Here is a 227,400-nt window from a genome sequence, read left to right as displayed (position 1 = left end):
GGCGCTGATTCTGTCGTTCGCCAAACAGATGCACCTGCCGGTGAACACGCTGCTCAGCGGTTTGATCGACGATCTGGCCAAGGCCGGTGAGGGCAGTGCCGAAACCGTGATGGACGATGGCGAAGACAGTCTGGTGATGAACGATCCGGATTCGGCGCTCGGTCTGGCGGCGGCGCGGGTATTGGCTGCCTCGCTGGCCACGCAGGCGAAAGTGACTTTGCCGCAAGCGTTCAATGGTCAAGTGTCTGCGGCACAACAACGTCTGGCGGTCAGCTCGCAGCCGTTCGTCGAAGCGCTGAACCTGTCGCTGCAACCGTTCGATCAGAGCCGTGCGACAGTGCTGCTGCAACGTCTGCTGCCACAGCAATCGACCCTCGAACGGGCGCTGGCGCTGACCTGGCTGCAACGCAGCATCGCCCAGGCGTCGCCGACCATAGCCCTGACACCGGGCGAAGGCTGGAAGAAACACTACGGCGCGAGCGGCGAGATGTACTGGACCTGGCAAGGCCCGACGCCGGTGCCAAGCGTGTTGAGCGTCTCCGGCACACAAGAGCGTCCGCTGCGTGCGGCGCTGAGTTTCCAGACCCAACAGCCGGCGGTCGATCCGATGGCGGTGACCATCACTCGTCGTCTATCGCGACTGGTGCCGGGCGACGAAGCGTTCACCTTCAAACTTGAGCCGGTCGGCAGCAAAGCGTTGTCCAGCGACAGCCTGTATCTGGACGAAGTGATCCTCACCAGCAAAGCGCCGAAACCGCTGCGCTACGGCATGCTCGAAGTGCCGCTGCCGCCGGGCGCCGATGTCGAGCGCACCACTTGGGGCATCAAGTTGCAGGGCAAGGACGGCAGCGAACCGACCGCGCTGGAAAAGGCCCGTTTCGAGCCGGGACAACTGGCCTACGCGGTGCCGGTGGATGCGCTGAGCGGTGAATTGCGCCTGCGCCATCTGGTGCGCTTCTCGCAAAAAGGCCAGTTCAACCTGCCACCGGTGCGGTTCAAGCAGGTCTACGCGCCGCAGCATCAGGCTCAGGAAACCAAAGCCGCGCTCGGCCAGGTCACGGTCAACTGACATGATCCGGCGGCTGCTGTGGCTGTTGATCGGATTGATACCTGCGCTGGCAACGGCGCAGGACGAGCCGTTGCGCGTGGCTTATCAGGGCGAATTGTTGTCGCTGAGCCAGGCGCAACTGATCGCGCGCGAGCCGTTGCCTCCCTCGCTGGAGGCGCCGCTGGGCAGTCTGTGGAAGTTGTTTGTCTACGCCTGGCTGGTCGACACCGGCGCGCGTGAGCCGGCTTATGAATGTCGCGGGCAGTCGAAAGAAGAAGTCTATTGCTGCACCGCGGGCGGCAGGATCGAGCGCGATCAGGCGTTGGTGAAATCCTGCGGCTTGTATTTTGAACCGGCGCGGTTGGGCATTTCTGCTGCCGACTGGCGCACCTTTTGGCAGGCGCGACAGGCGCCATCGTGGTTGCTGGATCTGCCCTCGGTGCAGCCGGCGCAACGGGTTTCCATCGTGGAGTTGCTCAAGGTGCTGGCCTCGCTGCCGGCGCAGGATCAGGCGCGCCGGGTGTTGCTCGACGTGGTACTGAACGCGGCGGACGGCAATGTCGTCGGTGAACTGGGCGGGCGCTTGCGGGTGAAAACCTGGAGCTGGCTCGGCGATAAGGATCCGCAATCGCGTCAGGGTGGCTTTGCCGGTTGGACGGCCGATGGCGCGCCGGTCTGGGCCGGTGGCCGTGGCACCAGTCAGATGGTCTTGCGCCATTACGGTCAGGCACTGGCGACGGTTTTGCCAGCGGCATGGCCGGTGGACGCAGGGCGTTGTGTTGAAGTCGGGCTGTTCTCAAAGTACCCGCTTGCGAGGGTTTCGGCGGGCGAGCGAACAGTGACTTCCGGTCCGTTACAAGGTGATTACCGTGTTGAATTCGCCAACGGCAACGCGCTGGATATCCACAGCGATGGCGAACTGTTTTTGCTCAACGACAAACTGGTCGCCCGGCTTGATCGCGAAGAATACGTTGCCCGCGTGCTTGAGCGCGAAGCCAAGGCGCAACCGGCCGAAGCCGCCAAAGCTCTCGCCGTGGCGATACGCACTTACCTGCTGCAAAACGCCACGCGCAACGGCGACTGCCTGAGCATCGACGACAGCAGCAACCGCCAACGCGTCGCGCCACGGCCGGCCTCTGCCGAGTCACGAGGCATCGCCGCCTGGACTGCTGATCTGGTCCTTGCCGGCAGCACCGTCACCTATCACTCCGATCAACCCGGCCCGGACAAACTCGCCTGGCAACAAGCCGTCGAACAGGCCAGCGCCGGCCAGCGTTACGACGCGATTCTGCTGCACGCCTATCCGCGCGCCAGCCTCAGCCGCTGGGACAACCCGGTCGCCTCCTGCGAAGCGCTGCCCGCCGCGCAAGACTGGCTGCAAAAACAGCGACGCAGCTGGCGGCCGAAGCTTGCCAGTGAAACCGGCTACAACGAAGTCAGCACTTTTGCCGTATGCAAACTGGCCTTCGGCCGCCCCTTCGTCGACCGCGAACGCCAGCGCATCTACGTGCGCGGCGTCCTGACGCTGCAGGACCGCCTCGACCTGACTCACGAATACCTGCACCTGGCCTTTGAAGCACACCCCAACGGCCAGGACGAAACCTACATCGAAGGGCTCGCCCGTCACCTTTTGCTGGAATAGACCATGACATTCCGTTATCCCCAGGTCTTGCTGCTGCTCTGCACGCTGACCGCGCTGGCGCCGGCCCATGCCGCCGACAGCGTCAAGCTCGACACCCCGGTCAGCGGCTGGCGCAGCGGCGCTCCGGAAGGCGAGGGCGAAAGCTTCCGCCAAACGGTCAACTACCCCGCCTCGTCGGTGAACACCCCGATCGGCCAGGCCAACACCGCGCGCATCAGCGGCGAAATCAAAGCCAGCGCAAAAAACAACCAGCCCGGCCGCCTGATCGTCAACGGCGTCAGCATGCCGCTGAAAATCGACGCCAGCGGCCGCTTCGACCGCCCGTTCTCCTTCCCCAACGGCAGCAACAGCGTCGAAGTGCGCAGCCCCGACGGCCAACAACGCCACCGCACCCAGTTCCTCAACACCCGCGGCGGCGCCACCCCGGCCAAACTGCGCGTACTGCTGGCCTGGGACAGCGACGGCACCGACCTCGACCTGCACCTGATCACCCCCGACGGCGCCCACGTCTGGTACGGCAACCGCGTCGCACCCAATGGCGCGGCCCTCGACGTCGACGTCACCACCGGCTACGGCCCGGAAATCGCCGCCATGCCCGCGCCGATCAAAGGCCAATATCTGGTGTATGTGAATTATTACGGCGGTGGGTATCGCGAGGATGACGAGGGCGGCGATGAGGCGGTGCAGGCGCTGACCACGGCGCAGGTGACGGTGATCACCGAGGAAGGCACGCCGAGTGAGAAGATGGAGACGTTTCTGGTGCCGATGCGGGCGGTGGGGGAGTTGACGTTGGTGAAGTCGTTTAGTTATCCGTGAGGGCATTGGTCCACAGGTTGGAGCAATTCGCTCGGCAGTATCTGGTTACTTAATTCGTGTTCGACGCTCGACTTACAGCTCAGCCAGAATGACCTTTTCCCGTTCAGGAGCGGCGAGGCGATCTTTAACGGTGGCGGTAAGTCGTTCATCTTCATCACTGCTGCGCTTTCCGTCGCACGGGGGCTCGCCAAGTTCGGCAATATGCTTCAGCGCGTCTTCAACGTGAAGCGAGACTATTGGCATTTGTCTACTTCCTGCGAGATTTGGCCCAACGGTAGCCAATGCATTGCGGGATGTACAAGCGAGAAATACGTTTTCAGCCAGTAAATGTGATTTCTTTCAGGCATTAAAAAGCCGGCTTGTGGCCGGCTTCTCGGGGACTGGCTTGGCTTATTTTTGGTAAGCCGCGCCAGCCTTCAAAACGTACATCCGGATCTTGCGTCCGGCTGTGGGACTTGGTCAGACGTTGGTCTGCCACGTCGGGCGTCATCTGAGCCGTGGGAGCGGGTCGATGCGCAAATGTGGGGCGCAGGATACTGAGTTTTGCTTTGGATTCCCAGTCTGAAGTGCGGTTTAGAGCGACTGTAGCCGAACAAATTCTGGATTTGTACCGATTATCGGGGCCTCATCGCGAGCAGGCTCACTCCTACAGGGGGCTATCAGAGGAACGGCACCACCGGCCGGCGCTTGCTCACTGTCGACCACCAGAACACCCAGCCCAATATGTGAATCCTCTGTTCCTCGACCTGTGCCGGGCGGAAGACTTCGTCGGGGTATTCGGCGCTGTTGTGGCTGCGCAGGCGCAGGCCGTTGCCGGGCATGCGGTGCAGGTATTTGATGCGCAGCATGCCGTCGTGTTCGATGGCGTAGATCTCGCCGTCGACGACCTGGGTCAGGCCACGGTCGATGGCGACGATGGAGCCGTCTTCGATGCGGTCGGCCATGCTGTTGCCGATCATGTGGGCGCAGATGGCGTCGTCGGGGCGGACTTCGAGCTGGTCGAGGTGGGCGCGTAGCAGGCGGATCGAGAGGTCCGGGTCCTGGATGACGTGGGTCTTGTCGGAGCTGTCGAGCGGCGTTTCCTTGAAGAAGGCCAGTTCGAGATCGTTGGGGTGGATGAATCGGTAGCTGCCCTGCGGGTCGTTGGCGTCGAAATGGTCGCCATTGCTCGCCGGTGGGCTAAGGCTCGGTGATTCCTTGATGCCTTCGCCGGTTTTCAGCCATTCACTGTTGACGGACAGCAGGCGTGAGACTTCTTCCATGCGATACGCCGGGACGCCCCGGGTGTACCAGTTGTGGACATTTTGGGCTTCCGTGCCCCAGAACTTTGCGAAACCCGTCGTCGAGATGTTCGCAGCTTCCAGGAGTGCCTTGAATCTTGGACCGCTAGTGTTCTTTCTCATAAACACGGAGTCTACGGCCGTGCCAGAGCGGTTTGAATAAACCGCGCGTTCAAAAACGGGCTGAATTTTGCGACGGGATGTAAGGCGCCCTTGTGGGAAATTACACAGCTTAAAACTTTTCTGTAGTCCGCTCTAAACAGCTCGTTTAAGAGAGATTTGAGCGGGCATAAAAAACCCCGGATCAACCGGGGTTTTCTCAAGCATCACGCAGCGAGCCGTCGCTTAGCCTTTGTAGGCGGCAACCGACTTGGTGATCGCTTCGCGGGCGGCGTCTGCGCCGGCCCAGCCTTCGATCTTGACCCATTTGCCCTTTTCGAGATCCTTGTAGTTCGCAAAGAAGTGCTCGATCTGCTGAATCAGCAATGGCGGCAGGTCGGTGTATTCCTTCACGTCGACGTACAGCTGCGACAGCTTGTCGTGTGGCACTGCGATGACTTTGGCATCGCCGCCGCCGTCGTCGGTCATGTTCAGGATGCCGACCGGACGTGCGCGGATCACCGAACCTGGGGCAACCGGGTAAGGGGTCACGACCAGCACGTCAAGGGGATCACCGTCGTCAGCCAGAGTGTTCGGGATGTAACCGTAGTTGGCCGGGTAGAACATTGGGGTGGCCATGAAACGGTCAACGAACAGGCAATCGCTGTCTTTGTCGATTTCGTATTTGATCGGCGCGTGGTTGGCCGGGATCTCGATCGCGACGTAGATGTCGTTCGGCAGGTCTTTGCCAGCCGGAATCTTGCTGTAGCTCATTGGGCGTTGCCCCCGTAGTTGACCAAAAACACTTGGCCGGATTGACCAAAAAGTGGCGGCGATTATAGGCATATTCTGCCGTCGACGCCATGGACCGAAAGTCGTGTGCAGCTTAGTCTTGCGCCTGATAGACCGGGTCTGTGGCCTGAAGTTGCCGCAACCTGCCCAACGGGTCCTGGCGGTAGAAAAGCTGCAACTGCGCGTACACCTGCGGATAGGCCTTGTGCAGCACATCCGGGGCGCTGAAAAAGTATTCACTGGTGACTGCGAAGAACTCCGCCGGGTTCTCCGCGGCGTACGGATCGATGGCGGTTTCGGCATCGGGATCGTGGTCGAGCTGGCGGTTGAGATCGTCGTAGGCCGCCTGCATCGCCTCGGCCCAGTCGCTGACGCGCATGTCGGCGTGCAGCGGCGGCAGGCCGTTGGCGTCGCCGTTGAGCATGTCGAGTTTGTGCGCCAGTTCGTGGATGACCAGGTTGTAGCCTTCCCAGCCACCGCTGGCCATGACGCCCGGCCAGGCGAGAATCACCGGCCCCTGTTGCCAGGCTTCGCCGCTGTGTTCGCCGTCCCACTCATGCTCAATGCCGCTGGCGTCGCGATGGCGTTGCGGGCTGAGGAAGTCGTCGGGGTAGAGGACGATCTCATGAAAGCCTTGATACCAGTTCAAATCACCGAGGTTAAGCAGCGGCAACTGCGCCTGGGCGGCGAGCAGCAGGCGTTGTTCCTGATGCAGTTCGACGCCGGGCAGGGCACTCAGGTGTTTGTCTTCGAGGAACAACACACAGGCGTCGCGCAGCCACTGGTCTTGCGCAGCGCTGAGGCCATCGAGAAAACTCAGGTGATGCCGCACCCGTTGCCAGACATCGTCGGCAATCGGGTGCTTTGCCAGAATGCGTCGGCGACGCCAGGCGCTCAACGACCACATTGATTAATGCGATTGCGCTTTGGTGCCGCCGAAACGGCTGCGCACCACACCGATGATCATCGGCACCAGCGACAGCAGGATGATCGCCACCACCAGCAGCGACAGGTTCTTCTTGATGAACGGCACGTTGCCGAAGAAGTAGCCGAGCGTCACCAGGCCGCCGACCCACAGGATCGTGCCCAGTACGCTGAAGCCGAAAAAGCGTGGGTACGGCATGCGCGCGATGCCGGCAACGAACGGCGCAAACGTACGGATGATCGGCAGGAAACGCGCCATGGTCACGGTCTTGCCGCCGTGCTTGTCGTAGAAGTCGTGGGTTTTTTGCAGGTAGTCGCGGCGGAATATTTTCGAGTTGGGGTTGCTGAACAGCTTTTCCCCGGCCGTACGACCGATCACGTAGTTGGTGCTGTCGCCGAGAATGGCCGCGAGCATCAGCAGACCGCCAAGCAATACCGGGTCCATGCCACCACCCGCCGCCACGGCGCCGGCAATGAACAGCAGCGAGTCGCCCGGCAGGAACGGCATCACCACCAGACCGGTTTCGCAGAAGATCACCAGAAACAGGATGGCGTAGATCCATGGCCCATAGTTGTTCACCAGCAAGTCGAGGTAGACGTCGAGATGCAGGATAAGGTCGAGCGGGTTGAAATCCATGGAGGCACCTGTATGGCGGCCCGACTCGGCAGGCCTGTGCGGATGACTTCGTGTAAGCCTACAGCGGGGTGTAGTTTTTCTTACAAGCCGGAAAGCTCGCGATTATACGGTCTGGCAGGAGGAAAGCGTGTCGGTTTTGTCGCGAGGAGTGTCGCCTGTGATCAATTGTCAGGCAGACCCGACGTGTGGCGAGGGAGCGCGCCCCCTCAGCACCTGGCCGGCGGCGATCAGAGCTCGTCGCTGATCGGCAGCACGTAGTTCTTGAACTCGGTGTCTTCCTTGAATCCGATGGATTCATAGGTTTTTTGTGCCACTTCGTTGTCGGCGCTGGTGGAGACGCGCATGCGCACGGCTTGGGTTTCCTTGGCCATTTTTTTTGCGGTGCGGATCAGATTGTCCGCGACCAATTGCCGACGGGCGTCTTCGGCGACATAGATGTCGTTGAGAATCCACACGCGCTTGAGCGACAGCGAGGAGAAGCTTGGATAGAGCTGACAGAACCCCATGAGTTTCTTGTCGTCATCATCGGCCAGGGCCAGGTAAATCACCGATTCCTTGCGGCGCAGGCGCTTTTCGAGAAAGGCGCGGGAGGAATCCGGGTAAGGCAGGGAACCGTAGAACTCGCGATATTTGACGAACAACGGGGTCAGCAAATCCAGATGTTCGAGGGTCGCTTGAATAATCCGCATGATAGGTCTCGTCTTCAAGTGGCTGTCTTCAACTGCTCTGACGGCGATGGGAAACCCTGGCGGCCGTGCTTCGATCCTGCCTGAAACCAGCGCAGAAAGGCAATGCGGAAACGGTTCAGGCGGGCGGCGGGTCAAGCAGGAAATTACCTTTCATGTTCACCTCATCGTCCGACTCCAGCGTCTGCAGTTGGGCCTCGTCCTTCAAGTTGACCCCCGACAGCTGCCGTCGACAGGCTTCACGCATCAGATACAGCAGGCGATGCGCCGCCATGCCGTAGCTCAATCCCTCGAGGCGGACATTGGAGATGCAATTGCGGTAAGCGTCGGTCAGGCCGACCTTGGGCGCATAGGTGAAGTACAGGCCGAGGCTGTCCGGCGAACTCAGGCCCGGTCGCTCGCCGATCAGCATCACCAGCATTTTCGCCCCGAGCAACTGGCCGATTTCGTCACCGATGGCGACGCGGCCCTGTTCCACCAGCAGCACGGGCGCGAGCGACCAGCCGTCGGCGCTCATCTGTTCTTCCAGGCGCTTGATAAACGGCAAGGTATGTCGATGCACAGCCAAGGCCGACAAGCCGTCCGCGACGACAATCGCCAGATCGACGCCGCACGGATGGGCACTGGCGTAATCACGCAAGGCTTGCGCCGACTCGTCGCTGAGTTTGCGGCCCAGGTCCGGGCGTTGCAGATAAGTGTGGCGATCCGGCGCCGCGCTGTGCAGCAGCAGGCTTTGGCGCCCGCCCTCCTGCAACTGTGCGCTGAGCCCGACATGATCGAACGGCAGGTGCACCGCATCGCGCGCCTGCGCATGGGCAAACTGGAAATCCAGCTGAGCGCTGGTCGGCAGGCTGGTGCCGGTGCGGCCCAGAGCAATGCGTGCCGGGGTCAGGCGGCGTAGTTGCAGCCACGGGTTTTGCGGGTCTACAGGCGGTTTTTCCATGCGAGTCATCCCAATTGCGCCAGCGCCTGGCGGAAGGCCGGCGGCAAATTGTTGCCAAAGCGCACCTTGCCATCGGCTTGCGTGAAGATGCCCATCTTGGCCAGCCACTGCTCGAACTCCGGCGCCGGTTTCAGGCCCAGGGTCTGCCGGGCGTAGAGGGCGTCGTGGAACGAGGTGGTCTGGTAATTGAGCATGATGTCATCGGAGCCGGGGATGCCCATGATGAAGTTGATCCCGGCCACACCCAAGAGCGTCAGCAGGGTGTCCATGTCGTCCTGATCGGCTTCGGCGTGGTTGGTGTAGCAGATGTCGCAGCCCATCGGCACCCCAAGTAACTTGCCGCAGAAATGGTCTTCGAGGCCGGCGCGGATGATTTGCTTGCCGTTGTAGAGGTATTCCGGGCCGATAAATCCTACGACGGTGTTCACCAGAAACGGTTTGAAATGGCGCGCCACGGCGTAGGCTCGCGTCTCGCAGGTCTGCTGATCGACGCCATGGTGGGCGTTGGCCGACAGCGCGCTGCCCTGACCGGTTTCGAAATACATCAGGTTTTGCCCGAGAGTGCCGCGCTTCAGACTCAACCCGGCGTCATAGCCTTCCTGCAACACATTCAGATTGATACCGAAGCTGGCGTTGGCCGCTTCGGTGCCGGCGATCGACTGGAACACCAGATCCAGCGGCACGCCACGGTTGATCGCCTCGATCGAAGTGGTGACGTGGGTCAGTACGCAAGCCTGGGTCGGAATGTCGTAGCGCTGGATGATCGCATCGAGCATTTCCAGCATGGCGCAAATCGAAGCAATGCTGTCGGTGGCCGGGTTGATGCCGATCATCGCGTCGCCGTTGCCGTAGAGCAGGCCGTCGAGAATGCTCGCGGCGATCCCGGACGGTTCATCGGTCGGGTGGTTGGGTTGCAGGCGGGTCGACAGGCGACCTTTCAAGCCGAGGGTGCCGCGGAATTTCGTCACCACGCGGATTTTTTGCGCGACCAGCACCAGATCCTGAATGCGCATGATCTTCGACACGGCCGCGACCATTTCCGGCGTCAGGCCGGGGGCCAGCAGGCGCAGACTGGTTTCGTCGGCGGCGTCGCTGAGCAGCCAGTCGCGAAAGCCACCGACAGTGAAATGGCTGACGACTGCAAAGGCCTGCTTGTCGTGGGTGTCGATGATCAGTCGGGTGATTTCATCGGCTTCGTAGGGAATCAGTGCTTCTTGCAAAAAATGCGTGAGCGGGGTGTCAGCCAGGGCCATTTGTGCGGCGACGCGCTCGCCGTCATTGAGCGCGGCGATTTCGGCGAGAAAATCCCCTGAACGTGCCGGGCTGGCCTTGGCCATGAGGTCTTTGAGGCTGTCGAAGCGGTAGGTCTGCGCGCCGACCGTGTGAGCAAAACTGGTCATTCAGCGTTCTCCGTGACGGCGCAGAACACTCTGCGCCGTGGTTTTCGACAATCAGTGCAAGGCTTGTTCAGCTTTCTGAATCGCCGCGAACTCTTCTTCCGGCGTGCCCGCTACCAAGTGATGCCGACTGTAGAAGGCAAAGTAAGCAATTAACACTCCATAGATGATGGCGGCGCCGATCACCACCCGTGGATCGACGAGGAACCCCGCCACCACGGCGATGCACGCCAGCACCAGCGCCACGCCCGAGGTGAAAATCCCGCCCGGCGTGCGATACGGCCGATCCATTTTGGGGCGGCGGATGCGCAGCGTGATGTGCGCGGCCATCATCAGCACATAGGAAATGGTCGCGCCGAACACCGCCACCAGAATCAGCAGGTCCCCCTGACCGGTCAATGACAGCCCGAAGCCGATAATCCCGGGAATCACCAGCGCCAGCACCGGCGCCTTGCTTTTGTTGGTCTGCGACAGTTTGCGCGGCAGGTAACCGGCCCGCGACAGCGCAAAGATCTGCCGCGAGTAGGCGTAGATGATCGAGAAAAAACTGGCGATCAGCCCGGCCAGGCCGACGAGGTTGACGAAGCTGCCCATCCAGGTCGACCCACCGTAGGCCTTGCTCAGCGCTTCGACCAGCGGATTGCCGGAGGTCAGCAGCGAGTTGGCACCGGCGCCGCCGGGGCCGACGATCAGGATCAGCAGGGCGAACATCAGCAACACCAGCATCGCGCCGATCAAGCCACGCGGCAGGTCGCGTTTGGGATTCTTGGTTTCTTCCGCCGCCAGCGGCACGCCTTCAACGGCGAGAAAAAACCAGATCGCATAGGGAATCGCCGCCCACACGCCAACGTAACCGAACGGCAGGAACGGGCTGGCGCCGGCAGCGGTGGTGACCGGGATGTCGAGCAGGTTGGCGACATCGAAGTGCGGCACCATCGCCACCAGAAACACTCCGAGTGCCAATGCGGCGACGGCGGTGATGATGAACATCAGCTTGAGCGCTTCGCCGACACCGAATATGTGGATGGCAATGAAGATGATGTAGAAGGCCAGATAGATCACCCAGCCACCGATGCCGAACAGCGACTCGCAATAGGCGCCGATGAACACCGCGATGGCGGCGGGCGCAATTGCATATTCGATGAGGATTGCGGTGCCGGTGAGAAACCCGCCCCACGGCCCGAACGCGCTGCGGGCAAAGCCGTAACCGCCGCCGGCGGTGGGGATCATCGAGGACAGTTCGGCGAGGGAGAAGCACATGCACAGGTACATGGTCGCCATCAGGAGCGTGGCGAGAAACATGCCGCCCCAGCCACCCTGGGCGAGGCCGAAGTTCCAGCCGGCGTAGTCGCCGGAGATCACGTAAGCGACGCCGAGGCCCACCAGCAGGACCCAGCCGGCGGCGCCTTTTTTCAGCTCGCGTTGTTGGAAGTAGTCGGTGCCGACTTTTTCGAAGTCGACGGAGGAGCCGGTCGCCGGAGCGCCAGCCGGGGATTCGCTTGGCATAGGGTGCACCTTTCTTATTGTTTTATTGGCCCGGCGGTATCGCCAGGAACCTGATCGTTCCCACGCACAGCAAAGGAATGCCTCAACGGACGCTCCGAGCTCGGCTTCAAAGGGACGCGGAGCGTCCCGGGCTGCATTCCCACGCAGAGCGTGGGAACGATCAGTGCCGCAGGCTTAGAAAAAGCCCAACGGATTGATGTCGTAGCTCACCAGCAGGTTCTTGGTCTGCTGATAGTGGTCGAGCATCATCTTGTGCGTCTCACGGCCGACACCGGACTTCTTGTAACCACCGAACGCGGCGTGCGCCGGGTACAGGTGATAGCAGTTGGTCCACACGCGACCGGCCTTGATCGCCCGGCCCATGCGGTAGGCACGGTTGATGTCGCGGGTCCACAGGCCGGCGCCGAGGCCGAACTCGGTGTCGTTGGCGATCGCCAGGGCTTCGGCTTCGTCCTTGAAGGTGGTGATGCTCACCACCGGACCGAAGATTTCTTCCTGGAACACGCGCATCTTGTTGGTGCCCTTGAGCAGGGTCGGCTGGATGTAGTAACCGGTGGCCAGGCTGCCCTCGAGTTTTTCCACCTTGCCGCCAGTCAGCAGCTCGGCGCCTTCGCCTTTGGCGATTTCCAGGTACGAGAGGATCTTGTCGAATTGCTGCTCGGATGCCTGGGCGCCGACCATGGTGTCGGTGTCGAGCGGGTCGCCACGTTTGATCTGGCTGACCTTCTTCATCACCGCCTGCATGAATTCGTCGTAGATCGATTCCTGCACCAGCGCGCGGGACGGGCAGGTGCACACTTCGCCCTGGTTGAAGAATGCCAGCACCAGACCTTCAGCGGCTTTTTCGATGAAGCTCGGTTCGGCCTGCATGATGTCTTCGAAGAAGATGTTCGGCGACTTGCCGCCCAGTTCCACGGTGGACGGAATGATGTTTTCCGCTGCGCATTTCATGATGTGCGAACCGACCGGGGTCGAGCCGGTGAAGGCGATCTTGGCAATGCGCTTGCTGGTCGCCAGCGCTTCGCCGGCCTCTTTGCCGAAGCCTTGGACGACGTTGAGCACGCCCGGCGGCAGCAGGTCGCCGATCAGCTCCATCAGCACGCAGATGCCCAGCGGAGTTTGCTCGGCGGGCTTGAGTACCACGCAGTTACCGGCGGCCAGCGCAGGCGCCAGTTTCCACGCGGCCATCAGCAGCGGGAAGTTCCACGGGATGATCTGGCCGACCACGCCCAGTGGTTCATGAATGTGATAAGCCACGGTGTTGCCGTCGATTTCCGCAGCGCTGCCTTCCTGCGCGCGCAGGCAGCCGGCGAAGTAGCGGAAGTGGTCGGCGGCCAGCGGAATGTCGGCGTTGAGGGTTTCGCGGATGGCTTTGCCGTTGTCCCAGGTTTCGGTGATCGCCAGCAGTTCGAGGTTGGCTTCTATGCGGTCGGCGATTTTCAGCAGGATCAGCGAGCGCGCCTGCACCGAAGTCGCGCCCCACGCGTCAGCGGCGGCGTGGGCGGCGTCCAGCGCCTTGTCGATGTCTTCGGCGGTGGAGCGGGGGAATTCGGCGATCGGCTGACCATTCACTGGCGAGGTATTGGTGAAGTACTGACCTTTGACCGGCGCAACGAATTCGCCGCCGATGTAGTTACCGTACTTGCTCTTGAACGAGACTTTGGCGCCGTCAGTACCGGGGTGAGCGTAACGCATGATGATGTTCTCCTTGGCTTTGTACTTATTAGAGAAACGCGCAAGTGCGCTTGCTATAAGCGTAGAGCAAGGGCCGGGCCATTGCCGTGCAGCTCAGGCAAATCAAGGCCTTGCACGGTTTGTCTCGGACGAGCGGGGCGCTGCTGTGAGGGTTTCGATACAGCTGCAGAGACATTTTGTACCGTTTCTGGCACAGCGGTGACCGGCCGGTCTTGCCAGCATTGCAATGCACCGGTGGCTGGAGGATGCTGGGCGTCACCTCAGCATTGGGCCGTAGCGCCTCGGGGAGAACAATAAGAAATGCACGACAACCATTTGAGTCGCCATGCCCGCCAGGTCCTCACCGCCACCCAGGGCAAAGCGCATTTGCACGGCCCCGGTGCCGACCCGTCGATCGCGCGCTCCTGGCTGCGGTGTCTGCAGGACTATCACCTCGACCCGGCCCTGAGCATGGCGCCGACCGTGCTCGAACACGGGCGCGTGCTGGAAAGCCGCGAACGTCTGCAGCAGGTGCTGCAAATCGCCGGTACGGAAATGAGCAGCCTGCATCAACAGCTTTCCGGCGCTGGCCACGCGGTGCTGTTGACCGATGCGCGGGGGGTGATCCTCAACTGCGTCACCGCGCCGGCTGAACGCAAGATTTTCGAACGCGCCGGCCTCTGGCTCGGCGCCGACTGGAGCGAAGCCTGCGAAGGCACCAACGGCATCGGCACCTGCCTGGTCGAGCGTCAGGCGCTGACCATTCATCAAGACGAACACTTTCGCGGCCGCCACACCGGCCTGACCTGCTCGGCGAGCCCGGTGTTCGACCCGCACGGTGAATTGCTCGCCGTGCTCGATGTGTCTTCGGCGCGCCATGACGTTTCGCGCCAGAGCCAGTTCCACACCATGGCGCTGGTCAATCTGTCGGCGAAGATGATCGAGAGTTGCTACTTCCTGCGCTGTTTCGATAACCAATGGTTGCTGCGCTTTCATCTGCAGGCCGAGTCGGTCGGGCTGTTCAGCGAAGGCTTGCTGGCGTTCGATGGGGAAGGGCGGATCAGCGCAGTCAACCAGAGCGCGCTGAATCTGCTTGGGCATATTCGCGGCGGCTTGCTGGGCAAACCGGTGGAAGCGTTTTTCGATTGTTCACTCGATGATTTGCTCGCTCGCGCCAGCGCCAATGCCAGCGCCAGTTGGCCGCTGCGCACCCGCGACGGCCGGCATTTGTTTGCGGTACTGCGCGGCGAATCACGCAAACCGCTGCCGAACCCGGCCCCGGCGAAAATCAGCGAAGCGCCGCGCCTGCCCGGCATCTGCCTCGGTGATGAGGCGCTGCAAGCGAGTTTCCGCAAAGCCCTGCGTGTGTTCGAACGCGATGTGCCGCTGCTGATCAACGGTGAAACCGGCACCGGCAAGGAAGCCTTCGCCAAGGCTGTGCATCAGGCCAGCCAGCGCTCGGGCAAAGCCTTCGTCGCGCTCAATTGCGCGGCGATCCCGGAGAGCCTGATCGAGAGCGAACTGTTTGGCTATCGCGGCGGCAGCTTCACCGGCGCACGCAAGGACGGCATGCGTGGCAAGTTGCAGCAGGCCGATGGCGGCACCCTGTTTCTCGATGAAATCGGCGACATGCCGCTGGCTCTGCAGACCCGTTTGCTGCGGGTGCTGGAAGATCGCCAGGTGGTGCCGCTCGGCGGTGAACCAGAGACGGTCAATGTGCGAATCATCAGCGCCACCCACCGCAATCTGCTCGAGCGGGTCGAGGACGGCAGTTTTCGCGAGGATTTGTATTACCGCTTGAACGGGCTGGAAGTGGCGTTGCCGGCATTGCGTGAGCGCAGTGACAAGGCGCAGTTGCTGGATTTTCTGCTGGCCGAGGAGGCGGGCGGTGAGGCGGTTGCGATTGAAGAGCCGGCGCGTCAGGCGTTGCTGGCGTTCGACTGGCCGGGCAATGTCCGGCAGTTGCGCAATGTGCTGCGCACGTTGGCGGCGCTGTGTGATGAGGGGCGGGTCGGGGTTGAGGATCTGCCCGGGATGATTCGGCAGGTGCGGCCAGTGGTTGTGGCGCAGGAGTCTTGTGAGCGACCGCTGGAAGATGCCGAACGTTCTGCGTTGCTGAATGCGTTAGAGCAGACCCGCTGGCACATGACCCGTACCGCGGAACAACTGGGCGTGAGTCGAAACACGCTTTATAGAAAGCTGCGCAAGCACGGGATTGAGCGGCGTGTCAGCTAGAAGCCCCCTCACCCTAGCCCTCTCCCGGAGGGAGAGGGGACTGACCGCGCTGTTCTGGTGATTTACGCCGACCTGATTAATCGAGCCGAACTCACTATTTGAATGCGACAAAGATCGGCCCCCTCTCCCTCGGGAGAGGGCTGGGGTGAGGGGCCGCAATCTCCAGCCGAACCCAAATTGCCTGTGCGCCCAATAAGCTAAAGAGTGCCATTTCCCCCTCCCTACGCTAACCTGCGGCCATGTTTTACGAGGTCGACTATGCACATTCATATTCTGGGTATCTGCGGGACTTTCATGGGCTCGATGGCGGTGTTGGCCAAAGAGCTGGGCCATCATGTGACCGGCTCCGACGCCAACGTCTATCCACCGATGAGCACACAGCTTGAGGCCCAGGGCATTCAGCTGACTCAAGGCTACGACCCGGCGCAGCTCGATCCGGCGCCGGATCTGGTGGTGATCGGCAATGCCATGTCCCGTGGCAACCCGGCGGTGGAATACGTGTTGAACAAAGGCCTGCCGTACGTCTCCGGCCCGCAATGGCTGGCCGATCATGTGCTGCAAGGTCGTTGGGTGCTGGCCGTCGCCGGTACCCACGGCAAAACCACCACCAGCAGCATGCTCGCCTGGGTGCTGGAACACGCCGGCATGAGCCCGGGCTTCCTGATCGGCGGCGTGCCGCAGAACTTCTCGGTGTCGGCGCGGCTGGGCGGTACGCCGTTCTTTGTGATCGAGGCCGATGAATACGACAGTGCATTTTTCGACAAGCGCTCGAAGTTCGTCCATTACCGCCCACGCACTGCAATCCTGAACAACCTTGAGTTCGATCACGCTGACATCTTCCCGGATTTGCCGGCGATCGAGCGGCAATTCCATCACTTGGTACGCACCATCCCGAGCGAAGGTCTGGTCATTCATCCGACCACCGAGCCGGCGTTGCAGCGGGTGATCGAGATGGGTTGCTGGACCCCGGTGCAGACCACTGGTGCCGGCGGTCAGTGGCAGGTCAAACTGCTCAGCGAAGACGGTTCGGCGTTCGAAGTGATATTCGAAGGCGTGTCGCAGGGCACCGTCGAATGGGAGTTGACTGGCCAACACAACGTCGCCAACGCCCTGGCGGCGCTGGCAGCAGCGCGGCATGTCGGAGTGGTGCCGTCGATGGGCATTGCCGGGCTGAGCGCGTTCAAGAACGTCAAACGCCGCATGGAGAAGGTCGCTGAAGTTCGCGGCATCACCATTTATGACGACTTTGCCCACCACCCGACCGCGATCGCTACCACTCTCGATGGCCTGCGCAAGCGCATCGGCGACGCACCGCTGATCGCGATCATTGAGCCGCGCTCCAATTCGATGAAGCTCGGCGCGCACCGTGACGGTTTGCCGGACAGCGTGGTCGATGCCGATCAGGTGATCTGGTACGCCCCGGCCAACCTTGGCTGGGACCTGGCCGCGACCGCCGCGCTGTGCACGGTACCGTCGATTGTCAGCGATTCGCTGGAAGGCATCATCGAGCGTGTGAAGAGCCAGGCGCAGCCCGGCACACACGTAGTGATCATGAGCAACGGCGGCTTTGGTGGCCTGCACGGCAAACTCGCCGAGGCGCTGCAATGAACGGTTTTTCCCGGAACGGTGGCCCGGAACGCATCACGCTGGCGATGACCGGTGCGTCCGGCGCGCAGTACGGTTTGCGCCTGCTCGATTGTCTGGTGCGTGAAGATCGCGAAGTGCACTTCCTGATCTCCAAGGCTGCGCAATTGGTGATGGCCACCGAGACCGATGTGTCGCTGCCGGCCAAGCCGCAGATGATGCAGGCGTTTCTCACCGAATACACCGGAGCGGCCGCCGGGCAGATTCGCGTGTACGGCAAGGAAGACTGGATGTCGCCGGTCGCCTCCGGCTCCGGTGCGCCGGCAGCAATGGTCGTGGTGCCGTGCTCGACCGGCACGCTGTCGGCCATTGCGACCGGCGCCTGCAACAACCTGATCGAGCGCGCCGCCGACGTCACGTTGAAAGAGCGCCGCCAGTTGATTCTGGTGCCGCGCGAGGCGCCGTATTCGAGCATTCATCTGGAGCACATGCTCAAGCTGTCGAACATGGGCGTGACGATTCTGCCGGCGTCGCCGGGTTTCTACCATCAGCCGCAGACCATCGATGACCTGATCGATTTCGTCGTGGCGCGCATTCTCAATTTGCTCGGCATCCCGCAAGACATGCTGCCGCGTTGGGGCGAGCATCACCTGAGCAGCGATGAATAAGCTGCTGGCGCTGGTGCTGGTCGTGCAACTGAGCGGCTGCGCCACGGCGCGGACGCTGGACGCGGCCAAGCCGGGTGCGCCGGTGGTCTACTCCGGAACGCGACTGGATTGGTATGCGCTCAATGGCGGCTGTTGCGCGAAAGACCGCTTCGGTGCTGAGGCGCCGAGCTATCCAGGGGTGGACCTGCCGGCCAGTGCTCTGCTCGATACGCTGTTGTTGCCGTTGTCATTGCTAACGGTTATCGGCGTTGGATTTCAAGCGACCGGCGGATTGTAGGGGAGTGCTGCGCACTCCATCGCCAGCAGGCTGGCTCCCACAGGTTTTCTGGTTGCCCAGAAAAGCTGGAGTCACTGAGAATCAGTGTGGGAGCCAGCCTGCTGGCGATAGCGATATCCGGTTATTTGCCGAGCTTGCGCAACTCATCCGACTCGACCACCCGCACCCCATCCTGCTCTTCCAGCGCCAGCCGCCACATCGCTCGCGCCAACTGGCAGGCTTCGATGCCGCGGTACTTACCTGGAATCAGCTTGGACAACGGCCCGGCCAGTTGCTCGGCCAGACGCGGCTCGACTCGTTCACCCAGCAGTAATGAAGGCCGGCAGATGGTCAGTTGCGGCCAGTCCTGCGCGCGCAGTGCCTGCTCCATTTCGCCTTTGACCCGGTTGTAGAACACCGAGGATTTCGGATCGGCGCCAATCGCACTGATCACGATCAGATGCCGCGCGCCCATCTCCCGCGCGCGTTTGGCGAACGCCACGACCATGTCCAGATCCACCGCGCGAAAGGCTTCTTCCGAGCCCGCCTGCTTGATGGTGGTGCCGAGGCAGCAATAGGCGATATCGACGCGCCCGCTCAGTTGCGGCAGAAACACCTGCGGATCGCCGACCGGGTTTTCCAGGTGCGGATGTTCCGCCAGGGGGCGACGCGAAGGAGCGAGCACGCGTGAAATCGTCGGTTCGTTGAGCAAACGATCGAGTAGATGTTCACCGGTCAGTCCGGTGGCTCCGGCAAGCAATACGTGCTGAGGCGTCAAGTACATAGTGTCTCTCCCTTGATACTGTTCAGCTTAGTTGCCTTTTGTCGCCCCGTCGTTCAACGCAGCACTTTGCAACGCTTTACGGGCCTGCTGTTTGCGCAGCAGCTGCCAGTGCGACAACACGGTTTTCGGCGCCCAGATCTGCGGCTCCGAGGCTTCGAAACCGTCCGCCAGTTCGCGCTCGGCAACGGTGGCCTTGGCCAGTTTGAAGGCCTGCTCCAGATCGTCGGTCTGGTTCAGCGCCTGGGCGAACAGCGCGTCACCAAAGTAGGTGAAATTGGCTTCTTCGGAACAGCCGAACGACACCCGGTCGGCGCGCGAGGCGGTCATGATCAGGGTGCGTTCGTCTTTCAGCGCTGGAATGAAACCGCCGGAGTAGCACGACGAAATCACGATGATCTTGTCACGGTGCTTCAGTGGCGCCAGCACCGCAGCGAGTTCGTCGGCGGGCAGGTCGGCCAGCTCCATGCGTGGCTGATCGAGCACCAGCTCATGCTCGGCGGTGCCGTGGCTGGTCAGGTAGATGAACAGCAAGTCTTCCGGGCCACTGCGTTCGGCCAAGGCTTGCGCGGCCCGGCGCAGGTTTTCGCGGGTGGCCATCGGCCGGTCGCCGAGGTGGTCGCGGTGGTTGACCAGACGAATCTGGCCGAAGGCACCAAAACGCGTATTGAGCATATTGGCGACGAAGTCGGACTCGCGCAGAAACACACTTTGCTTGCCATCGCCGCCGAGGGTCAGGGTGTACAGCTCCACGGCCGGAGTCGAGGCGGGAATTGCCGTCAGTGCTTCGTCGAGCAAACGACCTTGGGCGAGCAGACCGAGTTCAAGGGTATCGGGCAGCAGTTTGCCGTCGGCGTCGCGCACGCGCTGGCCGTTGATCCAGGTGCCGCTGAGCACGCTGCCATCGGTCAGTACCAGGGTGCCGCGCCCCGAATAGCTGTCGTTGTCGAAACCGCCGATGTAGAAGCTGCCGTCAGACAGGTTCAAGCGGCCCTGACCGGTGAAGCGCCAATCATTGAATACGCCGATGTAATGGCTGCCGTCGGCGCCGATCAGTTCGCCCTTGCCGGTCAGCGCGCCTTCCTTGAACTGGCCGAGCCAGACATCGCCGTCGGCGTTTTCGTAGCGGCCCTTGCCGTGCAATTGATTGTTCTTGAACCCGCCGACATAGATGTCGCCATCGGCGCTGTTGAAGGTGCCGTTGCCTTCGAGTTGGCCGTTGACGAAATGCCCGGTGAACGAGTTGCCGCTGGCATCGCCGCGCTGGCCTTCACCGTTGGGTTTGCCGTGGGCGAACTGGCCCTGATAGGAGCTGCCGTCCTCCATTTCCAGACGGCCGAGCCCCGAATACTGGTCGGCACGGAATTCGCCACGGTAGGTCATGCCGTTTTCTTTCAGCGTGCCTTCGCCGTCGCGCCGGCCCTGTTTGAAGCCGCCGGTGTAGCTGCTGGCGTTGGTGGTCAGGCTGCCCTGACCGTCGAACAGCCCCTGCGCAAACTGGCCGCGATAGACCTCGCCGTTGCTGCCGTGCCATTCGCCCTGACCATGCCACTGGCCCTTGTCGAACTGCCCGGCGTACCAGCTGCCATTGGGGTAGTCGACGCGACCCTGGCCTTGCAGCAAGCCATCGACCAGTTCGCCGCGATAACGTCCGCCGTCCGGCAGGCGCGCATCCGGTGGCAACAGCGATTCGCCGTCGCCGCAAGCGGTGAGCATCAGGGTCAAGGCAAGGGGTGCAAGACAAGCAAGTGAGCGCATAGCGGGATCCGGGCAATTAGGCGACCGAGTATGCCGCAGCTATGCGTCGCATATATAGAGAGGTGACGCGAAACAGCGTGCGCTGCTTCGCATCCGGAACGATCAGACGAAGCAGAGCGACAGGGGTTCGGCAATATAGGCCGGTTTCTCTGAGCCCTCTATCTCGAGGGTCGCGATAGCCTTGAGCAACCACTGGCCGGGCTTTTTCTCGGTCACTTCAACCAGATCGACCTTCAATCGGACTTTCGAGTCGACCTTCACCGGCTGGATGAACCGCACGCTGTCCAGGCCATAGTTGACCACCATCTTCACACCTTCCGGCAGCACCAGAATGTCTTCCATCAGTTTGGGCATCAGCGACAGCGACAGGAAACCGTGGGCGATGGTGCTGCCAAAAGGCGTTTGCGCGGCTTTGACCGGGTCGACGTGGATGAACTGATAATCACCGGTGGCTTCGGCGAACAGGTTGATGCGCTCCTGATCGATGGTGAGCCATTCGGAACGTCCGAGTTCCTTGCCGACATGATCTTTGAGCTCTGCAACGGGAACATAGGGCATTGAGACTCTCCTTGGGTTCATCGGTTTTATTGTTTTTCAGGTGGGGGATTTGACCGCCCTGCGAACCACTGTAGATCATCACGGCGATTTGCTGCGGTCAACCGACCATGCTTTTGGCGAATGCCGATCCATAGCGCAGGCGTGCTTATAATGCAGGCGACTTGCGCGGAGAGATGTCTGATGTTGCTACGTGGCCTGACCCTGCTGGTGCTGTTTCAATTGCTCGGCACGGCGCTTAATCATTTGCTGTTGCCGGTGCTGCCGGGGCCGATCATCGGTCTGCTGCTGTTGCTGGCGTTCCTGATCATTCGCGGTGAAGTCGGTGAGCCGCTGAACCTCGCCGCTGGCAGCCTGCTGCGTTACCTGCCGTTGCTGCTGGTGCCGCCAGCGGTGGGTGTGATGGTTTATGCCGCGGCGATTGCGGCGGATTTCTGGGCGATCGTCGGCGCGCTGGTGCTGTCGCTGATCCTGTCGATGGCCTTTGCTGGTGTGCTGATGCAGCGCCTGGTCAAACGCCACGCGCCGCCGGCGGAGGGGTCCTGATGCTGTTCGATTGGCAAGGTGCCTGGGCGTCGGTCATTCATCATCCGCTGTTTGGCATCGGCATCACCCTCGGTGCCTATCAACTGGTGCTGGCAGCGTTCGAGAAAACCCGCTGGATCTTTCTGCAGCCGGTGCTGGTCTCCATGTTGCTGGTGATCGGTGTGCTGGTCGGTTGTGGCGTGACGTACGCCGAGTACCGCAAGAGCACCGAGATCCTGAGCATCCTGCTCGGCCCGGCGACGGTGGCGCTGGCGGTGCCGCTGTATCTGAATTTGCGGCGCATTCGGCAATTGTTCTGGCCGATTTTTACTACGCTGGTGATAGGCGGGGTGGTGGCGACTGGCATGGGCGTGGCGCTGGGTTGGTGGTTCGGCGCCGAGCACATGATTCTGATGACCATGGCGCCGAAGTCGGTGACCTCGCCGATTGCCATGCTGGTAGCCGAGCAGATCGGAGGCGTCGCGGCGCTGGCGGCGGTGTTCGTGCTGATCACCGGGGTTATCGGGGCGATCTTCGGCCCGGCACTGCTGACCCGTCTCGGCGTGCACAGCCCGGAGGCGCGCGGCATGGCACTGGGCATGACGGCCCACGCGGTTGGCACCTCGGTGGCGTTGCAGGAAAGTGATGAGTGCGGCGCCTTCGCGGCGCTGGCGATGAGTCTGATGGGCGTGGCCACGGCGGTGTTCCTGCCGTTGGCGGTGTCGATGGTGGTGTAAGGAAATGTCTATGAGTCTGCCGCTTTTCCCGCTGAACACGGTGTTGTTCCCCGGCTGCAACCTCGATTTGCAGATCTTCGAGGCGCGCTACCTCGACATGATCGGCCGCTGCATGAAACAGGGCGTGGGCTTCGGCGTGGTGTGCATTCTTGAGGGCAGCGAGGTCGGCGTCGCGCCGCAAGGGTTTGCCCTGGTCGGGTGCGAGGCGCGCATTACCGATTTCCAGCAGCAGGAGAACGGCTTGCTCGGTATTCGCGTGCAGGGTGGCCGCCGATTCACGGTATTGCGCACCGAAGTACAGCGCGATCAGCTGATCCTCGCCGACGTCGAGTGGCTCGATGATGAGCCCGAGCAACCCTTGCAGGACGAGGACGCCGATCTGGTCGCGCTGCTCAAGGCGCTGGCGGAGCACCCGATGGTCGAAGCGCTCGACATGGGCACCGACGCTGCCGGCCAGCAATCGCTGGCCAATCAACTGGCCTATCTGTTGCCGTTCGCTGAAGAAGACAAGATCGACCTGCTGCAACTCGACGATCCCCAGCAGCGGCTGGACGCGATCCAGGCCTTGCTCGATGAGTTGCAAGGCGAGTTGTTCGCCTAGTCGTTCATCTGGTTGTACTTTGAATCAACTCATCGCGTCTGCCAGCATTGTTGCACTGATGACCTTGTCTTACTTTCAAGTGGCCCGCAGGACGCGGGTAACTTGAATAAGAACAAGAAAGAAGTCATGACTGTATATGAAGACGAATGGGTATTCTGGGACGATATTGCCGGCAAGTATATTTTGAAACATGCCGAGATCGACCATAACGTCAATAATGTGATTGAAGCGGCATCGACGTATGCCAATCGCATGGTGATTGCCCGACGTAAACGAAAATCGGCAAAAGTACCGGCAGGGGATAGCCCTCGGATGTCTGCATCCGCCTCGACCATAATGGCAGCCGCCGCTGTTTGAAGACTTTTCCTTTTTCGATATTGCCTGTCGTGGGTATAGCCGACGGCGGGATGCTTACAGGTGCAAACCATGTCCATAGCCAAAGTAAACAGCAAAACATTCAACGCGCATCTCTATCTGAATGGAGGCTTCACGTCAGTAAGAAAACGCGCCATTCATCATGGAATGAATGGCGCTTTATCTTACGTTCGGTAATGTTCGGCGACTGGCCAGGTTACGTCGTTGGAAAAAGTATCTCGGCCTTTTGGCAAGTTCAATACAACGCCGCCGGAACGGGCGATTTCATCTATCAATCCGTCATAGGCATTGTTGCCATATTGATCGTAATCGTCGGTACCTGACCACGTGGCTTTTTCGATAGCCTGCGCGCTATCGCCGGCCTGTAGAAAAATATCCTCGACTCTCGCCGCGTGGCGCAGGTCCGAGCTCACCAGCCAGATCCGCTCGGCGCTGATTCCGCGTGTCGGCATTGATATCCGACCTTCGAGTCTGTCGCCATCAAAATCCATGTTGTTCAGGTACATGTTTTCCACTCGAGGGACGACTTCGATGTTGCGAGTGTCGATGACATAAATAAAGCCAAGATGCTGGTCGCGCCGCAGCAAGGGATAGTCGCGCGATTCGTCCATCTGGAACGATGTGTCGGACTCTTCACCCGAGCTGTGTCTGAATCCGCTTGAGGAGTCGCTATCGGAAAAATGCCCTGGGTAGCGGTTGGCCTGGCTGTTGTAATGCCGAGGGTTGGAGTAGTAATCGAACCCCATGTAAGTCAGGGCATTACTCACACCGAATGTCGCACTGAATGCCCGCTTGGTCGTGGAGTCAGACGGGTTGCCGCGCAATTTCACCAGGCGTTTGTCTCGCGCCAGTTCAAAAGGCGTTCGCAAATCGGCGCGGAACATTGCCGGAATGTCTGTCCGGTAGAGGTAATCGTGCTGATTGCGTTTGTATCCGGCGTATTCAAGATAATCATTCAGGAACTTTTGGTCATAGCGTTGGGCGATGGGAGGCAAATCGTAATCATAGTTCTCGCCTTCCTCTCGCAGTCTCAGGCTGAAGTGTTCAAGCTCCTTTGCAATCTGCGCAAACCTTGTGTCGTCCGACGTGCTCTGGGTCAAGCGCTTATGCTGTTCGGCCCACTCGGGAAACGTTCCATGCTCCATTTCCAGGCGCAGCCGATTTTGTTGAGCGATGCTCAGGTTGTAGCTGCGCAGAATCTCCGTTCGTTCTTTTTGGGATTTGTCCGGAAAGGACCATCTTAGTGAGTCGGTCAGAAATTTATGGGTGTCCGGTTCATTGAAGCGGGTAGCCCAGTCGGGGGCTTTTCCGGCGGCTTCTGCTTCGCTGCGGAACGCCAGCGCCCGCGCGCCCTCCAGGCGGTAAGTGCTCCAGATTTCGCCATCACTCCAATGCGCCAGTTTGACGGGTATCGAGACGTCTCCCCTTGCTTCAGTTGGATCGACTCGTATCAGACGGCGATTTTCGTCGACAAACGCCAGACCTGCATTTTTCTTCACAACCTGACGTTCGAACCATTTGCCAGCTGGGCCCGAGTGCTCGATCAGCAGGATTTTCTCGACCGAATAATATCCACGGCTGTCGGCGACATGAGACTGGGTGTACTGCATGGGATCATAGTATTCATGCGGTTTGTTCAAGCTCCAGTTCTTGCTCTCGCCGATTCGATAAAGCGGTGGCCCCGAAGCCTCTCGCTCGGTCGGCAGCTTGGCGCGATAAGCCTTCATCATTTCGTGATACACGACCATCACTGTCTGTATGGCGCTTGTTGCGTCGTCGCTGACATCAGCAAACTTTCTGCCTTTGTAGGTCCGCAGCCCGTCAGCATCGTGAGCGGAGAGCCCGGTCAAAGCGTTTTGTCGATAAGGCTCCAGTGGCGAGGAGCGGACGGGCGCGGGTGGCTCGACGATTTCGCTCATTCGTGTGACCGTGATGGCAGTCTCTCCCCGCAGTGCTTCGTCACTCGTCCCGTCGGCGCTACGCCGCGGCGTATCATCCATTGCTTCCGAGCGATTGCGGCCAGAGAAGTGGAAATCCATGTCAACAGGGCGGTCAATAGCAGGACGAGGCGTTGACGGGCCAGGTATATCAGGCGTTGGCGAGGGGCGCAGAGGGCCAGTGTTCTTACGCATAAAGGTTCATTCCTTTGTGTAGGTCAGCCATCCACTGGCTGAACGGGGTTATGGATGCAACAGATACAAATCAGGGTCTGTAATGCTCCGGCACCGGCCAGACGACATCGTCGGCGAACGTACTGTTGCCTTTGGGCAGGGTCAGGATCACGCCTTCAGTCCCGGCAATTTCGTCAATCAACCGGTCGTAGACGCTGGTCCCGTAAAAGATGTCGTAACTCTGCGAGACCGTCCCGTCCCAGGTCGCCTGCTCGATGGCTTCAGCGCGATCGCCCGCCATGGCCAATACATCCTGAACCCTGGCAGCCTTGCTGAGATCCGAATGAACCAGCCAGATTCGCTCTGCACTGGGCATCGAGATATGTCCTTCCATGTGGTCATAAATACCAACGCTGGAAGAACTGTTGAGAACATCGTTCTCAGCGAGCGGGACGACTTCGATGCCTCGTGTGTCGATGGCGTAGACGAAACTCATGGTCTGGTGGGTGCGCTTTGCTTCATAGCCCTTAGTCTCGTCAAACACGAACGAACTTTCCGAATCGGACTCATCACCGAAGCGCCTTCCTTCCGAGCCATCGTCCGTGCCGCCGCTCCAATGTCGTTCCCGTTGGCCATCCGGTAGCACCTCGCCCGGGTAGCGATTGGCCTGAGTGTTGTACTTCAATGCGTTGTGGTAACCACCCTTGCTGACTGCATAATCTGTGGCCTTGTACAGGCCGAACGTCGCGCTGAAGGCTCTTTTGGTCGTTGAGCCGGTATCGTTGCCCTTGCGATGAATCATCCTCCCGTCTCTGGCCAACTCGAACGGCAGCCGTGTTTCGCCCCTGCGCGTGCCCGTCTTTGGTCGCATGGTTTCAATCTCCTTCCTTAAAAAAAACAGCCGGTCCGTTGGCTGAGTGTTACGAACGCCGACGCAGCAGTCAGAGCCGCATCGGCGCGTATTGAGTGTCGGGGGAAACGATCAGATGTTCTGGCTTGATATCAGTAAATCTTCAGGACTGATCGGGTTCTGCGGGTCGCCGCCGAGGCTCCATTGCTTTTTCGCCGAGCGATAAATCACCTTGGCGTCTTTTCCCTTGGCGCTGACGTGGGTGACATGCACGGTGGCCGCCAGTTCGCTGCGCAGTCGATGCGCGTCGAGATCTGCCACCAGTGCGGCAACGCTGGCATAGCCGCGAGCGTCGATGACATACAGCTGGATGACTGCGAAAAGCAGTGACACTTCGTAAATATTGCCCGCAGACGTCACGACGCTGACTGATTCGACGGGCGAATCGTCGTCGACCGTCGGCAGCTCGAGCACGGCGCTGCCGATGCGCAGCCGGTTGGCGTCAAGCTGTATGTCGTCGCGCGCAATCGTTTCCGTCATGGCGCCGGTGAACAGGTTCCAGATCGACGCGTTGGCGGTTTTGGCGGCAGCCCCAGGCGTGGAAAGGCGCACGATCGAGTTACTGGACAGGTGTACGTCGTAAGTCGAACTTTGCCCTTCGAGCACATAAATCCCGGTGTGCGGCCCTGCCGGAATCGTCACTTTGCTGGGTTGCGCAGGCAATGCCAGTTTTGCTCCGGACACCGGTCGGGTGAACAGATAGTCACCGGTACGTCGCTTGAGGCAGCTGCGGGTGCTCTGGCTGCGCGGGCCGGGGTTTGCGGCATCGTGCCGGTAATCCAGATCCGGCACTTGCAGGCGGTACGAAACCTTGTCCTGCATGATCAGGACGATGTCCTGGGCAAGCTGCGGCGTGGTGACTTTCAAGCTGTTTCTGCCGCTGTAACCGGTGGCCGCGGCGATCGGCTGAATGACCCCTGTGAAGCTCACGACTTTACCCGGCAAGTGCAGTGACAGGCTGATGTCTTTGTAGATCAGGTGGGTATTGCCGGAAACGCCCTTGCGCACTTCGACGTCATAGCTGACGACCACGTCGCTGATTTCTTCATTGCTGAAGTCGAGGTGAATCGAACGAGAAGTGCGTGCGGCATGTGGCTTGGCCAGAAACCCGACAGTGCCAGGCAGGCGCGAAACAAAATGCCGTTTGCGTCCCATGTCATTGATTTCCACCGTGCCGGCATTGACGATTTCCGGCGCAGGGCTCGGTTTGCCGATGACACTCACCGCGATATCGACCCGCTCGATCAGTGCCTTGCCCGGTGTCGTCGGCAGCAGCGCCAGCAGCTCATACTGGTCCCGTGTCTTGAACACCAGTTTGCCGTTTTTCAATTGACGCCGGCCGTCTACCCACTCGTAGACATTTTCAATCGTCAAGACATGCTCCGGCTCGCTGCCGTCATCGCCGCGGCGGGAGCGGACCACCAGTGCGGTGTCGGCGATTTCCCAGCGCTGGATGGCTTCCATCGGCCAGCCAAATTCGATCAGGCTGGTGTGTTCGCCGTCTTCGACAATCGTGGTTCGCGCGCAGGTGTCGGCGATGTAGTATCGGTCCTTGCCGCTGCCGCCATCCACTGTGCAATCGAAACCGCCGACGGCAATGGTGTCGTCGCCGGCCCCGGCATGGACCCGGTCATTACCGTTGGCCGCGATCCGGTTGGCTTCGTCGCTGCCAGTGACGCGACTGGTGCCCTTGCGCAACGTCGAGACGTTTTCGATCGACGTCAGTTGCGCCACGTGAACAGCATCGACCTGCGGATCAAGACCGCGCAGGCTGACCTTGCCGCTTTGCAGATCGATGTCGTGGCCGATATGGCGCGTGTCGTCCCGTGGGCGACTGCCTTCGAACGCCAGGGTGTCCGAGCCGGCGCCGCCATCCAGTACGTTGAGATGCGCCGGTTTGCTTGCTCGGTTGAGTTCGGCTTCGCTGACGTCCTGATAGAACGCGTCGCTTTTGCTGCCGCCCGTCAGGGCTTTGTGATCGTCGCGCCAGGTGAAGAGATTGGCCTGGTCCGCCACGCCGATCACCCGGTCATTGCCATCGCCAAGGCGCCAGAACACACCCTTGTCCTCACCGCCGGTGCCGGAGACCTTGCCCTTGAGATCGGCGGGCAGGCCTTTGCTGGCGTCAATCACGTCGTCGCCTTCCACGACCGCCGCGTAGTTATCGAGTTTGAACGGTTTCTCACCCGCAGCTTCATCCCATTGGTAGCGCCAGATTTCCACAGGTTTGAGTTCTACGCGGAAGGCGCCGTTGATGATGTGTTCGAGAGAGTGTTTGTACGCGCCGTCGAGCATCTGGCGGGCAGACATCTGCAATTGGGCCTCATGGTCGCGATAACCCTTGGACTGCTTGAAGCGGTCCATGACGTCCTTGTCCATCTCCTGGCCGGTGAAGGCGAACCAGCCCGAGCGCAGACGTTCGTGGAACGTCAGTTCGATATAGTCGTCGATGTCATCGACCGCGCGTGCGGCGTGGTAGATCATCGAACCGGCGATCAGCAATCCGGCGGCAGCCAGGCCGAGCGGACCGGCGACACTGCCGAAACCGGCCAGCGCCGCCGCGCCAAGCGCCAGGCTGATGCCCGCGCCAGCAACGCTGAAGCCGGCATTGACGTAATGGTCCTGGGCTTCCTTGCCACTGGTGACCGCGGCGGCGTTGAACGACTTCACCGCATCGGCAATGTCGAACGGCAAGGTGATGACGCTGGCAAACATGCCGGCGCCGCGACCCAGGTATTTGCCGAACGAGGTGCGCGGAAAATAGCGGAACACCTTGCCTCCCTGAGTGAGCATGGCCTGGCCACCCTTGCTGAAGCCCTGCTCGAGAATCAGCGAGCCCAGTTCGGCGGCAATCGAGCCACCCTGAAACCAGGCTTCTCCCGTCTCGCCGTGTTTGATCGCATCGAGCATTGCCCGATAGCCGCTGTAGATACCGAATGCCTGCATGCCCACACCGGCGCCGCTCAGCAGATAACTTTTGCCCCTGTTGACCCAGCCGGGGGAGTTTTCCAGGGCGTCGATCGGTTGCACTTCAAGCTTCTGCGCAGCCTCGCAGAAATGATTGAGACGTCCCATCAAACTGCGTGGCTTGATGTCGCCAGCGCTGACAAACAGCTGTCCGGCATTGGACGAGCGCTGGCTGGAAATTTCAAAAAACAGCAGGCCGGGGCCGTCAATGTCGGCGGCATCAATGGCTTTCAAGCGTGCCTGGGCCTTGTCGGCATCGAAGTTGAGCCCGTCGAGAAAGGCCTGATCCGCGTGCTGCATACCGGCGTTCGCCGGGCTGATGTGCTGGCCGTGCACGGTGGCCCCGAAAGTCTGAAGTTCGACTCGGGTGGTCGTGACCTCGCCGATGCGCAACGGGCCGAAATGTTCATCAAGGGAGGCCAGCGTGCGCCGGAAAGGGGCTTTCGGGTCCGTCGGGCTGGCACTGTTCGACGGCTCGATGTGAGTCGGCTGCCGTCCATAGGGATTGGCCGAGGCAGCGATCTGCTGCATGCCGATTGCGCGGGCCTCAAGAGCTGCGACGCTTGGTGTGATAAGTGTTGACACGATTAGTCCTTTAATAAGTGGCGTTAGCCGGTATCCGTACCGGTTGTTTTCATCTGCTCAACGTTGTTGAGAACGGCGGTGTGCTCACGGCCAACTGATGTCGTGGGCGAACTCGTTGCTGTTGCCGGAAAGACTGATGATCGGTTGGCCGGCCGCTTCGACCCGGTCGATCAAACGGTCGTATTCGAAGCCATTGGTGTGGCAGGGTACTGATGACAACGGCGGGGGCAGGATCGATATCGGCCCCGGTGTTGGGCATGCGCGCTGGATCGGCGGGATCGTTAAAACCGGGCAGGCGCCATGTTGCAGGCAGTCCGGGGGTGAGCGCAGGCGTAAAGGACGGCGGCTCGGGTGGACGGTTGGCGAATGTTGGTTTGCGCGGTATTTTCGGACTCATGAATGACTCTTATCAATAGATAAACAAAACACCCGCTGTTTCAGTCAGCGTGTGTTTTGAGTATCGAAAGTTATTGAATTGAAGAGCCAATCTAATGGTTTTTGCACAGCGTGGAATTGTTTATCGCGCTGTTGGCGAAGTGATTGTGTAACCCGGTTTTTTATTCAGTATGGAAGTGCGAAAGTTGATATTCGCTTGCGTGAAAACTTACTCGCAACAGGAATTTATGAATCAGTTGGTAGCGCTGCTCTCGTCGGAAATTTCCGAAAAGAACAGCGCGAGAAAATAACGCTTGTGCACTTTCAATCAATAAGCGTAACGCAGCAGCGTATGCGGAAGATGGCGCAGTACGAAGAATCCGAACAAGGCAATCATCGATGGCAGGATCAGCCACCAGATCTTGAACGGCACTGGGTTGAGGGAAGTCTGACGCTGGCTCAGCCATAGCATTGCGGCGCAAACGCAACTGGCGAGCATGGCGCCGGCAAGAATGTCGGTCGGCCAGTGCGCCCCCAGATAGACCCGCGACAAGGCGATAGAGAGCGCCGGGATGCAAGCGATCAGCAGCCAGGTCAGGCGCATGCGTGGCGGCTGGCCGCGACCGGCCAGCACGCCCAGTGTCAGGAACAAGGCAAACGCGCCAGAAGCATGGCCGCTGGGCATGCTGTAGGTGGTCAATGGATCACTGAGTACTTCGGGGCGCACTCGGGCGAAGAAGTATTTGGTCCCGGTATTGGCCATTGCGGTGATGAGCATGGTCGCACCGGCGAACATCGCCTGACGCCATTGCTTGCACAACAGCAACAGCACGACCAGCAGGGCGCTGAACAGCAGCATGTTGCGGAATTCGCCGATCAGCGTCAGCGTCACGGCAATTTCGTCGAGCGCTGGCTGGCGATGTTCCTGCACCAGCGTCATCACTCCGTTGTCGAGCGCCGTCAGGTACGGGTAGCCGATGAACAGGCCGATCAGGATCAACAGGCTCATGCCGCCGATCCAGATCGTCGCGCGACGATGGCGACGCACGCTGCTGTTGACGCTCAGGCCGACCATCACCGCGATGCTGGCGGCGACAATTCCAGCCTCGAGCCAGAAACCTTCAGGCAACGGCAGGCGGAACGCCGCGCCGGTGGCCCAACCCGGGAGCAGATAGGCGAGGCTCCAGCCAGCCGCAGCGAGCAGGCTAACGGCGATAAAGCGCGGGAACGGCATGTCGCACATGCCCGCCACCATCGGCAGCATGGGACGTAGCGGGCCGATAAAGCGACCGACCAGCAGGCTGGCGATGCCGTAACGCTGGAAATACGATTCGGCCCCTGCCATCCACTCCGGATGACTGCGCAGCCCCGGCAAGCGACGGATGTTCTGATGGAAATGCCGGCCGAGAAAATACGAAATCAGATCGCCGAGAATGCCGCCGAGAAAGCCCAGCAAAAGGGTTTCGCTCAACGACAGCGCGCCGCTGCCAGCCAGCACCGCAACCGCGAACAGCAGCACGGTGCCCGGTACGATCAGACCGGCGATCGCCAGGCATTCCACCAGCGCCACAACGAACACCGCAGCCGCCAGCCACTGTGGATTGGCCGCCAGCCAACCGGTCACGCTATCGAGCCATGGGCCCATACAGAAAAACTCCATCAAAACTGCAATTGATATTCAGGGATTACCGGCCACCTGTGAGAGCGCGCCTGCTCGCGAATGCAGTGTGTCAGACGATTGAATTCGTCCGGTAGACCTCTTCGCGAGCAGGCGCGCTCCCACAGGTGGATATCATTTAATCGCGCAATCGACGCTGGACCCAGGCAGCAGAAAATAATCCCGGCCTTCGACCTGGCCCCGGCGCAACGGGTTCCGCGTGCACCATTGTGCGTAGGCTGCATCGACGAAACGGTACATCAGGTGCTCGTCCCGTCCGAGCGGAATGCCCAGGCGAGTCGTTTGAATAATGTGGGAGGGCGCGGGGCCGGTGTCTTCCACCAATAACAGTTCATGATCGAAACGCTTGGCGTCCCACATCGGTACTTTCAGCCCGAGTGCCTTGCACAGCAATGTCTGGCCGGCGCAGAGTTTGTGCGCAGGGCGCGCGCGACCCTGAGCGTCGGGGTTGTTCAGGAGCATTTGCGCCATGCTCGCCGGACCGCTGATTTCATCGATCCACGGATAGGCCGATTTGATCAGCACGGCATTGCCCGGACCCTGCGCGCTGAAGTTCAGCGAATCGCCGCCACGGGCGTAGTACATATAGATGTGCCCGCCATCCAGAAACAAAGCCTTACGCTTTTCCGTGTAACCGAGTGAGGCATGGCTGCCTTTTTCAGCGCAGTAATAGGCTTCGGTTTCGATGATCCGCGCGCTCAGCCACAGATCGCCGACGCGATGACGGATGACTTTGCCGAGCAGATCCTGCGCCAGTACCTGGGCGTCACGCTCGAAAAAACTGTCCGGCAGGCCCACGGGCAGGCGCGTGGGCTGAGAGTGTTGGGGCTCGTTGGTCATGATGGGCAAGGTTGATCCAGGCTCAAGAGGCCGTGATGATAACAACGCCGAGCTTAATTACGTCTGAACGACGGCCATTCCCAGCTCATTTTGACCATCCGCCCGTCACCGCTGTTAGTCGGGGGGCGTGACAGCTATAATCTGCCGCTTTCCTCTTTGCCAAGACCCCAGCAGACCATGACTGAGTCCGTTCTTGACTACATGACCCGATTGGGTCGCGCCGCCCGCAGCGCTTCCCGGGTCATCGGCCGTGCCAGCACCGCGCAGAAAAACCGCGCCCTGCAGGCGACCGCCAATGCTCTGGACGCCGCGCGTGCCGAGCTGGCGGCAGCCAATGAACAGGATTTGGCCGCCGGCCGCGCCAATGGCCTGGAGCCTGCGTTGCTGGAACGTCTGGAACTGACCCCGGCACGCATCGACGGCATGATTGTCGGTTTGCGCCAGGTCGCTGCGCTGCCGGATCCGGTCGGCGCGATCCGCGACATGAGCTACCGCCCGTCGGGGATTCAGGTCGGCAAGATGCGCGTGCCGCTGGGTGTGATCGGGATCATCTACGAATCCCGGCCTAACGTGACCATCGACGCCGCCAGCCTGTGCCTGAAGTCCGGCAACGCGACGATCCTGCGCGGCGGCTCCGAAGCGATTCATTCCAACCGGGCGATTGCTGCGTGCATTCAACGTGGTCTGGCCGAGGCCGAGCTGCCCGCCGCCGTGGTGCAAGTGGTGGAAACCACCGACCGTGCCGCCGTCGGCGCGATGATCAGCATGCCCGAGTATGTCGATGTGATCGTGCCGCGCGGTGGCCGCGGCCTGATCGAGCGCATCAGCCGTGATGCCCGCGTACCGGTGATCAAGCATCTGGACGGAATCTGCCACGTTTATGTCAGCGAACACGCTGATCTGGGCAAAGCCCAGCGCATTGCGTTCAACGCCAAGACTTATCGTTATGGCATTTGCGGGGCGATGGAAACCTTGCTGGTCGACCAGACCGTTGCGCAGGCTTTCCTGCCGGCAATGGCCGCGCAGTTCCGCGAAAAAGGCGTCGAGCTGCGTGGCTGCGAGCGCACCCGAGCGATCATCGAGGCCGTCGCGGCCACCGAGGACGACTGGAGCAGCGAATATCTGGCGCCGATTCTGTCGATCCGCGTGGTCGACGGGCTGGATCAGGCCATCGAACACATCAATCATTACGGCTCCCACCACACCGACTCGATCGTCAGCGAAAACCTCGCCGACACCCGACGTTTCGTGGCGGAAGTCGACTCGGCCTCGGTGATGATCAACACGCCGACCTGCTTCGCCGATGGGTTTGAATACGGATTGGGTGCCGAGATCGGCATTTCTACTGATAAGCTGCACGCCCGCGGGCCGGTGGGCCTCGAAGGTCTGACCTGCGAGAAGTACATCGTGGTCGGTGATGGCCAGTTGCGCGGCCAGGCGACGGTCTGACTTGACCGACCTCGACCTGACAGCGCCGCACACCGGCAGCGAGTCGTGCCCACGACGCATCGGCGTTTTGGGCGGTACGTTCGACCCGGTGCACATCGGCCATTTGCGCGGCGGGCTGGAAGTCGCCGAGGCGCTGGCGCTCGATGAGCTGCGCATGCTGCCCAGCGCGCGTCCGCCGCATCGCGGTACGCCGCAGGTGTCGGCGCAGGATCGGCTGGCCATGGTCGAGTGTGCGGTGGCCGGTTTGCCGCCGCTGATGGTGGATGCCCGCGAATTGCAGCGGGACAAGCCGTCATGGACCATCGATACCCTGGAGTCGCTGCGTGGCGAAATGCCCGCCGAGACCCAGGTTTTTCTGCTTTTGGGCTGGGACGCATTTTGCGGCCTGCCCACTTGGCACCGCTGGGAAGAGTTGCTCCAGCATTGCCACATCCTGGTGCTACAGCGCCCGGACGCCGACAGCGAACCGCCGGATGCCTTGCGCAACCTGCTGGCAGCGCGTTCGGTGAGCGACCCGCTGGCCCTGAAAGGGCCGAGCGGACAGATTGCATTCGTCTGGCAGACACCGCTCGCGGTTTCCGCCACCCAGATCCGTCAACTGCTGGCCAGCGGTAAGTCGGTACGTTTCCTGGTGCCCGACGCGGTCCTGGCCTACATCGATGCGCACGGTCTGTACCGTGCGTCGAACTGAACAAGGCGTGCTTCACGGATACGAATCACCGTATCGCCAAGCCGCCGAATACATGAGCAAAACGAGTTTTATATGACTGACAAAGATCTACCGAAAGTAAAGCGCAAAGGCACGTTCAAGAGCGCGCCGCTGCCGGAAGTCGCCAGCACCAACGAACCGCTCAAGGGCGATGAACTGGTCAAGCTTGCCGTCGCTGCACTGGAAGACGTCAAGGCCCAGGACATTCAGGTCATCGACGTTCGCGACAAGCAGAGCATCACTGACTACATGATCATCGCCACCGGTACCTCCAACCGCCAGATCAACGCGATGCTCGACAAGGTTCGCGAGGAAGTCAAAAAGCAGGGCGCCAAGCCGCTGGGCGAAGAAGGCAAGGGCGACAGCGACTGGGTACTGCTCGACCTCGACCTGGTCATCGTGCACATGATGACGGCCTCGGCGCGTCAGTTCTACGACCTGGAACGCCTGTGGGCCGGTGCCGAGCAGAGCCGTGCGGCCGACGCCAGGCACCACAGCCCGGAAAACACCCACGAGCATTTCACCAAGCTCAACAAAGACCAGCTGTAAGGGATTGCTGTGCGACTGCGCCTGATCGCCGTCGGTTCACGCATGCCCAAGTGGGTGGAAGAAGGCTGGCATGAATATGCCAAGCGTCTTCCGTCCGAGCTGGCGCTGGAACTGGTGGAAATACCGCTCAATACCCGTGGCAAGAATGCCGACGTGGCCCGATTCATCCGCCAGGAAGGCGAAGCCATGCTGGCCAAGGTCGGGCAGAACGAGCGGATCGTCACGCTGGAAGTCCACGGCAAACCCTGGAGCACCGAGCAACTGGCGGTCGAGCTCGATCGCTGGCGGCTGGACTCGCGCACGGTCAATTTCATGGTCGGTGGTCCCGAGGGGCTGGCGCCGGAAGTCTGCGCCCGTGCCGATCAGCGCTGGTCGTTGTCGCCGCTGACGTTGCCGCATCCGCTGGTGCGCATCCTCATCGGCGAACAGTTGTATCGTGCCTGGACCGTGTTGTCCGGTCACCCTTACCACAAGTAAGCCTGCCCTCATGTCTCAGCCGATCCGCATCAAGGACCACGAAAAGGACGCCCGCCTGGTGCGTAGCCGCGTCGTGTTCGGGGCCATTACGGTCATGTTGCTGATCGTTGTGCTGATTGCGCGGTTGTATTACTTGCAGGTGATCCAGTACGAATATCACTCGACCTTGTCGGAAAACAACCGCGTCCATGTGCAGCCGATTCCGCCCACGCGCGGGCTGATTTTCGATCGCAACGGCGTGGTGGTCGCGGACAACCGCCCAAGCTTCAGCCTGAGCATGACCCGCGAGCGCTCCGGCGACTGGCAGCAAGTGCTCGACGTCATCGTCGAAGTGCTGGAGCTGACGCCCGAGGACCGGGTGATCTTCGAGAAGCGCATGCGGCAGGGGCGCCGACCGTTCGAGCCGGTGCCGATCCTGTTCGAGCTGAGCGAAGAGCAGATTGCCCGCATCGCCGTAAACCAGTTCCGCCTGCCGGGCGTCGAGGTGGTCGCGCAACTGGTCCGTCACTATCCGCAGGGCGCGCATTTTGCGCATTCGGTGGGCTACATGGGGCGGATCAATGAGAAAGAGCTGAAAAGCCTCGATCCGGTCAATTACAGCGGCACCCACCACATCGGCAAAACCGGCATCGAGCGTTTCTACGAGCCGGAGTTGCACGGGCAGGTCGGCTACGAAGAAGTCGAGACCAATGCCCGGGGCCGCGTATTGCGCGTACTCAAGCGCACCGATCCGATTCCTGGCAAGGACATCGTCCTCAGCCTGGACATCAAGTTGCAGGAAGCCGCCGAGGCCGCGCTGGGCGGGCGGCGGGGTGCGGTGGTGGCGCTCGATCCGAAGACCGGTGAAGTGCTGGCGATGGTCAGTCAGCCGAGTTTCGACCCCAACCTGTTCGTCACCGGGATCAGCTTCAAGGCCTACGCCGAGTTGCGCGACTCCATTGACCGGCCGCTGTTCAACCGCGTGCTGCGCGGACTCTACCCGCCGGGCTCGACGATCAAACCGGCGGTGGCGATTGCCGGCCTCGATGCCGGCGTAGTCACGGCTTCAAGTCGGGTGTTCGACCCCGGCTATTACATGCTGCCCAACTACGACCATAAATACCGCAACTGGAACCGCACCGGGGACGGCTTCGTCGACCTCGACACAGCGATCATGCGGTCCAACGACACCTACTTCTATGACCTGGCACACAAGCTCGGCATCGATCGGCTGTCGGCGTACATGAACAAGTTCGGCATTGGCCAGAAGGTCTCGCTGGACATGTTCGAAGAATCCCCCGGCCTGATGCCGTCGCGTGAATGGAAGCGGGCGACACGCAAACAGGCATGGTTCCCCGGCGAAACCCTGATTCTCGGGATCGGCCAGGGCTACATGCAATCGACACCGCTGCAACTGGCCCAGGCCACGGCATTGGTGGCCAACAAAGGCATCTGGAACCGTCCGCACCTGGCCAAGTCCCTTGACGGGGTGAAGCCTGTGGATGACAACCCGATGCCGAACATCGTGCTGCGCGATCCGTCCGACTGGAACAAGGTCAACCACGGCATGCAGCAGGTGATGCACGGCGCCCGCGGCACCGCGCGTAAAGCGGCGATCGGTGCGCAATACCGCATCGCCGGCAAGTCGGGTACCGCCCAGGTCGTGGCGATCAAGCAGGGCGAGAAATACGACCGCTCCAAGGTCCAGGAACGCCATCGCGACCACGCCTTGTTCGTCGGCTTTGCTCCGGCCGAGGATCCGAAAATCGTCGTCTCGGTGATGGTCGAGAACGGTGAATCCGGTTCCGGTGTCGCCGCGCCAGTGGTGCGTCAGGTGATGGACGCCTGGCTGCTCGACAAGGAAGGACATTTGAAGGCCGAGTACGCCAGCCCAATCACTGCGGAGGCCACGGCCCGTGATGAATAACTTCGATCGCATGCTCTCCAGTGAGGATGTGATGCGTCGCCGCGCGACGTTGCTGCAAAGACTGCACATTGATGGCCCGCTGCTGATTCTGCTGCTGATCCTCGCCGCCGGCAGCCTGTTCGTGCTGTATTCGGCCAGCGGCAAGAGCTGGGATCTGCTGGGCAAACAGGCGACGTCGTTCGGCATCGGCCTGGTGGCAATGATTGTCATTGCCCAGTTCGAACCGCGGTTCATGGCCCGTTGGGTGCCGCTCGGTTATGTCATTGGCGTGGTGCTGCTGCTGGTGGTGGACATCATGGGCCACAACGCCATGGGCGCCACGCGCTGGATCAACATCCCCGGGGTGATCCGCTTCCAGCCTTCGGAATTCATGAAAATCCTCATGCCGGCGACCATCGCCTGGTACTTGTCCAAGCGCACCTTGCCGCCGCAACTCAAGCATGTCGGTATCAGCCTGATGCTGATCGGCGTGCCGTTCGCGCTGATCGTGCGCCAGCCCGATCTCGGCACTTCGCTGTTGATTCTGGCCGGCGGCGCGTTCGTGCTGTTCATGGGCGGGTTGCGCTGGCGCTGGATCCTCAGCGTGCTGGCGGCGGCGGTGCCGGTGTCGGTGGCGATGTGGTTTTTCGTCATGCATGACTACCAGAAGCAGCGCGTGCTGACCTTTCTCGATCCGGAAAGCGATCCGCTGGGCACCGGCTGGAACATCATCCAGTCGAAAGCCGCGATCGGTTCCGGCGGTGTCTTCGGCAAAGGCTGGTTGCTCGGCACCCAGTCACACCTGGACTTCCTGCCGGAAAGCCACACCGACTTCATCATTGCGGTACTCGGTGAAGAGTTCGGGCTGGTCGGCATTTGCGCGCTGTTGCTGATTTACCTGTTGCTGATCGGCCGCGGGCTGGTGATCACCGCTCAGGCGCAAACCCTGTTCGGCAAATTGCTCGCCGGGGCGTTGACCATGACATTTTTTGTTTACGTTTTCGTCAACATCGGTATGGTCAGTGGCCTGTTGCCGGTCGTGGGGGTGCCGTTGCCGTTCATTAGCTACGGAGGAACTTCGCTGGTGACACTGCTGTCAGCGTTTGGGGTTTTGATGTCGATCCATACCCATCGCAAGTGGATCGCACAGGTTTGAATAAGGTGAACAGTTCAATGCAAGTCATGCGTGGCTGGGCGACTCGATGCGCGCCGCTGGTTGGCCTGATGGGCCTGCTGGGCAGCGTCCAGGAAGCGCTGGCCGGCGAATACGAAGGCTCGCCGCAGGTGGCCGGATTCGTCGGTGAAATGACCCGCGACTACGGTTTCGCCGGTGAGCAATTGATGGCGGTGTTCCGTGAGGCGCAGCGCAAGCAGGCGATTCTCGATGCCATCTCCAGACCCGCCGAGCGGGTCAAGCAGTGGAACGAGTACCGCCCGATGTTCATCACCGACGCGCGCATTGCCCGCGGTGTCGACTTCTGGCGTCAGCACGAGGCAACCCTGGCGCGTGCCGAGCAGGAATACGGCGTACCGGCACAGGTCATCGTGTCAATCATCGGCGTTGAAACCTTTTTCGGGCGTAATACCGGTAATTACCGGGTGATCGATGCGTTGTCGACGCTCGGTTTCGACTATCCTCCCCGTGCCGAATTTTTCCGCAAGGAATTGCGCGAGTTCTTGCTGCTGGCGCGTGAAGAGCAGGTCGATCCATTGACCCTCAAAGGCTCCTATGCCGGGGCCATGGGCCTGCCGCAATTCATGCCGAGCAGCTTTCGCGCCTATGCGGTGGATTTCGACGGTGACGGCCACATCAATATCTGGAACAACCCGGACGATGCGATCGGCAGCGTTGCCAGCTATTTCAAGCGTCACGGCTGGGTCTCCGGCGAGCCGGTGGTCAGCCGCGCCGATGTTGGCGGCGAGCACGTCGAAGAAGGCCTGACCAGCGGTATCGAGCCGACGAAAACGGTCGCAGAGTTGCGGGCGCTGGGCTGGTCAAGTCATGATGCGCTGCGCGATGATATGCCGGTTACCGCATTTCGCCTCGAAGGCGACAACGGCCCGGAATACTGGATGGGCCTGAAGAATTTCTACGCAATCACGCGTTATAACCGCAGCGTGATGTACGCCATGGCCGTACATCAACTGTCTGAACAGCTGGTACAAGCACGGGGCGTCAAGTAATGCAGGCATTGCCTAATCATAAACCCCTGAAGCTGGTGGCTTTCGCTGCGTTGGCAGTCCTGGTTGCCAGTTGCACGACCAGCCGCACCCCGACGCAGAAAACGCCGTCCACTGCTGTCCGCGCCCAACCGGGCCTGGACATCAACCGCGCGCACAAAGATGGCGCGCCGTGGTGGGACGTCGATGTCTCGCGCATCCCGGATGCGACGCCGACCCTGCACACTGGCCCGTACAAGGCCAACCCGTACACCGTGCTGGGCAAAACCTATTTTCCGCTGCAGGAATCCAAGACCTATGTCGCTTCCGGCACGGCGTCCTGGTACGGCACCAAGTTTCACGGGCAGAACACCGCAAACGGCGAGGTCTATGACCTGTACGGCATGAGTGCCGCACACAAGACCTTACCGCTGCCCAGTTACGTTCGGGTGACCAATCTGGACAACAACAAGACCGTGATCCTGCGCGTCAACGACCGCGGGCCGTTCTATTCCGATCGCATCATCGATCTGTCCTACGCAGCGGCGAAGAAACTCGGTTACGCCGAAACCGGCACCGCGCGGGTCAAGGTCGAAGGCATCGATCCGCAGCAATGGTGGGCCGCCAAGGGCCGTCCGGCGCCGCTGATGCTCAACGAGCCGCAAGTGGCGCAGACCAGCGCTCCGGTGATCACGGCTTCGGCCGGCACCGTCGAGCAATGGACCCCGCCGCCGCAGCAGCACGCCGCGGCCGTAGTGCCGGTGCAGATCGACGCAAAAAAAAACGCTTCTGCAACAGCGTCTGGCCAGTATCTGCAGGTGGGCGCGTTCGCCAACCCGGACGCTGCCGAACTGCTGAGGTCGAAGCTCAGCGGGATGGTGAGCGCTCCGGTGTTCATCAGCTCGATCGTGCGCAATCAGCAGACCCTGCACCGGGTACGCCTGGGGCCGATCGGCTCGCCGGGTGAAATCGCCCAGGTGCAGAACAGCGTGCGCCTGGCCAACCTGGGTTCGCCCAGCGTGGTCACCGAGTAAAACGTAGACCTTGATTGACGGTTCACTTGCGGTATAGGGGGGTGAACCAGGTTGTTGGCTCGTCGAAGAACAAAAGCCCGGCAAGGGTGACTGGAGTGAACGACTGAACACGCGATGGCCCGTTAGAAGGCTGTCTGAACAAGTTTTGCCTTCGGGCAAGTTTCCATTAGCGATTTCGAGAGACGGATGAACATCACCACCTTTGCCAAACGCCTGTGTCTGCTAGTCCCGCTGCTCCTCTCGCCAGCCGCTTTCGCGGCCGAGATGATGCCGTCGCCACCGCAACTGGCCGCCAAGGCCTACGTTCTGATGGATGCCAGCAGCGGCAACGTGCTGGTCGAGAACAATGGCGACCAGCGTCTGCCACCGGCCAGCCTGACCAAGCTGATGACCGCGTACATCGCGACCCTGGAAATCCGTCGCGGCCAGATCGGTGAAAACGATCCGGTGACCGTCAGCGAAAACGCCTGGCGCACCGGCGGTTCGCGGATGTTCATCAAAGTCGGCTCGCAGGTGACCGTCAGCGACCTTCTGCACGGCATCATCATCCAGTCCGGCAACGACGCCAGCGTCGCGCTGGCCGAGCACATCGCCGGTAGCGAAGATGCCTTCGCCGACCTGATGAACAAGACGGTTACCGAACTGGGCATGACCAATACCCACTTCATGAACCCGACCGGTCTGCCGAACCCTGAGCACTACTCCTCGGCGCACGACATGGCGACGCTGGCTCGCGCGATCATTCACGAAGACCCGGCTCACTACGCGATCTACTCGCAGAAAGAGTTCTTCTGGAACGGCATCAAGCAGCCTAACCGCAACCTGCTGCTGTGGCGCGACAAGACCGTCGACGGTCTGAAAACCGGTCATACCGACGAAGCCGGCTACTGCATGGTGTCTTCGGCTGTGCGTGATGGTCAGCGTCTGATCGCCGTGGTGTTCGGCACCAACAGCGAAGTGGCCCGTGCCGCTGAAACCCAGAAGCTGCTGACTTACGGTTTCCGCTTCTTCGAAACCCAGACCTTCTATCAGAAGGGCACCGAACTGGCTCAAGCGCCGGTGTGGAAAGGCACCACCAATCAGGTCAAGGCCGGCCTGGCGCAAGACCTGACCATGACCTTGCCAAAAGGCCAGCTGAAAAAGCTCGCTGCCAGCATGACCATGAACCCGCAACTGACCGCGCCTATCGCCAAGGGCGACGTGATCGGTAAAGTCGAAGTCAAACTGGAAGACAAGGTCGTGCACAGCGCCGACCTGATCGCTCTGGATGGCGTCGAAGAGGGTGGTATCTTCCGCCGCATGTGGGATAGCATCCGCCTATTCTTCTACGGCTTGTTCAACTGATTTTGTGTTGACCTGCATGGCCCCGCCCCGATCCGGAGCGGGGCCATGTGCGTTACCACGGCTTGTGCTATAGAGGCCGTTACGCCATGACCGATACCGAAGTAAAGGCGCCAAAGATCGAATTCCCTGTTACGGATTATCCCGTCAAGGTGATCAGCGATACGGGCGTCGGTCGCAAAGACCAGATCATTGAGATCGTCAAGAAACACGCGACCATCAACGATGAGCGCATCGACGAGCGTCAAAGCAGCACTGGCAAGTACACCACTATCCAGCTGCACATTGTCGCCACCGATCAGGATCAGCTGTACAACATCAACAGCGAACTGCGGGCGACCGGCTTCGTGCACATGGTCTTGTGATGCCCGGCACGCTGGGCTTTCGCGAACTCGGCCGGATGGCTTACGAGCCGGTCTGGCATGCCATGCAGCGCTTCACCAACGAACGCGGCAGCGCTGCCGCCGACGAAATCTGGCTCGTCGAGCACCCGCCAGTGTTCACGCAGGGCCAGGCCGGCAAGGCCGAGCACTTGCTGCTGCCGGGAGATATCCCGGTGGTGCAGGTCGATCGCGGCGGGCAAGTGACTTATCATGGTCCCGGCCAACTGGTGGCCTACCTGCTGCTGGACGTACGCAAGCTGGGTTTCGGCGTACGTGATCTGGTCACGCGCATGGAACAGTGCCTGATCGAACTGCTGGCCAGCTACGGGGTGACCGCAGCGGCCAAGCCGGATGCTCCCGGCGTTTACGTCGAGGGAGCGAAAATCGCGTCTCTGGGCTTGCGCATTCGCCACGGTTGTTCCTTTCATGGCCTGGCCCTGAATGTGGATATGGACCTGGAACCGTTTCGACGGATTAATCCCTGCGGCTACGCCGGGCTGGCGATGACCCAGCTGAGCGATCACGCAGGATCGATTGAATTTGCCGAGGTAAGTGCCCGGCTGCGTGCGCAGCTCGTCAAACACCTCGACTATGCTGAGCAGACGACCCTCACGGGCGGAATCGACTGATATGACTACTGATGCAGTGCAAACCATGATCCCGACGCTCGACGTGACCGAGCGCCCGGCCCCGCGTCCCAAGGTCGAAGCCGGCGTCAAGCTGCGCGGCGCCGAGAAGGTTGCACGCATCCCGGTGAAGATCATTCCGACCACCGAACTGCCGAAGAAGCCCGACTGGATTCGTGTGCGCATCCCGGTATCGCCGGAAGTCGACCGGATCAAGAGCCTGCTGCGCAAGCACAAGCTGCACAGCGTCTGCGAAGAAGCCTCCTGCCCGAACCTCGGTGAGTGCTTCTCCGGCGGCACCGCCACGTTCATGATCATGGGCGACATCTGCACCCGTCGCTGCCCGTTCTGCGACGTCGGCCACGGTCGTCCGAAGCCACTGGATGTCAACGAGCCGGAAAGCCTGGCCATCGCCATCGCCGATCTCAAGCTCAAGTACGTGGTGATCACCTCGGTTGACCGCGACGACCTGCGTGACGGCGGTGCCCAGCACTTCGCCGACTGCATCCGCGAAATCCGCAAGCTGTCGCCGAACGTGCAACTCGAGACCTTGGTCCCGGACTACCGTGGCCGCATGGACATCGCCCTGGAAATCACCGCTGCCGAGCCGCCGGACGTATTCAACCACAACCTGGAAACCGTACCGCGTCTGTACAAGGCGGCGCGTCCGGGTTCGGATTACCAGTGGTCACTGACCCTGCTGCAGCGCTTCAAGCAGATGATGCCGCACATTCCGACCAAATCCGGTCTGATGCTGGGTCTTGGCGAAACCGACGAAGAAGTCATCGAAGTCATGAAGCGCATGCGCGAACACGACATCGACATGCTGACCCTCGGCCAGTACCTGCAACCGTCGCGCAGCCACTTGCCGGTGCAGCGTTTCGTGCACCCGGACACCTTCGCCTGGTTCGCCGAAGAGGGTTACAGGATGGGCTTCAAAAACGTCGCCTCGGGCCCGCTGGTACGCTCTTCGTACCATGCCGATGAGCAAGCGAAGCTGGTCAAGGCTGAACTGCTGGGTTCCTGACCCGCATCCAATGAAAAATGCCCGCCGAGGTTTAGCCCGGCGGGCATTTTTTTGCCTGAGATCCGTCCTTGCGTCAGGCTTGAAGTCAGTGTTGGCCGCACCCGTCACCCCAGCCCTCTCCCCGAGGAGAGGGAGCCGATTTCCTTGCCCTTCAAAACTTCATTCAACTCGGTCATTGATTTCAATGTGATGTAACGAACACCTCGGTCAGTTACCTCTCCTTCCGGGAGAGGGGTAGGCGGGCGGCGTTCCGATGAGGGGCTTTTGTTTGTGTCTCAAGCTGACTACTGTGTGCATGATTTACTCAGGGAGCCCCAAGGATGACCATTCGACCAACTCACACGCTCTGCCCGCACCGAGCCGTGCCCGCGCTGCCGGCAGAAGGACTCATCGGCGTCATCGCGCCTGCCGGCCCAGGCACGCTGGACACCGAAAAGGCGCTGCAATGGATGCGCGCCCGTGGCTATGGGCTGAAGGTGTTTCCCGGTGTTTACGAGAAGGACGGTTATCTGGCCGGCAGCGATGACGTGCGCCTGCGCGACCTGCACGCGGCATTCGCTGACCCCGAAGTCGATGCGATCATTTGCCTGCGCGGCGGTTACGGCACGCCGCGATTGCTCGACCGGATCGACTACGACTTGCTCAGCCGCCACGCCAAGCCCTTCGTCGGCTACAGCGACATCACCGCGTTGCACCTGGCGATCAGTCGCTATGCCGGTTTCGTGACCTTTCACGGGCCGTTGCTCAACGCCGATCTGCTGGGGGACAAGGAGCCGCCGACCGTCACTTCATTCTTCGCCATGTTGCGCGGGCAGTCGAAGGCGGGAAGTGTGCTCAGCCACCCGGTGGCTTATCCGTTGACCACCGTCGAGCCGGGCATCGCGCATGGGCGTCTGCTGGGCGGCAATCTGGCGATGATCGCCGCAACGCTGGGTACGCCTTATGAAATCGATGTCGAAGGGGTGATCCTGCTGATCGAAGACATTAACGAGCCGTTGTATCGCATCGACCGCTTGCTGACGCAGATGCGTCTGGCAGGCAAGTTGGCGAAATTGCGAGGGGTGTTGGTGGGCGATGTCGCGGGGGTCGATATTCAGGCCCTGAACCGCTTGCTCAAGCAGACCTTCGAGCCGCTGCGGATTCCGGTGCTGTCAGGCTGGCGCAGCGGGCATTGCGACCCGAACCTGACGCTGCCGATGGGCGCGCTGGTGCGCCTGGATGCTGGGAAGCAGGAGCTGATGCTGGAGCAGGATGTGGTGATCAAGGTTTAGAAATCGGTCGCCTGACAGTAAGTCTTCGCGAGCAGGCTCGCACACATTTGGTCAGTGGCGCTCACATAACCAGTGTGGGAGCGAGCTTGCTCGCGAAGGCGACATCAGCCATACAACCTACCCACTACTGGGCGCGCAGGCTTTCCAGCAATTTGTGCGTCGGATAACCATCCGCCGGCCAGCCCAGTGACTGCTGCGCGCTGCGAATCGCCTTGCGTGTGTTGGCGCCGATGATCCCGTCCGCCGTGCCAGCGTCGAAGTTGCGCGCGCTCAACAAGGTCTGCAATTCCATCCGCTCGGTGCGGCTCAGGGGCAGGTCGTCTTTCGGCCAGGTTCCGTTGATCAAGCCGCCACCGTTGAACCGCTCGGACAGCAGGCTCACCGCCAACGCATACGACGACGAGTTGTTGTACTTGAGGATCGCCCGGAAGTTGTCGAGGATCAGGAACGCCGGCCCGCGATAACCGGCCGGCAGCAGCAAGGCAGCGGACAGTTGCTCAGAGCCGACCGGCACTTGCGCACCGTTCGGCAGGTTCACGCCCAACTGACGCCATTCGGCGACGCTTTTGCGAATCGCACCGTCAGCCAGGGTGTAATCGAAGGCGCTCGGCAATTGCACTTCGAAGCCCCACGGTTGGCCACGCTGCCAGCCCGAACTCTGCAAATAATGCGCAGTCGAGGCCAGCGCATCGGCGGGGCTGCCCCAGATGTCGCGACGGCCATCGCCGTCAAAATCCACGGCGTGGGTGTTGTAGGTGGTCGGAATGAATTGGGTCTGGCCCATGGCGCCGGCCCAGGAGCCCAGCATTTTCTCCGGAGTGATATCGCCCTGTTGCAGGATCTGTAGCGCGGCAATCAGTTGCGCGTGGGCAAAGCCCGGGCGGCGTCCTTCGTAGGCAAGGGTAGCCAGCGAGTTGATCACCGACTTGCTGCCCTGGAACTGGCCGAAGTTGCTTTCCATGCCCCACACCGACACCAGCGCTTGGCGATCAACGCCATAGCGTTGTTCGATGTCGCGCAGGGTGTCGGCGTATTGATTGACCAGCGTCTGGCCTTTGCGCACGCGCAGCGGTGACAGTGCGCCGTCGAGGTATTCCCATACCGGACGGGAAAACTCCGGTTGACTGCGATCAGCGCGAATCACGCTGGCGTCGAAACTGACATCGGCAAACGCACGATCAAACAGCTCAGGGCGAATCCCGGCGGCCAGGGCATCCTTGCGGAAACCCGCCTGCCATTCGGCAAAGGTTTGGGTGGGTTGCAGATCGAGAGGGTCGGCGGACGGCACTACCGGCGGGATGATCGCTGGGGCCGTGGCGACAGGTGCGGCTTGCAGGGGTTGCGCATCAGCGGCGGTGGGTTTTTCCGCACAGGCGACAAGCAGAATGAAGCTGGAGGCAGCGATCAATTGGCGAACAGGCCAACGATTGGAAAGACTGAAGGGCATGCACGGTTCCAGGGAATACGAATCAGGTGCAGACCTTAACATGACCGAGGGGTGCTGCGCTTCAGGCAGCCAGAAAGTAAGAAGCCTCCCAGCTGTCAGACTGGAAGGCTTCGCGGCGGTAGCTGCCTTTGCCCTTGGAAGGTCGTTCCTGACGACTGCGGAACAAGGGCTGGGCGACGATGGATTTGGCCTTGTTGGGGCCATGCTTTGCTGGCTTTTTGCTCATGAGGATCTCTCGGTGAGGTGGGTTTTGCGGGGGAAATAATCTGCCGATGTTGTGTGTCTGTCCAGTACCGGCTGTAGGCAAACGTGAAAGCGCTTTCGCGAGCAGGCTCGCTCCCGCAGTGGACCCTGAGAGGGCGCGGTCAAATGTGGGAGCGAGCCTGCTCGCGAATGGGGGCTATGCGGTTGAAGGCCTTACTCGGCAGGCAATGACAGCCGCTGCCCTGCCATCAACAGCGCCAGACGACTCAGGCTCATCCACGGCGAACCCGCAGCCTGGCCCTTGATCTGCGCATCGATACGCTGGGCTTCGAGCAGCAATTGCGCCCAGCGTTGCGCCGAGTAGCGTTGCAGGGCTTTGCTGACCAGCGGCTTGCGCTTGTCCCACACCGGCGGTTTCGACTGGCTGAAGCACTTGTCCAGCGGCGTGCCCTGGCTGTATTGCAAGGCAATGTTGGCCAGCAGCCGCAGCTCACGGGCCAGGGCCCAGAGAATCACCGGCGGTTCGACCCCTTCGCCACGCAAGCCTTCAAGCATGCGCAGCGCGTGGGCCGGCTCACCGTTGAGCACGGCGTCGGTCAGGCCGAATACGTCGAAGCGGGCACTGTCCGCCACGGCGGCCTGCACGGTTTCGACGGTGATCTGACCGCCCTCGGCCATCAGCTTGAGCTTTTCGATTTCCTGCGCGGCGGCGAGCAGGTTGCCCTCGACGCGCGCGGCGATCAGTTCGACAGCGTCCTGACTGGCCGACAAGCCGGCCTGGGACAGACGCTGGCGAATCCAGCTCGGCAACTGATTGGCGTCCACCGGCCAGATCTGGATGAACTGGGTCTGCTGGCCTTCAACCAGGGCCTTGCCCCATTTGGTCTTCTGCGCACTGCCGTCAAGCTTGGGCAGGCTGATCAGCAGCACGGTGTCTTCAGCCGGGCGTGAGCAATATTCGATGAGCGCAGCAGCGCCCTTGTCACCGGGCTTGCCCGAAGGCAGGCGCAGTTCCAGCAGGCGCTTTTCGGCAAACAGCGACATGCTCGCGCCGGCCAGCAGCAACGTGCCCCAATCGAAATTGGCGTCGGCGGCGAACACCTGGCGTTCGTCGAAACCTTGCTGGCGCGCAGCACTGCGAATGGCGTCGGCGGCTTCCTGGCACAGCAGCGGGTCATCGCCGCTGATGATATAGACAGGCGCGAGTGCGCCTTGCAGGTGTTTGCCAAGTTGAGCGGGAGCGAGCTTCATAAGAAAAGTCGATCGGGGCGCCTGAGCGCCCCGAACAGCTTACTGCTGCGGTATTTCGAGCGGCGACTGACGCGGGGTTTCCGCTTCAGCCTTTTGTGCCGCTTCCAGCGCATCGGCTTCGGCCTTGGCGCGGTCGTTGGCGGCTTGCTGCAGTTGCTGCAACTGGCCCGGCGTCAATTGCTGCAGACGCAGCATCATGCGTTGCACCAGCTCGCGGCGGGTTTCGCGACGGGCGTCGTTGGCTTCCTGATCGGAACCGACGAGGTTGTTGCCGTCGTGAATGAACACCTTTTGTACTTCCAGCTTGTCGCTCAGCAATTGCAGGTTCTTATCGCCACGGATTTCGTAGCTCAGGATCGTGCTGACCTGATATTCACCGGTCCGGCCTGCGCCGGCATAGCTGAGAATGCGCTGGCTCTCCTGCTCGTCAGCCAGGAACAGCTTGTACGGCGCACCGCTGTAAACCTTGACGCCGCTCGACTCGAGCAACTGACGCAGTTGCGTCACGGTTTCGCCGTAGCTGTTGCGGGCGCTCAGATCGAGTTCCTTGATCGACAGTTCGTTGGTGCCGGTACCGCGCAGCTGGAAGCCACAGGCGCTCAACAGAACGGCGAGGCCCATCACCAGCAGATTGCGTTTGATCATTGTGTTGCTCCCCTTGAAACCAGGTGGGCCGACCGTGCGGCCCGAAAGGTTTTATCCGGCGTCAGGCGGACCTGACGCTCGATCCAATTAGCTGGCGACGATATTGACCAGTTTGCCCGGCACCACGATCACTTTGCGAATCGTCAGGCCATCGACGAAGCGCAGCACGTTTTCGTTGGCACGCGCGGCCGCTTCGACTTCTTCGCGGGTCGCGCTGGCCGGCATTTCAATCTGCCCGCGCAGTTTGCCGTTGACCTGAATCACCAGGGTCAGGCTGTCCTGCACCAGCGCGGATTCATCCACTGCCGGCCAGCCCGCGTCGATCACCGCACCCGCGTGACCGAGCTGATTCCACAGCTCGTGGCTGATGTGCGGAGTGATCGGCGCCAGTAGCAACGTGACGGCTTCGAGGCCTTCGTGGATCAGCGCGCGATCCTGTTCGGTGGCTTGTGCGGCTTTTTCCAGCACGTTCATCAATGTCATCACCTGAGCGATGGCGGTGTTGAATTTGTGGTTCTGGCCGACATCATGGCTGGCCTGCTTGATCGCCAGGTGAATCGCGCGGCGCACGGCTTTCTGCTCGTCGTTCAGGCTGGCGATGTCCAGTTTGCCCGGCAGGCCCTGAGTGACATGAGCCTGCGCCAGACGCCAGACGCGCTTGAGGAAGCGGTGCGAGCCTTCCACGCCGGAGTCGGACCATTCCGCGCTCATGTCAGGCGGCGAGGCGAACATCATGAACAGGCGGCAGGTGTCGGCGCCGAACTGGTCGATCATCGATTGTGGGTCAACGCCGTTGTTCTTCGACTTGGCCATTTTCTCGGTGCCACCGATTTCCACCGGCAGGCCGTCGGATTTCAGTCTGGCGCTGATGACCTTGGCTTTGCTGTCGCGCTCCAGTTCCACATCCGCCGGGTTGAACCAGGTGTAGGCACCGTTGGCTTCGCGACGGTAGTAGGTTTCGGCGATCACCATGCCCTGGGTCAGCAGGTTCTTGAACGGCTCGTTGGAGCTCACCAGCCCTTCGTCACGCATCAACTTGTGGAAGAAGCGCGCATAGAGCAGGTGCAGAATCGCGTGTTCGATGCCGCCGATGTACTGATCGACCGGCAGCCAGTGGTCGGCCGCGGATTTTTCCACCAGCCCACCGGTGAAGTGTGGTGAGGCGTAACGGGCGTAGTACCACGACGACTCGACGAAGGTGTCCATGGTGTCGGTTTCACGCTTGGCAGGCTGGCCGCATTTCGGGCAACTGCATTCGTAAAACTCGGGCATGCGCGCCAGTGGCGAACCGGCGCCGTCCGGCACCACGTCTTCGGGCAGGACTACCGGCAGTTGATCTTCCGGCACCGGCACGTCACCGCAGGTATCGCAGTGGATGATCGGGATCGGGCAGCCCCAGTAGCGTTGGCGGCTGATGCCCCAGTCGCGCAGGCGGAACTGGGTGCGCGAGGCGCCCAGTTGTTTCTTGATCAGGGCGACTTCCATGGCGTCGAACGCGCCGGCGAAATCGAGGCCGTCGAATTCACCGGAGTTGATCAGCGTACCGTGCTCGCCGTAGGCGTCTTGCCACGGGGCCGGGTTGCTTTCGCCGGAACTGGTGCGCACCACCGATTTCACCGGCAGGTTGTACTTGTGGGCAAATTCGAAATCGCGCTCGTCGTGTGCCGGTACGGCCATGACTGCGCCGTCGCCGTAGTGCATCAGCACATAGTTGGCGACCCACACCGGCAGTTTTTCGCCGGTCAGCGGGTGCTCGACGAACAGGCCGGTCGGCAGGCCTTTTTTCTCCTGCGTGGCAACGTCGGCTTCGGCGACGCTGCCGCCCTTGCACTCAGCGATGAACGCTTGCAGCTCAGGGTTGTTTTTTGCCGCCAGAGTGGCCAGCGGATGCTCGGCCGCCACGGCGACATAGGTCGCGCCCATCAGGGTGTCCGGACGGGTGGTGAAGACTTTCAGGGTGCCGGCTTCGCCGATCGAATCGACGTTGTACGGAAACTGCACTTCCATCCCGCGCGACTTGCCGATCCAGTTGCGCTGCATGGTCTTGACCTGTTCCGGCCAGCCATCCAGTTCATCGAGGCTTTCGAGCAGCTCATCGGCGTAGGCGGTGATCTTGAAGTAGTACATCGGGATTTCGCGCTTTTCGATCAGCGCGCCGGAACGCCAGCCGCGACCGTCGATCACCTGCTCGTTGGCGAGAACAGTCTGGTCGATCGGGTCCCAGTTGACGGTGCCGTTCTTGCGGTAGATCACGCCTTTTTCGAACAGGCGCGTGAACAGCCATTGTTCCCAGCGGTAGTAGTCAGGCTTGCAGGTGGTGACTTCGCGCGACCAGTCGACCGCCAGACCCAGGCTGCGCAGCTGGGTTTTCATGTAGGCGATGTTTTCGTAGGTCCATTTGGCCGGTGCGACGTTGTTCTTCATCGCGGCGTTTTCTGCCGGCATGCCGAACGCGTCCCAGCCCATCGGTTGCAGGACGTTCTTGCCGAGCATGCGCTGGTAGCGGGAAATCACGTCACCGATGGTGTAGTTGCGCACGTGCCCCATGTGTAGCTTGCCGCTGGGGTAAGGGAACATCGACAGGCAGTAGTAGGTTTCCTTGCCTGGCTGTTCACTGACTTCAAAGGACTTTTGCTCGTCCCAGAACGACTGGGCGGCGGCTTCGATCTCACGGGGTTGATATTGTTCGTGCATGGCTACTTTTTGTACTGGATAGGGGTGGCCTAATCCTCTTCGACGGCGACAGGCGGGGTGGCCCGGATGCGCTGGAAGTGGAATGACAGGAAGCGCCGTAGCATACATGACCGCGCTTGGCCTAGGGAAACCCTGATTCAGCAGTTTGGCCCGCCCGATTCGGAGCGAGGGCCGTTTGTCGCGGCGTGCCGCCGGTTTGTGCATCGAAGCTAAGCTCTAGGTGGGGAGTGAGTCTTATCTTCAATGAGGTGAGGGATGGTGGAGCAACGGCAGAAAAACGTGACGAAACCCGAGTTGTACGAAAGGTTGATCGATCGTCTGGGCATGGCCCTGGACGCTGTAAAAACCGCTGACCGGCTGCGCGATGAGCGCCCCCTGGAACTGGAATTGCGTGGCTTGAGTCCCGCCGAGTTCAAACTGGTCAAGGCTTATCTGGACCGCAGCGAGCGGGAAATGCAGGGGTGCCTGTCACAGGCAGTCAAGCAGCTCGATGCAGCACATTCGGCCAAGATCATCTGGCTCAAGGACCGGGCACCCGGCAAAGACACCGTCAAGGTTCGCTCGTCGCGGGCCAGGTAAACGCATGGCAGGTCAGGAAACGGATCTTTTTCAACGGGATCCGGCCTATTGGTTGTAACGCATCAGCAACACTCTTAGGCTTCGGGCATCTGTGGAGATGCCCGATGCCCTTTCGTTATCTGATCAAACAATTACTGTTGCCGCCCGGCATTCTCTTGCTGCTGTTGTTGGCCGCGTGGTGGCTGCGCCGTTCGCGGCCGCGCCTCGCTGGCCTTTGTTTCGCGCTCGGCCTGGGCGGCCTGTGGCTGATGAGCCTGCCGGTGGTCGTGCAGTGGGGCGCCAAGGCGCTGGAGCGCGAGCCGCCGCTGGCCCGCGAGGCGTGGACGACGCTGGCGCAGCGGGCCGATGCGATTGTCGTACTCGGTTCCGGTCGCGAGCGGGGCGATCTGGCGTGGGGTGAAGACCAGCCGACCGGTATCGGGCTCGAGCGCCAGCGCTACGCGGCACGTCTGGCCAAAGCCTCCGGGTTGCCGATCCTGACCAGCGGCGGCTTGCACTACGGTACGCCGCCGACCGAGGCGAAGTTGATGGCGGATTCGCTGCGCGATGATTTCGGCGTGGCAGTGCGCTGGCAGGAAGGCGAAAGCCGTACCACGTGGGAAAACGCCAAACTCAGCGCTGACATTCTGTTGCCGCAGGGGATCAATCGCGTGGTTGTGGTCACTCAGGCCTGGCACATGCCGCGGGCGGTGTGGAGCTTCAAACAAGCGGGATTCGAGGTGGTACCGGCGCCGGTCGGGTTTCTGGGTACAGATAACGCCCGGCCGTTTGGCGGCTGGCTGCCGGAGTTCAAATCAATCTGGCAGAGCGGGCAGTTGCTGAACGAGGCGGTGGGGCAGGTGGGGTATTCGTTGTTTTACCGAGGTGAGGCCAGCCCTGATTGACTGGCTGCTGCTGACATCCTCTTCGCGAGCAGGCTCGCTCCCACCTTGAAATGCATTCCAATGTGGAAGCGAGCCTGCTCGCGAAGCTTTCAAAGGGTTTTCGACATCCGGTTAGCCATCAATGCCCAGCCGAACAACAGCAGGCACAGCGCAATCAACGGCCATGAACGCCATTGCAGATACGGCGTCAGGTTGTGCATCGGCACCACGTCACCGTACAGCACGCCCTGTTCGAACTGCGGGATCTGCGCGGTGATCTGGCCGAACGGGTTGATCAGCCCCGTCACGCCATTGTTGGTGGCGCGAATCATCCAGCGCCCCGCCTCCAGTGCGCGCATCTGCGCCATCTGCAGATGTTGCAGCGGACCGATGGAGGTGCCGAACCAGGTATCGTTGCTGATCGTCAGCAGCAGATCGCTGCGCGCCGACAGCCCGGCCGCAAACTCCGGGTACACCACTTCGTAACAGATGAATGGCGCGATCTGGTAACCCTTGGCTTGCAACAGCGCCTGATCGGAAGGGCCACGGGCGAAGTCGGACATCGGCAGGTCGAAGAATGCGATCAGCCCGCGCAGGATGTCCTGCAACGGTACGTATTCGCCGAACGGCACCAGTTTCTGCTTCAGGTAAGTGCCATCGCCTTCGCCGACCACGGTGATGCCGTTGAAGAAACGTCTTTCCTTGTGCACGATCTGGCGGATCGGCACGCCGGTAATCAGCGCCGATTTACGCTCGGCGGCGAAGTTGCCCATCATGCTCAGGTATCCCTCGGCAGATTCCTTGAGCACCGGCACAGCGGTTTCCGGCCAGATCAGCAGGTCGACCGGTTTCGAGCGAAAGCTCAAGTCCCGGTACAGCGCCAGTTGCGCGTTGAGTTCAGCCGGGTCCCATTTCATGCTCTGTGCAACGTTGCCCTGAATCGCCGCGACGCTCAGCGGCGCGCCCGACGGACTGGTCCAGGCATGACCCTTGAGCGCGATCCCGGCCACCCATGGCCCGACCAGCAACACCAATCCAGCGGCCATAAAAGCTTTGCGACGAGTTTGCAGCAAACGCCGCGCGTTGTAGATCAGCGCGGCGGTCAGCGCCAGAACGAACGACACCAGCCACATGCCGCCGACCGGTGCGAGCCCGGCCAACGGGCCGTCGAGCTGGCTGTAACCGGAGTACAACCACGGGAAACCGGTGAGGAACCAGCCACGAAACGCTTCTTGCCCGACCCATAGCGCGGCAAACGCCAGGGCATCGGCCACTGGCGCTTCGTTGCGGCGCAACCAGCGCGCCCACAACCAGGCAGGCAATGCGAAGAACCAGGCAATCGCTGCGGTGAACAGCAGCATCAGGAATCCGGCGAGCAGCACTGAAGCGCCGCCAAAATGGTGAATGCTGTAGTAGATCCAGCTGGTGCCGGCGCCGAACAGGCCGAAACCGAAGCACCAGCCACGGCCCAGCGCCTGACGCGGACTTAGCTCGCGCAAACCGGCATAAAACAAGCCGACCGCCAGCAAAGCCAGCGGCCAGATGTTGAACGGCGCAAGCGCGAGGGTGGTGATTGCACCGGCCGCCACGGCCAGCAGGTTACCGGGCCAGCCGGGGCGGGTAGTCCAGCGCATTTCTTTCCTTAATGGTTACCGAGCGATTGGCGTCAGACGCAGCAAATGAATCCGACGGCTGTCGGCGTTCAGGATGCGGAAACGATAGGCGCCGATTTCAGTAATTTCGTTGCGTTTTGGCAAGTGGCCGAACGCGCTCATCACCAGACCGCCGACCGTGTCGAATTCGTCATCGGAGAACTCGCTGTCGAAGAACTCGTTGAAGTTCTCGATCGGCGTCAGCGCCTTGATCAGGAAGTCACCGCTGGGCAGCGGCTTGATGTAGCTGTCTTCTTCGACGTCGTGTTCGTCTTCGATATCGCCGACGATCTGTTCCAGCACGTCTTCGATCGTCACCAGACCGGCCACGCCGCCGTATTCGTCGATGACGATGGCCATGTGGTTGTGGTTGGCACGGAATTCACGCAGCAACACGTTCAGACGCTTGGACTCCGGCACGAAGGTGGCCGGGCGCAGCAGGTCCTTGATGTTGAAGCTGTCGCCGTTCTCCTTGAGGATCAGCGGCAGCAGATCCTTGGCCAGCAGCACGCCCATCACGTCGTCATGGCTTTCGCCGATGACCGGATAGCGCGAGTGGGCCGAGTCGACCACGGCAGGGAGAAATTCGCGGGGTGTCTGGGTTGCCTTGATGCTGATCATCTGCGAGCGCGGGACCATGATGTCGCGTACTTGCAGGTCAGCCACCTGAATGGCGCCTTCGACGATGGCCAGCGCTTCGCTGTCCAGCAGTTTGTTCTGATGTGCATCACGCAGCAGCTCGAGTAGCTCCTGACGGTTCTTCGGCTCGTGGGCAAAAGCCTGGGTGAGCTTACCCAGCCATGACTTCTGCCCGTTGCTCGATCGATCTTCGCTCATAGCGATTACTCTGAATCCTTTGTTGTAACAGTAGGGGATGGTTCGGTTTCGTCGTCCGCGTACGGATCGGGAAAGCCGAGTTCAGCAAGCAACTCGCGTTCCAGTGCTTCCATTTCTTCGGCTTCGTCATCTTCTATATGGTCGTAACCGAGCAGATGCAAGCAGCCGTGAATGACCAGATGTGCCCAGTGGGCGTTAAGTTCCTTGCCCTGTTCGGCGGCTTCGCGTTCAACCACGGCGACGCAGATCACCAGATCGCCGAGCAGCGGGATATCCAGCAGCTCGTCCGGGACATCGGCGGGGAACGACAGGACGTTGGTTGCATAGTCCTTGTGCCGCCAGGTGTGGTTGAGCTCGCGACCTTCGTCCTCGTCGACCAGACGAATGGTCATTTCCGAGTCAGCGGTGCGCTGGCGCAGGGCCAGTTCGCACCATTGGCGGAACTGGGCTTCACTCGGCGCCGACGCTTCGGTGGCGATTTGCAGATCGAGCTCAAGCATCGCGCGCGGCTTCCTTGGGTGCATCGGCGCGGCTTTCGAAGCGCTCGTAGGCTTCGACGATCCGCTGCACCAGAGGATGGCGCACCACGTCCTTGGGCTGGAAGTGCGTGAAGCTTATGCCCGGCACATCTTTGAGCACTTCGATCACATGATGCAGGCCGGACTTGGTGCCACGCGGCAGATCGACCTGGGTGATGTCCCCGGTGATGACCGCGGTGGAACCGAAGCCGATCCGCGTCAGGAACATCTTCATCTGTTCGACGGTGGTGTTCTGGCTTTCGTCGAGAATGATGAAGCTGTTGTTCAGCGTGCGACCGCGCATGTAAGCCAGCGGTGCCACTTCGATCACCTGACGTTCGATCAGCTTGGCCACGTATTCGAAACCGAGCATCTCGTACAGAGCGTCATAGAGCGGGCGCAGGTACGGGTCGATCTTCTGCGACAGGTCGCCGGGCAGGAAGCCGAGTTTTTCACCCGCTTCAACCGCCGGACGCACCAGCAGGATGCGGCGGATCTGCTCGCGTTCCAGCGCATCGACGGCGCAGGCCACGGCCAGATAGGTCTTGCCGGTACCGGCCGGGCCGATGCCGAAGTTGATGTCGTTGCCGAGGATTTCCTTCACGTAGCGCTGCTGATTCAAGCCGCGTGGGCGAATCATGCCTTTTTTCGTGCGCAACGCGACGGACGGTTCGGCGGGCGCGTGGTTGTCCAGTTGCTCGACAGCCGACTCCTGCAGGTACAGGTGAACCATGTCCGGCGACAGCTCGGTCGCCTTGGTTTCCCGGTACAGACGGCGCAGCAGGTTTTCCGCAGACGTGGTGAGCTTGGGGTCGCCGATCAGTTCGAATTGATTGCCGCGGTTGCGGATCTCGATGGCCAGGCGCTGTTCGATCAAGCGCAGATGCTCGTCGAATTGCCCGCACAGATTGGCGAAGCGGCGAGCCTCAAAGGGCTCGAGAATGAAACGATGTGGTTCGATGGGTGCGTTCAAGGTCGTATTTAGCCGCCCTGGGGCAATTGAGGTGAAATCAAGGATAACGCCAGAGGCGTGGGGGCGAAAGCTCTTAAATATCTCAGCTTCAATCAACATCCCTGTGGGAGCTGGCTTGCCAGCGATAGCGGTTCAGCAGGCGAATTGACTTTCCGACTGATGGCCCCATCGCTGGCAAGCCAGCTCCCACAGGTTCTCCAGTGCCGCTGATCTTGTTACTGGATTAGTGAGCCGCGCAACGAGTGCGGTTGAGCCGCGTCGATGTGCACGTCGGCGAACTGGCCGATCAAGGTTGGATTGTCGCAGCGGAAGTTGACGATACGATTATTCTCGGTGCGCCCCTGCAGTTCGCCGGGGTCTTTCTTCGAATAATCGGTCACCAGAATGCGCTGGATCGAACCGACCATTTGTCGGCTGATTTCGAACCCTTGCTGGTTCAGGCGATGTTGCAGCGCATTCAGACGTTCTTTTTTCAGCTCTTCCGGAGTGTCGTCAGCCAAGTCTGCGGCCGGGGTCCCGGGGCGCTGGCTGTAAACGAACGAGTAGGAAAAGTCGAAGCCGACATCGGCGATCAGCTTCATGGTCTGCTCGAAATCTTTCTCGGTCTCGCCGGGGAAGCCCACGATAAAGTCCGAGCTGATGCAGATTCCCGGCACCGCCGCGCGCAGTTTGCGCAGTTTGGATTTGTATTCCAGCGCGGTGTGGTTGCGCTTCATTGCCGCGAGAATCCGGTCGGAACCCGACTGCACCGGCAAATGCAGGTGCTTGACCAGCTCCGGCACCTCGGCGTGGGCCTGGATCAGGCTGTCGGAAAACTCCAGCGGGTGCGACGTGGTATAGCGAATGCGGTCGATGCCATCGACGGCCGCGACCACGCGGATCAGCTCGGCCAGATCGGCCATGCGCCCGTCATGGGTAGCGCCGCGGTAGCCGTTGACGTTCTGGCCCAGCAGGGTCACTTCACGCACGCCGTGTTCGGCCAGGTGAATGATCTCGGCGATCACGTCGTCGAATGGCCGGCTGACTTCTTCGCCACGGGTGTAAGGCACCACGCAGAACGTGCAGTACTTGCTGCAACCTTCCATTACCGAGACATAAGCGCTCGGGCCGTCGATGCGCGGCTCGGGCAAGTGGTCGAATTTTTCAATTTCCGGGAATGACACGTCGACCTGCGGCAGCTTGCTGCTGCGCGCGGCGTCGATCATTTCCGGCAGGCGGTGCAGGGTCTGCGGGCCGAAAACCACGTCGACATACGGTGCGCGGTCACGGATCGCCGCGCCTTCCTGGCTGGCGACGCAACCGCCGACCGCAATGACCATGTCCGGGTTGGCCAGCTTCAGTTCGCGCCAGCGCCCGAGCTGCGAGTACACCCGATCCTGGGCGCGCTCGCGGATCGAGCAGGTGTTGAGCAGAATCACGTCGGCGTCTTCCGCGCGAGCGGTGACTTCCAGGGCCTGATGTTCGCCCAGCAGATCGACCATGCGCGAGCTGTCGTACTCGTTCATCTGGCAACCGTGGGTTTCGATGTAAAGCTTCTTGGCCATGGATTAGTGTCGTCACGTGATTCGAAGAACCGCGCATTATAGGGAACAAGCCGTCAGGTTCCTACCGCTGTGCGTCCGGTGGCTATGCTATAGTTCGCGCCCCCATTTTTACCCCGATGTTATCCGCCCGCCATGACCAAACGCGAAGCTCCAATCTACAAGGTGATTTTCCTCAACCAGGGCCAGGTGTTCGAAATGTACGCCAAGCAGATCTATCAAAGTGATCTGTGGGGTTTCCTGGAAGTGGAAGAGTTCGTCTTTGGCGAGCGCACGCAAGTGGTCGTCGACCCGAGCGAAGAAAAGCTCAAGGCGCAATTCGAAGGCGTGGTGCGCAGCTTTGTGCCGATGCATTCGATCGTGCGCATCGACGAGGTTGAGCGTCTGGGTACACCGAAAATCAGCGAAGCCCGCGGCGCGGTCGGCAATGTCATGCCGTTCCCGATGCCGATGCCTGAGAAGTAACCCTCACGACCGCGTCGCGCCCTTCGCGAGCAAGCTCGCTGCCACAGCTGATCTTCGATGTGCAGGAGATCCCCCTGCAGGAGTGAGCCTGCTCGCGATGGGGCCAGAAAGATCGACGCGGAACTTAAGGAAGCGGTGAAAACGGCGTACGCCCATCGGCGCTCTGCAATTCCATCAGGTATTTGCGGAAGATCTGCCCGAGCACCTGGGTCGCGGTTTCAAGGTCTTCGCGGGACATGTTCTCCGAGACTTCATCGGCCGTGTCCAGCGCTTCTTCGGCACCGTTGACCGCCGCCATCTTCAGCACGATGTACGCCTGGATATTGTTGGCCTGGACGCCTTCGCCGTGGAAGAACATGGTGCCGAGCTTGAACTGTGCCTGAGCGTGGCCTTGCAGCGAGGCCTTCTCGAAATAGCTCAGGGCTTGATTGAGGTCGCGCGGCGCGTTCTTGCCGTCGTAGTAGAACTCACCCAACTCGTATTGTGCTTGCGCATCCCCTTCGTCCGCCGCTTTCTGGCAGGCGGCCAGTGCCTGCGTGACGTCTTGCGGCTGAGTATTGAGGGTGCAACGACCCATCGCCGGGATCAACAACGAGTTGCCGCCTGCTTGTGCATGCGCGAGCAGGGGCTGAAGGAGCAACAGGCAGCCCAATGCAAGGGTGCGGCCGGTGCGGTTCATGGGAATCGACTTACCTCTGAAGGGCGCGCGGACCCGTCGGGGGATCCAATAAGCGCGCATTATGAAATAAGCAGGGCCAACCTTACAAAGTCTTTACTCGTTTTTCTGCTGCGTGGGGGATTATATCGCCCACTTTCTACAAGATTTTTAGCAGCGGCGTGGGAAAAACGGCAGGGGTGTAGGTGAAAGCTGACGCTGGCGATAGCCAACGGCAGCGGTACGGCGGTTATTTCAGTGCGGCGAAGGCACGCTCGGCGGCGTCCAGCGTCAGTTGCAACTCGGCTTCGCCGTGGGCGATCGAAGTGAAACCGGCTTCGAAGGCGCTCGGAGCGAGGTACACGCCACCTTCGAGCATCAGGTGGAAGAAGCGCCCGAACAGTGCAGCGTCGCTGGCCATCACGTCGTCAAAGGTGACGATGTCGTCGGCGCCGCTGAAATACAGACCGAACATGCCGCCGGCCTGTGTCGTCACGAACGGAATGCCCGCGGCATCGGCGCGTTGTTGCAGACCGTCGAGCAGGCGCGTGGTGTAGTCGGTCAATTCGGCATGGAAACCCGGACGGCTGATCAGACGCAGGGTGGTCAGGCCAGCGGCCATCGCCAGCGGGTTACCCGACAGCGTACCGGCCTGGTACACCGGGCCCAGCGGCGCGATGCGTTCCATGATTGCGCGCTTGCCGCCGAAGCAGCCGACCGGCATGCCGCCGCCGATGATCTTGCCGAAGGTGGTCAGGTCCGGGGTGACGCCGTAGTACGCCTGCGCACCGCCGAGGGCGACGCGGAAACCGGTCATCACTTCGTCGAAAATCAGCACCACGCCGTGCTTGTCGCACAGCGAACGCAGACCTTCAAGGAAACCCGGAGCCGGTGGCACGCAGTTCATGTTGCCGGCGACCGGCTCGACGATGATGCAGGCGACGTCTTCACCGACTTCGGCAAGCATCTGCTCAACCGCTTCGATGTCGTTGAACGGCAGGGTCAGGGTGTGTTTGGCGAACGCCGCCGGCACACCGGCCGAACTCGGTACGCCTTGGGTCAGCGCGCCGGAACCGGCCTTGACCAGCAGGCTGTCGGAGTGGCCGTGGTAGCAACCTTCGAACTTGATGATGCTGTCGCGACCGGTGTAACCACGGGCCAGACGGATCGCGCTCATGGTCGCTTCGGTACCGGAGCTGACCATGCGCACCATGTCCATCGACGGCACCAGCGAGCAGACCAGATCGGCCATCTCGGTTTCCATCGCGGTCGGCGCGCCGTAGGACAAACCGTGTTGCAGCTGATTGCGCACAGCATCAAGTACGTCCGGATGGCTGTGGCCGAGAATCATCGGGCCCCACGAACCGACGTAATCGACATAACGCTTGTCATCTTCGTCGGTGACGTAAGCGCCTTCAGCGTGTTTGAAGAACAGCGGCGTACCGCCGACGCTTTTGAACGCGCGAACCGGCGAGTTGACGCCACCGGGAATGTGTTTCTGGGCATTGGCAAACAGGGTTTCGGAACGAGACATGATCGGGCTCTCAATCTTCAGGCTTTGAACAATTCATTGAACGCGCGGGCGCGGCGGGTCACTTCGGCGATGTTTTCAGCACCGAACAGGCCGTGGACCACCGCCAGCAGATCGACCCCATGGGCCACCAGTGGCGCGGCGTTGTCGAGGGTGATGCCGCCAATCGCGCAGACCGGCAGATGCAGTGTGCGTTTGGCTTCGTCGAGCAGGTCGAGGCTGCAACTCGGCGCGCCGGGTTTGGTGCTGGAGTTGAAGAAACGGCCGAAGGCGACGTAGCTTGCGCCTTCTTTGGCGGCTTGCCCGGCGAGGGCAAGCTGGTCGTGACAGGTCGAACCGATGATCGCTTTCGAACCGAGCAGGGCGCGGATCGGCGACAGCGGGCCGTCGGTCTGGCCCAGATGCACGCCGACATTGAGGCGCGCGGCCAGCTCGGCGTCGTCGTTGATGATCAGCTGCGTCTTGTAGCGCTCGCACAAATCGCGCAGCGCTTCGGCCTCGCGCAAGCGGCGGGCTTCGTCGCTGCTTTTGTCGCGGTATTGCAGCAGGGTGACGCCGCCTTCCAGCGCCGCCTCCACGTAAGACAGAAACTTGCCGGCCAGCAGTGTGCTGTCGGTAATGGCATACAGGCCACGTAGTTTCATCGGGCAGACCTCACGACGTTACGAGCAGAAATCCAGCGGCAGGCGACGCGGGACGAACTGGCCTTTGCCCAGTTGTTCGGCATCGCGCAGGGTGCGCCAGGTGTAATCCAGTGCACTGCGCACAGCGCTGGCCAGGTGTTCGCCCTGGGCCAGGCGCCCGGCGAGGGCGCTGGCCAGCGTGCAACCGGAGCCGTGATAGCTGCCGGGCAGACGCTGGCAAATAAAGGTTTCACGCAGACCGTCGCGGCTGTACACGCGGTTGTGGATTTCAGTTTCGTCGCCATGGCCGCCAGTGATCAGCAGGTTTTTGACGAATGGCAGGAGTTTCTCAGCGCACTCGTCCGCGGTGCCATCGGGCAGTTCGGCGAGGATGCGCGCTTCGGGCAGGTTGGGCGTGGCGATGATCGACAGCGGCAGCAGCCGCTCGCGCATCGCATAACCGACCTCGTCCTTGCCCAGGCGTCCGCCGCCGCCGGCGCGCAGCACCGGGTCGCAGACCACCGGCAAATGCGGGTGCGCCGAGAGCAGTTCGACAACGGTGTCGACCATCTCCAGCGAACCGAGCATGCCCAGCTTCACCGCCGCGACTTCGGAATCGTTGAGCACGGCATTGGCCTGGGCCAGTACCCACTCACGGTCGAGGACGCGAAAGTCTGTGACATTGACCGTGTCTTGCACGGTCAGGGCGGTGACGGCCGGAGCCGCATGGCAACCTTGCGCGAGCAGGGCTTCGATATCTGCCTGCAGGCCGGCGCCACCACTGGGGTCGTGGCCGGAGAGACAGAGGACAACGGGGCGGGAGCTGTAGATATTCATGGTGCGCGAGCTTACCACCAAAGCTGATTTTCGGGTTCAGTGCCGTTGCTCCTGGCCGATATCCCGGACAGAGATTCCGACCGCATTGTCACAACTTGACCGACTCAACAGCTCTAGTCCGCAGCTTTGCTCTGAAACGCCCGTTCTAGAGCCTTTGTAGGAAAAGTTTCGATGGTGCTTAATGGCCATCAACGGCTATGCTAGGCTGGATCCAAACCAATAACAGGTAATACCGGTTTTACGTCTACTCAAAGGGAATGGGGGGCTTCCTGACACAACCGGACGAGCCACGCTGGGGCTTCAATGCGCTATTTGCTGATGTTGCTGTTCTGCTTGCCCCTCATGGCGAGCGCCGTCGAGTTCGATGAATTCACCCAGAGCCTGCCACTGGGCCGATCGTTGCAAGTGTTCGAAGACCCGAGCGGTCAGGCGAGCCTCGCTGACGTTCGCGCGCAGGCAGCCGCCGGCCATTTCAAGGCCCACGACAAGGCCACGCTCAACGCCGGTTACTCGCGTTCGGCGTTCTGGCTGAAGATCGACCTGCATTATCGTCCGAGCAACCCCGCCGCCCAGCGCACCTGGTTGCTGGAGCTGGCTTACCCACCGCTCGATCACCTCGACTTGTACTTGCCCAACGCCGCTGGCGACTATCGACTGGTGCGCCAGACCGGCGATGCCTTGCCCTTCACCAGTCGCGAGATCCGCCAGAACAACTACCTGTTCGACCTGCCGTTCAAGCCCGATCAGCAACAGACGCTGTACTTGCGACTGGCCAGCGAAGGCTCGATCCAGGCGCCGGTGACGTTGTGGTCGAGCACCGCTTATCTCGAAGACCAGCCGGTGCGCCTGTATGTGCTCGGCATCATTTATGGCGTATTGCTGGGGATGCTGGTCTACAACCTGTTCATCTACCTGAGCGTGCGCGACACCAGTTACCTCTATTACATCTTCTACATCGGCTCGTTCGGCCTCTATCAGTTGTCGGTCAACGGCGCGGCGGTCGAGTATTTCTGGCCGGACAACCCCTGGTGGGCCAACGCTGCCACGCCATTCTTCATTGGCTGCGCCGGCCTGTTCGGCAGCCAGTTCGCCCGCAGCTTCCTGCAGACCCGCACCCACAGCCGCTGGCTCGATCGCTTGCTGATCGGGCTGATTGCCTTCAGCGCCGTGGTGATCGGCCTGTCGCTGATGACCAGCTATGCGCTGGCCTTGCGTCTGGCGACGACACTGGCGCTGACCTTCACCGTGGTGATTTTCGCCGCAGGGATTCTCGCCTGGTGGCGCGGTCTGCGGGTGGCGCGCTATTTCATCATTGCCTGGTCGGCGTTCCTGCTGGGCGGCATCGTCAATACGCTGATGGTGCTGGGCCTGCTGCCGAATGTGTTCCTGACCATGTACGCCAGCCAGATCGGTTCGGCCATCGAAGTGGCGCTGCTGTCGCTGGCGTTGGCCGACCGCATCAACGCCATGCGTGAGCAGCAGGCGCAGACGCTGTACGACGCCGGACAGAAGCTCGAAGTGCTCAACCAGCAACTGGCGCACAGCAACAAGCTCAAGGACGAATTTCTCGCCACTCTGACCCATGAATTGCGCACGCCCATGAACGGTGTGATCGGCTCGCTGGAATTGATGCAGACCGTCGAGATGGACCCGGAGCTTGAGCAATATCAGCAGACGGCCGCCGGTTCCGCACGGGACATGATGCGCATGGTCAACGGCATCCTCACGCTGACCGAATTGCAGGCCGGCAAGCTCAAGGCGTCCTCGGGCACTTTCAGCCTGCGCGCCGTGATCGAGGCACTGCGCGTGCAATTCGAGGGTAACGCGGCGAGCAAGTCGCTGGACTTCAAGGTCGATGTGCTGCCAACGCTGCCGGATCGCCTGCACGGCGACAGCGCCAAACTCGCGCAATGCCTGGAGTGCCTGCTGGATAACGCGATCAAGTTCACTCGCGTCGGTGGTCTGGCGCTGCGCGTGACCGGCAAACCCTCGACGGATAATCGTCTGGCGCTGTCGTTTGCGGTCATCGACACCGGCATCGGCTTTACCGATCTGGGCGAGGCGACGATGTATCAGCGCTTCTTCCAGCTCGACGGTTCGATGACCCGCGAATACGGCGGCCTCGGTGTCGGCCTGGCGATCTGCCGACAACTGGTCGAACTGCTCGGCGGCAAGCTGACCCACCGCTCCGAGCCGGGGCGCGGCAGCCGTTTTCAACTGGATGTCGAGTTTGAATTGCCGGTGATCGAACCGGCGCTGGAGTTCTCGTCCACGCAGAAGCAGATTCGTTTGCCGCAGGACTGCACGGTGTTACTGGTGGACGACAACGGCGTCAATCAATTGGTGATGCGCGGCATGCTGCTCAAGCTCGGCTTTCGCGTGCGTACCGCGGACAACGCGACGGCGGCACTGGCCTGTTTGCAGCGCGAGAGCGTCGACGCCGTACTGATCGACTGTCAGCTGCCGGCCCATGACGGCGCCTCGCTGTGCTGCCAGATTCACGCCTTGCCAGGCTGCGCGCATCTGCCGGTGTTCCTGCTTGCTCTGAACGCCGAGCGCGACCTGTGCGCTACCGGCGTGGCCATCGATTACCTGAACAAACCGGTGAAATTCGAAGAGTTGCAGTCGGCGCTGGAGCGTCGCGTGCTGTGCTGAGAGCAGGGTAAAAGCGCCGCAAATTCGGCGGATATGCCACTTTGATCGGCGGGGGGCCGGTGCTTAACTGACTTCCTGCCGAATCAAGGAGCCGCCGCGATGAACCTGCATCAGTTCGCCGAAACCCACGAAGTCACCAACCAGCCACCGTCGCTGGACGGCACCAATCTGTACCGCATCGATCTGCCGTTGCAGGAATGGTCGCGCCGGTTTGGCGCCGGCTGGGCCGAGTCGCGGATCGAGGCCTACGGGGCGCTCGCCGGTGGCCCACTGATGGAGGCCGGCTTCCTCGCCAACCAGAACAAACCGGTGTTTGCCAGCCATGATCGCTACGGTCATCGCATCGATCTGGTGGAGTTTCACCCGGCGTATCACCAGTTGATGCGCAGCGCGATCGAACACGGCCTGACCTCGCTGCCGTGGGCTCACCCGCAGGACGGCGCGCATGTCGCCCGCGCCTCCATGACCTATCTGCACAGCCAGGCCGAGGCCGGCAGCGGTTGCCCGTTGACCATGACCTTCGCCAGCGTGCCGGCCCTGCGTTTGCAGCCGGATCTGGCCGAGCAATGGCTGCCGAAAGTCCTCTCCACCGAATACGACCCACGCAACGTCGGCATGGCGCACAAGGCCGGCGTGACCATCGGCATGGCGATGACCGAGAAGCAGGGCGGCACCGACGTGCGCGCCAACACCACCAAGGCTTATCCGGTCGGCGCCAGTGGCCCGGGCCAGGCGTATGAACTGGTCGGGCACAAGTGGTTCTGCTCGGCGCCGATGTGCGATGCCTTCCTTACGCTGGCGCAGACCGACAAGGGCTTGAGCTGCTTTCTGCTGCCGCGTCATCGCCCCGACGACACGCGCAATCAGTTCTACATCCAGCGTCTGAAAAACAAACTCGGCAATCAGTCCAATGCCTCCAGCGAAGTCGAATTTCGTGGTGCGCTGGCGTGGATGATCGGCGAAGAAGGCCGCGGTGTGCCAACCATCATCGAGATGGTAGCGATGACTCGTTTCGATTGCATGGTCGGTTCCAGCTCGCTGATGCGCCAGGCGCTGACCCAGGCCAGCCATCACTGCGCGCACCGCAAGGTCGGTGGCAAACTGCTCAGCGAGCAACCGTTGATGCAGAACGTGCTGGCCGATCTGGCGCTGGAAAGTGAAGCCGCGCTCGCGCTCAGCCTGCGCATGGGCAAGGCGCTCGATCATCTGGATGATCGCCACGAAGCGCAGTTCGCGCGGCTGGTCACGGCGGTGGGCAAATACTGGATCTGCAAACGCGCGCCGGGAATGATCAACGAAGCCGCCGAATGCATGGGCGGTGCCGGTTATGTCGAGGACAGCATTCTGCCGCGGCTGTACCGTGAAGCCCCGGTGAATTCGACCTGGGAAGGTTCGGGCAACGTGCAGTGCCTCGACGTGCTGCGCGCGTTGTCGAAAGAGCCGGGTGTGCTGGATGTGTTGTTCAATGAACTGGGCGATGGTCATGGCGACAAACGTCTGGCCGCACATATCCAGCAATTGCAGGCGCAGTTCAAGGACACCCGCGACATTCAGTATCGGGCGCGGCAGTTGACCGAAGATATCGCCCTCGGTTTGCAGGCCAAACTGTTGCTCGAGGCCGGTAACGCGGCGGTCAGCGATGCGTTCATTGCCAGCCGCTTGAGCGGCGGCGGCCGGGTCTACGGCGCGTTGCCGCGTGGGCTGGATGTCGAGGCGATCGTCGCACGTTCGACTCCGCAGCTTTTCTGACCTCAATTTTGCCGATACCACAAAACCCTGTGGGAGCTGGCTTGCCAGCGATGACGGTCTATCAGTCAACATCAATGTTGAATGTGACGGCCTCATCGCTGGCAAGCCAGCTCCCACAGGGATTCGCTTCGCCTGAAAGAATTGCCTGCACCCACAACGCCACTGTTCCCGTGACGCGACGATGCAGGCAAGATGAAGCTCTGCAAGTCAGAACACAGGAAGCTGATCGTGACCGAAGCGTTTATTGTCGTTCAAACCGCCGAACAAGCCGTGGATCGTCTGGCCGAGCTGCATGAGCGGGCCACCAGTGCGCTGAATTCGGCGCTCAAGCGTTACCTCAAGGACCGCGTCGAACCCGACGCCGCACAGCGTGCCCTGTTTCGTTATCCCGAACTGCGTCTGACCTATCACTGCCAGGGCGAAGTCCCGCAGACCACTCGCGCCTACGCCAAGGTGCAGTTGCCCGGCACCTACAGCGTCACCGTCACTCACCCGGCGGCATTTCGCAAATACCTGCTCGAACAGCTGACCCCGTTGATGCACGACTTCACCGTGACCGTCGAGGTCGGCGTCAGCCAGCAGAACATTCCGTACCCGTACGTGGTCGAGCAGGGCGATGAGCTGGCCGGTTCCGGCGTTACCGCTGCGGTGCTGGCGCGGGTGTTCCCCAGTACCGACCTGTCCGCGGCCACCGATGGCATCGCCGATGGTCTCTACGATTGGGAAAACACCGATCCGCTGCCGTTGGCGCTGTTCGACGCCGCGCGTGTGGATTTCTCGCTGCGCCGCCTGGTGCACTACACCGGCAGTGACTGGCGCCATGTGCAACCGTGGATCCTGCTGACCAACTATCACCGCTACGTTGACCAGTTCATCGTTCATGGCCTGGAGCAACTGCGCAACGACCCGCGATTCGTGCGCATGGTCCTGCCGGGCAATGTGATCATCGAGAAGGGCATGGACCACGGCGAAGCCTCGGCCATCGCCGCCGGTGTGGTCTGGCACCGTTATCAGATGCCGGCCTATCACCTGATCGCCAACGATGGCCACGGCGTGACACTGGTGAACATCGGTGTCGGCCCGTCCAACGCCAAGAACATCACCGACCACCTCGCGGTGCTGCGTCCGCATTGCTGGCTGATGATCGGCCACTGCGGCGGCCTGCGTCAGTCGCAGACCATTGGCGACTATGTATTGGCCCACGCGTATATGCGTCGCGACGGCATCCTTGACCGCGTAGTGCCGCCGAACATTCCGATCCCGGCGCTGGCCGAAGTGCAACTGGCACTGCAGCAGGCCGCGGCGAACGTTACCGGCGAGAAAGGCGACGATCTGAAAAAACGCCTGCGCACCGGCACCGTGCTGACCTACGACGACCGTAACTGGGAACTGCGCTGGGCGCAGGAGCGGCCGTTGATCAACCTGTCCCGTGCTGTCGCTGTGGACATGGAAAGCGGCACGATTGCGGCGCAGGGGTATCGCTTGCGGGTGCCGTACGGCACGTTGCTCTGCGTTTCGGACAAACCGTTGCACAGCGAAATCAAGCTGCCGGGTTCGGCCAACGCTTTCTATGAACGCGCGGTCAGCCAGCACTTGAAGATCGGCATCGAAGCGGTGGATCTGCTGCGCACCGAACTCAACTCGCTGCACTCGCGCAAGCTGCGCAGCTTCGACGAGCCGCCGTTCCGTTAACGCTTAGTCGTGGTCATTTGGCGGTCGGGGCACTAGCATTGTCAGTCCTGATCGCTAAATGTTTTTCTCTTCTTATGTCCCGTCCTATTCGTCCACCTTCCCGCCGCCCTGGCGTGAAGCCTCAATCGTCCTCGCCGCGCCGTGTTGCCAAGGCACCACCGGCCGAGCCGAAACTGATCCTGTTCAACAAGCCGTTCGATGTGCTGACGCAATTCAGCGATGGTGAGGGGCGGGCGACGCTCAAGGATTACATCGATGTGCCCGGCATTTACCCGGCCGGACGCCTGGACCGCGACAGCGAAGGTTTGTTGCTGCTGACCAATGACGGCCAATTGCAGGCGCGCATTGCTGATCCGAAACACAAGCTGGCGAAGACTTATTGGGTGCAGGTCGAAGGCGTGCCGACTGCCGAGCAGTTGCAGCGTTTGCGTGACGGTGTCGAGTTGAACGACGGCATGACCTTGCCCGCCGAAGCGCGGCAACTGGATGAGCCGCAGTTGTGGCCGCGCAATCCACCGGTACGCTTTCGCGCGACCATACCGACTTCATGGCTGGAACTGGTGATTCGCGAGGGGCGCAACCGTCAGGTGCGGCGCATGACGGCGGCGGTCGGCCTGCCGACGTTGCGTCTGGTGCGGGTCAGGATTGGTGACTGGACGCTTGATGGGCTCGATCAGGGCCAGTGGAAAGAAGTGCCGGCGCGCTTATAGAGCGCCGGATTCGATCAGGCCGATCACCACACTCTTGATGATGAACGCGGCCACGCCCAGGCCCAGCACGAAAAACAGAATGAACGAGCCGAAGCGCCCGGCCTTGGACTTCTTTGCCAGATCCCAGACGATGAAACCCATGAAAATGATCAGGATGCTGACCAGGCCGGTCATCATCCATTCTTCGAGCAGTGCTGGATCCATTGGCGATCTCCGGCGCGGGGCAGGCTGAAAGGGCGGCGGGGAGTATACGGCATGGTGGGTGGGGGGGCATTGATCTGGGTCTGATCCGCAATGGTTGCCCTCACCCTGGCCCTCTCCCGGAGGGAGAGGGGACTGACCGCAGTGTCTTGCGTTATACATCGACCTGAAAAATCGAGTCGATTATGGATTCACAGGAGAATTTTCAGGTCGGCGCACATCTTGAGCAACCCACGGTCGGCTCCCTCTCCCTCCGGGAGAGGGCTGGGGTGAGGGCTTTTGATCAGCTACGCAAATGGGTCAGCGGCAGTTCAGTGCTGTTCAAAACCTGATTCAGCACAAAGCTCGAACGAACGCTGGTAACCCCCTCGATGCGGGTCAAATGCCCCAGCAACAACTTCTGATAGTGATCCATATCCGGCACCACCACCTTCAACTGGTAATCCGCATCCACGCCCGTCACCAGACTGCACTCCAGCACTTGCGGCAATGTCCGGATCGCTGCTTCGAAATTCTCGAAACGCTCCGGTGTGTGCCGGTCCATGCCGATCAGCACATAGGCCGTCAGGCTCAGCCCGAGCATCTTGCGATCGAGCAGCGCAACCTGGCGCGAGATGTAGCCGTCGTCTTCCAGTTGCTTGACCCGACGCGAGCAAGGCGAGGGGGACAGACCGATGCGCTCGGCCAGCTCCTGGTTGGAGATGCGGGCGTCGCGTTGCAATTCCGCCAAAATACTCAGGTCGTAACGGTCGAGTTTGCTCATCAATCTGTCCTTGGCTGTAACTATTGCGGCAGATTATCTATCCAGGGTTAAAAATTGCGCAAGTGGTGTTTATTTGAGCAATCTTCGCAATCATCTGTCGCGGCGTCCGGCCTATTCTTATCACCAGAATCACTGCTCGGTAACACAGTCCACGCGGCCCGCCCAATCCGGCCCGCCGCGGCCGCCACCCCCACCGGGGTTGTGCCGGCCCCCGAGCTGCACACTGTCCAGAAGACGGCGTGAGGTGAGCCGACGTCAAAAGCGTCGAGCCAGGACGCAATTCTCTAAAAGGGAGGCCGACGGGTCTCCCTTTTTTCTTGCCAGCAATTTCATCTTGCCGCCTCAATAAATAAGTCGCGCGACTGATAACCTGTCGCAGAACCCGGTGGGCCTGTTGCGAGTCTTAGCAACAGGCCCTCCCAATGACAGGCTCCCCGCAGTGAGGAACAACATGAATTCGCGCATCTGGCGTCTGGCCGGTGTTGGTTTGCTGTGTGTGAGTGTCAGTGCGCAAGCGCTGGCCGACGAGCCGCAAAATCGTGGACCCGATGGCGACGGTCGGGGCCAGCAGCATCAGGGCAACGGTCAGGGCCGTGGCGGTGATCAACGCGGGCCGGGCAATGAGGCGCAGAACCCGCCGCGGCCGCAGAACAACGAAATCATTCGTGGTGACAACAGCCGCCAGTTCGAGCACAACGGCCAGCCGCACAACAATGACGGTCAATGGCAGAACCGCAACCGCCCCGATGATCGGCCAGAACCGCCGCGGCAACCGGGCAATAACCTGCCGATCCAGCCACGTCCCGACACTGTGCGCCAGACCCAGGAACCGCGTCAGGGTTACTACCGCGACGAACGCCCGCAGAATGGTTACCACAATCAGCAGTGGCAGACCCAGAACCGTCCCGATGACAACCGCTGGCCGGGGCGTCCGAACGGGCATGGCAACGGTTGGGGCCCGGGGCCGCAATATCGCCCGGGACATGTGATCGACCGATTCCCGGATCGCGATTACCGCGTGCCGTATCGGGGTCAGGATTATTTCTATTCCGGTGGTTACTGGTATCGCCCGCAAGGCCCGCGCTACATCGTCGTGCAGCCGCCGCGCGGGATCCGCATCCAGTATTTGCCTGATTACGCCCGCGAAGTATGGATCGGCGGCTCGCTGCTGTTCCTCGCCGCTGGCTCTTATTACGCCTATCAGCAAGCGACGCAGGATTACGTCGTGGTCGAACCGCCGGTGCAGCAACCGCCGCAACCACAGGCTCAAGGTTATGACGTCGAAGCTTATCCAGCGAATGGCCAATCGCCGGAGCAGGTCCAGCAGGATGGCTATCAGTGTTACCAATATGCGGTGCAGCAAAGCGGTTTCGACCCGCGCGCCGCGACCTACCAACCGGCGCCCGAAGTGGTTCAGGCGTACCGCCAGGCCCAGGGCAACTGCCTGAGCAGTCGCGGCTACCAAGTCAGATAGAAGCACCTGCAAGCTTCAAGTTTTCAGCTGCAAGCTTGAGGCTTGAAGCTTGAAGCTAATAGCTTGTAGCTGCCTTTATCGGATCTGCGTGCACCAGCACTTCGGCCCGTGGGTAGGCCTTGTGGATGGCGTCGGCGGCTTGATCGCTGATGCCGTGAGCGACTGACAGCGTCAACTCTCCCGGCAACTCCAGGTGCAACTGCACGAACCAGTGGTTGCCGGAGATGCGCGTGCGCAAGTCATGCGCGCCCAGTACACCCGGCACGCTGCACGCCAGTTCAAGCATGTGCTGGCTGACGTCGGTCGGCAGTTCCTCGTCCATCAACACCGAAAAACTCTCGCGGGCGATCTGAATCGCGCTCCACAGGATGTAGGCGGCAATGCCCAGGCCGAACCACGCATCCAGTTGCTCGAAGCCAAACCCGGCCAACACCAGCGCCAGCAGGATACTGCCGTTGAGCAGCATGTCCGAGCGATAGTGCAGCGAGTCGGCGCGCACGGCGTTGGAGCCGGTCTGCTTGATCACTCGGTGCTGCAACACCAGCAACGCCGCGGTCAGCAGCAATGAAAACACGATCACGCCGATGCTCAGCCATGGCGCGCCCAGAGGCTGCGGCGTCTGGAAGCGCTCGTAGGCCTGAAACGCGATCAGCAGCGCGCTGCCGCCGATGAACAATGCCTGCGCCATCCCTGCCAGGGACTCCGCTTTGCCGTGGCCATAACGGTGGTCGTCATCCGCCGGGCGCAGCGCGTAATGCACCGCGAGCAGATTGAGCATCGAGGTGACGCCGTCCAGCGACGAGTCGGTGAGGCCGGCGAGCATGCTCACCGAACCGCTGAGCCACCAGGCGATGGCTTTGGCGATGATCAGCGTGCACGCCACCGCCACCGAGGCGCGGGTCGCCAGGCGCAGCAGGCGGGCGTGTTCGGGGCTGGAGGTCATCGATCTTCCTTTTTATGCCGCAGGTTGCAGGCCGAACATCGCCAGTTGCTGAGTGCTGCCCTTGTGCTGGATCAGGCGCGGGTCGTCGAGAGGAAAGTCTCGCCCCAACTCGCTTTCGAGAATCGCCTGCAACTTGAGATTATCGACCTGACCGTCCGGGCCGATGGCTTGCTTGAGCTTGGCGGGATCGATCTGCGCGGTGTGGCCCGGTTCGAAATAGATCGCGCCAGTAGCGAAGTCGACGGCAAACGCGATCAGCCCGGGGATGATGTAGAACAACAGGCCGACAGCGTCGAGCGCGGCAATCGCCGGGTCGATCTTGCCATCGATCTGGCCGCGACGGTCCGGGTAGAAAATCGACCCGCACGCAGTGATCTGCGTGAGCAGGGTGGCGACCAGAACACCGCCGATCAGGCGAAAAGGTAAGCGCATGGAAATGTCTCCTGAGAGCTGAACAATTACGGCTACTGTTTTGAGTTCAGACTACGCCAAACAGTTCGCCGTTATACTCGCCGATCTGTTTGGGAGCCAGCATGATTTCTTTGCCGATCGACGATGTTTTACCCGCCCTGCGTGAAGCCCTCGCGTTACGCCACGAAGCCGTGCTCGAAGCACCGCCCGGCGCCGGTAAGACCACCCGCGTGCCGCTGGCCTTGCTGGATGAAGCGTGGCTCGCCGGGCAGACCATTCTGATGCTTGAACCGCGCCGACTGGCCGCGCGTGCCGCGGCAGAACGTCTGGCCAGCGAGCTGGGCGAGCAGGTCGGGGAAACCGTCGGTTATCGCATTCGCCTCGACAGCAAGGTCGGCCCGAAGACGCGCATCGAAGTGGTCACCGAAGGCATTCTCACCCGTCGTCTGCAGGATGACCCGGCGCTGGAAGGCGTGGGGCTGCTGATTTTCGATGAGTTTCACGAACGCAGCCTCGACGCCGATCTGGCGCTGGCCCTGAGTCTGAACGGTCGCGAACTGTTTCGCGCTGAACAACCGCTGAAGATTCTGCTGATGTCGGCCACCCTCGAAGGCGAGCGTCTGGCCGGGTTGCTCGATGACGCGCCGATCCTGCGCAGCGAAGGGCGCATGTATCCGGTGACGATGCGCTGGGGCCGGCCGTTTCAGCCCGGCGAGTACATCGATCAGCGCGTCACGCAGACCGTGCTCGAAGCGCTCCATGATGAAACCGGCAGCCTGCTGGTGTTCCTGCCGGGGCAGGCGGAAATCCGTCGCGTGCATCAGCAATTGGCCGATACCGTCGGTGAGCGCAGCGATGTCTTGCTCTGCCCGCTGCACGGCGAACTCGACCTCAATGCCCAGCGCGCGGCGATCGATCCGGCGCCGCCCGGTCAGCGCAAAGTGGTGCTGGCGACCAACATCGCCGAGACCAGCCTGACCATCAACGGCGTGCGCGTGGTGATCGATGCCGGGCTCGCGCGAGTGCCGCGTTTCGACCCGGGCAGCGGCATGACCCGCCTCGATACTCAGCGCATTTCCAAGGCCAGCGCCACCCAGCGTGCCGGCCGTGCCGGGCGACTCGAACCGGGTGTCTGCTACCGCTTGTGGTCGCAGGATCAGCACGAACAACTCGCCGCTTACGGCAGTGCCGAAATTCTTTCGGCGGACCTCGCCAGCCTGGCCCTGCAACTGGGGCGCTGGGGCGTAACACCAAATGAACTGGTATGGCTGGATGTGCCGCCTGCGGCGGCGTATGCACAAGCGCAGGATTTGTTGCAGCGCCTCGGTGCGCTGCAAGGCGAGGCGCTGACCCCGCATGGCCAGGCCATGGCCGAACTGCCGGCGCATCCACGTATCGGCCATTTGCTGTTGCGCGGTCAGGCGTTGGGCCTGGCGAACATGGCTTGTGACGTCGCGGCGCTGCTCGGCGAGCGCGATATCTTGCGAGGCGCCGGCGCGGACTTGCACAGTCGTCTGGCGATGCTTTCGGGTGAAGAGCGCGCGGCGCGTGGTGCGCAGGGCGGGGTGCAACGCGCTCGGCAACTGGCGCGGCAATATCGCGGTTACCTGCGTGGCAAGGCCAGTGCGCCGGTCAGCGATCCCGAGCACCCGCGCTGGCTCGGCGCGTTGCTGGCGTTGGCCTACCCGGATCGCGTGGCGCAACAACGGCGTGCCGGTGGCGCGGAATATCGTCTGGCCAACGGTCGCGCCGCGCTGTTCGCCGAAGCCGACAGCCTGATGAAAGAGCCATGGATCGTCATCGCTGACCTCGGTAGCCGCCAGGGCCAGCGCGAGGAGCGGATTTATCTGGCGGCGGATTTCGATCCGGCGCTGTTCGACTCGGTATTGGCCGAACAGGTGCACTGTGTCGATCAACTGGACTGGGACGAGCGCGAAGGCGTGCTGCGCGCCGAGCGCCAGCGCAAGGTCGGCGAACTGATCCTCAGCCGCGAACCGCTAACCGGTCTGGATGAAACTGCGCGCAGTCAGGCGCTGGTCAATCTGGTCCGACGCAAAGGTCTCGAGCTGTTGCCGTGGACCCCGGAATTGCGCCAGTGGCAGGCACGGGTGGCACTGCTGCGCCAGCTCGATCTGAGTCATCAGGACGACAGCCAGTGGCCGGATGTCAGCGACGCGACACTGCTCAATTCTCTTGAAGACTGGCTGATGCCGTATCTGGGCAAAGTTTCGCGGCTCAGCCATTTCGCCAACCTCGACCTGTCGAGCATCGTGCGCAATCTGCTGCCGTGGCCGCTGCCGCAAAAGCTCGACGAGCTCGCGCCGCACCATTTGAGCGTGCCGTCGGGCTCTTCGATTCGCCTGGATTACAGCGAGTCGCCGCCGATTCTCGCGGTGCGCTTGCAAGAGCTGTTCGGGCTCGCCGATACACCGCGAATTGCCGGCGGGCGGCAAGTGGTCAAATTGCATCTGCTGTCGCCGGCGAGGCGGCCGGTGCAGGTGACGCAGGACCTGGCCAACTTCTGGCGCAGTACCTATGCCGAAGTGAAGAAGGATCTGAAAGGGCGCTATCCGAAGCATTACTGGCCGGATGATCCGCTAGTGGCCGAAGCCACTGCGCGGGCAAAACCGCGCGGCACCTGAGGCCGATGGCAGCGTGCCATTAGCCCATCCGTGCCATTAGCCCATCCGTGCTAATTGCCCTTGTTTGTACAGGCTCGCAAAATCGCGGCCTGAACAATAACAAGTGTTGCTGCCCGCAACTTGTGCCCAAGGAACGGAACTGCCCATGACCTCTTTCTTCAAGTTCAAGAAGTTGCTCTTCTTGTCGGCTGCGCTGCTGGCCGCCTCCGGTTCGGCAATCGCCGAAGAGCCCAATCCGATTGGCGACTGGTGGATTATCTACGGCAACGGCGTTGCCCAGAAAAACATCATGTACGTAGCGGATGCGACGTCGGTGGTGCCTTCGGAAAAAACCAAAGGCGCGACCATGGTCGCGGTGACCCTGGTCTACGAAGAGCCCGGCAAACCGATGATCGACGTCTACAACCTCGAAGCCCAGTGTTCTACGGGCAAGGTACGTTTTATCAACGGCCAGTCCATCGAACGTCTCGCTTACACCCTGCGTCATCTCAAAGTTGCCAATCAGTGGCAGACCCCGAAAGAGTTCTGGGTTCAGCAGGCGCTGAAGTTTGCCTGCGCGCCGGGCAACCGAGCTAAAAACGACATGGCCGCGGTGGGCAAGATGGAATACCTGCAAATGATCGAGATGCTCCAGCAGATGTTCTTCAAGCTCGCGCCGATTCAGCAAAAGAGCCAGATGATGGACAACATCGACAGTCTGCTCGAACTTAAAAAATAAGCCGGGACTTCACATGACTTGCACACGCTTATTGCTGACAACCCTGTTGGCAGGATTGCTCTTGGCCGGCTGTTCCACCATCGCGCAGAGCCGTTGGGAAGGCCGCGACCTTCAGGAGGCACTGAATCTGTACGGTACGCCCGATTCGATGCAAAAGGAAACCGGCCCGAAAGGCGAACCCTTGGCCGTGCTCACCTGGTTCAAGTCCGCGAGCTGGACCACCACCGAAGCGGCCGGCACGTCGATGAACCATACCGGTAATGGCATGGTTTACACCGAGCACTACCAACAGGTCGGACACAGCTCCACCTGCAAGTTGCAGGCAAAGGTCAATCAACAGAAAAAGATCGCCCAGTTCCTGATCGAGGATGGGCGGATACTGCACGGCAAGTGCGCCAATGTTCGCTATGTTCCCGGCTATGTCCCTCCGGGCCTCTGAAGCGATCGACGATTATGGTGATGTGAAAACCGTCTCGACCCAGCCTTGCAAGGTGTATTTGCGATAGATCTGTTCGGGCACGTCGACGTATGGGGCGCAAACGAACGCTGACGGAATCACCGGATCGGCCTCGTCGATCACCAGGATGTTCGCCGGGTTGTAGAAGTCATAATCGACCACGCTCGGGTTGGTGGTAATGACTTTCTTGCGTGCGGCCATGGCTTCGAAAAAACGAAAGCTCAACCCGGCCTGACCGGGTTTGGCGATGTCGAGAATGATCCGCGAGCGCTTGACCAGCGCGCCGACGGCGTCCAGTGGCAGGCGTTGCTCGAAAAAGGTGATCCCCGGGTGCGCGCCCGGGATCGGTTTGCACTGCACCAGAAACTTGTAGTCGCTGACACCAAGTCGGTCGAATGCCCTTGCCAGGCCTTCGAGCGCCGGGACACGGTCCTTGCCGGCCATGACCACGAAGGCGCTGTAGTCGCCGTCGCCAGCGCTCGCGTCGTAGTCGTCGTAAATGAAGTTGTGCAGTTTCTTCAGGCCGTATTGCTGCGCATTCTGCGGATCGAACGAAAACACCTCGTCGTACCCGGCAAGTTGTTCCCGGGTCATCGGCCAGCGGCTGAAACTGTCATAGAGGTAGGCGATCTTGCGCGAGGATGCGTCCAGGCCGATAGCCAAATGCTCTGGGTCTATTTGTGCCGGGTTGATAACGAGGGCAACGTCAAACGGCCCGTGTGCCTCTACTGCCTTTTTGAACTGGCGTAATTTGGCCCAGCGTCTGAGCGGGCGGCGCAGAATTTTCGGCGCCCGGTTGAACGCATCGGCCATCAATGCCGTATCGATGAAGCACACAGCGTTCTCGGCCCGTAAATGATCTGCCAGCTTGCGCGCGTAACCGCCAATATCCTTGCACACCAATAATATTTTCATGGCTTTCCATGTCGTGAATCGAGGGCTGTCGACTACACCGGTCGTTAGCCGTGCAACTAAGGCGCGGCGGGCAACAAGAAGCGCGCAATCGCCGGCAGGTGATCGGAAATGCGCAACGTATCGTCCTGACGCACCCGTGCTTCGATGCGTTTGATCTTCGGGCTGTAAAACAGGTAGTCGACTGTACGATCCGGGCCGTTCAGGCCGGGGTCGTTGGGATAATGGGTCAGCCACCTGGCGCGGTCGATGCCGCTGGCTTCATTGTTGGTCGGGATCATCGGGTACTTGTCCCACAGCAGGTGCAGCTCGCTGTCGGCCGAGTAGGGCGTGCGCTGTTCGGTCGACAGGCGCCGGTACTGGCCGAGCGGCAGCAGGTTGAAGTCGCCGCCGATCAGCCATGGCAAGCCCTGACTTTCGTATTTATCGAGGACTTTGGCCACCGCGCGCACTTGCGCCTGCAAGGTCGCGTCCGGTTGGCTGGCGTGTTCCAGATGAGTGTTGAACACGGTCAATTGCCCGCCATCGCTCAGCGGCAGTTTGCTCACCAGCAAGGCGTCCTTGGGCTGGAACTGGCGGCTGATGACATTGGCGTCGGCCACCGGCAGCTGCAGGCGCTCGGCGTGCTCGATGCGATAGCGGCTGAGGGTCGCCAATTGCCGGCCAACGCTGCCGAAAATCTGCGGCTCGGGGACGAAATCGGCTTTCCAGTCAAAGGCGCTGACGCTGCACGGATACAGATCGGCGACACGTTCCTGCAACAGTTTGAGCTGGTTCTGGTAGCCGCTGGCCTTGGCGCCGTCGTCGAGTTCCTGGAGCAATAACACGTCGGGCTGCTCATCGCGAATCACCCGCGCCACTTCATCGAGGCTGAACGCCATGTCTTCGGCAGTCGGTGCTTCGTCGTTGCCCTGGGCCAGGTCATTCCAGAACACGTAACGCTTGCCGGCCAGGTATTGCACGTTCCAGGTCATGACTTTCAGCGCCTGGCCCGGCACCAGCATTGGCGCTGTGGCAGTGCAACTGACCGGCAGGGTTTCCCGGGCGTCGGGGCGCCAGGTCAGGCTGAAGATCAGCGCGCCGATCACCACGATGGCCAGTACAACCAACAACAACGAGTAGCGCAGTAGACGGGTCATGGCTCGGCTTATAGCGTTACAGAAAGTGGCCCCGAGCATACCTGACGGGCGGCGCGATGCCCAAGCGCTGCGCGGTCAGATCGTTCTGTCACGCTTGTCAGGCAATTCGCTGATCAGCATGAACAGGCGAAACAGGACGACGCTGGTGAACAGCTGCAGGAAGCCGTGCGCACTGTCGATCAGCACCGCAATCAGCGGATTTTGCGGCTCGGGATACACCGCCAGCGTTGCGCCTTTGAGCAACCACAGCGGTGTCATCACGCAAAGGATGCACAGCAGGATCCGCCAGAAATGCCCACGGGTCAGGCGCAGGCTTTCCTTCATCGCCTGCAATGGGCCCATGCCGCGCAGCACCAGCAGGTACTCGCCAAACGCGAGCATGACCATCAGCATCAGCCCCGGCAGGAAGTACAGCGACAGGCCGAGCAGAATAAGGAGGGTATTGAGCGCCGTCAGCAGGGCGAAGCGCGGCCACAGGGTCGCGGCCATTGCCAGCAGGTCGCGGTTGCGCGACGACTCGCCACGGCTGCGCGCATCGAGAAACAGGATCAATGCAGCGGTGTACAACGGATAAACCAGCAGACCGACAACGATGCTGACTGCAGAAAAACCTTCAGGCCCGCTGGCATGATCGACCACCTGCTGCAAAAACGCCTCGAAAACCACTAGCGGCAGGCACAGCTGCACGATGCTGCCCAGATGGCGTTTGAAAAAATACAAAGAGTCGCGCAGTACTTCGAGGGCATTCATCAGTCGGTATCGCAGGTCGAAAACAGTGGCTCACTTTAACCGATGCAACACGGGGCGACACAAACGTAAACATTCGGTAAAGGTCATTGAAACGTTTTGTCACTGTCTCCATTACAGGAGAGCACCACGCCCAGAGTGGGCGAGGGCACGTTATTACCGGCAATCTACGAGGTCGCCATGAACAGCGAAGAGCAAACCCTGATCGATGGACTGTTTTCCCGGCTGCAACAGGCCGAAGCGGAGGCAGCCCCGCGTGACGTCCAGGCCGAGGCGCGGATCAAGGAACACCTGACGCGCCAGCCGGCGGCAGGCTATTTCATGACCCAGGCGATTCTGGTGCAAGAGGCGGCGCTCAAGAGCCTCAATGAACAGAACCAGCAACTGACCCAGCAAGTGCAGCGTCTGCAGGCCGAGTTGCAGTCGGCCAAGGCGCAGAGTGCCGCACCTGCCGCGAACGCGGGCGGTGGGTTCCTGTCGAGCATTTTTGGCGGTGGCAGTTCGCGCCCGGCGCAGACGCCAAATCCCGCCCCGGCATCCACCGGTGGCTGGCGTGAACCGGCCCCGCAGCAGAATTACGCGGCCCCCGCGCCACAAGCGAACTTCGGCGCAGCGCCGACCAATTACGCACAACAAGCCGCGCCAGCGGCGGGCAACAGCTTCCTCGGTGGTGCGTTGAAAACCGCGGCCGGCGTAGCCGGCGGCGTGATGCTCGCGCAAGGCATCAGCAGCCTGTTTCATCACAACCAGCAGCCGCAGGAAATCGTCGAGGTGATCAAGGAAGAACCGGCCCAGGTCGCCGACCAGAGCAATAACGGCTGGGGCGAAGACCAGCGCGTGGCGGATAACGGTTTCACCGACACCGATTACAGCAACGACAGCTCGTCGTTCTTCGATGACGACGATTCCTTCGTCTGACTCCACCATTCGTCCGGAGCCCCGAGGGGCTTCGGGCCGATTATTCGCGGAACCTTCCCTCGGGCTGGCATACTGAGCGCCTTTTCGGGCCCTGGCGCCTGACCCCGCTTCGTGCGCGTGCGCACCCACAGGAACTCCGGTGAAAAAAATCGCAGTGTTCGCCGACGTGCAGAACCTCTACTACACCGTGCGTCAGGCCTATGGTTGCCATTTCAACTACGCCGCGTTGTGGGCCGACATCAGCAAGGACGGGCAGATCGTCGAGGCCTACGCCTACGCGATCGACCGCGGCGACAGCAAGCAGCAGCAGTTCCAGCAGATCCTGCGCAACCTCGGCTTCACCGTGAAACTCAAGCCCTACATCCAGCGCAGCGACGGCTCGGCCAAGGGCGACTGGGACGTGGGCATCACCCTGGACATCATGGACGCCGCCGACCACGTCGACGAAGTCGTGCTGGCCTCCGGTGACGGCGATTTCGACATGCTGCTTGAACGCATCATCAGCAAACATGGCGTGCAAGCGGTGGCTTATGGCGTACCCGGCCTGACCGCCAACTCGCTGATCCGCGCCGCCAGCCGCTACGTGCCGATCGAAGGCGCGCTGTTGCTGAAGAATTAAGCTCAAAGATTGATTTGAACGGAGTTGAACCCGGTTTGGAACGCATCGCAGTCATCGACTTTGAAACCACTGGCCTGACGCCGAACAGCAACTGCCGGGCCACGGAAATCGCCGTGGTCATGCTGGAAAACGGCCGCATCGTCGAGCGTTACCAAAGCCTGATGAACGCCGGTGTGCGCGTCCCGGCGTTCATCGAACAACTGACCGGCATCAGCAACGCCATGCTGCGCAGCGCGCCGTCAGCCGAACGGGTGATGGAAGAGGTCAACGAGTTTGTCGGCTGCACACCGCTGTTGGCGCACAACGCTTCGTTCGACCAGAAGTTCTGGGATTTCGAACTGGGGCGAATCAAGCGCACACGCTTGCAGAACTTTGCCTGCTCGTTGCTGCTGGCACGGCGCTTGATGCCGGCGGCACCCAATCACAAACTCGGCACCCTTACGACCTTCGCCAGCCTGCCACACACTGGCCAGGCTCACCGGGCCATGGCCGACGCCGAAATGGCAGCCAATCTGATGGCGCATCTGGCCGACGAGTTGCGGCACAAACATGGCGTGCGCGAGCTGAACCATGACCTGCTGTGCAAATTGCAGAAAGTCCCCGCTGCCAAGGTCAACGAACACCTGCTGCGCTTCCGCTGATCCCAAGACCGACAACGAACCCCTGTGGGAGCCAGCCTGCTGGCGATAGCGGTGTGTCATTCAACCTTCTTTAGTCTGAACCACCGCTATCGCGAGCAGGCTCGCTCCCACATGGTAATGCGCCGTTTCAGATTGGTTTGCCGTTGGCTTCGAGATCAGACTTTCGAAACCGCGGATAAACCCGACGATCTCCCTGTTTTCAAAAGTGTACCGGCGCGATAAACGGGTTTTGTAACTTATTTTTGCTGGCGCGCCTTTCTAGAATACTCAATTTCCTGACACTGACTGTCGAGCTGCCCATGTCTGCCTTGCGCCGTTTTTCCTTGCCGCTGATTGCCGCGTTTTTCGCGTTGTATGTGATCTGGGGATCGACCTATCTGGTGATCCGCATCGGCGTTGAATACTGGCCGCCGCTAATGCTGGGCGGGGTGCGCTTTGTGATTGCCGGCACGTTGATGTATGCCTTCCTGCGCTGGCGCGGGGCGCCTGCGCCGACCTGGGCGCAGTGGAAGGCCGCGGGGCTGATCGGGATTTTGCTGCTCAGTTTCGGTAATGGCGCGGTGAGCGTGGCCGAGCACACCGGTGTGGCGTCCGGCGTGGCGGCGCTGGCGGTGGCGACGGTGCCGTTGTTCACCTTGTTGTTCGGCTATTTCTGGGGCGCGCGAAATACCCGTCTCGAGTGGGCCGGAGTGGCGCTGGGGATTATCGGCATCGCCATGCTCAACATGGGCTCCAACCTGCAATCGAGCCCGCTGGGCGCCGCGTTGTTGATTTTCGCCGCGGCGACCTGGGCGTTCGGTTCGGTGTGGAGCAAATATCTGCCGTTGCCGCAGGGGGCCATGGCCAGCGCGGTGGAAATGCTGGTCGGCGGTGTTGTGCTGTTGATCGGCAGCGCGGTGAGCGGTGAACACCTGCAAGCGCTGCCGCCGGTCGAAGGCTGGCTGGCGCTGGCCTACCTGATTTTCTTCGGCTCGATCATCGCCTTCAATTCCTACATGTACCTGCTCAAGCATGTGCGCCCGGCGGCGGCAACCAGTTATGCCTACGTCAACCCGGCCGTCGCCGTACTGTTGGGCATCGTGTTTGTGGGCGAGACCATTGGTATCGAAGAAGCGCTGGCGATGCTGGTGATCATCAGCGCCGTATTGCTGATCAGCCTGCCGCAATGGCGCCGGCCGAAGCAAGTGCCGGTCGAGGAGGCACAAGCCGATCCGACGGAAGCGCGGACGAATTAGGGTAAACTGCGCGGCATTGCATCCCCGCGTCATTTTTTCTACGGTACTCCCATGACTTTCGCCTCCCTTGGCCTGATCGAACCCTTGCTGCGCTCCCTCGAGACGCTCGGCTACCAGACCCCGACGCCGGTGCAGGCGCAAGCCATTCCGGCCGTGCTGGCCGGCCGCGACCTGATGGCGGCGGCGCAGACCGGCACCGGCAAGACCGCCGGCTTCGCCTTGCCGCTGTTGCAGCTGCTGGCCATGGAAGGGCCGAAAGTCACCGCCAACTCGGCGCGTGCGCTGATTCTGGTGCCGACCCGCGAACTGGCCGAGCAGGTCCACGAAGCCGTGCGTCAGTACGCAGAAAATCTGCCGCTGCGCACTTATGCGGTGTACGGCGGTGTCAGCATCAACCCGCAGATGATGAAGCTGCGCGGCGGCGTCGATGTGCTTGTCGCCACGCCCGGTCGCTTGATTGACCTGTTCCGCCAGAACGCGCTGAAACTCAACCAGTTGCAAACGCTAGTGCTGGATGAAGCCGATCGTATGCTCGACCTGGGCTTCTCTGAAGAACTGGCGAACATTTACCGCATGCTGCCGAAAAAGCGCCAGACGCTGTTGTTCTCGGCGACGTTCTCCGATGACATTCGTCTGCTGGCCGGGCAGATGCTCAACGATCCGCTAACCGTCGAAGTCAGCCCGCGCAACGTGGCGGCCAACACGGTCAAGCAATGGATCGTCACGGTGGACAAGAAGCGCAAGGCCGAACTGTTCGTGCACCTGATGCGCAAGAACAAGTGGAAGCAAGTGCTGGTGTTCGCCAAGACCCGCAACGGTGTCGATGCGCTGGTGGAAAAACTTCAGGGCCTGGGCGTCAATGCCGACGGTATTCACGGCGACAAACCACAGGCGACCCGCCAACGTGCGCTGGACCGCTTCAAACTGAGTGAAGTGCAGATTCTGGTGGCGACCGATGTGGCCGCCCGTGGTCTGGACATCGAGGATTTGCCGCTGGTGGTGAACTTCGACCTGCCGATCGTCGCTGAGGATTACATTCACCGCATCGGTCGTACCGGGCGCGCGGGCGCGACCGGTGAGGCGATCTCGCTGGTGTGTGCCGACGAAGTGAACATGCTCTCGGCGATTGAAATGCTCACGCGTCAGACCCTGAAGCGTCAGAACGAGCCGGACTTTGAACCTGAGCACCGCGTGCCGGATACCGATGCCAGCGGTCAGGTGATCAAGAAGCCGAAGAAACCGAAAAAGCCGAAAGCGTCCGGCGGTGGCGGTGGGAAACGTAATCTGGGCAAGTGGGTCGACAGCGGCGAGACCTCGGCACCGGAGCCGTCGATCAAGCCTGTGCGCAAGGTGCCGGTGTTCAATACCGGACCGCGCAAGCGTAAGCCTTAAAGTCAAAAGCCCCTCACCCTAACCCTCTCCCCAGGGGGAGAGGGGACTGATTGGGGGATATTCGGGAATTACGCCGACCTGATCCGACTGTTGTGAATCCACAATCGACAGAGCTTTCGCCAGACACCTCGGTCGGCTGACCAAATCCATAATCGACTCGGTGTTTCAGGTCGATGTGGGACGCCAGACACCGCGGTCGGCTCCCTCTCCCTCTGGGAGAGGGCTGGGGTGAGGGTTTAGCTTTCGAGCCACTGCACAATACCCAACCCAGCCGCCCGCCCACTGGCAAAACACCCCGTCAGCAAATACCCTCCGGTCGGCGCTTCCCAGTCAAGCATTTCCCCCGCGCAAAACACCCCCGGCAGCGCCTTGAGCATCAAGCGCTCATCCATCGCCTCGAACGTCACCCCGCCGGCGCTGCTGATCGCTTCGTCCAGCGGACGGGTTTTCACCAGGGTCAGCGGCAGCGCTTTGATCGCCTGTGCCAGGAGCGCCGGGTCGGCGAACGTCTCGGCATCGGTCAACTCACGCAACAACGCCGCTTTCACCCCATCAATCCCGACCTGACTGTGCAGATGCTTGGCCATTGAGCGCGAGCCGCGTGGTTTGCTCAACGCCGCCTGCAATTTATCCACAGGGCGTCCGGGTAGCAGGTCGATGTGGATAACTGCTGCGCCATAACGATTGAGCGCCTCGCGAATCGGCGCCGACAGGGCATAGATCAGGCTGCCCTCGATCCCGGTCGCGGTGATCACGCATTCGCCCAAGCGCGGAATGTCGTCGTCCACTCCGATGGCGATGTTTTTCAACGGCGCACCGGCGAATTTGTTCACCATCAATTCGCTCCAGGCCTGAACCTCGAAGCCGCAGTTACTCGGCTGCATCGGCGCCAGATCCACGCCGCGCTGCTCCAGCGGCAGCATCCAGGCGCCATCCGAACCAAGACGCGACCAACTGCCGCCGCCGAGGGCCAGCAGGGTCGCCTCCGGGGTTACACGGATCTCTCCGTCCGGACTGTCGATGCGCAAGGCGCCGTGCTCATCCCAGCCGAGCCAGCGGTGGCGGGTGTGGATAACCACGCCGCTGTCGCGCAGGCGTTTGAGCCAGGCGCGCAGCAGCGGGGCGGCTTTCATGTCGGTGGGGAACACGCGGCCGGAGCTGCCGACAAAGGTTTCGATGCCCAGCGCATGAATCCACTGACACAACGCATCGGCGTCGAAACCGCGCAGCAGCGGGGCGATGTGCGGTGCGCGTTCGGCGTAGCGCGAGAGGAAGGCCGGGTAAGGTTCGGAGTGGGTGATGTTCATGCCGCCGACCCCGGCCAGCAGGAACTTGCGTCCTACCGAGGGCATGCCGTCGTACAGATCGACGCGGATTCCGGCCTGGCTCAGCACTTCGGCGGCCATCAGGCCGGCGGGGCCACCGCCGATGATGGCGACGTGAGCAGTAATGGGGGCGGAGTTCTGGATCATGGGCGGTGCGCTGCGGTATGGCGGGATAAGGTGCGCATTCTAACAGCGCCGATCCCTTGTAGGAGTGAGCCTGCTCGCGATAGCGGTTGATCAGCCGACAACAATATTGAAAAGTTGAATGTCAGTCCGCTATCGCGAGCAGGCTCACTCCTCCAAGAGGTTGCGGGGTGGCTAATTATTAACCAGCCTCCTGAGCGCCACGCCCCGTATGGCCTGCAACCCCTTTCACTCAGGTTATCCACAGGCAGTTCCACAGCGATTGTGGGTAACGCGGCATACTTCAGTGACAACCGTGTGAATCCCACACCCGTCGCGCGCTGTGGTGGAGGATGCCGTGGCGGCGGGCGAGGGCGTGGCGGTCCTTGCTGTAGCCGCCGCCGATCACCCCGACTACGGGGATGTCGCGGCCCAGACAATGGCGCATCACACTTTCATCGCGGGCGGCCACGCCTTCGTCGGTCAGTTGCAGATAGCCGAGGGCATCGTCCTTGTGCACATCGACACCGGCGTCGTAGAGCACCAGATCCGGTTGATACAGCGGCAACAGGTAATTGAGCGTGTCGTCGACCACCTGCAGATAATCGGCATCGCCCATGCCCTTGGGCAGCGGAATGTCCCAATCACTGTCGGCCTTGCGTGCGGGAAAATTCTTCTCGCAGTGCAGGGAAACGGTAATCGCCTCCGGTGTGTCGTGGAGAATCCGCGCCGTGCCGTCGCCCTGATGTACGTCGCAATCGAAGATCAGCACGCGATTGACCCGGCCGCTTTGCAGCAGGTACTGGCTGATGATCGCCAGGTCATTAAAAATGCAGAAACCCGCCGGATAATCGTAATGCGCGTGATGGGTGCCGCCTGCGAGGTGGCAGGCCAAGCCATGCTCCAACGCTTTCTCCGCCGCCAGGATCGAACCACCGACCGCGCGTACCGTGCGCCGCGCCAGGGCCTCGTTCCATGGCAGGCCGAGACGCCGTTGGTCTTCGCGGGACAACTCGCCGCTCATGTAGCGTTCGATATAGCTGCGGTCATGGGCGAGGGCGAGGATGTCGTTGGGGCAGATCTGCGGCCGCAGCAGATCGGCATCGCGGGTCAGCCCCGTGTCGACCAGGTGATCGCGCAGCAGACGGAACTTGTCCATCGGGAAGCGGTGATCCGCCGGGAACTCGGGGCTGTAGTCTTCGTGGTAGATCAGCGGCAAAGGCATGGTGATGTCTGGTATCGGCGGGTCATTCGGGAATTCGGCGCAGCGCTGACGATCCTACCAGCGATGTAGACTGGCGGCATGGAAATGGAGAAGACGATGGAGCCAATACTGGAACTGCAAAGCGCACGCTTGCTGATGCGACAGTGGCAGGACGAGGATTTGCCGGCCTTCGCGGCGATGTGTGCCGATCCGCAGGTGATGCGCTACTTTCCAGCACCCTTGACCCGGCTGGAAAGCGCGGCGGTGATCGGGCGCATACGCGGGCATTTTTCCGAGCACGGCTTTGGCCTGTGGGCGCTGGAGCGCAAGGACACCGGCGAATTCATCGGTTTCACCGGGCTCGGCGTGGTCGGTTTCGATGCGCCGTTCACCCCGGCGGTGGAAATCGGCTGGCGCCTGGCCAGGGAACATTGGGGCCTGGGTTATGCCAGTGAAGCGGCGTGGACCGCGTTGCGCGCCGGTTTCGATCAACTGAAGCTGGAGGAAATCGTCTCGTTCACCGCGCAAAGCAATCTGCCCTCGGAGAAGGTCATGCAGGCGATCGGCATGCACCACGATCCGCAGGATGATTTCGATCACCCCAAGCTTGCCGCCGATCATCCGTTGCGTCGGCATGTGCTGTACCGCATCAGCCGCGAACAATGGTTGCAAACCTTGCATGAATAAGCCGACACGGACGTTTACAATGGCCGCCAAATCATTGGCCCGCGCCAGAATCTGAATCGGCCGCCGCAGCCAAGACTGCGCGGCACTGCTTTGTGTGAGGAGAGTCTGAATGAGCCAAGTGTTGGAAGATCTGGTCGACTTGCTGACCCTGGAACCGATCGAAGAAAACCTTTTCCGTGGTCGCAGCCAGGATCTGGGTTTCCGTCAGCTGTTCGGTGGTCAGGTGCTCGGCCAGTCACTGTCGGCGGCCAGTCAGACCGTTGAAGAAGCGCGGCATGTGCATTCGATGCACGGGTATTTCCTGCGCCCGGGCGACGCCAAGTTGCCGGTGGTGTACTCGGTGGATCGCGTGCGCGATGGCGGCAGCTTCAGCACCCGCCGCGTTACGGCGATCCAGAAGGGCCACCCGATCTTCACCTGCAGCGCTTCGTTTCAGTACGACGAAAAGGGCTTCGAGCACCAGAGCCAGATGCCCGTGGTGGTCGGCCCGGAGAACCTGCCCTCGGAGCTGGAACTGACCCAGCAGCGCGCGCACCTGATCCCCGAGCACATGCGCGAAAAACTGCTCTGCCCAAAACCGATCGAAGTGCGCCCGGTCACCGAAAAAGACCCGTACAACCCGCAACCGGCCGATCCGATCAAATATGTCTGGTTCCGCGCCGATGGTGCCCTGGCCGACATTCCCGCACTGCATAAATACCTGCTGGCCTACGCCTCGGACTTCGGCCTGCTGACCACCTCGATGCTGCCGCACGGCAAATCGGTCTGGCAGAAAGACATGCAGGTCGCCAGCCTCGATCACGCGCTGTGGTTCCACAACGATCTGCGCGCTGACGACTGGTTGCTCTACGCCATGGACAGCCCATGGGCCGGCAATTCGCGTGGTTTTTCCCGTGGCAGCGTGTACAACCGCGCCGGCCAACTGGTTGCCTCGGTGACGCAGGAAGGCCTGATCCGCCATCGCCAGGATTGGGCATGAGCCTGGCCGAGGTGCGTCATTGGGTGTTCGACATGGACGGCACCCTGACGGTGGCCGTGCACGACTTCGCCGCGATTCGCGTGGCGCTGGCGATCCCGCCCGAAGACGACATCCTCACCCACCTCGCCGCGCTGCCGGCCGCTGAAGCGGCGGCGAAACATGCGTGGCTGCTCGAACATGAGCGGGATCTGGCGCTGGGTTCGACCCCGGCCTCCGGCGCGGTGGAACTGGTGCGTGAGCTGCACGCACGCGGCTATCGCCTCGGCATCCTCACCCGCAACGCGCGGGAACTGGCGCATGTGACGCTGCAAGCGATCGGTCTGGCCGACTGCTTCAAGGTCGAGGACGTATTGGGTCGAGATGAAGCGCCGCCAAAACCGCACCCCGGTGGCTTGCTGAAACTGGCGCAGGCCTGGGATGTGCCGGCCAGTGAAATGGTCATGGTCGGTGATTACCGCTTCGATCTCGATTGCGGACGAGCGGCGGGCGCGCGGACGGTGCTGGTGAATCTGCCGGATAACCCGTGGCCGGAATTGACCGATTGGCATGCACGCGATTGTGTGGAGTTGCGGCGGATGCTTCAGGCTTAAGGAATATTTTGTTTGTGATGGCCTCATCGCGAGCAGGCTCACTCCTACAATTTGAAATGCGTCCCCCTGTAGGAGTGAGCCTGCTCGCGATAGCGTCGGCACATCCAATAAAAACTCACTGATCGAACAAAGCCTTCTGCCCCTCCGCCGAGGTCAGCATCTCATCGCCGTTATGCCCGACCCCAGGCACTTCAATCAGCCGCTGATTGACACCTTCCGGATGTCGGCGCAGCAAATACCCAAAATACAATTTCCCACGCATCAACCGATAAGCGCCTTGCGCCTCGGCGGCGCAGCTCTTGTCCAGCGCCGGGTGCTCGGGGGCGGTGTCCTGCTGGCCGAGCAGATAAATTACCTCGCGTTTGACGTAGCGGCTTTCCACCTGCAACGGCGTTTGCCCGCCGGCGTATACCGGCATGTCGGCCAGGCCGTATTTCCAGCGATTGAAGCCCGGACAGGCAGCGTGATCGAACGCCACCGGTCGCTGCTCGTTGAAATAGGCGTAGGAGGACGGATTGGCGACGACGTAGCGCAAGCGGATACTGTTGGTTTTCAGCGCTGGCTGATCCTTGGCGAGCAGGGCATAGCGTTGCACCACCTGAGCGCCGCCGGAGTGGCCGAAAATGACCACCTGCTTCACGTCGGGAAACTGCTTGCGATCACTGACGCGCGCGACGATTTCATCCAGGGCCGCGTAAGAACTCAACGGATTCGGCCCGATCGACAAGCCGCCGCCCATCCAGTCGTTGCCCTGCCAACGCAGCACTGTCGCGGGCAGCGAATACAGGGCGACGTCGCTTTCATTGAGAAACTGCGGCGCGATCACCAGTGTGTGGCTGCTTTGCCCTGCCAGCTCGGTGGCGCTTTCTGCGCTCTTGCGGTAGGTCTCGGCGTTGCGCAAACGGCCATGAACCACGATCACTACGCGCTCGATTTTCTCTGGCGCCGGGCCGATGCCCACCGCCATTTCTCCGGCCTTCAATTGCAAGCGACCGGAGCTGACCGCATCGACACCCGCAGCGTGGGCGGTGCTGCCAAGCATCAGTAACGCCAAAAGCCATTTATGCATTTACAGGTTTTTCGCCGCGAAGGTGTCGCACTGGCCGACCTGGCCTTGCGCGAATCCGGTTTTGAACCAGCGCACCCTTTGCGCCGACGTGCCGTGGGTAAACGAGTCTGGCACTACACGGCCCTGACCCTGTTGTTGCAGGCGATCATCACCGATTGCATTGGCCGCGTTCAAGGCCTCCTCGATGTCGCCGGGTTCCAGCCAGTTGAGGCGCTTCTGCGCGCTGTAGGCCCAGACACCGGCGAGGCAGTCGGCTTGCAGTTCCTGCCGCACCAACAGGCCGCCGTCGCCTTCCATCTGGCGACCTTGCTGGCGCGCGGTCTGCATTTTTGCCGAGACGCCGAGCAGCGTTTGCACATGGTGGCCGACTTCGTGCGCGATCACGTAGGCCTGGGCGAAGTCGCCGGCGGCTTTGAAGCGTTGCGACATTTCCTGGAAGAACGCCATGTCCAGGTAGACCTTCTGGTCGGCCGGGCAGTAGAAGGGGCCGCTGGCCGAAGTCGCCATGCCGCAGGCGGAATTGACCCGATTGCTGAACAGCACCAGGGTCGGGTCTTTGTATTGCCGCCCGGCCTGCTGGAAAATCGCGCCCCAGGTGTCTTCGGTATCGCCGAGAATCGAGCGCACGAATTCGGCTTGCTCGTCAGTGGCCGGCGGTGCCTGACGGGTTTGCGAGGTGGGCGCTGACTGCTCCATTTGCCCGGTCAACTGGCCGAGAATCTGCATCGGATCCTGACCGGTGATCCAACCGATGCCGACGATCAACAGAATCGCCCCCAGGCTCAGGCCTTTGCCGCCGCCAAAACGCATACCGCCGCCACCGCCTGAGTCATCACCCCGGGCATCGACGACGTTGTCACTGCGTCGGCCTTTTTTCCATAGCATGTGGGAATCCTCTTTTACGGGTGATGAATCAGATGGTGATGAGTGTTGCCGCTGTGTGAGTGTGGCGCCAGTCCGGCCGTCCGTCCATTCACCAGTGCCCACGTCGGGCGGGCTTGTTATTGACGGTCGGCAGGTCCGCAAATTCAATCCACAGCAGAATTTCTCCAGGCATTTGCGTGAACTGGCACTTTAGACAGCAGTCTGTGATGGGGCGGGGCCGCTGCCCGCCGACATGGCTGGAATCTTGCCTCACACGTTTGTTCAACGGCGGATTCCCGGCGCGGATTTTTCTGGTTCGGTTCGGCTTGCTGAAAGCTCGGCCAGCTATGATTGCCGAAGCCGTTCGCCACTGTATTGTTCTCAGAGATTGCCAATGACCGTCAGCACTCCGCTCTCCGGCGTCAACCAGCCCTTCAAGGGGATCCTGCTGATTGTCGTGGCGACGTTTCTGTTTTCCAGCCACGACGCGTTGTCGAAATACCTCTCCGGTTTCTATCCGATCGTGATGGTGGTATGGGCGCGTTATGTCGTGCACACGCTGTTGATGGCAGGGATTTTCCTGCCGCAATCCGGGTTGCGCGTGCTGCGCACCAAAAAACCGTTGTGGCAACTGGCGCGCGCGCTGTGCCTGCTCGGCACCAGCCTGTTTTTCACCACGGCGCTGTTGTACATCCCGTTGGCGGAAGCCACGGCCGTCAACTTTCTTGCACCGGTATTGGTCACGGCGTTGTCGGTTCCGCTGCTCAAAGAGCGGGTCACGCGCGGGCAGTGGATTGCGGTGATCTGCGGTTTTATCGGCGTGTTGATCATCGTCCATCCCGGCGGTGAATTGTTCACCCCGGCGATCCTGCTGCCGTTCTGTTCGGCGCTGTTTTTCTGCTTCTATCAACTGCTGACGCGCAAGCTCGCTGAAGTTGACAGCCCGACCACCAGCAACTTTTTCGCCGGGTTGTGCAACACCTTGGTGATGAGTGCGCTGGTGCCGTTCTTTTGGCAGGTGCCGACGCTGACTCACGCCGCGCTGATGCTGGCGCTGGGCAGTTGCGGGATGACTGCGCACCTGTTTCTGACCCAGGCGTTCAGGCATGCCGCGCCGGCGCTGCTGGCGCCGTTCGGTTATTGCCAGATTGTGTTTGCCGGGTTGCTGGGCTGGTTGCTGTTCAGTCACACGCCGAGTTTGCTGACGGTGGTCGGCATCGCAGTGATCTGTTGCAGCGGGCTGGCGGCGGCGTGGCAGCAGAGCCGCCGCTGAAGAAACGCAACCCCCTGCAGGAGTGAGCCTGCCCGCGATGGCGGCGGATCAGGCGACATTTTCATCGACTGACACACCGCTATCGCGAGCAGGCTCACTCCTGCAGGGGATGGTTGCGAGGCAGGGTTATTCGCTGACAGTCGGAATCTTGCGCGGCGCCATGAAGTACATCCACGTCAGCGCAAGAAAGTACATCGCCGGAATCAGGGTGAACAACACGGTGTAGTTATTGTTGGTGACGGTGAGGATGTGCCCGACGATCTGGGTCATGAACATCCCGCCGATGGCCGCGCACATGCCGCCGAAACCGAACACCGTGCTCATCATGTGCTTGGGCGTGTAGTCCATCACCAGGCTCCAGATGTTCGCAGTCCAGGCCTGGTGCGCACCGATCGCCAGCGAGATCGCCGCCACCGCTACCCACAGATTCGCCGAACCGGCAGCCATGACCACACCGATGATGCAGCAGGCGAACAGCAACATTGACAGCAGCCGCGCCTTGATCGAGTTCATCCCGCGACCGATCAGGAACGACGAGAGAATGCCGCCGCCGACACTGCCGAAGTCGGCCGTGACGTAGATGATGATCAGCGGAATGCCCATCTGCGTGACGTTGATGCCCAGGTTGTATTGCTGATTAAGGAACGGCGGCAGCCAGTACAGATAGAACCAGAACACCGGCGCGGTCAGCGAGTAGGCGAGGGCGAAGGCCCAGGTGCCGCGCATCCGCAGGATTTTCGAGAACGGTACGCGCGCTTGTTCCGGTTCGACTTCTTGCTGGATGTAGTCGAGCTCCGACTGTTTGACGCTCGGGTGATCTTCCGGGTTGAAATACTTCAAACCCCAGAACAGCAGCCAGATTCCGCCCAGTGCCGCCATGCACAGGAACGCCGCCTGCCAGCCCCAGACGTGCAGCACCAGCGGCAGCAGCATCGGCGTGAACATCGCGCCGACGTTGGTCCCGGCGTTGAAGATGCCGGTGGCGACTGCGCGCTCGCCGGCCGGGAACCACAGGCGGGTGGTTTTTACGCAGGCCGGGTAGTTCGCCGCTTCGGTCAGGCCGAGGATGAACCGGCAGACCATGAAGCCGACCGCCGACGTCGCCAGACCGTGGGCACCGGTGGCCAGGCTCCACAGCAGCACGGCGCAGAAGAACACGCGCTTGACGCCAACGCGGTCGATCAAGCGACCTTGCAGGACGAAACCGATCGCGTAGCCGACCTGAAACCAGAAGTTGATGTTGGCGTAATCCATCGCCGTCCAGCTCATTTCCTTGGCGAGGATCGGCTGCATGACGCCGAGGGCGGCGCGGTCGATGTAGTTCAGGGTGGTGGCGAAAAACACCAGCGCCAGCATGCCCCAGCGGGTCTTGCCGACGGCCATGGCGCCGCGGATCTTGTCGCCGATGCCACCCGTGGCAGTGCTCATGGCCGGAGCCATGCGGGAAGTCTGTGAAGGAATCATGTGTTCCACCCGTTTTTGGATTTGTTATTTGGTGTGCTTTTGCTTGCACGCTGCGACCGGTGGTTCAGATCCGGACTCAATGTGCCGTCGATGTTGGGCAGTGGACGAAAAATCGTCAATTCGCCAAACCGCCATTGTGTTCGATAATCGCACGCAAAACTAACCGGGTAGTACACTTTAAATTGCTGCCGGAAACGATGCAGCCAATAATTTGCTCATCCTATAAAAGCGGCGCGGCTCACGCAGCCGCCGTCTCCAGCGGGAGTTCAAACATGCAGCGTTCCATTGCCACCGTTTCCTTGAGCGGCACCCTGCCGGAAAAACTCGAAGCCATCGCCGCCGCCGGGTTCGACGGCGTAGAGATTTTCGAAAACGACCTGCTGTATTACGACGGCAGCCCGCGGGAAATCAAGCAGATGTGTGCCGACCTCGGCATCGCCATCACGCTGTTCCAGCCGTTTCGTGATTTCGAAGGCTGCCGCCGTGATCGGCTGGCGCGCAATCTGGAGCGCGCCGAGCGCAAGTTCGACCTGATGCAGGAGCTCGGCACCGACCTGGTGCTGGTCTGCAGCAACGCCGCGGCCGACAGCGTCGGTGATCAGCAGATCCTTGTCGATGACCTGCGCCTGCTGGCCGAACGGGCCGGCGCACGCGGTTTGCGCATCGGTTACGAAGCGCTGGCCTGGGGCCGCCACGTCAACACTTATCAACAGGTCTGGGACATTGTGCGTCAGGCCGATCACCCAAGCCTTGGTGTGCTGCTCGACAGCTTCCACACCTTGTCGCTCAAGGGCGATCCCGCTGCGATCGCCGAGATTCCCGGCGACAAGATCTTCTTCGTGCAAATGGCCGACGCGCCCATTCTGCAGATGGATGTGCTGGAGTGGAGCCGGCATTTCCGCTGCTTCCCGGGGCAGGGCGAATTCGATCTGCCAGGCTTTCTCGCACCGATCATCCAGAGCGGCTACAGCGGGCCGTTGTCGCTGGAGATCTTCAATGACGGCTTCCGCGCCGCACCGCCGCGGGCCAATGCTGCCGATGGTCTGCGCTCGCTGCTTTATCTGGAAGAAAAAACCCGCCAGCGTCTCGAGCAGCAAGCCGAACCGGTTGCCAATCGCGAGATTCTGTTCGAAACGCCGAAGGCCAGCGAGTACAACGGCATCGAATTTCTTGAGTTCGCCGTCGACGAGGCGCTGGGCGCCAAGCTCAGCCATTGGCTGGAGCGCCTCGGTTTCGCCAAGGCCGGGCAGCATCGTTCCAAGAGCGTCAGCCTGCTGCGTCAGGGCGATATCAACCTGATCCTCAACTCCGAACCGTATTCCTTCGCGCACAGTTTCTTTGAAGCCCACGGCCCGTCGCTGTGCGCCACGGCGGTACGGGTCAACGACAGCGCCAGCGCCCTGGCCCGTGCCGTGGCCTATAAAGGCCAGCCTTATCGCGGACTGGTCGGCCCCAACGAACTGGAACTGGCGGCGGTCCGTGCGCCGGACGGCAGCCTGATTTATCTGGTGGATGAAGAGGCGGACGTCTACGGCACCGATTTCAATCTGCTCGCGGACGCGCAGGCCCGTGGCGGTCTCAAGCGCATCGATCACATGGCCATGGCGCTTCCCGCCGACAGCCTCGACAGCTGGGTGCTGTTCTATAAAAGCCTGCTGGACTTCGAGGCCGATGACGAAGTGGTGCTACCTGACCCGTACGGCCTGGTGAAAAGCCGCGCCTTGCGCAGCCGCGACAGCTCGATCCGCTTACCGCTGAACATTTCCGAGAACCGTAACACCGCGATTTCCCATGCGCTGTCGAGTTATCGTGGGTCTGGCGTGCATCACATTGCCTTCGATTGTGATGACATCTTCGCCGAAGTCAGCCGCGCCAAAGAGGCGGGCGTGCCGTTGCTGGACATTCCGCTCAACTATTACGACGACCTCGCCGCGCGTTTCGATTTCGATGACGAGTTTCTCAGCGAGCTGGCGTATTTCAACGTGCTGTATGACCGCGATGCACAGGGCGGTGAACTGTTCCACGTCTACACCGAACCGTTCGAGGGGCGCTTCTTCTTCGAGATCATTCAGCGCAAGAACGGCTACGCCGGTTACGGCGCGGCCAACGTCGCCGTGCGTCTGGCGGCGATGGCCAAATCGCGCAGCGGCGCGGTACGCCAGGCGAAGTTGTAGGAATTTCGTAAACGCGCGGTTAAACGCAGGCTGCGCGGCTTCCTTCACTGTGTCGCGCGGCCCATAATCGGCGCTTGTGCAGTGATGGCCGTGAGCCCGCAATGACCGTGAATTCAGAACTGTCCGTCGCCCCGGACGCAGCCGCCGCAGAGCCGCGCAAGGGCCGCAAGAACAACCCGGAAAAGACCCGCGAAAACATTTTGCAGGAGGCGATCGTCGAGTTCGTCCAGCAGGGCTTGTCCGGTGCGCGTGTCGACGCGATCGCCGAGCGCATCCACACTTCCAAGCGCATGATCTATTACTACTTCGGCAGCAAGGAGCAGTTGTACGTCGAGGTGCTGGAAAAGCTCTACGGCGACATCCGCAGCACCGAAAACCGCCTGCATCTAGACGAACTGCCGCCGGAAATGGCGATCCGTCGTCTGGTTGAATTCACCTTCGATCATCACGACCACAACGTCGATTTCGTGCGCATCGTCAGCATCGAAAATATCCACAATGCTGAATACGTGAAACGCTCCGATGCGATCAAGGCGCTGAACAACACGATCCTCGATACTCTCGGCGCGATCTTGCACAGAGGCGCTGACGAAGGGCTGTTCCGCCGCGGGATCAATGCGCTCGACGTGCATCTGCTGATCAGTTCGTTCTGCTTCTATCGCGTCTCGAACCGTCATACGCTGGGTGAGATCTTCCAGATCGACTTGCCCGATGCGCAGATCAAACAGCGCCACCGCGAGATGATTTGCGAGTCAGTGTTGCGTTATCTGCAGGCCTGACGCGATCCCCTGTAGGAGTGAGCCTGCTCGCGATGGCGGTGTATCAGTCAATACACTTTTAGCTGACATACCGCTATCGCGAGCAGGCTCACTCCTACAGGGGGGGGCAGGGTTCAGCCATTCATGCTCTGAAAATGCGCCAGCATGCGCTGCGCATCCGCCGCCACGTCGCTGAACAATTCAAACGCTTTCACTGCCTGAAACACCGCCATGTTGCCGCCGTCCAGCGTGCGGCAACCGAGGGCGCGGGCGTTGCGCAGCAGTTCGGTTTCCAACGGGAAGTACACAATTTCCGCCACCCACATGTCCGCGCGCAGCAGCTCGACCGGCACCGGCATGCCCGGCAGTTTGGCCATGCCCATCGGCGTGGTGTTGACCAGGCCGTCGGCCAGATTCATTGCGCTCGGCAGATCGCGCCCGGCGATGGCGCGACCGTCGCCGAAATGCTGATTGAGGTTGTGAGCCAGGCTCTCGGCGCGCTCACTGTCGACGTCGAAAATGCTCAGTTGCCGTACGCCTTCGCTCAATAACGCGTGGGCCACTGCCGCGCCAGCGCCACCAGCGCCCATCTGCACCACACGCCCGCGCGCCGCGTCGTTCAGGCCACGGCGAAAGCCTTCGGCAAAACCGAGGCAGTCGGTGTTATGACCGACACGTTTGCCGTCCTTCAACACCACCGTGTTCACCGCGCCGATTCCTCGCGCTTCCGGCGACAGTTCATCGAGCAGCGGGATGATCGCCTGCTTGCACGGGAAGGTGATGTTCAGGCCGGTGTAGTTCATGCGCTCGGCAGCGAGCAGCAGGTCGGGCAGAGCGTTGCAGTCCAGGTGCAATTGATCGAGATCGATCAACCGGTACAGGTAACGCAAACCCTGAGCATCACCTTCGTGTTCATGCAACGCCGGCGTACGCGAAGCCTGAATACCGGCGCCGATCAGCCCAGCGAGTACCGTTTTAGCGCGCGCCATGTTTCGCCCCTTGCAGCCGCTGGCTGAAATGCTCCAGCGCCAAGCGGTAACCATGGCTGCCAAAACCGCAGAGCACCGCCGTGGCAATCGCCGAGACGAACGAGTGATGGCGGAACGGCTCGCGAGCATGCACGTTGGACAGGTGCACTTCGATCACCGGCAACTCAGTGGCCACCAGCGCATCGCGAATCGCCACCGACGTGTGCGTCCACGCCGCCGGGTTGATCAAGATCCCGGCGCAACGGCCGCGGGCAGCGTGAATCCAGTCGAGCAATTCGCCTTCGTGATTGGTCTGGCGAAACTCCACCGTCAGGCCGAATTCCTCAGCGGCACGCCCGCACAGCGCAGAAATGTCAGCCAGGGTTTCATGGCCATAAGTCGCCGGCTCACGGGTGCCGAGCAGGTTCAGGTTCGGGCCGTTGAGCACCAGAACGATAGGGGACATGGGGGCAAACTCCACTTATTGTTTTTGGCTTTGGCCGAGGGTTTCGGCCTGTGGAGATAAAATGTACTAGATGGTTACCATGGTCAATTGAACAAAAAATACCCTTGGCGTTATGTGTTCGGTGATCGCACAAACAAAACAGCACACACAAAAAAGCCGTCAATCACGACGGCTTTTTCGTATCCGGCATCAGCATCACCGGCGGGTCAGCAACACACCCGACTCCATGTGATGGGTCCACGGGAACTGGTCGAACAACGCGCAGCGGGTGATTCGGTGCGTGTCGTGCAGCTGGGCGATGTTGGCGGCCAGGGTTTCCGGGTTGCAGGAGATGTACAGGATGTTGTCGAAGCGCCGGGTCAGCTCGCAGGTGTCCGGGTCCATGCCGGCGCGCGGCGGGTCGACGAAGACGCTGCCGAACTCGTAACTTTTCAGGTCGATGCCGTGCAGGCGGCGGAACGGGCGCACTTCGTTGAGGGCTTCGGTCAGTTCCTCGGCGGACAAGCGCACCAGAGTGACGTTATCCACAGCGTTTTCGCTGAGGTTGCTTAACGCGGCGTTGACCGAGGTCTTGCTGATTTCAGTGGCCAGCACTTTTCGCACGCGAGTGGCGAGCGGCAGGGTGAAGTTGCCGTTGCCGCAGTACAGCTCCAGCAGATCGTCAGTGCGGTCGCCCAGCGCTTCGTACGCCCAGTTGAGCATCTTCTGGTTCACCGTGCCGTTGGGCTGGGTGAACGCGCCTTCCGGCTGACGATAGCTGAAGGTGCGGCCTCCGACGTCGAGCTTTTCGACCACGTAATCGAGGCCCAGGACTTCGCGTTTGCCCTTCGAACGGCCGATGATGCTGACGCCCAGATCCGCCGACAACTGCGTTGCAGCGGCATGCCAGTGTTCATCCAGCGGGCGGTGATAACACAGGGTGATCATCGCGTCGCCGGACAGCGTGGTGAGGAATTCCACCTGAAACAGCTTGTGGCTCAGCGCAGAACTGGCCTGCCACGCCGCCTTCAGTTGCGGCATCAACTGGTTGATGCGCAGGCTGGCGATCGGGAATTCTTCGATGAGGATCGGCGTGCGTTTGTCGTCCTGGGAAAACATCGCGTAGTGCCGTTCACCGGCCTCGCGCCACAGACGGAATTCGGCGCGCAGGCGGAAGTTCTGCAGCGGCGAATCGAACACCGCCGGCTCGGGAGCATCGAACGGCGCCAGCAGGTCACGCAAACGCGTGACCTTGGCTTGAAGTTGTTCGGCGTAAGCCTGGGAATCGAAAGTCATGCGTTGAACCAACCCAACTTGATCACGAACAGAATCGACAGGATGACCAGCGCCGGGTTCAGCTCGCGGGCGCGCCCCGACAGCAGCTTGATCACGGTCCAGGAAATGAAGCCGAACGCGATGCCGTTGGCGATCGAGTAAGTGAACGGCATGGCCAGCGCGGTGACCACGACCGGCGCGGCGACGGTGATGTCGTCCCAGTCTATTTCCGCCAGGCCCGAAGTCATCAGCACGGCGACGAACAGCAGTGCCGGTGCGGTGGCGAAAGCCGGAACGCTGGCCGCCAGTGGCGAGAAGAACAGCGCCAGCAGAAACAGAATCGCCACCACGATGGCGGTCAGGCCCGTGCGGCCACCGGCACTCACGCCAGCTGCGGACTCGATGTAGCTGGTGGTGGTCGAGGTGCCCAGCAGCGAACCGGCCATGGCCGCGGTGCTGTCAGCGATCAGTGCACGGCCCATTTTCGGCATGTGGCCGTCCTTGCCCATCAGGCCGGCGCGCTTGGCGACGCCGATCAGGGTGCCGGAGTTGTCGAACAGGTCGACGAACAGGAAGGCGAAGATCACGCTGACCAGACCGATGTCCAGTGCGCCTTTGATGTCCAGTTGCAGGAACGTCGGGGCCAGCGAAGGTGGCATCGAGGTGACGCCGCCGAACGGCGTGAAGCCCATGGCGATCGACACGATGGTCACCGCGAGAATACCGATCAGCACTGCGCCGCGCACTTTCAACGCTTCGAGCCCGACGATCAGGGCGAAGCCGAGGGTGGCGAGAATCGGTGCCGGGGCTTTCAGGTCGCCGAGGCCGACCATGGTCGCCGGGTTGCTGACAACGATGCCGGCGTTGTGCAGGGCGATCAACGCGAGGAACAGGCCGATACCGGCCGCAATCGCCGAACGCAGCGGCAGCGGGATGCTGTTGATGATCCACTCACGGATGCGGAAGATCGACAGCAGGAAAAACAGCACGGCGGAGATGAACACCGCGCCCAGTGCCACTTGCCAGGTGTGACCCATGTGCAGGACCACGGTGTAAGTAAAGAAAGCATTCAAGCCCATGCCCGGTGCGAGGGCGATCGGGTAGTTGGCGATCAGGCCCATGACGGTCGAGCCGATAGCGGCCGCCAGACAGGTGGCAACGAACACCGCACCCTTGTCCATGCCGGTCTCGCCGAGAATGCTCGGATTGACGAACAGAATGTAGGCCATGGCCAGAAACGTGGTGATGCCCGCGAGAATCTCGGTGCGCACGTTGGTGTTGTGTGCCTTGAGTTGAAACAGCCTTTCCAGCATGTCTGCTCCCCGTGGCGCGCGTGGCGCCGTGAATGTATCGACCTCAACAGCAAAGCACAGACCGTCGCAAGCGCCTGGAAAATTGTGCTGGGCCGGAAAAAGCCGCGCATCATACCAGCAGCGTGAGCAATATGGCGGTTGTCGGTGTCGATCGTCGGCGAAGTTTTGCCGTGCGGCCAACTGCGCCATACTGCGCGCTGAATTTTTCCGGGTGAGCGACGCATGAGCAAGGGCGCGGTGGCAGGTTTGGGGTTGATGGTGGTGCTGATGGCTGGGGCGCCAGCAACATGGGCTGCTTCGGCGGCAGCGTTGACGCAGGTAAAAGTCATCAAGGTGCAATCGCCGAGCTGTGGCCTGGAAGACATCGCCGATAACCAGCCGCAAACCCAATGCAATCACAGCGGGCCGAGCATCAAGGTCTATGTGCTGGAAGTCGGTTACGGCCAGAACCAGCCGCACGCCACGCTGGACGGATTCGAAGTCAACGGCAGCCGTTCCCCGGTGTGTGCGTTCGATAATGGCAACCTGACTGAATGCACGCCCGGGCGCAAAACCGTCGGTTCGCTGTATACCTTCGATCTGGCTGGCAAACAGGACGGCATCTTCAGCTTCAGCAACACTTCGATCAACGCCCCGCGCAACACGATGTCGACCCAGCTTTACATCAAGTAACGGCTGGCGCTGCGCGGTCCGTGGGAAGCTGACTACGCTTGAAGGATCACCCTGTGGATAACGCCCATGACTTCAAGAGTGCTGATTACCCTCGCCGAGGGCATCGATGATCTGCAAAGCGTCACATTGATCGACGTGCTGCGTCGCGCCGAAATCGAAGTGGTCGCAGCCAGCATCGAAGGCCGGCGCATGCTCACCTGCGCTCGCGGTACGCGCCTGACCGCCGACGGCATGCTGGTCGATGTATTGGCGCAAAGCTTCGATCTGATTGTCCTGCCCGGCGGCGCCGTCGGCTCACAGCATCTGGCGGCGCATCAACCCTTGCAACAGTTGCTCAAGGATCAGGCCAGCGCCGGACGCCTGTTCGCCGCCATCGGCGAATCCCCCGCCGTCGCCCTGCAAGCCTTCGGCGTGCTGCGCCAACGCCGCATGACCTGCCTGCCCGGCGCCAGCCATCAGTTGTCGGGTTGTACGTTCGTTGACCAACCGGTGGTGGTCGACGGCAACTGCATCACTGCACAGGGCTCCGGCGCCGCATTGGAGTTCGCCCTGACGCTGGTCGAGCAGCTGGGTGGCAAGGGATTGCGGGCGAAATTGGCTGCAGAGCTTCAAGCCTGAGTAACGTCAGACCTTCGTCTCTTCCACCGGCACATGCATCCGGTCCCGATTCGCCAGGGTCGGGAACAGTTTGATCCACGTCCCTGTCACCACCAGCGTGCCAATCCCGCCCATCACCACGGCCGGAACGGTGCCGAACCAGTGGGCGGTGAGGCCGGATTCGAATTCGCCCAGCTGGTTCGAGGCGCCGATGAACAGGCCGTTGACCGCGCTGACCCGGCCGCGCATTTCGTCGGGGGTTTCCAGTTGTACGAAGGAGGCGCGGATGACCATGCTGATCATGTCCGCCGCGCCGAGCACCACAAGCACCGCCAGCGAGAACCAGAACGAAGTCGACAGGCCGAAGGCGATAGTCGCGACGCCGAACACGCCGACGGCGGTGAACATCACGCGGCCGACATTGCGTTCCACGGCAAACCGCGCGAGGAACAGCGACATCGCCAGGGCGCCGACCGCCGGTGCCGATCGCAGCAGGCCCAGGCCCCACGGGCCGGTCAGGAGAATGTCCTTGGCGAATACCGGCAACAGCGCCGTGGCGCCGCCGAGCAACACCGCAAACAGGTCCAGCGAAATCGCCCCGAGAATGTCCTGGCGGCTGCGGATGAAGCGAATGCCTGCGAGCAACGAATCCAGCGTGGCTTTGCCCTTGTTCAGCGGCGTTTGTCGTGCGGGCAGATTCAACATCAACGTGCAGGCAATCACGTAGAGCAGCACGGTCGGGCCGTAGACCCAGACGCTGCCGAACGCGTAGAGCAAGCCGCCGAGGGCTGGCGCGATGATCGTTGCCGACTGTTGCGCCGACTGCGCTGCCGCCACGGCCCGAGGAAACAGCGCGCTGGGCACGATGCTCGGCAGCAATGCCTGGGTGGTCGGCATCTCGAACGAACGCGCCGCGCCGAGGAGGAATGCGAGGATGAAGATCATTTCGCGGGTGACCTGATCGGTGGCGCTGCTGATTGCCAGTGCGAGGGCGATCATTGCCTGCAGCGACTGACATAGCGCAGCGACCTTGCGTCGGTCATAGCGATCGGCGACATGCCCGGTGTGCAGCATGAACAGCACGCGTGGAGCGAATTCCACCAGACCGACCAGGCCCAGGTCGAGGACGTTGCCGGTCAATTGATAAAGATTCCAGCCAATCGCCACGGTGAGCATCTGAAAACCGCTGGCGGTGAAAATCCGCGCAAACCAGAAAGCCAGAAACGGACGATGGTGACGTAACAGCAGGGGCTCTTGGCTGGGCATCTGAAGGCAGGTCTGGCTTGAGAAGAAACGCGAGATTATCACCAGTCTGTAACAGGAAGTTGCTACTGGTGAAAAATTTACTTAGCCAGACATCGAGTTGTCCCAGTGAGCCTGCGACGCCACTGGGCAAATGCCTTGCCAACGCGCTGAGGCAACTTGTCACGCGGCAAACGACCACGCCGTTCAACGGCAAAAATGGGACTACTCTTTTAACGTTGCTTGATCCAGATCAACACCTCACAAGGGTTTGATCTGACGGCCAGTTGGCCAGACTCCCTGCGTTGCGATGGCTGTAAAAAAAGAACGAATCCGAATTCGCCGCACTCCATATCCGTGGGGGCAGTGGTGCAGGCCTCCGGGTCTGCCACCCGTATTACCTGACAGAGGAAGCCATATGTTCGGTTTAGAGGCTCTCGATCTCGCCCGAATTCAGTTCGCGTTCACCATCTCGTTCCACATTCTGTTCCCGGCCATCACCATTGGCCTGGCGAGTTACCTGGCGGTGCTCGAAGGTCTGTGGCTGAAGACTCGAAACGATACCTACCGTGACCTTTACCACTTCTGGTCGAAGATCTTTGCTGTCAACTTCGGCATGGGCGTGGTCTCCGGTCTGGTCATGGCCTACCAGTTCGGCACCAACTGGAGTCGCTTCTCGGATTTCGCCGGTGCCGTCACCGGGCCGTTGCTGACCTATGAGGTGCTCACGGCGTTTTTCCTTGAGGCCGGTTTCCTCGGCGTCATGCTGTTCGGCTGGAACAAGGTCGGGCGCGGGCTGCATTTTTTCTCCACGGTGATGGTAGCGATCGGCACGCTGATCTCGACGTTCTGGATTCTCGCCTCCAACAGCTGGATGCAAACCCCGCAGGGCTTCGAGATCGTTAACGGTCAGGTGATCCCGACCGACTGGCTGGCCATCGTCTTCAACCCTTCGTTCCCGTATCGCCTGCTGCACATGGCGACTGCGGCGTTCATCGCTACGGCTTTCTTTGTCGGCTCGTCAGCGGCCTGGCATTTGCTGCGCGGCCGGGACAATCCTGCGATTCGCACCATGCTCTCGATGGCCATGTGGATGGCGCTGATCGTTGCGCCGATCCAGGCAGTCATCGGCGACTTCCATGGTCTGAATACGCTCAAGCATCAACCGGCGAAAATCGCAGCCATTGAAGGTCACTGGGAAAACCACGGTGACGAAGCGACGCCGCTGATCCTGTTCGGCTGGCCGGACATGAAAGAAGAACGCACCAAATTTGCCGTGGAGATTCCCTACCTTGGCAGCCTGATCCTGACCCACTCGCTGGATAAGCAAGTGCCGGCACTCAAGGAGTTTCCGCCAGAAGACCGGCCGAATTCGACCATCGTGTTCTGGTCGTTCCGGGTCATGGTGGGCCTCGGTTTCCTGATGATCTTCACCGGTCTGTGGAGTTTGTGGCTGCGCAAGCGTGACTCGCTGTATACCTCGCGGCCATTCCTGCATCTGGCACTGTGGATGGGCCCGTCCGGCCTGATCGCGATTCTGGCTGGCTGGTTCACCACTGAAATCGGCCGCCAGCCTTGGGTGGTCTACGGCTTGATGCGCACCGCGGACGCGTCCTCCAACCATAGCTTCCTTCAGATGAGCATCACCTTGGTCATGTTCGTGGTGGTGTATTTCGCCCTGTTCGGTGCGGGCCTCGGCTACATGATGCGCCTGGTCCGCAAAGGTCCGAAGCTCAGCGAGGGCACCGATACGCCGGACGGTGGTCCGGGCAAGAAGCGCACCCCGGCGCGTCCGTTGTCCGCTGCCGACGATCCCGGCGAAGGCGAACACGAAGACGACACTCGCTTGACCAAGGAGATTTGAGCCATGGGTATTGATCTTCCGCTGATCTGGGCCGTGATCATCATCTTCGGCATCATGATGTACGTGGTCATGGACGGTTTCGACCTGGGCATCGGGATTCTCTTCCCGTTCGTTCCGGGCAAGACCGACCGTGACGTGATGATGAACACCGTCGCGCCGGTCTGGGACGGCAACGAAACCTGGCTGGTACTCGGCGGCGCCGCATTATTCGGCGCGTTTCCGCTGGCGTATTCGGTGGTGTTGTCAGCGCTGTACCTGCCGCTGATCTTCATGCTGATGGGGCTGATCTTTCGCGGCGTGGCATTCGAGTTCCGCTTCAAGGCCAAGGATGAAAAACGTCATCTGTGGGACAAGGCGTTCATCGGTGGCTCGATCGCGGCGACGTTCTTTCAGGGCGTGGCGCTGGGGGCGTTCATCGACGGCTTGCCGGTGGTCAATCGGCAGTTCGCCGGCGGTTCGATGGACTGGCTGACACCGTTCACCCTGTTCTGCGGCGCCGCCCTGGTGGTCGCCTATGCCTTGCTCGGCTGCACCTGGCTGATCATGAAGACCGAAGGCAAGCTGCAAGAGCAGATGCACGATCTGGCGCGGCCATTGGCCTTCGTGCTGCTGGCGGTGATCGGGATTGTCAGTCTGTGGACGCCGTTGTCGCATCCGGAAATCGCTTCGCGCTGGTTCAGCATGCCCAATCTGTTCTGGTTCATGCCGGTGCCGATTCTGGTGCTAGTCACCCTGTATGGCTTGATCCGGGCCGTGGCGCGTAACGCCAACTACACGCCGTTTCTGCTGACGCTGGTGCTGATCTTCCTGGGCTACAGCGGTCTGGGCATCAGCCTGTGGCCGAACATCGTGCCGCCATCGATCTCGATCTGGGACGCCGCGGCACCGCCGCAAAGTCAGGGCTTCATGCTGGTGGGCACGCTGTTCATCATTCCGTTCATCCTGGGTTACACCTTCTGGAGCTACTACGTGTTCCGCGGCAAGGTGACCCATGAAGACGGTTATCACTAGTGTGCTGCTGGGCTTCTCTTGTGGGAGCGAGCCTGCTCGCGAAGGCGTCCGCAGTGACGCCTTGGCTTAACGGAGATCAATGCAATGACCGGCAAACATTCCCTGCACGACATTGAAGAAGCCGAGAAGAAGCCGCTGTGGCAGCGGCTCGGCTGGCTGGCCCTGATCTGGGTCGGTAGCGTGGGTGTGCTGTTTATCGCCGCCAGCCTGATGCGTATGTTCATGAACGCAGCAGGCCTGACCACACACTGAAATCATCCCGCCCCGGCGCCTTCGGGTACGGATTTGCCAACCCTCCTTGCGGAGGGTTTTTTTCGCCTGCGGGTTTATTTGCGTGCTTTGAGGATGACGAACTTCGGTGTGGCCGCGACTTGCTCGACGCCGCGGAACAACCGCGCCAGTTTGCTGTGGTAGCCCAGATGGCGGTTGCCGACGATGTACAGCGCACCGCCAACCACCAGCGCTTCGCGCGCCTGCTGGAACATGCGCCAGGCGAGGAAATCGCCGACCACCTGCTGTTGATGGAACGGCGGGTTGCACAACACTACGTCCAGCGACTGCGACTCTTGCCCGGCCAGGCCATCGGCGGCACGCACGATCACCTCGCGATCACCCAGCGCGGCCCGCCAGTTTTCCAGGGCCGATTGCACCGCCATGAATGACTCGTCGACCAGCGTGTAATGCGCATCGGGGTTTTGCAAAGCACTGGCGATGGCCAGCACGCCGTTGCCACAACCCAGATCGGCGACTCGGACCTGGCCGAGGTTTTTCGGCAAATGCGGGAGGAAGGCCCGGGTGCCGATGTCCAGACCTTCGCGGCAGAATACATTGGCGTGGTTAAGCAATTCGATTGGCGGCTCGTCGAGGCGATAGCGTGTAGGGTAGGACGAGACAGCCGCGGTTCTGGCTTCAGGTGTGGCAATCAGCAGGCGGGCCTTTTTCACCGCCAAGGAGGCCTGCACCGGACCAATATAACGCTCAAGCAGGTCACCGGCGGCACGCGGCAGGTGTTTGACCATCGCTGCGGCGATTACTTCGGCGCCGGGCGCCAATTGCCCTTGCAGGCGGATCAACTGCTCTTCCAGCAGCGCGAGGGTTTTCGGCACACGAATCAGGACCCGGTCGAATGGCCCGACCAAAGGCTCGCTCGCCGGGATACCGCGCACCGCATCGAACGCCTGGCCGTTGCGCAGCAGGTTTTTCTCCAGCGCTTGAAAGCCGAGAAACGAGTCGCCGCTGCTGCTGACCTTGACCTTGCCGAGCAGACTGACAGCCAGCGCGCCGAAACTGTCGTTGAGCACCAGCACGCGGGTGTCGACCGTCGGTTGCTGCGCTGCGAGATGGTTGAGCAGGTATTCATCAGCGGCATCGAAAGCTTGCAGCGGTTCGTTCTGCTGTTCGGGCTGGCGGATCAGGTCGAGGTGGGCGAAGGGCGTTTCAAGCAAAGGCATGGGCGAGACTCAGGGTGATCAACGGATATTCCGCAGCCCTGGGATGTGCGGCGGAACCGACCGAGTGTAAGGCAACGCGTTCTGCTGGCGTCATCACTCAGGAAGGTTACGAATGTTACGTTTATTTGTTTGGCATTACCCGTGTGTTTACAAGGAACGCGAGGCTGACCGATCAGATGATGCCGGCTCTGGCGGCTGCGATAACAGCGGAAATCTTGTTGCAGACGTTGAGCTTTATGATCAGGTTCCGCACGTGGTAATTCACGGTGCGTTCGCTGAGGCACAGGATTTTCGAGATTTCATAGGCGGTCTTGCCAATGGCTGACAGTTCCAGAACCTGCATTTCTCGCGTGGAGAGCTGAGGGTGACGGGGCTTGAGCGCTTCTGCCGGCAGGGTCCGGGCGAACAGCTCGCTCAAGTGGCTGCTGGCGTAAAACATATAGCCAAAATGCTCATACAGCTCCAATGGGCTGATGGAGCAGTGTCTGCGCGCCAGGCTGATAATGCTGCACAAACCACTCGATTCATGATGAAACGACTGCGACCAGCCATTCTGCAATCCATGTTTTTGCAAGCCTAACCATATGTCGTGGGACTCTGTAAACAGCGACTCAGTCCAGACTATGGGGGACATGGAATGATTGCAGTGTGATATCAACGGGTCTGTTTTAATGTAACTGTTTTGTTCATATTCACTGTTCCATTCTTTAGGATAGTTATTGATCTGCAAGGGCTTTAGCTGCATGTCGCGGTTTAATGGAACAACTGAAATCGCACAAAAATTGAATCCGAGATTTTCGGCGAATCGCAGCAGTATCGGATAAGCAGCATCGATGCCCTTGGCAAACGTCAATTGTTTCAGTTGTGATTCCTTCCATGTTTCCATTGGGAAACGCTCCATGACGCCACGGGGTGCGCGACTGGATCCAAAAGATCCGGCACGAATCGAAGTGTAGGACGTTTTATACACTGAGCTATAAATTTTTTCGGTATTGAACAGTAATATATTTGGATAAAGCGTTCTTAATACATTTCTGTATTACATTGAAGTTGTCATTTGAAGTAATTGCTCCAATTCTGACCGCCGTGATCCCTTTCAAATGAATCTCTGGTTCGGTACGGGATCAATACCATTATCAATCGTCGGTGTTTAACCGTGTCTTTTTGGGCGAGACTGGCAGCAACCGTTCAATGGAGTACCCCATGACCGCCAGCGCAGATAAGTTCACCACGCAAACCTTGCTCGATGTCAAACCGCTGACCCCGAACCTGTTTACCCTGCGTACCACTCGTGATGCCGGGTTCCGTTTCCGCGCAGGGCAGTTCGCCCGCCTCGGTGTGACCAAGGCCGATGGCAGCACTGTCTGGCGCGCCTACTCGATGGTGTCGTCGCCGTTTGACGAGTTTCTCGAGTTCTTCTCCATCGTCGTCCCGGGCGGGGAGTTCACCAGCGAACTGAGCCGGCTGCAGGTGGGCGACACGTTGCTGGTTGAGCGCCAGGCATTCGGCTACCTGACCCTTGATCGTTTCGTTGATGGCCGTGATCTCTGGCTGTTATCGACGGGCACCGGGGTGGCACCGTTTCTGTCGATTCTGCAGGACTTCGAAGTCTGGGAAAAATTCGAGCGCATCATTCTGGTCTATAGCGTGCGCGAGGCCCGCGAGCTGGCTTATCAGGAACTGATTGCCGGCCTTAACCAACGCGACTACCTCAGCGAATACGCGCACAAATTGCAGTTCATCGCGACGGTGACGCGCGAGGCGCACCCGGGAACGCTGCACGGGCGCATTACCACGCTGATCGAAAACGGTGAACTGGAGCGTGCGGCGGCCGTGGAGCTGTCGGCGGAGCATTCACGGGTCATGTTGTGCGGTAATCCGCAGATGATCGACGAGACCCGCGCGCTGCTCAAACAGAGGGACATGCGCCTGAGCCTGACGCGCCGGCCTGGCCAGGTGGCCGTGGAGAATTACTGGTAGAGCAAACGGCACCCGCAGGTGCCGTTTTTATTCGAACTGATGGCTCAGGGCCGCTCGTTCTGCGCCTTGAGCAGGTCGCGGATTTCGCCCAGCAGTTGCTCTTCCTTGCTCGGGATCGGCGGTGCGGTCGGCGCCACGGCCTCTTCGCGCTTGAGGCGGTTGATGGCTTTGACGCCCATGAAGATAGCGAAAGCGACAATGATGAAGTCCAGCACCGTCTGGATGAATTTGCCGTAAGCCAGCATCACTGCGGGCGTGTTGCCCTCGGCGGCTTTGAGCGTGATAGCCAGATCACTGAAGTCCACCCCGCCGATCAGCAGGCCGATTGGCGGCATGATCACATCACCGACAAACGACGAGACAATCTTGCCGAACGCCGCACCGATGATGATACCGACGGCCATGTCGACCACATTGCCTTTGACCGCGAAGGCCTTGAACTCGCTAAGCACGCCCATAGTTATTTCCTTGTTACAGATGAGTTTGGTGAAGGCAGTGTAAATCAGCGAAACGCGTCCTGCGCGAAACACATTCTTACAACCCCCGTTTTTATCGACACATCATTAGACGATTAGTTTGCAAAGTGCCAGCAATCGCGCGCGAAATAGCGCGTAAATCGCTGAGCGGGAAGCCATTTTTCTCAATCACGGCGTTACGTTCTTTCTATTTATGTTCCTCGTCGCAGGCCTCTAGCCTTGGGATGGCGCACCTGGATGCGCCCCAAAACAACCAGAGGATCCTGATATGACTTCCGCATTTGGACTGGGGGCTTTTCCCCGTCGTCACACGTTTGGTGTACTCACCGCCAGCCTGTTGAGTTTCTCCGTAACTGCAGCGCCACTGACACGCGATAACGGCGCTGCCGTGGGTGATAATCAGAATTCGCAGACGGCTGGCGCCACCGGCCCGGTACTGCTGCAGGACGTGCAACTGATCCAGAAACTGCAGCGTTTTGATCGCGAGCGCATTCCCGAGCGCGTGGTTCACGCCCGCGGTACCGGTGCTCACGGTACGTTCACGGTGACCAACGACCTCAGCGACCTGAGCAAGGCCAAGGTATTTGCCGCCGGCGAGACCACACCGGTATTTGTGCGTTTCTCGGCGGTGGTGCATGGCAATCACTCCCCGGAAACCTTGCGTGACCCACGCGGTTTCGCCACCAAGTTCTACACCACTGACGGTAACTGGGACTTGGTGGGCAACAACTTCCCCACTTTCTTCATTCGCGATGCGATCAAGTTTCCCGACATGGTCCACGCGTTCAAGCCTGATCCGCGGACCAACCTGGACGACGATTCGCGCCGCTTCGACTTTTTCTCCCATGTACCGGAAGCTACTCGTACGTTGACCGAGTTGTATTCGAACGCGGGCACACCGGCCAGTTATCGGCAGATGGATGGCAACGGTGTTCACGCCTATAAGTTGGTCAACGCCAAAGGCGAAGTTCACTACGTCAAGTTTCACTGGAAGAGCTTGCAAGGGCTCAATAATCTGACGCCAGAACAAGTCGCGAAAGTTCAGGGTCAGGATTACAGTCATATGACCAATGACTTGGTGAGCAATATCAATAAAGGCAACTTCCCTAAATGGGACTTGTACGTTCAAGTTCTGAAACCACAGGATTTGTCCAAGTTTGATTTTGATCCATTGGACGCGACAAAGATCTGGCCGGGTATTCCTGAACGAAAAGTTGGACAAATGGTTTTGAACCGTAATCCGGCGAATGTCTTCCAGGAAACCGAACAAGTTGCGATGGCTCCGGCTAATGTGGTTCCGGGTATCGAACCTTCCGAAGACCGTTTATTGCAGGGCCGAGTGTTCTCCTACGCCGATACGCAAATGTATCGCCTGGGCGCCAATGCCCTGCAACTGCCAATCAACGCGCCGAAAGTTGCGGTGAATAATGGCAATCAGGACGGTGCGATGAACTTTGGCGCCAGCAACAGCGGCGTTAACTACCAGCCTAGCCGTCTGCAACCGCGTGAAGAGACGTCGAGCGCGCGTTACAGCCAACTGGCACTGTCGGGCAGCACTCAGCAAGCGAAGATCCAGCGTGAGCAGAACTTCAAGCAGGCTGGCGATCTGTATCGCTCGTACAGCAAGCAGGAACGTCGCGACCTGATCGACAGCTTCGGCGGCTCGCTGGCCACCACCGATGACGAGAGCAAGCACATCATTCTGTCGTTCCTGTACAAGGCCGATCCGGAATACGGCACCGGCGTGACGCAAGTGGCCAAGGGTGACTTGAGCCGGGTCAAGGCCCTGGCAGCGAAACTGGTCGACTGATAGTGCAGTAACACCTGCGGGGCCTGCATCAGGCCCCGTTCCGTTCAAGGAGACTGCTGATGCGAACCTGTCTTTTCCTGTTGGCCGCGTGCCTGTCGCTCACCGCTTGGGCGGCACCGATCGACCAGAGTCCCGAGGCGATCCAGGCACAATTGCGCGACTACTATTTCGACGCCGCGCGGCGCGGGGATGTGCCGATGCTCGAGACGTTCATCGAATCGGGCTATTCCCTCGACACCCGCGACGGCAAGGGATACACCGCGCTGATCCTCGCGGCTTATCACGGTCAAGCGCCTGCCGTGGAGCGCTTGCTTGCGGCCGGCGCCGACGCCTGTGCCCAGGATCAGCGCGGCAACACGGCGCTGATGGGCGCGATCTTCAAGGGTGAAGTACAGATCGCCCGGCGCTTGATGGCCACCGATTGCAGCCCCGATCAACGTAACGGCGCCGGGCAGACAGCGGCGATGTATGCCGGCTTGTTCAAGCGTCTGGAACTGCTCGATGCGCTGAAAGCCAAGGGCGCCGACCTGAACGCCGAAGACCCGCTGGGCAACAGCGCCGCACGTCTGGCCAGCGGCGAAATCCGTACGCCGGCGCCGCGCTGATCGCGGGCCTGTGGGTTATCATCGCGGTTTTTGTCGGGGGTTCTGATGGCCAAGGCCAAGCGCATGTACGGCTGCACCGAGTGCGGCGCAACCTTTCCCAAGTGGGCCGGCCAGTGCGGTGAATGCGGCGCCTGGAACACGCTGACCGAAACCATGATCGAAAGCGGCGGCGCCACGGCACCGACCGGGCGCACCGGTTGGGCCGGGCAACAAGCGCAGATCAAGACCCTGGCCGAAGTCAGCGTTGAAGAAATCCCGCGTTTTTCCACCGCCTCCGGTGAGCTCGATCGCGTGCTCGGCGGCGGTCTGGTCGACGGTTCGGTGGTGCTGATCGGCGGTGATCCGGGCATTGGCAAGTCGACGATTCTGCTGCAAACCCTGTGCAACCTCGCCAAGAGCATGCCGGCGCTGTACGTCACCGGTGAAGAATCCCAGCAGCAAGTGGCGATGCGCGCCCGCCGTCTCGGCTTGCCGCAGGACCAGCTACGCGTGATGACCGAAACCTGCATCGAAACCATCATCGCCACCGCCCGCCAGGAAAAACCCAAGGTGATGGTGATCGACTCGATCCAGACGATTTTCACCGAACAACTGCAATCGGCACCCGGCGGCGTTTCCCAGGTGCGCGAAAGTGCGGCGCTGCTGGTGCGTTACGCCAAGCAGAGCGGTACGGCGATTTTCCTCGTCGGCCACGTCACCAAGGAAGGCGCATTGGCCGGTCCCCGTGTGCTTGAGCACATGGTCGATACCGTGCTGTATTTCGAAGGCGAATCCGATGGGCGCCTGCGCTTGTTGCGTGCGGTGAAGAACCGTTTCGGCGCGGTCAACGAGCTGGGCGTGTTCGGCATGACCGACAAGGGTTTGAAAGAAGTCTCCAACCCTTCGGCGATCTTTCTCACACGCGCCCAAGAGGAAGTCCCGGGCAGCGTGGTCATGGCGACGTGGGAAGGCACCCGGCCAATGCTGGTGGAAGTGCAGGCGCTGGTCGATGACAGCCATCTGGCCAATCCGCGTCGGGTGACGCTGGGTCTGGATCAGAACCGGTTGGCGATGCTGCTAGCGGTTCTGCACCGCCACGGCGGGATTCCGACCCACGATCAGGATGTATTCCTCAATGTGGTCGGCGGGGTCAAGGTGCTGGAAACCGCTTCCGATCTGGCGCTGATGGCGGCAGTCATGTCGAGCTTGCGCAACCGGCCGTTGCCGCATGATCTGCTGGTGTTTGGCGAGGTCGGTCTGTCCGGTGAAGTACGCCCGGTGCCGAGCGGGCAGGAGCGCTTGAAGGAAGCGGCCAAGCATGGTTTCAAACGCGCGATCGTGCCCAAGGGCAACGCGCCGAAGGAATCGCCGGCAGGGCTGCAGATCATTGCTGTCACCCGCCTCGAACAGGCGCTTGACGCATTGTTTGAATAAATCGAGCCAACAAATGACCTGTGGGAGCGGGCTTGCCCGCGATTGCATTCTGACATTCACCAATTTCGTTGCGTCAGAAACCGCTATCGCAGGCAAGCCAGCTCCCACAAGGTTCAATTGTGGCTTCTAGATTTCGATCAGGGCGCCCAATTCGCGCTCGAGCTCGGCCTCATCCGCCAGGTTCAGCTCGATCAGCCGCCGCAAGCGCTGGATCGACTCCAGGCTGATATGTCGGCAGATGAACCCCAAATGGCCGTTTTCCTCGTGGGCCAGTTGCACGTCCATTTCGATATCGACGTCCTTACTCAAGTGAATATCGACGAAGAAATCTTTTCCACGATCACCGAGCCACGGCTCCGGCCGTTCGACCAGCAAACCCTTGAGTGACAGGTCGATCAGTTTGACCTGCCAGATGTACTCGCCTTGGCTCAGCTCGGTTCTGGCATCGAACGCAATACGTTTGAAGCGACGACGGTTGTCTGAAGGCTCGTTCATGGCGCAATCCTCCGAAGGTTCGCTGACTATAGACCCGCCTTGTCCGAGCGTGCCAGCGCGAAAGGGCTCAGATAGACCTATGTCGGGGTATGGCCTTTGGCACCGTTAGCGCTAAACTCTGGGTGGCTGTCTTTCTTGTCCACCCTGGCTGGAATAAAAAAATGAAAAATAATAATAGCCTGCTACGCCACTTACCCTGGCTAGTGCTGGCAATCGTAGGAGCGTGCGCCCTGGGCGTAGTGGCATTGCGCCGCGGCGAGGCGATCAACGCCTTGTGGATTGTGGTCGCTGCCGTGGCCATTTATCTGGTTGCGTACCGTTACTACAGTCTGTTCATCGCCAACAACGTGATGCAACTGGATCCGCGTCGGGCCACCCCCGCCGTGCTCAACAACGATGGTCTGGACTATGTGCCGACCAACAAACACATTCTTTTCGGTCACCACTTCGCGGCCATCGCTGGCGCGGGGCCGCTGGTCGGCCCGGTATTGGCGGCGCAGATGGGCTATCTGCCCGGTACGCTCTGGCTGATTGCCGGTGTGGTGCTGGCGGGCGCGGTGCAGGACTTCATGGTCCTGTTCATGTCGACCCGACGCAACGGCCGTTCCCTGGGCGATATGGTGCGTGAAGAAATGGGCCGGATTCCCGGGACCATCGCGCTGTTCGGCTGCTTCCTGATCATGATCATCATCCTTGCGGTGCTGGCGCTGATCGTGGTCAAGGCACTGGCGGAAAGCCCATGGGGCATCTTCACCGTGATGGCGACCATCCCGATCGCGATGTTCATGGGCATCTACATGCGATACATCCGCCCGGGCCGCATCGGCGAAATCTCCGTGGTCGGCGTGTTGCTGCTGCTCGGTTCGATCTGGCTCGGTGGGCAGATTGCTGCCGATCCGGTATGGGCCAAAGCCTTCACCTTCACCGGTGTGCAGATTACCTGGATGCTCGTCGGTTACGGTTTTGTCGCCGCGTCGCTGCCGGTCTGGCTGATTCTCGCGCCGCGTGACTATCTATCGACCTTCCTCAAGATCGGCACCATCGTCGCGCTGGCGATCGGCATTCTGGTCACCATGCCCGAGCTGAAAATGCCGGCGCTGACCCAGTTTGTCGACGGCACCGGGCCGGTGTGGAAGGGCGGCCTGTTTCCGTTCCTGTTCATCACCATCGCCTGTGGTGCGGTATCGGGCTTCCACGCACTGATTTCTTCGGGTACCACGCCGAAGCTGCTGGATAACGAAACCAACGCCCGCTACATCGGTTATGGCGGCATGCTGATGGAATCGTTCGTGGCAATCATGGCCATGGTTGCCGCTTCGGTGATCGAGCCGGGCGTGTACTTCGCCATGAACAGCCCGGCCGCCGTGGTTGGCAGTGATGCTGCGTCAGTGGCGCAGATGGTCACCAGCTGGGGCTTCGCGATCACCCCTGAAGCGCTGCAAGCGGTTGCCCATGACATCGGTGAAACCACCATTCTGGCCCGTGCCGGCGGTGCGCCGACCCTGGCGGTGGGTATTGCGCAGATTCTGCACAGTGTCCTGCCGGGTGAAAACACCATGGCGTTCTGGTACCACTTCGCAATTCTGTTCGAAGCCCTGTTCATTCTGACCGCAGTCGACGCCGGTACCCGTGCCGGTCGTTTCATGCTGCAGGATCTGCTCGGCTCCTTCGTTCCGGCGCTCAAACGCACCGAATCGTGGACCGCCAACCTGATCGCCACCGCCGGCTGTGTGGCGATGTGGGGCTGGTTGCTGTACCAGGGCGTGATCGATCCATTGGGCGGCATCAACACCCTGTGGCCACTGTTCGGCATCTCCAACCAGATGCTCGCCGGTATCGCGCTGATGCTCGGCACCGTGGTTCTGATCAAGATGAAGCGCCAGCGCTACATCTGGGTCACCCTGCTGCCAGCGACATGGCTGTTGATCTGCACCACGACCGCAGGCTTCATCAAGCTGTTCGACGCCAACCCGGCGATCGGCTTCCTGTCGCTGGCGAAGAAGTACAGCGATGCGCTGGCCAATGGTCAGGTGCTGGCACCGGCGAAAAGTGTCGAGCAGATGCAGCACGTGATCTTCAACGCCTATACCAACGCCACGCTCACCGCGCTGTTCCTGTTCGTGGTGTTCAGCATCCTGTTCTATGCGCTCAAGGTCGGCATCGCCGCCTGGGGCAAGAAAGAGCGTACGGATAAAGAATCGCCCTTCCAGGCCCTGCCGGATGCGTAACCAGAGGATTGCAGCATGTTCAATGACCTGAGTCGCCTCGGTAAATACCTCGGTCAGGCCGCACGCCTGATGGTCGGCATGCCCGACTACGACACCTACGTCGAGCATATGCAAACCAAACACCCGGACAAACCGGTGATGAGCTACGAGATGTTCTTTCGCGAACGTCAGGAGGCTCGCTACGGTGGCAAGGGTGGGCCGAAGTGCTGTTGAGCTGACAGCATCAGGTTGAGGTAATCCCCTGTGGGAGCTGGCCTGCCAGCGATGGCGGAGTGTCAGTCGACGGAAATTTCGACTGACACACCCTCATCGCCAGCAGGCTGGCTCCCACATTTGTTTTGTGTTCTTTTCAGGAGATCGAGTTTTGTCCTCTCCCATCCCGGTCACGGTACTCAGCGGTTTCCTCGGCGCTGGCAAGACCACTTTGCTGCGCCATTTATTGAAAGCCGAGCACGGCCTGAAAATCGCCGTGATCGAAAACGAATTCAGCGACGCCGGCATCGACAGCCAATTGCTCGGCGACGAGCCAGTGCAAGTCATGACCCTGGCCAACGGCTGCGTCTGCTGCACCATTCACACCGACCTGACCAAGGCGCTGTACCTGCTGCTCGAACGGCTGGACAGCGGCGAGATCGCCTTTGATCGTCTGGTGATCGAATGCACAGGCCTTGCCGATCCAGCGCCGGTGGCCCAGACCTTTTTCATCGACGAAGAACTGCGTGAGCGTTATCTGCTCGACGGCATCATTACCCTGGTCGATGCCGCGCATGCCGACGTGCATCTGAGCCAGACCATCGCCCAGGCGCAGATCGGTTTCGCCGACCGCCTGTTGGTGAGCAAGACCGATCTTGTTGACCATGCCACTTTCACCGCGTTGAGCGAGCGGCTGACGCGGATCAACCGCCGTGCGCCGATCCGTGTGGTCGAGCACGGCAACATCAATCTGGCGGAACTGCTGGATGTGCGCGGCTTTAACCTGAATGCCGATCCTGGCGGCGGCTTGAGCCTGCGTCCGGTGGGCCAGGCGCCGTCGATCGATCGGATTTCCAGCCTGGTGCTGCGCACCGACCAGGCGCTGGATATCGATCAGCTCAGCGAGTTCATGAACGAACTGCTGGAGGAGCATGGCAAGCAATTGCTGCGTTACAAAGGTGTGTTGAGCATTGCCGGGGAGGATCGGCGGCTGGTGTTTCAGGGCGTGCTGAAACTTTACGGTTTCGACTGGGACACCGAATGGGCCGAGGGCGAGAAACGTGAAAGTGTGATGGTATTTATTGCCGATGATTTGCCGGAAGAGAAGATTCGGGCGGGGTTTGCCAGAGTGGCGGCCGGCTGACGGATTTTCTGAGCCTGTGATGCAGCTATCGCGAGCAGGCTCACTCCTACATTTGAAACGCGTTCCCCTGTAGGAGTGAGCCTGCTCGCGATGGCCATCTAACCAACAATATATTGTCCAAGGTCTGACCCCAGCAGTGTCTGCTCAAGCTGATCCAGATGCTGATTCATCAACATCATGGCTTCAGCGACTCTCCCGGATTCCACCGCTTCAACCAAGGCCAGATGTTCCTGCCATGCGCAACAGCGGTGCGAAGAACCCTCGCTCCGCGCAATCGCGAGCGACGTCAGCGGCACCAGACTGCTCAAAAAGTGCGCCAACGGTGCATTCCCGGCCATTCGTGCCAATTGCAGATGAAACTCCCCGGCCAAGCGGATCGCCGCCCCGCGTCGATCCTGCTCGACCTCCATACGCTCGCGTGCGATCAACCCGCGCAGACGTTTGACATCGTCGGCCTGTGGACGCTGGCACGCCAGCCGCACCAACGTGCCTTCAGCCAGCCGACGTGCATGCAAGGCCTGCCGGGTCTGCTCCGCATCAGGCGCAGCGATGCGTGGTCGGTGATTGGCCCGCAGTACCACGATGTGCTCATGGGAAAGCTGCGTCAGCACCCGGCGCACATCGGCCCGGCTGGCACCGAACCATTGTTTGAGGCTGTCCTCGGTAAAACGGCTGGCCGGGGTAATCCGCTGCTCCAGAATCGCCTCGAGCAGTCGCGGGTACAGATCGTCCACCGCGGCGCGCAGGCGAGTGAAGGGCAGGGGGGCGCCTGCAGAGTGAGCGTGCGGCGTTGCGGCGACACTGTTCATGGGCGGTCTCCAAAAAGAAAATTCAGTGGGGCAGGTTGTCTTCCGGGATATTCAGCTCGATGCCCATGCGCCGGCCTTCTCGCAGAATGTGCCGACGCATTTCGGCGCTGGCCTGGGCGCTGTTCTTGCTGCGGATCGCGCGGACCACCGCTTCGTTTTCTTCCAGACGCTCGGCCAGATGCTCGGGAGAATTGCGCAGCACTTCGGCGCTTTGCTTGAGCGCGTTGCTGGTCTGCTGAACGACACTTTGGAAAATCGGGTTCGAGGTCAGCGTGAACAGCTCTTCGTGAAAAGCGATGTAAGCGCTGACCCCGGCTTCGCTGTCGCCCGCTTCGAGGGCTTCGCGCATGTCCATCAGGGTCAGGCGCAACTGTCCGACTTCCTTGCTGCTGATCGATTGCGCGACGAGGCCAACAATGAACGGCTCGAGGGTGTAGCGCAGTTGCAGCACGTCTTCGAGGCTGGCGCCGGCGACGGCACTGTCGTGGTTCGGGTTGTCGCTCAGTTGCGCATCGAGCACCACCACGCCCTTGCCCGGCATCGAGCGCACCAGGCCAAGGGTTTCCAGAACGATCACGGCTTCGCGCAGGCTCGGCCGGCTGATACCCAATTGTTCGGCCAGTTCACGCTGGCCCGGCAGCATTTCACCGCAGCGCCACTGACCACGGGCCAACGCCGCGCGGAGCTTTTCCACCACTGAGTTGACGACGGTTGAAGTTGTAATCACGTATTGGCTCCTGCGCCGTGCCTGCCTGTCAGCAGACACGGCGATCAATCAAAATTCTTTGGCCGCCGCCTGGGCGACGGTTTTTCTCGGCTGGAAGTTATAGCCCTGTTCGCCGTTGAGCACCTTGTTGGCCCGTTGCACGTCGATGTCCTTTTCCCAGCGGGCGATGGCGACGGTGGCGACGCAGTTGCCGATCAGGTTGGTCAGCGCGCGGCCGATGCCCATGAACCAGTCCACCGCGAGCACCAGCACCAGACCAACCACCGGGATCGCTGGAATCGCGGTCAGGGTTGCCGCCAGAATCACCAGCGCCGAACCGGGAATGCCGTGGGCACCTTTGGAGGTGATCAGCGACACCAGTAGAATCGTCAGTAGATCGGTCATGGCCAGCGGTGTACCCGTGGCATTGGCGATGAACACGATGGCCAGGGTCAGGTAGATCGAAAAACCGTCGAGGTTGAACGAGTACCCGGTAGGAATCACCAGCCCGACGGTGGAACTGCCGATGCCCAGATGTTCAAGCTTGCGCATGATCTGCGGCAGCACGGCATCGGAGGACGCGGTCCCCATGACGATCAGCAGTTCTTCGCGCAGGTATTTGAGCAACGGCCACATGCGCAGGCCGGAAGCACGCATCACCAGACCAAGAATCACGCTGACAAACGCGATGCAGGTCAGATAGAACAGGCCGACCAGGCTGCCCAGATGCTGCAGCGAATCCAGGCCATATTTGCTGGTAGTGAAGGCGATGGCGCCGAACACGCCGATCGGTGCCAGACGCACGATCATGCCCATGATGCGGAAGATCACGTGGCTCAGTTCGTTGATCAGTCGCGAGATCCCCGACGCCGCTTCGCCGACCAGATTCAGCGCGCTGCCGAACAGCACCGAGAACAGCAGCACTTGCAGAATGTTGTTGTCGGCGAAGGCACCGATCACCGAGGTCGGGATCAGGTCCATCAGAAATTGCGTGGTGGTGTGCATGTGCTGGCCGCGCTCGGCGAGGTCGCCCATGTCGGCGCTGGATAGTTGCTCCAGATGAATATTCGCGCCGCTGCCGATGCCGGTGCTGAAGGCGAACACCAGGCCGATCACCAGGGCGATAGTGGTCAGCACTTCGAAGTAGATCACCGACTTGAGGCCGATGCGGCCGACCTTCTTCAGGTCGCCCGCGCCACTGATGCCGCTGACCACCACGCAGAACACGATCAGGCCGATGAGCATCTTGATCAGCTTTATGAAACCGTCACCGAGCGGTTTGAGCTGGGCCGAGTATTCAGGGAGGGTCAGCCCGCAGACGATGCCGAGCATCAGTCCGAGAACCACTTGGAGGAAGATTGAACGCGAGCACCATCTGAGCATGGGAGGAATCCTGGTCGGTGTCCTGGCTGCCGCACGCTTGGCGCATCGGATTCAGGACTTAATTATTGTGGTCTTACCGGTATGTCCAGTGCAGGCGCAGTCTAGGCGCTGGTTTTCCATGATCGCAAGCGAAAAGTGACGAATTGGCATGACCGGTCTGACCAGTTGGGCGCCGAGTCCCATGCTTGAGCGGTTCAGGGGATTTGAAAAAATACGGGCGAAAAAAAACCGGCCAATCACTTGGCCGGTTTTTCGTGCTGCGGGTGTGACGTCGCGATTACGCGCCGTATACCGGCAGTTTCTTGCAGATGGCTTTGACTTTCTCACGAACGGCGTCGATCACCGCTTCGTTGTTCAGGTCTGCCAGGATGTCGCAGATCCAGCCGGCCAGCTCTTTGCACTCAGCCTCTTTGAAGCCGCGAGTGGTCACAGCCGGGGTACCGAAACGCAGGCCGGAGGTGACGAACGGCGAACGTGGATCGTTAGGCACGGAGTTCTTGTTCACGGTGATGAACGCTTTGCCCAGCGCGGCGTCGGCATCTTTACCGGAGATTTCCTGCTTGATCAGCGACAGCAGGAACAGGTGGTTTTCAGTACCGCCCGAAACCACGTCGAAACCACGCTCGATGAATACGCTGGCCATGGCCTGGGCGTTTTTCACCACTTGTTGCTGGTAGACCTTGAACTCAGGCTGCAGCGCTTCCTTGAAGCAGATCGCCTTGGCGGCGATCACGTGCTCCAGCGGGCCACCCTGGGCACCCGGGAATACTGCGGAGTTGAGCTTCTTCTCGATGTCGGCGTTGGCGCGCGCCAGGATCAGACCGCCACGTGGGCCGCGCAGGGTCTTGTGCGTGGTGGTGGTGACGACATCAGCGAACGGCACCGGGTTCGGATAAACGCCAGCGGCGACCAGACCGGCCACGTGGGCCATGTCGACGAACAGGTAGGCACCGACTTTGTCAGCGATGGCGCGGAAGCGTGGGAAGTCGAGGATCTGCGAGTAGGCAGAGAAACCGGCCACGATCATTTTCGGCTTGTGCTCGACCGCCAGGCGCTCGACTTCGTCGTAATCGATCAGGCCGTTGGCGTCGATGCCGTACTGCACGGCGTTGTACAGCTTGCCCGAGGAGGAAACGCTGGCGCCGTGGGTCAGGTGACCACCGTGGGCCAGGCTCATGCCCAGAATGGTGTCACCGGCCGACAGCAGGGCCAGGTACACGGCAGCGTTGGCTTGCGAACCGGCGTGCGGCTGAACGTTGGCGTAATCGGCACCGAACAGTTCCTTGGCACGGTCGATGGCCAGTTGCTCGACCACGTCGACGTACTCGCAACCACCGTAGTAGCGCTTGCCCGGGTAGCCTTCGGCGTACTTGTTGGTCAGGACCGAGCCTTGAGCTTCCATCACCGCTGGGCTGGTGTAGTTTTCCGAAGCGATCAGCTCAATGTGTTCTTCCTGACGCTGAGCTTCTTGCTCCATGGCGGCAAAAAGGTCGGCGTCGTACTTGGCAATAGTCAAATCACGGCTGAACATGGCGGTCCTCAAGGATCGGGGGGCAGAAAAGGGGGGCATTCTAACCTAACGGGTTTTGGATGGCATATGAAACGGCATCATGTCGCAGACAAGTGGCGTTCATGCGTAGATAGATGGTGGTTGTGCCGGCCTCATCGCGAGCAGGCTCACTCCTACAGTATCCGAGGTGAGCTTGAAACCTGTGATCGACATCAATCCCCTGTAGGAGTGAGCCTGCTCGCGATGGCCGCGCCTCAGGACTTCAGTCGAACATGAACAGCGCGTCGTTGCTGAACTGCGCTTCGAACCGTCCCGCCGGCATCGGCCGGCCAAACAGATAGCCTTGCACCTCGTCGCAACCGTGCTCGCGCAGGAAGTCCAGTTGCTCGTGGGTTTCCACGCCCTCGGCGATTACCGCCAGGTTCAGGCTGTGGGCCATGGCGATGATCGCCCGGGCGATTTGCGCGTCCTGTTCACCCGAGGGCAGGCCATCGACGAAGGTGCGGTCGATTTTCAGCACATCGATCGGGAACTGCTTGAGGTAGTTGAGCGATGAATAACCGGTACCGAAGTCGTCAACGGCGATGCTCAGGCCAAGATTTTTCAGGCCAGCGAGAATCTGCATCGCCTCGCTGACTTCGCGCATCAGGATACTTTCGGTCAGTTCCAGCTCCAGACACGCCGGCGGCAGGCCGGTTTCGCGCAGGATCGTGGCGATGCGCGTGCCGAGCTGGCCGTCGGAGAACTGCCGCGCCGAGATGTTCACCGACACCTTGGGCACGCGCACCCGTTGCTGGTGCCAGGTTTTCAACTGGCGGCAGGCTTCGCTGATCACCCAGTCGCCCACATCGACCACCAGCCCGAGTTCTTCCAGCACCGGTATGAAATCCCCCGGCGGCACCAGTCCGCGACGCGGATGGCGCCAGCGCAGCAGCGCTTCGGCGCCGGTCAGGCGTTTGCCGTCGCCGCTGAACTGCGGCTGGTAATACAGGACGAATTCGTTCTGCTCCAGCGCGTGGCGCAAGTCGCTTTCCAGCTCCAGACGCTCCAGCGCACTGGCGTTCATGTCGGCCTGGTAGAACTGGAAGTTGTTCTTGCCGCGCTCCTTGGCGTGGTACATCGCCGTGTCGGCGTTCTTCATCAACTGGCTGAGCTCGTTGCCGTCCTGCGGACTGAGGGCGATGCCGATACTCGCGGTGACAAAGAACTCGCGCCCTTCGAGGACGAACGGCCGCACCAGACTGCCAAGGATCTGCTCGGCGACGTGAATCGCCCGGTTCAGCGCCAGTTCGCGGCTGGAACGATGCTGCAACAGCAGGGTGAATTCATCGCCGCCCATGCGCGCCACGGTGTCGTCTTCACCGACGCAGGCCAGCAGGCGCGTGGCCATGTCCTTGAGCATGCGATCGCCAGCGGCGTGGCCGAGGGAGTCATTGATTGGCTTGAACCGGTCAAGATCGAGGAACATCAGCACCACCCACGACTTCTGCCGTTCAGCCGCTTGCAGCGCGGTGTGCAGGCGATCCTGAAACAGCGTGCGATTGGGCAGATGGGTCAGGGCGTCGTAGTAGGCGAGGCGGTGAATCCGCTGTTCGCTGGCCTTGCGCTCGCTGATGTCGCTGAAGAAACACACGTAACTGGCCAGATCGCCCTCGTCGTCGAGCACCGCCGTAATCCCGACCCACGCCGGGTAGTGCTCGCCGTTACGGCGTTTCATCCAGACTTCGCCTTCCCAGGTGCTGTGCTCGTGCAGTTGCTTGAGCACGTAGCGCAGGTGCGCGTCCTGCTGTTCGTCGACGGTGAGCATGTTCGGCAACTGGTCGAGCACTTCGCCCACCGCGTAGCCACTGACGCGGCTGAACGCTTCGTTGGCCTGGACGATGTAACCGGCCGGGTCGGTGATCAGGATCGCCGAGGTCGAGTGCTCGAATACCGTCGCGGCCATGCGCAGGTCTTTTTCGGCGCGGCGCTGCTGGCTGATGTCGCGGCCGACGCCGAGCACCCCTTCGAAGGCGCCATGTTCGTCCCAGACCAGCACCAGGCGCAACTCGATCGGGATCTTGCGGCCATCGGCGCGCAGACAGTCGAACAGAAACAGTTGCGTCTGCACCTGACTGCGCAGCAGGGCCAGTTGTTCGGGCTTGTCCAGGGCTTTGCTGACGCGGTCCATCAGGGCGTAGATGCCGTTCAGTTGCCCGGGATTGGCGATGGTCGATTGCCAGCCGTTCTGGAAAATCCACTCGGCGTTATATCCCAGCACCGCTTGCACCGACGGGCTCACATAGTTCAGCGAGAGTTTGCTGTCGGTGGAGAAGATCACGTCGCTGATGCTTTCGGCGAGCATCCGGTAACGCTGCTCGCTGTCGCGCAGGGATTCGCTGGCCTCGATCTGCTCGGTGATGTCCTTGGCCACGCCGATGATTCGGGTGACCTGATCGTGTTTGTCCCGCGCCAGTGCCTGTTCGCGAATGTCGAAGCGCCGCCACTTGCCGTCGCGATGACGGAAACGCAACTGGCACTGCAGCAACTGGCTGTAACCGGCGTGGCGCTGCAGCTGCCGCGAGCGATGGTAGTGGTCGGCATCTTCCGGATGCAGCAGGATTTCCCAGAAGTATTCGCCCATCTGATGCAGTTCGCTGCGGTTGTAGCCCAGCGTCTGGCCGAGGTGATGGTTGCTGAAAATCATCCGCTGGCTGATCACATCCTGCACATACAGATGGTCCGGCACGGTGCGCACCACATCCGACCAGAAACCCTCGCGCTCGAGCAGCGACAGTTCGATCAGCTTGCGGCTGGTGATGTCGTTGATGCTGAGGATCACCGCTTTGTAGTCGTCTTGCTCGTTGGGCAGGCGCAGCACCATCCACAGATGCTGGTCGCGACCGTTGCCGTCCGGCAGTTTGATTTCCAGTTCCAGTTGATCCTGTTGCAGCAAAACCGCATCGAGAATTTGCTGGCCGATGACGCAGTGCTGATGCGGTTGGCCGGCGATCAGCAATTGCCATGCGTGCTCGCAGGAATTGACATTGAGCAGTTGCAGCGCGACCTGATTGACCTCAGTGACGCGCAATTCCTGAAGCAACTGTTGGCATTGCTGCGGCTGGTCGAGCCAGGCCTTGAGCTGGTCGCTGCTCTGGATCTGCGCCTTGGCGAACGCCTGCTTGAGGCCCGACAGATCGAGCACGCAGAGGGCCACGCCGGTGCCTTCGAAAATGTCCTGATAGCGGCGGCGCCCTTCATGCAGTTGGCGCTGACGCCGACGCATGTTCAGCAGCGCGATCACCGGCAGCATGGAAAACGCCAGGCCCAGCAGGCATTTGCCGATGAACGCCGGCAACAATTCTTCGAGCACCCGCTGGCGGTCGAACAGGCCGCGCAACTGCCAGTCGCTGCTGCTCAGCGGCACGGTCAGCACGGTGTTGGCCAGGTCGTCCGGGGTCAGTACGCCGGGTTTGGTCGACGGCTGCGCTTTGTCGCGGCTGATGATCTGATGGTTGACGCGGTTTTCTACCAGCCACAGCGGACGCAGGCCGGCTTCACCCTGTTTGGTCAGTGAATCGAAAAACGTCGGGGTCAGGCGCAGCGCCCAATAACCACGCGTGCTGCCGCTGGCCTGATGCAGCAACAGGTGCACCACTGAGCCATCGTCGGCGTTGCTGAAATAATGTGCCTGGGCGCGGCTGCGCCGGACCAGTTCGGTGAGGTAGTCGGCGTCGTCGCTGTTCGCGGCGCTGTCGCTGATGATCCGCCCGGATGGGCTGAGCAAGGCCATGCTGCGCAGATCGGGTAGCGATTGCTGGAGCTTGCGCAGCAGCGCCTGCTGTTCGTCGGCTGATTGCGGCTGTTCGACGATCGGTAGCAGATTGAGGGCGATTTGCGCGTTCAGCGCCATATTCAGGCTGACCTGGGCGGCGAGGTCGGCGGTGTAGTCGATAGTGTACTGGCGCTGGTTTTTCTGGGTTTCGCGCAGTTGGTCGAGCAGTTGCCAGAACAAAAGCGCCAGCAATAAAAGCACGAGCGTCGCCAGCGCTCCCTTCAATGTGCCGCGCAGGGACGAGCCGGGCGCCGCTGGGGTGCTGCTCACAGAAGCTGGCGGAGTGACGTTGGACAAGCTGTGATCCTGCGGATTGGCTGGACTGGCGCGACGTGCACTATAAGCCGGACGCCCAAAGGGCGGCTAGCATGCCTTGAGTCGTGGCGAAGTGCCAGCCCCTCGCGGCTGGACTGCCTGTGAGCATTCAGGTAGCTTTGCCGGTTAGACCGGGGGCGGTCCAGCCCCTACAATCAGACTTTTTCCTGCGCGCACGCATTGATCGATCAAGTGAACGACGCGCACCGGTCTGGCCAGGCATCGCCTGTGCTCCAATCATTCATCTGTCACTGACCCAAGGTTCTCCATGGCTCAATACGTCTTCACCATGCATCGGCTGGGCAAAGTTGTACCGCCGAAGCGGGAAATCCTCAAAAACATTTCGTTGTCCTTCTTCCCCGGCGCCAAGATCGGCGTGCTCGGCCTTAACGGTTCGGGCAAGTCCACGCTGCTGAAAATCATGGCCGGCGTCGACACCGAGTTCGAAGGTGAAGCGCGTCCGATGCCGGACCTGAACATCGGTTACCTGCCGCAAGAGCCGCAACTCGATCCGACCAAGACTGTGCGCGAAGTGGTCGAAGAAGCGGTGAGCGTGATCAAGGATGCGCAAGCGCGTCTGGACGAGGTCTACGCCGCTTACGCCGACCCGGATGCCGACTTCGACAAACTGGCCGCCGAGCAGGCCAAGCTTGAAGCGATCCTGCAGGCCAGCGATGGTCATAACCTGGAGCGCCAACTGGAAGTCGCCGCCGATGCACTGCGTCTGCCCGCCTGGGATGCGAAAGTCGAACACCTGTCCGGTGGTGAAAAGCGTCGTGTGGCCCTGTGCCGTCTGCTGCTGTCCGCGCCGGACATGCTGCTGCTCGACGAACCGACCAACCACCTGGATGCCGATTCCGTGGCCTGGCTGGAGCATTTCCTCCACGACTTCCCGGGCACTGTGGTTGCGATCACGCACGACCGTTACTTCCTCGACAACGTCGCCGGCTGGATTCTGGAACTCGACCGCGGCGCGGGCATTCCTTACGAGGGCAACTATTCGGGTTGGCTTGAAGCCAAGTCCGATCGTCTGGCCGCTGAATCCAAGCAGCAGTCGGCCCACGAAAAAGCCATGAAGGAAGAACTGGAGTGGGTGCGCAAAGGCGCGAAAGCCCGCCAGTCGAAATCCAAGGCCCGTCTGCAACGCTTCGAAGAAATGCAATCGCAGGAATTCCAGAAGCGCAGCGAAACCAACGAGATCTACATCCCGGCCGGTCCGCGTCTGGGCGACAAGGTCATCGAATTCAAGAACGTCACCAAGGGCTACGGCGATCGCGTCCTGATCGACAACCTGTCGTTCTCGATGCCCAAGGGCGCCATTGTCGGCGTGATCGGTGGTAACGGTGCCGGTAAGTCGACCCTGTTCCGCATGCTGATGGGCAAGGAAACCCCGGATTCCGGCACCATCGAAGTCGGCGAAACCGTACAACTGGCCTGCGTTGACCAGAGCCGCGAAGACCTCGACGGCAGCAAGACCGTGTTTCAGCAGATCTCCGACGGTTCCGACCAGATCCGCATCGGCAACTACGAGATTCCGTCGCGTACCTATGTCGGTCGCTTCAACTTCAAGGGTGGCGATCAGCAGAAGTTCGTCAAGGACCTGTCCGGTGGTGAGCGCGGTCGTCTGCACCTGGCGCTGACCCTGAAGGAGGGCGGCAACGTCCTGCTGCTCGACGAACCGTCCAACGACCTCGACGTGGAAACCCTGCGTTCGCTGGAAGAAGCGCTGCTGGACTTCCCGGGCGCCGCCATTGTGATCTCTCACGATCGCTGGTTCCTTGACCGTGTCGCCACGCACATCCTGGCGTACGAAGACGACTCGCAAGCGGTGTTCTTCGAAGGCAACTACACCGAGTACGAAGCCGATCGCAAAAAGCGCCTCGGCGAAGCAGCGGCCCAGCCACATCGGGTACGCCACAAGAAACTGGCCTGATTCGAGTCGGTTGCATGTAAGAGCGGAGCCTTCGGGCTCCGTTTTTTTTCCTTGTTTTTTTTCAGCGGGACCGAGGTGGATTCATCGCTGGCAAGCCAGCTCCCACAGGGATTGTGTGATGTCCGGATTGTGTGAACGCCGCTAAAACTGTGGGAGCTGGCTTGCCAGCGATGGCGATGTAGCTGCTGGTGCATGATCTGAATCTGTTCTCACCATTCAGGTGCAAGACTAGTCAGAAATCAGGGCTGATTTATATCCTGTGCACCATTTAATTTCATAACTGCGACATTTTGCTCTGTTCGTGTGCGCAATCGGTTTGTTACAGTCCGGCCCAATCTCCTCCAACGACAATAAATTTGCCGAGACTTTTTCCATGACCGAATCCGTCGAATCCTTCCTCTCGCGCCTGAAAAAACGCGACCCCGATCAACCTGAATTTCATCAGGCTGTCGAAGAAGTGCTGCGCAGTCTGTGGCCATTTCTCGAAGCCAACCCGCGTTACCTGACCTCGGGGATTCTCGAGCGTATCTGCGAGCCGGAGCGTGCGGTGGTGTTTCGGGTGTCGTGGGTCGACGATCAGGGCAAGATTCAGGTCAACCGCGGTTTCCGCATCCAGATGAACAGCGCCATCGGCCCCTACAAGGGCGGTCTGCGTTTTCATCCGTCGGTGAACATGGGCGTGCTGAAGTTCCTCGCCTTCGAACAGACTTTCAAGAACTCGCTGACATCGCTGCCGATGGGCGGCGGCAAGGGCGGTTCGGACTTCGATCCAAAGGGCAAAAGCGACGCCGAGGTCATGCGCTTCTGTCAGGCATTCATGAGCGAGTTGTATCGCCACATCGGTGCGGATGTGGACGTGCCGGCCGGTGACATTGGCGTGGGAGCCCGCGAAATTGGTTTCCTGTTCGGCCAGTACAAACGCCTGAGCAACCAGTTCACCAGCGTCCTGACCGGCAAAGGCATGACGTACGGCGGCAGCCTGATTCGCCCGGAGGCCACCGGTTTCGGTTGCGTGTACTTCGCCGAAGAAATGCTCAAGCGCCGCGGGCAAGGTGTCGAGGGCAAGCGCGTGGCGATTTCAGGTTCCGGCAACGTTGCGCAATACGCTGCGCGCAAAGTGATGGATCTGGGCGGCAAGGTGATTTCTCTTTCCGATTCCGAAGGCACGCTGTTCTGCGAAGCCGGCCTGAGTGAAGAGCAATGGCTGGCGCTGCTGGAGCTGAAAAACGTCAAACGCGGGCGCATCAGCGAACTGGCGGCCGCATTCGGCCTGGAGTTCCGCGCCGGGCAGTTGCCGTGGTCGCTGCCGTGCGACATTGCGCTGCCCTGCGCCACACAGAACGAGCTCGACGCCGAAGCGGCGCGCACGCTGTTGCGCAATGGCTGTGGATGCGTGGCCGAGGGCGCGAACATGCCGACCACGCTGGAGGCTGTGGATATCTTTATCGAGGCGGGCATTCTATTCGCCCCGGGCAAGGCGTCCAACGCCGGTGGCGTCGCGGTGAGTGGTCTGGAGATGTCGCAGAACGCCATGCGCCTGCTGTGGACGGCCGGCGAGGTCGACAGCAAGCTGCACGCGATCATGCAGTCGATCCACCACGCTTGCGTGCATTACGGCGAGGACAACGGCCAGGTCAATTACGTCAAAGGCGCGAACATCGCCGGCTTCGTCAAAGTCGCCGATGCGATGTTGGCGCAGGGCGTGGTTTAAGCCGGTTCGATGCGGATCACTTCAATCACCTGATCACCGGCGGGGCGCTGCCACAGCACCTCATCGTTGAGCCGTGCGCCCAGCAGCGCCCGGCCCAGCGGCGAGGCCCAATTGATCAGCCCCTGACTCGCGTCGGCCTGATCCTCGCCGACCAGTTGCACGCGGTGTTCGGTGTCATGCTCGTCGGCGTAGGTCACCCAGCTGCCGATCTGCACTTTGTCGGTGGACGTCGCGGCGACGGCCACTTGTGCGCTGCTCAGGCGTTGATTGAAGTAACGCAGATCCCTTTGCAGATCCGCCAGACGCTGCTTGTCGGCCTGCTCACCCTTGGCCGATTGTTCGGCATGCAGGGCTTGCAGCTCGGCGACTTTCGCCTGCAACTGCGCCAGACCTTGCGGCGTCACGTAATTGGGCTGCGTGCTGACCTGCCGCTCGACCGGCTGATCGGCTTGTGCGGCGGCGTTGTCCTCGTTGACGAATGCGCGACTCATGGTGTCCTCCTCTAAAGGATTAGGGCCATGCTCGCCGGCATTTGGTTTCACTGGATGTCTGCAAGCGACCTATTGCGAGCGATAGGCCCGCCCGATGTCCTGGTCTTTCTGTTGCTGCCAGGCGCGTTCGCGTTCGTCCCAATGTTCGTTGCGATAGTCTTCGCGGCTCTTGTTTTCCAGCATCGCCTGGCATTGGCGAAAGCCGTCGACCCAGCCTTCGGCGTATTGCTGGTCCTTGAGATAGCGCGGCACGTTCTTGCGAAACTCGCCGCTGATCGAACCAGCGGCTTGCCGGCCGCTGACGCAACCGTCATCGAAACCGTCGGCGAAGGCCGGTGGATAACCCTTGGCAATCAGATCCTCATGGGTCGACTGACAACCGCCCAGCACCAGCAACACGCCCAGCAAACCCGCACACCGCCACATTGCACTCTCCCGCGCCGATACTCGGCTCATAAGGAAAGTCTAGAAGGGGATTCATGAGGCGGCTGTCGAAGGCCTGTGAAAAATCCATTGCACACCACAAAGCCCCTGTAGGAGTGAGCCTGCTCGCGATGGCGGTGTGTCAGTCACAGCAGCACTGACAGACGAATTGCTATCGCGAGCAGGCTCACTCCTACAAGGGGATATGTTCGAAGTCAGTAGTGATACCACTTCACTTCGAGCATGACTTCGGTCTCGGGCGTGGCGAGATGGCTGAATTCACGCTGCGCACTCAAGCGCAAACCGAGGTTGCGCGACAGCTCCCACTGCTGATTGAGGCTCAGACTGCGGCGGACTTCACCGTTGAAGAAGTAATCGCCCTTGGCCTCCAGACTGAGGTTGCCCAGCGGGTTTTTCCACAACACACCGGTATTGAAACCGCCGGCCGGGGACACGAACTCGGCGAAGTCATTGTTGTGTTCCACGCGCACGGTGCCGAGTGCAAAGCCCAGCACATCCTCGCCCAACTGCCATGTACCACCGCCACCGCCGTTGACGTGGCTGACCAGCGTCTCGTCATCATGCTTGCCCGGTACCCGCTCAAGGCCACCGGTGACTTGCCATGACAATGGCTGCAGCAGCTCATTGCGCGGTGTCAGCGAACGAATGGTCGCCAGATCCAGTTGCTGCAATTGCCAATCGTTGCCTTCGTACTGGCGCAGCTTCAGTTGCAGGATCTCGATCTGTGCGCCGAGCGGGAAGCTTTCGGCGTTGTCATTGAGATCGTGATAGGCCATGCGCAAGCCGTACTCGCCGAACGCACGATCACCGCGCGTGCCGAGGCCGGCCTGCCAGGTACGAGACTCATGGCCATCTTCGGGCAGACCCGGTTGCGGAATGTTCAGCTCCGGAGCCGGATTCTTGTTGATCGCCCGCAGCAGTTCGAAGCTGCGCTGCGCCCGTTGCGGATCACGTTCCTGGCCGTTGGCGCGGTAGCGCTCCAGGCGATAGGCCGCATCAACGATCAGCGCCTGACGGTCGCGGCGCAGCGCCTTGAATGTCGGCTCTTGCAACACCTCTTGATCGGCACTGACTTTCAGTACCCATTGCTGTTCGTCATCGCTCAGCGGCTCGGCGCGGCTGAGCAATTCGCGCTCGCGAGACGGGCGATATTCGATGTGCTCGACCAGCCCGGCCTCTTTCACCGCTTTGACGGTGTCGGTGGGGATGGCAGTCAGCGGGAATTGCTCGGTCAGGCGCAGGCTCGGCCGCGCGACTTGCAGCAACTCGAGCAAGCGATAGGAGCAGTTTTCGTCGAAGAAGAAATAATCGAACTGGATCTGCTTCAGCTCCCAGACATGCTCGACCATGCGCGCGGTTTCTTCCTGCGTCAGGTTCAACCGGTATTCCCACAGGTCGCGGTTTTCCAGGCTGCGGTATTCGGAGAGTTTTTCCTGATACGGCACCAGCGCGAACAGCCCCGGATAGCCGCCCATCAAGCCTTTCCAGGCATAGAGAATGCTGTTGTCGGAGCCTTCGATATAGGCGCCGAAGTTGATCGCGTAGCTGAGCAGCGAAGTCTTGTCGGCCTGTACATCGGCCTGATCGATGCGCAACAGGGTGTGGCCGAACATCGACGAAGGACTGTTGAGGTAGGCGGCCGGGAAAATCATTACCGCGCTGTGCGGCGAGACGTCCTTGAACCATTTCTTGTACTCGGCGCACTCCGGCGTCGGCAGATCGTTGAGGTTGAGCTGCGCTTTCAGCCAGCGCGTGCGCGCCGGGTATACACATTGTGCGTGTTGTTCGCCGAGACTGGCCGGGGCGTACAGCGCCTGCACGGTGGCGGCCAGTTCGCGGTCCGGATGCTCGTTGCCATCGGCAGCGAGAAAGAACTTCTTGTCGCTGACATAGCTGCGCCAGCCGCCGAGCTTGGCGGTTTCGTAATGACCGAGGGAAATCCAGAAGCGGTCGTTGGCCAGTTGCTGCAAACGTTGAGGGTCGATGTGAGGCGCGGCGGACAGCGGGGCGCAGACACAGAGCGCCAGCCAGGCAAGGCGTTTGAGCATAGTCGGCAACTTGAACAGGAAAGAAATAAAAGACCCAAGGAAGGGCGGGCCAAAAAAACAAAACCCGCTTCCCGAAGGAAGCGGGCGGGGTCGAGCTTAAGCCTGGGTTGCGTACTTGGCCAGACGTGGGTCCGATTTCAGTACCGCCAGGGTGTTGGTATGCACGTCTTCTGCGGTCACGTCAGCCTTGCTGAAGATCTGCTGGAAGTGCTCGTGAGTGACAGCGGCAAAGTGCGCGCGATCTTCTGGTGCCACGCCCAGTACCACAGCGTAAGTCGTCAGCGCTTCGCCGTTGCCTTTGGCCATGTCTTCGGACAGCTCGTTCATCATGCCATTCATGGCGAACCAGGATTTGCCGCCGTAGGTCAGCGACGCGTTGGTCGAGCAACCGTTGGTACCGGAGGTCATACCGAAAGTAGCGTTACCGGAAGTGCCGTTGGTGGTGGAAGCGAGGAAGTGAGCCGGGGTGCCACGCTGACCTTCGAACAGCATGTTGCCCCAACCGCAATCCGGGCCGCCTGGAGCTTGCGCCATTGCGTTGATGGATACAGCGGTGAAGAGAGTACCGAGAAGAATCCGTTTCATAGCTTTTTTCTCTTTATGTGCATACCAATGGACAGGGTTCTGACTTTCCGGTGCTGCGTGAAACAGAGCCGAATATAGCCAGTGGGCCAGTATTAGTTCCAGCCGCGCAGTTTGGAGTTTAGGCACGTTCCGAGGGTTCCGTGGTTTTTTACAAAATATTTGGAATAAACCCCGGTTTTACGGGACGCGCCGCCGGGCTGGTCGGTTGTCTATGCTTTGTCATGTGGCGCGCCTTGCCAGTGGGGCACGGGCAGCGCCAGAATGCCGCTATCTGCCCCGCCCGATTGTTAAGGAAGCCCGATGCCTGATCCTGTTGCTGCCAGCTTGCGTCTCGCGCCCGAAGCGCTGACCCGTCCGTTTTCCGCTGAACAGTTCAGCTTCACTACCACCAATGATCTGGAGCCCTTTCGCGGTGTGCTCGGCCAGGAACGCGCGGTCGAAGCCTTGCAGTTCGGTGTGGCCATGCCACGCCCCGGTTACAACGTATTCGTCATGGGCGAGCCCGGGACCGGCCGCTTCTCGTTCGTCAAACGCTACCTGAAAGCCGAAGGCAAACGCCTGCAGACCCCGGCGGACTGGGTCTACGTCAACAATTTCGACGAGCCGCGCGAGCCGCGTGCGCTGGAATTGCCATCGGGTACCGCCGGCGCGTTCATCGGTGACATCAACGGCTTGATCGACAACCTGCTGGCGACTTTTCCGGCCGTGTTCGAACACCCGTCCTACCAGCAAAAGAAAAGCGCCATCGACCGCGCCTTCAACCAGCGCTACGACAAGGCCCTCGACATCATCGAGCGCCTGGCCCTGGAAAAAGACGTCGCGCTGTATCGCGACAGCAGCAACATCGCCTTCACCCCCATGCTCGACGGCAAGGCGCTGGACGAAGCCGAATTCGCCCAGTTGCCGGAAGCCGAGCGCGAGCGCTTCCACGATGATATTTCCGGGCTCGAGGAGCGTCTGAACGAAGAACTCGCCAGCCTGCCGCAGTGGAAGCGCGAATCGAACAATCAACTGCGCCAGCTCAACGAAGAAACCATCACCCTGGCCTTGCAGCCGTTGCTGGCGCCGTTGTCGGAGAAGTACGCCGAGAACGCCGCGGTCTGCGGTTATCTGCAAGCGATGCAGGTGTATTTGCTGAAAACCGTGGTCGAGCAACTGGTCGACGACAGCAAGACCGACGCTGTCGCGCGAAAACTGCTCGAAGAGCAATATGCGCCGAGCCTGGTGGTCGGCCATCCGGCCAGCGGCGGTGCGCCAGTGGTTTTCGAGCCACACCCGACTTATGAAAACCTGTTCGGTCGTATCGAATACACCACCGATCAGGGCGCGCTGTACACCACTTATCGGCAGTTGCGCCCGGGCGCTTTGCACCGCGCCAACGGCGGTTTTCTGATTCTCGAAGCGGAAAAAATGCTCAGCGAGCCGTTCGTGTGGGATGCGCTCAAGCGCGCGCTGCAATCGCGCAAACTGAAAATGGAATCGCCGCTGGGCGAGATGGGCCGTTTCGCCACGGTGACCCTGAACCCGCAGCACATTCCGCTGCAGGTCAAAGTCATCATCATTGGCGCGCGGCAGCTGTACTACACGCTGCAGGACCTCGATCCGGACTTCCAGGAAATGTTCCGCGTACTGGTCGACTTCGACGAAGACATCCCGATGGTCGACGAGAGCCTGGAACAGTTCGCCCAGTTGCTGAAAACCCGCACTTCGGAAGAAGGCATGGCGCCGCTCACCGCTGATGCGGTGGCGCGTCTGGCGACCTACAGTGCGCGGCTGGCCGAACACCAGGGGCGCTTGTCGGCGCGCATCGGCGATCTGTTTCAACTGGTCAGCGAGGCGGACTTCATCCGTCATCTGGCCGGCGATGAAATGACCGATGCCGGGCACATCGAGCGAGCCCTGAAAGCCAAGGCCACCCGCACCGGCCGGGTGTCGGCGCGGATTCTCGACGACATGCTCGCCGGCATCATCCTGATCGACACCGATGGCGCGGCAGTCGGCAAGTGCAACGGGCTGACCGTGCTTGAAGTCGGCGACTCGGCGTTCGGCGTGCCGGCGCGGATTTCTGCCACGGTGTACCCGGGCGGCAGCGGCATTGTCGACATCGAGCGGGAGGTCAATCTCGGTCAGCCGATCCACTCCAAGGGCGTGATGATTCTCACCGGCTATCTGGGCAGCCGTTACGCGCAGGAATTCCCGCTGGCGATTTCCGCGAGCATCGCGCTGGAGCAATCCTACGGTTACGTCGATGGCGACAGTGCGTCGCTGGGCGAAGCCTGCACGCTGATTTCGGCGCTGTCGAAAACCCCGCTCAAGCAGTGCTTTGCGATCACCGGTTCGATCAACCAGTTCGGTGAAGTGCAGGCGGTCGGCGGGGTCAACGAGAAGATCGAAGGCTTCTTCCGCCTCTGCGAAGCGCGCGGACTGACCGGCGAGCAGGGCGCGATCATTCCGCAGGCCAACGTCGCCACGCTGATGCTCGACGAAAAAGTCCTCGCGGCGGTGCGAGCCGGACAGTTCCACGTTTACGCGGTGCGCCAGGCGGACGAAGCGTTGAGTCTGCTGGTCGGCGAACCGGCGGGTGAGCCGAATGAGGATGGGCAATTCCCGGAAGGCAGCATCAACGCACGAGTGGTGGAGCGTCTGCGTGATATTGCCGAGATGATCAGCGAAGAGGATCTCAAAGAAGCCGAGAAGGAACTGGCGCAGGAGGCACTGGCCGAAGCCAAGCCCGCTTAAGCCTCAGCACGGTAAAAAACTGTGGGAGCCAGCCTGCTGGCGATGCGATATGTCACTCAGCCAATGTGCTGGCTGAACCACCGCCATCGCTAGCAGGTTAGCTCCCACAGTGCTTTTTCAGCATTAGGATTTGCAGCGATCTTCGGCAAATGTGTCACGACTCTGACGTCAATATTCACACAATGACCATTCGGCGCCTTCTGGTTCCATTCGGCTTGCGAAGGACACTTTTCTTCTATTCTCAGGTCAAGGATATCGACAGTATCACTGGATCGAGCCAGTCCTCCTGTGGGGGCTGAATACCGGCTTTATCGAGGGTCGCCGCCATGTCGCGCAACCTCTGCCTTACCCGTCAATGCCTGGGTCTCGTGACCCGGATCGAATGCGCCGTCAAGCCGCTGGCCGGCGATAACGGCATGTGGACATTGCTCTTCGCCGCCGGCATGGCGGGCGAACAACCTTCTGCGATCAAGGCCCAAGGCCCGTTTCACGGCCCGGTGGCGGCCGAGTCGATACTCGACACGATCGTCGAAAGCCTGACCTTGCATGGTTATGAACTGGCCGACGATCCGCAGATATGGAGTCTGCATTTGCAGGCCCAGCTGCGCCAGATCAACGGCGGTCGTGGGCGCAGCCTCAACAGCTAAGGCGCGGTTGGTGGCAATGGCGCCTTGTCGAGCTTGACCTCGAAACCGTATTGCACGGTGCTGAGGTCGGTTCGCTGATAGGTCTCCACGTGCGTCGGACGACCATAGAAATAATGCACGCCGAACAGCGCCGGGCCCTCTGCACTGGCGTCATGGCTGACCGAGAGAATCTGCTTCAGGTAATGACCGCTGTCGTCCTTGGCGAAGAAACGCCATTCGTTGGGCGAGAACAGTTTCAGGTCGACCACCAGTGTGTTGTCCTTGATCTCCAGGCCCTTGGGCAAGGACCTGGCGTCGTATGTCTGCTTGTTCACCGTGGCGAGAAACAGCGGCATCGAGCCGACCGCAATCGCCGGTGTCTCCGGGAACAGATTGAGGTCGTAGGTGATGGTCGCTTGTAACGGGTCCACCTGATACGCCTCGGGCGGCAGTTCGATCGGTTCGTCGAGCTTGCCGCCACGCTTCTCGGTAAAGAAGGTCACCGGGCTGACGCCGGGATTGAGTTCGTCACCGAGCATTTCATCATTGAAGGTGCGGCGGTGCGAGAACTCGATGCGCGCGGCACTCGGCTCCTCCACCGATTGATGAATGCGCACGCCGGCCTTCAGTTGCTCCTCGGTCAGCGTTGCGCCTTTGAGCCAGTTGGCGGCCAGATCGTCGTAAACCACCACCGGCAGGTCCAGCGGCTGCACGGCTTTGGCCGTGGTATGCGGGTTGAAGGTGCGAACCGGCAGGTTCAGGTCTTTGCGCGTGACCGTCGCCGAGGAAAAGTCCAGCACGCTGACTTCCAGCGTTTCGATCGGGCCGTGGAAATACACCTTGTTGTAGCGACGCGGATGCTCCTTCTCGAACGCTTGCTGGTCGTCGCTGAGCTGTTTTTCCAGGCTGTCGCTCCAGGTCTTCTGCTGCTGCAATTGCGCCAGTTGTTTTTGGTAAAACGCCACCTGTTCCGGGCTTTCATTGATCGACCCGGCGCGCACCAGGTATTGCCCACTGGCGTCGCGGGCCTGGACGATCAGCGGATTGAGGCGAGTCTCGGCCACTTCTGCGGCCAGCGGCAGGCTGTTGCTGACTTCGACCTCGGCGTAGTTGTTTTCAAGCTTCAGCAATTTGACGCTGAGGTTGTCGTTGCTGCGGGTCTGGCCGACGTCTTTCTGCGTCAGGTCGAAACTGTACAGGCGCCGCGGCGCGATGACTTCGACCTGGCCTTGCAGGCTGACCGGTTGCGGCAGGGTTTTCTTGTCGACGTTCAAGCCGTCGATGAACGGGTAGGTCACGGTCAGGTCGTCGGGGTTGGTGACGTTGGAGCTGGACGGGCTGAGCTGGATGCCGGGATCGGTTTCCGACCATTCCGGCTGCCAGGCGATCACGCGTTGGTTGCTCAGTGTCACCGAACGCCATTCGATGGCATGCGGGAACAGGAAACCGCCGGGGATGTTCAGGTTGAAGGGGAAGACCGGCTGCAGGTCGGTGAGGTAATCGGAACTGGCATCCTTGTGCAGCACGAACAGGCCGTTGATGAACGTATCGACCAGTGCCTGCGGGGTAGGGTAGTGCTTGAGCACGGCGAGAGCGTCTTCGCCGTACTCGGTATGCGGTGCGAGGTCGTCGAGCTTGAGGCGGGCGCGATCGAGCAACAGCAGCGAGCCGCCGAGTTCAGTGATGGCGTCCTTGAGCTTCGGATCGATGATCGCGTCCAGCGACTGTTCGAAGGTGGCGGTCTTTTCGTCAAGGTTGACGACGCGTTTTTCATCGCCGGGCGAGCAACCGCTGATCAGCAAGGCAAGGCAAATTCCGGCGGTCGTCAGCGGCAATCGCACATCCATTTCCACGCGTCCTGTCTACGGTCACTGGGCTGTCAATGCTTTGGACACTAGCAGAAAACAAATGACACACACACGCAGGTCGCGGATTTTCGGACGGTTTCTGGCTGTCACAGGTGACTGCTATACTCGCCGCCATTTCCAGCCCCCTTGTGTGAGATTCAATGGAACGCTTTATCGAAAATGCAATGTACGCCACGCGCTGGCTGCTGGCGCCGATCTACATCGGCCTGTCCCTTGGCTTGCTGGCGCTGGCATTGAAGTTCTTCCAGGAAATCGTGCATATCCTGCCCAACGTCTTCGCCATGGCCGAGTCGGAACTGATTCTGGTGCTGCTGTCGCTGATCGACATGGCGCTGGTCGGCGGTCTGCTGGTAATGGTGATGATTTCCGGCTACGAGAATTTCGTCTCGCAACTGGACATCGACGAAGGCAAGGAAAAGCTCAGCTGGCTCGGCACCATGGACTCTTCATCGCTGAAGATGAAAGTCGCAGCGTCGATCGTGGCGATCTCCTCGATCCATCTGCTGCGCATCTTCATGGATGCCAAGAACGTCGATCCCGAGCACCTGATGTGGTACGTGATCATTCACATGACCTTTGTGATCTCGGCGTTCGCCATGGGTTACCTGGACAAGGTCACCAAGCACTGATCAAGCACTGATCAACCATTGATCAAGGCATAAAAGAGCCGCCCGTCTGTTGTGAAACAGACGGGCGGCTTCGTTTGTTGCTTGTGCTTTGCGCCGCTGAGGCCTATCCCTGTAGCTTCTGGCTCGCCACTGCTTGAGGTGTTCGATGAACCTGCAAGAGCTGAACGCGTTCGCCATCGCCGGCAAGGTCGATGAGTTGAATCTGATTTCCATGGAGGGCGGGATCTATCTGCTGGAAGCGCGTATGCATGGGGCTGCTCATCCGTTGCATGATCCTCTGGGCAAAACCCTGACTCTTCGTTCCGTCGAGCACGCGCGGGACATGCTGCATGCTTTTCCGGTATTGCCGTTCAATCTGGTGCACACCTCGGTGCACGATGAAATGTGCGGTTTGGGCGGTGGCATCAATGAAAGCCTGAAAGTGCCGCTCGCCTGGGGCTCGGCCCTGTAGGACCGGCACCCCACGTTCGGGGCATCTGTGCTAGTCTGCTCGCCCTTTTGGTTCCGGGCGCGCCGGGACGCGCTGTGCTCGCACGGCACGTCTTGTGGCCGTCCGCACAGCGGAGCAGTGTCATGTCCGAAGTAAATCTGTCCACCGACGAAACCCGCGTCAGCTACGGCATTGGCCGTCAGCTGGGTGACCAGCTGCGCGACAACCCGCCACCGGGCGTCAGCCTGGACGCGATTCTGGCTGGCCTGACCGACGCGTTTGCCGGCAAGGAAAGCCGTGTGGGTCAGGAAGAGATGTCCGCCAGCTTCAAGGTGATCCGCGAAATCATGCAGGCCGAAGCGGCTGCCAAGGCTGAAGCGGCTGCTGGTGAAGGCCTGGCTTTCCTGGCGGAAAACGCCAAACGTGACGGCATCACCACGCTGGCTTCCGGCCTGCAGTTCGAAGTGCTGACCCAGGGCGAAGGCGCCAAGCCGACCCGTGAAGACCAGGTGCGCACGCACTACCACGGCACGCTGATCGACGGCACCGTGTTCGATAGCTCCTACGAGCGCGGCCAGCCTGCAGAATTCCCGGTCGGCGGCGTGATTGCCGGCTGGACCGAAGCGCTGCAACTGATGAATGCCGGCAGCAAATGGCGCCTGTACGTGCCAAGCGAACTGGCTTACGGCGCTCAAGGCGTTGGCAGCATCCCGCCGCACAGCGTTCTGGTGTTCGACGTCGAGCTGCTGGACGTTCTGTAATTCCGGGCCTGCCTTCGTGGCGGGCTAACTAATGTAGGAGTGAGCCTGCTCGCGATTGCGTCCTGTCAGTAGTTGACTGGCTATCTGACACACCGCTATCGCGAGCAGGCTCACTCCTACAGTTTTTACCGCGTTTCATATTTCGATCTTGTTGTGAAGTTCACTGCTGGGGCGCAACGCCCGGGCATAGCAGAACAGGAACAGGTTGCGCACCAGCTCCTTGAGCACCAGCGGCTCGCTGGAATTGAGGCTGCTGACGTCCAGATCGCCTTGATCCTGCAGCTCATGCAACGCTTCTTCTTCAAGCACCGCACAGACTTCGCCGGTTTCCCGATGGAGGATTCTGAGGTAGGGGTGCGGGCGATCCAGCCAGGCGTCGATCAAATAAGTCATGGGTCGTTTCTCCTTGAAAGGTTTCAATGAGAATAATTCTTATTCATCAAATAGCAAGTGCCTATTGGCGGATGATGATCTTTGTGTGGGAGCGAGCCTGCTCGCGAAGGGGCAAATAAAGGATTCTTTGAGGCGCAGCGCAGAGGGCGAAGCTCCATCCCACGGCTGGCGCAGGATGGATGACGCAAGGCTCAGACTTTTCTGACGAACTCGGATTTGAGTTTCATCGGACCGATGCCGTCAATCTTGCAATCGATGTCGTGGTCGCCATCGCACAGGCGGATGTTCTTGACCTTGGTGCCGACCTTGACGACCAGGGAGGTGCCCTTGACCTTGAGGTCCTTGATCACGGTGATGGTGTCGCCGTCCTGCAGGACGTTGCCGACCGAATCTTTCTTCACGTCATCCGTGGACGCCACTTCGGCTTCGCCGCCGGCAGACCACTCGTGGGCGCACTCAGGGCAGACCAGTTGCGTACCGTCTTTGTAGGTGTATTCGGAATTGCATTTCGGGCAGGGTGGCAACGTGCTCACTAAGGTTCCTTGGGTATCAGGAGGATAAAAGGGCGCACATTGTATAGGGTTTTAGCCGAAGGAGGGGATAACGCAGAAACAACTGTGGGAGCGAGCAGGCTCGCTCCCACCAAGGGCAGAATCAGTGCGTGCGGGCGACCGCAAACTCGCTCAGTTCCACCAGCGCATCGCGGTATTCGCTGGCCGGCAATGCTTCGAGGCAAGTAATCGCACGGGCCACGTAATCGCGGGCCAGTTGCGCGGTGTACTCCAGCGAACCGGAAGCTTCCACGGCGATGCGGATGCTTTCCAGGTCTTCGATCCCGCCTTTCTGGATCGCCTGGCGCACCAGTGCAGCCTGTTCCGGCGTGCCTTCGCGCATGGTGTAGATCAACGGCAGGGTTGGCTTGCCTTCGGCCAGATCGTCACCGACGTTCTTGCCCAGGGTTTCCGCGTCGCCCTTGTAGTCGAGCAGGTCATCGACCAGCTGGAAGGCCACACCCAAGTGATCGCCGAAGGTGCGCAGGGCTTCGCTCTGCTCGGCGGTAGCACCGGCCAGTGCGGCGGCGCTATGGGTCGAGGCTTCGAAGAGCATCGCAGTCTTGCCGCGGATGACTTCCATGTAGGTTTCTTCGGTGGTGCTGGCGTCACGCACCTTGGACAGTTGCAACACTTCGCCCTCGGCGATAATGCGCGTGGCCTGGGACAGGATCTTCATGACCGGCATCGAACCCAGTTCGACCATCATTTCGAACGAGCGCGAATACAGGAAATCGCCGACCAGCACGCTCGGGGCGTTGCCCCACATGGCGTTGGCGGTCGAACGGCCACGGCGCATGCCGGACATGTCGACCACGTCGTCATGCAGCAGGGTCGCGGTGTGCAGGAATTCGATGGTGGCGGCCAGCAGACGCATGTCGTCGCCTTCGCGACCCAGGGCCTTGCCACACAGCAACACTAATAAAGGACGCAGACGCTTGCCGCCAGCCGAGGTGATGTAATCGCCGATTTTCGATACCAGCGGTACTCGGGAAGTCAGCTGCTTCTTGATGATGCCGTCGACGGCGCTAAAATCGTCCGCCACCGCGCGGTAGAAAGCTTGGGGTTGCATCAGCGAGAGTCGCTCCAGAAGGGTTGCGCGGCATGCTAGGACCCCCGTCCAGACCTGTCAAGGCGCGATGGACGGCTACTTGCAAGCCTGCTGCGGCTTGCGTACAATCGCGCACCCTGAACTTCCTGGGCAGCACCTGCCTTACGCAATTGCACTTGGGCCGTTCCAGCCCCATGCAGCCATGCCAGCCAATACCTCTTCTTATAAAGAGCTGGGTGAGCAGGATTATCGGAGAAATACCATGTACGCAGTAATCGTTACCGGCGGTAAGCAATACAAGGTCGCTGAAGGTGAATACCTGAAGATCGAAAAACTGGAAATCGCTACTGGCGAATCCGTGACTTTTGATCGCGTTCTGCTGGTCGCCAACGGCGACGACGTGAACATCGGCGCACCAGTTGTTGCTGGCGCAACCGTCAAGGCTGAAGTGATCTCCCAAGGTCGTCACGATAAAGTCCGCATCATCAAGTTCCGTCGTCGTAAGCACCACATGAAGCGTATGGGCCACCGCCAGTGGTTCACCGAGATCAAAATCACCGGTATTCAGGCTTAATTACAGCCTAATTCCTCACTAGGAGAATTGAACTCATGGCACACAAAAAAGCTGGTGGTAGTACCCGTAACGGTCGCGACTCAGAAGCCAAACGCCTTGGCGTGAAGATGTATGGCGGCCAGGTCATCAAGGCCGGCAACATCATCGTGCGTCAGCGCGGCACCCAATTCCACGCTGGCTACGGCGTTGGCATGGGTAAGGATCACACTCTCTTCGCTAAAATCGAAGGCGTGATCAAGTTCGAAGTAAAGGGCGCCTTCGGTCGTCGTTACGTGAGCGTAATCGCGGCTTAATCGCGAGATCGCTGGAGAAGCCCTGTCTTGCGACGGGGCTTTTTCGTTTGTGGGGTGAGTCTCTTGCAAAGCTGTTTGTATGGGCTGTCGGCGTGCGATGCAGGTCGTGTCTTGGGGTCGCTGCGCTCATTTTTGCAAGAGTCTTATGTCTTGATTGTTTTTCGGCTCGTCCGTACGGCGAGAGGCGTTGGTTATGAAGTTTGTTGATGAAGTATCGATTCGCGTAAAGGCTGGTGATGGCGGTAATGGCGCCATGAGTTTCCGTCGGGAAAAGTTCATCGAGAACGGTGGTCCGAACGGAGGTGATGGCGGTGATGGCGGTTCCATCTACATGATGGCCGACGAAAACCTCAACACCCTGGTCGACTACCGTTACACCCGGCACTTCGATGCCGAGCGTGGCTCCAACGGCGGCAGCACCGACTGCACCGGCAAGAAGGGCGAGGACCTGATCCTGCGCGTGCCGGTCGGCACCACGGTGATCGACTCCGCCACCCAGGAAGTCATCGGCGACCTGACCAAGGCCGGTCAGAAACTGATGGTGGTGCAGGGCGGCTGGCACGGTCTGGGCAACACCCGTTTCAAATCCAGTACCAACCGTGCGCCGCGCCAGACTACGCCGGGCAAGCCGGGCGAGCAGCGTGACCTGAAGCTGGAAATGAAAGTGCTGGCCGACGTCGGTCTGCTGGGCTTGCCGAACGCTGGTAAAAGTACCTTTATCCGTTCGGTCTCGGCCGCCAAGCCGAAAGTCGCCGATTACCCGTTCACCACGCTGGTGCCGAACCTTGGTGTGGTCAGCGTCGATCGCTGGAAGAGCTTCGTCGTTGCCGACATTCCGGGGCTGATCGAAGGCGCTTCCGACGGTGCCGGTCTGGGCATTCGCTTCCTCAAGCACCTGGCGCGCACGCGTTTGCTGCTGCACCTCGTCGACATGGCGCCGCTGGATGACTCCAGTGCTCCGGACGCGGCTGAAGTGATCGTCAACGAGCTGATCAAGTTCAGCCCGTCGCTGGCCGAGCGTGACCGCTGGCTGGTGCTGAACAAGTGCGACCAGATCCTTGAAGAAGAGCACGACGCTCGCGTCAAGGAAATCGTCGACCGCCTCGAGTGGACCGGTCCGGTGTACGTGATCTCGGCGATCGCCAAGATCGGTACCGAGCGTCTGTGCCACGACATCATGCGTTACATGGAAGATCGTGCCGATCGCCTGGCCAATGACCCGGCCTACAAGGAAGAGCTGGCCGATCTCGATCAGCGCATCGAAGACGAAGCGCGTGCGCAGTTGCAGGCGCTGGATGACAAGCGTGCGCTGCGTCGCAGTGGCGTGAAGTCGGTCCATGACATTGGCGACGATGACTGGGACGAAGAAGATGTGGATGACGAAGACGGTCCGGAAATCATTTACGTGCGTGACTGATTCGTTGCAGTAAACTTAAGCGCCGCTCAATCGAGCGGCGTTTTGGTATCTGGAAATCGATCGTTGGTCAGCAATCGCCACGATTAACGTCATGGGTGGTGTCAGGTCGTGCTGCCCTCAAGCTAAGGTTGAAGATGATGCGGAGCAAGGTGACAGGTGCGCAGCGTTGGGTCGTGAAGATCGGCAGCGCTTTGCTGACAGCGGATGGCAAAGGGCTCGATCGCGCGGCAATGAGTGTCTGGGTCGAACAGATGGTGGCCTTGCATGAGGCTGGCGTCGAGTTGGTGCTGGTGTCCTCCGGGGCGGTAGCGGCCGGCATGAGTCGTTTGGGCTGGACGGCGCGACCCAGTGCGATGCACGAGCTTCAGGCGGCCGCGGCAATCGGTCAGATGGGCTTGGTGCAGGCGTGGGAATCGAGCTTTGCCGAGCATGGCCGGCACACCGCGCAGATCCTCCTGACTCACGATGACCTGTCCGACCGCAAGCGCTATCTCAATGCCCGCAGCACTTTGCGCGCGCTGGTCGAGCTGAAAGTCATCCCGGTGATCAACGAAAACGACACCGTGGTCACTGACGAAATCCGTTTCGGCGACAACGACACGCTGGCGGCGCTGGTGGCCAATCTGGTCGAAGCGGATCTGCTGGTGATCCTCACTGATCGCGACGGCATGTTTGACGCCGATCCGCGCAACAACCCCGATGCGCAGATGATCTTCGAGGCGCGCGCCGATGATCCGAGCCTCGACGCGGTAGCGGGCGGCACCGGTGGTGCGCTGGGGCGTGGCGGCATGCAGACCAAGTTGCGCGCGGCGCGTCTGGCGGCGCGTTCCGGTGCGCACACGATCATTGTCGGTGGGCGACTGGAGCGAGTGCTTGATCGCCTGAAAGCCGGCGAGCGCATCGGCACCTTGCTCTCGCCTGAGCGCGGCATGCTCGCAGCACGCAAGCAGTGGCTGGCCGGGCACCTGCAAACCCGTGGCACCCTGGTGCTGGATGATGGTGCGGTCTCAGCGCTGTCGCAAGGCAACAAGAGTCTGCTGCCGGTGGGCGTCAAACTGGTGCAAGGCAGCTTTCGTCGCGGTGAGATGGTGGTTTGCGTGGCGCCGGACGGTCGTGAGATCGCCCGTGGCCTGGCCAACTACAGCGCGCTGGAAGCACAAAAAATCATCGGTCAGTCGTCGGATGCGATTGTCGGTTTGCTCGGTTACATGGCGGAGCCGGAACTGGTTCACCGTGACAACCTGATTCTGGTTTAAGGAAAACTCGATGCGCGTAGCAAAAGGATTGTTGGGTCTGCTGATGGCGCTGCCATTGCTGGCCTCGGCCGAAGAAATCGGTCAGGTGTCGACGGTGTTCAAGTTCGTCGGTCCGAACGACCGCATTGTGGTCGAGGCCTTTGATGATCCGAAGGTCGAGGGCGTGACCTGCTACCTGTCGCGCGCCAAGACTGGCGGTGTGAAGGGCGGTCTGGGTCTGGCCGAGGATCGCGCGGAAGCGTCGATCGCCTGTCGCCAGGTGGGGCCGATCAAGTTCAAGGGTGAGCTGAAGGATGGCGACGAGGTGTTCAAGGAGCGCACCTCGCTGGTGTTCAAGACCATGCAGGTGGTGCGTTTCCTCGACAAGAAGCGCAACACACTGGTGTACCTGGTCTACAGCGATCGCTTGATCGAGGGCAGTCCGCAGAATGCCGTGACCGCGATTCCGATCCTGCCGTGGGTGCCGGTCCAGCAGTAAGCGCTGCAAGCCCAAACGATGTGCGAGCCGGTCCGGCAGTTTTTTGCAGGCCGGCTCGCTGCATTCTGGCGTTTGGATTTGGGCCATTGCAGCCTGAAGCGCTCAGCGCTGATCGCGGCGCATCTCTGCCCATTCGATCAATGCCTGGATTGACGGCCCAAGCGCGTGACCGATGGGCGTGAGCTGATATTCCACCCTGGGTGGCACCTGCGGGTACACCGTGCGCAGCACAATGCCGTCCTTTTCCAGTTGCTTGAGCTGCTGGATCAGCATTTTCTGGTTGATCCCTTCGATCAGCTTCTCCAGATCCGAGAAGCGCAGCGCGCCCTTTGCCGCGAACAGCTGGCAGAGGATGATGATTTTCCATTTCCCCTCCAGTACGCGAAGCGTCTCAGTCGTTGCCTCGGCCCAGATCTTTCGATTTTGCGGGTCTTCGCAGTTCCACTCTCGGTCCATTTCTTCCTCGCAGGTGAGTTACCCACCTTTTGGTCGGTACTTACCATTATCACACCAGCCCCCTAACATCGGTGCAGCTAATCATTGAAGGGGGGTTTGAATCATGAAAATCGGCATCATCGGCACCGGCAATATTGGCGGTGTTCTCGCGCGCAAGCTCAAGGCTGCCGGGCATGAGGTCCGTGTGGCGAACTCTAGAGGCGTTGACGGCGTGCGTGCGTTTGCTGAAGAAATCGGCGTGGAACCTGCGGATATTCGAGGGGCGGTAGACGGGGTGGAGGTGATCGTGTTGTCGATACCGCTGCCGGCGTTGAGTGCGTTACCTGCTGATCTGTTTGCTTCTGTGCCACCCGGCGTCCCGATCGTGGATACCAGTAATTACTACCCCGGCTTGCGCGATCCGAAGATTGAGGAGATCGATCAGGGAGTGACGGAAAGCATCTGGGTCACCCGGCAGATCGGGCGTGCAGTGATCAAGGCTTTCAACAACCTGCTGGCCTATACCTTGGCTGAGCTGGGTCGTGCGCAAGGTACTGAGGGTCGTCTGGCAGCGGCCGTAGCAGGGGATGACCAAAAGGCCAAAGAGACGGTCATGTCTTTGGTGGATCAGGTTGGTTTTGATCCGGTGGATGGCGGTACGCTTGACGAGTCCTGGCGGCAGCAGCCGTGCACGCCTTGCTATTGCTGTGACTACGACGCGCAAACCATGCGCCGGGCTCTGGCGTTGGCGGTCAAGGGGCGGGCGCCAGCCATACGCGATGAGTTGCCCCGGCACTTCCAATTGCTCGGTCCGAACCCAGGCCATGACGACGTCGTGGCCATGAATCGTTCTTTCAATCCGCTGGATTGACGTTAATCGGTGCGTGGCGGCGCCTGGCTCTTTGAGGGTGGGGCGCGGTCTCGCTCGTGAAACTGGTCAAATCACAGGCAATAAAAAACCGACCCTGAGGTCGGTTTTTTAATGACTACGTCGATTAAGCAGCTTCTTTCAGCGCTTTGACGTGGCCATTCAGACGGCTCTTATGACGAGCTGCCTTGTTCTTGTGGATGATGCCTTTATCGGCCATGCGGTCGATAACTGGCACAGCCAGAACGTATGCAGCTTGAGCTTTTTCAGCGTCTTTTGCGTCGATGGCTTTGACTACATTCTTGATGTAGGTGCGAACCATGGAACGCAGGCTGGCGTTGTGGCTGCGACGCTTCTCAGCCTGTTTTGCACGTTTTTTGGCGGAAGGTGAGTTGGCCACCGTCGAGCTCCTCGAAAGACTTTTTAGGAAATAGCAAACAAAATAGGCCGCGAATCATGCCGATGAAGACTTGTCTTGTCAAGGGCACTTGAATCGTTCCGCTAAGTGGTAGGTATAAAGAGGCGGGATATTTATTTCCGGCGCTTGACCTGTAAACTCGCGAGCTTTGGCTCTGTGCTGTTGCGGCGCGGAGTATCGCACAAGTAGGCGCATTGTTCGCCTGCTGTTTATCGACAGGCACCCACTCCCTCAATGAATCTGCTCAAATCGCTGGCCGCGGTCAGCTCTATCACAATGCTTTCCCGGGTTCTGGGTTTTGTCCGGGACACGTTGATCGCGCGCATATTCGGCGCCGGAATGGCCACGGATGCCTTCTTTATTGCGTTCAAACTGCCCAACCTGCTGCGGCGAATCTTTGCCGAGGGCGCATTTTCCCAGGCCTTCGTGCCGATTCTCGCCGAATACAAAAGCCAGAAGGGCGAAGAGGCAACGCGTACGTTCATTGCTTACGTGACCGGCCTGCTGACCTTGGTGCTGGCGCTCGTCACGGCGTTGGGCATGCTCGCTGCGCCTTGGGTGATCTGGGCAACGGCGCCGGGTTTTACCGACACGCCGGAAAAATTCCAGCTCACCTCTGATCTGCTGCGGGTGACCTTTCCTTATATATTGCTGATCTCGCTGTCCTCGCTGGCCGGCGCCATCCTCAATACCTGGAACCGTTTTTCCGTGCCGGCGTTCGTGCCGACGCTGCTCAACGTCAGCATGATCGTGTTTGCGTTGTTTCTTACGCCGTACTTCGATCCGCCGGTCATGGCCCTTGGCTGGGCGGTGTTGGTCGGTGGTCTGGCGCAGTTGCTCTATCAACTGCCGCACCTGAAAAAGATCGGCATGCTCGTGCTGCCGCGCCTGAACCTGCGCGATACCGGCGTGTGGCGGGTGATGAAGCAGATGCTGCCGGCGATTCTCGGGGTTTCGGTCAGCCAGATTTCGCTGATCATCAACACGATTTTCGCCTCGTTTCTGGTCGCCGGTTCCGTGTCGTGGATGTATTACGCCGACCGTTTGATGGAATTGCCGTCCGGTGTGCTAGGCGTGGCGCTCGGTACGATCCTGTTGCCGACGCTGGCGAAGACCTACGCCAACAAGGATCGCCACGAATATTCGCGGATTCTCGATTGGGGTCTGCGCCTGTGCTTTGTGCTGGTGTTGCCGTGCGCGCTGGCGCTGGGGATTCTCGCCGAGCCGCTGACGGTTTCGCTGTTCCAGTACGGCCAGTTCAGCGGCTTCGACGCTGAGATGACCCAGCGTGCATTGATCGCCTATTCGGTCGGCTTGCTGGGGATCATCGTGATCAAAGTGTTGGCGCCGGGCTTTTATGCGCAACAGAACATCCGCACGCCAGTGAAGATCGCCATCTTCACCCTGGTCTGCACGCAGCTGTTCAACCTGGCGTTGATCGGTCCGTTGGCTCATGCCGGCCTGGCACTGGCGATCAGTGCCGGGGCTTGCCTGAATGCGGGGCTGCTGTTCTATCAATTGCGCAGGCAGAAGATGTATCAGCCGCAGCCGGGCTGGGGCAAGTTCGGCTTCAAGCTGGTCGTGGCGGTTGCGGTCATGTCGGCGGTATTGCTGGCGGGCATGCATTTCATGCCGGCGTGGGATGAGGGGCACATGCTAGAGCGCTTCCTGCGTCTTGGCGCGCTGGTGGTTGCTGGCGTGGTGGCCTATTTCGGCATGTTGCTGCTGCTCGGTTTCCGTCTGCGTGACTTCAATCGCAAGGCCCTGAGCTAAGGTTTCAGCCTTTATCCACAGGCGTGGGCCGGCAGTTTTGTCGGCTCGATCACTTTGCGTTACGGTGTTGCCTGTCGTCGACCGTCGGGTGTGGTTATAATCGACCACTTTATGAGCAAGAAGCGCGTTATGCAGCTGGTTCGAGGCCTCCACAACTTGCGCCCCCAGCATCGGGGCTGCGTCGCCACTATTGGCAACTTTGACGGTGTTCACCGTGGTCACCAGGCTATCCTGGCCCGGCTGCGTGAGCGTGCGCTCGAGTTGGGCGTACCCAGCTGCGTGGTGATTTTCGAGCCGCAGCCCCGGGAGTTCTTTGCACCCGAGACTGCGCCGGCACGTCTGGCCCGCTTGCGCGACAAGCTGCAACTGCTGGCTGCCGAAGGCGTCGACCGGGTGTTGTGCCTGGCCTTCAATCAGCGCTTGAGCAAGCTCAGCGCCAGTGAGTTCGTCGACACCATCCTCGTCGATGGTCTCGGCGTGCAGCATCTGGAGGTCGGTGACGATTTCCGTTTCGGTTGCGATCGCCTCGGCGATTTCGATTTTTTGCTGCAGGCCGGGCAGATGCACGGTTTCAGCGTTGAAGCCGCGCAAACCGTCGAGCTGGACGGCATTCGCGTCAGCAGCACGCAAGTGCGCAACGCCTTGGCCGCGGCCGATTTCGCTTTGGCCGAACGCTTGCTCGGCCGCCCGTACCGGATTGCCGGTCGCGTGCTGCATGGCCAGAAACTGGCCAGGCAACTGGGTACGCCCACGGCCAATGTGCAACTCAAGCGTCGTCGCGTGCCGTTCACCGGGGTGTATCTGGTGAATGTCGATATCGACGGCAAGACCTGGCCCGGCGTCGCCAATATTGGCGTACGGCCCACGGTACAAGGTGATGGCAAGGCCCACCTCGAAGTCCATCTTTTAGATTTTGCCGGCGATCTGTATGACCGGCGTTTGACGGTGGTTTTCCACCAGAAGCTGCGTGAAGAGCAGCGTTTCGCCTCCCTGGAGGCACTGAAAACGGCGATCAACGCGGATGTCGCCGCCGCCCGTGCACTAGCCGCACCTAGCGCCCATCGCTAATGAAGAGCCTTAAATGACCGACTATAAAGCCACGCTAAACCTTCCGGACACAGCCTTCCCAATGAAGGCCGGCCTGCCACAGCGCGAACCGCAGATCCTGCAGCGCTGGGACAGTATTGGCCTGTACGGAAAGTTGCGCGAGATTGGCAAGGATCGTCCGAAGTTCGTTCTGCATGACGGCCCTCCGTATGCCAACGGCACGATCCACATCGGTCACGCACTGAACAAGATTCTCAAGGACATGATCATCCGCTCGAAGACCCTGTCGGGCTTCGATGCGCCGTACGTTCCGGGCTGGGACTGCCACGGCCTGCCGATCGAGCACAAGGTTGAAGTGACTCACGGCAAGAACCTGGGCGCCGACAAGACCCGCGAACTGTGCCGTGCCTACGCCACCGAGCAGATCGAAGGGCAGAAGTCCGAATTCATCCGTCTTGGCGTGCTCGGCGATTGGGCCAACCCGTACAAGACCATGGACTTCAAGAACGAGGCCGGTGAAATCCGCGCCCTCGCCGAAATCGTCAAGGGCGGTTTCGTCTTCAAGGGATTGAAGCCGGTGAACTGGTGCTTCGACTGCGGTTCGGCCCTGGCCGAAGCTGAAGTCGAGTACGAGAACAAAAAGTCCTCGACCATCGACGTCGCATTCCCGATCGCTGACGAAGCCAAACTGGCTGCCGCGTTCGGTCTGTCGTCGCTGAGCAAGCCTGCGGCGATCGTGATCTGGACCACCACCCCGTGGACCATCCCGGCCAACCAGGCGCTGAACGTTCACCCGGAATTCAACTACGCGCTGGTGGATATCGGCGACAAGCTGCTGGTACTGGCTGAGGAACTGGTTGAAGCCTGCCTGACCCGTTATGGCGTCGAAGGCTCGGTCATCGCTACCACCACCGGTAAACAGCTGGAACTGATCAACTTCCGTCACCCGTTCTACGACCGTCTGTCGCCGGTGTATCTGGCTGACTACGTCGAACTGGGCGCGGGCACCGGCGTGGTTCACTCCGCCCCGGCCTACGGCGTGGACGACTTCGTGACCTGCAAGAAATACGGCATGGTCAACGACGACATCCTCAATCCGGTGCAGAGCAACGGCGTGTACGTGCCGTCGCTGGAGTTCTTCGGCGGCCAGTTCATCTGGAAGGCCAACCCGGCGATCGTCGACAAGCTGACCGAAGTCGGTGCGCTGATGCACACCACCGTCATCGAACATAGCTACATGCACTGCTGGCGTCACAAGACCCCGCTGATCTACCGCGCCACCGCGCAGTGGTTCATCGGCATGGACAAGGAACCTACCAGCGGTGACACCTTGCGCGTGCGTTCGCTCAAGGCCATCGAAGACACCACATTCGTCCCGGCCTGGGGCCAGGCGCGTCTGCACTCGATGATCGCCAACCGTCCGGACTGGTGCATCTCGCGTCAGCGCAACTGGGGCGTGCCGATCCCGTTCTTCCTCAACAAGGAAAGCGGCGAACTGCACCCGCGCACCGTCGAACTGATGGAAGAAGTGGCCAAGCGCGTTGAAGTCGAAGGCATCGAAGCCTGGTTCAAGATGGACGCTGCCGAACTGCTCGGTGACGAAGCGCCGCTGTACGACAAGATCAGCGACACCCTCGACGTCTGGTTCGACTCGGGTACCACACACTGGCACGTCCTGCGCGGTTCGCACCCGATGGGCCACGAAAGCGGCCCGCGTGCCGACCTGTACCTGGAAGGCTCGGACCAACACCGTGGCTGGTTCCACTCGTCGCTGCTGACCGGCTGCGCCATCGACAACCACGCGCCGTACCGCGAACTGCTGACCCACGGTTTCACCGTCGACGAAGCCGGGCGCAAGATGTCCAAGTCGCTGGGCAACGTGATCGCGCCGCAGAAAGTCAACGACACCCTCGGCGCCGACATCATGCGTCTGTGGGTCGCTTCGACCGACTACTCCGGTGAAATGGCGGTATCCGACCAGATCCTGCAGCGTAGCGCCGACGCTTATCGTCGTATCCGTAACACTGCGCGTTTCCTGCTTTCCAACCTGAGCGGTTTCAACCCGGCCACCGACCTCCTGCCGGCTGAAGAAATGCTCGCGCTGGACCGTTGGGCGGTCGACCGCACCCTGCTGCTGCAACGCGAGCTGCAAGAGCACTACGGCGAATACCGTTTCTGGAACGTCTACTCGAAGATCCACAACTTCTGCGTGCAGGAGCTGGGCGGTTTCTACCTCGACATCATCAAGGACCGTCAGTACACCACTGGCGCCAACAGCAAGGCCCGCCGTTCGGCGCAAACCGCGCTGTTCCACATCTCCGAAGCGCTGGTGCGCTGGATCGCGCCGATCCTCGCCTTCACCGCTGACGAGCTGTGGGAGTACCTGCCGGGCGAGCGTAACGAATCGGTCATGCTCAACACCTGGTACGAAGGCCTGACCGAACTGCCGGACAGCGTCGAGCTGGGCCGCGAATACTGGGACCGGGTGATGGCGGTCAAGGCAGCGGTCAACAAGGAAATGGAAATCCAGCGTGCGGCCAAAGCCGTCGGTGGCAACCTGCAGGCCGAAGTGACGCTGTACGCCGAAGACGCCCTGAGCGCCGATCTGGAAAAACTGAGCAACGAACTGCGCTTCGTCCTGATCACTTCGACCGCCAGCGTTGCGCCGTTTGTTCAGGCACCGGCGGACGCGGTCGCCACCGAAGTCAGCGGGCTGAAACTGAAGATTGTCAAATCGGCCTTCCCGAAGTGCGCCCGTTGCTGGCACTGCCGCGAAGACGTCGGCGTGAACCCGGAGCATCCGGAAATCTGCGGTCGTTGCGTCGACAACATCAGCGGCACTGGCGAGGTTCGTCACTATGCCTGATGCCATTGGCCGTTTCGGACGGTTGAGCTGGCTGTGGTTGAGCCTGCTGGTTCTGGTCATCGACCAGGCCAGCAAGTTCTACTTCGAAGGCAAGCTCGAAATGTTCCAGCAGATCGTGATCATTCCCGATCTGTTCAGCTGGACCCTGGCCTACAACACCGGCGCGGCGTTCAGCTTCCTGGCTGACAGCTCCGGCTGGCAGCGCTGGCTGTTCGCCCTGATCGCCATCGTGGTCAGCGGTGTGCTGGTGGTCTGGCTCAAGCGCCTGGGCCGCAACGACACCTGGCTGGCCATCGCGCTGGCGCTGGTGTTGGGCGGCGCGCTGGGTAACCTGTACGACCGCGTCGCCCTGGGCCATGTGATCGACTTCATTCTGGTGCACTGGCAGAACCGCTGGTACTTCCCGGCGTTCAACATTGCCGACAGCGCGATCACCGTCGGCGCGATCATGCTGGCGCTGGACATGTTCAAATCGAAGAAAACCGAAGAGACCGCTCATGACTGAACAGGTATCGGCTGAGCAACGCATCGGCCAGAACACGGAAGTCACTTTGCATTTCGCACTGCGCCTGGAAAACGGCGACACCGTCGACAGCACGTTCGACAAAGCCCCGGCGACCTTCAAGGTCGGCGACGGCAACCTGCTGCCGGGTTTCGAAGCGGCGCTGTTCGGCTTCAAGGCAGGCGACAAGCGCACGCTGACCGTCGAGCCGGAAAACGCCTTCGGCCAGCCGAACCCGCAGAACGTCCAGGTCATCCCGCGTTCGCAGTTCGCCGACATGGAGCTGTCGCCGGGCCTGCTGGTGATCTTCAACGATGCGGCCAATACTGAACTGCCGGGCGTGGTAAAAGAGTTCGACGACGCGCAAGTGACCGTCGACTTCAACCACCCGCTGTCCGGCAAGACATTGACCTTTGACGTGGAAATCATTTCCGTCAAAGCGATCTGAGCAATAAAGCAGAACCTCTGTGGGAGCGGGCTTGCCCGCGAAAGCGATGTATTGGTCGACATCAATGTTGACTGTCATGGCCCCATCGCGGGCAAGCCCGCTCCCACAGGTCATGCAACGATCCAATTTTTTCGCGCGCAAGACACGAGGCACAGCATGCAAATCAAACTCGCCAACCCCCGTGGCTTCTGCGCCGGCGTGGACCGGGCGATCGAAATCGTCAACCGCGCCCTCGAGGTTTTCGGGCCGCCGATCTACGTGCGTCATGAAGTGGTGCACAACAAGTTCGTCGTCGAGGACCTGCGCAGTCGTGGCGCGATTTTCGTCGAGGAACTCGATCAAGTGCCGGACGACGTGATCGTGATCTTCAGTGCCCACGGCGTTTCCCAGGCCGTGCGCAATGAAGCCGCCGGTCGTGGCCTGAAAGTCTTCGACGCCACTTGTCCGCTGGTGACCAAGGTGCATATCGAAGTCGCCAAATACAGCCGTGATGGCCGTGAGTGCATCCTGATCGGCCACGCCGGGCACCCGGAAGTCGAAGGCACCATGGGCCAGTACGACGCCAGCAATGGCGGCGCGATCTATCTCGTCGAAGACGAGAAAGACGTGGCCGAACTGCAGGTGCGCAACCCGGAAAAACTCGCGTTCGTCACCCAGACGACGTTGTCGATGGACGACACCAGTCGCGTCATCGACGCCTTGCGCACACGTTTTCCGGCAATCGGCGGCCCGCGCAAGGACGACATCTGTTACGCCACGCAAAACCGTCAGGACGCGGTCAAGCAATTGGCTGACGAATGCGACGTGGTGCTGGTGGTCGGCAGCCCGAACAGCTCCAACTCCAATCGTCTGCGCGAACTCGCCGAGCGCATGGCCACTCCGGCCTACCTGATCGACGGCGCCGAAGACATGCAAAAGAGCTGGTTCGATGGCGTCGAGCGGATCGGCATCACCGCCGGTGCCTCTGCCCCGGAAGTGCTGGTGCGCGGCGTGATTCAGCAATTGCAGGCTTGGGGCGCCACCGGCGCCGATGAACTGGCCGGACGCGAAGAGAACATCACCTTCTCGATGCCTAAAGAGCTGCGCGTGCGTTCGATCTGACCCGCTCGGCTTTCTGACACAACGCCTGTTCCGTCTTCGCGCGGCTCAGGCGCACGCGACCGGTCGCGGCCAGCACAATCTGCTGCTGGCTGACCGGCTCGTGTATCGAGCAGACGTGTAACGTCCCTGCCTGAAACGCCCGCCCGGGCATCAGCGGTTGTCCCAGACTGCTGAAGCGCACATATCGACTGACTGCCCAATTGCCGACAATCGGCACCCGTGCGTCACTCGCCTGTTCCACCAGCAGCGGATTGCCGCTGTCCTTTTCTCCCTTTCCGCTGATATCGAGAATGATCCGCCAGCCCTGGCTCCAGTCGCCGTTGATGCCATGAATCACCACGCTCTGATTGCGCGTAATGGCCTGGCTGCGGGCGTTGCGCATGCCCTCGAACAGTGACTGCGCCGCCTGCTCGCGGCGGCTGGATTCACTAAGGCTGGCAAGCGCGGGGCTGACCAGCAGCAGAACAATTGCGCCGATCGCCAGTCCCATAAGCAATTCGATCAGGCTGAAACCGTGTTGTGACATGAAGACTCCCTCCGTGGAACGTGATGGATGGCGCGCTCCGTGCGCCGGGCAGGGCAAATCAACTGACACAGGTCGGCTGAATGTTCTAGCGTGTAGAAGCAGGTATAGCCGACGGCAACGGAGGGCACCGATGGATCTTCGTACAAAAGGTTTCACGCTGATCGAGTTGCTCGTAGCGATCGCCGTGTTTCTGGTTTTGATCACTTTGGCGGTCCCGGCCTTTACCCGTTCGATACAGAGCAGCAAAGCCGATACCGAGATGGGCGACCTGCAACGGGCAATCAACTTCGCCCGCCTTGAGGCGATCAACCGGGGGGTCACCACCCGTTTGCGCCCGACCGCTGGCGGCAACATCTGGACCGGTGAGCTGGCGGTTTACGACAGTACTGGCAATCCGGCCAATGTATTACGGGTTGTTCCAGCGATGAGCAGCGGCGCGACTCTGACGCTACCCTCAGGAGTGACCGCGCTGGATTTCAATAATCTCGGCGGTCTGGCGGCGCCGTCGACGGCGGTGGTCATCGGTTACACGCTGGGTACGCAAAGCAGGACGCTGAACGTGTGTCTGAACGGACGAATTCAATTGGGTGGAAATTGCGGATGAGGGCAGGGAGTCAACGGACGCAGCGAGGAATGACGCTGATCGAGGTGCTGGTCGCGTTGCTGATTTTGACGGTCGGCTTGCTTGGCGCGGCGGCAGTGCAGCTGAATGCGCTGAAGTACACCGACAGCTCGCGGATGACCAGCCAGGCCAGTTTCATCGCCTACGACATGATGGACCGTATCCGCGCCAATTCCGCCGCCGATTACACCGCCACGCCGCCGACTTCCGGCAATCTCTCGGTTGCGCGGGATCAGGATCTCTACGATTTCACCACCAACATTGCCAATTTCGGTGGCCCGACCGCCACGGGCACCATCACCCGCAATCAGCGCGTGTACACCATTACCATCACCTGGAACGACGCGCGGGCCGCCAACACCGCAACGGCGGCGCGCAGTTTCGTCCTCAGCAGCCGCGCGGCGGTCGATCCGGTGGTGTCGCCATGAAGCGTGGACAACAGGGTTTCGGTCTGATCGAATTGCTGGTCGCCCTGGCGCTGGGCCTGATCGTGGTACTCGGCGTGGTGCAGATTTTCATCGCCGCAAAAAACACCTACGTCAGCCAGAACAGCGCCGCCGCGATGCAGGAAGACGCGCGCTTCGTATTGAGCAAAATGATTCAGGAAATCCGCATGGTCGGCATGTTCGGTTGTCTCGGCACCATTACCGACTCCAGCAGCGCCGGCGATTTCAACCCGGCGCAGCTCGCGCCGATCAGTTGGGACAATGCTAACCTGAAACTCACCCTTGTAACCGCCGACGTCGGCAATGCTGGCGGTACGCCAACCTGGACGGTGCTCTCCGATTGCCGCAACAGCGCCGTCGCGTATACCGGATTACGAACCGCCGCCAGCGGGCAGATTGCGTTTCCGATCCGGCGGCTGATCTACAGCTTCAGCAACAATCAGATCCTGATGGGCACCGGCAGCGGCAATCCGACGCAGCAGGTGCTGGTGAATAACGTCAGCGCTTTCAGCGTAATGTTTGGTCTGGCCAGTTCGGCGACGGATATCGCCGCGTCCACTTACAGCACCAATCCCAGCGATGCGGCGCGCATTCGCAGCGTGCGGCTGAGCCTGACCCTCACCGATCCGAACAATCGGGTCGCCAGCCAAACCTTCAATGTGGTTGCCGCCTTGCGCAACCGCTTGCAGTGAGGGCATCAGCATGAGGATCTCTCTGCATCAACGGCAGGCGCAGCGCGGCATGGTCTTGCTGGTCAGCCTGGTGTTCCTGTTGCTGCTGACCCTGATTGGCCTGTCATCGATGCAGAGTGCCAACCTGCAGGAAAAAATGGCCGGCAGCGTCAGCCTGCGCAACCAGTCGTTCCAGGCTGCCGAGGCCGCGCTGCGAATAGGCGAAAGTGCGGTGCAACTGGACAGTTATTCACTGGTAGTGTGCAGCGGCAATCAATGTGCGCCGCCGGCAGAATCGACGGTGGTCAGCGCAGCGGGGCTCAACTCCACATCCGGGGTGACCTGGATCGCTGCCGGTAACGGCTTTTACGGGGTGCAGAACATTGGCACGACGTTGACTGCGGTCAATGTGCCGAGCAACACCTCGGCGACGCTGTACCGAGTCACCGCTGTCGGTATCGCCGGTAGCTCGCGCAGTGTACTGGAGAGTGTGTATGCGAAGTTTTGAGCGCTGCCGGACGTTGTTGCTCGGCATGCTGCTGAGTTTTTATCTGAGCTCCCCGGCCTACGCCTTCACGCCCTCCGACTCGCCGCTGCTGAGCGCAGCAGCGGTACCGCCGAACGTGATGCTGTTGATCGACGACTCGGGGAGCATGAACAGCATCATTTATGCCGCCGGGTTTGATCCGAACGTCAACCGCACACCGGCGCGGCAGTGCAATACGTTTCTTGGATTGTGCTCTGCCCTGAACGCCCCGCAGATCACCGGCGACCTGGTGTTTCTCTCGAGCTTGCCGAACTCGGGTTGCTCCGGCGGCGCCTATGCGTTTTACAACAACAGCCCAGCACCGTTGTGCCTGAAACTGCCCGACCCGGTGGGCAACGAGAACACCCGCTATTCCGCCGATTACATTTCCTACATCGTCAGCCTGGCGATCAGCAACGGCACCCGCGATTTCACCACAGGAGCGATTCCCAACGATTACCGGATGAACGTGGCACGCAACGTGTCCACTGCGCTGGTCAGCAGCAACCGTACCTTGCGCATGGGGCTGGCGACGTTCAACCCGGCCACCAGCACCAACCCCGGTAACGGTGGCTTCATCCCGCGCGCGATTACCGATCTGTCGCCGGTAGCGGGCAGCGTGACCCAGGCGCAGGCCGATACCAACTACAACGCGCTGATTTCTTCGATCAATGGTTTGAACGCGGTGGCCAACACACCTTTGGCGGAAAGCTATTACGAGATCACCCGTTACATGCGCGGCATCGCGCCTTTCTACAACGGCACGCCGAGCACCTACACCAGCCCGATTCAGTATCGCTGCCAGAAAAACTACGGCGTGGTGATTACCGACGGCTTGCCGACCTACGACCGAACCTTCCCGACCAACGACCCATTGGGCGGCAGCCGCTTGCCGAACTGGGATGGCGTCAACAATGACGGCGACAATCTCAACGGTGACAGTGAGGGCGATACGCTGTATCTGGATGACATCGCCAAGTTCGCCTTCGACATCGACATGCGCTCGACCGGCACCGATGCGGCCGGCAAAAGCTGGAACGCGGTGGATTTTCCCAAGCAGAACATGAACACCTACACCGTGGGTTTCGCGGCGGATAACGACATGCTGTCCGACGCCGCCAGTTATGGGCAGGGCAGGTATTACCAGGCCACCGACAGCTCCGGACTCAACGCGGCATTATCGTCGGCATTGAGCGACATTACCTCCAAGGCTGGCTCTGGCGGGGCCGGTGTCGCCAGTAGTAGCTCGTTGAGCAGTGGCAGCAGTTTCTATCAGACCACTTACGATCCCAAGGATTGGCGCGGGACGATCCGCTCGTTCGGCTTTACCTCGGCCGGTACGGTGAATACGTCCAGCGCACAGTGGACCACCGACACCACCATTGTGCCGTCCGCCACGGCGCCGACTTTCCAGTCGTGGAACACCGTGAGCAATGCGCCGATATCCCTGGCCTTCGGCAACTTCTCTCCGGTGCAGCAGGCCACCCTCAATCAGGGCTTGCCTACCGGCATCACTGGCAATGATCTGGTGGAGTGGAGCAAGGGCACCAACAAAGCCGGGCTCAAAGTGCGCAGCGTGTTGCTCGGCGACATCATCAATTCGCCGCTGGTGCTCGCGTCGCCTGCGGAGAAGACCGCGTCCGATCTGTCCGCCGATACCAGTTACACGACCTACCTGGCGACCAAAGCAGCCAACATGAATACCAGTCTGGTGGTCAACGCCAACGACGGTTTTGTCAACGTGATCAATTCGGCGAACGGCACGCGCCGTTATGCCTACATGCCGTCCAGCGTGCTGCCGTCGCTGCGCCTGATCGCCGATACCAACTACGTCAACGGCGTCAGTCACAAGTTTCTCGTCGATGGTCAGGTCGGGGTGTTTGACGTGCAGTCCGGCACTACCTGGAAGACCCTGGCCATAGGCGGCACCGGTGCCGGCGGTAAAACCTTCTACGGGCTGCAACTGTTCGATGCTTCGGCGGGCAATGTGATTCGTGCCCTGTGGGAGGTCAGCGCGCCGGCCACCGCCAGCACGGCCAACGCTTTCAATGATCTGGGTTACGCCTACGCCCGTCCGGAAGTGGCACGCTTGGCCGATGGTCGCTGGGCCGCGTTCATTGCCAATGGCTACGGCAGCAATTCTGGTGTCGCGGCGTTGTACGTACTGGATGTTCGTGATGGATCGTTGATCAAAAAGATTGTTATCGACAGCACGGAAACCACCAATGGCCTGTCATCGGTGGAGCTAAGAGTCAATTCGTTGAACGTGGTGCAGGCGGCGTATGGCGGCGACTTGAAAGGGCGTATGTGGAAATTCGACTTGAGTGCGACGGCTCCGGAAAGCTGGGGCGTGGCGTTTGCCGGCAAACCGTTGTTCACCGCCCCGGGTGGGGCGACGCAGCCGATCACCGCGCAACCGCTGCTGGCGGATAACCCGCAGGGCGGCAAGCAGGTGTTTTTCGGCACCGGCAAATTCAACGAAACTGCCGACAAGAGCAACAAGGATCAGCAAGGGTTCTACTCGGTATGGGATGCCGATGGCGGCTCGGGACAAATTACCGTCAGCAGTTTGCAGGCGCAGGCGATTACCGGGTCGTTTTCCGGCAGCACCGGGCAGTTCCTGACCACCACGCAGAATGACACGACGTATCCGGGTGAGAAGGGCTGGTATTTGCCGCTGGTGTATAACAACGTGCTGACCGGCGAGCGGGTCATCAACCAGGCCAGCCTTGTGCTCGGGCGAATCGTGTTTACCACGGCCAGCGTCGACACCACCGATCCCTGTGCAAGTTTCGGCACCGGCAAACTGGTCGAACTGGAGGCGTTCAGCGGTAAGATGCTCAACTATGCCGTGATCGACACCAATGGTGACCGTTTGGTCGACGGCAATGACACGATATCCAGCGGCGTGGTGTTCACCGGGGGCATCCCGACCCTTAACGTGGTTTCCGCCGATGCCAAGACCAAGCTTCTGACCGACTCCAGTGGCGCCATCACCACCGTCGTGGAGAAGGGCGGTGGCGGCAGCCGTCGTATCATGTGGCGACAAATCCAGTAAGCGAGAGTTTGAGGCATGCGCAGAACCAACCGAGGTTTCACCCTGATCGAAATCATGATCGTGATTGCGATCATCGGGATCGTCATTACCATCGCCGCACCGAGCTACACCGAGTACATGAAAAAGGGCCGTCGCGCCGAAGTGGTATCGCTGCTCTCGGAACAGGCGCAGATCCTCGAACGGTTCTACACCCGCAACAATGTCTACACCGGCGTCACCGGGCTGAGTGCCGGCAATGACTTCTACACCCTCACGCCGACGATCACTGACCAGACCTTTGTGCTGACCGCAACACGCAAAAGCGGCACGTCGATGGCCACTGACAAATGCGGCGATTTCACCCTGACCAACACCGGTGTCAGGGGCATGAACAACGCGACCACCGGGCTGACCACCAAGGATTGCTGGGGCCGCTGAGGCGCTTTCTTTCGGGCGCCTTTTGCGCCCACTGTCTTTTTTACGGTTGGATCAAACATGACCAGGCAACAGCAAGTGGTGATTGTCGGTGGCGGGGTGATAGGCCTGCTGACTGCCTACAATATCGCCTCCGAAGTGCGCAGCGTGGTGCTGCTGGATCGTTCGCACCTTGGCCAGGAATCGTCCTGGGCGGGCGGCGGTATCGTGTCGCCGCTGTACCCGTGGCGTTATAGCCCGGCGGTCACCGCGCTGGCGCACTGGTCGCAGGATTTTTATCCACAGCTCGGCGCGCGGCTGTTTGCCGACACGGGTGTTGATCCAGAAGTGCACACTACCGGCCTGTACTGGCTGGACCTGGATGACGAAGCCGAGGCACTGGCGTGGGCCGAGCGCGAAAACCGCCCGCTGCGCTCTGTGGATATCTCCGCGGCGCATGACGCGGTGCCGGTGCTGGGCGGCGGTTTTTCGCGAGCGATCTACATGGCCGATGTCGCCAATGTGCGCAATCCGCGGCTGGTGAAATCCTTGAAAGCAGCGTTGCAGGCGTTGCCCAACGTGACCATTCACGAGCAGTGCGAAGTCAGCGGTTTCGCTCGCGACGGCGAACGTGTGATTGGGGTTGAAACGGCCGGTGGTGTCATCGCTGGCGATCAGGTGGTACTGACTGCCGGGGCGTGGAGCGGCGACTTGCTCAAGACCCTGGACCTGACACTGCCGGTGGAACCGGTCAAAGGGCAGATGATTCTTTATAAATGCGCTGCGGACTTCCTGCCGAGCATGGTGCTGGCCAAGGGGCGTTATGCGATTCCGCGTCGCGACGGGCATATTCTGATCGGCAGTACGCTGGAGCACGCAGGCTACGACAAGACGCCAACCGACGTCGCGCTGGAAAGCCTCAAGACATCGGCGGTCGAGCTGTTGCCGGCGCTGGCCGATGCCGAAGTGGTCGGGCACTGGGCCGGGCTGCGTCCGGGCTCGCCGGAGGGGGTTCCTTACATCGGCCGGGTGCCGGGGTTCGATGGCTTGTGGCTCAATTGCGGGCATTACCGTAACGGGCTGGTGCTGGCGCCGGCGTCGTGTCAGTTGTTTGCCGATGTGATGTTGGGCCGGGCGCCGATTATTGATCCGGCGCCGTATGCACCTGAGGGGCGTATTTGATCTGATAACGCTCGGTGTCTGATAGGGCGTCATCGCGAGCAGGCTCACTCCTACATTGGTCCTTGGTGTTCAAAAAAAATTGGGCACATCACAGATCCATGTAGGAGTGAGCCTGCTCGCGAAGAGGCCCTCAATCCAGACCGAGTTTCTTCAGCCTGTAGCGCATCGACCGAAACGAAAGACTCAGGCGCTGCGCCGCCGCCGTGCGGTTCCAGCGCGTCTCTTCCAGCGCCTGCAGGATCAGCTTGCGCTCGACGTTCTCCAGATAATCTTCGAGATTGTCGATTTGCGTCAGATCGGCAATCGCGCCGTCTGCCGCACTGTTACCCTCGCTAAGGCGCAGATCTCCGGCCTCGATCATACGGTTCTCGCACAGGGTATGGGCTCGCTCGAGGACGTTTTCCAGTTCGCGCACATTGCCGGGGAAGCGGTAATTCTTCAGCGCCTCCAGCGCCTGCGGATGCAGGCTCGCGGCAGGCTGGCCGGTGTCCTTGGCCAAACGCTTGAGCATGTGCATCGCCAGCGCCTGGATGTCATCGCGCCGCTCTCGCAGGGACGGCACGCGCAGCTCGATCACGTTCAAGCGGTAATACAGATCCTGACGAAAGCGCTCGGCGGCGACTTCGGCATCGAGGTCCTTGTGCGTGGCGCAAAGAATCCGCACGTCGACCACGGTTTCCTGCTGACCGCCGACACTGCGCACGGCTTTTTCCTGGATGGCTCGCAGCAGCTTGACCTGCATCGACAAGGGCAAGTCCGCCACTTCATCAAGAAACAATGTGCCGCCATGGGCCGCCTGGAACAGTCCCGGCTTGTCTTCGACCGCGCCAGTGAAACTGCCTTTGCGATGACCGAAAAACTCGCTTTCCATCAACTCCGACGGAATCGCCCCGCAGTTGACCGGCACGAACGGCTGGCTGGCGCGCGGCCCTTGTTCATGGATCAGCCGCGCGACCAGTTCCTTGCCGCTGCCTGATTCACCGCTGATGTACACCGGCGCCTGACTGCGCGCGAGTTTGTCGATCTGCTTGCGCAGATTACGCATCGGCGGTGAATCGCCGAGCAAATGCCGATCGATCGGTGTGCAAATGCCACCGGCCGCCGGCATGCGCAAGGCACTGCTGACCAGTTCGCGCAGGCGAGTGAGGTCGACCGGTTTGGTCAGAAAGTCGAAAGCCCCGGCCTTGAGCGCATTGATTGCGGTTTCCAGGCTGCCATACGCGGTAATCATCGCCACCGGCAGTTGTGGATAACGTTGCTGGATGTGCTGCACCAACTCCAGCCCCGTGCCGTCGGGAAGGCGCATGTCGGTCAGGCACAGATCGAACGCTTCGCGCAGCAAAAGTGCTTGTGCCTCGGCGAGATTGCGCGCGCTGTGGGTGTCGAGTTTCATACGCCCCAAGGTGATTTCCAGCAGTTCGCGGATGTCCGGTTCGTCGTCAACAATGAGGATTTTTTGCCGTGGGCTTGTATTCAACTTTGTTTCCGTCCGTGAGCAAAGGTGATGCGAAAGCAGCCGCCGCCTTGGCGTGATTGAAAGTCTAGGCGTGCTTGGTTGCTTTCGCACAGCTCACGGGACAGATAAAGACCCAGGCCGGTGCCCTGGCTGCTGGTGGTGAAGAACGGTTCGAACAGATGCGCCTGTTCCTCGGCCGGTACGCCGGGGCCGTTATCCTGTACCTCAAGTACCGCCAACTGGCTGTCGGGGTCAGTGAACAGCGCCAGCCAGACCTCAGCCTGTTCGTGCAGCAGGGCACTGTGACGCCAGCCGTTGCGCAGCAGGTTGTCGAGAATCTGCCGCAGCTGGTTCGGGTCCATCAGCGTGGTGAAGTCCCCGGAATTGATCCGCAGATGGATCTGCTGATGCTCGCCGGCCTGCTCGCGGCTTTCGGCAACGAAGTTCTCCAGCCACGGTTTGAGGTCCAGCCGTTGCGGGGCACTCTGCTGACGACGGGACAGCTGCAGGACGTTTTCGATAACTCGATTCATGCGTTGAGAGTGGTCTTGAATAATCTGCGTCAGACGCCGATCGGCACTATCGAGTTCCTCGGACTCGGCCAACAGTTGCGCGGCATGGCTGATCGCCCCCAACGGATTGCGGATTTCGTGGGAGATGCCGGCGGTCAATCGGCCGAGCGCGGCGAGCTTCAATTGCTGCGCCTGCTGGGTGATTTGCGCGAGGTCTTCAAGAAACACCAGGGTGCGCGGATTTGGGCTCTGCTCTAGCGCGATGAAGTTCGGTTGAAGTTCTATGCCATTGCCAGGGACTTTCAGGCTTTGCGGACGCAGGGTCGGATTGTTCATCCACAGTTGCAGGCGCTCGACCAGCGCCGGCGAATACTCATCGATCAAGTGGCCCTGCAGGTGCGAGCGGGCGAGCAGGATTTGCGCGCTGTGATTGGCCAGCAGCACGCGACGCTCATGATCGAGAACGAGAATGCCGGTGCGCATGCGTTGCAGGATCAAGGCATTCAGAGCTTCAAGGCTAACCACTTCGCTGGCGCGCTGCTCGGCCAGGGTTTCGCTGACCTCGAGGCGACGGATAAGCCCCTGCACCAATAGCGAGGCGGCAAAGCACAGCGCGCCGAGCGTACCGGCCTGCAGGTATTCATTGGCGCTCAGGGGATGGCTAAAACCGAGCAGGAAACTCGAACCGACAATGCCCAGCGCGGCGATGGCCGCAATCAACAGGCCGATGCGCCGGCGCAGCAGGGTGTTGCTGATCGCCACGGAGACAATCAACAAGTTGCCCAGCGCACTGCCAACGCCGCCTGCTGCGAAGAACAAACCGCACAGAAGCAGCACGTCGACCAGTGCCAGGCTGAACAATTGCCCGGGCCGGCGGGTGTTTTCGAGAAACACCACCAGCAGAATATTCAGAACCAGATACAGCCAACTGCCGCCGCGCAGCAAGTCGTCGTTGGCCGACGTCAGCAGGCGGTTGTCCATGTTGCTTGAAATCAGCAGCACCAAGGTGATGCCGACGCTCAGACGGTACAGATGATAAAGACGCAGCAGACGCTGCGCCTGTTTGCTGTCGGTAGTGGCGTCAGCGACCACTGGCGCCCGGGCCTTGCTCGAGATGAGCCTGGCTGCAATACCACTGTTGCTGATTGCCCAGCGCGCGATCGCGGGGCAGGTGCACGCCGCAATGGGCACAGCGCACCATGGGCGCCGCGTCTTGCTCGCGAGAATTGCGCTGGGACTGATTGGAGGCGGCGGGGGCCTTGAATTTACGCCAGAGCCAGATGGCGGCGAAGATCACGGCGATCCAGAACAATAAACGAAGCATGATGAGCGGCTTTTCGACTGATGATCCGGCAGTTTAGCCAAGGACCCGAGCAGCGCACAGCGGATTAAAGCGCCGCAATAAAAAAGGGAGATCCGCAGATCTCCCTTTTTGTTACCGCCGGTGTGCTCAGTCGAACACGCCGAAGGTCATGTAGCTGAACCACGAGCGGTCGGTGTCGGTGGATTCCGGCTCCGGCTCTTCGATCACGTCGCCGTTTTCGTCTTTCGGCTTGAGCTCGTTCGGGATCGCGTCTTTGGCATCCTGGAACTGCTTCTGTACGTCCTGGTTGGCGCGGGTTTCGCCCGGTGGCAGCGGTGGACGCGATTCGATCAGGCCCAAAGTCGCCTTGCTCAGGAACGAGCGGTTGTCGGCTTCGGCAACGCGCGGCACGAACTGGCCGTCCTGCAGGCTCGGGTGATCCGGGTAGTTGAGCTTCAAGGTTTCCAGACTGGTGGCCGCCAGATCGTCCAGGTGCAGACGCTGGTAGGCTTCGGTCATCACCGCCAGGCCGTCGCCGACCGATGGGGTTTCCTGGAAGTTTTCCACCACGTAACGGCCACGGTTAGCGGCGGCGACGTAGGCCTGACGGGTCAGGTAGTAGTCGGCCACGTGGATTTCGTAGGCCGCCAGCAGGTTGCGCAGGTAGATCATGCGCTGCTTGGCGTCCGGCGCGTAGCGGCTGTTCGGAAAGCGGCTGGTGAGCTGGGCGAACTCGTTGTACGAGTCACGGGCCGCGCCCGGGTCACGCTTGGTCATGTCCAGCGGCAGGAAGCGCGCCAGCAGGCCGACGTCCTGGTCGAACGAGGTCAGACCCTTGAGGTAGTACGCGTAATCCACGTTCGGGTGCTGCGGATGCAAACGAATGAAACGCTCGGCGGCGGACTTTGCAGCTTCCGGCTCGGCGTTCTTGTAGTTGGCGTAGATCAACTCCAGCTGAGCCTGATCGGCGTAGCGACCGAACGGATAACGCGACTCCAGGGCCTTCAGCTTGGCTGTGGCGCTGGTGTAGCTGTTGTTGTCCAGATCAGTCTGAGCCTGCTGGTACAGCTCGGCTTCGCTGAGGTTTTCGTCTACGACTTCCTTCGATGAGCAAGCAGCGGTCAATGCGAGGATGGCGATCAGCAGCAGGTGTTTCACTTGCATGGCGGCTTGCGTCCCTATGACGGCCGCTGTCTTGGGCGGGGCCGTCCTGTTATGATGAGCGCCCCGTTGAAAAGCCTCGGGGCAAAAGACGCCGTATTTAACCACAAGCGCGCAGCCGAAACCAAAGGCTGTGCCGACGCCCAGTCCGAGCATGTCCGATAAAATAGAACTTCGCGCAGAGGTGCCGTCCGAATTGGGCGGCCAACGCCTCGATCAAGTCGCCGCCCAACTCTTCGCTGAGCACTCGCGCTCGCGCCTTTCCGCCTGGATCAAAGAAGGTCGCCTGACTGTGGACGGGGCGGTGATCCGCCCGCGCGACATCGTGCATGGCGGTGCCGTCCTCGAACTGACGGCCGAGCAGGAAGCCCAGGGCGAGTGGATCGCCCAGGACATCGAGCTCGACATCGTCTATGAAGATGACGACATTCTGGTGATCAACAAGCCTGCGGGCCTGGTGGTGCACCCGGCTGCCGGTCACGCCGATGGCACCCTGCTCAATGCCTTGTTGCACCATGTGCCGGACATCATCAATGTCCCACGGGCCGGCATCGTCCATCGTCTGGACAAGGACACCACCGGTCTGATGGTGGTGGCCAAGACCATTCAGGCGCAGACCAAACTGGTCACGCAGTTGCAGAGCCGCAGCGTCAGTCGCATCTATGAGTGCATCGTGATCGGTGTCGTGACTGCCGGTGGCAAGATCAACGCCCCGATCGGTCGCCACGGCCAGCAGCGCCAGCGCATGGCGGTGATGGAGGGCGGCAAGCCTGCCGTCAGCCACTACCGCGTGCTGGAGCGTTTCCGGTCGCACACCCACGTGCGAGTGAAGCTGGAAACCGGTCGTACGCACCAGATCCGCGTGCACATGGCGCACATCAACTTCCCGTTGGTCGGCGACCCGGCGTACGGCGGGCGTTTCCGCATTCCGCCTGCAGCGAACCCGACCATGGTCGAATCGCTCAAGCACTTCCCGCGTCAGGCCCTGCACGCGCGTTTCCTCGAACTCGATCACCCGACGAGCGGTGAGCGGATGAGCTGGGAATCACCGCTGCCGGAAGATTTCGTCTGGCTGCTGACCCTGCTCAAGCAGGATCGCGAGGCCTTCGTCGGATGAACTGGCTGACGCCGGACTGGCCTGCGCCGGCCAGCGTCAAAGCCTGCGTCACCACCCGCGAGGGTGGTGTCAGCGAGGCGCCGTTCGACAGCCTCAATCTGGGCGATCATGTTGATGACCGTCCTGAGGCCGTTGCCGAGAATCGTCGGCGTCTGACTGAGCACTTCTCCATACAGCCTGCCTGGTTGCAGCAGGTGCACGGGATTACCGTTGCGCATGCTGATCCCTCTATCGTTGCGACTGCCGATGCCAGTTGGACCGCAACGCCGGGTATTGCCTGCGCGGCGATGACGGCCGATTGCCTGCCGGCCCTGTTCTGCAACCGTGCCGGCACTCGCGTAGCGGCGGCCCATGCCGGCTGGCGTGGCTTGGCGGCAGGGGTGCTTGAAGCCACCCTCGACAGCCTCAATGTTGCACCTGAAGATGTTCTCGTCTGGCTCGGCCCAGCCATAGGCCCGCAAGCCTTTGAAGTCGGCGCGGAAGTGCGCGAAGTCTTCATCAATCAATTGCCGGAAGCGGCGACAGCCTTCATGCCGAGCCACAATCCCGGCAAGTTCATGGCCGACATCTATCAGCTGGCGCGCCTGCGTCTGGCTGAACGCGGTGTTACCGCTGTTTATGGCGGCGGTTTCTGCACCGTGACCGATCCGCGCTTCTTCTCCTATCGCCGTGCGTCACGCACCGGTCGGTTCGCTTCCTTGATCTGGCTCACCCGCTAGACTTGCCTGACCTGTATCAACTCTCTGACGCTTGAATCTTGCAGAATCGACCGCATCTATAGCGGTATCTGGCAGGCTTCTTTATTCAGGATGGTTTCTTAGGTCCGGCCTGCTCAAAAGGAAGGTGACCCATGCGTATAGACCGTTTGACCAGCAAATTACAGTTGGCCTTGTCCGACGCCCAGTCGTTGGCAGTCGGCCACGATCATCCGGCCATCGAGCCGGCGCACTTGATGCAGGCCATGCTTGAACAGCAGGGCGGTTCGATCAAGCCGCTGCTGATGCAGGTAGGCTTTGACGTCAACAGCTTGCGTAAAGAGCTGACCAAAGAGCTCGACCAATTACCGAAAATCCAGAACCCGACTGGCGATGTGAACATGTCGCAGGATCTGGCGCGCCTGCTCAATCAGGCCGACCGCCTGGCCCAGCAGAAGGGCGATCAGTTCATTTCCAGCGAACTGGTGCTGCTCGCCGCGATGGACGAGAACAGCAAGCTCGGCAAGTTGCTGCTCGGTCAGGGCGTGAGCAAGAAAGCTCTGGAAAACGCAATCAACAACCTGCGTGGCGGCGAAGCAGTCAATGACGCCAATCACGAGGAGTCGCGGCAGGCGCTGGATAAATACACCGTCGACCTGACCAAGCGTGCCGAAGACGGCAAGCTCGATCCGGTGATCGGCCGTGACGACGAAATCCGCCGTACCATTCAGGTCCTGCAACGTCGCACCAAGAACAACCCGGTGCTGATCGGTGAGCCAGGCGTGGGTAAAACTGCCATCGCCGAAGGCCTGGCCCAGCGCATCATCAACGGCGAAGTGCCGGACGGCCTCAAGGGCAAGCGTCTGCTGTCGCTGGACATGGGCGCGCTGATTGCCGGTGCCAAGTACCGCGGTGAGTTCGAAGAGCGCCTCAAAGGCCTGCTCAATGAGCTGTCGAAACAGGAAGGGCAGATCATTCTGTTCATCGACGAACTGCACACCATGGTCGGCGCCGGTAAAGGCGAAGGCTCGATGGATGCCGGCAACATGCTCAAGCCTGCGCTGGCCCGTGGCGAGCTGCATTGCGTCGGTGCGACCACGCTCAACGAGTACCGCCAATATATAGAGAAGGACGCGGCGCTCGAGCGGCGTTTCCAGAAAGTGCTGGTGGATGAACCGAGCGAAGAAGACACCATCGCGATTCTGCGCGGCCTCAAAGAGCGTTACGAGGTCCACCATAAAGTCGCGATCACCGATGGCGCGATTATCGCCGCGGCCAAGCTCAGCCATCGCTACATTACTGATCGGCAACTGCCGGACAAGGCCATCGACCTGATCGACGAGGCCGCCAGCCGCATCCGCATGGAAATCGACTCCAAGCCGGAAGTGCTCGATCGTCTGGAGCGGCGCCTGATTCAGCTGAAAGTCGAATCCCAGGCGCTGAAGAAAGAAAGCGACGACGCAGCGAAGAAACGCCTGGAAAAACTCCAGGAAGAAATCGAGCGCCACGAGCGTGAGTATTCCGATCTGGAAGAAATCTGGAACTCGGAAAAAGCCGAAGTGCAGGGTTCTGCACAGATCCAGCAGAAGATCGAGCAATCGCGTCAGGAACTGGAAGCGGCCCGGCGCAAAGGCGATCTGAACCGCATGGCCGAGTTGCAATACGGTGTGATCCCGGATCTGGAGCGCAGCCTGCAAATGGTCGACCAGCACGGCAAGAGCGAAAACCAGTTGCTGCGCAGCAAGGTCACTGAAGAAGAGATCGCCGAAGTCGTGTCGAAATGGACCGGCATCCCGGTGTCGAAAATGCTCGAAGGCGAGCGCGACAAGCTGATGAAGATGGAAAGCCTGTTGCACAAACGCGTGATCGGTCAGGAAGAAGCAGTCGTGGCCGTGGCCAACGCGGTACGCCGTTCGCGCGCCGGGCTGTCTGACCCGAATCGTCCGAGCGGTTCGTTCATGTTCCTCGGCCCGACCGGTGTCGGTAAAACCGAGCTGTGCAAGGCGCTGGCCGAATTCCTCTTCGACACTGAAGAGGCGATGGTGCGTATCGACATGTCCGAGTTCATGGAGAAACATTCCGTGGCTCGTCTGATCGGCGCGCCACCTGGCTACGTTGGCTATGAAGAGGGCGGTTATCTGACCGAAGCAGTGCGGCGCAAGCCTTACTCGGTGATCCTGATGGACGAAGTCGAGAAGGCGCACCCGGATGTATTCAACATCCTGCTGCAAGTGCTCGAGGATGGGCGCCTGACCGACAGCCATGGCCGTACGGTGGATTTCCGCAACACGGTGATCGTGATGACCTCGAACCTTGGCTCGATGCAGATCCAGGAACTCGTCGGTGATCGTGAAGCGCAGCGTGCAGCAGTGATGGACGCGCTGACGTCGCACTTCCGTCCGGAGTTCATCAACCGTGTCGACGAAGTGGTGATCTTCGAGCCGCTGGCGCGTGATCAGATCGCGGGCATTACCGAGATCCAGCTGGGCCGTCTGCGCAGCCGTCTGGCCGAGCGCGAGTTGAAGCTGGAATTGAGCCCGGAGGCGATGGACAAGCTGATTGCCGTCGGTTACGACCCGGTCTATGGCGCACGGCCATTGAAGCGTGCGATTCAGCGCTGGATCGAAAACCCGCTGGCACAGTTGATCCTTTCCGGTCACTTCATGCCAGGCGACACCGCAACCGGCACCGTCGAGAGCGAGGAAATCGTTTTCAACTGATGCCATGCGGCAAGGAAAAAACCGAGGCCCCACATTGTGGGGCCTTTTTTTTCGTTAGGCTGTTGAACTCAAAGGAAAAGGCTTGTAAAGTGCGCCCCGCAGTCAGTCACCGGCAGCGTTTCAACTCACTGGGTTGAAAACTGAAATAAGTTGCAAATCATTAACTTGAAAGCAATTTAGGGGGTTGACAGAGGTGTTCTAGGTTGTAGAATAGCGCGCCTCAGACACACGAACGCAGCGATGCGAAAACGGTGTCGAGAAGCTTCAGGTTTCACCGTTGTAATTGAAATATGTAGTTCCGTGATAGCTCAGTCGGTAGAGCAAATGACTGTTAATCATTGGGTCCCAGGTTCGAGTCCTGGTCACGGAGCCAATTTCAAACCGGGGTATAGCGCAGTCCGGTAGCGCGCCTGCTTTGGGAGCAGGATGTCAGGAGTTCGAATCCCCTTACCCCGACCATTTTTGGGTCGTTAGCTCAGTTGGTAGAGCAGTTGGCTTTTAACCAATTGGTCGTAGGTTCGAATCCCACACGACCCACCATTTTTGAAACCAGTTAGCGCTGGGATCGAATCTTAAGATCAGAGGCCAAAAGCGCTGATCGAAGAAGGCGATCTTTGAAAGGTCGCCTTTTTTTTACCGGGGTATAGCGCAGTCCGGTAGCGCGCCTGCTTTGGGAGCAGGATGTCAGGAGTTCGAATCCCCTTACCCCGACCATATTGAAAATCCTCGTATCGAAAGATACGGGGATTTTTTTTGGCTGCTGAAAAGGCAAATCCCTTCAAGTCGTCATACAACCGGCCGATAGCCCGCTAACACGAGGGGACTGCCATGGCTTCGCCCCTCGCATCTGGCCAATACAAGAATAAGGGCGTTCGTCATGTTGCTTCGTCAGTTGAATATTGCTCCGCGGGCTGCCTTGGGCTTTGCCCTGATCGCGGTATTGGTGGCCTTGCTGGGCGTATTCGCCCTCGGGCAGATGTCGAGCATTCGCGACAGTGAAGTCGCCGTGGAGACTCAGTGGCTGCCCAGCATTCGCGGCGGCGATGAGATCCGCGAGCTGATGCTGCGTATCCGTACCATCTCCTTGCGCATGGCGCTGGACGAAGATCCGAAGAACATCCCGACTTACCGCGGCCAGATGGACACCCGCGATAAAGAGCTCAGCGAGAAAATCACCGCCTACGACAATCTGGTCACCACGCCAGAGGGCCAGCAGCTCTATGACCAGTTCAAGCAGACCTTTGCCGCGTACCGCACCGGGATTGCCCAATCGTTCACCCTGGCCGAGCAGGGCAAGCGTGACGAATTGACCAAACTGCTGCTCGTCGACATGAAAACCGTAGTAGACGGCTCCGGTAAACAACTCAATGATCTGGCGGATCTGTTCGCCAAACAGGTCGCGCTGGAAAGCCAGAAGTCAGCCGCCCATTACGCCACGTCGCGCACCATCGTCAGCGTGTTCATCGCACTGGCGGCGCTTGCGACCGTGGCGCTTGCCATGCTGCTGACACGCAGCATCGTGCGACCGCTGAGCAGTGCAGTCAGCGCCGCTGAAAGCGTGGCTCAGGGCGATCTGACCCGTCCTATCGAGACTCAGGGCAATGACGAAGTCAGCCGTTTGCTCAAGGCACTGGCGACCATGCAGCAGAACCTGCGCGAGACCTTGCAGGGCATCAGCGGCTCGGCCACGCAACTGGCCTCCGCTGCCGACGAACTCAACGCAGTGACGCTCGACAGCTCCCAGGGCCTGCAACAGCAGAACAATGAAATCGAACAGGCGGCCACCGCGGTCAACGAAATGACCACTGCAGTGGAGGAGGTCGCGCGCAACGCCGTTTCGACCAGTGACGCCACTCGCCAATCCAGCGATTCGGCGCAACTGGGGCAGGAGCGGGTCAGCGAGACTGCCAGCGCCATCAGTGCCCTGGCCGCTGATGTGCAGCACACCGGCGAGTTGGTGCAATCGTTGGCCAATCAGTCCCAGGACATCGGCAAGGTGCTCGACGTGATTCGCGCGATTGCCGAGCAGACCAACCTGTTGGCGCTTAACGCGGCGATTGAAGCGGCGCGGGCGGGCGAAAGCGGGCGCGGTTTTGCCGTGGTCGCCGATGAGGTGCGCGCGCTGGCCCATCGCACCCAGCAATCGACCCAGGAAATCGAGCAGATGGTGCAGGGCATGCGCAACGGCTCGAGTCTGGCGCTGGAGTCGATGCAGGCCAGTGCGGCGCGTGCAAATACCACGCTGAGCATGGCGGCGCGCGCCGGTGAAGCGTTGCAGACGATCACCGCGTCAGTGCACGAGATTCACGAGCGTAATCTGGTCATCGCCAGCGCTGCCGAGGAACAGGCGCAGGTGGCGCGGGAAGTGGATCGCAATCTGGTCAACATTCGTGATTTGTCGGTACGCTCCGCGGCAGGTGCCGACCAGACCAGCGCCTCCAGCCACGAATTGTCGAAACTGGCCAACGCCCTGCAAGGCATGGTGCGGCGCTTTCAGTTGTAAGTGCCAGATATGAAAAAGCCGCGCTTTTCTTTAAAAAGCGCGGCTTGATTGCCTGCTGAATCAGGCGCCGTCTTGATCCTTCAGATGCTCGAACAGGCTTTTGGGCATCTTCTTGCCATTGGCTTCGAAGTTGGCCTTCACGTTGTTGTAGGCCTCTTGCTCGTCGATGAAGCCGTCGTGGTTGGTGTCGATCTTGTCGAAGTCGGACTTCGGCGCGACCTTGATGAACTCCGCACGGGACACCTTGCCGTCACCGTCGCTGTCGGTCTTGGCCATCGAAGCATCACCGCATTTACCTTCACCGCATTTGCCTTCCGGCGCCTTCACCGAGGTTTCCGCCGAGGCGACCATGTAGCCCTGCGCCAATGGCTGGGCGGCAAATACCGAACCGGACAACATCAGCCCACCGGCGAGCGCGGCGCCGAACAGGCCAATGGATTTTTTACCGAGGGTCGAAGTACGCGACATTGACATTCTCCTGGCTGCACAGCGCAGCCACACGTTAAGGACGAAGCCCTGAGCAGGTGCGCTCGGGTGTGGCCATTAAGCGGCGGCGGTGTATCGCGACTGTGTCGTGGCGCGCGGGGTTTGTAAGAGAAAGTGAGATATGCCTAGGGGGATACATTACGAGACAGAAATGCAGGGCAAATGTAGGAGTGAGCCTGCTCGCGATAGCGGTGCGTCAGTCAAATCGACTTGGCTGATTCACCGCTATCGCGAGCAGGCTCACTCCTACAATGGTCGGCGTGTAGCCCCGACTCCGAGCCAGGCACAAAAAAGTGTGGGAGCCAGCAGGCTGGCTCCCAAAGCAGAGGTGTACTGGGTCAGGATTTGCCTTCCCAGGCCTTGATCAATGCAGCTTCAGACGCGGCTCGGTACCGCGGCCGATCTTGCTGCCGAGCATCAGCATCGCCGTGCGAAACGGCCCGTACAGCGCCATCTGGTGCATGCGGTACAGCGACACGTAAAACATCCGCGCCAGCCAGCCTTCGAGCATCACGCTGCCCGTCAGGTTGCCCATCAGGTTACCCACAGCCGAAAAACGCGACAGCGAGATCAGTGAGCCGTAGTCGGTGTATTTGTACTCCGGCAGGGTCTTGCCTTCGATGCGCAGCTTCAGCGACTTGGCCAGCAGCGAGGCCTGTTGGTGTGCCGCTTGGGCCCGTGGCGGCACGTTGCGATCGCTGCCCGGTTGCGGGCAGGCGGCACAATCGCCGAAAGCGAAGATGTTTTCGTCGCGGGTGGTTTGCAGGGTCGGCAATACTTGCAGCTGATTGATGCGGTTGGTTTCCAGACCATCGATGTCCTTGAGGAAACCCGGTGCGCGAATACCGGCCGCCCAGACTTTCAGGCTGGCCTTGATCTGGTTGCCGTCGGCAGTGATCAGGCTGTCGGCAGTCACTTCGCTGACCGAAGCATTGGTCAGCACATTGACCCCGAGCTTTTCCAGGGTTTTGTGCACCGGGCCGCTGATGCGTTCCGGTAGCGCGGGCAGCACCCGTGGGCCGGCCTCGATCAAGGTGATGTGCATGTTTTCCGGTTTGATCCGGTCCAGTCCGTAAGCCGCCAGTTCATGCGCAGCATTGTGCAGCTCGGCCGCCAGTTCGACGCCGGTAGCGCCGGCACCGACGATGGCCACGCTGATCTGCTCGACCACATCGGTCTGCCCGGCGTGGGCGCGCAGATAGTGGTTGAGCAGTTGTTGGTGAAAGCGCTCGGCCTGCTTGCGGGTGTCGAGGAACAGGCAGTGCTGCGCCGCGCCCTGAGTGCCGAAATCGTTAGTGGTGCTGCCGACGCTGATCACCAGTGAGTCGTACGCAACTTCACGCGCCGGAACCAGCTCGATGCCGTTTTCGTCGTAGGTGGCCGCCAGCTGGATTTTCTTCTGCGCGCGATCAAGGCCGCTCATGCGCCCGAGCTGGAACTCGAAGTGGTTCCATTTCGCCTGAGCGACATAGTTGAGTTCATCTTCGGAAGAGTTCAGCGACCCGGCGGCCACTTCGTGCAGCAGTGGTTTCCAGATGTGGGTGAGGTTGGCGTCGACCAGCATCACGCTGGCGGTACCGCGCTTGCCCAGAGTCTTACCCAGACGGGTAGCCAACTCCAGACCGCCGGCGCCGCCGCCGACAATGACAATACGATGGGACATAGGGATAACTCGCAAGGTTTTTAAAGGAATTCTTTGTCATCGTTACCTCTGCGAGCGCCAAGCAGCTCAAAGCGTCAGGTAACTGATAAGTCGGCTCAACAGGCCGAGACCAATGGTCACTGCCAGCACCAGCACCAGGAGCATCCACGGCCGGAAAGGCCGGCGCTCGACTCGGTGTTGGGACAGTTGCAGGTACTCTTCGACATGCTTTTGGTCTTCGGGTTTCAGGCGGCTGGTCATATTGGCCTCGTCAGGTAGACGTTGCTGAATGGGCACACGCTACAGCAGTTTTTATCCGGGATTGAACGCAGCATAGCCGCTGTCCGGCACCGGTTCGACGCTGACCCGGTCGTCGAGGCGAATGATCCCGCTTTGTAGCACCCGTGCGGTAATTCCGCCATGTCCGCGCACCGCTTGAAAGGTGCCCGGGCCGAGGTTGTTCTGCAGACGTGCACAGGGCTGACACCAGCCGGTGGTTTCGAATATTGCCTGACCGATGCGAAAACGCCGACCCTTCAGACTAAACAGATTGATACCGCTGATGACCAGATTGCGCCGCAGGTCTTCAGGCTTGATCGGATCATCGTCAGAGCGGCCCATCAAAGCGTTGATCACCGCCAGATGTTCCCACTGAATCAGTGTCACCTGGCGCGCGTTACGCACACCGGGGCGGGCGTGGTCGCCTGTCAAGCCAGCCTCCAGACGTGCCTCCACGGCATCGAGCTCAAGCATCGGCCCGCGTGATTCGGGACGCACGCCGATCCAGCGAACTCGTCCGGTTTGCGGCACATCGGCAATCAATTGTTGGAGTGGCGTCACAGGCTGATCCCGACATCAAACACAATGCTGCGCCCCAGGTTGCTGCGCAGAAAATCCGGTGCATCCGGGTGTGCGAACAACACGCGGGCGAACGTCGGGCCGACCAGCGACAGCGAGCGCCAGCCCTGACGCAAATATTCGGTCGGCGGTGGAAAGTGACTGTTCAGGTCCAGCACTTCGCGTTTGAGGCTGGCGAAAGCAATGATGTCCAGTTCGCCCAGATCCATGCCGCGTTCCTTGTAGTTGTGGGCCTTCTTGCGCAGGGTCGGGGCCAGCCGCAGGAGAAATTCGTTGGCCGGAATCCGCTTGGGCTTGGCTTCACGGCGCACCAGTTGGCTGAGGGAAAATGCACTGCGGCGCCGCTGCAGTTCATCGCGCCATTCATCGTTGAGCCGACGACCTTCATCGAGCACAAAAAATACTTCGAAGTTGGCATCCCGAAACAGCACATCCGGCGGCTCACCGGCCGGCGCGAATTCGTCGGCGCGGTAGGGGATGTTGAGACCTTGCAGCAGGCGTTGGCAAACCCAACGCTCACGCTCCCATTTGCGGGCATTGGACAGAAAGGCGTTGGCTTGCTCGGCCGCGATGGTGAGCAGGCGTAAGTAATCTGAGTCATCCATAAGCCCAAGCTTAGCGCTCAAATGCGACAAGCAGATAGCTTTGCATCGGCTGGTGCGCATCCGGTGGCGGTGTAGACTGCGACGAGGCGGTATGTCCATGGAGAAGGTGAGGGAATCATGATCGGTGCCGAACTGCTGTCCTCGGCGAGTCTGACGCTCGGCTGGCTGATCTATCTGCCAGTGTTGCTGTGGGCGATCATGCGCGCGCCGTGGGTCGAGCTGTTCAGTGATAACCGGCGTCAGCATTTGCTGTGCGCAACGGTGTTCGCCTTGTTTCTTCTATGGCTGATGCGCCGGGACTTCGATACCGGCGTGTCCTATCACTTTCTCGGCATGACTGCGGTGACCCTGTTGCTGGACTGGCCGCTGGCGATCATTGGCGGGCTGGTGGCGCAGATCGGCTTGATGCTGCTCGGGCGGCAGGACCTTGCGGCATTGGGGGTCAACGGTGCCTTGTTCATTTTGCTGCCGGTGCTGGTCACCGAGTGCGTGGCCATCCTTGTCGAGCGTGCGCAGCCGCGCAATCCGTTCGTGTACATCTTCTGTTCCGGTTTTTTTGCTGCGGCATTGTCGGCGCTGCTGTGTCTGATCTTCGGCCTGACGCTGCTGTGGTTCGACGGTCTGTTCGCCATGCCAGAGTGGCTGGAAGATTTCATTGGTTACGTGTGGCTGATCATTTTCCCCGAGGCCTTCATCAACGGGATGATCGTCAGTGCGCTGGTGGTGTTCAGTCCGGAATGGCTGGAAACCTTCAACCGTACGCGCTACCTCTCGGCGCCGTGGAATGACGACGATCGCAAGCCTTGATCCACATCAAATCCGCCATCGGCGGAAAATTTCATGCTCACGCAAATCCCTTCAGGAGCAGCGGCATGAGTGTGTACGAATGGGCGAGGCAGGAAACCCGGCAGAGTCTGGAGATGGCGCAGGAGGTCGGGTTTGATCCGGGGTTGAGCTTGCGCGCCTTGCTCAGTGCAGTGGTGCAGCAGAGCAAGGCGGTGCGCAACGCCGAAGACCTGGCCGACGAGTTGCGTTTTCTCGCGGAAAACCTCGACGACCAGCAGGACTACGGCTTCATGCGGCCCTGATCGGGCTCAGTGACGCGGATCGAAATCGCCGGAAAACAGCTCGTCTTCGGCATCCGGAGCGACCGGAATCTTGTGTTCTTCCGAGGCCCAGGCGCCAAGGTCGATCAGCTTGCAGCGGTCTGAACAGAACGGGCGAAACTTGTTGGCCGGGATAAATTCCACGGGGGCGCCACAGGTCGGGCATTCAACGGTTGGGGTCTGGCTCATGCTTGGCCTCCGGATAAAGTCAGGTAAAAGTGATGCAGACGCTCGATCTCGCTGTGCAGCCAGGCGAGGTCGCGGTCATTGACCACCACGTCGTCGGCACGGCTCACGCGGTCTTCGCGGCTCAATTGCGCCTTGAGGATCGCCTGAACCTGCTCGGCGCTGGTCTGGTCACGTTGCAAGGTGCGTTCGATCTGCAGTGATTGCGGGGCGTCGATCACCAGGATCCGCTGGGTCATGCTGTATTGCCCGGACTCGATCAACAGCGGCGAAACCAGAATCGCATAAGGCGATTTTGCCAGCGCCAGGTGATGAGCGATTTCCTCGGCGATCAACGGGTGCAGCAGCGCTTCCAGCCAGCGCCGTTGCTCCGGCACTTCGAAGATCAGCTTGCGCAGGGCTGCACGGTTCAGCGTGCCGTCGCTTTGCAACACCTCGGCGCCGAAATGATCGGCAATCTGCGCCAGCGCCGGGCGCCCGGGTTCGACCACCCAGCGCGCCGCATGGTCGGCATCGACGACATGCACGCCGAGGTCGATGAAGTGCTGCGCCGCCGCGCTTTTGCCGCTGCCGATGCCGCCGGTGAGGCCGAGAATCCAGGGTGTTTCCACAGGGGTATTCATTTCAAACCGACAAACTGCCAATAGAAGTCGGTTATTTGACCACCCCAGAGCAAGGCAATCCAGCCGGCAATGGCCAGATAGGGACCGAAAGGAATCGGCGTCGAGGTTTTCTGCTCGCGCAGGCGCAACAGAATCACGCCGATCATGGCGCCGACCAGCGATGCCAGCAGAATTGTCAGCGGTAGAATCTGCCAGCCGCCCCACGCGCCCAACAGCGCCAAGAGCTTGAAATCCCCGTGGCCGATGCCGTCCTTGCCGGTCAAAAGCTTGAACAGCCAGAACACCGACCACAGCGCCAGATAACCGGCCACCGCCCCCCACAATGCATCGTGCAACGGCACGAACAGCCCGAAGCTGTTGACGATCAGCCCCAGCCACAACAACGGCAGCACTAGCGCATCGGGCAGCAGTTGATGTTCGGTGTCGATCAGACTCATCGCCAGCAAGCCCCAGGTGAGGAACATCAGCAGCCCCGCCTGCCAACCGAAACCGAAATGCCAGGCGATGAAGGCCGACAGCACACCGCAGGTCAATTCGGTCAGCGGGTAACGCTTGCTGATCGGTGCAGCGCATGCCGAGCAACGACCACGCAGGCACAGATAACTCAGCACGGGGATGTTTTCCCAAGCGCGAATCCGGTGTGCGCAGTGCGGGCATTGCGAGTGCGGCAGCATCAGGTTGTAAGTGGGTTGTGGCGTCTCGATCGGCAGGCCGAGCACGTCGTGTGCCTGCTGGCGCCAGTCGCGTTCGAGCATTTTCGGCAGGCGCCAGACCAGCACATTGAGAAAGCTGCCAACCACCAGCCCGAGCAGCAGCGCGGCGCCGACAAAGGCCAGCGGATAGAGGCCGAACAATTCGTCGAGGGGCATATCAGACTGCTGAGCCGAGCTGGAAGATCGGCAGGTACATGGCCACCACCAGACCGCCGACGACGACCCCGAGCACGACCATGATGAACGGCTCCATCAGGCTGGTGAGGTTGTCGACCATGTTATCCACTTCCTCTTCGTAAAAGCCGGCGACCTTGTCGAGCATATCGTCCAGCGCCCCGGACTCTTCACCAATCGCGGTCATCTGCACGGCCATGGTCGGGAAGACCCCGGTGCTGCGCATGGAAAAATTCAGCTGCATACCGGTGGAGACGTCCTGGCGGATCCGCAGGATGGCACGTTTGAACACGACATTGCCCGCAGCGCCCGCTACCGAGTCGAGGGCTTCCACCAGCGGCACGCCGGCAGCGAAGGTGGTCGACAAGGTGCGGGCAAATCGCGCCACGGCAGACTTGTACATCAGCGTGCCGACCAATGGCAATTTCAGCAGCCAGGCGTCGCGGCGATCGCGCAACGCTTGAGACTTTTTCAGTGCATGGCGGGTGCCGAAAAATGCCGCGATCAGTGCGCCGAGAATCGCCCACCACCATTGCTGCATGAATTCAGACAGGCTGATCACCATCAAGGTAAACCCTGGCAACTCGGCGCCAAACCCGGAAAACACTGACTGAAACTGCGGCACCACTTTTACCAGCAGAATGCCGGTCACCACGGCCGCCACCAGGAGGACGGCGCTCGGGTACGTCATGGCTTTCTTGATCTTGGCCTTGAGTGCTTCGCTTTTTTCTTTATAGGTGGCGACCCGTTCGAGCAGGGTGTCGAGTGCCCCGGACTGTTCGCCGGCATCGACGAGGTTGCAATACAGCTCGTCGAAGTACTGCGGCTTCTTGCGTAGCGCTGCGGCAAAGCTGTTACCGGCGGCGACCTCTTGTTTGACCTCGTCGATGACTTTGCGCATCGCCGGGTTTTCGAAGCCTTCGCCGATGATGTCGAACGACTGCAACAGCGGCACGCCGGCCTTCATCATCGTTGCCATTTGCCGAGTGAACAGGGCGATGTCCTGGGCCTTGATGCGTTTGCCGAAACTCAGCAACGATGCTGATTTCTTGCGCACCTTGCCCGGAGTGATCCCCTGCTTGCGCAACTGTGCCTTGATCAGCGCCGCATTCTGCCCGCTCAATTCCCCGGTGACTTTGCTGCCTTTGCGGTCCGTACCTTCCCAGGCGTACGTGCTGGTTTTTGCTGCCTTGACCGCCATGTTCAATCCTTGGTGACCCGGTTGATTTCTTCCAGGCTGGTAGTGCCTTGCATGGCCTTGTGCAGACCTGCAGTGCGCAGATCGTCGAAGCCGTCGCGGCGCATCTGCATATCGATTTCCAGCGAGTTGCCTTCGGCCATGATCAGGCGTTGCAGCTCAGGCGTGTTCTTCACCACTTCATAAATCCCCACGCGTCCCTTGTAACCGCTGTTGCAATGATCGCAACCGACCGGCTCGTAGATCGTGAAACTGCCGATGCGTTCCTCGGGGAAGCCTTCCTTGATCAGGGTTTCACGTGGCACTTCAATCGGTTTCTTGCAGTGATTGCACAGCTTGCGTGCCAGGCGCTGAGCGATGATCAGACTGACCGAGGTAGCAATATTGAAACCGGGAATGCCCATGTTGTGCAGACGGGTGAGGGTTTCCGCGGCGCTGTTGGTGTGCAGGGTCGAGAGCACGAGGTGGCCGGTCTGCGCGGCTTTGATGGCGATCTCGGCAGTTTCCAGGTCACGGATCTCGCCGACCATGATCACGTCCGGGTCCTGACGCAGAAACGAACGCAGGGCTTGGGCGAAATCCAGCCCCTGGCGCGGATTGACATTGACCTGATTGATGCCTTCCATGTTGATCTCTACCGGGTCTTCGGCGGTGGAGATGTTGATGTCGACGGTGTTGAGGATATTCAGCCCGGTGTACAACGACACGGTTTTCCCCGAACCGGTGGGGCCGGTGACCAGAATCATGCCTTGCGGCTGTTTCAGCGCGGCCATGTACAACTCTTTCTGTTCCGGCTCATAACCGAGCGCATCGATACCCATCTGCGCGCTGGACGGGTCGAGAATCCGGATCACCACTTTTTCACCCCACAGCGTCGGCAGGGTATTGACCCGAAAGTCGATCGACTTGCTTTTCGACAGGCGCATCTTGATCCGCCCGTCCTGCGGTTTGCGCCGCTCTGAAATATCAAGGCTGGCCATGACCTTCAGGCGCGCGGCAATGCGCCCGGCCAGTTGAATCGGCGGTTTGGCCACTTCGCGCAGCATGCCGTCGGTGCGCACCCGCACCCGATAGTTCTTCTCATAAGGTTCGAAGTGCAGGTCGGAAGAGCCGCTTTTGATCGCATCGAGCAGCATCTTGTGGACAAAGCGCACCACCGGCGCATCGTCGGCGTCGAGCCCGCCGATGGCGTCCTGTTTGCTGTCGCTGACGGATTCGACGTCAAGGCCATCGAGGTCGACGTCGGCCATTTCTTCCAGGCCGGTGGCATGACTGTCGAAGAACTTGTCGATGGCATCGCTGAGCTTGTCATCCTCGACCAGAATCGCTTCGGTACTCAGGCCTGTACTGAACTGAATATCGCTGATTGCTTGCTGGTTGCTCGGGTCGGAGAGGCCGACGAACAGTTTGTTGCCGCGTCGCCACAATGGTAGAGCGCAGTGCTGGCGTATCAGTTTTTCGCTGACCAAGCCCTTGGGCTGGGTTTCCTTATCGAGGCAACTGAGGTCGAGCAGGGCCATGCCAAAGTGTTCCGAGGCAATCTCGGCGATCTGCCGGCTCTTTACCAGTTTGTTGTGCACCAGGTAGTTCACCAGCGACACGCGATTGCGCTGCGCCTGCTGCCAGGCTTGCTGGGCACTTTGTTCCGTCAGCAGTTCAGCCTGCACCAGTTGCTTGGCCAGACCGCTTAGAGCGATGTCATTCATGGGGATTCCGCGTGCTTACCGTTCATGACTTATAGCCTAGTCAAGTGACAGCGCCAAACACGGCCGGTGCAGGTGACAAAAAGTGTCAGATAGTGCGGTTGCAGGTTGTAGGAAACGGCGCAGTGCGCAGTTCGCGCCCGGCAGACAGGGCTCCGAGGCAGTGGCATGGCCTATGCTGGATCTCTTTCAGATCATGAGATTTCCCCTCATGCATGGAGCGTGTCTATGAAAAAACAACAAGGTTTTACCCTGATCGAGCTGCTGATCGTGGTGGCGATCATCGGGATTTTGGCGACCATCGCCTTGCCGCAATATTCGAAGTATCAGGCGCGGTCGAAGGTGACGGCGGGGTTGGCGGAAATCAGCGCACTGAAAATACCGTTTGAAGATACGATCAACCAAGGGACGAACCCGACACTGGCAATTGTGAAGGGCGATGCGGTGACCACCACTTCCAACTGTGCTTTGTCTGCTTCGGGGACCGCTGCAGATGGTGCGGGTACCATCGTTTGCACGATTGCCAACGCTCCGGCACCGGTGTTGGGGAAAACAATTACGCTGACTCGTACGGCTACGACTGGCTGGGCATGCACAACCAACGTTTCACCTGATTACTCACCTAAAGGCTGCACTGCCAGCGGTACATAGGTTGCTGCCGCAGGACCCGATGCCCCGCCTCTGCGGGGCATTTTTCATGGCGCTGCGCTTGAAAAAAGCTTCAATAATTTCAGCGGCTTATGAACTTTCCAAAAAACCGCAACTTGCATGCGAAATACGCCCGAGTCATGCAAATTGCATGAAAATGAAAAGTGGTCATTTCGTTAAAGCATTGTTTTATAAGGGTTTTATCGAATCAAAAAAGTTGGCACAGCGTTCGCAACTACCTTGGTAACCCTGCTGAAGACATATCCCAGCAGACTTTCCAGAAAAACAGGAGTTACTCGTATGAAGAAGTTCGCTATCACTGCCGCTGCTACCGCTCTGACCCTGACCATGGCTGGCGGCGCTTTCGCCCAGACCACTCAGGCTACCCAGTCGCCAATGGTTCTGGCTGCCGGTGAAGTTACCGAGATGAAGCAGGACACTTCCGATACCTGGATCACCACCAAGGTCAAAGCTGATCTGGTTACCGAAAAAGGCATTCCAGGCACCGACATCAAAGTAGAAACCAACAAAGGTGTGGTATCCCTGTCGTCGACCACCCCAGTGACAGAATCGCAAAAAGACGTAGCCGTATCGATCGCCAAAAAAATCAAAGGCGTTAAAGCGGTCTCCGCTGACGGCCTGAAAGCCGAGTAAGGCAAGGCTTCTCGCCTGGACCGGGAGAAGACGCGACAGACGGGCCGAGCCATACGTCTGCCGCACCTTTAGAGTTCATGCGAACGGTCACACGGAGGTGACCATTACAGGCCCCGGCACTTGTGTCGGGGCCTGTTCTATTTCAGGGGCGACCCAATCAAAGGTAGGAGTGAGCCTGCTCGCGATAGCGTTCTGTCAGTTGTTCAAGCGTTGACCGACAATCCGTTATCGCGAGCAGGCTCACTCCTACAGGGGGATGGTGTTGGATCAGGGGCCGCGCTTGCTGTTGATCTGCCGCAAGCGGTTGCCCTCGAAGCGCAGGTATTGATACATGCCGTTGCTGGGGCCGTAGGTCCATTCCTCGACCTGAAACTCCTCGCGGCGGTTGGCGCTGCGCTTGTAGCCGAGCACGTCACGGCTGACCGGCTCGCCGCACTTCTGCAGGACTTCGCTGGTGCGGTCGCCAAGACTGATCAACTGGCTGCCGCAACGCAGCGTATCGGACGCCGCGGCATGGCTGGCGGCGAATACCAGCGCGGCGGCGGCCAGCCATTTGCAATTCATCACTCTGCATCCAGGTGCATTTGCGTCACCACCCGGCCATCGCTTTCGGCCTCGCCGAGACTGGCGTCGATGAAATACACGCGGTCATCCTCAAGCTTGCCCTTGTCGACCAGGTAATCCTTGATGGTGCTGGCGCGGTCCTGTCCCAGCTGACGCAGCAACACATCGCTGCCGCTCCAGAACTTGATCACGCCTTCGCGCATTTTCTCGGTGCGTTCTTCCTTGCCCAGATCCTTCCATTCGGCCGGTGGCTGGGTTTTCAAACGGGTGCGGTAAATGCCCTCCAGCAGCGGGCCTTTTTCGCCGTCGGGTACTTGCAGGAGCGAGGCCTGCGCGGGGACTTTATCGCCTCGGCGCTGGAGCATCTTGTAGTAGTTGTATTGATATTCACGTTCCAGACGCTGCTCGGCGAGTAGCGGACCATCGCTGCTTTTCGCGGCGGTGCCTTCGATCTCCAGGCGCAAGGCCGGACGTTCCTTGAGCGCCTGGGACAGTTTCACCAGCGCGGCTTCAGCATCCTTGCTCAGATCGCTGGAGCCCGGCGCGAAGGACACGGTGCCCAGGTCTTCGGAGCCGCCGCCACTGACCAGCCCGCCGATCATCTTGAACGGCGCTGCGGCGGCTTTGACGATCAGGTTGCGCAGGGTCTGCCAGACAATCGGCATGACACTGAACTGCGGGTTGTTCAAGTCACCGGTCACCGGCAGTTCGATGGAGATCTTGCCGTCGACGTCCTTGAGCAGGGCAATCGCAAGTTTCAACGGCAAGCTCACGGCATCCGGGCTGTCGACCTTCTCACCGAGCTGCAATTGTTCGACCACCACTTTGTTCTCGGCTTTGAGTTGTCCCTTGGTAATCAGATAGTGCAGATCAAGATTGAGCCGGCCCTTGCGGATTCGATAGCCGGCGAACTTGCCGGAGTAGGGCGTCAGCGTGGTCAGCTCGACGCGTTTGAAACTAGTGGCGATGTCGAGGCTGGCCATCGGGTCGAACGGGTTGACTGCGCCTTTGATGGTGACCGGTGCATAACGGTCGACCTTGCCTTTGATATCGACGCTGGCAGGTTTCGCCTGCCGACTGTCGATGGTGCCGATCTGACCGTTGAGTTGCTGCACGGCGGTGGCGAAGTTCGGCGTCAGGCTGAAGTCGGCGAAGTTGGCCGAGCCATCGTTGATCGCGATGCCGCCGATGTGAATACCCAAGGGTTTTTCATTGCTTGCCGGTTTCGCGCCGGTGCTTTTTGCGCCGTTGTTGGCCGGTTGCGGAATCAGCAGATCGTCGATGTTGGTACTGCGGTCATCGTTGATCATGAACCGCGCATAGGGCTGGAACAGGTTGACCTTGTCGATCGACAAGCTGTCACCGTGCTGGTAATTCAGGCCTTCGACCACCACTTGCTGCCACTTGAGGAAGTCGCGGGTTTTCAGGGTGTCCAGGGTGTGCAACTGATCGATCTGCGCGCGCCCGGTCACGTTGAGAGCCAGCGGTTCGGTACTCTTGAGGTTGACCTTCAGATCGCTGCCGAGCATGCCGCTGCGCAGTTCCAGGCGAATGAACGGATTGATGTACGACTGGGCGACACGCAGGTCGATGTCCTGGGTCTTGACGTTGAGTTGCGCGTTGACCGGGGCGAGGTTGAGCGTGCCGTCGGCGAAAATTTTGCCTTGCTTACCTACGCCGCTGTCGAGCTTGAGCTTGAAGGGCGAACCATTGAGACTGTCGAAATCCTGCAGATCGACGTTCAGCGGGGTCAGGTCCAGCGTCACCGGCGGTTGCGCCGAGCGATCGGCGAGGTGCACGGTGTAGTTGCGCAACTGCACATCTTTAAGCAGCACTTGCCATGGTTTGCTCGGCGCGGCCGGTTCAGGCTTCGGAGAATCGGCCGCGGCCGGAGTACTGGCCGGTTCTGCTGCGGCTTTGGCCGCCGGTTTCGACGGTTGGCTGGCGAACAGTTTCTGCCAGTCCAGTTGCTTGTCGGCTTCGAGGGCGGCCCAGGTTTCCAGCTTCTGGCTGCGGATCTTGCCGACCACGACTTGCTGTTTGGCGAGGTCGACGCTGGTTTCGCTGACATCGAGACGTTCAAGCTTGGCCAGCGGGCGGCCGTCCGGAGCCTTGATGGCGAACGGCGCGATGCTCACCGCGACGTTGCTTAGCAGCAGTTCGGTTTGTTTCGACAGGTTGAGTTTGTAGTCGGTGCTGAGGCTGACCACGCCGTTTTCGAGAACCAGCGGCACCGCATCGCGCACATAGGGCCAGAAGGCTTTCATCTGGCCGTCGGTGACTTTCAGGGTGCCTTCGGACGTGAACGGAATCAGGCTGAAATTACCGCTCCAGTCGATTCGCCCGCCGGCAGGGCCGATGGCGACCAGGGTCATGTCGGCACTGTCTTCGGGCAGGGTGCTGAGGTTTTTCAGCTCGAAACTGAGGTCGTCGTAAAGAAATTCGATCGGCTCGCTCGGGCGCACATCCTGAAAGTGCACCACGCCGCTGGCCAGTTTGATGTTGTCGATACGCAGCGGGAACGGCTTGGCGTCGGGGTCGGCGGGCGTCGGTTCGCTGGCCGGCACATTGAACAGGCCGAGCAGGTTGAGCTTGCCGTCCTTGGCGAAGAGGATTTCGGTCTTTGGCTTGTCCAGTTCGATGCTCGCCAGATGCAGGGCTTTAGTCCACAGGCTGTCGATCTGCAGGTCGGCGTACAGACGTTCAAAGCCGACCTGCTCCTTGCCCGGCTCGCCGATGACCAGCCCCCACAGTGTGACTTCAAGGCTGAACGGGTTGAGCTCGATACGCTGGATATGCGCAGGTACGGTCGCGTAATTGGCGAGTTGCTGATTGGCTATCCGCAGCGCAATGCCCGGCAAAATCAGAAACCCCAGCAGGCTGTAGAGCGCCAGAGCGGTTAGCAAGGCGCCAATCGCGCGAATCAATCCTTTGGGCATGTGCGGCTTCATCTGTCTGAATCGGAGTGCCTTGGAGTATGGCACGCGAATCTGGTTCCGAAGCGCTTGATGTGGGGCAGGATTGTTCAGATTCTTCTGTAGGAAAAAATCCCTACTGTAAGAGTGAGCCTGCTCGCGATAGCGGTGTGTCAGTCAGTAATACTGGTATTGACAGACCGCTATCGCGAGCAGGCTCACTCCTACAGGGAGGGGGGCGTGTCTAGAGGAAGGCGTCAGAGCTGCAGAATCAGCGTCTTCAACGGCGGTTGCTGATCCATCGAGGGGAAATCGGCGCCAGGGGTCATCACGCTCCATTCGCGCACCGGCCTCCCGGACTTCTCGGCGCAGCGCAAGACCTGTTCGCGCCAATCGTCCATGCTGACCTTCGCCAGATTGTTGCAGCAGATCAGCACGCCATTGTCGGCGGTGGTCAGCAGTGCAGGCTTGAGCAGGCTTTGATAGTCGCGCAGCAGGTCGACGGTGCCGAATGCGCTTTTCGCCCAGGCCGGTGGGTCGAGCAGCACCAGATCGTATTGACGTTGTTCAAGGCGCTGATAGCTCGGCAGTTTCTGGCCGCGCCGCTGGCTGATCGGCAGGCCGGCGAGTTGGCGAATCGCCGGGAAATAATCGGACTGGATGAATTGCATTTCAGGCAACTGCGGGTTGAGCAGGCCGTTTTCGCGACCGACCGCCAGATTGCCTTCAGCGAAATCCAGGTTGCACACCTCATTCGCGCCGCCAGCTGCAGCGCTCAGCCCCACGCCGCAGGTGTAGGCGAACAGATTAAGCACGGATTTGCCTTTGGCGTGCTCCTTGACCCAGCCGCGGGTGTTGCGCAGATCGAGAAACAGCAGCGGATCCTGCCCGGCGTGGCGCCCGCGTACGCGGTAGTTGAGACCCCATTCGTGACCGACCAGATCCGTCAGCGCTGCCTCGTCAGCTTTATAGACGTGGTCTTCACGATCGATGCGTGAGTTGCCCCGTGAACGGTCGTTGTAGACCAGCAGGGATTCAAAGCCCAGCGTCTGGTTGACCATGGCGTGCAGTTGCAGCAGGTCGTCGCGCTCCAGCGTCTGGTGGAAACTCTGCACCAGCAGTTGCGGGCCGTAGCGATCGATGGTCAGGCCGCCGGCGCCTTCCTGGCTGCCGTGGAACAAGCGATAGCAATCGGTGCCCTGGCTGTGCAGCTCAGCGAGCAGGTCCTGGCGTTGATCGAGGGCGGCGCGCAGCGCCTGATTCAAGGAAGACATGCGGGCGCCTTGCTGAAAAAACGCGGAGTCTATCAGTTGGGAGCTTCAAGCGGCGAGCTGCAAGCTGCAAGCTGCAAGTCAATGCGGACCGCTTCAGCTTGCAGCTTGAAACTTGCAGCTCTCAACCGTTGAGCCGTTTATCGACCAACGTCTGCACCACGCCCGGGTCAGCCAGTGTAGAGGTGTCGCCCAGGCTGTCGAGCTCATTGCAGGCGATCTTGCGCAGGATCCGCCGCATGATTTTGCCCGAACGGGTTTTCGGCAGGGCTGGCGCCCACTGGATCAGGTCCGGTTTGGCGAAGCTGCCGATTTCCTTGCTGACGTGCGCCAGCAGATCCTTTTTCAATTCTTCGTTCGCTTCGGTGCTGTCCATGGGCGTGACGAAGGCGTAGATGCCCTGGCCTTTGACGTCGTGCGGGTAACCGACCACGGCTGCTTCGGCGATGCTGTCGTGCAGCACCAGTGCGCTTTCGATTTCAGCGGTGCCGATGCGATGCCCGGAAACGTTGATCACGTCGTCAATGCGCCCAGTGATCCAGTAATCGCCATCCTCATCGCGTCGCGCGCCGTCGCCGCTGAAGTAATAGCCGGGGTAGGGCTTGAAATAGGTGTCGACCATGCGTTGCGGGTCGCCATAAACGCTGCGGATCTGCGCTGGCCAACTGGACTTGATCGCCAGCACGCCGCTGCCGGCGCCGTGGATTTCCTTGCCATGTTCATCGAGCAATACCGGCTGCACGCCGAACATTGGCTGCGTGGCGCAACCCGGTTTGATGCGTTGGGCGCTGACCAGTGGGCTGAGCATGATGCCGCCGGTTTCGGTCTGCCACCAAGTGTCGACGATCGGGCAACGCTGTTCGCCGACCACGTTGAAATACCATTCCCACGCTTCCGGGTTGATCGGCTCGCCGACGCTGCCGAGTAATCTGAGGCTCTGCCGCGAAGTTTCCTTCAACGGTCCGGCACCTTCGCGCATCAATGCGCGTAGTGCGGTCGGCGCAGTATAGAAAATGTTGACCTGGTGTTTATCGATGACCTGCCAGAATCGCGAACTGCTCGGGTAACTCGGCACGCCTTCGAACATCAGTGTGGTCGCGCCGTTGGCCAGGGGGCCGTAGACAATGTAACTGTGGCCGGTGACCCAGCCGACATCGGCGGTGCACCAGAACACTTCGCCGTCACGGTAGTCGAGCACGTATTTGAAGGTCATCGCCGCTTGCAGCAGATAGCCGCCGGTGGTGTGCAGTACGCCTTTGGGTTTGCCGGTGCTGCCGGAGGTGTAGAGGATAAACAGCGGGTCTTCGGCGTCCATCGGTTCCGCTGGGCAGTTGTCGCTGACTTCGCGCACGGCCTGGTGATACCAGACGTCACGGCCCTCGGCCCAATCGACCTTGCCCTGGGTGCGCTCGACCACCACCACGGTGCTGACGTCGGGGCAATTTTGCAGGGCTTTGTCGACATTGTGTTTCAACGGCACGTACTTGCCGCCGCGCACGCCTTCATCAGCGGTGATCACCGTGCGGCAATCAGCATCGAGAATACGGTCACGCAAAGAGTCGGGGGAGAAACCGCCAAACACCACCGAATGGATGGCACCGATCCGTGCGCAAGCGAGCATGGCGTAAGCCGCTTCCGGGATCATTGGCATGTAGATGCACACCCGGTCGCCTTTTTTCACCCCACGGCTTTTCAGCACATTGGCCAGTCGGCAAACGTGATGGTGAAGTTTTTTGTAGGTGATCTGCGCTGATTCGGCAGGGTCGTCGCCTTCCCAGAGCAGCGCGGTCTGTTCACCGCGTTCTGCCAGGTGACGGTCGATGCAGTTGTAACTGACGTTCAGTTTGCCCCCGGCAAACCAGGCGGCTTCACCGGTTTGCAGATCGTAGTGCTGCACGGTCTGCCACGGCGTGCTCCAGTCGAGGAAGCGCGTGGCCTGTTCGGCCCAGAAGGTGTCGGGGTGTTCAATGGATTCGCGGTACAGACGCCGATAATCGTCCTGACTCAACTGAGCAGCCCGGCGCACGGCATCGGCTTTGGGGAACGTACTGATATCGAACATGACGGTTCCTTATTCTTGTGGTGCGACAAGGATAAAGATGCGCCGAGAGACGCAAGGGTTCAAGCCGGATCAGGAATCTGATGGCTGGACCTGATTTCGAAGGCACCGCAAAACAACTGTAGGAGTGAGCCTGCTCGCGATAGCGATGAATCATTCAACATCAATGCTGACTGATACACCGCTATCGCGAGCAGGCTCACTCCTACAAGGGATCTCTGTGCCCACAGGATCTGGGTTGAGCCAAACCTTGTGGGCCGATAGGTCAAATCAACCGCGGTGACGGCCGCGGAAATAGTTGATCAGGCCTTGAGTCGAGGCATCGTCAGCCACGCTTTCGTCACTGCCGACCAGACGGTTGTAAACGCCTTTGCCCAGTTCCTTGCCCAGCTCCACGCCCCACTGGTCGAAGGCGTTGATGCCCCAGACCACGCTTTGCACGAACACCTTGTGTTCATACATCGCCACCAGCGCGCCGAGGCGACGCGGGCTGATGCGTTCGACCACCAGCGTATTGCTCGGACGGTTGCCCGGAATCACCTTGTGCGGCGCGAGTTTGCGCACATCTTCTTCGCTCATGCCTTTGTCGCGCAGCTCGGCTTCGGCTTCCGGCTGGGTCTTGCCGAGCATCAGCGCCTGGCTCTGCGACAGGCAGTTGGCGTACAGCCACTGGTGGTGATCAGCAACCGGGTTGAAGCTGACGATCGGCACAATGAAGTCGGCCGGGATCAACTGGGTGCCCTGGTGCAGCAACTGATGGTAGGCGTGCTGACCGTTGCAGCCGACGCCACCCCAGATCACCGGACCGGTATCGGTCGACACCGAGGTGCCGTCCTGGCGCACGCTCTTGCCGTTGGATTCCATGTCCAGCTGTTGCAAGTGCTTGGTGATGTTGCGCAGGTAATGGTCGTACGGCAGGATCGCGTGACTTTGCGCGCCCCAGAAGTTGCCATACCACACGCCAAGCAGGGCCAGCAGCACCGGCATGTTCTGTTCGAACGGCGCGGTCTGGAAATGCTGGTCCATGGTGTAGGCACCGGACAGCAGTTCCTTGAAGTTGGACATGCCGATGGCCAGGGCGATTGGCAGACCGATCGCCGACCACAGCGAGTAACGGCCGCCGACCCAGTCCCACATCGGGAAGATGTTTTCTTCGCGGATGCCAAATGCCACCGCAGCAGCGTTGTTGCTCGAAACGGCGATGAAGTGACGATACAGCTCGGCTTCCGAGCCGCCCTGCGCCAGGTACCAGGCGCGTGCGGCCTGGGCGTTCTTCAGGGTTTCGAGGGTGTTGAAGGATTTCGACGACACGATGAACAGCGTGGTCTCGGCGCGCAGTTTTTGCGTCAGCTCGTGGAACTCACTGCCATCGATGTTCGCCAGATAGTGGCAGCGCACGCCTTTCTGCGCGTACGACAGCAGCGCTTCAGAAACCAGCTCCGGGCCGAGGAACGAGCCACCGATGCCGATGTTGACCACGTCGGTGATCGGCTTCTCGGTGTAACCGCGCCACAGACCGTCATGGATGCGGCCGACCAGATCGGTGATCTGGTTGAGCACTTTATGGACGTCCGGCATCACGTTGACGCCATTGACCGACAGCTTGTCGCCAACCGGACGGCGCAGAGCGGTATGCAGCGCCGGGCGGCCTTCGGAGGCGTTGACGATTTCGCCGTCGAACAGCGCTTTGATCGCGCCCTGGAGGTCGACTTCATTGGCCAGACCCACCAGCAGATTGCGGGTCTCGGCGTTGATCAAATTCTTTGAATAATCGAGAAACAGTCCGCAGCTGCTGAGGGTGAACTGATTGAAGCGCTGCGGATCGGCGTTGAAGGCTTCGCGCATGCTGAAATCCTGCATGGCTTGGCGGTGATCTTTCAACGCTTGCCAGGCAGGCAGAGCGGTAACGTCATGAGGAGTGCGGTAGTACGCCATCGCTGCGGTTTTCCTTTTTACTTGAACGGCCTTTTGAACACTGAACAGACCCGGCACGCCGCTGTTGGGACGCGGGATCGACTGCATCGACACGATTTGCGGACACAGGGCGAATACAGTAAACCTCGCGCTGCGATCTGTCTTGACTTTGTCTGACCAGATCCCTGTACTTTTTTAACATCCGAACAGGGATTTGGCCGACAAACGGAGGGGGAGCGGGCGCTGCGGCGGTTTCAGGCGAGCTGAACGGGGATGGCGTTGCTGGTGTGGCTCAGCTCGTTGCCGGGCGCCATGTAGAGCATGCGCGGCTTGAAATTGACCAGTTCGGCTTCGCTGTAATGGGCGTAAGCGCAGATGATTACGCGATGACCGACGCTGGCCTTGTGCGCCGCGGCGCCGTTGACTGAAATCATCCGCGAGCCTTCTTCGCCACGAATCGCGTAGGTGGTGAAACGCTCGCCGTTGTCGACGTTGTAAATCTGGATCTGCTCATATTCACGAATGCCGGACAGGTCCAGCCATTCGCCATCGATGGCGCACGAACCTTCGTAATCGAGCACCGCATGGGTGACTTCGGCGCGGTGCAGTTTGGCCTTGAGCATGATCGCGTGCATTGGGGTTTCCCGGGTTGGAATCGAACGGCGGGCAGTGTGCCCGAAGGCTTTGGGGGCGGCAATATGGCTGGAATGCAATCTTCATGACGCTGAAAAACACTGTAGGCCTTCGCCTGCTCGCGATAGCGGTGTGTCATTCAACACTAATGCTGACTGACACACCGCTATCGCGAGCAGGCGAAGGCCTACAGAGGGATTGCGGTGGTTTTAAGCGGGCGTATCGAGGTTCAGATGCAAATTATCGATCAACCGCGTGGTGCCCAGAAACGCCGCCACCAGAATCACCAGATCGCGATCCTCAGCCGTTGCCGGACGCAGGGTCAAACCGTGGCGGATCTCCAGATAATCCGGGCGCAGGCCGGCTGCTTCAAGCGCTTGCAACTGCGCGCTGATCAGCGCCGGGAAATCCCGGTTACCTTGCTTGATCGATTCGGCAATGCTGCTCAGCGAGCGATACACCGCCGGAGCCACCGCACGTTGTTCATCACTGAGGAAGCCGTTGCGCGAAGACAGCGCCAGACCATCGGCGGCGCGTACGGTCGGCTCGCCGATGATCTGGATCGGCATGTTCAGGTCATGTACCAGTGCGCGGATCACCGCCAGTTGCTGATAATCCTTCTGGCCGAAAATCGCCAGGTCCGGCTGGACCATGTTGAACAGTTTGCTGACGACGGTTGCCACGCCTTCGAAGTGCCCGGGACGGCTGGCACCACACAGCCCTTCGGACAATTGCGGGACGCTGACGCGGGTCTGCCCGGCCATGCCGTCGGGGTACATTTCCTCGACGGTCGGGGCGAACAGCAGCGAGCAGCCAGCCTCGAGCAGTTTTTCCTGATCGGCCGCCAGCGTGCGCGGGTATTTGTCGAGGTCTTCGCCGGCGCCGAATTGCAGGGGGTTGACGAAAATGCTCGCGACGACGAAATCCACCCGTTGCGTGGCTTTGGTCACCAGCGCGACGTGACCGCTGTGCAGGTTGCCCATGGTCGGCACGAAGCCGATGCGCTTGCCCTCGCTGCGCGCGCGGGCGACGGCGGCGCGCAGTTCGCGTACGGTTTTGACGGTGTTCATGCGGAGAATCCGTGTTCGATGCCGGGGAACGTGGTGGCTTTGACTTCGCTGACGTAAGCCTTCAGCGCGGACTGGATGCTGTCCTGGCCGTGCATGAAGTTCTTGACGAACTTCGGCACGCGACCGGTGATCGACAGGCCGAGCATGTCGTGCAGCACCAGAACCTGACCATCCGTGGCGTTACCGGCACCGATACCAATGACCGGAATCTTCACCGCCTGGCTGATCTCCGCGGCCAGTTCGCTGGGCACGCATTCAAGCAGCAGCATCGCTGCACCGGCCTGCTCCAGCGAGATCGCATCGGCGCGCATCTGCCGCGCCTGGTTCTCGTTGCGACCCTGCACTTTATAGCCACCGAGAATGTTCACCGCTTGCGGGGTCAGCCCCATGTGCGCGCAGACCGGCACACCGCGTTCGGCGAGCAGGCGGATCGACTCGGCCAGCCACAGCGCGCCTTCGACCTTGACCATGTGCGCACCGGCCTGCATCAGCGTGGCGCTGTTGCTCAGGGTCTGTTCGAGGGTGGCGTTGGCCATGAAAGGCAGATCGGCCAGGATCAGCGCGTCGCTGTTGCCGCGTTTGACGCAGGCGGTGTGATAGGCCATTTCTGCGGTGGTCACCGGCAAAGTACTGTCGTGACCTTGCAGGACCATGCCGAGGGAGTCGCCCACCAGCAGCACTTCGACACCGGCCTGGTTGCAGGCGTGGGCGAAGGTCGCGTCATAGCAGGTCAGCATGGTGATCTTTTCACCTTTCTGCTTGAGGCTCTGGAGCGTGGTCAGGGTAATGGCTGGCATGTAAAAAATCCTCGTTCAGGCGCTCTGGAAACTACAGCGAGTAACGCGCGTGATTCGTCATCTACTCAGGCGCACGCTCTTTTGTCGTGCTTATAAGGCCTGGATTGCGCCCGTATGTGCCGGGTTGGCGGCAGCGGGACGCCTATAGTCGTGAGGAGCCAAGCGGAAGTCAATTGCGTGTGTTACCGCATTGTTACGCACGCGGTGTTACCGGCGTTACTGATGCGATTCAGCGGCGCGGCGGGGCTGATTCGAGGATTTTTTGTCGGACAAGAATCGTGAATATGATGCGATCAACTGTAGGAGTGAGCCTGCTCGCGATAGCGGTGGGTCAATCAACATTTCCGTGACTGACCCACCGCCATCGCGAGCAGGCTCACTCCTGCAATCTGGATTTGCGTCAGGCTTGGGAAATGCGTTCCAGACCGACGAACGGGCAGGCGGCCAGCAGGTCTGTCAGCGTGCGGCCATCGACCAGACGCAGATCCTGCGGTGCCAGTTCAGCCAGCGGATACAGCACGAACGCACGTTCCTGCATCTGATAATGCGGGACTTTCAATCGTGGCTCGTCGATCAGGCGATCGCCAAACAACAGGATATCCAGATCCAGCGTGCGCGGGCCCCAGCGTTCCAGGCGTTCGCGGCCCTGGTCGTTCTCGATTGCCTGCAAGGCATCGAGCAGCGTCAGCGGCGCGAGAGTCGTGTCGAGCGCGGTGACCGCGTTGGTGTAACGCGGTTGGCCCGGCAGCAGCGAGTCGCTTTGATAGAAGGCGGAAACGCCGACAAGACGGGTGTGCGGCAATTGCCCCAGCGCCGTGACGGCGCTGCGCAACTGTTCGGCCGGGTCAGCCAGATTGCTGCCCATGCCGATGTAAACGCGTTCCATGCCTTTACTCGCCTGTAGCGCTCGGTGCGCCGGCGCGTTTGCGCTTGGCGCCGCTGCTGCGACGACGCTTGCGTGGTGCCCCGCTGGCGTCGTCACTCTTGCCGCCGAGGTCACGGATCATGTCGCGACGTTCGCTGTCGTTGGCGTCCTGATAGTCGGTCCACCATTCGCCGAGGCCGTCGGTTTCCTCGCCAGCGCTTTCACGCAGCAGCAGGAAGTCGTATCCGGCGCGGAAACGCGGGTTGTCCAGCAGCAGGTCGGCACGTTTGCCGCTGCGCCGTGGCAGGCGTTCCTGCATGTCCCAGATTTCGCGGATCGGCATGGTGAAGCGTTTCGGAATCGCGATGCGCTGGCACTGCTCGGCGATCAGCTCGTGGGCGGCTTCCTGCATCGCCGGGATCGGCGGCATGCCACGTTCCTGCAAGCGCAACACGCGCGCCGGCAGCGCCGGCCAGAGCAGGGCGGCAAACAGGAACGCCGGGGTCACCGGTTTGTTCTGCTTGATGCGCAGGTCGGTGTTGGTCAGGGCTTCGCTGATCAGCGTGTGCGTATATTCCGGGTTGTATTCCAGCGCGTCGGCACTGGCCGGGAACAGCGGGGCGAACAGTTGCAGATCGACGAGCATTTCGAAGGTGATCGCGCCGTGACCCGAGAGGAACAGCTTGAGCACTTCTTCGAACAGCCGCGCCGAAGGAATCTCGCGCAGCATCGGCGCCAGTTCGCGGATCGGCTGCACCGTGTGCTTTTCGATGCCGAAATTGAGCTTGGCGGCAAAACGCACCGCGCGCAGCATGCGCACCGGGTCTTCCTGGTAACGCTGCTTCGGGTCACCGATCAGACGGATCAGGTGATTGCGGATGTCGTGTACGCCATTGGCGTAGTCGAGGATGCGCTCGCTGACCGGATCGTAATACAGGGCGTTGATGGTGAAGTCGCGGCGTTGCGCGTCTTCTTCCAGGGTGCCGTAAACGTTGTCACGCAGAATCCGCCCACTCTCGTTGCGCGAAGACTGGTTGCTGTCTTCGTCGTCTTCGTTGACCGGGTGGTTGGCGCGGAAGGTCGCGACTTCAATGATTTCGCGACCGAAATGGATGTGCACCAGCTTGAAACGCCGGCCGATGATCCGCGCATTGCGGAATTCGGCACGCACTTGCTCGGGCGTGGCGCTGGTGGCGACGTCGAAATCCTTGGGCGTGATGCCCAGCAGCATGTCGCGCACGCAACCGCCGACCAGATAAGCCTGGTAACCGGCACCTTGCAGGCGTTCGACGATATTCACCGCATAGCGGCTGAATTGCGTTTTCTGCAGCGAATGTTGACCGCTGTTGAGCACTTCAGGGGTGCTGCGGATGTGTTGCGTACGACGCACGGGAGTTCGGAATGACTGGAACAGCTTCTTCAGCATGGGATGCACTGTTTGAAGGAATGTTCGGCCATACCAAAGAATGACCGCATGATGGGCGCAGATTCTAGCATTTAGTCGAGGGATGGTGTAGGACACCGCAGATATGAGCTGTAAGCCGCAAGCTGCAAGGGTCGAGCGAGGCAAAGCAGGGGGGATTTGCGCGGGGAAGAAACTACAAGGGGAGCCGAAGCTCCCCAAGAAGTAGTTGCGTGCTCTTTTTATTATTGATTCGGGCTTCTTGTTTTTGTTGAGTGCCCTCGCCACGAAGTGTTTCCTTCGTGACCCTCCCAATCGGGAGCCAAGAGCAAACGGATTGCTTTGGTCGCTGAATTGCAGTGATCTGTCGATCCAACCAGTACAGGCTCTGTCTTAGGACAGTTTTTGTTGTTCTCGGCCTGGTCGTGGGGCAAGCCCCAAATACAACGCCTCTCCAAAAGAATCAGTTAGCTGCGCCTCTCGCCGTCTTGTTTTTATTGTGCGTGAGTCGATTCGTCTTATTTTTATTGTCTTGTACATTGCTTGTTATTGTTCTTGTACCAAACATATAGCAGGGTGCGTGCCAACTTTTGCGAACCCCAGTAAAACAAGGGGTTAGGGCGATTTAACCGTTTTGCAGGGGCGAAAAAAAGCCGGGGTTTCGTTACCGATAACCCCGGCTTCTGTTACGTGAATCGACTGCGGTAACAGTTTTTTCACAATGTCATGCGTTACCCGCGCACGCGACAGGTAACGTTCAGCTCTCGCTCGCTACCCCGGTCTTGCGCCGTGGAATGCCCAGGCGCTGACGGCGTTCCCACAGGCATTTGCGACTCACGCCCAGTTTGCGCGCCAGTTCGGTCTCGGTCATGTGGTCCTGATGCTCGAGGACGAAGTGCTGGAAGTAGTCTTCCAGTGACAGATCCTCGGTCGGCTCATGGCTGCTGTTGCTGGCGCTACCGCCGGTTTGCGGCGGCAGGCCGATGAACTCGTCGTCTTCCAGATCGCTCAGCTCGATATCGATGCCCAGCAGGTCGGCCGAAATCTCCGGGCTTTCACTGAGAATCACCGCGCGCTCGACCGCGTTCTCCAGCTCGCGCACGTTACCCGGCCAGGAATAATGCCGGATGGCCTGTTCGGCATCGGCGGCAAACTTCAGGTCGGTACGGTTGATGCGCGCGCTCTGGCGGGCAAGGAAAGCATTGGCAATTTCGTTGACGTCGGCACCGCGCTCGCGCAGGGCCGGCAGTTTCAGGGCGATCACGTGCAGACGGTAATAAAGGTCTTCGCGGAACTGGCCGATTTTCGCCAGGCCCTTGAGGTCGCGGTGGGTCGCGGCGATCAGGCGCACGTCGACTTTCTGCGACTGCACCGAGCCGACCCGGCGGATCTCGCCTTCCTGCAACACACGCAGCAGGCGAGCCTGGGCTTCCAGCGGCAGTTCGCCGATCTCGTCGAGGAACAGCGTGCCGCCGTCCGCCGCTTCGACCAGACCGGCACGCCCGGCGCTGGCGCCGGTAAACGCGCCTTTCTCGTGGCCGAACAGTTCGGACTCGATCAGGCTTTCCGGAATGGCCGCGCAGTTCACCGAGATCATCGGCGCCTTGGCGCGCTTCGACAGGTTGTGCAGGGCGCGGGCGACCAGTTCCTTGCCGGTACCGGACTCGCCCTGGATCAGCACATTGGAATCGGTCGGCGCGACTTTGCGAATCTTGCTGTACAGATCCTGCATCGGCGGGCACGAACCGATGATGCCGATTTCACCGTTGCTGTTATCCACAGAGGCTTTGCCGTTGCCAGTGGCAGGCTTGCTCGAGGCGGTTTCAGCGGCAGCCGGTGCCGACTGACGATCACGCAGGATGCGGGCCACGGCTTGCAGCATTTCATCGTGGTCGAAAGGCTTGGCGATGTAATCGACCGCGCCCATCTTCATCGAGTCGACCGCCGAGCGCAGGCTGGCGTAACTGGTCATGATCAGCACCGGCGTGCCCTGGCCGAGCTTGATCAGCTCGGTGCCCGGCGCGCCCGGCAGGCGCAGATCGCTGACGATCAGATCGAACGTAGGAATGGTGAAGCGTTCTTGTGCTTCCTGCACTGAACCGGCTTCGCTGACCTGGTACTGGTTGCGTTCCAGCAGGCGGCGCAAGGCGGAGCGGATAATTGTTTCGTCTTCGACGATCAAAATGTGCGGCATTGATTCGATACTCTCGACGGTCTCAGTTCACAGCGGACGTCGCTTCGACATGACGCGGCAATGTCACCCGGATACGGGTGCCGCGCTGGCTGTTTACATCAGCCGGGCTGTCGATGGTGATTTGTCCATAATGCTCTTCAACGATGGAATAGACCAGTGCAAGGCCCAGACCGGTGCCTTCGCCAGGATCCTTGGTGGTGAAAAAAGGTTCGAACAATCGGTCCATGATGTTCTTCGGAATACCGCTGCCTTCGTCTTCCACGATCAGGTCGACCGTGTGTTCGCCGGCTTCGCTCTTGACCCGTACCGCACTGTGCGGCGGCGAGGCGTCGCGGGCGTTGGAGAGCAGGTTGATCAAGACCTGGGCGAGCCGCTGCGGATCGCCTTCGACCCAGTGCTCGGGATCGCACAGGTTATAGAACTGCACTTCGAAATTGCGTCGGTTCAGCGCCAGCAGACCAATCGCATCCTGCGCCACTTCGGCCAGGCAAACCGGCTCGTCGCTGTGCTGATGGCTGCCGGCATGGGCGAAACTCATCAGCGACTGAACGATGCGCGAGACGCGTTTGGTCTGTTCGAGAATCTGCCCGCTGATTTCCGTCAGTTCGCCGTCGTCTTCGCGTTCCTCGCGCAGATTCTGCGCCAGGCAGGCGATGCCGGTGATCGGGTTGCCGATTTCGTGGGCTACGCCCGCCGCCAGCCGACCGATGCTGGCCAGACGTTCGGAATGCACCAGTTTGTCTTCGAGCATTTGTGTTTCGGTCAGATCTTCGACCAGCAATACCAAGCCACTGTTGCCTGGCGCCAGCGGTTCATCGATCGCCGCTTTGTGCAGGTTCAACCAGCGGGTCTGGCCATCGAGGGTCAGGTGCTGTTTGTGCAAATGCTCATCGGGCAGATTGATGAAGCCCTGCAGCAGATCTTTCCACGGCTCGCCAATGGTACTCAAGCGCGAGCCGACGACACGCTGCGCGGCAATCCCCGTGAGTTCTTCCATGGCCTTGTTCCACATCAGGATCTCCTGATCCTTGGCCAGCGAGCAGACGCCCATCGGCAGTTCCTGCAAGGTCTGGCGGTGATAGCGGCGCAGCGCATCGAGTTCAGCGGCAAGCCCGGTGAGGCGCGAGTGGTAATCCTCGAGGCGGCTTTCGATGAAATGGATGTCTTCGGTGACGTAGTTTTCGCCGCCGGCCTTGTACGGCAGGAAGGTTTCGACCATGTCCTGGGCGACGCTCGGTCCCATCAGTCCGGACAGGTTGGCCTCGATGCGGTCGCGCAAACGGCGCAAGGCGTACGGGCGGCGCTCGTCGAATGGCAGATACAGGTCACGCAACGCTTGCTCGACTTCTTTCTGCGCGGCCTTGGCACCCAGCGGTTTCGCCAGTTGCGTGGCGAATTCCTGTGGTGAGGCGGCGTGCAGTTCGCGGCGTTGTGGTCGACGCACGTTATCCACTGCGCAGGCTTCAGCGGCGCTGGCTTCTTCAGGGCTGGCGTTGGTGAACAGTGAAATCAGGGTGAACATCAACACGTTGGCGGCCAGCGAGGCGATCGCCGCCATGTGCCAACTGGTGTCGTCGAGTACGTAGATCATGTTCAACAGTGGAATGTAGAAACCCTGCAGATTGCCGACCAGCGGCAACAACATGGTCACCACCCAGACCAGAATCCCCGCCAGCAGACCGGCGATAAACCCGCGACGATTGGCGGTCGGCCAGTACAGCACCGACAGTACTCCCGGCAAGAATTGCAGGGTCGCGACAAACGCGACGATGCCGAGGTTGGCCAGATCCTGCTCGGCGCCGAGCATCAGGTAGAAGCCGAAACCGGCCATGATGATCGCGACGATCAGCGCCCGGCGGGTCCACTTCAGCCAGCGGTAGATATTGCCTTCGGCCGGTGGCTGATAGAGCGGCAGCACCAAATGGTTCAGCGCCATGCCCGACAGCGCCAGCGTGGTGACGATGATCAGCCCGCTGGCCGCCGACAGCCCGCCGACATAGGCGAGCAACGCCAGCGGTTTGCTGTTGGCGGCGATACCGATGCCGAGGGTGAAATATTCCGGATTGGTCGTGGCGCCGAGTTTCAGTCCGGCCCAGAGAATCAGCGGCACCGCCAGGCTCATCAGCAGCAGAAACAGCGGCAAGCCCCAGCTGGCGCTCACCAGCGAGCGCGGGTTGAGGTTTTCGGTAAAAGTCATGTGGTACATGTGCGGCATCACGATCGCCGAAGCGAAGAACACCAGCAGCAGGGTGCGCCACGGCCCTTCCTGCAAAGGCGTGTGCAGCGCGGCGAGGGCGGTCTGGTTTTGCAACAGCCACAGTTCAAGCTGTTGCGGCCCGTCGAACACACCGTACAGCGCGTACAGGCCAACGCCGCCGAGGGCGACCAGTTTGATCACCGATTCAAAGGCAATCGCAAATACCAGCCCCTCGTGTTTCTCGCGAGTAGCGATGTGGCGCGAGCCGAAGAAGATTGTGAACAGGATGATCAGCGCGCAGAACGCCAGCGCCACGCGGCTCTGGATCGGCTCGCCGGTAAGAATACCGATCGAATCGGCCACGGCCTGAATCTGCAGGGCCAGCAGCGGCAGCACGCCAATCAGCATGAAAATCGTGGTCAGCGCGCCGGCCCAGGTGCTGCGAAAACGAAATGCAAACAGATCCGCCAGCGACGACAATTGATAGGTGCGGGTGATTTTCAGAATGGGATAAAGCAGCACCGGCGCCAGCAGAAACGCACCGGACACGCCCAGGTAACTCGAGAGAAAGCCGTAGCCGTATTGATAGGCGAGGCCCACCGTGCCATAGAACGCCCAGGCACTGGCATAAACCCCCAGCGACAAGGTGTAGGTCAGCGGGTGGCGAATGATCGCGCGCGGGATCATGCCCCGTTCGCTGACCCAGGCAACGCCAAACAGTGCCGCCAGGTACGCGGCGCTGACCAGGATCATCTGGGTCAGGCTAAAGCTCATCGGCATCTTTTTGGCTCTGCAGGATGAAGGTCACGACAATCAGGATCAGCCAGAGCAGATAGGGGCGATACCAGGCGCCCGTAGCGTCGATCCACCAATCCATGATGGCGGGGGAAAACAGGTAGATCCCCACGACTAAAAGCAGGACCAAGCGATAGATGTACATCCCGGCCTCTCTTTTTTATGCGCGTGCCCGAAAACGTGCGGCGATGGTAACGGATGGGCGCGTGACTGCAAGGGGCGTCATTGCAGTTGCGCCTCGGGCAGGGTCAGTGTGCGCGGGATCTGCGTGGCATCCCAGTGCGCGCGGCCCCAGGCGAGCAGTTCACGCGGCGAAGCGTGGGCGAGTTCGGCGCCGGGGTTTTGCCCCAGTGCGCGCAGGGCTCGCAGCAGTAACGGTGTGGCCTGATCGGCCGCAAGCGGCGGCGAGCGGTAGGACTTGCCGAGTTTGTTGCCGTCCGGCTGGGTGATCAACGGCAGGTGCAGGTAGCGTGGCTGACGCAGGCTGAGCAATTCCTGCAGATACAACTGGCGCGGCGTCGAGTCGAGCAGGTCGGCGCCGCGCACGATGTCGGTGATGCCTTGCCAGGCGTCATCCAGCACCACCGCCAGTTGATAGGCGTAGAGCCCGTCGCGACGACGGATCACGAAATCGCCGACATCCCGGCCCAGGTGCTGGCGATACTCGCCCTGCACGCGGTCGATGAAGTGATATTCCAGCTCCGGCACGCGCAGGCGGATCGCCGCGTCCTGTTGATCATGACCGGCATTGCGACAAAAGCCCGGATATATGCCGTTGTAAGGCTCGAGCTGTTTGCGCGAACAGGTGCAGGCATACGCCAGGCCATGATTGAACAGGCTGTCTAGCACTTCAGCGTAGGCGTCGTGGCGATCACTCTGGCGCACCATGTCGCCGTCCCATTCGAAACCGTAACTCTCCAGCGCCTTGAGAATCGCCGCTTGCGCTCCGGGCTCTTCGCGGGGCGGATCGAGATCTTCCATGCGCACCAGCCAGCGCCCGCCAACCGAACGCGCGTCCAGGTAAGAGGCGAGGGCGGCGACCAGCGAACCAAAGTGCAAGTGGCCACTGGGGGTCGGGGCGAAGCGGCCGATGTAGGCGGGGGATTTGGCAGTCATGAAAGCGAAGCTACTTTTCAGGGAATATGCAGGTCAACCTGTAGGCCTTCGCCTGCTCGCGATAGCGGTGTGACATTCAACAAAAATATTGACTGATCCATCGCTATCGCGAGCAGGCTCACTCCTACAAAAAACAAAGGCAGAAGCAAAAGGTAGAAACAAAAACGGAGCGTTCGCACGCTCCGTTTTTTGTTCAGGTCGCAATCACTTGCCGACCTGTTTTTCCTTTATTTCCGCCAGGGTCTTGCAGTCGATGCACAGATCCGCCGTCGGGCGGGCTTCGAGGCGCTTGACGCCGATCTCGATGCCGCAGGATTCGCACCAGCCGTATTCTTCGTCCTGAATCAGCTCAAGCGTCTTGTCGATCTTCTTGATCAGCTTGCGCTCGCGGTCGCGGGCGCGCAGTTCAAGAGCGAATTCTTCTTCCTGGCTGGCACGGTCGGCCGGGTCAGGGAAGTTGGCCGCTTCGTCTTTCATGTGATCAACCGTACGGTCGACTTCCTGCATCAGGTCCTGTTTCCACTTGTTCAGGATCTTGGTGAAGTGCGCGCGCATCGGGGCGCCCATGTACTCTTCGCCCGGCTGCGGAACGTAAGGTTCGAAGCCGCTGATCGTCGATTGCTGCTGTTGCTTTGCTTGGGTGGGCATGAAATGGACCGCCTCTACTCTTGTAATCCATTGCGCAGGATTGCTCCATCACCGACACCTGCCGGCCCTGCGGCTGCAAGCGGGCGAACTTACCAGATCAAATCAGCCTGCGCTACTCCCGGATGTCGAGCCCCCGGCGGGTGGCGCTTGCAGATGTTTGGCAAGCCGTGTCTGTGGGAATGGAGACCTGTTCAATCACTGATTTTAGTCAATCCTGGAGCGTACGTTCAGATCGTTACAGTCCAGCGTTCTTGAGGCTGTGACCTTCACGGGTTCTCCCTCGTTCCGGCAGACAGGTAGAATCGTCTCTTTTTTCCCGTCGAAGGCATTTCAATGGCCCCCTACAGTGCGCGCAGTCGTGCGATCGAACCGTTTCATGTGATGGCGCTGCTCGCGCGGGCCAATGAATTGCAGGCCGCCGGGCACGACGTGATCCATCTCGAGATCGGCGAGCCGGACTTCACCACCGCCGAGCCGATCATCCGTGCGGGGCAAGCGGCGCTGACGGCGGGCAAGACCCGCTACACCGCGGCGCGCGGGATTCCCGAGCTGCGCGAGGCGATTGCCGGGTTCTATCAATCGCGGTACGGGCTGAACATCGACCCGCGACGGATTCTGATCACCCCGGGCGGCTCCGGTGCGCTGCTGCTGGCCAGTGCATTGCTGGTCGATCCGGGCAAGCACTGGCTGCTGGCTGACCCCGGCTACCCGTGTAACCGGCATTTTCTGCGACTGGTCGAAGGCGCGGCGCAGTTGGTCCCGGTTGGGCCGGACGTGCGCTATCAACTGACCCCCGATCTGGTCGCGCGGCATTGGGACCGCGACAGCGTCGGCGCCTTGGTCGCGTCGCCGGCCAACCCGACCGGGACGATTCTGACGCGCGATGAACTGGCCGGGTTATCCACCGCCATCAAGGCGCGTCACGGTCATTTGGTGGTGGACGAGATCTATCACGGCCTGACGTACGGCACCGATGCCGCCAGTGTCCTGCAAGTGGATGACGGTGCGTTCGTGCTCAACAGCTTCTCCAAGTATTTCGGCATGACCGGTTGGCGCCTCGGCTGGCTGGTCGCGCCGGACGCAGCGGTCAGCGAGCTGGAGAAACTTGCGCAAAACCTCTACATCAGCGCGCCGAGCATGGCGCAGCATGCGGCTCTGGCCTGTTTTGAGCCGGCGACGATCGCGATTTTCGAGGAGCGCCGCGCCGAATTCGGCCGTCGCCGCGATTACCTTTTGCCAGCGTTGCGTGAGCTGGGGTTCAACATTGCCGTCGAGCCTGAAGGGGCGTTTTATCTGTATGCCGATATCAGCCAGTTCGGCGGCGATGCCTTCGCGTTCTGCCAGCATTTCCTCGAAACCGAGCACGTTGCCTTCACGCCGGGTCTGGATTTTGGCCGTCACCAAGCCAGCCACCACGTGCGTTTCGCCTACACGCAAAACCTTGGACGCTTACAGGAAGCGGTGGAGCGTATCGCCCGTGGCCTGAAGAGCTGGCAAGGCTGATGCGTTTTTATCCACAGCTTGAAGAGGCGCGCCTGATCCGCCGGTACAAACGTTTTCTCGCCGACATCGAAACCGTTAGCGGCGAGTTGCTGACCATCCACTGCCCGAACACCGGCTCAATGCTCAACTGTCAGGTCGAGGGCGGGCAGGTCTGGTTCAGCCGCTCGAACGACCCCAAGCGCAAGTTGCCCGGCACCTGGGAGATCGGCGAAACGCCGCAGGGGCGCTTGTTCTGTGTGAATACCGCACGGGCCAACGGGCTGGTCGAAGAAGCCTTGCAGGCCGGGATCATCACCGAGTTGAACGGCTTTACCGCGTTGAAGCGCGAAGTCGCCTACGGGCAGGAAAAAAGCCGCATCGACTTTCGCCTCGAATACCCGAGCGGCCCGGCTTATATCGAAGTGAAGAGCGTCACCCTGGGTTTCGACGGGACGGCGGTGGCGGCGTTTCCCGATGCCGTGACCCAGCGTGGCGCCAAACACCTGCGCGAGCTGGCGCATCTGGCGCGCGACGGCATTCGTGCGGTGCAGCTGTATTGCGTAAACCTGACCGGCATCGAAGCCGTGCGCCCGGCCGAGGAAATCGATTCGGCCTATGCCGAGGCGTTGCGCGAAGCGGTCGCCTGCGGCGTGGAGGTGCTGGCTTATGGCGTGCGCCTGGATCATGAGGAAATGGTCATCGACCGCCGACTTGATGTGCGGCTTAACGGTTAAACATCGATCCAGACGCCTTGCGCGTCTTCCAGGCATTCAATCGCCGTCAGCGCTTGCCCGGCACATGGACCGGCGACGCATTCACCGTCCTCGATCAGAAACAGTGCGCCGTGGGTGGCGCACTGGATCAGGCTGTTGCTCGGGTCGAGAAACTGGTCAGGTTGCCATTCCAGCCCGACGCCACGGTGCGGGCAGCGATTCAGATAAACGTAAACCTGCCCGCCACGGCGCACGGCGAACAGTTTGTTGCCGTCGATTTCGAAGCCGCGACTGCAGGCCTCGACCAGCTCATCGCCGGCGCAGAGAAACTTCATGGCTATCCTCAAGAGTCTGCTCGTGTCTGGATATGTCTGAGCTTGACGTTTAAATGCAAACAATTATCAAATGGCGACCCTCTCCCACAGGGAGTCTGGCAGCTGTCGAGGATACTTGGCTCGCTCTGCGGATGCCCGGGAAACCTTATCCAAGGAAGCTGTGTATGCGCCTGAGTACCCGCATTGCTGCGTTGTGTGTCGGCTGGCTGTTCAGTCATCACGCTGTCGCGGCTGATCTGCCGCAACGCTGGGTCAGCGCCGGCGGTGCGCTGTCGGAGTGGGTCAGCGCGCTGGGCGGCGAGACGAAACTGGTCGGCGTCGATACCACCAGCCAGCATCCGCAATCGCTCAAGGCGCTGCCAAGCATCGGTTATCAGCGCAGTCTTTCCGCCGAGGGCATTCTCAGTCTGCGCCCGGACATTCTCATCGGCACCGAAGAAATGGGCCCGCCGCCGGTGCTGGCTCAGGTCAAGGCAGCCAAGGTCCGCGTCGAGCTGTTTTCGGCGCAAGCGGATCTGCCGACGCTTGCGCAAAACCTCATTCACCTGGGCCAACTGCTGGGCGCCGAGGCGCAGGCGAAACAACTGCTGCAAACTTATCAACAGCAACTCGATGCGCAACAGACGCGGGTGGCTCAGGCGCAAACCGCACAAAAAGCCCCGGGCGTGCTGTTGTTGCTCGGTCACGCAGGAGGCAAACCGCTGATAGCCGGCAAGGACACCGCCGCCGATTGGCTGCTGCAACAGGCAGGCGGGCGTAATCTGGCGACCCACAGCGGTTACAAACCGTTTTCGGTGGAATCGCTCGCCAGCCTCGATCCCGAAGTGCTGGTGTTCGCCGACCGCGCGCTGAGCGGCGAGGCGGCGAAAACCGCGCTGTTCAAGGAGAACCCGATTCTCAATTCCAGCCGCGCGGCCAAGGCCGGGCGGGTGATGGAGCTGGATCCGACGTTGCTGGTCGGCGGACTCGGGCCGCGCTTGCCGGCTGCGCTGAAAAACCTGACTGACGGTTTTTATCCGGCCAAGGGCGGCCAATGACCCCACTGGTCAAACCGCGCGGCCTGTTCATCGGCCTGACGCTGCTGTGTCTGCTGGCGACCTGGTTGTCGTTGGCCCTCGGACCGGTCAGCTTGCCGCTGTTCGACACATTGCGTGCAGCGTTGCGCCTGCTGGGCGTGCCGCTGCCGCCGGACGGGCTGGAGCAGGCTGAACTGATCCTCGGGCAGATTCGTCTGCCGCGGACTTTGCTCGGTCTGGCGGTGGGCGGTGTGCTGGCGTTGTCCGGCGTCGCCATGCAGGGCTTGTTTCGCAATCCGCTGGCCGACCCGGGATTGGTCGGGGTTTCCAGTGGCGCGGCGCTGGGAGCGGCGATTGCGATTGTCGGTGGCGCGGTGTTTGGCGATGTGCCAGAGGGTTTTGCACCCTATCTGCTGTCGGTGTGCGCGTTTCTCGGCGGGCTCGGGGTAACGGCGCTGGTCTATCGACTCGGTCGGCGCAACGGTCAGACCCACGTCGCAACGATGTTACTGGCAGGCATCGCGCTGACGGCGCTGGCCGGCTCGGCCGTCGGCCTGTTCACCTATCTGGCGGATGACGCGACCCTGCGCACGCTGACCTTCTGGAACCTCGGCAGCCTTAATGGCGCCAGTTACGCGCGGCTGTGGCCGTTGCTGATCATCAGCGCCGGTGTCGCGTTATGGCTGCCGCGTCGGGCCAAGGCGTTGAATGCGTTGTTGCTTGGCGAGTCGGAGGCCGGGCATTTGGGGATCGACGTCGAGCGGCTCAAGCGTGAGCTGGTGTTCTGCACCGCGCTGGGTGTCGGCGCGGCGGTGGCGGCGGCGGGCATGATCGGTTTCGTCGGGCTGGTGGTGCCACACCTTGTGCGACTGCTTGCCGGGCCGGATCACCGGGTGCTGTTACCGGCTTCGGTGCTGGCCGGTGGCAGCCTGTTATTGCTCGCCGATCTGGTGGCGCGGCTGGCGCTGGCGCCGGCGGAATTGCCGATCGGTATCGTCACGGCGTTCATCGGCGCGCCGTTCTTTCTGTATCTGCTGCTGCGAGGGCGGGCCTGATGCTGCGTGCGCACAATCTGCAGATTCAGCGCGGGCGCAAAACCGTGCTCGATGAGGTCACGCTACAACTCGAAGCGGGCGAAGTGCTCGGCGTACTCGGCCCGAACGGTGCGGGCAAAAGCACTTTGCTCGGCGCGTTGTGCGGCGAGTTGGCCGCCAGCGCGGGCGAGGTGTCGCTCGACGGCAAGCCATTGCACGACTGGGCGCGAAGCCAGCGTGCGCAACGCTTGGCAGTGTTGCCGCAGGTATCGACGCTGGACTTTGCCTTTCGCGTCGAAGACGTGGTGGGCATGGGCCGCTTGCCGTATCAAAGCGGCCGCGTGCGTGACGAGGAAATCATCGCTGCAGCATTGGCGGCCGCCGATGCCGGGCATCTGAGCGGGCGCAGTTATCTGGCGTTGTCCGGCGGCGAGCGTCAGCGTGTGCATCTGGCGCGGGTGCTGGCGCAACTCTGGCCGGGGCAGGCCGGGCAAACGCTGTTGCTCGACGAGCCGACGTCGATGCTCGATCCCCTGCATCAACACACCACCTTGCAGGCGGTTCGCGAGTTTGCCGATCGCGGCGCTGCAGTGCTGGTGATCCTGCATGATCTCAACCTCGCAGCGCGTTACTGTGACCGCATCCTGCTGCTGGAAAACGGCCGACCGTTGGCCCTGGATACGCCGGAGCAGGTGCTGCAGCCGGATACACTGCAAGCGGTGTTCGGACTGGAAGTGCTGGTGCAGCCGCATCCGGAGCGCGGCCATCCGCTGATCATCGCCCGCTGACTGAATCGTCGAGGTGTGCATGCGAGGACTGTGGTTATTGATGCTGGTGTTGCTTGCAGGGTGTCAGCATGCTGTTGCGCCAGCGCCGGTCAGTGGCGAGATTCGCGACCTGCACACCGGTAAAGTGCTGACCGCAGAGCAACTGGTGAGGCGTCTCGCGAGGCCAGAGCGACTGATCATCGGTGAGCAGCATGACAATGCCGATCATCACGCTGCGCAGTTATGGCTGCTGCAAGCGCTCGGTGAGCAGCGCCAGCAGGGCAGTCTGCTGCTGGAAATGCTCACCCCGGATCAGCAGCCAAAAGTCGCTGCCGCGCGTCAGATGGCGGAATCCGCCGCTGTTGCCAAAGCACTGGACTGGCAGGACGGCTGGGACTGGGCGCTTTATGGGCCGATCGTGCGCTTCGCGCTCTCGCAACCGTATCCGCTGCTGGCGGCCAATCTCGACGATAACGAAATCCGTGCTGTTTATCACCAGGCTCCGGCGTTGAGCGGTGCGCGCAGCAACGCGGCATCGGTGCAGGACAAACTGCTGCGACAGATCAGCGATTCCCACTGCGGCTTGCTGCCCGAGTCGCAAATGCCGGCGATGCTGGCGGTTCAGCAACAGCGCGATCGGCGCATGGCTGAACGGCTGCTTGCGGCGCCCACGCCCTCAATCCTTCTGGCTGGCGCGTGGCATGCGCGCAAGGACGCCGGCGTGCCGCTGCATGTTCTCGATCTGGGCGCGGCCAAGGAGTCCACGGTGCTGATAATGGCCGAACAGGGCGACGCGGTGACGGCTGCGATGGCCGATTATGTCTGGTACACGCCTGCTACGGCCAAGCCGGATTACTGCGAACAGATGCGCCAACAGTTCGGCAAATGACTTTTCTGCGGGCAAAAAAAGACCCGGTAAGAACCGGGTCAAATAACCGTGATTAGCCTGATGAGGAGATAATCTGAGAGTCCGAACCAAGGGCTTTTCAGAATATCGACTGATCTCGCGACCAGTTGTGATAATCATAGCGATTCTCATTAGCGCGTCAACCACTGATTTGCCGTTTTTACGATTTAGTCGGGTAAATGGCCGGAATACCGCGTGAATTCAGGGCTTCAGCGTTGGCCTTCAGCCACTGTGGAGGGGGCGATCTGCCGATTCAATTGCCCGATGCGCCGCGCCATGCTTTCGATCAGGCTGTGCGCGATCTTCGGATTGGTGCGGGTCATGCTCAGAAACTGATCACCGGGAATCATCATCACTGTACTCGGGACGCGCGCGATTACCGTGGCGTTGCGCGGCTCGCCAGTGAAGATCGCCATGGCACCGAAGATCTCGTCCCTGGGCACGTCACCGACCTTGTGCCCGTCGACAAATGCTTCGGCATGCCCGTCGATGATCACAAACACATGATCGGCAATGTCACCCTGCCTGATCAGGATTTCCCCCGCCGCGACTCGTTTGAAACCGTTGCTGCTGCGAAATTCGCGCGGTTTCAGCTCCGCTACGGCGTGGGCGAGAATCGCCAGGTGGCCCTGCAGATACTCGACGAACTGCTGCGCTCTGCCTGCGTCAGCGAACAGATGCCGAAACATCTCCTCGCGACGGTAAGGCTGCAAACGCAGCGGCGCATCGCAGCACCAGTGACAATCAGCCCAGACATCACCCTGCTGCAGACCAATCAAATCGCCTTCCTGCCAGTAAAACAGCGGTCGCGCACCGATGCAGCCATTGACCACGCCATCAATCAGCAGAAACAACTGTTCGGCGGGCAGCAGGGGCAGCAAGTCATCCGTTGCATCGACCTGCAAAACCGGCCCGCAAGGTGCGAGATCTCGCAACCACTGCACGGGCAGGCTTTGCAAACGGTTGATCATTGCATCGGTACGTGCCGATTGTTCGCCCAGTAAATACATGACGGTCACTGCCCGTTCAGTTCTTGTGACGCGCGGAAATGGCTTCGAGCTGCTTGTTCAGAGCGTCCTTGCGTTCGGCGGGGATGTCGTTCCAGTGCACATCCATCAGCGCGCCTTCGATCGCATACAACAACACCTTCGATGCACGAAACCCGCGGGTACGCACGGCCCGGTAGGCGTCCACTGCGCCGAGCCGCCGCAAGTCCGAGGCGCTGTGGATGCCCACGGCATGCAGCCATTGCGCCGACGTCTTGCCAAGATTTTTCAGGTGTTGCAGTTCATCATTCATCAAGCCTCCTTGCGACGGCCGAATGGTGCGTGGGCGAGCTTCTCAGGAGTGTAGCCATCAGTAGGAAAAGCGTGGTTGTTTGGTCGGATTCGACGCAAATGCTTCTAAGAAAGGGTGTTTGAACGCCTGCGAGCGCAGAAAGGAGGGGGAACACAAATCAATGTAGGAGTGAGCCTGCTCGCGATAGCGGACGGGCAGGCAATCTATTTATTGAATGTGAAGCCGCTATCGCGAGCAGGCTCACTCCTACAGGGGATGGCGTTGTGTCAGGAAGTAATGGGGCTATCAGCGTGTGCGATAGCGCAAGCGCGTGCCGAAATTCATCGACATCAGAATTTCGTCGGCACTCAGCTCCGGCGGGAAGTAGGCACCGGAAATTTGCGCGTGGGCCAGGCTTGCGCCTTCAAGCTGCGCGTTACGGAAGTCGATGCCACGCAAATCGGCGGAACGGAAATACGCGTCGCGGAAATCCACGCCATCGGCATTCAACTCGCGCAGATCGAGACCGCGGAAGTCGCCACCGACCATGTCGATCGGACCGTCCAGCGGACGTTCCTTGTTGAAACCAGTGATGTCGTCTTTGTGCAGCAAGGCATACAGCGGGGTATCGAGAAGTTTCGGCTGGCTCATGTCAGATCACCTGTTGGTTTTATGACGCCAGTATAGTGCCACTATTTGGCGGCCGTGAAGCGAGCGAGGGCTTCACGGCCGAAATATTTTCTTACAGGCCTGGCAGGCGCTGACGAATCTGCGCGACCACGGTATCCAGCGTGCCGGATTCATTGGTCTGCACTCGTTTGCTGCGCAGAATCTCTTCCGGCGTCAGCGCTTCGCGATTGGCCTGTTGCGCTTCGATCACCGCCAGGGTGGCGTCGGACGGGTCCTTATGGTCGGCCTGACGCATCGCCAGCCAGCTCTCGATCACCGCTTGCGGTGCGTGGCAGTCGAGGATCAGGAACGGCGTGCCGGTGGCCTCAGCGATTTTCGCGGCATTGTCGCGCTGCTCGCGTTTCAGGTAAGTGGCGTCGATCACCACCGGGAAACCGGCGTGCAGGATCACTTCGGCGATTTCGTGCAGGCGCGCGTAGGTCGCGGCGCTGGCATCGGCGCTGTAAATCCCGGCCTGTACGTCGTTGGTGACGGTCTGCTCGCCGAACAGGCGCTTGCGCTCGACGTCCGAACGCAGGCGGATCGCACCCAGTGCCTCGACCAGGCGCATGGCCACGTGGCTTTTACCAACGGCGGAAACACCGTGGGTGATCGCCATGAAGCGCGAAGGAATGGTGCTGTAGCTTTCCGCCAGGTTGGCGTAGTTGCGGTACTGGCGCAGGGTGGTGGCGCGCTGCACGGCGGTTGCGTCCGCCGGCATGCTGAACAGCGCGACCTTGGCGCGGACCAGCGCGCGGTAGGCTTTATAGAAGTTCAGCACTTCAAGGCCCTGATAGTCGCCGGTCAGTTCCAGGTACTGGCTGATGAAACGTCGAGCCAGGGATTTCAGGCCGCGGTCTTCCAGGTCCATCGCGAGGAAACCGGTGTCGGCCCAGACGTCAGTGAAACGGAACGGCTCGTTGAACTCGATGCAGTCGAAGATCACCACGTTGCCGTCGATGACCGTGGCGTTGCCCAAGTGGATGTCACCGTGGCATTCACGGGTAAAACCCGCGGCCTTGCGCTCGGCGAACAGTGGCTTGAGACGCTCGAAGCTGCTTTCGGCCCAGGCTTTCAGCGCCTCGAGTTGCAGCAGGTCGTTTTTGTCGCTGAGAAACGGCAGGATCTGGTCGAAGTTCTGCGCGACCGGCGCCATTACGCTGTCCGGGGTGCCGGCGTCATGCTCGGCCGGGACTTTCGGCGCGTTGAGGTGGAAGCGGGCAATCTGCTCGGCCATCGCATCGATGTGCTGGGTGGTCAGCTCGCCGTTAGCTTGCAGGGTGCTGAGCAGGCCAGTCTGCGGGAACTGACGCATTTTCAGCACGTATTCGATCGGTGCACCGTCGCCACCCAGTTGTGGCGCCTCAACGCTCCCGGTGACTGGCAACACTTCCAGATACAAATCTTCAGTCAGGCGCTGGTTGAGACGCAGCTCTTCGGCGCAGAAATGCGCGCGGGATTCGAGGCCGGTGAAGTCCAGGAAGCCGAAATTCACCGGCTTCTTCACTTTATAGGCAAAGGGGCCGGTGAGGATCACCCACGAGATGTGGGTTTCGATGACCTGAAATCCTTCGACAGGGTGCGGGTAGAGGGCCGGGTTTTGCAGGGCAGCGATCAGGGACTGGCTCACGGGCGATCCTTCAGAGACGGGGAAATTCGAGGTCGCCATTATGGCCGCTTGCCCGCCGGACGCAAACCTCTGAGGGTGCCTGTTGAGGATCGATAAAGTGCGTATAATCCGCCGCCATGACTCGATCCCGATCCCCCCGTACCAAGAAAAAACCACCGTCCAAGGGCCTGAGCCCGTGGCTGAGCTGGGCCATCAAACTCAGTCTGGTCGGCCTCGTCGTGCTGGCCGGCTTTGCCGTTTACCTCGATGCCGTGGTGCAGGAGAAGTTCTCCGGCAAGCGCTGGACCATCCCGGCCAAGGTATACGCGCGCCCGCTCGAGCTGTTCGTCGGACAGAAGCTCAGCAAGGACGATTTCCTCACCGAACTCGATGCCCTCGGCTATCGCCGCGAAGCCGTGAGCAATGGCCCCGGCGCTGCTGCCGTCAGCGGCAACACGGTTGACCTGAATACCCGTGGCTTCCAGTTCTACGAAGGCCTGGAAAAACCGCAACCGGTGCGTGTGCGTTTCTCTGGCGATTACGTCGCCGAGCTGTCGGCGGCCAACGGCTCCAAACTGTCGGTGGTGCGTCTGGAACCGCTGCTGATCGGCGGCATTTATCCGAAAAATCTTGAAGACCGTATTCTGATCAAGCTCGATCAGGTGCCGCCGTATCTGCTCGAAACCCTGGTCGCCGTCGAAGACCGCGATTTCTACAGCCATTGGGGCGTGTCGCCGAAATCGATCGCCCGTGCGGTGTGGGTCAACACCTCTGGCGGCAAGATGACCCAGGGCGGCAGTACCCTGACCCAGCAGTTGGTGAAGAACTTCTATCTGACCAGCGAACGCAGCCTGACCCGCAAGCTCACCGAAGCGATGATGGCGATGTTGCTGGAGCTGCATTACGACAAGAAGGAAATCCTTGAGGCCTACCTCAACGAAGTCTTCGTCGGGCAGGACGGTCAACGTGCGGTGCATGGTTTCGGTCTGGCCAGCCAGTTCTTCTTCGGCCAGCCATTGTCCGAGCTGAAGCTGCATCAAGTGGCGTTGCTGGTCGGCATGGTCAAGGGCCCGTCCTACTACAACCCGCGCCGTAATCCGGAGCGCGCGCTGGAGCGCCGTAACCTGGTGCTCGACGTGCTTGCACAGCAGGGCGTAGCCACGCCGGAGCAGGTTGAGGCGGCGAAGAAAATGCCGCTGGGCGTGACCACTCGCGGCAAGCTGGCCGACAGCTCGTACCCAGGCTTCATCGATCTGGTCAAACGTCAGTTGCGTGAGGATTACCGCGACGAAGACTTGACCGAAGAAGGCCTGCGCATCTTCACCAGTTTTGACCCGATTCTGCAGATGAAGGCCGAAGCCTCGGTCAACGACACCTTCAAACGCCTGTCCGGGCGCAAAGGCTCCGATGACGTTGAAGCGGCAATGGTCGTGACCAACCCGGAAACCGGCGAAGTCCAGGCGATGATCGGCAGCCGTCAGGCCAGTTACGCCGGCTTCAACCGCGCGCTGGATGCGGTGCGGCCGATCGGTTCGTTGATCAAACCGGCGGTTTATCTGACCGCGCTGGAAAAACCGAGCCAGTACACCCTGACCAGTTGGCTGTCGGATGAGCCGTTGTCGGTCAAAGGCGCGAACGGGCAGGTGTGGAAGCCGCAGAACTACGATCGCCGTTCCCATGGCACCGTGTTCCTCTATCAAGGGCTGGCGCATTCCTACAACCTGTCGACCTCGCGTCTGGGCCTGGAAGTCGGTGTGCCGAACGTGCTCAAGACTCTCGGTCGCCTCGGTGTAACCCGCGAGTTCCCGGCGTTCCCGTCGATGCTTCTCGGTGCCGGCGGCATGACCCCGATCGAAGTGGCGACCATGTATCAAACGCTGGCCAACGGTGGTTTCAACACGCCGATGCGCGGGATTCGCAGCGTACTGACCGCCGAAGGCGAGCCGCTCAAGCGTTATCCGTTCCAGATTCAACAGCGTTTCGACCCGGCCTCCATCTATCTGATCCAGAACGCCATGCAGCGCGTGATGCGTGAAGGTACCGGCAGTTCGGTTTATAACGTGTTGCCCAAGACGCTGACGCTGGCCGGCAAGACCGGTACCAGTAACGATTCGCGCGACAGCTGGTTCGCCGGTTTCAGTCAGGACCTGCTGGCCGTGGTCTGGCTGGGTCGCGACGACAATGGCAAGACGCCGTTCACCGGGGCGACCGGTGCGCTGCAGGTCTGGACCAGCTTCATGCGCAAGGCCGATCCGCTGCCGCTGGACATGCCGCAGCCGGACAACGTCGTGCAGGCCTGGGTCGATTCGCGCACCGGGCAAGGCTCCGATGCCAACTGCCCCGGCGCGGTACAGATGCCGTATATTCGCGGCAGCGAACCGCCACCCGGCGCCGCGTGCGCAAGCGAAACGCCTGCCTCGCCGGAGTCGGTGATGGATTGGGTCAAGGGCTGGATGAATTAAGCAAAGAGGGTTTCAAGTGAACAAGTGGTTGATTCCAGCGGTGACCGCCGTGGCTTTGCTCAGCGGCTGCTCTACCGTACAGCGTGGTTCGATTCCCGTAGTCGACTCCGGCACAGCGGTGTCCAACAGCGAGCGTATCGGTGCCAACGGCGGTTTCCGTCAGACGACGGTCAAGCGCCCGGTGCAGGGCCAGACCCAGGCCATTCCGCAGGGCGATACCGGTGTAGTGGTGATGGTGCCGGGCGGCGGCGCGGCCGTGTCGACACCGATCAGTTCTTCGCCAATCGTTCCGGGCCCGGCATCCGGCGGTATCACGTCGGGGCCGTACAACCCGTCGGCGGTCGAATCGGCGCCGGTCAACGCCGGCAGCTACAGCATGCCGTCGACGCCGAGCGGTATTCCTTCCGCGAGCAGCGGCGGTGGCTTGTCAGCCGATGAGCAGCTGGACGGCCCGGTGCTGGCCCTGCTGACCACTGCACAACAGCAGCAGGCCGGTGGCGACCTCAACGGTGCATCGTCGAGTCTGGAGCGCGCCCAGCGCGTTGCGCCGCGTGAGCCGCAAGTGCTTTATCGCCTCGCGCAGGTGCGCATGGCTCAGGGCGATGCGCCGCAAGCCGAGCAATTTGCCCGTCGTGCGCTGACCATGGCCAACGGTCGTCCGGATCTACAAGCCAGCCTGTGGGAGTTGATCGCTCAGGCCCGTGAGAAACAAGGCGATTCCGCCGGCGCCACGCTGGCCCGGCAGAAGGCCAAGGTCTCGCTGTAATGGATGCCCGTTTCCCGAAAGTCGCTGATCAGTTGCTGCTGATCGAGCGTGAGCTGCGCACCCAGGGCTGGTGGGACGAGGTTGAGCCTTCGGCCGAAGCCCTGAGCAGTGTCGAGCCGTTTTCCGTCGATACGCTGGACTTTGAGCAGTGGCTTCAGTGGATCTTCTTGCCGCGCATGAAGATGATTCTGGAGCAGGATCTGCCGTTGCCGAATGCCTCGGGGATTCAGGAAATGGCCGAGATGGTCTTCGCCCAGCGCAACCTTGGGGGCAAGGACCGCCAGTTGCAGGTGCTGCTCAAAGAGTTCGACCTGCTGATCACCGCCTCACGCTGACCCGCAGAACTGCCAGTGATCACTGGCAGTTCTGCTCAATCTGCTTCTGCGCTTCGGCGATGCGCTCCTGACGCTGCGCATCGTCAAGCCGCTTCAACTGTCCTTCGACCTCTTCTCGTAAACGCGGATTGTTTTGCAGCTGCGCAAGGTTGGTCCGTGCCTGCTCACAAAACGCGTGGAGCTGCGCCTGTTGCTCGGCTACCTGCTTTTTGACCTTGTCGTTGATCGCTTTCTGATCGCCGAGTACCCCGCTGCCCGGCATGGCCGAAGGTTTTGCCGGTGGCGAGGAGGGCGTTTGCACGGTGGTCGATGGCTGGCCCGCAGGCGGCTGCGCATCGAAGTGGGTGACGCCCTGGGCATCGACCCATTTGTAGATTTGAGCGGCCGAGCACCACGGGCTTAGGCCGATCAGCAGAGTGAGGAGAAGCGTTCGCATGCTGATTCCTTGGCAAAATTGCGCAATTGACGCTAACAGAGTAGCGCTTTTCAGGTTTTTTCTTGCGTTCTCATGTGCTTACCCACAATTAACCACACAGACGACTTGACTTGCAGAGGGCGAAACAGAAGAATCCAAAGTCCGCTGTAGAGGGACTGCCAGAAGCAGACCCACTCGGTAGATCATGAGGCGCACATCCGCGCCGACCTGTTACACCCGCAACGCGTTACCTCGCGCTGGGTGGGAAAGGCCCGCAACACTTGGGACGATCCCAATACTTGCTCAGTCAGTGCTGACGTAGTCGGCGACCACCGTCGCTCATGCTCTGCCGAGAAGTAAACCTATTAAGACCCGCCCCTTTTTTGTGGACGGTATTCTGGCGTTTTAGAGGTGAACAACGTGGAGCTTTTATCTGGCGGTGAGATGCTCGTCCGCTTTTTGCGTGACGAAGGCGTCAAATATATCTACGGGTACCCGGGTGGTGCTCTCCTGCATGTTTACGATGCCCTGTTCAAAGAACCGGAAGTGACTCACATCCTGGTTCGTCACGAGCAAGCGGCAACCCATATGGCTGACGGCTACGCCCGTGCCACCGGTAAAGCCGGCGTGGTATTGGTGACTTCCGGTCCGGGCGCCACAAACGCCATCACCGGTATCGCCACCGCCTATATGGACTCGATTCCAATGGTGATCATTTCCGGTCAGGTGCCCAGCACCATGGTCGGCACCGACGCGTTCCAGGAAACCGACATGATCGGTATCTCCCGGCCGATCGTGAAGCACAGCTTCATGATCAAGCACGCTTCGGAGATCCCGGAAGTCATGAAGAAGGCGTTCTACCTGGCGCAATCCGGTCGTCCGGGCCCGGTCGTGGTCGATATCCCGAAAGACATGACCAACCCGGCCGAGAAGTTCGAATACATCTTCCCGAAAAAAGCCAAGCTGCGTTCCTACAGCCCGGCCGTACGCGGTCACTCCGGGCAGATCCGCAAGGCAGCCGAAATGCTCCTGGCGGCCAAGCGTCCGGTGCTGTACTCCGGCGGTGGTGTGATTCTCGGCAACGGTTCCGCACCGCTGACCGAACTGGCAAAAATGCTTAACCTGCCGGTGACCAACACGCTGATGGGCCTGGGCGGCTTCCCTGGCACCGATCGCCAGTTCATCGGCATGCTCGGCATGCACGGCAGCTACACCGCCAACCTGGCGATGCACCATGCCGACGTGATTCTCGCCGTCGGCGCACGTTTCGACGATCGTGTGATCAACGGCCCGGCGAAGTTCTGCCCGAACGCCAAGATCATCCACATCGACATCGACCCGGCGTCGATCTCCAAGACCATCAAGGCCGACGTGCCAATCGTTGGCCCGGTCGAGAGCGTGCTGACCGAGATGGTCGCGATTCTCAAGGAAATCGGCGAAACCCCGAACAAGGAGTCTGTGGCCAGCTGGTGGAAGCAGGTCGATGAATGGCGTGGCGATCGCGGCCTGTTTCCTTACGAAAAGGGTGATGGCAGCAAGATCAAGCCGCAGACCGTGATCGAAACCCTGTGCGAAGTGACCAAGGGCGATGCCTTTGTGACCTCCGACGTCGGTCAGCACCAGATGTTCGCTGCGCAGTACTACACCTTCAACAAGCCGAACCGCTGGATCAACTCCGGTGGTCTGGGCACGATGGGCTTCGGCCTGCCGGCCGCGATGGGCATCAAACTGAGCTTCCCGGACGACGACGTTGCCTGCGTCACCGGCGAAGGCAGTATCCAGATGAACATCCAGGAGCTGTCGACCTGCCTGCAATACGGCTTGCCGGTGAAAATCGTCATCCTCAACAACGGTGTGCTGGGCATGGTTCGCCAGTGGCAGGACATGAGCTACGGCAGCCGTCACTCGCACTCCTACATGGAATCGCTGCCGGACTTCATCAAGCTGGCTGAAGCCTACGGCCATGTTGGCGTACGCATCACCGAATCGAAAGACTTGAAGTCGAAGATGGCAGAAGCGTTCGCGATGAAGGATCGCCTGGTGATCATCGATGTTTCGGTCGACACCAGCGAGCACGTCTATCCGATGCAGATCAAAGACGGCTCGATGCGCGATATGTGGTTGAGCAAGACGGAGCGTACTTAATCATGCGGCACATTATTTCCTTGCTTCTGGAAAACGAACCTGGCGCTCTGTCTCGCGTAGTCGGCCTGTTCTCGCAGCGCAACTACAACATCGAAAGCCTGACCGTGGCCCCGACCGAAGACCCGACCTTGTCGCGTCTGACGCTGACCACCGTGGGCCACGATGAAGTCATCGAGCAGATCACCAAAAACCTGAACAAGCTGATCGAAGTGGTCAAGCTGGTGGACCTGTCGGAAAGCGCTCACATCGAGCGTGAGCTGATGCTGGTCAAGGTCAAGGCCACTGGCGCCCAGCGCGCCGAGATCAAACGCACCACCGATATTTACCGTGGACAGATCGTCGATGTCAGCGCCAGCGTTTATACCGTTCAATTGACCGGTACCAGCGACAAGCTCGACAGCTTCATTCAGTCCATCGGCACCGCATCGATTCTGGAAACCGTCCGCAGCGGCGTGACCGGCATCGCCCGCGGCGACAAAGTACTCAGCATCTAAACCAAATTAGCGCATGGCCTGAATGGCCGGATATAAGGGGAAATTCATGAAAGTTTTCTACGATAAAGACTGCGACCTGTCGATCATCCAGGGCAAGAAAGTTGCCATCATCGGTTACGGGTCCCAGGGTCACGCCCAGGCGTGCAACCTGAAAGACTCCGGTGTCGACGTTACCGTTGGTCTGCGTAAAGGTTCGGCCACTGTTGCCAAAGCCGAAGCCCACGGCCTGAAAGTGACCGACGTGGCTTCCGCTGTTGCTGCAGCCGACCTGGTCATGATCCTGACCCCGGACGAGTTCCAGTCTTCGCTGTACAAGAATGAAATCGAGCCGAACATCAAGAAAGGCGCCACCCTGGCCTTCTCCCACGGCTTCGCGATTCACTACAACCAGGTTGTGCCGCGCGCCGACCTCGACGTGATCATGATCGCGCCGAAGGCTCCAGGCCACACCGTGCGTTCCGAGTTCGTCAAGGGCGGTGGTATCCCTGACCTGATCGCGATCTACCAGGACGCCTCGGGCAACGCCAAGAACGTTGCACTGTCCTACGCAGCCGGCGTTGGCGGCGGTCGTACCGGCATCATCGAAACCACCTTCAAGGACGAGACCGAAACCGACCTGTTCGGCGAACAAGCCGTTCTGTGCGGCGGTACCGTTGAGCTGGTCAAGGCCGGTTTCGAAACCCTGGTTGAAGCTGGCTACGCGCCGGAAATGGCCTACTTCGAGTGCCTGCACGAACTGAAACTGATCGTTGACCTCATGTACGAAGGCGGTATCGCCAACATGAACTACTCGATCTCCAACAACGCTGAATACGGCGAGTACGTGACGGGTCCGGAAGTGATCAACGCCGAATCCCGTCAGGCCATGCGCAACGCCCTGAAACGTATTCAGGACGGCGAATACGCCAAAATGTTCATCAGCGAAGGCGCAACCGGCTACCCTTCGATGACCGCCAAGCGTCGTAACAACGCCGCTCACGGTATCGAGATCATCGGCGAGCAACTGCGCTCCATGATGCCGTGGATCGGTGCCAACAAGATCGTCGACAAAGCCAAAAACTAAGTCGTCGTTGCTTGTACGAAAAACGCGGCCTCGGCCGCGTTTTTTCGTTTGAGGCGGTGGTTCTGGTATAAAGCTGCATCGTTTGTGGCCGAACTGTCGTCCTCAAGCCTCTGTCGAATTTTCTCCAAACCGTTGCAAGGTAATGTCCATGAGCGAACGTCCCGAAGAGCCGAACAAGGCTTCTGACGCCGAAAGTCTGCTGCCCGTCGATGAACACATCGAAGAAGGGCACGACGCGGAAGGTCGTAAAGTCCGGCATCGTGGTATCTATCTGCTGCCGAACCTGTTCACCACTGCAAACCTGTTTGCAGGCTTCTATTCCATCATCAATTCGATGAGTGCCCAGGCTGCGTTGAGCGCCGGTGATTCGGCGAACGCGAGCAAGTATTTCGCTTTTGCCGCGATCGCGATTTTCGTCGCCATGGTGCTCGATGGCCTCGATGGTCGTGTGGCGCGCATGACCAATACGCAAAGTGCCTTCGGCGCCGAGTACGACTCGTTGTCGGACATGGTCGCGTTCGGTGTCGCCCCGGCGTTGCTGGCGTTCGGCTGGGCGCTGGGTGATATGGGCAAGGTCGGCTGGATGGTCGCCTTCATCTATGTAGCAGGCGCGGCGTTGCGTCTGGCGCGCTTCAACACTCAGGTCGGTACCGCTGACAAACGCTATTTCATCGGTCTGGCAAGTCCGGCGGCTGCTGGCGTCGTGGCCGGTATCGTCTGGGCGTTCAGCGATTACGGCATCCAGGGTTCGAAGATGTCGTTCCTGGTGGCGCTGATGGTCGCTGCGGCCGGCATGTTGATGGTCAGCAACATCAAGTACAACAGCTTCAAGGAGCTGGATCTGAAAGGACGCGTGCCGTTCGTGGCGATCCTGGCGGTGGTATTGGTGTTCGCCGTTGTGTTCAGCGATCCGCCGCGAATCCTGCTGCTGGTGTTCCTTGCTTATGCCGCTTCCGGGCCGGTGCAGTATCTGTTGCGTCTTCGTCGCCACAAAAAAGCCGAGTGATGTAATTTCCCGCATACTCCGCAGTCAATGGGTGCATCAGTCCTCCAAAGCTGCGGAGTTGCCATGTTGATCAAAGTCCCTAAAGCGTCCGACTGCCATGAGTCGGATGTCACGCCTGAATCCATTTATCTTTCGCGTCGCCAATTACTCGGTGCCACAGCGGCCGGCATTGCGATGAGCAGTCTGCCGCGTTGGGCCAGCGCCGATGATGCCGCGCGGTACGCCGATGTCGAACCTGGCAGAGCGCCGGCCTGGTTTACCGAAAAGCTTCCTTCTACCCAATGGGGCGCGGTTAATGTCAAGGATGAGGCGATCACGCCTTATAAAGACGCTACTCATTACAACAACTTCTATGAATTCGGTACGGACAAGGGCGATCCGGCAGCGAACGCCGGGTCGCTGAAAACCGAGCCGTGGAGCGTTGTGGTGGACGGGGAGGTGGGCAAGCCCGGACGTTATGCGCTGGAAGATTTCATGAAGCCGTATCAACTCGAGGAGCGCATCTACCGTCTGCGCTGTGTCGAGGCATGGTCGATGGTCATTCCGTGGATCGGCTTTCCGATTTCGGCATTGCTCAAGCAGGTCGAGCCGACCTCCAAGGCCAAGTACATTCGCTTCGAAACCCTGCAGGATCCGAAGAGCATGCCCGGGCAGCGCTCGGGTTTCGCCTTGATCGACTGGCCTTATGTCGAAGGCTTGCGACTGGACGAGGCGATGAATCCACTGGCGATCCTTGCGGTCGGGATGTATGGGCGCGAGTTGCCGAACCAGAATGGCGCTCCGTTGCGTCTGGTGGTGCCGTGGAAATACGGCTTCAAGAGTGTGAAGTCCATCGTGCGCATCAGTCTGGTCAGCGAGCAGCCGAAGACCACCTGGCAAAGCATCGCCGCGAATGAGTACGGCTTTTATGCCAACGTCAACCCGACCGTTGATCACCCGCGCTGGACGCAGGCACGCGAGCGACGTTTGCCGAACAGCCTGTTCAAACCGAACGTGCGTGATACGCAGATGTTCAACGGCTACGCGGATGAAGTCGCTTCTTTATATACAGGGCTCGATCTACGGAAGAATTATTGATGCGATTCCCGTACTGGCGGATAGGCGTGTTCATTACAGCGGCCATCTGGCCGTTGCTGTGGTTGTATCAAGCTTTGGAAGATTCGCTGGGGCCTGATCCCGGCAAAGTCCTGGTCGATCGGCTGGGGCTGGGCACGTTGATCCTGCTGCTGATCACCTTGAGCATGACGCCTCTACAGAAGCTGACCGGGTGGGCTGGGTGGATCGCCGTGCGCCGGCAGTTGGGGCTTTGGTGTTTTGCCTATGTGGTTTTGCATCTGAGTAGCTATCTGGCATTCATCCTTGGCTTCGATTGGTCGCAACTGGCGGTCGAATTACGCAAGCGGCCGTACATCATCGTTGGGGCTTTGGGTTTTCTTGGCTTGTTGGCACTGGCGGTGACGTCTAATCGCTACAGTCAGCGTCGGCTGGGTGTCCGCTGGAAAAAGTTACATCGCTTGGTTTACGTGATTCTGGGTCTGGGTTTGCTACATATGTTGTGGATCGTTCGTGCAGATCTCGAGGAGTGGGCGATTTATGCCTTTATAGGTGGAGTGCTGCTCGTTCTGCGTATTCCACCGGTGATGCGCAGGATCCCGCGTTTAAAGGTCGGGAAGCAGGTTTTGCAAGAAAAGCGAAATTAACGGTTGACGGCAGATCTGAGGTGTCTATAATTCGCCCCACTTCCGGCGCAGTCGAAACGGAAAACTCCTTGAGATTCAACGAGT

General features: G+C 60.6%; 212 protein-coding genes, 4 tRNA genes and 1 pseudogene (1 of these 217 only partly in view). 112 read left to right on the top strand and 105 right to left on the bottom strand.

All coding sequences use genetic code 11. The features are described 5' to 3' along the window. The 3 genes in view from ACYYKW_RS01085 to ACYYKW_RS01075 are tightly spaced (at most 3 nt apart) and all read left to right on the top strand, a layout consistent with a single transcriptional unit that may run on beyond the window. Positions 1–1,069, top strand: the end of a protein-coding gene (locus ACYYKW_RS01085; RefSeq protein WP_464989217.1) for an alpha-2-macroglobulin family protein. 3,506 nt of this gene lie to the left of the window's left edge; the window shows 1,069 of its 4,575 coding nt (coding positions 3,507–4,575); its start codon lies off the left edge, out of view; its stop codon occupies positions 1,067–1,069. A 1-nt stretch (position 1,070) separates the two neighbouring features. After that, entirely contained in the window at positions 1,071–2,690 is a 1,620-nt protein-coding gene (locus ACYYKW_RS01080) for a DUF2300 domain-containing protein (RefSeq protein WP_464989216.1), read from the top strand. A 3-nt stretch (positions 2,691–2,693) separates the two neighbouring features. Continuing rightward, on the top strand, positions 2,694–3,506 hold the full coding sequence (locus ACYYKW_RS01075; RefSeq protein WP_090286675.1) for a YfaP family protein: 813 nt from the start codon (positions 2,694–2,696) through the stop codon (positions 3,504–3,506). 72 nt (positions 3,507–3,578) lie between these two features. On the opposite strand, the gene ACYYKW_RS01070 is transcribed toward ACYYKW_RS01075, so the two are convergent. The 10 genes from ACYYKW_RS01070 to exaC all read right to left on the bottom strand — a co-directional run bounded on the left by ACYYKW_RS01070 (position 3,579) and on the right by exaC (position 13,465). Continuing rightward, a complete protein-coding gene (locus tag ACYYKW_RS01070) occupies positions 3,579–3,749 on the bottom strand; it encodes a hypothetical protein (RefSeq protein ID WP_464989215.1) in 171 nt (56 codons plus the stop codon). A 416-nt stretch (positions 3,750–4,165) separates the two neighbouring features. After that, positions 4,166–4,909, bottom strand: a complete 744-nt coding sequence (locus ACYYKW_RS01065) for a S24 family peptidase (protein ID WP_093097955.1) — start codon at positions 4,907–4,909, stop codon at positions 4,166–4,168. Positions 4,910–5,131: 222 nt separating this feature from the next. After that, positions 5,132–5,659, bottom strand: coding sequence for an inorganic diphosphatase (ppa, locus tag ACYYKW_RS01060; protein ID WP_003205933.1), 528 nt, complete (start codon positions 5,657–5,659; stop codon positions 5,132–5,134). 112 nt (positions 5,660–5,771) lie between these two features. Then, a complete protein-coding gene (locus ACYYKW_RS01055; RefSeq protein ID WP_464989214.1) occupies positions 5,772–6,584 on the bottom strand; it encodes a M90 family metallopeptidase in 813 nt (270 codons plus the stop codon). A 3-nt stretch (positions 6,585–6,587) separates the two neighbouring features. After that, positions 6,588–7,238: a DedA family protein gene (locus tag ACYYKW_RS01050; RefSeq protein ID WP_093097959.1), complete on the bottom strand. Its 651-nt coding sequence runs from the start codon at positions 7,236–7,238 to the stop codon at positions 6,588–6,590. A 227-nt stretch (positions 7,239–7,465) separates the two neighbouring features. Continuing rightward, positions 7,466–7,927 (bottom strand): GNAT family N-acetyltransferase, encoded by a 462-nt coding sequence (locus ACYYKW_RS01045; RefSeq protein ID WP_007958617.1) that lies wholly within the window; start codon positions 7,925–7,927, stop codon positions 7,466–7,468. Positions 7,928–8,042: 115 nt separating this feature from the next. Further along, entirely contained in the window at positions 8,043–8,867 is an 825-nt protein-coding gene (gene eutC, locus ACYYKW_RS01040; RefSeq protein WP_093106448.1) for an ethanolamine ammonia-lyase subunit EutC, read from the bottom strand. Between the two features lie 5 nt (positions 8,868–8,872). Continuing rightward, positions 8,873–10,267 (bottom strand): ethanolamine ammonia-lyase subunit EutB, encoded by a 1,395-nt coding sequence (locus ACYYKW_RS01035; RefSeq protein ID WP_464989213.1) that lies wholly within the window; start codon positions 10,265–10,267, stop codon positions 8,873–8,875. Positions 10,268–10,318: 51 nt separating this feature from the next. Continuing rightward, the gene (gene eat / locus ACYYKW_RS01030) at positions 10,319–11,770 is read right to left on the bottom strand and encodes an ethanolamine permease (RefSeq protein ID WP_203419635.1); all 1,452 of its coding nucleotides are present in this window, start codon (positions 11,768–11,770) and stop codon (positions 10,319–10,321) included. Between the two features lie 174 nt (positions 11,771–11,944). After that, on the bottom strand, positions 11,945–13,465 hold the full coding sequence (gene exaC / locus ACYYKW_RS01025; RefSeq protein ID WP_090286659.1) for an acetaldehyde dehydrogenase ExaC: 1,521 nt from the start codon (positions 13,463–13,465) through the stop codon (positions 11,945–11,947). A gap of 300 nt (positions 13,466–13,765) precedes the next feature. On the opposite strand from exaC, the gene ACYYKW_RS01020 reads away from it, so the two are divergent. The 4 genes from ACYYKW_RS01020 (at position 13,766) to ACYYKW_RS01005 (ending at position 18,208) form a co-directional block, all read left to right on the top strand. After that, positions 13,766–15,679 (top strand): sigma-54-dependent Fis family transcriptional regulator, encoded by a 1,914-nt coding sequence (locus ACYYKW_RS01020; RefSeq protein WP_464989212.1) that lies wholly within the window; start codon positions 13,766–13,768, stop codon positions 15,677–15,679. Positions 15,680–15,937: 258 nt separating this feature from the next. Next, positions 15,938–17,287: a UDP-N-acetylmuramate:L-alanyl-gamma-D-glutamyl-meso-diaminopimelate ligase gene (mpl, locus tag ACYYKW_RS01015; protein WP_093097968.1), complete on the top strand. Its 1,350-nt coding sequence runs from the start codon at positions 15,938–15,940 to the stop codon at positions 17,285–17,287. Further along, positions 17,284–17,931, top strand: coding sequence for a flavin prenyltransferase UbiX (gene ubiX, locus ACYYKW_RS01010; RefSeq protein ID WP_090286653.1), 648 nt, complete (start codon positions 17,284–17,286; stop codon positions 17,929–17,931). The genes mpl and ubiX overlap by 4 nt, the downstream gene beginning before the upstream one ends. Continuing rightward, positions 17,924–18,208, top strand: a complete 285-nt coding sequence (locus ACYYKW_RS01005; RefSeq protein WP_336356071.1) for a YceK/YidQ family lipoprotein — start codon at positions 17,924–17,926, stop codon at positions 18,206–18,208. Before ubiX ends, ACYYKW_RS01005 begins: the two co-directional genes overlap by 8 nt. A 121-nt stretch (positions 18,209–18,329) precedes the next feature. Here ACYYKW_RS01005 and ACYYKW_RS01000 read toward each other — a convergent pair whose 3' ends face one another. From ACYYKW_RS01000 to ACYYKW_RS00990, 3 genes are all read right to left on the bottom strand, one after another. Then, positions 18,330–18,971: an oxidoreductase gene (locus tag ACYYKW_RS01000; RefSeq protein WP_090286649.1), complete on the bottom strand. Its 642-nt coding sequence runs from the start codon at positions 18,969–18,971 to the stop codon at positions 18,330–18,332. A 27-nt stretch (positions 18,972–18,998) separates the two neighbouring features. After that, positions 18,999–20,726, bottom strand: coding sequence for a C13 family peptidase (locus tag ACYYKW_RS00995; protein ID WP_093097980.1), 1,728 nt, complete (start codon positions 20,724–20,726; stop codon positions 18,999–19,001). Positions 20,727–20,828: 102 nt separating this feature from the next. Beyond that, entirely contained in the window at positions 20,829–21,284 is a 456-nt protein-coding gene (locus tag ACYYKW_RS00990; protein ID WP_090286645.1) for a MaoC family dehydratase, read from the bottom strand. Between the two features lie 180 nt (positions 21,285–21,464). On the opposite strand from ACYYKW_RS00990, the gene ACYYKW_RS00985 reads away from it, so the two are divergent. The 4 genes from ACYYKW_RS00985 to ACYYKW_RS00970 all read left to right on the top strand — a co-directional run bounded on the left by ACYYKW_RS00985 (position 21,465) and on the right by ACYYKW_RS00970 (position 23,501). Beyond that, the gene (locus ACYYKW_RS00985; RefSeq protein ID WP_093097982.1) at positions 21,465–21,827 is read left to right on the top strand and encodes a CidA/LrgA family protein; all 363 of its coding nucleotides are present in this window, start codon (positions 21,465–21,467) and stop codon (positions 21,825–21,827) included. Further along, the gene (locus tag ACYYKW_RS00980; RefSeq protein ID WP_093097985.1) at positions 21,827–22,543 is read left to right on the top strand and encodes an LrgB family protein; all 717 of its coding nucleotides are present in this window, start codon (positions 21,827–21,829) and stop codon (positions 22,541–22,543) included. Before ACYYKW_RS00985 ends, ACYYKW_RS00980 begins: the two co-directional genes overlap by 1 nt. A 10-nt stretch (positions 22,544–22,553) precedes the next feature. Next, positions 22,554–23,144 carry an LON peptidase substrate-binding domain-containing protein gene (locus tag ACYYKW_RS00975; protein ID WP_093097988.1) on the top strand — a complete coding sequence of 197 codons (591 nt, stop codon included), beginning with the start codon at positions 22,554–22,556 and terminating at the stop codon, positions 23,142–23,144. A gap of 102 nt (positions 23,145–23,246) precedes the next feature. Then, a complete protein-coding gene (locus tag ACYYKW_RS00970; protein ID WP_157720819.1) occupies positions 23,247–23,501 on the top strand; it encodes a hypothetical protein in 255 nt (84 codons plus the stop codon). Between the two features lie 182 nt (positions 23,502–23,683). Here ACYYKW_RS00970 and ACYYKW_RS00965 read toward each other — a convergent pair whose 3' ends face one another. The 6 genes from ACYYKW_RS00965 to ACYYKW_RS00940 all read right to left on the bottom strand — a co-directional run bounded on the left by ACYYKW_RS00965 (position 23,684) and on the right by ACYYKW_RS00940 (position 32,985). Next, the gene (locus ACYYKW_RS00965) at positions 23,684–25,651 is read right to left on the bottom strand and encodes a hypothetical protein (protein WP_093097994.1); all 1,968 of its coding nucleotides are present in this window, start codon (positions 25,649–25,651) and stop codon (positions 23,684–23,686) included. 70 nt (positions 25,652–25,721) lie between these two features. Then, entirely contained in the window at positions 25,722–26,501 is a 780-nt protein-coding gene (locus tag ACYYKW_RS00960) for a hypothetical protein (protein ID WP_464989211.1), read from the bottom strand. Between the two features lie 111 nt (positions 26,502–26,612). After that, positions 26,613–30,092: a calcium-binding protein gene (locus ACYYKW_RS00955; protein WP_464989210.1), complete on the bottom strand. Its 3,480-nt coding sequence runs from the start codon at positions 30,090–30,092 to the stop codon at positions 26,613–26,615. Between the two features lie 84 nt (positions 30,093–30,176). Further along, a complete protein-coding gene (locus tag ACYYKW_RS00950; RefSeq protein ID WP_269458770.1) occupies positions 30,177–30,311 on the bottom strand; it encodes a hypothetical protein in 135 nt (44 codons plus the stop codon). Between the two features lie 484 nt (positions 30,312–30,795). Beyond that, a complete protein-coding gene (locus ACYYKW_RS00945; RefSeq protein WP_090286628.1) occupies positions 30,796–32,112 on the bottom strand; it encodes a bifunctional DedA family/phosphatase PAP2 family protein in 1,317 nt (438 codons plus the stop codon). 147 nt (positions 32,113–32,259) lie between these two features. Beyond that, entirely contained in the window at positions 32,260–32,985 is a 726-nt protein-coding gene (locus ACYYKW_RS00940; RefSeq protein ID WP_464989209.1) for a DNA-3-methyladenine glycosylase, read from the bottom strand. Positions 32,986–33,162: 177 nt separating this feature from the next. On the opposite strand from ACYYKW_RS00940, the gene ACYYKW_RS00935 reads away from it, so the two are divergent. The 13 genes from ACYYKW_RS00935 (at position 33,163) to ACYYKW_RS00875 (ending at position 45,896) form a co-directional block, all read left to right on the top strand. Next, positions 33,163–34,434: a glutamate-5-semialdehyde dehydrogenase gene (locus ACYYKW_RS00935; RefSeq protein WP_336356081.1), complete on the top strand. Its 1,272-nt coding sequence runs from the start codon at positions 33,163–33,165 to the stop codon at positions 34,432–34,434. Then, the gene (nadD, locus tag ACYYKW_RS00930; protein WP_093098008.1) at positions 34,403–35,125 is read left to right on the top strand and encodes a nicotinate-nucleotide adenylyltransferase; all 723 of its coding nucleotides are present in this window, start codon (positions 34,403–34,405) and stop codon (positions 35,123–35,125) included. Before ACYYKW_RS00935 ends, nadD begins: the two co-directional genes overlap by 32 nt. A 72-nt stretch (positions 35,126–35,197) precedes the next feature. Beyond that, positions 35,198–35,692 carry a ribosome silencing factor gene (gene rsfS, locus ACYYKW_RS00925; RefSeq protein WP_090286619.1) on the top strand — a complete coding sequence of 165 codons (495 nt, stop codon included), beginning with the start codon at positions 35,198–35,200 and terminating at the stop codon, positions 35,690–35,692. 9 nt (positions 35,693–35,701) lie between these two features. Continuing rightward, positions 35,702–36,169 (top strand): 23S rRNA (pseudouridine(1915)-N(3))-methyltransferase RlmH, encoded by a 468-nt coding sequence (gene rlmH / locus ACYYKW_RS00920; RefSeq protein WP_009051038.1) that lies wholly within the window; start codon positions 35,702–35,704, stop codon positions 36,167–36,169. Between the two features lie 10 nt (positions 36,170–36,179). After that, positions 36,180–38,075 carry a penicillin-binding protein 2 gene (gene mrdA, locus ACYYKW_RS00915; RefSeq protein WP_093098011.1) on the top strand — a complete coding sequence of 632 codons (1,896 nt, stop codon included), beginning with the start codon at positions 36,180–36,182 and terminating at the stop codon, positions 38,073–38,075. Between the two features lie 31 nt (positions 38,076–38,106). Then, positions 38,107–39,210 carry a rod shape-determining protein RodA gene (rodA, locus tag ACYYKW_RS00910; protein WP_167359939.1) on the top strand — a complete coding sequence of 368 codons (1,104 nt, stop codon included), beginning with the start codon at positions 38,107–38,109 and terminating at the stop codon, positions 39,208–39,210. 17 nt (positions 39,211–39,227) lie between these two features. Beyond that, the gene (gene mltB / locus ACYYKW_RS00905) at positions 39,228–40,238 is read left to right on the top strand and encodes a lytic murein transglycosylase B (protein WP_093098014.1); all 1,011 of its coding nucleotides are present in this window, start codon (positions 39,228–39,230) and stop codon (positions 40,236–40,238) included. Further along, positions 40,238–41,248, top strand: a complete 1,011-nt coding sequence (locus ACYYKW_RS00900) for a septal ring lytic transglycosylase RlpA family protein (RefSeq protein WP_090286611.1) — start codon at positions 40,238–40,240, stop codon at positions 41,246–41,248. The genes mltB and ACYYKW_RS00900 overlap by 1 nt, the downstream gene beginning before the upstream one ends. A 186-nt stretch (positions 41,249–41,434) precedes the next feature. Continuing rightward, on the top strand, positions 41,435–42,592 hold the full coding sequence (locus ACYYKW_RS00895; protein WP_090286609.1) for a D-alanyl-D-alanine carboxypeptidase family protein: 1,158 nt from the start codon (positions 41,435–41,437) through the stop codon (positions 42,590–42,592). Positions 42,593–42,678: 86 nt separating this feature from the next. Further along, the gene (locus ACYYKW_RS00890; protein ID WP_093098020.1) at positions 42,679–42,954 is read left to right on the top strand and encodes a DUF493 domain-containing protein; all 276 of its coding nucleotides are present in this window, start codon (positions 42,679–42,681) and stop codon (positions 42,952–42,954) included. Continuing rightward, the gene (lipB, locus tag ACYYKW_RS00885; RefSeq protein WP_090286605.1) at positions 42,954–43,601 is read left to right on the top strand and encodes a lipoyl(octanoyl) transferase LipB; all 648 of its coding nucleotides are present in this window, start codon (positions 42,954–42,956) and stop codon (positions 43,599–43,601) included. The genes ACYYKW_RS00890 and lipB overlap by 1 nt, the downstream gene beginning before the upstream one ends. Positions 43,602–43,626: 25 nt before the next feature. Beyond that, positions 43,627–44,625, top strand: coding sequence for a lipoyl synthase (lipA, locus tag ACYYKW_RS00880; RefSeq protein WP_172833313.1), 999 nt, complete (start codon positions 43,627–43,629; stop codon positions 44,623–44,625). Positions 44,626–44,945: 320 nt separating this feature from the next. Beyond that, on the top strand, positions 44,946–45,896 hold the full coding sequence (locus tag ACYYKW_RS00875; protein ID WP_464989208.1) for a S66 peptidase family protein: 951 nt from the start codon (positions 44,946–44,948) through the stop codon (positions 45,894–45,896). Between the two features lie 124 nt (positions 45,897–46,020). On the opposite strand, the gene ACYYKW_RS00870 is transcribed toward ACYYKW_RS00875, so the two are convergent. The 5 genes from ACYYKW_RS00870 to leuS all read right to left on the bottom strand — a co-directional run bounded on the left by ACYYKW_RS00870 (position 46,021) and on the right by leuS (position 52,137). Beyond that, a complete protein-coding gene (locus ACYYKW_RS00870) occupies positions 46,021–47,343 on the bottom strand; it encodes a lytic murein transglycosylase (RefSeq protein WP_093098029.1) in 1,323 nt (440 codons plus the stop codon). Positions 47,344–47,404: 61 nt separating this feature from the next. Further along, positions 47,405–47,569 carry an alternative ribosome rescue factor ArfA gene (arfA, locus tag ACYYKW_RS00865; protein WP_090286599.1) on the bottom strand — a complete coding sequence of 55 codons (165 nt, stop codon included), beginning with the start codon at positions 47,567–47,569 and terminating at the stop codon, positions 47,405–47,407. Between the two features lie 191 nt (positions 47,570–47,760). Continuing rightward, positions 47,761–48,798 carry a DNA polymerase III subunit delta gene (gene holA, locus ACYYKW_RS00860; protein ID WP_090286597.1) on the bottom strand — a complete coding sequence of 346 codons (1,038 nt, stop codon included), beginning with the start codon at positions 48,796–48,798 and terminating at the stop codon, positions 47,761–47,763. A gap of 39 nt (positions 48,799–48,837) precedes the next feature. Next, a complete protein-coding gene (locus ACYYKW_RS00855; RefSeq protein ID WP_090286595.1) occupies positions 48,838–49,443 on the bottom strand; it encodes an LPS-assembly lipoprotein LptE in 606 nt (201 codons plus the stop codon). Between the two features lie 87 nt (positions 49,444–49,530). After that, a complete protein-coding gene (leuS, locus tag ACYYKW_RS00850) occupies positions 49,531–52,137 on the bottom strand; it encodes a leucine--tRNA ligase (protein WP_464989207.1) in 2,607 nt (868 codons plus the stop codon). A 255-nt stretch (positions 52,138–52,392) separates the two neighbouring features. Between leuS and ACYYKW_RS00845 the strand changes: the two genes are divergently transcribed. Both ACYYKW_RS00845 and ACYYKW_RS00840 read left to right on the top strand, forming a co-directional pair. Beyond that, positions 52,393–52,716, top strand: a complete 324-nt coding sequence (locus ACYYKW_RS00845; RefSeq protein WP_093098034.1) for a hypothetical protein — start codon at positions 52,393–52,395, stop codon at positions 52,714–52,716. A 104-nt stretch (positions 52,717–52,820) separates the two neighbouring features. Next, the gene (locus ACYYKW_RS00840) at positions 52,821–53,600 is read left to right on the top strand and encodes a YdcF family protein (RefSeq protein ID WP_093098037.1); all 780 of its coding nucleotides are present in this window, start codon (positions 52,821–52,823) and stop codon (positions 53,598–53,600) included. An 89-nt stretch (positions 53,601–53,689) separates the two neighbouring features. Here the strand turns inward: ACYYKW_RS00840 and lnt are convergent, their stop codons facing one another. The 5 genes from lnt to miaB form a co-directional block, all read right to left on the bottom strand. Next, positions 53,690–55,213 carry an apolipoprotein N-acyltransferase gene (lnt, locus tag ACYYKW_RS00835; RefSeq protein WP_464989206.1) on the bottom strand — a complete coding sequence of 508 codons (1,524 nt, stop codon included), beginning with the start codon at positions 55,211–55,213 and terminating at the stop codon, positions 53,690–53,692. A gap of 15 nt (positions 55,214–55,228) precedes the next feature. Continuing rightward, positions 55,229–56,068 (bottom strand): HlyC/CorC family transporter, encoded by an 840-nt coding sequence (locus ACYYKW_RS00830; protein ID WP_007909641.1) that lies wholly within the window; start codon positions 56,066–56,068, stop codon positions 55,229–55,231. Positions 56,069–56,073: 5 nt separating this feature from the next. Next, positions 56,074–56,568 carry an rRNA maturation RNase YbeY gene (gene ybeY, locus ACYYKW_RS00825; protein WP_203419606.1) on the bottom strand — a complete coding sequence of 165 codons (495 nt, stop codon included), beginning with the start codon at positions 56,566–56,568 and terminating at the stop codon, positions 56,074–56,076. Continuing rightward, positions 56,561–57,559: a PhoH family protein gene (locus ACYYKW_RS00820; RefSeq protein WP_464989205.1), complete on the bottom strand. Its 999-nt coding sequence runs from the start codon at positions 57,557–57,559 to the stop codon at positions 56,561–56,563. The genes ybeY and ACYYKW_RS00820 overlap by 8 nt, the downstream gene beginning before the upstream one ends. 215 nt (positions 57,560–57,774) lie before the next feature. Next, a complete protein-coding gene (gene miaB / locus ACYYKW_RS00815; RefSeq protein ID WP_090286583.1) occupies positions 57,775–59,103 on the bottom strand; it encodes a tRNA (N6-isopentenyl adenosine(37)-C2)-methylthiotransferase MiaB in 1,329 nt (442 codons plus the stop codon). A gap of 132 nt (positions 59,104–59,235) precedes the next feature. Here miaB and ACYYKW_RS00810 point away from each other — a divergent pair, with 132 nt between their 5' ends. Beyond that, entirely contained in the window at positions 59,236–59,565 is a 330-nt protein-coding gene (locus ACYYKW_RS00810; RefSeq protein ID WP_003185742.1) for a DUF1820 family protein, read from the top strand. A 124-nt stretch (positions 59,566–59,689) separates the two neighbouring features. On the opposite strand, the gene ACYYKW_RS00805 is transcribed toward ACYYKW_RS00810, so the two are convergent. From ACYYKW_RS00805 to ACYYKW_RS00790, 4 genes are all read right to left on the bottom strand, one after another. After that, positions 59,690–60,244, bottom strand: coding sequence for a tetratricopeptide repeat protein (locus ACYYKW_RS00805; RefSeq protein ID WP_093098052.1), 555 nt, complete (start codon positions 60,242–60,244; stop codon positions 59,690–59,692). 226 nt (positions 60,245–60,470) lie between these two features. Then, positions 60,471–61,754: a glutamate-1-semialdehyde 2,1-aminomutase gene (hemL, locus tag ACYYKW_RS00800; protein WP_090286579.1), complete on the bottom strand. Its 1,284-nt coding sequence runs from the start codon at positions 61,752–61,754 to the stop codon at positions 60,471–60,473. A gap of 17 nt (positions 61,755–61,771) precedes the next feature. Further along, positions 61,772–62,395 carry a thiamine phosphate synthase gene (thiE, locus tag ACYYKW_RS00795; RefSeq protein ID WP_464989204.1) on the bottom strand — a complete coding sequence of 208 codons (624 nt, stop codon included), beginning with the start codon at positions 62,393–62,395 and terminating at the stop codon, positions 61,772–61,774. A gap of 18 nt (positions 62,396–62,413) precedes the next feature. Beyond that, positions 62,414–63,211: a hydroxymethylpyrimidine/phosphomethylpyrimidine kinase gene (locus ACYYKW_RS00790; RefSeq protein ID WP_090288646.1), complete on the bottom strand. Its 798-nt coding sequence runs from the start codon at positions 63,209–63,211 to the stop codon at positions 62,414–62,416. Positions 63,212–63,514: 303 nt separating this feature from the next. Here ACYYKW_RS00790 and ACYYKW_RS00785 point away from each other — a divergent pair, with 303 nt between their 5' ends. The 4 genes from ACYYKW_RS00785 to ACYYKW_RS00770 all read left to right on the top strand — a co-directional run bounded on the left by ACYYKW_RS00785 (position 63,515) and on the right by ACYYKW_RS00770 (position 70,017). Further along, on the top strand, positions 63,515–65,866 hold the full coding sequence (locus tag ACYYKW_RS00785) for a 7TM diverse intracellular signaling domain-containing protein (protein ID WP_464989203.1): 2,352 nt from the start codon (positions 63,515–63,517) through the stop codon (positions 65,864–65,866). Positions 65,867–65,965: 99 nt separating this feature from the next. Then, complete coding sequence (locus ACYYKW_RS00780; protein ID WP_464989202.1) at positions 65,966–67,615, top strand: acyl-CoA dehydrogenase family protein; 1,650 nt, start codon at positions 65,966–65,968, stop codon at positions 67,613–67,615. A 192-nt stretch (positions 67,616–67,807) separates the two neighbouring features. Continuing rightward, positions 67,808–69,307, top strand: coding sequence for an AMP nucleosidase (amn, locus tag ACYYKW_RS00775; RefSeq protein ID WP_464989201.1), 1,500 nt, complete (start codon positions 67,808–67,810; stop codon positions 69,305–69,307). Between the two features lie 74 nt (positions 69,308–69,381). Then, positions 69,382–70,017 (top strand): pseudouridine synthase, encoded by a 636-nt coding sequence (locus ACYYKW_RS00770; RefSeq protein ID WP_464989200.1) that lies wholly within the window; start codon positions 69,382–69,384, stop codon positions 70,015–70,017. On the opposite strand, the gene ACYYKW_RS00765 is transcribed toward ACYYKW_RS00770, so the two are convergent. Continuing rightward, entirely contained in the window at positions 70,012–70,221 is a 210-nt protein-coding gene (locus tag ACYYKW_RS00765; protein WP_007909655.1) for a DUF2788 domain-containing protein, read from the bottom strand. The genes ACYYKW_RS00770 and ACYYKW_RS00765 overlap by 6 nt on opposite strands. Positions 70,222–70,501: 280 nt before the next feature. After that, positions 70,502–70,981, bottom strand: coding sequence for an Lrp/AsnC family transcriptional regulator (locus ACYYKW_RS00760; RefSeq protein WP_007909658.1), 480 nt, complete (start codon positions 70,979–70,981; stop codon positions 70,502–70,504). Between the two features lie 451 nt (positions 70,982–71,432). Between ACYYKW_RS00760 and ACYYKW_RS00755 the strand changes: the two genes are divergently transcribed. Next, positions 71,433–72,455, top strand: a complete 1,023-nt coding sequence (locus ACYYKW_RS00755) for a DUF6515 family protein (RefSeq protein ID WP_093098066.1) — start codon at positions 71,433–71,435, stop codon at positions 72,453–72,455. Between the two features lie 55 nt (positions 72,456–72,510). On the opposite strand, the gene ACYYKW_RS00750 is transcribed toward ACYYKW_RS00755, so the two are convergent. After that, a complete protein-coding gene (locus ACYYKW_RS00750) occupies positions 72,511–73,398 on the bottom strand; it encodes a cation diffusion facilitator family transporter (RefSeq protein WP_464989199.1) in 888 nt (295 codons plus the stop codon). Positions 73,399–73,410: 12 nt separating this feature from the next. Beyond that, the gene (locus ACYYKW_RS00745; RefSeq protein WP_093098072.1) at positions 73,411–73,830 is read right to left on the bottom strand and encodes a polyribonucleotide nucleotidyltransferase; all 420 of its coding nucleotides are present in this window, start codon (positions 73,828–73,830) and stop codon (positions 73,411–73,413) included. Between the two features lie 101 nt (positions 73,831–73,931). Here ACYYKW_RS00745 and hrpB point away from each other — a divergent pair, with 101 nt between their 5' ends. The 3 genes from hrpB (at position 73,932) to ACYYKW_RS00730 (ending at position 77,608) form a co-directional block, all read left to right on the top strand. Next, complete coding sequence (gene hrpB, locus ACYYKW_RS00740) at positions 73,932–76,451, top strand: ATP-dependent helicase HrpB (RefSeq protein ID WP_336356092.1); 2,520 nt, start codon at positions 73,932–73,934, stop codon at positions 76,449–76,451. Between the two features lie 145 nt (positions 76,452–76,596). Beyond that, positions 76,597–77,169, top strand: coding sequence for a hypothetical protein (locus ACYYKW_RS00735; protein WP_090286556.1), 573 nt, complete (start codon positions 76,597–76,599; stop codon positions 77,167–77,169). 13 nt (positions 77,170–77,182) lie between these two features. Then, complete coding sequence (locus ACYYKW_RS00730; protein WP_464989198.1) at positions 77,183–77,608, top strand: hypothetical protein; 426 nt, start codon at positions 77,183–77,185, stop codon at positions 77,606–77,608. A 12-nt stretch (positions 77,609–77,620) separates the two neighbouring features. Here the strand turns inward: ACYYKW_RS00730 and ACYYKW_RS00725 are convergent, their stop codons facing one another. From ACYYKW_RS00725 to ACYYKW_RS00715, 3 genes are all read right to left on the bottom strand, one after another. Then, positions 77,621–78,541, bottom strand: a complete 921-nt coding sequence (locus tag ACYYKW_RS00725; protein WP_464989197.1) for a WaaS/CpsH family glycosyltransferase — start codon at positions 78,539–78,541, stop codon at positions 77,621–77,623. Between the two features lie 56 nt (positions 78,542–78,597). Beyond that, positions 78,598–79,677, bottom strand: coding sequence for an endonuclease/exonuclease/phosphatase family protein (locus tag ACYYKW_RS00720; protein WP_464989196.1), 1,080 nt, complete (start codon positions 79,675–79,677; stop codon positions 78,598–78,600). Between the two features lie 75 nt (positions 79,678–79,752). After that, positions 79,753–80,427, bottom strand: a complete 675-nt coding sequence (locus ACYYKW_RS00715) for a YciC family protein (protein WP_464989195.1) — start codon at positions 80,425–80,427, stop codon at positions 79,753–79,755. Between the two features lie 177 nt (positions 80,428–80,604). Here ACYYKW_RS00715 and ACYYKW_RS00710 point away from each other — a divergent pair, with 177 nt between their 5' ends. The 5 genes from ACYYKW_RS00710 to ACYYKW_RS00690 all read left to right on the top strand — a co-directional run bounded on the left by ACYYKW_RS00710 (position 80,605) and on the right by ACYYKW_RS00690 (position 85,229). Beyond that, complete coding sequence (locus ACYYKW_RS00710; RefSeq protein ID WP_464989194.1) at positions 80,605–81,342, top strand: DUF2076 domain-containing protein; 738 nt, start codon at positions 80,605–80,607, stop codon at positions 81,340–81,342. Between the two features lie 139 nt (positions 81,343–81,481). After that, positions 81,482–81,961, top strand: a complete 480-nt coding sequence (locus tag ACYYKW_RS00705) for a LabA-like NYN domain-containing protein (protein ID WP_016986151.1) — start codon at positions 81,482–81,484, stop codon at positions 81,959–81,961. 35 nt (positions 81,962–81,996) lie between these two features. Then, on the top strand, positions 81,997–82,602 hold the full coding sequence (locus ACYYKW_RS00700) for a 3'-5' exonuclease (protein WP_093098093.1): 606 nt from the start codon (positions 81,997–81,999) through the stop codon (positions 82,600–82,602). A gap of 299 nt (positions 82,603–82,901) precedes the next feature. Beyond that, on the top strand, positions 82,902–83,837 hold the full coding sequence (gene yedA / locus ACYYKW_RS00695; protein ID WP_090286542.1) for a drug/metabolite exporter YedA: 936 nt from the start codon (positions 82,902–82,904) through the stop codon (positions 83,835–83,837). Positions 83,838–83,888: 51 nt separating this feature from the next. Further along, entirely contained in the window at positions 83,889–85,229 is a 1,341-nt protein-coding gene (locus ACYYKW_RS00690) for a DEAD/DEAH box helicase (protein WP_093098099.1), read from the top strand. A gap of 236 nt (positions 85,230–85,465) precedes the next feature. Here the strand turns inward: ACYYKW_RS00690 and ACYYKW_RS00685 are convergent, their stop codons facing one another. Next, entirely contained in the window at positions 85,466–86,701 is a 1,236-nt protein-coding gene (locus ACYYKW_RS00685) for a TIGR03862 family flavoprotein (protein ID WP_464989193.1), read from the bottom strand. A 280-nt stretch (positions 86,702–86,981) separates the two neighbouring features. Next, on the bottom strand, positions 86,982–87,902 hold the full coding sequence (locus ACYYKW_RS00680; protein ID WP_093098105.1) for a histone deacetylase family protein: 921 nt from the start codon (positions 87,900–87,902) through the stop codon (positions 86,982–86,984). A gap of 96 nt (positions 87,903–87,998) precedes the next feature. On the opposite strand from ACYYKW_RS00680, the gene ACYYKW_RS00675 reads away from it, so the two are divergent. From ACYYKW_RS00675 to ACYYKW_RS00665, 3 genes are all read left to right on the top strand, one after another. Beyond that, complete coding sequence (locus tag ACYYKW_RS00675) at positions 87,999–88,568, top strand: GNAT family N-acetyltransferase (RefSeq protein WP_093098108.1); 570 nt, start codon at positions 87,999–88,001, stop codon at positions 88,566–88,568. A gap of 109 nt (positions 88,569–88,677) precedes the next feature. Next, positions 88,678–89,547, top strand: a complete 870-nt coding sequence (tesB, locus tag ACYYKW_RS00670) for an acyl-CoA thioesterase II (protein WP_090286532.1) — start codon at positions 88,678–88,680, stop codon at positions 89,545–89,547. Continuing rightward, positions 89,544–90,137 (top strand): HAD family hydrolase, encoded by a 594-nt coding sequence (locus tag ACYYKW_RS00665; RefSeq protein ID WP_464989192.1) that lies wholly within the window; start codon positions 89,544–89,546, stop codon positions 90,135–90,137. Before tesB ends, ACYYKW_RS00665 begins: the two co-directional genes overlap by 4 nt. Before the next feature lie 115 nt (positions 90,138–90,252). On the opposite strand, the gene ACYYKW_RS00660 is transcribed toward ACYYKW_RS00665, so the two are convergent. Together ACYYKW_RS00660 and ypfJ are read right to left on the bottom strand one after the other, a co-directional pair. Then, positions 90,253–91,206 carry an alpha/beta fold hydrolase gene (locus ACYYKW_RS00660; RefSeq protein WP_464989191.1) on the bottom strand — a complete coding sequence of 318 codons (954 nt, stop codon included), beginning with the start codon at positions 91,204–91,206 and terminating at the stop codon, positions 90,253–90,255. Beyond that, positions 91,207–92,091: a KPN_02809 family neutral zinc metallopeptidase gene (gene ypfJ, locus ACYYKW_RS00655; RefSeq protein ID WP_464989190.1), complete on the bottom strand. Its 885-nt coding sequence runs from the start codon at positions 92,089–92,091 to the stop codon at positions 91,207–91,209. Positions 92,092–92,464: 373 nt separating this feature from the next. Here ypfJ and ACYYKW_RS00650 point away from each other — a divergent pair, with 373 nt between their 5' ends. Then, positions 92,465–93,343: a DMT family transporter gene (locus ACYYKW_RS00650; RefSeq protein ID WP_090286526.1), complete on the top strand. Its 879-nt coding sequence runs from the start codon at positions 92,465–92,467 to the stop codon at positions 93,341–93,343. A gap of 126 nt (positions 93,344–93,469) precedes the next feature. Here ACYYKW_RS00650 and ACYYKW_RS00645 read toward each other — a convergent pair whose 3' ends face one another. Next, positions 93,470–94,807 (bottom strand): MFS transporter, encoded by a 1,338-nt coding sequence (locus tag ACYYKW_RS00645; protein ID WP_090286524.1) that lies wholly within the window; start codon positions 94,805–94,807, stop codon positions 93,470–93,472. Positions 94,808–95,079: 272 nt separating this feature from the next. Between ACYYKW_RS00645 and quiC the strand changes: the two genes are divergently transcribed. Together quiC and ACYYKW_RS00635 are read left to right on the top strand one after the other, a co-directional pair. Further along, positions 95,080–96,981: a 3-dehydroshikimate dehydratase QuiC gene (gene quiC / locus ACYYKW_RS00640; protein ID WP_464989189.1), complete on the top strand. Its 1,902-nt coding sequence runs from the start codon at positions 95,080–95,082 to the stop codon at positions 96,979–96,981. A gap of 101 nt (positions 96,982–97,082) precedes the next feature. Next, complete coding sequence (locus ACYYKW_RS00635; protein ID WP_336356103.1) at positions 97,083–97,760, top strand: TetR/AcrR family transcriptional regulator; 678 nt, start codon at positions 97,083–97,085, stop codon at positions 97,758–97,760. Positions 97,761–97,873: 113 nt separating this feature from the next. Here the strand turns inward: ACYYKW_RS00635 and ACYYKW_RS00630 are convergent, their stop codons facing one another. The 4 genes from ACYYKW_RS00630 to ACYYKW_RS00615 all read right to left on the bottom strand — a co-directional run bounded on the left by ACYYKW_RS00630 (position 97,874) and on the right by ACYYKW_RS00615 (position 101,740). Further along, positions 97,874–98,728: a shikimate dehydrogenase gene (locus tag ACYYKW_RS00630; protein ID WP_336356104.1), complete on the bottom strand. Its 855-nt coding sequence runs from the start codon at positions 98,726–98,728 to the stop codon at positions 97,874–97,876. After that, positions 98,715–99,173, bottom strand: coding sequence for a type II 3-dehydroquinate dehydratase (gene aroQ / locus ACYYKW_RS00625; protein ID WP_464989188.1), 459 nt, complete (start codon positions 99,171–99,173; stop codon positions 98,715–98,717). Before aroQ ends, ACYYKW_RS00630 begins: the two co-directional genes overlap by 14 nt. Positions 99,174–99,368: 195 nt before the next feature. Further along, a complete protein-coding gene (gene trmA, locus ACYYKW_RS00620) occupies positions 99,369–100,448 on the bottom strand; it encodes a tRNA (uridine(54)-C5)-methyltransferase TrmA (RefSeq protein ID WP_093098134.1) in 1,080 nt (359 codons plus the stop codon). Further along, a complete protein-coding gene (locus ACYYKW_RS00615; RefSeq protein ID WP_090286510.1) occupies positions 100,445–101,740 on the bottom strand; it encodes an NCS2 family permease in 1,296 nt (431 codons plus the stop codon). The genes trmA and ACYYKW_RS00615 overlap by 4 nt, the downstream gene beginning before the upstream one ends. A gap of 222 nt (positions 101,741–101,962) precedes the next feature. Here ACYYKW_RS00615 and ACYYKW_RS00610 point away from each other — a divergent pair, with 222 nt between their 5' ends. Together ACYYKW_RS00610 and ACYYKW_RS00605 are read left to right on the top strand one after the other, a co-directional pair. Further along, positions 101,963–102,412, top strand: coding sequence for a DUF4879 domain-containing protein (locus tag ACYYKW_RS00610; protein WP_464989187.1), 450 nt, complete (start codon positions 101,963–101,965; stop codon positions 102,410–102,412). 66 nt (positions 102,413–102,478) lie between these two features. After that, positions 102,479–103,030 carry a DJ-1 family glyoxalase III gene (locus ACYYKW_RS00605; protein ID WP_464989186.1) on the top strand — a complete coding sequence of 184 codons (552 nt, stop codon included), beginning with the start codon at positions 102,479–102,481 and terminating at the stop codon, positions 103,028–103,030. Between the two features lie 6 nt (positions 103,031–103,036). On the opposite strand, the gene ACYYKW_RS00600 is transcribed toward ACYYKW_RS00605, so the two are convergent. After that, the gene (locus tag ACYYKW_RS00600) at positions 103,037–104,275 is read right to left on the bottom strand and encodes an MFS transporter (RefSeq protein WP_093098143.1); all 1,239 of its coding nucleotides are present in this window, start codon (positions 104,273–104,275) and stop codon (positions 103,037–103,039) included. Between the two features lie 394 nt (positions 104,276–104,669). Between ACYYKW_RS00600 and ACYYKW_RS00595 the strand changes: the two genes are divergently transcribed. The 3 genes from ACYYKW_RS00595 (at position 104,670) to ACYYKW_RS00585 (ending at position 107,378) form a co-directional block, all read left to right on the top strand. Continuing rightward, positions 104,670–106,115: a cytochrome ubiquinol oxidase subunit I gene (locus ACYYKW_RS00595; RefSeq protein ID WP_336356112.1), complete on the top strand. Its 1,446-nt coding sequence runs from the start codon at positions 104,670–104,672 to the stop codon at positions 106,113–106,115. A 3-nt stretch (positions 106,116–106,118) separates the two neighbouring features. Further along, positions 106,119–107,126 carry a cytochrome d ubiquinol oxidase subunit II gene (gene cydB, locus ACYYKW_RS00590; protein WP_090286500.1) on the top strand — a complete coding sequence of 336 codons (1,008 nt, stop codon included), beginning with the start codon at positions 106,119–106,121 and terminating at the stop codon, positions 107,124–107,126. Positions 107,127–107,210: 84 nt separating this feature from the next. Then, positions 107,211–107,378 (top strand): DUF2474 domain-containing protein, encoded by a 168-nt coding sequence (locus ACYYKW_RS00585; RefSeq protein WP_016773090.1) that lies wholly within the window; start codon positions 107,211–107,213, stop codon positions 107,376–107,378. A gap of 74 nt (positions 107,379–107,452) precedes the next feature. Here ACYYKW_RS00585 and ACYYKW_RS00580 read toward each other — a convergent pair whose 3' ends face one another. After that, positions 107,453–108,577, bottom strand: coding sequence for a methyltransferase (locus ACYYKW_RS00580; protein WP_093098149.1), 1,125 nt, complete (start codon positions 108,575–108,577; stop codon positions 107,453–107,455). 172 nt (positions 108,578–108,749) lie between these two features. Further along, positions 108,750–109,463, bottom strand: a complete 714-nt coding sequence (locus ACYYKW_RS00575) for an autoinducer binding domain-containing protein (RefSeq protein WP_464989185.1) — start codon at positions 109,461–109,463, stop codon at positions 108,750–108,752. 317 nt (positions 109,464–109,780) lie between these two features. Between ACYYKW_RS00575 and ACYYKW_RS00570 the strand changes: the two genes are divergently transcribed. Then, positions 109,781–110,557 (top strand): ferredoxin--NADP reductase, encoded by a 777-nt coding sequence (locus ACYYKW_RS00570; protein WP_464989184.1) that lies wholly within the window; start codon positions 109,781–109,783, stop codon positions 110,555–110,557. Positions 110,558–110,601: 44 nt separating this feature from the next. Here the strand turns inward: ACYYKW_RS00570 and mscL are convergent, their stop codons facing one another. After that, a complete protein-coding gene (gene mscL / locus ACYYKW_RS00565; RefSeq protein ID WP_203419572.1) occupies positions 110,602–111,015 on the bottom strand; it encodes a large-conductance mechanosensitive channel protein MscL in 414 nt (137 codons plus the stop codon). Positions 111,016–111,301: 286 nt separating this feature from the next. Between mscL and katB the strand changes: the two genes are divergently transcribed. Genes katB through radA form a run of 3 tightly spaced genes read left to right on the top strand, consistent with a single transcriptional unit; the run spans position 111,302 to position 114,861 of the window. Continuing rightward, complete coding sequence (gene katB, locus ACYYKW_RS00560) at positions 111,302–112,843, top strand: catalase KatB (RefSeq protein ID WP_464989183.1); 1,542 nt, start codon at positions 111,302–111,304, stop codon at positions 112,841–112,843. 59 nt (positions 112,844–112,902) lie between these two features. After that, positions 112,903–113,448 (top strand): ankyrin repeat domain-containing protein, encoded by a 546-nt coding sequence (locus tag ACYYKW_RS00555; RefSeq protein ID WP_336356115.1) that lies wholly within the window; start codon positions 112,903–112,905, stop codon positions 113,446–113,448. A gap of 45 nt (positions 113,449–113,493) precedes the next feature. Further along, positions 113,494–114,861 (top strand): DNA repair protein RadA, encoded by a 1,368-nt coding sequence (radA, locus tag ACYYKW_RS00550; protein ID WP_090286486.1) that lies wholly within the window; start codon positions 113,494–113,496, stop codon positions 114,859–114,861. Between the two features lie 126 nt (positions 114,862–114,987). Here radA and ACYYKW_RS00545 read toward each other — a convergent pair whose 3' ends face one another. Beyond that, positions 114,988–115,356: a PilZ domain-containing protein gene (locus ACYYKW_RS00545; protein ID WP_090286484.1), complete on the bottom strand. Its 369-nt coding sequence runs from the start codon at positions 115,354–115,356 to the stop codon at positions 114,988–114,990. A 161-nt stretch (positions 115,357–115,517) separates the two neighbouring features. On the opposite strand from ACYYKW_RS00545, the gene ACYYKW_RS00540 reads away from it, so the two are divergent. The 3 genes from ACYYKW_RS00540 to yjiA all read left to right on the top strand — a co-directional run bounded on the left by ACYYKW_RS00540 (position 115,518) and on the right by yjiA (position 118,920). Further along, complete coding sequence (locus ACYYKW_RS00540) at positions 115,518–117,584, top strand: carbon starvation CstA family protein (RefSeq protein WP_041477781.1); 2,067 nt, start codon at positions 115,518–115,520, stop codon at positions 117,582–117,584. A 15-nt stretch (positions 117,585–117,599) separates the two neighbouring features. After that, on the top strand, positions 117,600–117,797 hold the full coding sequence (locus tag ACYYKW_RS00535; protein ID WP_003228401.1) for a YbdD/YjiX family protein: 198 nt from the start codon (positions 117,600–117,602) through the stop codon (positions 117,795–117,797). Positions 117,798–117,948: 151 nt separating this feature from the next. Next, the gene (gene yjiA / locus ACYYKW_RS00530) at positions 117,949–118,920 is read left to right on the top strand and encodes a GTPase (protein ID WP_464989182.1); all 972 of its coding nucleotides are present in this window, start codon (positions 117,949–117,951) and stop codon (positions 118,918–118,920) included. A 98-nt stretch (positions 118,921–119,018) separates the two neighbouring features. On the opposite strand, the gene ACYYKW_RS00525 is transcribed toward yjiA, so the two are convergent. The 5 genes from ACYYKW_RS00525 to morA all read right to left on the bottom strand — a co-directional run bounded on the left by ACYYKW_RS00525 (position 119,019) and on the right by morA (position 127,439). Further along, positions 119,019–119,729 carry a GntR family transcriptional regulator gene (locus tag ACYYKW_RS00525; protein WP_093098167.1) on the bottom strand — a complete coding sequence of 237 codons (711 nt, stop codon included), beginning with the start codon at positions 119,727–119,729 and terminating at the stop codon, positions 119,019–119,021. A gap of 22 nt (positions 119,730–119,751) precedes the next feature. Further along, on the bottom strand, positions 119,752–120,456 hold the full coding sequence (locus ACYYKW_RS00520; RefSeq protein ID WP_090286478.1) for a FadR/GntR family transcriptional regulator: 705 nt from the start codon (positions 120,454–120,456) through the stop codon (positions 119,752–119,754). Between the two features lie 48 nt (positions 120,457–120,504). Then, the gene (locus tag ACYYKW_RS00515; protein ID WP_208939698.1) at positions 120,505–121,818 is read right to left on the bottom strand and encodes a C4-dicarboxylate transporter DctA; all 1,314 of its coding nucleotides are present in this window, start codon (positions 121,816–121,818) and stop codon (positions 120,505–120,507) included. Positions 121,819–122,095: 277 nt separating this feature from the next. Next, positions 122,096–123,349, bottom strand: coding sequence for a serine hydroxymethyltransferase (gene glyA / locus ACYYKW_RS00510; RefSeq protein WP_090286474.1), 1,254 nt, complete (start codon positions 123,347–123,349; stop codon positions 122,096–122,098). Positions 123,350–123,590: 241 nt separating this feature from the next. Continuing rightward, positions 123,591–127,439 carry a cyclic di-GMP receptor MorA gene (morA, locus tag ACYYKW_RS00505; protein ID WP_464989181.1) on the bottom strand — a complete coding sequence of 1,283 codons (3,849 nt, stop codon included), beginning with the start codon at positions 127,437–127,439 and terminating at the stop codon, positions 123,591–123,593. Between the two features lie 286 nt (positions 127,440–127,725). Here morA and ettA point away from each other — a divergent pair, with 286 nt between their 5' ends. Continuing rightward, complete coding sequence (ettA, locus tag ACYYKW_RS00500; protein ID WP_003228391.1) at positions 127,726–129,390, top strand: energy-dependent translational throttle protein EttA; 1,665 nt, start codon at positions 127,726–127,728, stop codon at positions 129,388–129,390. Positions 129,391–129,763: 373 nt separating this feature from the next. After that, positions 129,764–131,101, top strand: coding sequence for an NADP-specific glutamate dehydrogenase (gene gdhA, locus ACYYKW_RS00495; RefSeq protein WP_464989180.1), 1,338 nt, complete (start codon positions 129,764–129,766; stop codon positions 131,099–131,101). Here the strand turns inward: gdhA and ACYYKW_RS00490 are convergent. From ACYYKW_RS00490 to ACYYKW_RS00475, 4 genes are all read right to left on the bottom strand, one after another. After that, complete coding sequence (locus ACYYKW_RS00490) at positions 131,098–131,592, bottom strand: GreA/GreB family elongation factor (protein ID WP_206415638.1); 495 nt, start codon at positions 131,590–131,592, stop codon at positions 131,098–131,100. The genes gdhA and ACYYKW_RS00490 overlap by 4 nt on opposite strands. Positions 131,593–131,661: 69 nt before the next feature. Then, positions 131,662–132,018, bottom strand: a complete 357-nt coding sequence (locus ACYYKW_RS00485) for a hypothetical protein (RefSeq protein ID WP_464989179.1) — start codon at positions 132,016–132,018, stop codon at positions 131,662–131,664. Positions 132,019–132,230: 212 nt separating this feature from the next. After that, positions 132,231–134,084, bottom strand: a complete 1,854-nt coding sequence (locus tag ACYYKW_RS00480) for an Lnb N-terminal periplasmic domain-containing protein (RefSeq protein WP_464989178.1) — start codon at positions 134,082–134,084, stop codon at positions 132,231–132,233. Between the two features lie 96 nt (positions 134,085–134,180). After that, a complete protein-coding gene (locus tag ACYYKW_RS00475; protein ID WP_007909797.1) occupies positions 134,181–134,669 on the bottom strand; it encodes a DUF3015 domain-containing protein in 489 nt (162 codons plus the stop codon). Positions 134,670–134,969: 300 nt separating this feature from the next. Here ACYYKW_RS00475 and ACYYKW_RS00470 point away from each other — a divergent pair, with 300 nt between their 5' ends. Beyond that, complete coding sequence (locus tag ACYYKW_RS00470; protein ID WP_093098183.1) at positions 134,970–137,408, top strand: Lon protease family protein; 2,439 nt, start codon at positions 134,970–134,972, stop codon at positions 137,406–137,408. 326 nt (positions 137,409–137,734) lie between these two features. After that, positions 137,735–138,055, top strand: coding sequence for a PA4575 family protein (locus ACYYKW_RS00465; RefSeq protein ID WP_090286459.1), 321 nt, complete (start codon positions 137,735–137,737; stop codon positions 138,053–138,055). Here the strand turns inward: ACYYKW_RS00465 and ACYYKW_RS00460 are convergent. Next, complete coding sequence (locus tag ACYYKW_RS00460) at positions 138,052–139,881, bottom strand: hypothetical protein (protein WP_464989177.1); 1,830 nt, start codon at positions 139,879–139,881, stop codon at positions 138,052–138,054. The two genes, ACYYKW_RS00465 and ACYYKW_RS00460, sit on opposite strands and share 4 nt — an antisense overlap. Positions 139,882–140,042: 161 nt before the next feature. On the opposite strand from ACYYKW_RS00460, the gene ACYYKW_RS00455 reads away from it, so the two are divergent. The 3 genes from ACYYKW_RS00455 to ACYYKW_RS00445 all read left to right on the top strand — a co-directional run bounded on the left by ACYYKW_RS00455 (position 140,043) and on the right by ACYYKW_RS00445 (position 141,722). After that, the gene (locus tag ACYYKW_RS00455) at positions 140,043–140,531 is read left to right on the top strand and encodes a TIGR00645 family protein (RefSeq protein WP_090286455.1); all 489 of its coding nucleotides are present in this window, start codon (positions 140,043–140,045) and stop codon (positions 140,529–140,531) included. A 145-nt stretch (positions 140,532–140,676) separates the two neighbouring features. Beyond that, positions 140,677–140,982, top strand: coding sequence for a DUF6482 family protein (locus ACYYKW_RS00450; protein ID WP_464989176.1), 306 nt, complete (start codon positions 140,677–140,679; stop codon positions 140,980–140,982). A 122-nt stretch (positions 140,983–141,104) separates the two neighbouring features. Further along, a complete protein-coding gene (locus ACYYKW_RS00445) occupies positions 141,105–141,722 on the top strand; it encodes an FKBP-type peptidyl-prolyl cis-trans isomerase (RefSeq protein ID WP_008078561.1) in 618 nt (205 codons plus the stop codon). A 135-nt stretch (positions 141,723–141,857) separates the two neighbouring features. Here the strand turns inward: ACYYKW_RS00445 and ACYYKW_RS00440 are convergent, their stop codons facing one another. The 3 genes from ACYYKW_RS00440 to ACYYKW_RS00430 form a co-directional block, all read right to left on the bottom strand. Further along, positions 141,858–142,115 (bottom strand): PA4570 family protein, encoded by a 258-nt coding sequence (locus ACYYKW_RS00440; protein WP_093098189.1) that lies wholly within the window; start codon positions 142,113–142,115, stop codon positions 141,858–141,860. A 191-nt stretch (positions 142,116–142,306) separates the two neighbouring features. Beyond that, a complete protein-coding gene (locus ACYYKW_RS00435; RefSeq protein ID WP_464989175.1) occupies positions 142,307–142,648 on the bottom strand; it encodes a zinc ribbon domain-containing protein YjdM in 342 nt (113 codons plus the stop codon). A gap of 121 nt (positions 142,649–142,769) precedes the next feature. Further along, positions 142,770–143,738, bottom strand: a complete 969-nt coding sequence (locus tag ACYYKW_RS00430) for a polyprenyl synthetase family protein (RefSeq protein ID WP_090286445.1) — start codon at positions 143,736–143,738, stop codon at positions 142,770–142,772. 241 nt (positions 143,739–143,979) lie between these two features. Between ACYYKW_RS00430 and rplU the strand changes: the two genes are divergently transcribed. From rplU to ACYYKW_RS00405, 5 genes are all read left to right on the top strand, one after another. Beyond that, positions 143,980–144,291, top strand: coding sequence for a 50S ribosomal protein L21 (gene rplU, locus ACYYKW_RS00425; protein WP_007924746.1), 312 nt, complete (start codon positions 143,980–143,982; stop codon positions 144,289–144,291). A gap of 35 nt (positions 144,292–144,326) precedes the next feature. After that, on the top strand, positions 144,327–144,584 hold the full coding sequence (rpmA, locus tag ACYYKW_RS00420) for a 50S ribosomal protein L27 (RefSeq protein ID WP_016773121.1): 258 nt from the start codon (positions 144,327–144,329) through the stop codon (positions 144,582–144,584). A gap of 193 nt (positions 144,585–144,777) precedes the next feature. Next, a complete protein-coding gene (gene cgtA, locus ACYYKW_RS00415) occupies positions 144,778–146,001 on the top strand; it encodes an Obg family GTPase CgtA (RefSeq protein WP_090286443.1) in 1,224 nt (407 codons plus the stop codon). 137 nt (positions 146,002–146,138) lie between these two features. Next, positions 146,139–147,257 carry a glutamate 5-kinase gene (gene proB / locus ACYYKW_RS00410; RefSeq protein WP_090286441.1) on the top strand — a complete coding sequence of 373 codons (1,119 nt, stop codon included), beginning with the start codon at positions 146,139–146,141 and terminating at the stop codon, positions 147,255–147,257. Positions 147,258–147,267: 10 nt separating this feature from the next. After that, positions 147,268–147,735: a CreA family protein gene (locus tag ACYYKW_RS00405; RefSeq protein ID WP_166216509.1), complete on the top strand. Its 468-nt coding sequence runs from the start codon at positions 147,268–147,270 to the stop codon at positions 147,733–147,735. A 102-nt stretch (positions 147,736–147,837) separates the two neighbouring features. Here ACYYKW_RS00405 and ACYYKW_RS00400 read toward each other — a convergent pair whose 3' ends face one another. Then, positions 147,838–148,191: a winged helix-turn-helix transcriptional regulator gene (locus tag ACYYKW_RS00400; protein ID WP_093098193.1), complete on the bottom strand. Its 354-nt coding sequence runs from the start codon at positions 148,189–148,191 to the stop codon at positions 147,838–147,840. A gap of 103 nt (positions 148,192–148,294) precedes the next feature. Between ACYYKW_RS00400 and ACYYKW_RS00395 the strand changes: the two genes are divergently transcribed. Then, a complete protein-coding gene (locus ACYYKW_RS00395; RefSeq protein WP_464989174.1) occupies positions 148,295–149,041 on the top strand; it encodes an NADPH-dependent F420 reductase in 747 nt (248 codons plus the stop codon). 124 nt (positions 149,042–149,165) lie between these two features. Here ACYYKW_RS00395 and rpsT read toward each other — a convergent pair whose 3' ends face one another. After that, entirely contained in the window at positions 149,166–149,438 is a 273-nt protein-coding gene (rpsT, locus tag ACYYKW_RS00390; protein ID WP_003228351.1) for a 30S ribosomal protein S20, read from the bottom strand. A 252-nt stretch (positions 149,439–149,690) separates the two neighbouring features. Between rpsT and murJ the strand changes: the two genes are divergently transcribed. The 6 genes from murJ (at position 149,691) to ispH (ending at position 157,193) form a co-directional block, all read left to right on the top strand. Next, entirely contained in the window at positions 149,691–151,229 is a 1,539-nt protein-coding gene (gene murJ / locus ACYYKW_RS00385) for a murein biosynthesis integral membrane protein MurJ (RefSeq protein WP_464989173.1), read from the top strand. Between the two features lie 129 nt (positions 151,230–151,358). After that, entirely contained in the window at positions 151,359–152,297 is a 939-nt protein-coding gene (gene ribF / locus ACYYKW_RS00380) for a bifunctional riboflavin kinase/FAD synthetase (RefSeq protein WP_172833241.1), read from the top strand. 13 nt (positions 152,298–152,310) lie between these two features. Beyond that, the gene (gene ileS, locus ACYYKW_RS00375; RefSeq protein ID WP_464989172.1) at positions 152,311–155,142 is read left to right on the top strand and encodes an isoleucine--tRNA ligase; all 2,832 of its coding nucleotides are present in this window, start codon (positions 152,311–152,313) and stop codon (positions 155,140–155,142) included. Further along, positions 155,135–155,647: a signal peptidase II gene (gene lspA / locus ACYYKW_RS00370; protein ID WP_093098204.1), complete on the top strand. Its 513-nt coding sequence runs from the start codon at positions 155,135–155,137 to the stop codon at positions 155,645–155,647. The genes ileS and lspA overlap by 8 nt, the downstream gene beginning before the upstream one ends. Next, positions 155,640–156,092: an FKBP-type peptidyl-prolyl cis-trans isomerase gene (gene fkpB, locus ACYYKW_RS00365; RefSeq protein WP_090286424.1), complete on the top strand. Its 453-nt coding sequence runs from the start codon at positions 155,640–155,642 to the stop codon at positions 156,090–156,092. The genes lspA and fkpB overlap by 8 nt, the downstream gene beginning before the upstream one ends. Positions 156,093–156,248: 156 nt before the next feature. Then, complete coding sequence (ispH, locus tag ACYYKW_RS00360) at positions 156,249–157,193, top strand: 4-hydroxy-3-methylbut-2-enyl diphosphate reductase (protein WP_090286422.1); 945 nt, start codon at positions 156,249–156,251, stop codon at positions 157,191–157,193. On the opposite strand, the gene ACYYKW_RS00355 is transcribed toward ispH, so the two are convergent. Beyond that, positions 157,165–157,719, bottom strand: coding sequence for a GspH/FimT family pseudopilin (locus ACYYKW_RS00355; protein ID WP_464989171.1), 555 nt, complete (start codon positions 157,717–157,719; stop codon positions 157,165–157,167). The two genes, ispH and ACYYKW_RS00355, sit on opposite strands and share 29 nt — an antisense overlap. A gap of 130 nt (positions 157,720–157,849) precedes the next feature. On the opposite strand from ACYYKW_RS00355, the gene ACYYKW_RS00350 reads away from it, so the two are divergent. From ACYYKW_RS00350 to thiO, 7 genes are read left to right on the top strand one after another with little or no spacing between them, the layout of a single operon-like run. Next, complete coding sequence (locus ACYYKW_RS00350) at positions 157,850–158,323, top strand: GspH/FimT family pseudopilin (RefSeq protein ID WP_090286418.1); 474 nt, start codon at positions 157,850–157,852, stop codon at positions 158,321–158,323. Beyond that, a complete protein-coding gene (gene pilV / locus ACYYKW_RS00345) occupies positions 158,320–158,769 on the top strand; it encodes a type IV pilus modification protein PilV (protein WP_090286416.1) in 450 nt (149 codons plus the stop codon). The genes ACYYKW_RS00350 and pilV overlap by 4 nt, the downstream gene beginning before the upstream one ends. After that, the gene (locus tag ACYYKW_RS00340) at positions 158,766–159,479 is read left to right on the top strand and encodes a PilW family protein (RefSeq protein ID WP_464989170.1); all 714 of its coding nucleotides are present in this window, start codon (positions 158,766–158,768) and stop codon (positions 159,477–159,479) included. The genes pilV and ACYYKW_RS00340 overlap by 4 nt, the downstream gene beginning before the upstream one ends. 10 nt (positions 159,480–159,489) lie before the next feature. Next, positions 159,490–159,966 (top strand): pilus assembly PilX family protein, encoded by a 477-nt coding sequence (locus ACYYKW_RS00335; protein ID WP_093098212.1) that lies wholly within the window; start codon positions 159,490–159,492, stop codon positions 159,964–159,966. Further along, complete coding sequence (locus ACYYKW_RS00330) at positions 159,953–163,042, top strand: pilus assembly protein (RefSeq protein WP_464989169.1); 3,090 nt, start codon at positions 159,953–159,955, stop codon at positions 163,040–163,042. Before ACYYKW_RS00335 ends, ACYYKW_RS00330 begins: the two co-directional genes overlap by 14 nt. A gap of 15 nt (positions 163,043–163,057) precedes the next feature. Next, a complete protein-coding gene (locus tag ACYYKW_RS00325) occupies positions 163,058–163,459 on the top strand; it encodes a type IV pilin protein (RefSeq protein WP_090286408.1) in 402 nt (133 codons plus the stop codon). Positions 163,460–163,516: 57 nt separating this feature from the next. Continuing rightward, complete coding sequence (gene thiO / locus ACYYKW_RS00320) at positions 163,517–164,617, top strand: glycine oxidase ThiO (protein ID WP_464989168.1); 1,101 nt, start codon at positions 163,517–163,519, stop codon at positions 164,615–164,617. A gap of 130 nt (positions 164,618–164,747) precedes the next feature. Here the strand turns inward: thiO and ACYYKW_RS00315 are convergent, their stop codons facing one another. The 4 genes from ACYYKW_RS00315 to ACYYKW_RS00300 form a co-directional block, all read right to left on the bottom strand. Beyond that, on the bottom strand, positions 164,748–166,094 hold the full coding sequence (locus tag ACYYKW_RS00315) for a sigma-54-dependent transcriptional regulator (protein WP_464989167.1): 1,347 nt from the start codon (positions 166,092–166,094) through the stop codon (positions 164,748–164,750). Next, positions 166,091–167,677, bottom strand: a complete 1,587-nt coding sequence (locus ACYYKW_RS00310; RefSeq protein WP_464989166.1) for a sensor histidine kinase — start codon at positions 167,675–167,677, stop codon at positions 166,091–166,093. The genes ACYYKW_RS00315 and ACYYKW_RS00310 overlap by 4 nt, the downstream gene beginning before the upstream one ends. After that, positions 167,667–167,909 carry a PP0621 family protein gene (locus tag ACYYKW_RS00305; RefSeq protein WP_090286400.1) on the bottom strand — a complete coding sequence of 81 codons (243 nt, stop codon included), beginning with the start codon at positions 167,907–167,909 and terminating at the stop codon, positions 167,667–167,669. The genes ACYYKW_RS00310 and ACYYKW_RS00305 overlap by 11 nt, the downstream gene beginning before the upstream one ends. A 126-nt stretch (positions 167,910–168,035) precedes the next feature. After that, complete coding sequence (locus ACYYKW_RS00300; protein WP_090286399.1) at positions 168,036–169,052, bottom strand: outer membrane protein assembly factor BamD; 1,017 nt, start codon at positions 169,050–169,052, stop codon at positions 168,036–168,038. Positions 169,053–169,203: 151 nt separating this feature from the next. Between ACYYKW_RS00300 and rluD the strand changes: the two genes are divergently transcribed. The 9 genes and pseudogenes from rluD (at position 169,204) to ACYYKW_RS00255 (ending at position 176,084) form a co-directional block, all read left to right on the top strand. Further along, positions 169,204–170,166, top strand: a complete 963-nt coding sequence (gene rluD / locus ACYYKW_RS00295; protein ID WP_090286397.1) for a 23S rRNA pseudouridine(1911/1915/1917) synthase RluD — start codon at positions 169,204–169,206, stop codon at positions 170,164–170,166. Beyond that, on the top strand, positions 170,163–170,885 hold the full coding sequence (pgeF, locus tag ACYYKW_RS00290) for a peptidoglycan editing factor PgeF (protein ID WP_464989165.1): 723 nt from the start codon (positions 170,163–170,165) through the stop codon (positions 170,883–170,885). Before rluD ends, pgeF begins: the two co-directional genes overlap by 4 nt. A 131-nt stretch (positions 170,886–171,016) precedes the next feature. Continuing rightward, positions 171,017–173,581, top strand: a complete 2,565-nt coding sequence (gene clpB / locus ACYYKW_RS00285) for an ATP-dependent chaperone ClpB (protein WP_336356140.1) — start codon at positions 171,017–171,019, stop codon at positions 173,579–173,581. Positions 173,582–173,878: 297 nt separating this feature from the next. Further along, positions 173,879–173,954 (top strand) — tRNA-Asn (locus tag ACYYKW_RS00280). A gap of 9 nt (positions 173,955–173,963) precedes the next feature. Further along, positions 173,964–174,040, top strand: a tRNA-Pro gene (locus tag ACYYKW_RS00275). A gap of 5 nt (positions 174,041–174,045) precedes the next feature. Beyond that, a tRNA-Lys gene (locus ACYYKW_RS00270) sits at positions 174,046–174,121 on the top strand. 97 nt (positions 174,122–174,218) lie between these two features. Further along, positions 174,219–174,295: transfer RNA gene (locus ACYYKW_RS00265), tRNA-Pro, on the top strand. 163 nt (positions 174,296–174,458) lie between these two features. Further along, positions 174,459–175,229, top strand: a pseudogene (locus ACYYKW_RS00260) (MCP four helix bundle domain-containing protein); the annotation flags it as partial. Next, positions 175,221–176,084: a methyl-accepting chemotaxis protein gene (locus ACYYKW_RS00255; protein ID WP_464989243.1), complete on the top strand. Its 864-nt coding sequence runs from the start codon at positions 175,221–175,223 to the stop codon at positions 176,082–176,084. The pseudogene ACYYKW_RS00260 and the gene ACYYKW_RS00255, both read left to right, overlap by 9 nt. A gap of 60 nt (positions 176,085–176,144) precedes the next feature. Here the strand turns inward: ACYYKW_RS00255 and ACYYKW_RS00250 are convergent, their stop codons facing one another. From ACYYKW_RS00250 to ACYYKW_RS00230, 5 genes are all read right to left on the bottom strand, one after another. Continuing rightward, complete coding sequence (locus tag ACYYKW_RS00250) at positions 176,145–176,552, bottom strand: HvfA family oxazolone/thioamide-modified RiPP metallophore (RefSeq protein ID WP_464989164.1); 408 nt, start codon at positions 176,550–176,552, stop codon at positions 176,145–176,147. A 382-nt stretch (positions 176,553–176,934) separates the two neighbouring features. Then, positions 176,935–178,233, bottom strand: coding sequence for an NAD(P)/FAD-dependent oxidoreductase (locus ACYYKW_RS00245; protein WP_208939723.1), 1,299 nt, complete (start codon positions 178,231–178,233; stop codon positions 176,935–176,937). Between the two features lie 66 nt (positions 178,234–178,299). Continuing rightward, on the bottom strand, positions 178,300–178,473 hold the full coding sequence (locus ACYYKW_RS00240; RefSeq protein ID WP_127651957.1) for a DUF3094 family protein: 174 nt from the start codon (positions 178,471–178,473) through the stop codon (positions 178,300–178,302). 51 nt (positions 178,474–178,524) lie between these two features. After that, entirely contained in the window at positions 178,525–179,052 is a 528-nt protein-coding gene (locus tag ACYYKW_RS00235) for an MOSC domain-containing protein (protein WP_464989163.1), read from the bottom strand. Then, the gene (locus ACYYKW_RS00230) at positions 179,049–179,675 is read right to left on the bottom strand and encodes a DUF1780 domain-containing protein (RefSeq protein ID WP_007909887.1); all 627 of its coding nucleotides are present in this window, start codon (positions 179,673–179,675) and stop codon (positions 179,049–179,051) included. The genes ACYYKW_RS00235 and ACYYKW_RS00230 overlap by 4 nt, the downstream gene beginning before the upstream one ends. A 117-nt stretch (positions 179,676–179,792) precedes the next feature. Here ACYYKW_RS00230 and ACYYKW_RS00225 point away from each other — a divergent pair, with 117 nt between their 5' ends. Beyond that, entirely contained in the window at positions 179,793–180,482 is a 690-nt protein-coding gene (locus tag ACYYKW_RS00225) for an energy-coupling factor ABC transporter permease (RefSeq protein ID WP_464989162.1), read from the top strand. 65 nt (positions 180,483–180,547) lie between these two features. After that, positions 180,548–180,763, top strand: coding sequence for a hypothetical protein (locus tag ACYYKW_RS00220; RefSeq protein ID WP_093098230.1), 216 nt, complete (start codon positions 180,548–180,550; stop codon positions 180,761–180,763). Between the two features lie 6 nt (positions 180,764–180,769). Here ACYYKW_RS00220 and yacG read toward each other — a convergent pair whose 3' ends face one another. Genes yacG through pilB form a run of 5 tightly spaced genes read right to left on the bottom strand, consistent with a single transcriptional unit; the run spans position 180,770 to position 185,381 of the window. Next, a complete protein-coding gene (gene yacG / locus ACYYKW_RS00215; protein ID WP_093098232.1) occupies positions 180,770–180,970 on the bottom strand; it encodes a DNA gyrase inhibitor YacG in 201 nt (66 codons plus the stop codon). Continuing rightward, positions 180,967–181,590 (bottom strand): dephospho-CoA kinase, encoded by a 624-nt coding sequence (coaE, locus tag ACYYKW_RS00210; RefSeq protein ID WP_093098234.1) that lies wholly within the window; start codon positions 181,588–181,590, stop codon positions 180,967–180,969. The genes yacG and coaE overlap by 4 nt, the downstream gene beginning before the upstream one ends. Continuing rightward, positions 181,587–182,459 (bottom strand): prepilin peptidase, encoded by an 873-nt coding sequence (locus ACYYKW_RS00205; RefSeq protein WP_464989161.1) that lies wholly within the window; start codon positions 182,457–182,459, stop codon positions 181,587–181,589. Before ACYYKW_RS00205 ends, coaE begins: the two co-directional genes overlap by 4 nt. A 1-nt stretch (position 182,460) precedes the next feature. Beyond that, positions 182,461–183,678 (bottom strand): type II secretion system F family protein, encoded by a 1,218-nt coding sequence (locus tag ACYYKW_RS00200; RefSeq protein ID WP_093098238.1) that lies wholly within the window; start codon positions 183,676–183,678, stop codon positions 182,461–182,463. A 2-nt stretch (positions 183,679–183,680) separates the two neighbouring features. Further along, positions 183,681–185,381, bottom strand: a complete 1,701-nt coding sequence (gene pilB, locus ACYYKW_RS00195) for a type IV-A pilus assembly ATPase PilB (RefSeq protein ID WP_464989160.1) — start codon at positions 185,379–185,381, stop codon at positions 183,681–183,683. 225 nt (positions 185,382–185,606) lie between these two features. Here pilB and ACYYKW_RS00190 point away from each other — a divergent pair, with 225 nt between their 5' ends. Beyond that, positions 185,607–186,029, top strand: a complete 423-nt coding sequence (locus ACYYKW_RS00190) for a pilin (RefSeq protein WP_090286368.1) — start codon at positions 185,607–185,609, stop codon at positions 186,027–186,029. Positions 186,030–186,326: 297 nt separating this feature from the next. After that, positions 186,327–186,680 carry a BON domain-containing protein gene (locus tag ACYYKW_RS00185; protein WP_203419527.1) on the top strand — a complete coding sequence of 118 codons (354 nt, stop codon included), beginning with the start codon at positions 186,327–186,329 and terminating at the stop codon, positions 186,678–186,680. A 267-nt stretch (positions 186,681–186,947) separates the two neighbouring features. Here ACYYKW_RS00185 and ACYYKW_RS00180 read toward each other — a convergent pair whose 3' ends face one another. The 15 genes from ACYYKW_RS00180 to dksA all read right to left on the bottom strand — a co-directional run bounded on the left by ACYYKW_RS00180 (position 186,948) and on the right by dksA (position 207,120). Then, positions 186,948–187,244 carry a DUF2845 domain-containing protein gene (locus tag ACYYKW_RS00180; protein WP_093098244.1) on the bottom strand — a complete coding sequence of 99 codons (297 nt, stop codon included), beginning with the start codon at positions 187,242–187,244 and terminating at the stop codon, positions 186,948–186,950. After that, a complete protein-coding gene (locus ACYYKW_RS00175) occupies positions 187,244–190,195 on the bottom strand; it encodes a DUF748 domain-containing protein (protein WP_464989159.1) in 2,952 nt (983 codons plus the stop codon). Before ACYYKW_RS00175 ends, ACYYKW_RS00180 begins: the two co-directional genes overlap by 1 nt. A 221-nt stretch (positions 190,196–190,416) precedes the next feature. Then, complete coding sequence (locus ACYYKW_RS00170) at positions 190,417–191,433, bottom strand: class I SAM-dependent rRNA methyltransferase (protein WP_093098248.1); 1,017 nt, start codon at positions 191,431–191,433, stop codon at positions 190,417–190,419. Between the two features lie 121 nt (positions 191,434–191,554). Continuing rightward, the gene (acs, locus tag ACYYKW_RS00165) at positions 191,555–193,492 is read right to left on the bottom strand and encodes an acetate--CoA ligase (RefSeq protein ID WP_464989158.1); all 1,938 of its coding nucleotides are present in this window, start codon (positions 193,490–193,492) and stop codon (positions 191,555–191,557) included. A gap of 267 nt (positions 193,493–193,759) precedes the next feature. After that, on the bottom strand, positions 193,760–195,424 hold the full coding sequence (gene pgi / locus ACYYKW_RS00160; RefSeq protein ID WP_093098252.1) for a glucose-6-phosphate isomerase: 1,665 nt from the start codon (positions 195,422–195,424) through the stop codon (positions 193,760–193,762). Positions 195,425–195,657: 233 nt separating this feature from the next. Then, on the bottom strand, positions 195,658–196,038 hold the full coding sequence (gene panD / locus ACYYKW_RS00155; RefSeq protein ID WP_093098254.1) for an aspartate 1-decarboxylase: 381 nt from the start codon (positions 196,036–196,038) through the stop codon (positions 195,658–195,660). A 207-nt stretch (positions 196,039–196,245) separates the two neighbouring features. Then, the gene (panC, locus tag ACYYKW_RS00150; protein WP_093098256.1) at positions 196,246–197,106 is read right to left on the bottom strand and encodes a pantoate--beta-alanine ligase; all 861 of its coding nucleotides are present in this window, start codon (positions 197,104–197,106) and stop codon (positions 196,246–196,248) included. Then, positions 197,103–197,903: a 3-methyl-2-oxobutanoate hydroxymethyltransferase gene (gene panB, locus ACYYKW_RS00145; RefSeq protein ID WP_090286350.1), complete on the bottom strand. Its 801-nt coding sequence runs from the start codon at positions 197,901–197,903 to the stop codon at positions 197,103–197,105. The genes panC and panB overlap by 4 nt, the downstream gene beginning before the upstream one ends. Positions 197,904–198,303: 400 nt before the next feature. Further along, positions 198,304–198,789: a 2-amino-4-hydroxy-6-hydroxymethyldihydropteridine diphosphokinase gene (folK, locus tag ACYYKW_RS00140; protein WP_464989157.1), complete on the bottom strand. Its 486-nt coding sequence runs from the start codon at positions 198,787–198,789 to the stop codon at positions 198,304–198,306. Positions 198,790–198,793: 4 nt separating this feature from the next. After that, positions 198,794–200,194, bottom strand: a complete 1,401-nt coding sequence (locus tag ACYYKW_RS00135; protein WP_090286346.1) for a polynucleotide adenylyltransferase PcnB — start codon at positions 200,192–200,194, stop codon at positions 198,794–198,796. Positions 200,195–200,927: 733 nt separating this feature from the next. Continuing rightward, positions 200,928–202,364 carry a sigma-54-dependent transcriptional regulator gene (locus tag ACYYKW_RS00130; RefSeq protein ID WP_093098263.1) on the bottom strand — a complete coding sequence of 479 codons (1,437 nt, stop codon included), beginning with the start codon at positions 202,362–202,364 and terminating at the stop codon, positions 200,928–200,930. Between the two features lie 22 nt (positions 202,365–202,386). Beyond that, positions 202,387–205,341, bottom strand: coding sequence for a sensor histidine kinase (locus ACYYKW_RS00125; protein WP_167359909.1), 2,955 nt, complete (start codon positions 205,339–205,341; stop codon positions 202,387–202,389). Then, positions 205,325–205,501, bottom strand: coding sequence for a hypothetical protein (locus tag ACYYKW_RS00120; protein ID WP_003176118.1), 177 nt, complete (start codon positions 205,499–205,501; stop codon positions 205,325–205,327). Before ACYYKW_RS00120 ends, ACYYKW_RS00125 begins: the two co-directional genes overlap by 17 nt. Positions 205,502–205,578: 77 nt before the next feature. Beyond that, positions 205,579–206,472: a tRNA glutamyl-Q(34) synthetase GluQRS gene (gluQRS, locus tag ACYYKW_RS00115; protein WP_464989156.1), complete on the bottom strand. Its 894-nt coding sequence runs from the start codon at positions 206,470–206,472 to the stop codon at positions 205,579–205,581. Between the two features lie 204 nt (positions 206,473–206,676). Next, positions 206,677–207,120, bottom strand: coding sequence for an RNA polymerase-binding protein DksA (gene dksA / locus ACYYKW_RS00110; protein WP_090286337.1), 444 nt, complete (start codon positions 207,118–207,120; stop codon positions 206,677–206,679). A gap of 333 nt (positions 207,121–207,453) precedes the next feature. On the opposite strand from dksA, the gene ACYYKW_RS00105 reads away from it, so the two are divergent. Together ACYYKW_RS00105 and sfsA are read left to right on the top strand one after the other, a co-directional pair. Then, positions 207,454–208,623 (top strand): pyridoxal phosphate-dependent aminotransferase, encoded by a 1,170-nt coding sequence (locus ACYYKW_RS00105; RefSeq protein WP_464989155.1) that lies wholly within the window; start codon positions 207,454–207,456, stop codon positions 208,621–208,623. Then, positions 208,623–209,336 (top strand): DNA/RNA nuclease SfsA, encoded by a 714-nt coding sequence (gene sfsA / locus ACYYKW_RS00100; protein ID WP_093098272.1) that lies wholly within the window; start codon positions 208,623–208,625, stop codon positions 209,334–209,336. The genes ACYYKW_RS00105 and sfsA overlap by 1 nt, the downstream gene beginning before the upstream one ends. On the opposite strand, the gene ACYYKW_RS00095 is transcribed toward sfsA, so the two are convergent. Beyond that, complete coding sequence (locus tag ACYYKW_RS00095; protein WP_093098275.1) at positions 209,333–209,650, bottom strand: Rieske (2Fe-2S) protein; 318 nt, start codon at positions 209,648–209,650, stop codon at positions 209,333–209,335. The genes sfsA and ACYYKW_RS00095 overlap by 4 nt on opposite strands. A 164-nt stretch (positions 209,651–209,814) precedes the next feature. On the opposite strand from ACYYKW_RS00095, the gene ACYYKW_RS00090 reads away from it, so the two are divergent. The 4 genes from ACYYKW_RS00090 to ACYYKW_RS00075 are packed head-to-tail and all read left to right on the top strand — an operon-like array spanning position 209,815 to position 213,356. Beyond that, a complete protein-coding gene (locus tag ACYYKW_RS00090) occupies positions 209,815–210,687 on the top strand; it encodes a heme/hemin ABC transporter substrate-binding protein (protein ID WP_464989154.1) in 873 nt (290 codons plus the stop codon). 50 nt (positions 210,688–210,737) lie between these two features. Further along, positions 210,738–211,721: a FecCD family ABC transporter permease gene (locus ACYYKW_RS00085; RefSeq protein WP_464989242.1), complete on the top strand. Its 984-nt coding sequence runs from the start codon at positions 210,738–210,740 to the stop codon at positions 211,719–211,721. Further along, positions 211,721–212,488 carry a heme ABC transporter ATP-binding protein gene (locus ACYYKW_RS00080; protein WP_464989153.1) on the top strand — a complete coding sequence of 256 codons (768 nt, stop codon included), beginning with the start codon at positions 211,721–211,723 and terminating at the stop codon, positions 212,486–212,488. Before ACYYKW_RS00085 ends, ACYYKW_RS00080 begins: the two co-directional genes overlap by 1 nt. A 19-nt stretch (positions 212,489–212,507) precedes the next feature. Next, complete coding sequence (locus ACYYKW_RS00075; protein ID WP_464989152.1) at positions 212,508–213,356, top strand: ChaN family lipoprotein; 849 nt, start codon at positions 212,508–212,510, stop codon at positions 213,354–213,356. A gap of 227 nt (positions 213,357–213,583) precedes the next feature. Here ACYYKW_RS00075 and ACYYKW_RS00070 read toward each other — a convergent pair whose 3' ends face one another. The 4 genes from ACYYKW_RS00070 to ACYYKW_RS00055 form a co-directional block, all read right to left on the bottom strand. Continuing rightward, a complete protein-coding gene (locus ACYYKW_RS00070) occupies positions 213,584–214,384 on the bottom strand; it encodes a Crp/Fnr family transcriptional regulator (protein WP_464989241.1) in 801 nt (266 codons plus the stop codon). A 16-nt stretch (positions 214,385–214,400) separates the two neighbouring features. Continuing rightward, positions 214,401–214,673, bottom strand: coding sequence for a TfoX/Sxy family protein (locus ACYYKW_RS00065; RefSeq protein ID WP_016773175.1), 273 nt, complete (start codon positions 214,671–214,673; stop codon positions 214,401–214,403). A gap of 285 nt (positions 214,674–214,958) precedes the next feature. After that, the gene (locus ACYYKW_RS00060) at positions 214,959–215,303 is read right to left on the bottom strand and encodes a pentapeptide repeat-containing protein (RefSeq protein ID WP_093098293.1); all 345 of its coding nucleotides are present in this window, start codon (positions 215,301–215,303) and stop codon (positions 214,959–214,961) included. Positions 215,304–215,394: 91 nt separating this feature from the next. Then, on the bottom strand, positions 215,395–216,951 hold the full coding sequence (locus ACYYKW_RS00055) for a bifunctional aminoglycoside phosphotransferase/ATP-binding protein (protein ID WP_464989151.1): 1,557 nt from the start codon (positions 216,949–216,951) through the stop codon (positions 215,395–215,397). A 116-nt stretch (positions 216,952–217,067) separates the two neighbouring features. Between ACYYKW_RS00055 and mrcB the strand changes: the two genes are divergently transcribed. From mrcB to ACYYKW_RS00040, 3 genes are read left to right on the top strand one after another with little or no spacing between them, the layout of a single operon-like run. Further along, positions 217,068–219,392 carry a penicillin-binding protein 1B gene (mrcB, locus tag ACYYKW_RS00050; RefSeq protein ID WP_464989150.1) on the top strand — a complete coding sequence of 775 codons (2,325 nt, stop codon included), beginning with the start codon at positions 217,068–217,070 and terminating at the stop codon, positions 219,390–219,392. Positions 219,393–219,408: 16 nt separating this feature from the next. Further along, complete coding sequence (locus ACYYKW_RS00045; RefSeq protein ID WP_090286311.1) at positions 219,409–220,158, top strand: tetratricopeptide repeat protein; 750 nt, start codon at positions 219,409–219,411, stop codon at positions 220,156–220,158. Next, positions 220,158–220,493 carry a YqcC family protein gene (locus tag ACYYKW_RS00040; RefSeq protein WP_093098305.1) on the top strand — a complete coding sequence of 112 codons (336 nt, stop codon included), beginning with the start codon at positions 220,158–220,160 and terminating at the stop codon, positions 220,491–220,493. Before ACYYKW_RS00045 ends, ACYYKW_RS00040 begins: the two co-directional genes overlap by 1 nt. Before the next feature lie 19 nt (positions 220,494–220,512). Here the strand turns inward: ACYYKW_RS00040 and ACYYKW_RS00035 are convergent, their stop codons facing one another. Then, positions 220,513–220,929, bottom strand: a complete 417-nt coding sequence (locus ACYYKW_RS00035) for a DUF4124 domain-containing protein (protein WP_093098308.1) — start codon at positions 220,927–220,929, stop codon at positions 220,513–220,515. A 399-nt stretch (positions 220,930–221,328) separates the two neighbouring features. On the opposite strand from ACYYKW_RS00035, the gene ACYYKW_RS00030 reads away from it, so the two are divergent. The 6 genes from ACYYKW_RS00030 to msrQ all read left to right on the top strand — a co-directional run bounded on the left by ACYYKW_RS00030 (position 221,329) and on the right by msrQ (position 227,316). Next, the gene (locus tag ACYYKW_RS00030; protein WP_090288639.1) at positions 221,329–223,053 is read left to right on the top strand and encodes an acetolactate synthase 3 large subunit; all 1,725 of its coding nucleotides are present in this window, start codon (positions 221,329–221,331) and stop codon (positions 223,051–223,053) included. 2 nt (positions 223,054–223,055) lie between these two features. Next, positions 223,056–223,547, top strand: coding sequence for an acetolactate synthase small subunit (gene ilvN / locus ACYYKW_RS00025; protein WP_003176102.1), 492 nt, complete (start codon positions 223,056–223,058; stop codon positions 223,545–223,547). A 46-nt stretch (positions 223,548–223,593) separates the two neighbouring features. Then, a complete protein-coding gene (ilvC, locus tag ACYYKW_RS00020; RefSeq protein WP_003228216.1) occupies positions 223,594–224,610 on the top strand; it encodes a ketol-acid reductoisomerase in 1,017 nt (338 codons plus the stop codon). A gap of 148 nt (positions 224,611–224,758) precedes the next feature. Then, a complete protein-coding gene (gene pssA, locus ACYYKW_RS00015) occupies positions 224,759–225,616 on the top strand; it encodes a CDP-diacylglycerol--serine O-phosphatidyltransferase (protein ID WP_093098311.1) in 858 nt (285 codons plus the stop codon). A 63-nt stretch (positions 225,617–225,679) separates the two neighbouring features. Next, the gene (gene msrP / locus ACYYKW_RS00010) at positions 225,680–226,693 is read left to right on the top strand and encodes a protein-methionine-sulfoxide reductase catalytic subunit MsrP (RefSeq protein WP_464989149.1); all 1,014 of its coding nucleotides are present in this window, start codon (positions 225,680–225,682) and stop codon (positions 226,691–226,693) included. Continuing rightward, positions 226,693–227,316 carry a protein-methionine-sulfoxide reductase heme-binding subunit MsrQ gene (gene msrQ / locus ACYYKW_RS00005; protein WP_464989148.1) on the top strand — a complete coding sequence of 208 codons (624 nt, stop codon included), beginning with the start codon at positions 226,693–226,695 and terminating at the stop codon, positions 227,314–227,316. Before msrP ends, msrQ begins: the two co-directional genes overlap by 1 nt. Positions 227,317–227,400: the final 84 nt, after the last annotated feature.

Source organism: Pseudomonas sp. 15C, assembly GCF_055484735.1.
This window is presented reverse-complemented; position numbering and strand designations above follow the sequence as displayed.

Coding starts and splice junctions, on each gene's coding strand:
- ACYYKW_RS01080 (WP_464989216.1), top strand. CDS start 1,071: ATGATCCGGCGGCTGCTGTGGCTGTTGATCGGATTGATACCTGCGCTG.
- ACYYKW_RS01075 (WP_090286675.1), top strand. CDS start 2,694: ATGACATTCCGTTATCCCCAGGTCTTGCTGCTGCTCTGCACGCTGACC.
- ACYYKW_RS01070 (WP_464989215.1), bottom strand. CDS start 3,749: ATGCCAATAGTCTCGCTTCACGTTGAAGACGCGCTGAAGCATATTGCC.
- ACYYKW_RS01065 (WP_093097955.1), bottom strand. CDS start 4,909: ATGAGAAAGAACACTAGCGGTCCAAGATTCAAGGCACTCCTGGAAGCT.
- ppa (WP_003205933.1), bottom strand. CDS start 5,659: ATGAGCTACAGCAAGATTCCGGCTGGCAAAGACCTGCCGAACGACATC.
- ACYYKW_RS01055 (WP_464989214.1), bottom strand. CDS start 6,584: ATGTGGTCGTTGAGCGCCTGGCGTCGCCGACGCATTCTGGCAAAGCAC.
- ACYYKW_RS01050 (WP_093097959.1), bottom strand. CDS start 7,238: ATGGATTTCAACCCGCTCGACCTTATCCTGCATCTCGACGTCTACCTC.
- ACYYKW_RS01045 (WP_007958617.1), bottom strand. CDS start 7,927: ATGCGGATTATTCAAGCGACCCTCGAACATCTGGATTTGCTGACCCCG.
- eutC (WP_093106448.1), bottom strand. CDS start 8,867: ATGGAAAAACCGCCTGTAGACCCGCAAAACCCGTGGCTGCAACTACGC.
- ACYYKW_RS01035 (WP_464989213.1), bottom strand. CDS start 10,267: ATGACCAGTTTTGCTCACACGGTCGGCGCGCAGACCTACCGCTTCGAC.
- eat (WP_203419635.1), bottom strand. CDS start 11,770: ATGCCAAGCGAATCCCCGGCTGGCGCTCCGGCGACCGGCTCCTCCGTC.
- exaC (WP_090286659.1), bottom strand. CDS start 13,465: ATGCGTTACGCTCACCCCGGTACTGACGGCGCCAAAGTCTCGTTCAAG.
- ACYYKW_RS01020 (WP_464989212.1), top strand. CDS start 13,766: ATGCACGACAACCATTTGAGTCGCCATGCCCGCCAGGTCCTCACCGCC.
- mpl (WP_093097968.1), top strand. CDS start 15,938: ATGCACATTCATATTCTGGGTATCTGCGGGACTTTCATGGGCTCGATG.
- ubiX (WP_090286653.1), top strand. CDS start 17,284: ATGAACGGTTTTTCCCGGAACGGTGGCCCGGAACGCATCACGCTGGCG.
- ACYYKW_RS01005 (WP_336356071.1), top strand. CDS start 17,924: ATGAATAAGCTGCTGGCGCTGGTGCTGGTCGTGCAACTGAGCGGCTGC.
- ACYYKW_RS01000 (WP_090286649.1), bottom strand. CDS start 18,971: ATGTACTTGACGCCTCAGCACGTATTGCTTGCCGGAGCCACCGGACTG.
- ACYYKW_RS00995 (WP_093097980.1), bottom strand. CDS start 20,726: ATGCGCTCACTTGCTTGTCTTGCACCCCTTGCCTTGACCCTGATGCTC.
- ACYYKW_RS00990 (WP_090286645.1), bottom strand. CDS start 21,284: ATGCCCTATGTTCCCGTTGCAGAGCTCAAAGATCATGTCGGCAAGGAA.
- ACYYKW_RS00985 (WP_093097982.1), top strand. CDS start 21,465: ATGTTGCTACGTGGCCTGACCCTGCTGGTGCTGTTTCAATTGCTCGGC.
- ACYYKW_RS00980 (WP_093097985.1), top strand. CDS start 21,827: ATGCTGTTCGATTGGCAAGGTGCCTGGGCGTCGGTCATTCATCATCCG.
- ACYYKW_RS00975 (WP_093097988.1), top strand. CDS start 22,554: ATGAGTCTGCCGCTTTTCCCGCTGAACACGGTGTTGTTCCCCGGCTGC.
- ACYYKW_RS00965 (WP_093097994.1), bottom strand. CDS start 25,651: ATGCGTAAGAACACTGGCCCTCTGCGCCCCTCGCCAACGCCTGATATA.
- ACYYKW_RS00960 (WP_464989211.1), bottom strand. CDS start 26,501: ATGCGACCAAAGACGGGCACGCGCAGGGGCGAAACACGGCTGCCGTTC.
- ACYYKW_RS00945 (WP_090286628.1), bottom strand. CDS start 32,112: ATGGGCCCATGGCTCGATAGCGTGACCGGTTGGCTGGCGGCCAATCCA.
- ACYYKW_RS00940 (WP_464989209.1), bottom strand. CDS start 32,985: ATGACCAACGAGCCCCAACACTCTCAGCCCACGCGCCTGCCCGTGGGC.
- ACYYKW_RS00935 (WP_336356081.1), top strand. CDS start 33,163: ATGACTGAGTCCGTTCTTGACTACATGACCCGATTGGGTCGCGCCGCC.
- nadD (WP_093098008.1), top strand. CDS start 34,403: ATGGCCAGTTGCGCGGCCAGGCGACGGTCTGACTTGACCGACCTCGAC.
- rsfS (WP_090286619.1), top strand. CDS start 35,198: ATGACTGACAAAGATCTACCGAAAGTAAAGCGCAAAGGCACGTTCAAG.
- mrdA (WP_093098011.1), top strand. CDS start 36,180: ATGTCTCAGCCGATCCGCATCAAGGACCACGAAAAGGACGCCCGCCTG.
- rodA (WP_167359939.1), top strand. CDS start 38,107: ATGCGTCGCCGCGCGACGTTGCTGCAAAGACTGCACATTGATGGCCCG.
- mltB (WP_093098014.1), top strand. CDS start 39,228: ATGCAAGTCATGCGTGGCTGGGCGACTCGATGCGCGCCGCTGGTTGGC.
- ACYYKW_RS00900 (WP_090286611.1), top strand. CDS start 40,238: ATGCAGGCATTGCCTAATCATAAACCCCTGAAGCTGGTGGCTTTCGCT.
- ACYYKW_RS00895 (WP_090286609.1), top strand. CDS start 41,435: ATGAACATCACCACCTTTGCCAAACGCCTGTGTCTGCTAGTCCCGCTG.
- ACYYKW_RS00890 (WP_093098020.1), top strand. CDS start 42,679: ATGACCGATACCGAAGTAAAGGCGCCAAAGATCGAATTCCCTGTTACG.
- lipB (WP_090286605.1), top strand. CDS start 42,954: ATGCCCGGCACGCTGGGCTTTCGCGAACTCGGCCGGATGGCTTACGAG.
- lipA (WP_172833313.1), top strand. CDS start 43,627: ATGATCCCGACGCTCGACGTGACCGAGCGCCCGGCCCCGCGTCCCAAG.
- ACYYKW_RS00875 (WP_464989208.1), top strand. CDS start 44,946: ATGACCATTCGACCAACTCACACGCTCTGCCCGCACCGAGCCGTGCCC.
- ACYYKW_RS00870 (WP_093098029.1), bottom strand. CDS start 47,343: ATGCCCTTCAGTCTTTCCAATCGTTGGCCTGTTCGCCAATTGATCGCT.
- arfA (WP_090286599.1), bottom strand. CDS start 47,569: ATGAGCAAAAAGCCAGCAAAGCATGGCCCCAACAAGGCCAAATCCATC.
- holA (WP_090286597.1), bottom strand. CDS start 48,798: ATGAAGCTCGCTCCCGCTCAACTTGGCAAACACCTGCAAGGCGCACTC.
- ACYYKW_RS00855 (WP_090286595.1), bottom strand. CDS start 49,443: ATGATCAAACGCAATCTGCTGGTGATGGGCCTCGCCGTTCTGTTGAGC.
- leuS (WP_464989207.1), bottom strand. CDS start 52,137: ATGCACGAACAATATCAACCCCGTGAGATCGAAGCCGCCGCCCAGTCG.
- ACYYKW_RS00845 (WP_093098034.1), top strand. CDS start 52,393: ATGGTGGAGCAACGGCAGAAAAACGTGACGAAACCCGAGTTGTACGAA.
- ACYYKW_RS00840 (WP_093098037.1), top strand. CDS start 52,821: ATGCCCTTTCGTTATCTGATCAAACAATTACTGTTGCCGCCCGGCATT.
- lnt (WP_464989206.1), bottom strand. CDS start 55,213: ATGCGCTGGACTACCCGCCCCGGCTGGCCCGGTAACCTGCTGGCCGTG.
- ACYYKW_RS00830 (WP_007909641.1), bottom strand. CDS start 56,068: ATGAGCGAAGATCGATCGAGCAACGGGCAGAAGTCATGGCTGGGTAAG.
- ybeY (WP_203419606.1), bottom strand. CDS start 56,568: ATGCTTGAGCTCGATCTGCAAATCGCCACCGAAGCGTCGGCGCCGAGT.
- miaB (WP_090286583.1), bottom strand. CDS start 59,103: ATGGCCAAGAAGCTTTACATCGAAACCCACGGTTGCCAGATGAACGAG.
- ACYYKW_RS00810 (WP_003185742.1), top strand. CDS start 59,236: ATGACCAAACGCGAAGCTCCAATCTACAAGGTGATTTTCCTCAACCAG.
- ACYYKW_RS00805 (WP_093098052.1), bottom strand. CDS start 60,244: ATGAACCGCACCGGCCGCACCCTTGCATTGGGCTGCCTGTTGCTCCTT.
- hemL (WP_090286579.1), bottom strand. CDS start 61,754: ATGTCTCGTTCCGAAACCCTGTTTGCCAATGCCCAGAAACACATTCCC.
- thiE (WP_464989204.1), bottom strand. CDS start 62,395: ATGAAACTACGTGGCCTGTATGCCATTACCGACAGCACACTGCTGGCC.
- ACYYKW_RS00790 (WP_090288646.1), bottom strand. CDS start 63,211: ATGAATATCTACAGCTCCCGCCCCGTTGTCCTCTGTCTCTCCGGCCAC.
- ACYYKW_RS00785 (WP_464989203.1), top strand. CDS start 63,515: ATGCGCTATTTGCTGATGTTGCTGTTCTGCTTGCCCCTCATGGCGAGC.
- ACYYKW_RS00780 (WP_464989202.1), top strand. CDS start 65,966: ATGAACCTGCATCAGTTCGCCGAAACCCACGAAGTCACCAACCAGCCA.
- amn (WP_464989201.1), top strand. CDS start 67,808: ATGAAGCTCTGCAAGTCAGAACACAGGAAGCTGATCGTGACCGAAGCG.
- ACYYKW_RS00770 (WP_464989200.1), top strand. CDS start 69,382: ATGTCCCGTCCTATTCGTCCACCTTCCCGCCGCCCTGGCGTGAAGCCT.
- ACYYKW_RS00765 (WP_007909655.1), bottom strand. CDS start 70,221: ATGGATCCAGCACTGCTCGAAGAATGGATGATGACCGGCCTGGTCAGC.
- ACYYKW_RS00760 (WP_007909658.1), bottom strand. CDS start 70,981: ATGAGCAAACTCGACCGTTACGACCTGAGTATTTTGGCGGAATTGCAA.
- ACYYKW_RS00755 (WP_093098066.1), top strand. CDS start 71,433: ATGAATTCGCGCATCTGGCGTCTGGCCGGTGTTGGTTTGCTGTGTGTG.
- ACYYKW_RS00750 (WP_464989199.1), bottom strand. CDS start 73,398: ATGACCTCCAGCCCCGAACACGCCCGCCTGCTGCGCCTGGCGACCCGC.
- ACYYKW_RS00745 (WP_093098072.1), bottom strand. CDS start 73,830: ATGCGCTTACCTTTTCGCCTGATCGGCGGTGTTCTGGTCGCCACCCTG.
- hrpB (WP_336356092.1), top strand. CDS start 73,932: ATGATTTCTTTGCCGATCGACGATGTTTTACCCGCCCTGCGTGAAGCC.
- ACYYKW_RS00735 (WP_090286556.1), top strand. CDS start 76,597: ATGACCTCTTTCTTCAAGTTCAAGAAGTTGCTCTTCTTGTCGGCTGCG.
- ACYYKW_RS00730 (WP_464989198.1), top strand. CDS start 77,183: ATGACTTGCACACGCTTATTGCTGACAACCCTGTTGGCAGGATTGCTC.
- ACYYKW_RS00725 (WP_464989197.1), bottom strand. CDS start 78,541: ATGAAAATATTATTGGTGTGCAAGGATATTGGCGGTTACGCGCGCAAG.
- ACYYKW_RS00720 (WP_464989196.1), bottom strand. CDS start 79,677: ATGACCCGTCTACTGCGCTACTCGTTGTTGTTGGTTGTACTGGCCATC.
- ACYYKW_RS00715 (WP_464989195.1), bottom strand. CDS start 80,427: ATGAATGCCCTCGAAGTACTGCGCGACTCTTTGTATTTTTTCAAACGC.
- ACYYKW_RS00710 (WP_464989194.1), top strand. CDS start 80,605: ATGAACAGCGAAGAGCAAACCCTGATCGATGGACTGTTTTCCCGGCTG.
- yedA (WP_090286542.1), top strand. CDS start 82,902: ATGTCTGCCTTGCGCCGTTTTTCCTTGCCGCTGATTGCCGCGTTTTTC.
- ACYYKW_RS00690 (WP_093098099.1), top strand. CDS start 83,889: ATGACTTTCGCCTCCCTTGGCCTGATCGAACCCTTGCTGCGCTCCCTC.
- ACYYKW_RS00685 (WP_464989193.1), bottom strand. CDS start 86,701: ATGATCCAGAACTCCGCCCCCATTACTGCTCACGTCGCCATCATCGGC.
- ACYYKW_RS00680 (WP_093098105.1), bottom strand. CDS start 87,902: ATGCCTTTGCCGCTGATCTACCACGAAGACTACAGCCCCGAGTTCCCG.
- ACYYKW_RS00675 (WP_093098108.1), top strand. CDS start 87,999: ATGGAGCCAATACTGGAACTGCAAAGCGCACGCTTGCTGATGCGACAG.
- tesB (WP_090286532.1), top strand. CDS start 88,678: ATGAGCCAAGTGTTGGAAGATCTGGTCGACTTGCTGACCCTGGAACCG.
- ACYYKW_RS00665 (WP_464989192.1), top strand. CDS start 89,544: ATGAGCCTGGCCGAGGTGCGTCATTGGGTGTTCGACATGGACGGCACC.
- ACYYKW_RS00660 (WP_464989191.1), bottom strand. CDS start 91,206: ATGCATAAATGGCTTTTGGCGTTACTGATGCTTGGCAGCACCGCCCAC.
- ypfJ (WP_464989190.1), bottom strand. CDS start 92,091: ATGCTATGGAAAAAAGGCCGACGCAGTGACAACGTCGTCGATGCCCGG.
- ACYYKW_RS00650 (WP_090286526.1), top strand. CDS start 92,465: ATGACCGTCAGCACTCCGCTCTCCGGCGTCAACCAGCCCTTCAAGGGG.
- ACYYKW_RS00645 (WP_090286524.1), bottom strand. CDS start 94,807: ATGATTCCTTCACAGACTTCCCGCATGGCTCCGGCCATGAGCACTGCC.
- quiC (WP_464989189.1), top strand. CDS start 95,080: ATGCAGCGTTCCATTGCCACCGTTTCCTTGAGCGGCACCCTGCCGGAA.
- ACYYKW_RS00635 (WP_336356103.1), top strand. CDS start 97,083: ATGACCGTGAATTCAGAACTGTCCGTCGCCCCGGACGCAGCCGCCGCA.
- ACYYKW_RS00630 (WP_336356104.1), bottom strand. CDS start 98,728: ATGGCGCGCGCTAAAACGGTACTCGCTGGGCTGATCGGCGCCGGTATT.
- aroQ (WP_464989188.1), bottom strand. CDS start 99,173: ATGTCCCCTATCGTTCTGGTGCTCAACGGCCCGAACCTGAACCTGCTC.
- trmA (WP_093098134.1), bottom strand. CDS start 100,448: ATGACTTTCGATTCCCAGGCTTACGCCGAACAACTTCAAGCCAAGGTC.
- ACYYKW_RS00615 (WP_090286510.1), bottom strand. CDS start 101,740: ATGCTGGAAAGGCTGTTTCAACTCAAGGCACACAACACCAACGTGCGC.
- ACYYKW_RS00610 (WP_464989187.1), top strand. CDS start 101,963: ATGAGCAAGGGCGCGGTGGCAGGTTTGGGGTTGATGGTGGTGCTGATG.
- ACYYKW_RS00605 (WP_464989186.1), top strand. CDS start 102,479: ATGACTTCAAGAGTGCTGATTACCCTCGCCGAGGGCATCGATGATCTG.
- ACYYKW_RS00600 (WP_093098143.1), bottom strand. CDS start 104,275: ATGCCCAGCCAAGAGCCCCTGCTGTTACGTCACCATCGTCCGTTTCTG.
- ACYYKW_RS00595 (WP_336356112.1), top strand. CDS start 104,670: ATGTTCGGTTTAGAGGCTCTCGATCTCGCCCGAATTCAGTTCGCGTTC.
- cydB (WP_090286500.1), top strand. CDS start 106,119: ATGGGTATTGATCTTCCGCTGATCTGGGCCGTGATCATCATCTTCGGC.
- ACYYKW_RS00585 (WP_016773090.1), top strand. CDS start 107,211: ATGACCGGCAAACATTCCCTGCACGACATTGAAGAAGCCGAGAAGAAG.
- ACYYKW_RS00580 (WP_093098149.1), bottom strand. CDS start 108,577: ATGCCTTTGCTTGAAACGCCCTTCGCCCACCTCGACCTGATCCGCCAG.
- ACYYKW_RS00575 (WP_464989185.1), bottom strand. CDS start 109,463: ATGGAAACATGGAAGGAATCACAACTGAAACAATTGACGTTTGCCAAG.
- ACYYKW_RS00570 (WP_464989184.1), top strand. CDS start 109,781: ATGACCGCCAGCGCAGATAAGTTCACCACGCAAACCTTGCTCGATGTC.
- mscL (WP_203419572.1), bottom strand. CDS start 111,015: ATGGGCGTGCTTAGCGAGTTCAAGGCCTTCGCGGTCAAAGGCAATGTG.
- katB (WP_464989183.1), top strand. CDS start 111,302: ATGACTTCCGCATTTGGACTGGGGGCTTTTCCCCGTCGTCACACGTTT.
- ACYYKW_RS00555 (WP_336356115.1), top strand. CDS start 112,903: ATGCGAACCTGTCTTTTCCTGTTGGCCGCGTGCCTGTCGCTCACCGCT.
- radA (WP_090286486.1), top strand. CDS start 113,494: ATGGCCAAGGCCAAGCGCATGTACGGCTGCACCGAGTGCGGCGCAACC.
- ACYYKW_RS00545 (WP_090286484.1), bottom strand. CDS start 115,356: ATGAACGAGCCTTCAGACAACCGTCGTCGCTTCAAACGTATTGCGTTC.
- ACYYKW_RS00540 (WP_041477781.1), top strand. CDS start 115,518: ATGAAAAATAATAATAGCCTGCTACGCCACTTACCCTGGCTAGTGCTG.
- ACYYKW_RS00535 (WP_003228401.1), top strand. CDS start 117,600: ATGTTCAATGACCTGAGTCGCCTCGGTAAATACCTCGGTCAGGCCGCA.
- ACYYKW_RS00525 (WP_093098167.1), bottom strand. CDS start 119,729: ATGAACAGTGTCGCCGCAACGCCGCACGCTCACTCTGCAGGCGCCCCC.
- ACYYKW_RS00515 (WP_208939698.1), bottom strand. CDS start 121,818: ATGCTCAGATGGTGCTCGCGTTCAATCTTCCTCCAAGTGGTTCTCGGA.
- glyA (WP_090286474.1), bottom strand. CDS start 123,349: ATGTTCAGCCGTGATTTGACTATTGCCAAGTACGACGCCGACCTTTTT.
- ettA (WP_003228391.1), top strand. CDS start 127,726: ATGGCTCAATACGTCTTCACCATGCATCGGCTGGGCAAAGTTGTACCG.
- gdhA (WP_464989180.1), top strand. CDS start 129,764: ATGACCGAATCCGTCGAATCCTTCCTCTCGCGCCTGAAAAAACGCGAC.
- ACYYKW_RS00490 (WP_206415638.1), bottom strand. CDS start 131,592: ATGAGTCGCGCATTCGTCAACGAGGACAACGCCGCCGCACAAGCCGAT.
- ACYYKW_RS00485 (WP_464989179.1), bottom strand. CDS start 132,018: ATGTGGCGGTGTGCGGGTTTGCTGGGCGTGTTGCTGGTGCTGGGCGGT.
- ACYYKW_RS00480 (WP_464989178.1), bottom strand. CDS start 134,084: ATGCTCAAACGCCTTGCCTGGCTGGCGCTCTGTGTCTGCGCCCCGCTG.
- ACYYKW_RS00475 (WP_007909797.1), bottom strand. CDS start 134,669: ATGAAACGGATTCTTCTCGGTACTCTCTTCACCGCTGTATCCATCAAC.
- ACYYKW_RS00470 (WP_093098183.1), top strand. CDS start 134,970: ATGCCTGATCCTGTTGCTGCCAGCTTGCGTCTCGCGCCCGAAGCGCTG.
- ACYYKW_RS00465 (WP_090286459.1), top strand. CDS start 137,735: ATGTCGCGCAACCTCTGCCTTACCCGTCAATGCCTGGGTCTCGTGACC.
- ACYYKW_RS00460 (WP_464989177.1), bottom strand. CDS start 139,881: ATGGATGTGCGATTGCCGCTGACGACCGCCGGAATTTGCCTTGCCTTG.
- ACYYKW_RS00455 (WP_090286455.1), top strand. CDS start 140,043: ATGGAACGCTTTATCGAAAATGCAATGTACGCCACGCGCTGGCTGCTG.
- ACYYKW_RS00450 (WP_464989176.1), top strand. CDS start 140,677: ATGAACCTGCAAGAGCTGAACGCGTTCGCCATCGCCGGCAAGGTCGAT.
- ACYYKW_RS00445 (WP_008078561.1), top strand. CDS start 141,105: ATGTCCGAAGTAAATCTGTCCACCGACGAAACCCGCGTCAGCTACGGC.
- ACYYKW_RS00440 (WP_093098189.1), bottom strand. CDS start 142,115: ATGACTTATTTGATCGACGCCTGGCTGGATCGCCCGCACCCCTACCTC.
- ACYYKW_RS00430 (WP_090286445.1), bottom strand. CDS start 143,738: ATGCAACCCCAAGCTTTCTACCGCGCGGTGGCGGACGATTTTAGCGCC.
- rplU (WP_007924746.1), top strand. CDS start 143,980: ATGTACGCAGTAATCGTTACCGGCGGTAAGCAATACAAGGTCGCTGAA.
- rpmA (WP_016773121.1), top strand. CDS start 144,327: ATGGCACACAAAAAAGCTGGTGGTAGTACCCGTAACGGTCGCGACTCA.
- cgtA (WP_090286443.1), top strand. CDS start 144,778: ATGAAGTTTGTTGATGAAGTATCGATTCGCGTAAAGGCTGGTGATGGC.
- proB (WP_090286441.1), top strand. CDS start 146,139: ATGCGGAGCAAGGTGACAGGTGCGCAGCGTTGGGTCGTGAAGATCGGC.
- ACYYKW_RS00405 (WP_166216509.1), top strand. CDS start 147,268: ATGCGCGTAGCAAAAGGATTGTTGGGTCTGCTGATGGCGCTGCCATTG.
- ACYYKW_RS00400 (WP_093098193.1), bottom strand. CDS start 148,191: ATGGACCGAGAGTGGAACTGCGAAGACCCGCAAAATCGAAAGATCTGG.
- ACYYKW_RS00395 (WP_464989174.1), top strand. CDS start 148,295: ATGAAAATCGGCATCATCGGCACCGGCAATATTGGCGGTGTTCTCGCG.
- murJ (WP_464989173.1), top strand. CDS start 149,691: ATGAATCTGCTCAAATCGCTGGCCGCGGTCAGCTCTATCACAATGCTT.
- ribF (WP_172833241.1), top strand. CDS start 151,359: ATGCAGCTGGTTCGAGGCCTCCACAACTTGCGCCCCCAGCATCGGGGC.
- ileS (WP_464989172.1), top strand. CDS start 152,311: ATGACCGACTATAAAGCCACGCTAAACCTTCCGGACACAGCCTTCCCA.
- lspA (WP_093098204.1), top strand. CDS start 155,135: ATGCCTGATGCCATTGGCCGTTTCGGACGGTTGAGCTGGCTGTGGTTG.
- fkpB (WP_090286424.1), top strand. CDS start 155,640: ATGACTGAACAGGTATCGGCTGAGCAACGCATCGGCCAGAACACGGAA.
- ispH (WP_090286422.1), top strand. CDS start 156,249: ATGCAAATCAAACTCGCCAACCCCCGTGGCTTCTGCGCCGGCGTGGAC.
- ACYYKW_RS00355 (WP_464989171.1), bottom strand. CDS start 157,719: ATGTCACAACACGGTTTCAGCCTGATCGAATTGCTTATGGGACTGGCG.
- ACYYKW_RS00350 (WP_090286418.1), top strand. CDS start 157,850: ATGGATCTTCGTACAAAAGGTTTCACGCTGATCGAGTTGCTCGTAGCG.
- pilV (WP_090286416.1), top strand. CDS start 158,320: ATGAGGGCAGGGAGTCAACGGACGCAGCGAGGAATGACGCTGATCGAG.
- ACYYKW_RS00340 (WP_464989170.1), top strand. CDS start 158,766: ATGAAGCGTGGACAACAGGGTTTCGGTCTGATCGAATTGCTGGTCGCC.
- ACYYKW_RS00335 (WP_093098212.1), top strand. CDS start 159,490: ATGAGGATCTCTCTGCATCAACGGCAGGCGCAGCGCGGCATGGTCTTG.
- ACYYKW_RS00330 (WP_464989169.1), top strand. CDS start 159,953: ATGCGAAGTTTTGAGCGCTGCCGGACGTTGTTGCTCGGCATGCTGCTG.
- ACYYKW_RS00325 (WP_090286408.1), top strand. CDS start 163,058: ATGCGCAGAACCAACCGAGGTTTCACCCTGATCGAAATCATGATCGTG.
- thiO (WP_464989168.1), top strand. CDS start 163,517: ATGACCAGGCAACAGCAAGTGGTGATTGTCGGTGGCGGGGTGATAGGC.
- ACYYKW_RS00305 (WP_090286400.1), bottom strand. CDS start 167,909: ATGCTTCGTTTATTGTTCTGGATCGCCGTGATCTTCGCCGCCATCTGG.
- ACYYKW_RS00300 (WP_090286399.1), bottom strand. CDS start 169,052: ATGCAAGTGAAACACCTGCTGCTGATCGCCATCCTCGCATTGACCGCT.
- rluD (WP_090286397.1), top strand. CDS start 169,204: ATGTCCGATAAAATAGAACTTCGCGCAGAGGTGCCGTCCGAATTGGGC.
- pgeF (WP_464989165.1), top strand. CDS start 170,163: ATGAACTGGCTGACGCCGGACTGGCCTGCGCCGGCCAGCGTCAAAGCC.
- clpB (WP_336356140.1), top strand. CDS start 171,017: ATGCGTATAGACCGTTTGACCAGCAAATTACAGTTGGCCTTGTCCGAC.
- ACYYKW_RS00255 (WP_464989243.1), top strand. CDS start 175,221: ATGCAGCAGAACCTGCGCGAGACCTTGCAGGGCATCAGCGGCTCGGCC.
- ACYYKW_RS00250 (WP_464989164.1), bottom strand. CDS start 176,552: ATGTCGCGTACTTCGACCCTCGGTAAAAAATCCATTGGCCTGTTCGGC.
- ACYYKW_RS00245 (WP_208939723.1), bottom strand. CDS start 178,233: ATGTCCCATCGTATTGTCATTGTCGGCGGCGGCGCCGGCGGTCTGGAG.
- ACYYKW_RS00240 (WP_127651957.1), bottom strand. CDS start 178,473: ATGACCAGCCGCCTGAAACCCGAAGACCAAAAGCATGTCGAAGAGTAC.
- ACYYKW_RS00230 (WP_007909887.1), bottom strand. CDS start 179,675: ATGGATGACTCAGATTACTTACGCCTGCTCACCATCGCGGCCGAGCAA.
- ACYYKW_RS00225 (WP_464989162.1), top strand. CDS start 179,793: ATGATCGGTGCCGAACTGCTGTCCTCGGCGAGTCTGACGCTCGGCTGG.
- ACYYKW_RS00220 (WP_093098230.1), top strand. CDS start 180,548: ATGAGTGTGTACGAATGGGCGAGGCAGGAAACCCGGCAGAGTCTGGAG.
- yacG (WP_093098232.1), bottom strand. CDS start 180,970: ATGAGCCAGACCCCAACCGTTGAATGCCCGACCTGTGGCGCCCCCGTG.
- coaE (WP_093098234.1), bottom strand. CDS start 181,590: ATGAATACCCCTGTGGAAACACCCTGGATTCTCGGCCTCACCGGCGGC.
- ACYYKW_RS00205 (WP_464989161.1), bottom strand. CDS start 182,459: ATGCCCCTCGACGAATTGTTCGGCCTCTATCCGCTGGCCTTTGTCGGC.
- ACYYKW_RS00200 (WP_093098238.1), bottom strand. CDS start 183,678: ATGGCGGTCAAGGCAGCAAAAACCAGCACGTACGCCTGGGAAGGTACG.
- pilB (WP_464989160.1), bottom strand. CDS start 185,381: ATGAATGACATCGCTCTAAGCGGTCTGGCCAAGCAACTGGTGCAGGCT.
- ACYYKW_RS00190 (WP_090286368.1), top strand. CDS start 185,607: ATGAAAAAACAACAAGGTTTTACCCTGATCGAGCTGCTGATCGTGGTG.
- ACYYKW_RS00185 (WP_203419527.1), top strand. CDS start 186,327: ATGAAGAAGTTCGCTATCACTGCCGCTGCTACCGCTCTGACCCTGACC.
- ACYYKW_RS00180 (WP_093098244.1), bottom strand. CDS start 187,244: ATGAATTGCAAATGGCTGGCCGCCGCCGCGCTGGTATTCGCCGCCAGC.
- ACYYKW_RS00175 (WP_464989159.1), bottom strand. CDS start 190,195: ATGAAGCCGCACATGCCCAAAGGATTGATTCGCGCGATTGGCGCCTTG.
- ACYYKW_RS00170 (WP_093098248.1), bottom strand. CDS start 191,433: ATGTCTTCCTTGAATCAGGCGCTGCGCGCCGCCCTCGATCAACGCCAG.
- acs (WP_464989158.1), bottom strand. CDS start 193,492: ATGTTCGATATCAGTACGTTCCCCAAAGCCGATGCCGTGCGCCGGGCT.
- pgi (WP_093098252.1), bottom strand. CDS start 195,424: ATGGCGTACTACCGCACTCCTCATGACGTTACCGCTCTGCCTGCCTGG.
- panD (WP_093098254.1), bottom strand. CDS start 196,038: ATGCACGCGATCATGCTCAAGGCCAAACTGCACCGCGCCGAAGTCACC.
- panC (WP_093098256.1), bottom strand. CDS start 197,106: ATGAACACCGTCAAAACCGTACGCGAACTGCGCGCCGCCGTCGCCCGC.
- panB (WP_090286350.1), bottom strand. CDS start 197,903: ATGCCAGCCATTACCCTGACCACGCTCCAGAGCCTCAAGCAGAAAGGT.
- folK (WP_464989157.1), bottom strand. CDS start 198,789: ATGGAACGCGTTTACATCGGCATGGGCAGCAATCTGGCTGACCCGGCC.
- ACYYKW_RS00135 (WP_090286346.1), bottom strand. CDS start 200,194: ATGCTGAAGAAGCTGTTCCAGTCATTCCGAACTCCCGTGCGTCGTACG.
- ACYYKW_RS00130 (WP_093098263.1), bottom strand. CDS start 202,364: ATGCCGCACATTTTGATCGTCGAAGACGAAACAATTATCCGCTCCGCC.
- ACYYKW_RS00125 (WP_167359909.1), bottom strand. CDS start 205,341: ATGCCGATGAGCTTTAGCCTGACCCAGATGATCCTGGTCAGCGCCGCG.
- ACYYKW_RS00120 (WP_003176118.1), bottom strand. CDS start 205,501: ATGTACATCTATCGCTTGGTCCTGCTTTTAGTCGTGGGGATCTACCTG.
- gluQRS (WP_464989156.1), bottom strand. CDS start 206,472: ATGACTGCCAAATCCCCCGCCTACATCGGCCGCTTCGCCCCGACCCCC.
- dksA (WP_090286337.1), bottom strand. CDS start 207,120: ATGCCCACCCAAGCAAAGCAACAGCAGCAATCGACGATCAGCGGCTTC.
- ACYYKW_RS00105 (WP_464989155.1), top strand. CDS start 207,454: ATGGCCCCCTACAGTGCGCGCAGTCGTGCGATCGAACCGTTTCATGTG.
- sfsA (WP_093098272.1), top strand. CDS start 208,623: ATGCGTTTTTATCCACAGCTTGAAGAGGCGCGCCTGATCCGCCGGTAC.
- ACYYKW_RS00095 (WP_093098275.1), bottom strand. CDS start 209,650: ATGAAGTTTCTCTGCGCCGGCGATGAGCTGGTCGAGGCCTGCAGTCGC.
- ACYYKW_RS00090 (WP_464989154.1), top strand. CDS start 209,815: ATGCGCCTGAGTACCCGCATTGCTGCGTTGTGTGTCGGCTGGCTGTTC.
- ACYYKW_RS00080 (WP_464989153.1), top strand. CDS start 211,721: ATGCTGCGTGCGCACAATCTGCAGATTCAGCGCGGGCGCAAAACCGTG.
- ACYYKW_RS00075 (WP_464989152.1), top strand. CDS start 212,508: ATGCGAGGACTGTGGTTATTGATGCTGGTGTTGCTTGCAGGGTGTCAG.
- ACYYKW_RS00070 (WP_464989241.1), bottom strand. CDS start 214,384: ATGTATTTACTGGGCGAACAATCGGCACGTACCGATGCAATGATCAAC.
- ACYYKW_RS00065 (WP_016773175.1), bottom strand. CDS start 214,673: ATGAATGATGAACTGCAACACCTGAAAAATCTTGGCAAGACGTCGGCG.
- ACYYKW_RS00060 (WP_093098293.1), bottom strand. CDS start 215,303: ATGAGCCAGCCGAAACTTCTCGATACCCCGCTGTATGCCTTGCTGCAC.
- mrcB (WP_464989150.1), top strand. CDS start 217,068: ATGACTCGATCCCGATCCCCCCGTACCAAGAAAAAACCACCGTCCAAG.
- ACYYKW_RS00040 (WP_093098305.1), top strand. CDS start 220,158: ATGGATGCCCGTTTCCCGAAAGTCGCTGATCAGTTGCTGCTGATCGAG.
- ACYYKW_RS00035 (WP_093098308.1), bottom strand. CDS start 220,929: ATGCGAACGCTTCTCCTCACTCTGCTGATCGGCCTAAGCCCGTGGTGC.
- ilvN (WP_003176102.1), top strand. CDS start 223,056: ATGCGGCACATTATTTCCTTGCTTCTGGAAAACGAACCTGGCGCTCTG.
- ilvC (WP_003228216.1), top strand. CDS start 223,594: ATGAAAGTTTTCTACGATAAAGACTGCGACCTGTCGATCATCCAGGGC.
- pssA (WP_093098311.1), top strand. CDS start 224,759: ATGAGCGAACGTCCCGAAGAGCCGAACAAGGCTTCTGACGCCGAAAGT.
- msrP (WP_464989149.1), top strand. CDS start 225,680: ATGTTGATCAAAGTCCCTAAAGCGTCCGACTGCCATGAGTCGGATGTC.
- msrQ (WP_464989148.1), top strand. CDS start 226,693: ATGCGATTCCCGTACTGGCGGATAGGCGTGTTCATTACAGCGGCCATC.